The following is a 162,293-nucleotide window of genomic DNA, read 5'->3' as shown; positions in this document are numbered from 1 at the left end:
CGCCGATGTTGCACGCAAGATCGCCGAGGGCGACCCGGCGGCAGCGGGCGAGGCGTCGGACAAGCTGATCGACTATATCTCCGAGTTCACCCGCGCGACCCTTTGAGGCGCTGCGCGCCGAGCTGGCGGCGGTATTTCCCAACAAAGAGGTCGCGGCCCTTGGCAAGGCGTGTCAGCCTGTCGCCGGGGCCGCGCATGGTGCCGGCCAGCGCCAACGGGCCCGGCAGGGGCAGGTGGCTGGCGCCGAGGCGTGGGCCGACAGGCACGAGCATGGGGGCGTCGCGCCAGGGCCGGTAAGGGGTCAGCACATCGACACGTTTGCCCCCGGCCGCCGCGCGCAGGATCTTCGAAAGGTACGGGCCTTGCCGCAGGATGCCGACGATGGTCATCGCGTCGCCGGTTGCGGCCATGTCACCCCCCGTGAACAGCCCCGGCAGTGCGCCCGGCGCGGGCCGCAGGTATGGGTCGGTCATCACCCGGCCCGCGCTGTCGAGGCGCACCGAGGGCAGGGCGGAGAGAAGATCGGTGCAGGGCATCGCGCCGAGCGCGGGGAGCACGAGGTCTGCCGCGACGTCCTGCCCGTCCGAAAGACCCAGAGGGCCGTCCTGCGCATCCATGCCGGCAGCAATGCCGGGCGCGGAGCGATGCGTGATGACTTTGACTCCCAGCCTGTGCAGCCGGTTCATGAGTGCGCGACCCAGCCTGGCCGGCTGGTCGGGCATCGGAAGCGGGGCGGCGGCGATCAGGGTGACGTGCGCGTCGGGCCGGGCCGTCGCGATTTCGCCCGCGAGTTCGGTGCCGACCGGACCCGCACCGACAATGGCGATATGTCGGGCCTGTGCGATGCGCTCCGCGAGCGTTCTGTGCGCATCGAGGAAAACTTCGAGGTCTTCCGCTGAGGATTTGAAGGGCAGGTTGTAGGAGGAGCCAGTGGCGACAAGGGTGAAGTCGCTCGATATCTCCGTGCCATCTTCGAGGGTTGCGCCTTCGGAATGAAGGGCGGCGACGCGGCCCCGAACAACCCGCCCTTCGCGCAGCAGGCCGTCATATGGGATCGTCGCGGCCGCCAGAAGGTCGGGTTCGACCAATGCGCGGATCATGGCGGGAGCGTGGAGGAAGGCCGGTTTCGGCTCGACCAGGGTGACGTCCATCACCCGGTCGAGCCGGCGGGCCACGTCGCAGCCGACGTAACCGCCGCCGACGACAAGGAGCTTTTGTCTAGAAGCCAAGGACTTTCTCCGGCAGCCAGAGCACCATCTGCGGGAAGGCCATCACCAGCGCCAGCGTGAAGAGCTGAAGGATGATGAAGGGCACGACCCCCTTGAACATGTCGGGCATGGTGATCTCCGGCGGTGCGATGCCGCGCAGGTAGAAGATGGCCGGGGCCATCGGCGGCGACAGGTAGCTGGTTTGTATCACGATCAGGAAGAGGATGCAGAACCAGACCGGGTCGAAGCCGAGCTGCGTGACGATCGGAATGAAGACCGGAAGGAAAATCAAAAGGATCGAGATCCATTCCAGTGCGAAGCCGGCGATGAAGACGATGATCAGGAACACCGCCAGCGTGGCCCAGGGGCTGAGATCGGACGCGGCGATCAGTTCGGTCGTGACGCGTGTGCCGCCGGCCCCGACGAAGACGCCCGAGAACATCGAGCCCGCCAGCAGGATCATCAGGATCATCGACGTGACCTTGACCGTGTTCAGCAGGGCAAGGCGCAGTGTTTTCCAGTTGAGCGTGCGGTAGACCGCCGCCAGGATCACGGCCCCGAAAGCGCCCATCGCCGCCGCCTCGGTTGGGGAGGCGAGGCCGAGCATGATCGAGCCCAGCACCGCGAAGATCATCAGCGCCGCCGGCAGGAAGGCCGTCAGCGTGATCCAGAGGCGCTCGCCCAGCGTCGGCAGGTACTCGTCATCCGAAACCAGCGAGCCGTCCTGCGGACGCAGGTAGCAGCGGCCCATGATGTAGACGACGTAGAGCGTCGCCATGGTCAGGCCGGGGATGATCATGCCGATGAACAGGTCGCCGACCGAGACGTCCGCGATCGGCCCCATGATGATGACCACAACGGAGGGCGGGATGATGGTGCCCAGCGAGCCGCCGGCGCAGATCGTGCCCGAGATGAGCCCCTTGTTATAGCTGTGTTTCATCATGACCGGGATGGCCAGAAGTCCCACCACGGTTTCAGTCGCGCCAATCACGCCGGTTGAGGCGGCGAAGATCACGCACATGAAGATCGTGCCGACCCCCAGCCCGCCGGGCAGGCGGCGGGTCCAGATGTGGACCGCATCGAACAGGCGTTCGGCGATGCCGGATTTTTCCAGCATGGTGCCCATGAAGACGAAGAGCGGCACGGCGGCGAGCACGAAGTTTCCCGCGACCTCGTCGATCTTGTCGATGAACTGGTAAATGACGGTGTCGCCGAAGGTGATGTAGCCGAAAATGGTGGCCACGCCCATCAGCGAAAAGGCGATCGGAAACCCGGTCAGCAGGATCAGCAGCAGAACCGGAAACATCCAGAGTGCGAGATATTCCATGGCTCAGACCTCCTTCGCGTCGGGAGCAAACAGGACCTGGAGGCAGCCGAGCACCTCGGAGATGGCCTGTAGGACCATCGCCACAAAGGCCGTGAAGAACACCAGGTGATAGGGCCAGACGACAGGGTTCCAGGCGCTTTCGCCGGAGCGTTCACCCCATTCGTAGGCCTCGATCGTGTAGTGGTAGAGAGCGAAGCTCAGCCAGATGCCGATCGGCAGGAACAAAAGCAGGTATCCCGCGAGATCGAGAATGGCCTTGAGACGCGGCGAGAAGCGGCAGGCGAGGACGTCGATGCGCACATGCTGGCCGTCGCGCAGAGCGTAGGCAGAGCCCAGCAGGAAGGATGCGCCCATTGCCATGTAGCCGATCTCGTAGGCCCAGATGGTTGGCTGGTTGAAGACGTAGCGCGAGACGACCTCGTAGACCGAGGCGAGGATCAGGGGGACGAGGATGAGGGCCGAGAAATAGCCCAGGACACCACTGATCGCTCCGATGAAGCGGCGAATGGATGTAATCATGTCAGAGTTTCCTGTGGACGGCGTGGCAGCCCCAGACCTCGGCGGGTCGGGGCTGCGGCTGTCCGGTCGGGCGTTCAGTTGGATGAGCCGTCTTGCGGCGGCAGGGCCATCTTGCGATAGCTGTCGGCCTCCGACCAGGTGGACTCGAACTCGCGTTGGGAGGCAAGTACGCGCTCGAACCATTCATTGCCCTCGGCCTGGCGGTCGGCCCATTCCATGCCAAGACGCTTGGCGGCTTCCTTGACTTCATCTTCCAGGACGATGATCTCGTTGCCGTTGTCGCGGTAGAATTCCAACGCCTTGGCGTCCTCGTTTCCAAGGCGCATCCAGCTTTCGAACGTCACCAGTTCCGCGGCCAACCGGACCATTTCCTGGTCCTGTTCCGAGAGCGCTTCCCAAGCGGCGTCGTTGATCACCAGCTCATAAGGCGCGACGGGCTGGTGCACGCCGGGAACCACCACGTACTTGGCGATCTGGTAGAAGCCGGGCGATACGTTTTCATAGAGCGACCCCCACTCGGTGGCGTCGATGGTGCCGCGTTCAAGCGAAGTATAGACCTCGCCACCGGCCATGGTGACGGGCGAGGCACCGAGCTCGCTGGAAATCTCCAGCCACGCCCCGGCGGTGCGCATCTTGAGGCCTTGCAGGTCCTCGAGCGTCGAGACGGGTTTCTTGGAATGCAGGAAAACCTCGGCGGGACGCATGAAGAGCGGCATGGAGACGATGCCAAAGCGATCCTGGCGGAATTCGGTCCAGAGTTCCTGGCCGCCGCCCTGATAGAGCCAGTGCAGCATGCGCTCGCTGTCCATCGACCCGGCAAAACCGCCGAAGAGCACGGTGGTCTTGTCCTTGCCCCAGTCGTACCCCATCCATGTGTGGCCGACCTCGGCCACGCCCCGTTTCACGGTGGTGGACACATCGAGCGCCTTGCCCAGCGTGCCGGCGGGGAACACCTCGATCTCTACGCGGCCTTCGGTCATTTGAGACACGCGCTCGGCGAAGGCTTCGGCGCCCAGTTCCATCAGCGGACCGCCGGTGACAGTGGTGGCCATTTTCCATTCGTGTTCGGCGGCGAGCGCGGCGCTGCTCATCAGAGCGCCGGTCATGCTGGCGGCCAGCGCAACGGTCGCGATGCCTTTCTTTAACGGTGACATTTGATCTCCTCCCTAGCTGGTTTGTTGCAGGCTCTTCCCTTCCAAACCGTCATCCTCCTTAGGAATAGTTGACGGAGATGGACGCTTGTCTGCGCCGGGGAGCTGCATCGAAGACTCGTAAACGACTTTTGATCGACGGTCAATATTCATGTAATAGGCGACTAATATGTCAGTTTAGGAATGACGTTGAAAGCGTCGCAAACTTGGCGAGGATCAAGCTATTGTCAGTGTTGGCTCAAAACGCCAAGCGAAGCGACGGTTTTCGCTGCCAATGTGACTGGGCATTGCGATTCCAACGTGAGGCCTTGCTTCCGATCGGTAATCAAGCCGTGACTGGACTTGTCGCCGAGATCGTATGCTTTGTTTGTCAGCTGAAGAGAGGAGTTCGAAGCGCCTTCGAGACAATTGGAGAAAGAGTAGCTCAGTGCTTCTGAGTTACCTGTAACGGGTCGTTGTTTGCACAACGCAAATCGACGCGTTGACCGCCGTCAATGAAGCTGTGTCCGGCTGTGTTGAACTGGGTGTCCATAGGAGGATTGGACATGACAAAGACATCTAAAACACCCGGCGCGAACGAGGCGCTAGAACGTATGGCCGAAATGGAAATGACTTTCATCAGGCCACTGGGCGCATTTGGGGCGGCGATGGCCGACGCGTGGCTGGATCTTTGCGATGAATGGACAGGGTTCGTGACCGGCCGCCTGCGGCAGGATCTGCGCACGGCGAACGATATGCTTCAATGCCGGAACCCGGCGGATTTGCCCAAGATCCAGTCCGCCTTTTTCCAGAAGGCGCTGGACGAATACCAGGAAGAGGCGAACCGCATGAATACCGTGATTCAGAAAGCCAGCCGCGACATTGCCAGCGGGAACGCGCAAGACGCGGCATGAAACCCGAACAGTTGCCTCAGCTGCATCGCGGCGCGCATGACGTGACGCCCGTCGATGCGCTGGACCGTGCGATGAGTGTCTCTATCGGACGTTTGACCATGGGGGTGTCGCCCATTGCACTCTGGTTGGCGTGGTTCGATTGGGTGGCTCACCTGGCGGCCTCTCCCGGTCGGCAGGTCGAATTGTGGGGAAAGGGCTTACGCAAGGCGCTGCGCCTTCAGTCTTTTCTTATGAACTGCGCCCGGTCGGAGGAGACCGAAGGCTGTATCGACCCGCTGCCGCAGGACCGACGTTTTGTCGGTGAGGCGTGGAAGCAATGGCCGTTCAACCTGTGGTCCCAATCATTTCTGCTGAGCCAGCAATGGTGGCATGCCGCCACGACCGGACCGCTGGGCGTGACGCCTGAAAACGAACGGCAGGTGCAATTCTTCGGTCGGCAGATCCTCGATATGATGGCGCCGACGAATTTCGCGTGGACCAACCCCGAAGTGCTGGAGCGCACCTGGGCGGAGGGGGGCGCGAACCTGTTGCGCGGGGCGACATACCTGGCCGACGATCTGCTTCGGAGCGCAACCGATGCCCCGCCTGCGGGCACCGAAGCCTTTCGACCGGGCCACGAGGTCGCGATCACCGAGGGGGATGTGGTCTATCGCAATCACCTGATCGAATTGATCCGCTATCGCCCCAGTACCGGCGAGGTTCGGCCCGAACCCGTGCTGGTCGTGCCGGCCTGGATCATGAAATACTATATTCTGGACCTGTCGCCAAAAAACTCGTTGATCCGGTGGCTGGTGGCGCAGGGATTCTCGGTGTTCGTCATTTCCTGGCGCAACCCGACGGAGCGGGACCGAGACCTGGCGCTTGACGACTACCGGACGCAGGGCGTGATGGCGGCGATGGATGTGGTCGCGCGGTGGTCCGGGCAGAAGGTGCACGCGACCGGCTATTGCCTTGGCGGGACGCTGCTGGCCATCGCGGCGGCGGCGATGGCGCGGGACGGGGATGACCGGCTGGCGACGCTGTCCTTTTTTGCCGCGCAGACCGATTTCACCGAAGCCGGCGAGATCCAGTTGTACCTGTCGGAGGCGCAGGTGGCCTTTCTGGAGGAAATCATGGCGGAGCGTGGCGTTCTGGAGGCCCGCCAGATGGCGGGGGCGTTCCGGATGTTGCGGTCGAACGACCTGTTGTGGTCGCGAATGGTGACGCATTACTTGCTGGGTCAGCCCGACCCGGTGACCGACTTGATGGCGTGGAATGCCGATGCGACGCGACTTCCCGCGCGGATGCATTCGGAGTATCTTCGCAAGCTCTACCTGAACAACGATCTTTCGGAGGGGCGCCTTAAGGTGGAGGGGCATCCGGTCGTTCTGTCGGACATCCGGGTTCCGATCTGCCTGGTGGGCACAGAGAGGGATCACGTCGCGCCCTGGCGCTCGGTCTACAAGGCGACGCTGGCGGCAGACAGCGAGACGACGTTTATCCTGACGAATGGCGGGCATAATGCCGGGATCATTTCCGAGCCGAACCACCCGAACCGGCATTACCGCTGTGCCACGCGTCCTTCGATGGCCCGGTGGCGCGACCCCGAGAGGTGGTTCGAGGAAACACCGGTCGAGGACGGATCGTGGTGGCCGGCCTGGGCAAGATGGCTGGCAGCCCGTTCAGGCGCGCCCGTCGCCGTGTCGGCGGCGTCACGGGATCTGCCGGTGCTGGCGCCTGCGCCCGGTCGTTATGTTCTGGAAAGGTAAAGTCGCGGACGATTGATTGCCGTCATTGTGAGAAACTGGCTCCGGGCGAGACTGCACCAAGGCGCACGTTCATTCGGGAGGATCGACAAATGCCTGTGCTCTTGAGACCGATCTTTTCGATAGTTCTTGGCGGCGCGTTGTGCGCGGCGTCTCCGGTGATGCCGGAGGTTAGGTTGAGCGCCGACGAGATGGCTGTGACGCCATCGCTGGCGCCAATCGTCGAGAGCGTCGCGCCCGGGGTGGTTTCCATATCCGTGTCATCGCAGGAGAGTCTGGAGAGTCCTGTCTTTACCGATCCTTTCTTCCGGCAGTTCTTCGACTTTCTGCCGCACGACGTGCCGCTGGAACGCTTCGTCGAGGCCAGCGGCTCGGGTGTGATCGTGGACGCCGAGGCGGGACTGGTGCTGACAAATGCGCATGTGCTGGAATACGCCAAGAGTATCACGGTTCACCTGTCCGATGGGCGCGACCTGCGTGCCGAGATCCGCGGGATAGATGAAGAGACGGATATCGCCGCGCTGAGCATCGACGCAGAGAACTTGGAGGGCCTGGTGATAGGGCGGTCGAGGGGTCTGCGCGTGGGCGATTATGTCCTGGCGGTGGGAAACCCGTTTGGTCTGGAAGGGACCGTTACGCTGGGGATCGTGAGCGCATTGGGTCGCACGGGACTTGGAATAGAGGGATACGAGGATTTCATCCAGGTCGATGCAGCAATCAACCCGGGCAATTCGGGCGGTGCGCTGGTGAACCTGCGTGGCGAGCTGGTGGGGATCAACACTGCCATCGCGGGGCCGACCGGGGGGAATGTCGGAATCGGATTTGCCATTCCCATCGACATGGCGATGCAGGTTGCGCTGCAACTGGTGGAGAACGGCCGCGTCGAGCGAGGCCAGATCGGGATCATGATACAGGATCTGGACCCTGACCTGGCGGAGGCCTTCGGGGTTGCGGACACGGGCGGCGTTCTGATCGCCGATATCGTTCCCGGATCACCGGCAGAGGTTGCCGGGCTGAAACCCGGGGACATCGTCGTGGCTGTCGATAATGATCAAGTTGCCGATGCGGCGGAGTTGCGGCTGGCGGTGAGCTTCAAACAACCGGGCGCTACAGTGCGGCTTGGACTGATCCGCGAGGGTAGGCCGCAGAGCATGCGTGTTACGCTTGGGCGCGCGGGCGGTTCCCAAGTCGAAGCGAACAGGGGCGGGCCTTCCGTGCCGGCGACCGGGCGTCTTGATGGCGCGACCCTGAGGTCCGTGCCAGTGGACGAGGGGTCGGGCGGCAGGCGGAGTGGCGTGCTGGTCGAGGATCTCGATGCCGCCAGCCCACTGAGCGCGGCGGGGGTGCGGCCCGGGGATGTCATTGTTGAGGCCGGGGGCAAACCGGTTCACAGCCCGCAAGAGCTGGACAGGCGGGCGCGTCAATCGGACGGGCCGCTGATCTTGCGGATCTATCGCGCGGGGCGCGCGTATTTCACCACTATTGGTTAGGGTTGTCCCGTCGAGCCGTGATTGGTGAGCATTGGACCGGCTTTGCGGGAGACGCTCGTACCGGTGGCGAGGCCTTCGTCGCCGTTGCCGGGCGCAGGGGCGGATGCCGACGTTCGGGAGATCGCCGGAAAATCCTGTGGCGTGATCGTCTCTTTCTCGCAGAGCAGGTCAGCGCCGGACAAGAGGTCTGCGCGGGCTTTTTCAAGCGCGGCGGTCGCCTTTTGGAACGCCGCATCGAGGGCCGCGCGAACGTCGAGGTCCACCTCCCGTGCCGTGGCCTGGGAAAAGTCGCGCGGGCCGGTATCGGCGTCCGGTAACCATCGCAGGCGTTTCTCTTCGAGCGTCACGGGGCCGATCGTCTGTCCCATGCCGAACCGCATGACCATCGAGCGCGCGATGTCGGTGGCCTTGGCCAGGTCGTCTTCCGCGCCGCTGGAAACCTGCCCGAGCACCAGCGCCTCGGCCGCGCGCCCGGCCAGCAGCACTGCCATCCGGTCGCGCAGTTCCCTTTCGGTGATCAGGAACCTGTCTTCTGTCGGGCGCTGCATGGTGTAGCCCAAAGCGCCGATGCTGCGGGGAATGATCGAAACCTTGTGCACCGGGTCGGCCCCCGGCAGGGCCGCGGCGACCAGCGCGTGACCCATTTCGTGAATCGCGACGCGCCATCGCTCGTCGGGGGTGAGCAGCCGGGAATGGCGTTCCGCCCCGGCCACGACCCTTTCAACGGCCTCGGTCATGTCCTGAAGGGTCACGGCCTGCCCGCCGCGCCGGGTGGCGACAATGGCGGCCTCGTTGACGAGGTTTGCGAGATCGGCACCGGTGAAGCCGGGCGTGAGGGCCGCGACGTCATCGAGGCTCAGAGCTGGGTCGACTGTGATCTTGCGAATATGCACCGCGAGGATGTCGCGCCGTCCCTTGCGCTCGGGGCGGTCGACGATGATCTGCCGGTCGAAGCGCCCGGCCCGGGTGAGGGCCGGATCGAGAATTTCCGGTCGGTTGGTCGCCGCCAGCAGGACGATGCCCACGGTCGGATCGAAACCATCCAGTTCGGACAGTAGCTGGTTTAACGTCTGTTCCTTTTCGTCGGCGCCGCCGAAGCCCGAGATCGCGCCGCGCGCCCGGCCAAGCGCGTCGAGCTCGTCTATGAAGATGATGCAGGGAGCGGCCTTGCGGGCCTGTTCGAACAGGTCGCGCACCCGGGCGGCGCCGACGCCGACGAACATTTCCACGAACTCGGAGCCAGAGATCGAGAAGAAAGGCACGCCTGCCTCTCCGGCCACGGCGCGGGCCAGCAGGGTCTTGCCCGTACCAGGCGGCCCGGTCAGCAGGATGCCGCGGGGCACGCGGGCGCCGAGGCGCGCGAAGCGGTCGCGATCGGTCAGGAACGAAACGATCTCCTGTAGCTCGGTTCTGGCCTCGTCAACGCCCGCCACGTCGGCGAAGGTCACGCCGGTGTTGCGCTCGACCCAGACCTTGGCCTTGGACTTACCAACATTGACCAGTCCACCCATGCCCTGCCGTTCGGCAAAACGGCGGAATACGAAGGCCCAGAAGAATACGAGGATCACGGCCGGAGCGATCCAGGACGCAAGCGTCGTCAGCCAATTGGAATCGGATGCGCCGGCGATCTCTACCCCGTATGAGGCGAGCATTGAGGCGAAATCCGGATCGACGCGTGTTGTCACGAAGAGCGTCTTGCCACCCATGCTCTCGGTGAATGCGCCTTCGATCCGGGTTTCGGTCACGGTCACGCGGGCGATGCGGCCCTCTTCGAGGTAGGAAATGAATTGCGAGTAATCCAGTACAATTGTCTGGCTGACGGCGATCCAGGCCTGGAACGCGAAGACCGCGAAGAAGGCGAACAGGATGTAGCCAAGGTTCAGGGCGCGTTCAGACTTCACGGCTTCGTTCCTCCTGTCTTGTTCGCTCGAGGCCGTCGCGCAGGTCTGTCACGCGACTGTATGGGGATGCTGGATACTGTGCGGACGGTCATTTTCGAAGCCTAAGGTGCTTGCCACACAGACGGCGTGTCGTGGACGAAGCGCCGGGCCGCCGAGAGGCATTGCCTGGCTTGTCGGGGCCATTTCTCGGGGGTACGGATATGGCGGTCGAGCAGATGATCGATTGCGAGACGGGCGCGGGTGAGCAGACGGTTCAGGCTGTAGGCATTCATCAGCGCCGGGCTGGGACGGTCGAGCCCCGAGTCCGCGAGCCGGTGCAGCAGTGCGTTACGGATCCAGTGCGTTCCCAGCAGGGAGCAGCCGAGTCCAAGATAGTTGAGTTCCTCGTAGGGATCCGCAAGCCGAAGCCCTCGGTCGAATTCAAGTCGGTCGAAAACGATCGGCGGGTCGCCGAGGTTCACGTGTTCTGGCCGAAGGTCGCCGTGCCCTTCGACGATCAACCCGAGCGCCCCGCGTTTCATGATCTCGGCTCTGCAATTCTCGAGTGCCGAGATTGCCATCTCTGGTAGCGCGGGGTCGTAGGCCTCTCCAATCACGCTCTTTTGGTCAGCGAGGTGGCAGGCGTTGATGGAAGCCTCCCACAGCCATCGAGCCATATATTCTGTTCCGAATTCCGAGGATGGGCTGCTACGCAGGTAGAAGGCAGCCATGACATCGCAGACGCGATGAATCTCTTTCCTGGTTGGAGCCGGGCCGTGCAAAAGGCGATAGTCGAGCATCTGAGCCGCGGGAAGGCGGCGCATTTCCAACAGCCAGTCGACGATAGTGCCGCGTCCATCCAGGGCGAGCTTGCCGTCGACATGACGGGTGATTGGCCGCGTCCGGCGATACATGTCCCCGGCAAGTTCCTGGTTCAAGCGAAACTCCTCTTCGCACGAATGGTGGCGTGACGCGACAGACCGCAGATCGAGAGCGCCTATCCGGATCGATTTCTTCAGCTTCAGGACCGTGTCGCCGCCCATGAACACGAGCGAGGCGTGGGTTTCGATGCACTCTGGAACCGTGCCGGTCGGCCAGTTGGCAGGATCCTGAAGGAAGGCGCTCAAGTCGTTGATCCGCGAACGCACAGAACTGCGACGTGATGGGTGATGGGGCCGGGCAAAGGGCATGGCGTTCTGCATGAGAGCGTGATCAACCCCGAAAGACATGCGGGTCACCAGAGCGATGACCGGCCATTCGAGAATGTGAAACCAGGCAGGTGGTGGCATTGATGACGGTCAATGCTTTGCGATTGCGCATGGGAACCCTTGCGTCATGTTATTTTTCGCTCTCAACGGATCGCAAACCTTGGGCGCGCGGGTGGCCGCCGCCGGTGGCTATGCGGTTGCGGCGCACGAAGAACGCGACTTTCAGGGCGGCGAGCATAAGTCGAGGCCCCTTGTCAGTGTCCGGGGACGGGATGTGTTCGTGCTGCACTCGCTTCACGGCGATGGCGTCGCATCGGCGAACGACAAGCTGGTCCGCTTGTTGTTCTTCCTCGCAACCTGCCGGGAGCATGGGGCGGCGCGCATTACTGCAATCGTGCCGTACCTTGCCTATTCGCGGAAGGACCGGCAGACAAAGCCGCAGGACCCGGTAAGCAGCCGCTATGTTGCGCAGCTTCTGGAAGCGGTGGGTGTCGAACTGGTGATGAAGTTTGAGGTTCACAACCTCGCGGCGTTCCAGAACGCTTTTCGTTGCCGGACGGTTCACCTGGCCACGCAGGATTTCTTTGCGGCGCATATCGCAGCGCAGAATTCGGAGGCGCGCCTGGCGGTCGTGTCACCCGATGCCGGTGGGGTAAAGCGTGCCCAGCTTTTGCGTGAGGCGCTCGAGGCGCGCATCGGCGGGGAGGTATCGTTCGGACTCATGGAAAAGCGCCGCTCGGCCGGAATTGTGTCGGGATCGCTCTTTGCCGGAGAGGTCAAAGACCGCGTCGTACACATTGTCGACGACATGATTTGCGGCGGCGGAACCGTTTTGCGCGCCGCAAGGGCCGTGCGGGATCACGGCGGCCGCAGTATTCATGTCCTTGCCCCTCACGGGCTGCTGGAGGCGCAGACATTTCAGGATTTCTGCGCCTCGGGCGTGATCGACAGCGTGACGGTGACTGACAGCTTGGCGCCGCTTGCCCATCTTCCTGCAGAGCCGCCGGACTGGTTCAGGATTCTGGGCTGCGCGCCCCTGATCGCCGATGCCATTGATGCCGTGCACCGGGGGCAAGAGATCTCTCTGTCCGTCGCCTGCGCGCCGGAGCTTGTTGATAACCGTCAATGACCGGAAAACCGCAAGATGCGAAACAGGAAAGCGCACGAGAAACGTAGTCATTTGGAGGTTCAACGCATGGAGCGCAATTTGAAGACGCTTTTGTTCCTCGCGGGATTTGCGCTGCTGATCGGATGCGAAAACCTGACGGAGCAACAACGGACCGTTGTCGGCGTGACCGCCGGGGCTGCGGCAGGTCTGATCACGGCGGACGCGCTTGGAGCCGATGACGACTGGCGGCTCATCTCGGCGCTGGCCGGAGCTGCGGCGGGCACTCTGGTGGCGCAGAACACGGAAACCGGTAACTGCGCCTACGCACATGGAGATGGCACCTATTACAGGGCGCCCTGCCCATAGGGAGGTCGAAGAGCCAGAAGGTCAGAGGTCTATGCAGATTGACCCGATCATCAGTTATCGCAATCTCGATCCATCGCCGGCTGTGTCCGAGTTGGTGGGTCGCCGTATCACGGTGCTGGAGCGGATCAGCGACCGGGTCACCGGATGCGAGGTCACGCTGGATGCGCCGCAAAAGCGCAAGCCGCACGGGCGGGTGGTCAGGGTCCGTCTGAACCTGCACCTGCCCGGGCTCGATTTCGCGGTGTCGCGGCAAGTTGCGCAGGGCAGCGCGCGCGATGATCTTCTGCTGGCCGTGAACCGGGCTTTCTCGGCAGCCGAAAAGCACCTCAAGCGTCAGAAGAAAAAAATGGGTGGTGTCGACGTCAAGCATCATGCGCCGGTCTTGCACGGCGAGATCACGTCGATAGAGCCGAAGCTGGGCTATGGCTATCTGCGCGCCGATGACGGGCGCGAGGTCTATTTTCAACGTGATGGTTTCACGTCGGATGTTTGGGATGACCTTGGGACAGGCGACCGCCTGCGGTTTCGTGAAGAGCAGGGTGACAAGGGTCTCTTCGCGGTCTCCCTCACAAGGTTGGAAGGAGCGTACAATGACGCATCGGGACTATTATTCCGAACAGATACGCCACGGTGGTATACTGTTATGGGGCAGGGTCAATGACGTGGAACGGGAAACTCTTGCCCGCAAAATCCTGGAGGCACATTCGGGACGGGACGTGCATGTTCACGACTGGAGCACGTGATTCTGGGCCCTCGCGCGGAGTGCGGCTATCGGCATTGCAACGAGCGGGAGGAAACTGGTCCCCAATGCCAGCACCAAGCCCGCACCGCCTGGCGAGGGCAATTCAAGAACGTCCGAGAAGACTGGCACCCAAAGGGCCGTTGCCACGAGACCGAGACAGAGCGTGATCGCGCCCCAGACGAACGGGTTTCGCATCGCGCCACTGTCTACCGGTCCGCGCCTTGGGTCGCCCGCATTGATGACATTCCACAGCTGCGCCAAGGACAGGGTCAGAAATGCGACTGTGGTGGCCTGCGCCGGAGCGAGTGCCAACCAGAAAAGCGCAAGGCCGAACGCGCCTAGCGTCGCCACAGTGATGAGTGTCCCCAGCCATGCCACGCGGCGCCATTGGTGCCGGCCCATGATCGATTCTTTGGCGTGGCGGGGGGGACGTTTCAGAATGTCGGGATCGCCGGGGCCGAGCCCGAGTGCGAAGGCTGGGAATACGTCCGTTACGAGGTTCAGGAAGAGGATCTGCAAAGGCGTCAGTGGGGCGGGCAAGCCTGCAGCCACGGCGATGCCGACGACGAGCACTTCGGAAAGGTTGCACGACATCAGGTAGACGACGAATTTCCGGATGTTGTCGAAGATCGCGCGGCCTTCGCGGACCGCGGTCACGATTGTGGCGAAAGAATCGTCGCGCAGGACCATCTCGGCGGCTTCACGGGCGACCTGGGTACCGCGATGGCCCATGGCGATGCCGATATCGGCCTTGCGCAGGGCCGGTGCATCGTTGACGCCATCCCCGGTCATAGCGACGATCTGGCCCGATTTCTGGAGGAACGTGGCGAGCGCCAGCTTGCCGGACGGTGAAACGCGGGCGAAGACGTTGGTCTGTAACAGACGTTGGGCAGTGGTCGGATCGACACGCGCAGGGTCGAGCGTGGCGAGGTCGAGGTCATCCGGCATCGCGGCACGGCCCGGATCGATCCCGGCGTCGCGCGCAATGCGCAGGGCCGTGGCGGCGTGGTCGCCGGTGACCATGACGACGCGGATACCGGCCGTTTTGCAGGCCGCGATGGCGGCGGGCACCTCATGCCGCATCGGATCGGCAAACGCCACAATCGCGATCAGCATTAGATCGGCATAGGGGTGTTCGTTCGATGCGTCGCGGCTTTTCATGGCCAGGGCGAGGCAGCGCAGACCTTCGGCGGCGGCGGCGCTGCTCTTGTTCTGCCAGGCATGTCGCGCGGCGGCGTCCAGTGGAAGTGTCACAGAGTCTGACAGAACATGTGTGCATCTGGCGAGTACGGCTTCTGGGGCACCCTTGACCGAGAAAAGAAATCGCCCTTCGAATTCGTGAATCTGCGCCATCATGCGATGGTCAGGATCGAACGCGTGCTCCGCGACGACGCGATAACCTGCGAGGTCCAAATTGGCCCGGGCCGCAACGTCGAGAAGAGCTAGTTCCATCGGGTCTCCGGTGCCTTCGCTTTGCAGCGGGCCGCCGCGATCCGCGCTATTGCACAAGGCGCCAATCCGCAGGGCCCATAGAAGAGCTGGCGACTGGCCGGTGTCGAGCGGACCTTCGGCTGTGACTTCCTGCGTTTCGCCCGAGAGCAGGTAGCGGGTGACGCTCATGCGATTTTCGGTCAGTGTGCCGGTCTTGTCGGTCAGGATCACCGTTGTCGCGCCAAGGGTTTCCACGGACGACAGGCGCCGGATCAGGGCGTTGTGGGTCGCCATCCGCCACATGCCGCGCGCAAGGCAGAGGGTCGCGACAACAGGCAAGCCCTCGGGTATCGCGGCGACCGCGAGCGCGATGCCGGTCTGGATGAGTTCTGTTACCGGATATCCGCGTACGTAGCCGGCCCCGACGGTGACACCGCAGAGCGCGATCATCAGCCCGACAAGTTTCTGCCCGAGGCGGTTGAGCTGGCTTTCAAGCGGCGTAGATTCCGGTTCGGCCGCTTGAACCAAGGCGCTGATATGCCCTACCTCGGTCTGCATGCCGGTGCCGGTGACCACGGCCTCGGCCAGGCCGCGGGTGACGGCACTGCCCTTGAAGAGCATACCGATGCGCTCGCCGAGAATGCTGTCGATTTCGACAGCCTCGGTGGATTTGGCGACTGCGATCGATTCACCCGTCAGGACGGATTCATCGCATTCCAGCCCAGTGGCTTTGATCACGCGCAGATCGGCAGTGATGACGTCGCCCGCCTCGATGATGACGATGTCGCCGGGGACGAGATCGCGGGCATCGGCCATGAAGACGTGGCCGTCGCGGCGGATGCGGGTGTGGGTGTCGGCGATATGTCTAAGCGCTTCCATCGATCGGGCGGCGCGCCGCTCGGTGAAGACGCCGATGAGGACGTTCAGAACCAGTACGATGAGGATCGCGGTAGCCTCGGCGGTGTCGCCGATCGAAAATGCGAAGGCGCTTGCGGCCACCAAAAGCCAGAAGATGAATCCGCGGACCTGGTGAAACAGGATGGAGAGCGTGCTGCGCGGTTTAATCTGGCGCAGGTGGTTAGGGCCGTGGCGAGCAAGCCGCTTTTGCGCCTCGTGGCAGCTTAGTCCCAGTTCGGCGTCGGTATCGAGCATTTGCAGGACTTCGGCGACCGAATGCGCATGCGGCACGTCGATGAACTCAGGCTTCAATTCCGGTCTCCTTCAGCAGCGGTCGGGAGCAGGTTAGGGGATTGGACTGGGCTGGTCTTGTTGACCGTCAATAGTGTGCCACGATGCCTGCCGCCCGTTGTCGGCGGTCAATGTGGCGGCATGGCGTGGACGTCATTCTTCTTCCATTGACACGGAATCAGTGTCGCATTCAGGAGAAAAGAAAATGAAGGACAAGGATCTCAGACAGGATGTCGTCGACGAACTGGAATTCGAGCCAAGCATTGACGCGGCCGACATCGGTGTTGCGGTGGAGGATGGAACGGTCACGCTGACCGGTCACGTGCCAAGCTATGCTCAAAAACGCATGGCGGAGAACATCGTGAAACGGGTCAAGGGCGTACGGGCCATCGCGCAAGAAATCGAGGTACGGCCAGTTGGGTCGCATATCACGGCCGACGACGAGATCGCGCATCGCGCGGCAAATTCGCTTCGCTGGAACAGTTCTGTCCCCAAGGATGCTGTGCAGGTGAAGGTCGAGAAAGGCCTCGTGACCCTGAGCGGCAAGGTGAAGTGGTATTTTGAAAAGCTTGCTGCGGAAAAGGCCGTTCGGGACCTGACCGGCGTCAAGAGCGTATCGAACCTGATACAGATTGCCCCGAGCGTCAGCCCGACCGACGTTCGTCAACGCATCGAGAACGCGTTGCGGCGAGATGCCGAGCTGGAGGCCAAGGGAATCAACGTGAAAGTCGATGACCGCAAGGTCACGCTGGACGGCAAGGTGCGCACTTGGTCGGAACGCGATGCGGCAGAAAGGGCGGCCTGGGCCGCACCGGGCGTGACCAGCGTTGTCGATCACATTTCAATCGGCGCCTGACAAGACCACATGCCGGGCCGACGTTTCGGCCCGGTTCGCCAACCTTTTCTGAAAGGAGAACGAGATGCCGGAAGATATTCCGAAAACACAGAAAGCGACGGGCCTATCCTCCGAGGATCTGAGCGCTGATCTTCATGAATTTCGCGCCGCGGTACAGGATCTCGGGAAGTTGCTGAAGAAAGTCGGCAAGAAGCGGATGGGCGAGGTCGGTGAGGAGTTCGAACAGCAATCCGAGGAACTGATCCGCCAAGGACGGCAGGCGATACAGGTGCTGGAGCACCGTGTGGAGCAGCTGGAAAAAAGCGTCGAGCGCAGCGTGCGGGATCATCCGGGAGCGTGGGCCGGGGGTATCCTTGGCGTGATCGGTTTCGGTCTCATTCTCGGATTGCTGGCGCGTCGGCATAGTTGAGCGGCGCGTCGAATGCTGCCTCGCGACCGCATAGCAGCCGGCGCGCGTAGGGCCGCTCTGGCCGTTGTCATCGGTATTCTGGGCCTGACTTGCTGGGCCTGTCTGATCGCGGGCATCGTGATAATGGCAAGCCCCGCCCTTGGCTTGGGCGGGGCTTTCCTGGTGATGTCGGGGGCGCTGGCTGCGACGGCGCTGTTGATCGGCCTTGTTCTTCGTCTTGCGGTAGCCTCTGAAAAACAGCGGTCGAAGTCTTCCGATCCCTTGGCCGGGATCGCACTGGGCGTTCTCAAGGGCGGGGTGGCCGGGCTGTCGGAGCGGCAGACCTTGCGGCTCGCGCTACTGGCGGCGGCCGCAATATCGGCGGGCATCGCGTTGCTGTTGCCGCGCCGGAAATCCGAGGATCAGGAGTGAGGTCTATCGCGACAGGAGAACCGGAAGATTTGCCTTCTCAAGAAGGTGCCCCGTAACGGCGCCGATCATGAAATCGTAGAATTGCGAGTGCCCGAAGGCGCCCGCGACGAGAAGCGTGGCCTCGCAATCGTGCGCGGCGTTCAGCAGTTCCTGACCGCGATGATCGACCGTCGCCATCCTGTCGGTCGTCGTCGCCTTGAATCCACGGCGGTCGAGCGCAATTGCAAACTCATCCCGGCTGTCGAAGCCTGGTTTTTCATCGCTTGCGCGGGCGACCAGTGCGATTAGGTCTATCTGCGCGCCGGGCTTGGCAAGGTCGAGCGCATCATGCGCGGCGCGGGTGGCTTCGCGGGTTTCGCTCCAGCCGATGGCAATGGTGTCGAAGGGGGCTTTCACGTCTGCTTCGGGCGACAGAACCAGCACCGGACGACCGAGGTTCCGGATCAGCCGTTCTGCCGTGACCCGATCATCAGGCGCGCGTGTGCCTGAACCATTGCTTCCCATGACCACCAGATCGGCGGCGCGGGCGCCCGCCAGGAAAAATCTTTCGCTGCCGAAGAGCGCGTCCTGCCGGCGAAATTCAGTCCTCAGGTCGTTTTTGCGCGACGCCTCGTCGAACAGGTCGCGAATCTTGTCGGATTCCTTGATCTGCCAGTCCTGAAAGGTTGCATACACCATCGGTGCGGAACTCAGCCCATCGAAGAAGACGACCTGAGAGAAAGAATGCAGGCCAATCACGTGCGCATCGAGCGATAGGGCAAGTGTGAAGCATTTGTTGATAAGCCATTCTGCTTCGGCGGAGTCGAAAATGACCAATGCGATGGTTTTGACGGGCATTGGAATTATTCCTTTGAAATTCGTGAACTTAAAAATGGCCGTCCCGAAGGTTTCGGGGCGGCCTTTGCATTACTTGGACCCGGCCTGTTGTTGGGGCGCGGGTTTTGCCGGTTTCGCGGTCGACGGAGCAGGCTTGCTGCTCTGCTTTGCCGGTTTCGGCTTCGACTTCGGATCTGCCATTGGTACCTCCATGGTTGCGGGTTATTACCCGCGATCAGGAATCCATAGCTTTGGCTGATCATCATTGACGGCTGTCATCAGCCTGACTTTTCCGTGGCGTCTTTCCATTTCGGACCGGCTGGACTGCGCTGGTATCGGTTGTGTGCGAGCGGGTGTCTGCTGTCGGGCAATACAGAAGGGCTTTTGACTGTCCATTCTGGTGTCCGGAGCGTTCAGAACCTCGTGCACGCGGTCTTCACCACACCGCCCGAATAGCCGGAGCTTGGTCATGTCGACCACATCTATCTCTTCCGGGGTCAGCAAGCATATGGCGTTTCGATCGGCAAGCTGGTGCAGGCCTCGACATAGGGTTTCTACGGTCATGTCCAGCAGCGAAGCCAGGTCGCGTCGGGTCAGCGGTATCCGGACGGTTGCCTTGGCGCCGTCGCGCGCGTCAGGCAATTGTTGCACGATCCAGAACGCTATGCGCTGAAGGGTATTGCGGCCACGCATGGAAGCAGCCCACAGCCGATGCTCTTCCAGTTGTTGTGCGGTGATAGCAAGGTATGCCCGGTAAATTTGCGGCTCATCCCGGATCAAAGCGTTCAGCGTCGCGCGGTTGACCCAGCAGATACGGGCCGATGTCGCGGCTTCCCAGGAAAACGCGTTCTCAGCCTTGCATGGATCCCCGACGATATGGCCGGGCTTGAGGAGCTGAAGGATGTGATGTTCGCCGTCCGCGGTCATCAGGACGACCTTCACCAGACCCGATGAGATGATCCCGATCCGGTCTGTAAGTTCTCCTTGTAAAGCCAGTTCGTCGCCTCTTTTGTATCGGGTCTGATGGCATCGTGGTGACAGCAAGCTTGAGCATGCGTCGCCCAGCATGCCACAAAGGCCGAAGTCGTGTGCCGCGCAAGATGCACAGATTTGGGCCGGCGCAATTTGCGCCGTCGTCGTCGAAGTATGCATTGGTCCCCCCAGTGTCCGGGCCATGACAGACGGCCGCATTGGTCCTTGCAACTTTCACATGGGGTCTTTCTATCGAATTGCAGCGGCGACGTGTGGGCGAGAATTGTGTAGAATTGTACGCGCAGGTTCCGCCTTTATTGCTTTAAGTATATGAAAATAGACCATGACAGACACGCCAAAGAGTGTTGAACAGACGGGGCCGGATGGGCTCGACACCCGTCTTGCAATGTTCGTGGAAGATGCCCCGGCGGCCGTGGCGATGTTTGATCGCAACATGCGATACGTCGCGTGGTCGCGGTTTTGGGCTGAGCGTTACGGACTTGTGGACAAAGACCTCAGGCGCGTGTGCCACTACGACATTTTTCCCAATCTGCCCGATCACATAAAACAGGCCCATCAGCGCGGTTTGGCCGGAGAAGGCCTGACGTCGCATGAGGATCGCCTGGTGCTGAATGACGGATGCGTCCGTTGGGAGCGCTGGCGCACAAAGCCGGTCCGCGATGCCCAGGACGTTGTTGTCGGGATCGCGGTTTTTACCGAGGACATCACCAAGCAGAAAGAAGCGGAGTTTCAGCTGCAAGAAAGCGAAACAAGGTTGCGGCTGTTGGTCGATGCGCTGGGGATCGGGACGATCGATTTGGACATCAGTACAGGAAAAATCGAAGTCAGCGACGCCTTTCTCGAGATGACAGATCTTGAAGACAAGGATCTGCCGGCCGATTTCGACGGCTGGATCGTGGCATTGAACCCGTTGGACGAAGAGGCGTTTCGCGAGTCGCGGGGACGCGCGTTTGATCCGGAGGGTGATGGGCTGTTTCGGGCCGAAGTCAGGCCCGGCGCACCGAAGAAAGGTCGCGAGTTGCAGCTTGTCGGGCGTGTCTTGTTCGAAGGCACCGACAACAAAAAGAAGGCGGCGCGGTTCGTCGGGATACTGATTGATCAGACCGAGAGGAACGAGTTGCAGATGTCGGCGGCCAGATCGCAACGCCTGGAGGCGATCGGACGAATAGCCGGGATCATCGCGCATGATTCCAACAACCTGCTTTCCGTCATACTCGCGAATCTTGAGCTTGCTGCAATGCGTGTCTCCGACCCCGCGACTTACGAATACCTCCAGGTCGCAATGGACGCCGCTGAAATGGGGGGCGGATTCAACAAGAAGCTGCTGTCACTTTCCGGGGCGCGGAATTCGCAACCCACACTGATCCGTCTGGACGAACACATCCTGAGAACCTGGGCCATGTTGGAACGCCTGCTGAATGAGCACATTTCCTTGCGTTTCTCGGCTGGAGCGGATGACTATTGCGTCCGTATCGACCCAGCCGAACTGGACGGTGCAATCCTGAACCTTGTTGTGAATGCGCGAGATGCGCAGCCAAATAGTGGAGAGATCATTATCACCACGAAGGATGTCGAAATCGACGCGCAAGCCGCCAAGTCCTATGACAACGGCAAGCCCGGGCACTACCTGGAACTCAGCGTGTCGGACGATGGCGTCGGCATGACCCCAATAGAGGTCAAGCGCGCGAAAGAACCGTTTATCACCAGCAAATCGCCGGAGATGGGTACGGGTCTTGGACTGACCAGTGTGTTTGCTTCGGTCGAACGGGTGAACGGGTTCGTTTCGATCGTGTCCGAAAAAGGAGAAGGAACGACGGTGTCGATCTTTCTTCCGGTCGCGGATGGCATTGCTCATCGAGAGGAGCGGGAGGCTGAGATACCTATGGGCAATGGCGAGATGATCCTCGTCGTGGAGGACGATGCGCTGGTGCGGGAGGCGACCCTGAAGCGTCTTGAAGCATTAGGATATGCCGTGATCGAAGCGGCGGATGGAGAGACCGCCTTGCAGCTTTTGAGCGAGGGGGAAGTGGTCGACCTGGTTTTTTCCGATGTCATCTTGCCGGGTACGATCTCGGGATATGACATTGCGGAAACGGTTCGGGAGCAATACTCGCAAGTTGCCGTTCTTTTGACCTCGGGACACGTGTCCGGCCGGCGACTGCCACGCCATCCGCGCGGCCGTCTGCCGGAACTCCTCAAGAAACCATATCCGCTGACGGTGCTGGCGCAGGCGGTTGAAAGGGCGCTCAGTCCTCGCGGGAAGGCTTGACGTCCCCGCTAAATACGTAGCCAACACCGCGAACCGATCGGATCAAAAGAGGAGACTCTCCCGGCGTTTCGATCTTTCTTCGAAGGCGCGCGACGTGACCATCGATGCTGCGGTCATAGGGCGACCATCCCCGTCCGTGCAGGGCGTGCGAAATCTCGTCTCGGCTGAGCACGCGGCCGGGGTGCCGCACGAACAGCTCCAGCAGTTTCAGTTCCATTTCCGTAAGATCAAGCGGCGACCCGTCGAGGTGCCGGGCAATATGGTGTTTCAGATCGAGTTCGCTGTGATCGAACAGAAGCTTGCCCGAAGGTTGAACGGTGTCTTGATATCTCTCCAATGTCTTTTGGACCCGCATTACGACTTCCTTGATATGGAAGGGTTTGACGATGTAATCGTCCGCGCCGCACTCCAGCCCCCGGACGCGGTCGTAGGGGTCGGATCGGCCAGATATCATCACGACGGGGATATTGCGCTTTGACCTCAGTTCCCGCGCAAGGTCCAGGCCGTCGTCGCCGCCGAGATTGAGATCCAGGGTGATGAGGGATACGTGGTTTTCACGCAAGTTGCTGAGCATCGTTGCCCGGTCGCTGGCTTCGTGCACGTTGTAGCCTTCGGACGAAAGGCCGTGGTTCAAGGCTTTTCTGATCTCGGGGTCGTCATCGACGACAAGGACGGTTGCTTTCGTCATGGCTGTCACGGCGGAAATTTCTTCGATTATAGCGGGTGCTGCAGAAAGCGCCAAACCATGCTTCGTCCAAAGGCGGAAATTGTCATCGCTTTCAGGCCTGTTCGCGGCGGAGACAGGAAAGCATGTCTGTAACCTGCTGGTCGGTGACCTGAGGGAAATCCCGGTATGCGCAACTGATCGAGTAGAGCCTGTTGGATCGGTGAGGGCAAATGACCCGGACGCCACTCATGGACAGGCGGTCAAGCGCGCCTTGCAGAGCGACGGGAACGGCCACGGCGATGGCGCGTGCGCCCTGACGCCGGACCATTGTCAGCGCCGCTTCAAGCGTTGTACCCGTCGCGGCGCCATCGTCCACGATCAGCACGTCGCGATCAATGAAAGGCAGGGGGCTCCTGCCTTCCAGCCACATGCGTCGCCGTTTTTCCACCTCGCGGATCGGCTCTACGGCCAATGCCTGGATATCAAGCTCCGACAAGTCGAGCATGTCCTGAAGGGTTCGGTTGATCGCAAGCTGGTCAGGGCCGGGCCCGGTGACGGCGGCGACGGCCAGTTCCGGATTATTCGGCAGACCCACCTTGCGCACGATCAATATATCGAAAGCGCCACCCAAGTGGCGTGCGATGTCCGCGGCAATGGGGACGCCGCCGCGCGGCAGTCCCAGAACCAGCCAGCGGCGGTCGATATCGGGCGGAAGTGCTGCGATCAGCTGGCGCGCCGCGTCCGCCCGATCCTTGAAAAAAGGGCCAGACACCCGGCTATGCCGCCTTGACAGCGATCGTCTTCTCGGACGCCAGGGCCGCCTTGGATTTCGGCAGTTGGATGGTCAGCACGCCCTTGGAGAACTCTGCCTCGATCTTGTCGTGCTCGATGTTTTCGGGCATCCGGATCGTGCGCTGAAAACTGCCCCAGCGACGTTCACTGAGATGATGGCTTTCATCCCCTTCTTTCTTCTCGTCGGATTTCTCGCCGCTTATTGTCAGCGTTCCGTTACTGATCTTCACGTGGATTCCGTCGGGGTCCAGTCCCGGCAACTCGGCGGTGACGGCATACCCTTTTTCGGTCTCGGTCAGGTCGACTGCCGGACAGAGGGGAAACCCGCGTGACGTCTCTGGAAGCGCGCGGTCGAACCACAGGCGCGGTTCAAAACTGTCGAACAGGCGCTCCATCTCGTCGCGCAAACTGCCAAAGCCGGTCCATGGGTTGATCGGCCGGTTGGTTGCGCGTGCTTCGCGTGTGACAGGGATATCGGTAGACTTATCAGCCATGTATCGCTCCTTTTGAGTTAATGCCGTTGGCCGAACTCACGGGATGCATCGCCCAGCCAACGGCAATTTCCGCGATTTCCGGGGACAGGCGGAAGTTCCACGCCTGCTTGGACAAAGGCGTAGTCGCGAATTTCTCCAAGATGTCCGAGTCGTTCCCCACTCTCATTGATGGTCATCAATACCACGTGCGCGGTGCAAACCCGGGCGTTGACGGTCGTCAATGATATCGAGCCGAACAGGCGCGACGCTCGGGCAGCAACTGGAGGATCAAGATATGAAAAAGTTCTTTTTGATGATGCCTTTCATTCTCGGGAGCGCGGCAATGGCCCAAGAGCATGATTGGGGCGCTCGTTTCTATGCAGAGAATTGCGCGGGGTGCCACGGTGAAACCGCCAAGGGCGACGGGGTCCTGGCTGACTACCTGACGGTCGATGTGCCGGACCTGACCTCGCTCAGCGCGGCAAACGATGGTGTTTTTCCGATGCTGCGCGTCATCCAGATCATTGACGGACGTAGCGGGTTGCGCACACATGAAAAACCCATGCCGCTCTACGGCGCTATCTTTCGCGAAGATCTTCAACCACCCATGGGAATGCCAGGTGCGTCGGAGCCGTTGGTTCGCGGACGCGTCCTCAGCATCGCGGAATACCTGCAATCAATCCAGGAATAGCGCGACTTGTGAACGCTGCGGGCAGGTCTTTTGTCCTAAGTCGGAAGGGCCTGGCCAAAGCCTACGCGTGACTTTGTAGCCGCACTCAAGCATTCGCCTGACCGGGCCAAGCATTGCGGTGCCTATTCGTGTGAGACGAGGGCGCGAATGGCGGCGACGAGTTCGCGACCGGAAAACCGCACCAGGTTCTTGACGATCTCGCGACGCACGCAGTTCGCCAGACCTTCGGGTGCCTGAGCCCGCCATAGGCCGATGGTTTCGGCTGGAGCAATCAGAACCAGTTCCTCGAACGCCCCGATTTGCGCCTCTTTTTCGAGGAAAGCTTGAACATCGCGCATGAAGTTGCGTGCGTCTTCTTCTAGAGGGTCCGAACCGGGCGCGACCGCGGATCGCCGGCGCCCGCCCGCCGAAGCGAAGCTGCGGGTCGGGCGGTCACGTTTGACCTCGCCCACGGAGCGTCTGCGGCCCTGCATCGTGATTTCGGTTGGCAATGGATCACGTATGCCGGGCAATTCGCGCAGGATACGCGCCCGGTGCGCGTTCATGACGATGTACCATATCCGCGGGCGTTTCATCGCCACGGACCTATTTGTGATGATCGGCCACGGCGCGTGTCAGTTCGCCTGCCAACTGAAGTCCCGCTGCATGGGCGACATCACCGAGGCTGAGCATGCCTACCATTCTTTTGCCATCATCGAGCACGGGCAGCCGACGGATCTTCTTCTGATCCATGAGGTGGATGGCGTCTTCGACCGTTTCCTCGGTGCGGCAGTAAACGATGCCCTTGGTCATGACCTCTTCGGCGGTAGTTTTATGCGCATCGAGCCCTTTGGCTATGACTCGGATCGCCAGATCACGGTCCGTGATCATGCCGATCAGTTTGTCGTCCTTGCCGATGGGAACGGCACCGATGTCGTCCTTTGCCATGCGCGACGCGATTTCGCTGACAGGGGTGTCGGCTGTAACCCATTCGGCCGGTGCATGCATTGCCTCACTGACTTTCATGATGTCCTCCGTGGAATAACATTGATCGACAGTCGTGCTTTCCTGCAAGCCGGTCATTGACCACCGTCAAGCCCCCGCTGTGACGGTGATCAATGCGATTTGACCCGGACCCTTCAGAGTTCTGGACGGCAAGAACGGAGGATGGACATGAAACCCACCGGACATACCGCGATCGACCAGGCGCCACAGGTCGTCGCCGAATGGATCAACCTGCTATGCGACGATCTGGAGTGGCACGAGAAGGGGCGGGCATACCTGCTGTTGTCCGAGACGTTGCAGGCCATCCGCGATTACCTGGGCGTAGACGAGGCCGCTGACTTGGCGGCGCAACTGCCGCTGATCGTGCGGGGTATCTATTACACCGGATGGAACCCGTCCAAGACACCGGTGCAGCCGCGCGGCAAGTCGGAGTTCCTGGGCAGGGTGGCCGGGAAGTTCAGCAAGCAGCCGCTGGAGAACCCCGAACGCGCTGTTGCCGCGGTGTTCGATCTGTTGCGGCGCAAGATTTCGATGGGCGAGATCGACCAGGTCAGCAATGCCATGCCCGGTCCGCTGCGGGAGCTTTGGCAATGACGGAGGTTCGGCGAAGCGGTCGTTTTGATGACGCTGGGGCCCAGGCTGGAACGCCGGAGCGCAAGCGCAAGCCGGGTGCTGCCCCGGCTGCGCCCTACGACCCGGTTCTGGAAGCGGGGCTGGAGTCCTTTCCCTGTTCGGACCCGCCTGCGTGGGCCGGTTTCAATGAACCTGCATCGAAAAAGGCGACGCGATCCGGATCGCGCCGCAAGATACGCGGGCTCGATCCAGAGAGCCCGAACGGTGAAGACCTGCAGGTCCCGGTGCGCACCGTTTGCTATATTGCCGAGCGGGCCCATGACCTGATGGGAAAATCGGCGAGCACGGAGGCGGAGGACGCGCCGGACGAGGAGGACGCGGTGGCCGATATCCTGGAGGATCGTGGCCATGATGCCGTGGAAGAGGAACTGCGGTCGGTGATCGACGATCTGGATGAAATCGCCCAACGCGACCTGGTCGCACTTTTGTGGCTGGGCCGGGGCGACGATGAATGGAATGTATTGCGGGACCTTGCCTGGCAGGAGCGCACGTCTTCGCCTGCGAGCTACCTGCTGGGGACGCCGTTGTTGGCGGATTATCTTTTTGCGGGGCTTGAAAAGCTGGGGCTGGAGTGCCCGACTTCGTGAAAAGCCCCGCTTCATTGACGGGCATCAATGGCCGCCAGAGGGGAATCGCGTAGTTTGAATTTATCGACGGGAGGAGTGGAACCGGAGCAAAATCTTGGCACGACGTCGCGAGACGCGAACCGAAAGATGGTGCAATGGCGAAGCATTGAGACCTGTTGATCGGGGGGCTGCCGGATGATGGCGATAGCGCCAGAGGCGACTTTGGAACCTAAGTCAGATCCCGGCGGCCCTTTGAATACTTGAAGTGATTTCGATATGTCCAAGCCCGGGCGGAGATAATCCGTCCGGGACATTAAGTCTTAGAGGGCCTTTTTCCGCGTGCCGACTGGCCGGCACCGACGCCATTGATCGCGATCAATGGCGAAGTGACGAGAGCCGGGCATGCTGTTTTCATCGACGGGAGGAGCGGAACCGGAGAGGGCTCGTTGGAAAACGTTGCAAGGCGCGGACAGCGAGACATTATACCGGGAAAGCCATGAGACCTGTCGATCCTGGATCGTCGGGCAAGGGTTAGCGCACCTGGGGTGACCTTGGATGTGGAAGCCGGGCCTGACGGTCCCGCGGCGGACCGCCGGCCGCTTTGGAGCGGGATGCGAACCGGGGCGAAAGCGTTCGTCCCGGTTTCTTTTTTGCAGGTTACTTGTTCAGAAGATGTCTTTCATCCGCGGCTGGAGCAGTGCTGCAAGGGCCATCACGGCGATGACCGCACCGCACAGTATCGCCAGCCAGGTCAGAACGAGTATCTCTTTGAAGCCCAAGACCCAGGGTGAAACCACCATCCAGAGACCGAGCACCAGCGTGAGCCATTCTTCCCATGCCTGGTGGTCATAGAGGGCTGCCGTCGCTATCGCGACGACGGCGATGCCTACGACCACGAAATTCAGCGTTACGGGGCGAAAGTTCATGCCCTCGGGTGGCGTGATTTTCAGGACAAAGAGGGCCGCGACGAGCACGAGGCCCGTCAGGAGCGTCACTGTGTCCTGCCAGTGTATCCGTTTCATGTTTTCCTCCATTGGCAAAAGGCGCGGTTTCGCGCCACGGACAGCCACAGGATGCCAATGTCGGACCGTGATGCATTGATGGCTATCAAGCACGTTTTCTGGAGCGCTTGGCGGGGCGCTTCTCAAGCGCGTGTTCGAGAACATCATCGACCGTTTCCAGCCAGATGAATTCAAGCCTTGAGCGGGCGGCTTCGGGGATGTCTTCGAAATCGTGCCGGTTGCGTGCGGGCAACATAACGCGCTTGAGGCCCGCGGTGGCCGCCGCGACGACCTTTTCGCGAATTCCGCCGACCGGCAGCACGAGTCCGCGCAGGGATATTTCGCCGGTCATGGCGGTATCGCTGCGCAGCTTGCGATCCAGCAGAAGCGAGGCGAGGGCTGCGAAGATCGCAGTGCCGGCGCTGGGCCCGTCCTTGGGCGTGGCGCCTGCGGGCACGTGAATGTGGATGTCGGTGCTTTCAAATGTCTTGGGGTCGATGGACAGCGCCTTGGCGCGCGCCTTGACCAGGGTCAGGGCGGCCTGCGCGCTTTCGCGCATGACGTCACCCAGTTGGCCGGTCAGGGTGAGGCTCCCCTTGCCGGGGGTGCGACTGGCCTCGATGAAGAGGATATCACCTCCGACCGCCGTCCAGGCGAGGCCTGTGGCCACGCCGGGCAGGCTGGTGCGCATGGCGACCTCGTTCTCGTAGCGCGGCGGGCCGAGGATTTCGGACAAGTCGGTTGCCTTGACCTGGAAGGTTTTCGTCTTTCCCTCTACGATATCCACGGCTGCGTGCCGCAGGACCGCGCCGATCTTGCGTTCGAGGCTTCGGACGCCTGCCTCCCTGGTGTAGTTGCGGATGATGGCATGCAGGGCGTCGTCGTCGATACTGACCTGCTCCGGCTTGAGGCCCGTCGCTTGCATCTGGGATTTCACCAAGTGGCGCTTGGCGATCTCCAGCTTTTCGTCCTCGACGTAGCCGGGCAGGGTGATGATCTCCATCCGGTCGAGCAGCGGAAACGGAATGGTGTCGAGCACGTTCGCCGTGGTCAGGAACACCACGTGGCCGAGATCGAAATCAACGCCAAGGTAGTTATCGCGGAAGGCGGTGTTCTGCGCAGGATCGAGGACCTCGAGCAGGGCCGAGGACGGATCGCCGCCGATCCCGCGCCCCAACTTGTCGATCTCGTCGAGCATGAGCACGCAGTTGCGGGTGCCGGCGCGGCGAATGGACTGGATCACTGTGCCGGGCATGGCGCCGATATAGGTGCGGCGGTGGCCGCGGATCTCCGCTTCGTCATGCACGCCGCCCAAGCTGAGCCGTGCGAACTTGCGTTGCATGGCGCGGGCGATCGACTGGCCGAGGGAGGTCTTGCCAACACCGGGTGGCCCAACGAAACACAGGATCGGCGCCTTGCCGGTGGGGGCAAGCTGACGGACAGCCAGATGCTCGATGATCCGGGTCTTTATCTTGTCCAGGCCATAGTGATCGGCGTCGAGCACGCGGCGCGCTTCGGCGAGGTCGATCGGGGCCTCCTCGGGGAGTTGCCAGGGTAGGTCGACCATCCAGTCCAGCCAGGTACGCAACATTCCCGCCTCACCGGAGCTGTCGGACATGCGCGCGTAACGCCCCAGTTCCTTCAGGACGTATTTCCTGGTTTCTTCGGGCATTCCGGCCTCTGATATGGCCCTGGTCAGCTCGGCCACTTCCTCGGCGGTGCTGTCCGCGCCTTCGCCGAGTTCGCGTTGGATCGTTTCCAGCTGTTCGCGCAGCACGGCCTTTCGGTGCCTTTCATCGAAGGCCTCTCGGGTCTGTTCGCCGATTTCGCGGGTGATGCGCAGCACCTCGAGCCGGCGCGCCAGCAGGGTTGTCACCTTGGCGATGCGGGCGCCGATATCCAGCGTTTCCAGCAGTTCCTGGCGATCCTGCAATGGAAAATCGGAATAGGCGGTGGCGAGATCGGCAAGCAGGCCTGGCTCTGTCATCTGACCGACGGATTCGGCAAGGCCGACCGGCGCATCGGGTAGGGTTTCCAGGAGTTCGACCGCCAGTTCGCGTAGGTAAAGAAAGCGGGCCTCGGTTTCTGGCCGCTTGTCGGGGGCATCGGTCAACTGTGTGACACGTGCGATCGGGAAGGGCGTGTTTTTCAGCAACTCGGTCACGCGGAACCTCCCGGTGCCCCGGCATATGAGGTGGTTGCCGCTGTCGGGGGACGAGACGTAGCGCAGAATGGTGGCCGTGCACCCGATCTTGTGCAGGTCTTCGGCATCCGGTTCGTCCTGCGAGGGATCGCGTTGCAGGATGACGCCGATCGGGCGCTCGCCGCGGACCGCCTGTTCGACAGCCATGACGGAGCGGGGTCGACCGACGGCAAGGGGAAACACGGTGCCGGGGAAACCCACGAAGTTGCGAACCGGCAGGAGGATCAACCCGTCGTCGGGAATGGGTACGAGGTCTTGCGGCTGCTCGGGCGCCCGCATGGTGTTCTGCTTTGTCATCCCTGGGCCTCCGACGCGGGTTTCTTGAGGTGGATCACGAGATATCCGTGGAATGACTGCCGCTTGACCAGCTGGCACCCGGCGGGGATGCGCACCCGGCGCTGAAACGGACCCCAGGGCAGTTCGACGCGAAGCAGCCCAGCCTCGCGCCATTCCGGCGGCCGTTGCCGTTCGCCGCACAGGATCAGCATGTCGTCCTGGGCGGTGACGGTGACATCGGCCGCCTCGACCCCGGGCAGTGCGACATAGGCCACGATCTCTGTGCGCGTCTCGATCAGGTCGAGCGGCGGTTCCCATTGGGCAGCCGTGCCGATGTCGAAGCTCAGTCGTCTGAGATCATCGACCTGCGCCAGAAGGCGCAGTGCCTGGGACAACATGAGGTTTTCTGCGGTGTTGGATGGCATCGGGAACCTCCGGAAATGTTCTATCCATCGATGCGATGTGTAGGGCGGGGGCGCATTGACCGCGGGCAATGCGCGTTTGTTCCATGAGGTCATGCTGGTTCCAGCACACCGTTTCAGAGCCGCTGACATGGCAAATTCAGAGCGCACCCGTACCCCCGCCCGCGCGCACCTGCGCGAGAACGCGCAGATCGCCGCACGATTGCGGAGCTATGCGGACCTATTGCAAAAACAGGGCGACGACGGGTTTCGCGTGCGCGCCTATCATGCGGCGGCAGACCGGATCGAGGACATGAACCTGGCGTTGCGAGGAATCTACAATTCCGGCGGCATCAAGGCGCTCGTTGCCCTGCCGACGATTGGGGATGGCATTGCGGCCGCGATCGTGGAGATCCTGACGACGGGCCGGTGGGCCCAGCTTGAAAGGCTGCGGGGAGAGACCACGCCGGAGCGGGTGTTTCAGACTGTTCCCGGCATCGGGCCGGTCCTTGCCGAAAGGTTTGCAACGCATCTGGATGCGCAGACGCTGGAAGAACTGGAAGCCTTGTTGCACGATCCGAAAATGTCCGTGCCCGGGCTTGGCCGGCGGCGGCGCCGGGCCATCCTTGCGGCGCTGGCGGACCGTTTGGACCCGATCCGCCTGGCGCGGCGCGGAACGCAGGCGCAGGACAATGCGCCGTCGGTATCGCTGCTGCTGGACGCCGATGCGCTGTTTCGAAAACAGGCGGCTGCGGGCAGTTTGCGCAAGATCGCTCCGCGCCGTTTCAATCCAGAGGGCAAGGCCTGGCTGCCGATCCTGCACCTGAGGCGAGGCGACTGGCACCTGACGCTGCTATATTCCAACACCGCCCGGGCACATGATCTTGGTATGACGAAGGACTGGGTCGTAGCATTCTATCACCAAAAGGACGCGCCGGAAGCGCAGTGCACAATTGTCACCCAGAAACGAGGGCCGCTGGACGGCAAGCGCGTGGTGCGGGGACGCGAGAATGAGTGCATGAGCCACTACGCCAATGCGGGTGCAGCAGCGGATGCATCGGCGTAAAGTTTTTTTATCAAGGGCAGGTAGAGGGTCAGACGCCGGAGATTCGAATTCGGCGCTCCGTACGGCTTCGCGGCATTCTGGTTTCTACGGCGAAGACGGTCCGTGCGGCATGAAGTCCGAACGGGCCGTCGTTTGAGCGCAGGGCTCATTCAGGTTTTGCAAGCGTTCCGGCATCCATAGCCACGGTCATTTCATCCTCGTCCAGGCTGCCATCCGCATTGGTGTCCATGGCCGTGAACTGTTCCTCGGTCACGTCGGTGTAGACTGCGGTAAGTTCTTCGTAGCTTGCCATGCCGTCTTCGTCCGTATCGACTTCCATCATTTGTGCGAAGGCGGTTGAGGACAGAAAAACGCTTGCGACGAGCACGGGGGCAAAGTGTTTCATTTCAAAACTCCATCTAAAGGTCGGCGCGCCAACAGGGCGCGTCGATGGCGCCACGAAAACACGGGCCGGGCATACGGTCATTGTCGAAGATCAATGGCTGGTGCGTGACATGACAAGGCGGGGGAACATTGGCGGAGTCTTGCTTGGCCAGGACAGCCATTCCCCACTATTGACGTCCGTCAATGTAATACCGTCCGCGTCCGAGCATCTTGCCGCAATGCTGCAACGGAGGGAGAACAAATCATGCCGGCAGATCACCAAATCGAACACTCGCATCGTGATGAGTTTGTGCTGGCCCCCGAGAGTATCCCGTCGACCGTCTTCTGTGATCCAGGAAGCCTGCAGCAAAGCAATGCCGCGCATACCCCTGACCCGCTGGGACCTGACCCCAAGGCTTCGGTGGAAGTCTTTGCGGATCTCGGCTTGAGTTCGTCGGAGATCGCGCAGTATTTCGGTGTTCCGGAAGGTCGGATAACTCGATTGCGGAAAGTGTTGGGGCGCAAGGCAATGCCATGTTGACGAAGACTTTGCCTGGCCATTGCGCACAGACGACCGACCAGGAACAGTGAACAGAGCCGAATGTGCGAATTTGCAGTTTAAGGCACGTAGCGGGACGGCGGCGGTGACTGTATGCGTTCGAGATATTCGGCCACGGCGAGGAGCCGGGCGGGCGTGGGTTTGACGAGGCCGTTGCCGCTGTCGAAATCCACCATCGGTCCCTCGGTCAGTTCCGCGATGACCGGCATGTCCTCGCGCGGTTCTGTTCGCTTGGTATAGCCGTCGATGATCGACATCACCTCAAGCACTGGCCACACGCCGCCCCGGCGGCTGGCGATTTTCGTGAGGTCGGCCGGGCGCGTTGACAGACGCGCGGCCATCGGCCCGGTGCCGGTGCCGTCCACTCCGTGGCAGACAGCGCAGTTCCGGGCGAAAATCGCCTGTCCGTCCTCGCGGGACACTTCCGGTTCGGGTCCCGGCATGCAGCCCGCAAGGAGCAACCCCATGGGGATCATTACGTGTTTCATCATGACTCCTTTGATTGAAGCGGTCCGGGCTGGCCGGGCATTTCATACGCCATGGCCGTCGAGCGGCCCTGACAGCAGCAGGATCACCCGCCGGCGCTTTTCCATGCGTTCCTTGGCGCGCAGGAATTTCTGCCGGGCGGCCGCGAGCTGCACCAGTGCGCGTTGGCGCCGTTCGTAGATCTGGCGCAAGCGCGATTGCGGGCTGCCCATCGTCCAGCGATAGGGCTGGCTTTCCTCGGGGAACCATGCGCGTGCGGCGCGGCGTGCCCGGACCCAGCCGAGGTCGGCCTCGATGTAGCGCCGGTAGGTCATGGCGAGGAGCCGGCGGCTCTGGTCAAGATCCCTGTCCATGCGATCGTCCTTTCTTCCTGGCTCGTATCCTGTCCGTTCGGTCGTGGCGCTACTCCGGGTCTTCGTGAAGTGCGGCGTAGCGGGCAATGATCTGCTGCTGCACGGTGTCCGGCTGTCCTTCGAGGGCGCGCTGGAGGCATTGAAGCTCGCGGCGGGTCTGGTTCAGCCGGTCGATCAGCGACAAAACCAGCGGCAGGGCGTCGGCCGATATGGACATGTCGGTCTTGAGATCACGCAGAAGGCAGATGCGGGCGACATCGACCTCGTCGAAGAGTGGGCCTGCCATGCCTTCCATCGGTTTGACCCAGCCCTTGCGCACCCAGAGGCGCAGGTCCCGGAGCGTCAGCCGCTCGACACGCGTGACAACGGTGCGTTCGTCGTAGCTCATGTCGTCGTCCTACGTAGTTTCTGGCGCGGGTCGGTCTTGACGTGTTTGCGCCACTCCTTCGCGAGATCTTCCATCCGTGCGTCGATCTTGTCGGGCAGCACGATCCTGAGGCGCACGATCTGGTCGCCCTTGCCGCCCTTTGTGATCGGCAGGCCGCGTCCTTTAAGCCGTAGCCTGTCACCGGACGACGTGCCTTTGGGCACGGTCATCGCGACGGTGCCAGAGATCGTGGGCACATCGACCTTCGTGCCCAGCACGGCCTCGTCGAACGTGATCGGCAGTTCGATTTCCACGTTGTCGCCTGCGCGGGTGAACAGCGGATGGGGCAGGATGGTGACGGTCACCAGCGCGTCGCCGGGCGGGCCGTCTCCGAAGCCAGGCCCACCCTTGCCGCGCAGGCGCAACGTTTGGCCGTCGCGGATACCCGCAGGGATGGTCACCTCCATCCGGTTGCCGTCGGGCATGGTGACGCGGCGCCCCGCGCCCTTGGCGGCGTCAAGGAAATCCACGTCGAGGTGATAGTGCGCATCGGACCCCCGGGCGTGGAATTCCTGCCGAAAGCCGCCTTGGCCGCCACGCGCCCTTTGGCCGAAAAGATCCGAGAACAGGTCGGAAAAGTCCTCGGCGCCACCCGTCCCCGCCCCGGGATCGTAGCGGCGAGCGCGCTGTTGGCCGGCATATTGGTGGTAGAAGTCGCGCTCGGGGCGCTCGTGACCCTTGGCGTCGATCTCCCCGGTGTCGAAGCGGCTGCGTTTCTCGGCGTTGCCAAGTATCTCGTAGGCCGCCGACACGGCCTGGAATTCGGCCTTCTTGTCGGCATCGCCCGGGTGCAGGTCCGGGTGCAGCTTTTTCGCGAGCTTGCGATAGGCCTTCTTGATCTCGTCCTGCGATGCCTTTTTGGCGACGCCAAGAACCTTATAGGGGTCGTCACTCATTTTGCGGTTTCACACTCATGCTAATCCAGTTCATCCCACGTTGCTTTTCCCGGCGATGCGCTTGACCCATTCCGTTATCTTCCCGGCGGGCATTGCGCCGGCCTGGCGTCCAGCCTCGCCACCGGCGCGAAAGGCGATCAGCAGGGGGATGCCGCGTATGCCGTAGGTGCCGCTCGCTTGCGGGTTGGCCTCGGTGTCCAGCTTGGCGAAACGGGCCTGCCCGGAAAGCGTGGCGGCGGCGCTGGCAAATTCTGGCGCCATGGATCGGCACGGGCTGCACCACGCCGCCCAGAAATCGACGATCAACGGCAGTTCATCCACGCGGGCGGCTTTGCGCAGCACTTCGAAAGAAATGTCTTTCGGTGCCTTGTCGATCAGCCTTGCGCCGCAGGTGCCGCATTTCGGTCCGGCGGAAAGCCGGTCTTCGGGAACGCGGTTGGTTTGCCCGCAGGCGAGACAGGCCAGTTTCACAGCCACTGTGCCACTCCTTTCGTTTTGACCGATTCTATGCTGCCTGTCGGGCCTTGTGATTGACACGCATCAATTGGCGGTACGCCTTCGCGGCGAGCGGTTGGAGCGCTTTGTGTCATTCGGCCTGCCGCGGGATGATCGAGACGCCGTCGCGGATGCTGTCGTTGGGGTGCAGGATCACGGTGTCGCCCGCCTGGAGCCCGGAGAGGACTTGTGCCTGGTCCGGGTTCATCTTTCCGGTTTCGATCATCCGCAGGCTGGCCGCGTCATTCACGGCCACGAATACCGCCCAGTCCGCGCCGCGCCGGAAGAGTGCGCTGAGTGGGACTTGCAGGATATCCTGACCTTCCCATTCCACAACGCGCAGGTAGACGGAAAAGCCGTGGCCAAGCGCCTGGCGGTCCTCTGCAGGGGTTGCGAGATCGAACACCACGTCGACGCGCTGTTCCTCGATCCCGAGGGCGGAGACCTTGGTGTAGGCGGAGGGCTCGATCCGGGAGATGGTGGCCTCGAGCGTCTTGTCTCCGCCCCAGCGCAGAACCTCGGCCCGGTCGCCGACCTTCAGCCGGACGGCGTCGGTCGACAAGACGTCGGCCACGATTTCGAGATCTTGCGGCTGCCCGATAGTCAGCAGGCGGGTTCCGGCGGCGACGGGGCGGGCGCTGATCGTGTCGATTTCCAGCACCTGTCCGTCCACGGGTGCCGTCAGGCTCATGCAGCAAGTCTCGGCGCTGGTGGCGTCTGCGGTTGCGTCGATGAGGGCGGCGCGGGCGCGGTCGAGCGCGCTTTGTGCGCGTTCGAGGTTCGACTCGGCTGCGCGCCGGGCGGCCTGACGCGCGGCGAGGGTTTGCTCGGCCGATTCCAGCCGGGCCAGCGAGGCGACGCCACGATCCACCAGTTCGCGCGTGCGGTTGTGTTCACTGGTGGCGAGCTGCAGCTCTTCCTCGGCCTGGCGCAGCGTGCTTTGGGCCATGTGCAGACCGGCCTCTGCCTCGCGCGTGGCAGCTTCGGCCTGGACGCGACTGCGGGCATCGAGCGGATCGGATGCGGCCGGGTCGAGAATGGCAACCACGGTTTGGCCTGCAATGACCGGGTCGCCCACGCGCACCGGCGCGCGTCGCGCATTGCCGCGGATCGGCGCGGCAACTTCGTAAAGCTCGGCGATGCGGGTTTCTCCTTCGACATCCACGGTCACCTGCATCGGGCCGCGCCGCACCTCCGCCAAGTCGACCGGTACCGGGTCCGTCCGGAAGGCCAGCACGGCGAGGGCGCCAAGGGCCAGGGTGCCGACGGAAATTGCGATCGCGGTACTGGGTTTCATCGCTGTCCTCATTCACGTGTTTTCATGACCTGCACGAGGTCGAGAGTATCCAGGCGGCGGCGCACGACGAGTGCGGCCGCCAGCGCCGCGGCCAGCACCACGAGGCTGGCCTGCGCAAAACCTGCTGTCTCCAGCACCAGCGGGATTTCGTAGAGATCGCTCGAGGAGCCCCTTGCCAGCGCACCGGCAATCGCCGCCCCGAAGAGCCAGCCCAACGGCTGCGCCAGCGTGGCGATCAGCATGGTTTCCCCGATCAGGATGTAGGCGACCTCGCCCCGGCTGAAGCCGAGAATGCGCAGGCTGGCGAGTTCGCGGGCCCGTTCGGAAAGCTGGATGCGGGCCGAGTTGTAGCTGACGCCTGCGGTGATCAGCACGGCGACTGTCATGTAGATCGTGGTCATGATCATCAGGTTTTCGCGGATCGTCGCCTCGAAGCCGCGTTTCGCCTTGTCGAGCAGGACCAGCGCGGAGAGTTCCGGCGTTGCCTTGAGTACCTTGTGCAGGTCCGGCAGTGCGGCCGTGTCCAGTTGCAGGTTGGCGGCGGTGATACGGGGCGCTTGCCGCAAAAGCGTGTTGAGCGCGCCGAGATCCATGTAGGCGTTGAGGCCGATATACTGCGTGACGATCCCGGCGATGCGGATCTTGTGGGTCTCGTTGCGTCCACCGAGGAATTCCGCCTCGAGCACGTCTCCGGGCGCGGCCTCCAACTGCCGGGCCAGACGCTCCGACAGCAGGAGGCCCTGGCTCGGGGGTTCGATCACGCCGCCGTCCTGGGCGATGATGCGGGCAAGATCGGTTCCCGGGCGGCGGGATTCGATTGCGGTTTCCTTTTCGAGATGTCCGTGGCGCAGGACGACCGACTGGTAGTGCTGCCCCTCCGCGCGCAGCACTCCGGGAAGCCGGACCACGGCGGTCAGCGCGGTTTCGGGCACGTCCGGGTCGAACAGGAGCATGGCGTTCTGCCGGTTGGCGCGGTCGAACGTGGTGTCCATCAACGCGTCGAGCGCGGCGGAAAAGAAACCGGAGGCTACCAGCACGGCCACCGCGCAGGACATGCCCAAGAGCGTGATGCCTGAGCGCAGAGGCCAGCGCAGCAGGCTGCGGGCGATCATCATCGTGGGCTGCGACAGGCGCAGCGCGGCAATGGCGTGGTCCAGCAGGCCCTGTTTGAAGCGCGGCGGGGCGGGCGGCGCCATGGCGACCGCCGGTGGCAGGCGTGCCGCGCGCAGGGCGCTGCGGGCGGCGCCGAGCGCCGCGCTTGCAATCGCGAGCAGGCCCGACAACGCATAAGCGTCCAGACTGACGTGGTAGATCAGGAAGGGGAAGTCGAAGAACCCGGCATAGAGCCGCGCGAGGCCGCGCGCCAGCCAAGTGCCCGCGCCCCAGCCGATCAGCGTGCCGCCAAGGGCGATGAGCCCTGCCAGCATGAGGTAATGCAGGCAGATGCGCACGTTCGAGTAGCCAATGGCTTTGAGAAGACCGATCTCGCTGCGTTCCAGCGCGATGATCCGACTGATGACGGCACCAACGAGAAAGGCCGATATGGCGTAGAAAATCGGCGGCAGGATCATCGCGGCGACGCGCTGTTGCTGAAGCTCGCTGTCGATGAAGCTGTTGGAGAGGTGCCGGTCGCGCCCGTAAGCACCCAGACCGCCATAGGGCTCCAGCAGGTCGTCCAGCCGGTCGATCACAGGGGCCTCCGGCGTGCCAGGACCAAGCTTGAGAGTGACGTCGTTGAAGGCGCCGTCCATGTCGAACGCCGCCGCGACAGTGCGCTCGGGCATCCAGAGGATCGCGAAAGTCTCGTTGTCGGGCATCAGGGCGCCCGGGCCAATGGTGTAGATGAATTCGGGTGACAGCAATGTGCCGGTGACGGTGATTTCTCGTTTCTGGCCGTTCAGATTGGCATGAAACCTGTCGCCGGGTTCCAGCCCGTTGGCTGCCGCGAAAGGCGCGTTGACGGCGGCCTCGTCCGTCCTTTCGGGGCGGGGCAAACGGCCCGTGCGCAGGATCGGCATGTTGAGCTGCGCCTGAGTGCCGTCGGGGGGCAATGACAAAAGATAGGCGGATACGGTTTCCTGCCGTCCCGGCACGTCGAGTATGACATAATTGGACACGCGTGCCTCGGCGGAACGAACGCCGTCTATGGCCCGGATGTCCTGCATCAGAGCCCGCGGCGCACGCACCGCATGCGCAAAGACATCGGCAAAGCGGTTGCGCTCGTAATAGGCCCGGCGGGTCTCGTCCAGTGCGCCATAGGTGCCGAAGGTTGCCAGGAGGATGGCCACGCCGCAGGCCAGGACCAGCGCGATCGCCAGCGCCTGTTCCCAGAGCCGGACGAAATCGCGTAGGAGCTTGCGGTCGAGTGCGTTCATGCCGGCCTCACCACGAGATCTCTGCCGGCGCGACGCGGGTGGCGTTTTCTTCGACGCGGTCGATGCGGCCATCGAGGAACCAGATCACCCGGTGCGCCATTTTCCGTATCCCCACGTTGTGGGTGATGACCACCGTGGAGGTGCCGAGATCCTCGTTCACTTCGCGCAGGGCCTCCAGCACCTGCACCCCGGTCTGGCTGTCCAGTGCACCGGTGGGTTCGTCGCAAAGCAGCACCTCGGGGCGCTTCGCGATGGCGCGGGCGATGGCGACGCGCTGTTGCTCGCCGCCTGACATCTCGGCCGGGAAGTGATGCAGGCGGTGCGAGAGCCCGACGCGCTCCAGCGCCTCTTCGGCGCGCATGGGCGTGCGGGCGACGTCGGTGACAAGCTGGACATTCTCGCAGGCGGTCAGGCTGGCGACGAGGTTGTAGAACTGGAAAACGAATCCGACATGGGCGCGCCGGTAGAGCGTGAGCTGTTTGTCGTTCATGCCCGTAAGCTCGGTATCGCGGAACCAGACGCGGCCATCGGTGGCGTGGTCAAGCCCGCCCAGGATGTTCAGAAGCGTTGATTTGCCACTGCCCGACGGCCCCAGCAGAACGGCGAGCTGCCCGCGATAGAGTTCGAGGTCCACAACATCGAGGGCACGCACTTGCAGCGTGCCAGTGTCGTAGACCTTCGTCAGGCCTTCGGTCCGAAAAACGCTGTCCATCGCCATCCTTTCCGCGCCGCTTCCCAAACGGGCACTTGGGTTCTCAATGAAATGGACGAGGGCGAGTGATATGCATTGATCCTGATCAAGGCTCGTTCGAAGTAGCGCGGCAAATTTCCGGGTTGGCGAAGTCGAAGAGCGGCCGCGCTGTCGTCAAATACCAATCGAGTACTTCGTAGCCGCAATATTGGTCGTCTCACACGCTCAACATCATCGTTGAATACAGCCGAGAATGTCTGGCCATCCGCATAGATAGGAAGCTGAACTCAGGCAATGTCATCGATGCCCGGGTCCGCGATGAGTTCTTGAATGGTGAAGTCTTCTACAGCCTGCGAGAAGCCCAAATCCTGATCGAAGAATGGAGGAAACACTACAACACAAAACGCCCTCGCAGTGCTCTGGGCTAACGCCCACCGGCCCCGGAAACCATCGTCCAGATGGACCCAAGGCCAGTCATGCACTAACAATCAAATTGGATCACTCAAGTGAGGCTGATCAGTAAGGCATCACCATTGTTATCCGGAAACGACAGCTGATCCATGGTGCTGGCCAAAGCTCGCACCGGCTGTGTTTCTCCCCTTTCACAATTGATCCAGGCCGCGCGCCTCGAGACTGCGGGCCATATCGTCGGAAAGACGGATCGCTCTCACCCCGAGGGGCATCATGATGCGTCCGGGCGCATGAACGAAGTGGCGCGGTCGGACGTCGCGCAGGCGGGCGGGCCAAGTGCCGCTTAACCGGGCGACGAGGAGGATGTCCCTCATGTCACGCAATAGCAGTGGCCAAATCCGAAGGGCAAAAAGGAGGATGAGCCGAAGCCTGAACGGCAGTACGCGCTCAAACAGCGTCAAGAGGTGGGTCGGGGCCGTCAGCCGATGCAGCCAGAAGATCGGCATGGCCGTCAGCATGAACCGGACCGAGATTTCCAGCGCCAAGGCCCAGTCGACCCTGCCGTTCACGATCAGCATGCCGAGCAGCAGAACAGGCGCATGCCACGCCAACGGCCGCGCGTCGCGAAGCGTGGCCCTTGGCCCCGCGGTTGCGATGAATAGTCCGGTTGCGAGCAAACTCAGCAGGGGCAGCCAGGTCGCCGGTGCCAGAACGCCGAACAGTGCGATGGCAAGCGCGACCATCCAGAGAAACAGTGTGCGAGTCCAGACAGTGGCAGGCCCGCGCGTATCAGACATCGATGAGTTTCCCGTTCGACATGCGAAGGTGTCGATCGGCAAAGTCCGGAACAGGACCTTGCGGATCGTGAGTAACCGCAATGACCGTCAACCCTGTACGGTGCACGATCCGTCGAAGAGCAGAGAGTATTGATGCCATAGCGCTGGCATCCAGCCCGCAAAAGGCCTCGTCCAGCAAAAGAAGGCGGGGCATCGATGCAACCGCGCAGGCCAGAACCAGCGCCTGTTTCTGGCCGTGTGACAGGTTAAGGGCAGCCTGCTCGGCGAACTGCGAGAGACCGAAGATGCGAAGGCACGTCTCGGCGCCCGGTTTCGGAATGGCGCTGGCCACTTCGATCTCGCCGCGCACGGTGCGGCCGGTCAGGTGCAGTTCAGGATCTTGCAGAACAAGCGCGGTTTCCCGGGGCAGATTGCCCGCGCCTGCCATGTCGTGCCCCAGGATGCGCCGCGTGCCCGAGAGTGCCGGCATGTCGCCGGCGACCGCGCGCAGAAGTGTGGACTTGCCGCAGCCATTTGCACCGCTGACCACGGATATCGAGCCCGGCGGCAAGACAAGATCGATGTCGCGCAAAACCGCCGACGTATCTTCGTAGCCTGCCGTGAAGGACAGTAGCTCAACTGCAGACCCTGTTGGGGTGTCGGGGGCGTGATCGGGCCACTTTTCGCAAAAGCCGGCCACAAGATCCGGCTCGGGTCGAAGGCCTGTCTCGGCATGGAGCAGGCGGGTCCGGCCAGAAGGCAACCCGCCCACCGTTTCCAGGGCCTCTGCCGCGCTGACGACGACCGCACGGCCTTGGCCCAGCCATTCGGTGATCGCAGCGTCGAGCCGCCTCCGCCCGGTGTCGTCCAACTGTGCGTAAGGCTCGTCGAGAAAAAGCGCATCGGGTTCCAGCGCGTGCAGCGCGCCGAGAAGTGTCCGGCATTTCCAGCCCATAGAAAGAGCGTCGGTTCGGGCTTTGGCGCGGTCGTCCAGCCCGAAAGTCGCGAGAGCGCGGGCCGTGCGACGGGCGATTTCCGCATCCGGCATCTGGGCTGCGACCAATGCGAAGGCGACCTCTTCCTCTACGGTCTCGCCCACGAGCTGTGTCGCGGGATTCTGCCCAAGCAGAACAGCACCGGGCCAGCGTGCCGGGTGCGCCGCGCGCCAGTCGCGCAACGCTCTGGAAAGAAGCGTCGTCTTTCCGGTCCCGGTCGGTCCCGCGACCAAGGTCAACTCGCCCGGGACCGTCAGTTCGGCCGTCAATGGTTGCGCTTCGGCCAGGGCTTTGTCTCCCATCGTCCCGGCGCGGCCTCGTGGACCATCAGAACCGGGACGCCGCCGATCAGCACGGGGCGGAACTGATCCGGCACGATCACCCGGTCTTCATCCAGCGGCGGCGGCGCATCGCGCTCCATCACGGCCAGTCGCACGCCGCACTCGGCAAGGTCTGCGACCGAGTTGTCGAGCGGCCGCTCTTCCAGCGCCGTTACCTCGATGAAGCGTCCGCACCAGCCGTGCGCGGTAAGCCCGACCGCACCAAGCGCACCGATTATGCCACCATTGTCGCCGCCCAGGCCCTCGAGGATCAGGCCTTTGCCGGTGCGGATCGCGTCGGCCTGCGTCAGCACGCGGCGCCGGCAATCGACGCCATGTTCAATTACCCGGGGTGCAACGTCCCGCACGAGGCCAAGGCAGATGCCCGGATCGCTTCCGTTGGAGGCCAGGGCGCGGACATGGTCGCGGGTCGCCTTTGCGACCTCGGGCACGAGTGACGGATCGGACACGCGCACGATGGCGCAGGCCGGGCTGTTCCAGGAGGTGTAGGGAATCTCGGGAACCATCAGGAACTGATGCCGGACCACGCCGACCATCTCGGCGCCGGTCGGAAGGACGTCCTTCAGCCGCCGCGTGATCTTGCCGGTGCCAAGTTCGGCCCCTTCGACATCCGTATCCTCGACTCCGATCAGCAAAAGGCTCGGATCGAGAGGTGAGACGTGTTTCATGATACCCCCGGTGATAGTCCGCCACGTTCAAGCCGCCGTGCCACGAGAAAGGCCAGAACCCCGCCAAGCAAACCGAACATTGCCGCGGGGATCAGTTTCAGCCCCGCCGTGGTCAGTGCCAGATTCCAATCCATGCCAATCAGAAGGTTCTGTGCCAGTTGCGCAGGTCCGCGTCCCAGACCGGCGGCAAGCCCAAGCAGGGCCGCGCCCCAGAACTGCCTTGTCAACCCGAGGGCTGCCAGCGCGTCGACCATCAGTCCTGCCATGCCGGTCTGAAGCAGGACCAGCGGCCCGGTCTTGCCCAGCCCGAGTGCCATCATGGCCAGGCCACCCAAAACGCCCACGAACGTCGCCGAAAGCCCGCGCGGCACCAGCGTGCGTCCGAGGACAAGGCAGAACGCGAGAAAGATCGCGCTGTGTCCCGGAATGCCCAGTTTCAGACGGAAAAAGATCTTCGTGCTTACCAGCAAAACCGTACATAGCGTGAGGAACATCGCCTCGCGCAGTCGAAAGCCGCCGATGTATCCCTTGTCCGAATGCCCTGTCATGGCCGTCACTTTCTCAGAAGCGGATGCGCCCGCCGACCTGAAAGGTCCGCCCGGCCTGCACGAACCCGTAGCTGTCTTGGTAATCCTCGTCGAAGAGGTTGCGGACACGTCCATAGATTTCGGCGTTCTGTCCTTCGAACGCGTGCGTGACTCCGAGGTCGACCAGATGGAAGTCCCCCACGTTTCGAGATTGCGTTCCATTGCGGTTGAGCGTCAGGTTGTCCAGAACCGCGAGATATTGTGCATCAATGCGGGTCCCGCCGTTGAAGCGATAGCTGCCCGACAGCACGAACTTGTGCCGCGGCCGGTTCTGCAGATCTCTGGAAGGCGCGGCAACACTGCGGTTTTCGGCATCGAGAAATGTGTAGCCGAGACCCACCGTCAGGGGTTCAATCGGCGAGGCGCGATAGTCGATTTCCAGCCCGCGCATCCGTAGCTTCTCGACGTTCTCGGACAGACCGCTCGGGCCGCGCTCGATATAGTCCTTGGCGTCGGTCTGAAAGAGGCTTGCGGACAGTGTCGCGTTCCAAAAGGCGAAGCTTCGGTCGATGCCGACCTCGTAATGCAGTGTCCGCTCCGGATCGAGGTTCGGGTTTCCGCGATCCGCGGCGAAAAGGTCCCGCAAAGTCGGGAATCGGATTTCTCGGGCATGCTGGGCGCGAAGCGTGGTTTGGCTGTCGAGATCGTAGGTCGCAGCGATGCGGTAATACGTGTCCCCATCTGTTTGGCCGTTCCTAGTTTGCTGAGCATAGCCGAGCCCGACAACCAGGCCGAGCGGATCGACGGGGCGAAATTCGTATTCGATACCGGCGCTCAGTATTTCGGCAGAAGCGTTTGTGTTAATGGGCTGCTGCGTTACACCGCCTCCGCCGCCTCCACCGCCGCCGCCGGAGACTCGTTCAATCCCGCTGGCGGACCAATCCTGATGCTCATAGCCAAGCATGCCCGAAAGTTGACCTGCGCCGTTGAGGTCGGAGGTCACGAGCAACTGGCTTCCCCAGATCGTGCTGGTCGCGTCTTCGGTGAAAGACCCCGCGGCAGTTTGCGTGTCGAAGCCGGCGTCGTCGTAGCTCTTCGTGAATTCCTGCTCTTCTGAATAATAGAGGCGCGGCGTGAAGGTGAGAGTTCCGACCTGGTGCGTTCCGACGATCTGAAAGCCGCGTACCGAGTAATTCTCGACACGCTCGAACCGCGTACGACTTGCGAAATCGTCGACCGCACGGTCATAGATCGAAGGCGGCTTGCCGTATTCACCTTCGGAATAGGTCGCACTGAACCCGATTGATGTGTCACTGTTGAGCCGGTAGACGCCACTTGCCAAAAGCTTGGTCTCTTCTCGGTCACTGTTGATCCGGTCGCCATTCGGTTGAACCGGTGTCGCGGTGAAATCGTCCGAAAGCGGGTAGTCGTCGCGCCCGCTCCACGTTCCGCTGAAGCGAAGGTTGCCACGATCCGAGCCGTAAGCGATGGAGCCTTCAACCTGGTTTGTGCCCCCGGTGCCCGTCGCGACGCCGAAACTGCCGGAAAGGCCTTTGCCACCGTCCTTGGTGATCAGGTTCACGACGCCTGCGGATGCGCCTGGACCATACAGCACGGACGATGCCCCGCGGGTGATTTCGATCCTGTCCACGCCGCCGAGGGCGAAACGGTCAGGATCGAATTGCCCATCGATACTGGAACGTACCGGCACACCATCGACGAGAAGCAGGACCTGGCGGGTGCGAAGACCGCGAATATCGATGCGGCGCGTCCCGTCGCCGCCAAACCGCACGTTGATGCCGTTGGCAAGATCGAGCGCCTCGCCGAGCGTACGTGCGCCCTGCCGCTCGAACTCTTCGGAAGTTATGACCTGCTTCGTCGATGCAGCCTCGCTGATCGGGCCGGCCCCACCCGCAGGTGGCAAAACGATCTCGGGAAGCTCGAACGGCTCCTCTTGGGCCGATGCAAATGTCCCGACAGCGGCGCCCGCCAGTGAGATCACCCAAGCTGATGTTTTCCTGATCCCGTTCCCCATTTACGCATTCCCCCGTCCCGAGATTTTGCAATTTTTACATTTAACTGCAATATTTCCGAATCTCTTGTGATAGAAAACAGCATGAATGTCGAGCAAGTGAACAGCGCATCGATGTTCCGAACCGAGGTTGTCAGGCGCTGAATTGGAAACCGCTGCGTCTGAGACCCCCATTTCCGACGGTCTCAATGCTCAGATCCTATTCGCCACTACGGTTCCTGAAGCATCGGCTGACTCCTGCGAGTGCGGGAAAGGGAGAGCCGGCTGCGCGTTCACGCGAGATTTGCTTGAGCAAATTTGTAGAGCTAACTTGGGTCGTATGAGACATTACTGTCCCCTCTCTTGCTGAACATCGAGGATCTGGTGTCGTTCCGATCTGGTCGGAAACCGGCCGAGTAGGGTAAGTTGAGACGGTTCCGAAATCGGCCAGACAGTTCGTACCTGGTGGGGCTCTGGTTCGGACGTGACGCGGGCGGCGTATGTTGCTACGCGGTAGCAAGCGATCTTGGAATATCCAGGGAAACGGAGGAAAACCTCCGGGAATCACTTGAAAACCCTGCGAGTGGCTGCAAATTGAGGTATTAGCCAAGGATATGAAATCAAAGGTAAAATACGCATCCCGGCTTGCCGTGGCACCCATGATGGACTGGACCGATCGGCACTGCCGGTTCCTGCATCGGCAACTGTCGCGGAACGCCCTGCTTTATACCGAGATGGTGACCGCGCCGGCATTGGTGCGCGGTGGGGCGTTGCATCTTTTGGACCATGCGCCCGAGGAACATCCCGTGGCTTTGCAGTTGGGCGGATCGGCGCCCGGCGAATTGGCCGAGGCGGCGCGGCTGGGGGCCGTGGCGGGATATGACGAAATAAACCTCAACGTGGGCTGCCCCAGCGACCGGGTGCAGTCGGGGACCTTCGGTGCGGTGCTGATGAAGCAGCCTGACCTGGTAGCCGATTGCTGCGCCGCGATGATCGGCGCGGTGGACACCGAGGTAACGGTAAAATGCCGGATCGGCGTGGATGACCAGGTGGCCGAGACCGTTTTGCCTGACTTTCTGACGCGGGTCAGCGCAGCGGGGGTGCGGTGCTTTACAATCCATGCGCGCAAGGCTTGGTTGCAAGGGCTAAGCCCCAAGGAAAACAGGGATATTCCGCCCTTGGACTATCCGCTTGTGGCGCGGATGAAAGAACAATTTCCGGACCTGCACATCTCGCTCAACGGCGGGGTGGAGACGCTGGACGAAGCGGTGGGCCACCTAGAGGCCGGGTTCGACGGCGTGATGCTGGGGCGCGCGGCGTATCACCGGCCCGTGGAGGTTTTGGGGGCGGCGGATCGGCGGGTCTTTGGCGACCAAGGCCCGGATCGAACGGGGGAGGATGCGGTGCATGCCATGCTGCCCTACATCGAAGACCATTTAATTTCAGGGGGTAAGCTGCACCAGATCACGCGGCACATGCTCGGGCTCTTCGCCGGTCAGCCGGGGGCGCGGGCGTGGCGGCGGGTGCTGTCGGAAAACGCCACCAAACCGGGGGCCGGAACGGCGCTGGTGGAGGAGGCGCTGGCGCAGGTGACGGGGATCGCGGCGTGACGGATTTCCTTGAGAAAGGATGGGCGCGGTACGCGTTTGATCCTTCCGTGGCGGCCTGGGCCGAGGCGGCGTTTTCCGTTGCGAAAGAGAGGGTTAAAGCGCCCGAGGAACAGCGCTGGTTGTATTGCGACGGCACGTGGTTCGTAGGGGTCGATACGCTGCCGAACGCGCCCGACGGGACCGTGGGCGAGGCCGGCCCGCTGACGGGGGACGCATGGGAGGCTGTATCGGAGCTTTATGGCCGCCTGCCGCTGCATCGGGGGCAGGTGTCGGTCATGTATCCGGGCTATCCCAGGCCAAAGGACGGCGAGGGGGACGCGGCCTTTGGCTACAGGCTGCGGCGGGACGCGGCGCATGTGGACGGGTTGCTCTTGGAAGGGCCGGACAGGCGGCGGTTTCTGAAGGAGCGGCACGCCTATATCCTGGGGTTGCCGTTGACGGAATGCGGGGCCGGGGCCAGCCCTCTAAGTGTCTGGGAAGGCAGTCATAAAGTGATGCGCACGGCCTTTGCCGAGGCCTTGCAAGGCGTGCCGCCCGAGGCGTGGGACAGGGTCGACCTGACGGATATCTACAAGGCCGCGCGTCGCGAGGTTTTCGACACCTGCGAGAGGGTTCTGCTGCCGGCGAAACCGGGGGAGGCCTATGTCGTTCACCGGCTGGCCTTGCATGGCGTGGCACCGTGGGAGGATGGCGCCGAGGCACCGGACGAGGGGCGGATGATCGTCTATTTCAGGCCCGAATGGCCGATCCTGGGGGATCAGTGGCTGACCGCGCCCTGAGAACTGGGCGACTCGAAGGTTAACACAGGGAAAACTGCAAAAAGCGTGTCGGTATCGCGTCGGTATCTCAGTGGTATCGCGACGGTGGCATGGGCCGAAAGGTGAAATGAACAGAGCGTTCGGTGCGTTTGCCGGGGCGCAATCGTTGCGGCGGTATCCTGACGGGTTGCTTTGGGTGTGACGCCGGAGCGGGGCGCGGAATTTTGCAAAATTCCGGACCGAAAAATTGCAATTTTTCGGTGCGCTGAGGGGGACCATCCGTGTGGCCCTTTCAGCCGCGCTTCAGCCGGGCGGCGCGGCCGCCACGGCGCTTGGTCAGGGTGGCGGCGCGGTCGGGCAGGTCGGCCATGACTTCGCGGCGTTCGTCGGGCGTCATCTTGGACCAGCGGCCGATCTCGTCGATGGTGCGATAACACCCCGTGCAGATCCGCGCCTCGGGATGAACGACGCAGATGCGCACGCAGGGGCTCTCGATCTCGTTGCGGTTCCAGACGGGGTTGTCGTTCATGTCTCGGCTTTCAGGTGGCGGATTCGGTCCAGCGCTCCTTGCAGGATATACGCGGCGGCGACGGCGTCGATCACCTCTGCGCGACGCTTTCGGGTCAAATCGGCCTCGATCAGTGCTCTTTCTGCCGCAACGGTGGACAGGCGCTCGTCCCAGAAGCCGATGGGCAGATCGGTGCGCGCCGCGAGGTTTCGGGCGAAAGCGCGGGTGGATTGGCAGCGCGGACCCTCGGAGCCGTCCATGTTGCGGGGCAGGCCGAGGATTACCCCGGCGGCGTTGCGGTCGGTGGCGATGGCCAGCAAACGGTCGGCATCGGCGGTGAACTTGGTGCGCTTGATGGTCTCGACCGGGTTGGCGGATGAGAGGAGCGCGTCGGAGGCGGCGACGCCGATTGTCTTTGTGCCGAGGTCGAGGCCGAGAAGGGCGCGAAAGCCGGGCAGGGCGGCGGCGAAGGCGGCGAAATCCTCGACGATCATTCGGAGAAGCCGGCCTGCTTGGCGGCGTTGGTGATGGTGTCGATCACAGTGGGGTCGTCGAAGCGGTCCTGGGCGCGGGCGATGAGGTCGCGCACCGCATCGAAATCGCCCAAGACGGCGTAGGCGTTCGAGAGGCGCACCCATTCGTCGGCGGTGCCGCCGGTCTCGTCAATGCGGGTGGCGAGGCGGTCGACCATGCCGCGGATCATGGCGGCGCGGTCCTGCGCGCTCATGTCGCCGGCAGCGTCGATGTCGCCCTGCGAGGGGCCGGGGGCGGCACCTTCGGCGGGCGGCTCGTAGCGGTTGATCCCGGCGCGCCAAGCCAGTTCCTCGATCCGGGGGCGGATCAGGGCGGTCCAGGGCGCGTCCGGCGTGCTTTCGCGCAAGAGCTTGTCCCAGGTGCGGAAGGCGATGTCGGGGCGATCGACCTGGATCATGTAGAGGCCCATGTAGTAACGCGCGCGCGGCTCCTTGGGATCGCGGGCAAGGGCCGCGCGAATGGCCTCGGCGGCCTGGGCCGAGACGTAGCCGCCGGCGGCGGACACCATCATGTCGGCCAGTTCGGCATAGTCGTCGGCGGTGGCGGCTTCGCCCTTGAGCTCGATCACGCGCGTCTTGGCCTCGGCGGCGGCGGAGAGATTGCCGAGCGCGGCCTCGTTCCGGGCCAGAAGAATGTAGCCCTGGATCTCGTCCGGGCGGCTTTCGACGGCCTCGCGCAGGCGGTTCATGAGTTCGAGATATTGCGGATCGACCTCGCCCATGTCGGGGGTGACGGGCTGGGACGCCTCGAAACGGGCCTCGGCCTCGTCCTGGGGCAGGCGATTGGCGCGGGCCGCTTCCGAGGCGGCGAGGCGGGCCGTGCGGGGCAGGTCGGTCTGACCGGGTGCGCCCATTTGCGCGTAGAGCCAGCCGGCGCCGCCGACGAGGCCGAGAAGGGCCAGCGAGGCGAACAGTTTACCCGGAAGCGCAGGTTGCGCGCCGGCCTGGCCGGTGGCCTGAAGCTGGGCATCGGCGGCGAGGATGCGGCGGGAGACCTCGGCGCGGGTGCGCTCGGCGTCCTCGGGGGTGATGACGCCGCGGGCGAGGTCGCGGTCGACCTCTTTCAACTGGTCGCGGTAGACTTGGAGGTCATAGGCGGCGGGCGGCGCGTCGCCCACGCGGCCACGCATCAGCACCTGCCCCAGGATGGCGGCGCAGATCAGGCCCAAGGCGATGGCGAGCACCCAGAATGTCATGTGATCTCCCTGTCTTCGGAGGTGATTTAACGATTGGGCGGGCAAACCGAAAGGGGCAAGTGGTCGCCCTTGGTGTCGCAGGGGCGGATCGGCGGCGGCATGTCGCAAATCAGGCCATTCGTGCCGCATGAGGTGTCGGCGTCAACGCCACATTGTTTCATACCGGGGCAATGACGCGGCGCGGGGGCGAATCCCCCGGGCCGGACCCTATCCATGCCATGAGCGAGACCCGCCTGATGAAACGTTATTCCGCCTTTGCCGTCGCGAAAGAAGCGCTGAAATATCACATGGGATGGGAGCGGGCCTGGGCCTCGCCGGAGCCCAAGAAGAAATACGACGCGATCATCATCGGCGCGGGCGGGCACGGCCTGGCGACGGCCTATTACCTGGGCAAGAACCATGGGATCCGGAACGTGGCGATCCTTGAGAAAGGCTGGCTGGGCGGGGGCAACACGGGCCGGAACACGACGATCATCCGCTCGAACTATCTGCAGGATGCGTCGGCCGCGATGTACGAGAAATCGCGCAGCCTCTATGAGACGCTGAGCCAGGATTTGAACTACAACATCATGTTCAGCCCGCGCGGCGTGATCATGCTGGCGCAGACCCAGCACGAGGTGCGGGGCTACGAGCGGACGGCGCACGCCAACGCATTGCAGGGGGTGAAGACCGAGTTCATCAGCCCCAGCCGCGTGAAAGAGCTGTGCCCGATCATCAACCTGGAGGGCCCGCGGTACCCTGTGCTGGGCGGGCTGTGGCAGGCGCGCGGCGGCACGGCGCGGCACGACGCGGTGGCCTGGGGCTATGCGCGGGCGTGTTCGGCCATGGGCATGGATGTGATCCAGAAATGCGAAGTCAACGGCATCCGCACCGAGGGCGGCAAGGTCACGGGGGTGAGCACCAACAAGGGTGACATCGCCTGCGACAAGCTGGGCATCGTGGTGGCGGGGCATTCGGGGCACCTGGCCGACATGGCCGGGTTCCGCCTGCCGATCGAATCCGTGGCGCTGCAGGCGCTGGTCAGCGAGCCGATCAAGCCCTGCATGGACGTGGTGGTGATGGCCAACACGGTGCACGGCTACATGAGCCAGTCGGACAAGGGCGAGATGGTGATCGGCGGCGGCGCGGACAATTACAACAACTACACGCAGCGGGGCAGTTTCCACCATATCGAGGAAACAGTGCGCGCGCTGATCGAGACTTTCCCGATGATTTCGCGGCTGAAGATGCTGCGGCAGTGGGGCGGGATCGTGGACATGACCGGGGATCGGTCGCCCATCCTGTCGAAGACGCCGGTGGACAACGTGTTCATCAACTGCGGCTGGGGCACCGGCGGGTTCAAGGCAATCCCGGGCTCGGGCTGGGGTTTTGCCGAGCTTATGGCGAAGGGATATTCGCCGCTGACCGACGAGTTCGGGCTGGACCGGTTCTACGAGGGTCGCTTCATCGACGAGAGCGTCGCCGCCGGGGTTGCGCACTGATGGGGAACCGCCTTGGCATATCGGGCGTTGGGGTGTCGGAATCCAAAAGGAACGGAGAACCGACATGTCCGATCATAACAACAACCATACCCCGCCGCCGCAGCAATCGGGCGGTGGAGGCGGCGGCGCAACCATGGCTTTCATCGTGGGCGGTCTTGTCGTGGCCGTGGGTCTCATCGCTTGGGTCATGTTCGGTGACAGCGGTGGCGGGGACACGGTCGGGGGCGGAGAATCGTCCGACGTCAACGTGTCGGTCGAGACCTCGGACGGGGCGGCCGATGATGTCGCTGACGCCGCGGAAGACACAGCTGACGCTGTCGAAGGCGCTGCGGACGACGTCGAAGGCGCTGCCCAAGACGTGGAAGACGCTGCCGAAAACGTCGAAGGCGAAACCCAGCAATAACGGTCGCGGGGCCGTAACCGGCGGCCTGTCTACGACCTGTTTGGATGCAGGGGCGTGTGACGCCCCTGTGTCGCTGCGTCCGCAGGTGGCGGAAAGCGGCCCATGCAATCGCGCAGAAGTTGCGGGAACCGGCCCAAACCCTGCGCGGGGTTTTGCCGGTCCTTCCGCGCAAGCTCGGACGGGCGCATGCTTGAACTCCTACCATGAGGAGTTCGAGAGATGTCTGACTACGAACGATGGCAGCAACGGCGCGGCTACGGCATGCCCGTCCATGACGCGGGCAGCGCGGGTCTCTTCTGGGTTCTCGTCGTCGTCGTCGCGCTGGGCGCGCTGGTCTTTGCCGGCTCGCTGGGCAACGGCACAGTGCCGGACCTGTCCGATGTGCCGCAAGGCTTCATCGTGCCGGACGAGCCGGCCGACGACGTGGCAAGCACGGCAGCTGTCGCAGAATAACGCGGTCCGCGCAGGCGGACGTGATCGCAACCTTATGGGCGGGTGCCACGCGGCGCCCGCCCTTGTCGTGCGTGATGCACGCGGAGTCAAAGTCGTGCGTGATGCACGCGGAATCGACGTCGTGCGGGATGCACGCAACATGGAAAGGTGGATGGCATGCTGATCCTGGAATGTCCCTATTGCGGGGTGAAGGGCGAGGAAACCGAGTTCGCGGGGGGCGGTGAAGCGCATTTGAAGCGGTTTGGGCCGGAATCCAGCGATGACGATTTTCACGCGTACCTCTTCAAGCGCGAAAACCCCAAGGGCGTGCACCTTGAGCGCTGGCGCCACACCAACGGCTGCGGCAAGTGGTTTCACGCCGCGCGCAACACGGTGACGCTGGAGGTGTACGGGACCTATTCCGCGCAGACCACCGAGCCGCCGAAGGACATCAAGGACAAGATCTCGGCCAAGGTGCCGGGCTGGAGCTGGAGAGAGTTTTCATGAGCACGCGTCTGGCGAATGGCGGGCGTCTTGTTAACAAGGCGAACGCGATGGAATTCACCTTCAACGGCAAGCGGTTGAAGGGGTACGAGGGCGACACGCTGGCGTCGGCGCTGCTGGCCAATGACCAGATGCTGGTGGGCCGGTCGTTCAAGTATCACCGGCCACGCGGGATCGTGGCGTCGGGCGGCGAAGAGCCCAATGGCCTGGTCAACATGGGCCGGGGCGAGACGTTCGAGCCGAACCAGCGGGTCACGACGACCGAGCTGTTCGACGGGCTGGAGGCGACGAGCCAGAACCACTGGCCGAGCCTTGAGTTCGACGTGGGCGCGATCAACACCAAGTTCTCGCGGTTTTTGCCGGCGGGCTTTTACTACAAGATGTTCATCCATCCGCGCCCCTTGTGGAAGCACGTCTATGAGCCGTTCATCCGCCAGTCGGCAGGTCTGGGCAAGGCGCCCAAGGACAAGGACGGCGACAAGTACGAGCATCTTTACGCGTTCTATGACGTGGTGGTGATCGGCGGCGGTGTTGCCGGGCTGATGGCGGCCCGCGCGGCGGGCGCTGCGGGCGCCAAGGTGCTGCTGATGGAGCAGACCGCCGCCTGGGGCGGACGGACGCCTGTGGATGGTCCGCTTTACAATGCGACTGTCAATGACGGGCCTGTGGATAAGTTCGTGGATGAATTGGTCGCCGAGCTGGGCGATATGCCCAATGTCGAGATGCGCCTGCGTATGATGGGCGCGGGCGTTTACGATCACGGCTACATCCTGGGGTACGAGCGGGTGAACGATCACAACCCTGGGGCACAAGGCCCGCGGCACCGTTTGTGGCGTATTCGCGCAGGCCAGATCGTGACCGCGACAGGCGCGATCGAACGCCCGCTGAGCTTTGCCGGGAACGATGTGCCCGGCGTGATGCTGGCCTCGGCGGTGCGCGATTACGTCGTAAATTATGGGGTTTCCGTCGGGGACCGTACGGTTGTCGTGACCAATAACGACGACGCCTACCTGACCGCGCTGGCGATGAAGGCGGCCGGTCTGGACGTGCCGGCGATCATCGATGCGCGGGCAGCGGGCGCGGGTGTGCTGGCCGAAAAGGCCAAGGCGGCGGGCATTCGCGTGGAAACCGGCAAGGGCATCGCAAAGGTCAAGGGCGGCAAGCGCGTGACCGGTGTGGGTATCTGTGCACAAGCCGGCGAAGGCTCGGTCCTGGAAGAGATCGCGTGCGACGCGGTTGCCATGTCCGGTGGCTGGTCGCCGGTGGTGCATTTGTGGTCGCATTGCGGTGGCAAGCTGATCTGGGACGAGCAGCAGGCGATGTTCCGGCCTGACCCGGACAAAGCCCCTACAGGGGCGGCGGGCGAGGCCTATGTCTCGACCGCCGGGACGGCCAGCGGCGAGCTGGAGTTGGGCGCGGTTCTGGCCGATGCCGAGGAGGCCGGTCGCGCGGCGGCCAAGGCCGTGGGTAAGACACCGAAGAAGGCGGAGAAACCGAAGGCGGAGGGCGTGCAGAGAAACCTCATTCAGCCGATCTGGATGATGCCGCAGGGCGCGAACGTAAAGCTGCGGATGAAGTCGTGGCTGGATTACCAGAACGACGTGAAGGTCAGCGACGTGCAACTGGCGGCGCGCGAAGGCTATGAAAGCGTCGAGCATGCCAAGCGTTATACCACGCTGGGCATGGCGACGGATCAGGGCAAGCTGAGCAATATCAACGGTCTGGCGATTCTGTCGGATGCTTTGAACCAGCCGATTCCGCAGACCGGGACGACCACGTTCCGCCCGCCCTATACGCCGATTTCCATGGCCTCGATCGCGGGCGAGGCGCGGGGCGAGATATTCCAGCCGCTGCGCAAGACGCCGATGCATGACTGGCACGAGGCGAACGGTGCCTATTGGGAGCCGGTGGGCCATTGGCGGCGTCCCTACACGTTCCGCCAGAGCCCGGGCGAGGAGATCGGTGCCGCGGTGAAGCGCGAGATCAACCAGACGCGCGGGAGCCTTGGGCTGCTGGATGCGTCCACGCTGGGCAAGCTGATCGTGAAGGGGCCGGATGCGGGGAAATTCCTCGATATGCTGTATACCAACATGATGAGCACGCTGAAGCCGGGGCGCTGCCGCTATGGCCTGATGTGCAACGAGAACGGATTCCTGATGGATGACGGCGTGGTCGCGCGGCTGGATGAGGACACGTTCCTGTGCCACACCACCACGGGCGGCGCGGACAGCATCCATGCGCATATGGAAGAGTGGTTGCAGACCGAGTGGTGGGACTGGAAAGTCTATGTCGCCAACGTGACCGAGCAATATGCGCAGATCGGCGTCGTCGGCCCGAAAGCCCGCAAGACGCTGGAGAAGCTGACCGATGTGGACCTGAGCGCCGAGGCGCTGCCGTTCATGGCGTGGCAGGACGTCGACTTTGGTGATGCGAAGGCGCGGGTGTTCCGCATCTCGTTCTCGGGCGAGCTGTCCTACGAGATCGCCGTGCCCGCCAGCCAGGGCCGGGCGTTCTGGGATCAGCTGCTGGAGGCCGGCAAGGAGTTCGGCGTGATGCCTTATGGCACCGAAGGGCTGCACGTGATGCGGGCCGAGAAGGGGTTCATCATGATCGGGGACGAGACGGATGGCACGGTGATTCCGCAGGACCTTGGCATGCAGTGGGCCATCTCGAAGAAGAAGGACGACTATATCGGCAAGCGGGCGCAACAGCGCAGTCATATGGCCGACCCCGAGCGATGGCAGTTGGTGGGCTTGCAGACGGTGGACGGATCGGTCCTGCCCGATGGCGCCTATTGCGTGGCCGAGGGCGACAACGCCAACGGGCAGCGCAACGTGCAGGGGCGGGTGACCTCGACCTATTATTCGCCGACGCTGGATCGTGGCATTGCCATGGGCCTGGTGAAACACGGGACCGAGCGGATGGACGAGGTGATCGAGTTCGCCAAGGTCGACGGCACCACGGTGCCCACCCGGATCGTCAGCGCGGTCTTTTACGACCCTGAAGGGGAGAAGCAGAATGTCTAATGCTATCAGTGCTTTGCAAGGCGCAGTTTATCAAGGCTACGTCGAGGTCCGCGAGATGGGCCTGGTGGGCATGATCACGCTGCGCGGGGATCTGTCCTCGGCCAAGATGAAGAAGGCCGTCAAGGAGGCCTGCGGCGTGGACCTGCCGGGGCAGCGCGAGATCGCGGTGTCGGGCGACAAGGGCGCGGCGTGGATGTCGCCGGACGAGTTGCTGCTGATGGTGCCCTATGAGGGCGTCGCGGACGCGCTGGCGGTAGTCGAGAAGGCGCTGAGCGGCGAGCACTTCCTGGCCGTGAACGTGTCGGACGCGCGGGCCGTGTTCCAGCTGAAGGGCAAAGCGGCGCGCGAGATCATCGCCAAGCTGTGCCCGGTGGACATGACACCCGGCGCGTTCGAGCCGGGTATGATCCGGCGGACGCGCATGGCGCAGATCGCGGCGGCGTTCTGGATGCAGGATGCCGATACGATCCGGGTGGTCTGCTTCCGGTCGGTGGCGGAGTATGCGTTCAACCTGCTCAAGGATGCGGCGGAGCCGGGCGGCGAGACGGGGCTTTTCGCGTAAGCGGTCACGCGTCCCGGGTGACGGGGCGCGTGGGGTTTCCGAGGTTCGGTTTCGTGGGTTTAAAACCCACCCTACGCAGACTGCGCGTTCGCCATTCTGCGGTCTGGCACGTGCGCGGCGTGTGCATTTCTGCGCCGACGCACAGCCCATCCGCAGGGCAGGAACAAAACAACAGCCTTGACGTTGATCCCCTAACGCTACCATGTAGTCGCGAAATATCACCTCAAAGAAAAGGGGGCCCGAAATGGCTTTTGAACTTCCCGACCTTCCTTACGCACATGACGCGCTTGCCGGCAAAGGCATGTCGAAGGAGACGCTGGAATACCACCACGACATTCACCACAACGCCTATGTCAACAACGGCAACAAGGCGATCGAGGGAACCGAGTGGGACGGCAAGTCCATGGAAGAGATCATCAAGGGCACCTATGATCCCAAGGCCGTGGCGCAGTCGGGCATCTTCAACAACATCAGCCAGCTGTGGAATCACAACCAGTTCTGGGAAATGATGACCCCGAACGACAGCAAGATGCCGGGTGAGCTTGAGAAGGCGATCAACGACAGCTTTGGCTCGGTCGACAAGTTCAAGGACGAGTTCAAGGCCGCCGGTGGCGGTCAGTTCGGCTCGGGCTGGGCGTGGCTGGTCAAGGACACCGACGGCAGCCTGAAGGTCACCAAGACCGAGAACGGCGTGAACCCCGTGTGCTTCAATCAGACCGCGCTGCTGGGCTGTGATGTGTGGGAGCATTCCTACTACATCGACTTCCGCAACAAGCGCCCCGATTACCTGGCGAACTTCCTCGACAACCTCGTCAATTGGGAAAACGTCGCAAGCCGCATGTAAAGCGCGGGCGACAAATGAAGTATCCTGATTTTAGCCCCCGGCCAGACGGCCGGGGGTTTTCTCGTCGGAGCCATCCCGCATGACCGAAACCGCCAAGGGCGTCGCCGCCATCATCCTGGCCTGCATGATCTGGGGGCTGTCGGGCTTGTTCTACAAGTTGCTGGCCGGGTTGCCGGTGCTGGACGTGCTGGCGCATCGCACGATCTGGGGCGCGGTTTTCTTCTTGTTGATCCTGAGCGCGCAGGGCCGGGTGGCGGTGCCGTTTCGGGCGTTGCGTTCGGGGCGCACTCTGCGTGTGCTGGCGGCGGCGTCGCTGCTGATCGGGTTCAACTGGATGCTGTTCGTCTGGGCCATCAAATCGGACCAGGCGCTGGAGGCCTCGCTGGGTTATTACATCTTCCCGCTGGTCGTGGTGCTGTTCGGGCTGATGTTCTTTGGCGAACGGCTGGGCCGGGGCGAGACGCTGGCGGTGCTTCTGGCGGCGCTGGCGGTGATCGTGCTGACGGCCGGGCTTGGCGTGGCGCCGTGGATCTCGTTGGGCATCGCGCTGAGCTTCGGGGCCTATGGCGCGGTGAAGAAGCGGCTGGACATGGGGCCGGTGGTGTCAGTCACGGCGGAGTCGCTGTTGCTGGTGGCCCCGGCGCTGGCATGGCTGGCGTGGTCGGCAGCACAGAGCGGGGCGGTGATGGGCGGGTCATTGCCGCTGGCGCTGACACTGATGCTGGCGGGGCCGATGACGGCGACGCCGCTGATCCTGTTCAGCTATGGCGCGCGGCGCATCGACCTGGCGAGCGTGGGCGTGCTGTCCTACCTCAATCCCAGCCTGCAATTCGCCGTGGCGGTCGTGATATTCGCCGAGCCTTTCACAGGCTGGCACATGATTGCCTTTGCCATGATCTGGGCCGCACTGGCGCTTTACAGCCTGGCGCGCTGGCGTTACCGGCCCGTCGCGCCGAGGCCGTTCATCAGGTCCTGAACCGTGTCGACGACGTTCGTGTAGTCGCGCAGGGAGGCGTCGGCGAAACCCTCGTCGATGACATGGTCGATAAGTTGGATGAGCTTTGTCCAGTAGCTTTCTGTATTCAGTAGAAAAACCGGCTTTTCATGCAGGCCGATCTGGCGCCAGGTGAGAACCTCGAAATACTCGTCCAATGACCCTGCGCCGCCCGGCAGGACCACCACCGCGTCGCAGTTCATGAACATGACTTTCTTGCGCTCGTGCATGGTCTCGGTGACGATATAGCGGGTGAGGTCGGTCTTGCCGACTTCCCATTTCACCAAGTGATCGGGGATGACGCCGAAGGTTTCGCCCCCCGCCGCCTGGGCCGCGCGCGCCACGGCGCCCATCAGGCCCACGTCGCCCGCGCCGTAGACCAGCCGCATATCATGGTTCGCAAGTGCGGTGCCGAGGTCCGTGGCGGCGGCCTCGTAGGCCGAGCTGCGTCCCTTGCGTGAGCCACAAAAGACACAGACGGAACGCTTGGACATGAAATCACCAAAGGCTGAAGGGGCTTGTTTTGACCGTTCTAGCCCGTGTTGCTAAACTCTCGCAACCGCAGAGCTGTCGCGCGGTTGGGGGAAATGTACATGAGCAAGCTGTCTGGCATGACAGGGGGGCAAGGGATCTGGATCGCCGGGGCGGTCGGAGCGGCGGTCGTCGTGGGTGGGTTGATCGCGGCCGGGATGTTCGGCCCGGACGAGGATGCGCCGCAGCCGGCGGGCCTGAGCGCGCCCGAGGCGCAGCCCGACGGCCAGAGCGGCGAGACCGCAGAGGCCGCGCCGGAGACTGAGGCGGAACAGGTGACGACCGACGCTGGCGACGCAGAAAGCGAAGCGGTCACGGAAAAGGCCGAGACCCAACCCACTGAACCCGCACCCGAGATGCCGGGGCCGCCGAAGGTCAACACCTTTCGGCTGGACCCGGATGGCCAGATGCTGGTGGCCGGGCGGGCCGAGCCGGGCTGGGAGACCTCGATCCGGCTGGACCGCGATGTGCTGCGCAGTTTCGTGCCCGAGGGCAACGGCGAGTTCGTGGAGTTCGTGACGGTTGATCCGAGCGAGGAGCCGCGTGTTCTGTCGCTGAGCATGCGTTCGCCCGAGACCGGCGAAGACGTTGAAAGCGAAGGGCAAATCATCATCGCACCGCTGCGCGCGGCAAAGCAGCCGGACGCGGCGGCGCCCGAGCCGACGTCGGGGGACACGGTCGCGGCGCTGGAGGCGCCGGCGTCGGGTGGTGCGGAAGACGTGAGCCTCGACGAAGAGGGGCAGCCCGCCGGTCCGACCGATACCGCGACGACGCAGGCAACGGAGTCGGACGAGACCGTTCAGCCGGCAGCGACAGTGGCGGAGGCCGCGTCGGAGGAGACGGCGCCCGGACTCGAGACGGCGATGTTGTCGGATCCGGCAGCACCCGAAGGTGACGGTGGGACGCCGGAGGCGGCACCGGAGAGCGAGGCCGGGGACGGCACCGATGCGGTGCAGTCCGGGACGGTGCCCGAGACGGCGGCGGACAGTGCAGCTGGGGCAGGAACCAGGTCTGCCACCGCGACCGAAGGCGATGAGACGGCGACGACGGGCGAGACTGGAGCTGAGCGAGCGGGGGCCACCGGGAGCGAAGGCGATGACACGGCGACGACCGCGACGGCGGGCGAGGCCGGGACCGGGCAGGACGGAACCGGGCAGGGCGACGACACCGCCAACGGCGCGCAGTCCGTCAACAGCCCTGTCCGCGCCGGCACTGACGCGGACGAAAGCCGCGATCCCGCCCCGGGGGCGGCGGTGCTGATGTCCGACGCGGACGGCGTGCGGGTGATCCAGCCCGCGCCGGGAGACGCCAGCCCGGAGGTGATGTCTATCGTGGCGCTGGACGCGATCAGCTATTCGGACAGCGGCAAAGTGGAATTGTCGGGCCGGGGCACCAGCGACGGGTTCGTGCGCGTCTACCTGGACAACAAGCCGGTCACGACCTCGCGGATCGAGGCGGATGGAAGCTGGGGCACGGACCTGCCGGAGGTGGATACCGGCGTCTATACCCTGCGGATCGACGAGGTGGATGCGGAGGGCAATGTCACCAGCCGGGTCGAGACGCCCTTCAAGCGCGAGGACGAGACGCTGCTGGCCGAGGCCACCCAGGCGGGCAAGCTGGTGCAGGCGGTGACGGTGCAGCCGGGCTATACGCTGTGGGGGATTTCGCGGCGCAATTACGGCGAGGGGATCGAGTATGTGCGCATTTTCGAGGCCAATCGCGACCGGATCCGCGACCCCGACCTGATTTACCCGGGGCAGGTGTTTTCCATCCCCGACCAGGTGGTGGCGGAATAGCCCGGGCAAAGGAAAACCCCGACGCGGGATGCGCCGGGGCCTTGTAACTTTCCTTGGCAAGCGCCGTGATCAATGTTGGATCGGGGGATCACGCCGCCGCTCGAAAGAGGGCTCAATCGTTTTCTTCGGCCTCTTCCTCGATATCGTTACCGAGGTTGGACAGGTCGCGCCCGAACCCTTCGGTCGTCTCGCATGCGGCGAGGGCGAAAAGGGCGGTAAGTGCTGCGATGAAACGCATGTCTTTCTCCTGTTAGTCAGGCCCGTTGCCTGCTCTTACGCGGGTAACTCTGGCAGGGCGGGATTGGTTCCAAAGCAAACCCGGAAAACTGCGACACAACTGTGCGGTGGTGCGTCTGGCCTTGGCGGCGGGCTTGGCCTATGTCACCGGAGGGATGAAGGAGATCAGATGCGGCGCAGACCCACGACAGCGACGGAAATGCCGGAAAACGGCCTGCAAGTGATCCGGCGGGTGGCGCCATACCTGTGGCCGGAGGGACAGACCTGGGCCAAGCGCAAGGTGGTGCTGGCGATGATCGCGCTGGTGCTGGCCAAGGTCGTGGCCGTGGGGACGCCGTTTTTCTACAAGGCGGCGGTGGATCAGCTGGCCGGGGAAGGCCAGGAGGCGGCGTGGATGCTGGGCGCGGGCGCGATCGGGCTGACAGTGGCCTATGGCATGGCGCGGCTGATGAACGTCGGCTTCCAGCAGTTGCGCGACGCGATCTTTGCGCCCGTGGCGCAGCGGGGTCTGCGACGGCTGGCGCTGGAGACGTTTCAGCACATTCACCACATGTCGATGCGCTTTCACATGACGCGCAAGACCGGGGGGCTGAGTCGGATCATCGAGCGGGGCGTGAAAAGCGTGGAGTTCCTGCTGCGCTTTCTGCTCTTTTCCGTCGGGCCGCTGATCCTGGAACTTCTGATGATCGGCGTGGTGCTGTGGACGCTGTTCGATTTCTCGTACCTTGCCGTGGTGGTGGGGGTGATCGCGGCCTACACGGTGTTCACGTTCAAGGTGACGGAATGGCGGGTGAAGCTGCGCCGCCGGATGAACGAGCAGGACACCGACGCCAACCAGAAGGCGATCGACAGCCTGCTGAATTTCGAGACGGTGAAATATTTCGGCGCCGAAGGGCGCGAGGCGGCGCGGTATGACCGGGCGATGGAAGGCTACGAGACGGCGGCGCTGCAGACATCGTATTCGCTGGCCTTTCTGAATGTCGGGCAAAGCTTTTTGATCACCGGCGGGCTGGTGGCGGTGATGGTGATGGCAGCAATGGGCGTGCAGAGCGGCGCGTTGACGGTGGGCGATTTCGTGATGGTCAACGCCTACATGATACAGATCACCATGCCGCTGAACTTTCTGGGCACCGTGTACCGCGAGATTCGCCAGAGCCTGGTCGATATGGCGGAAATGTTCGATTTGCTAGAGAAAAACCCGGATGTGACCGACGATAAGGATGCAAAAGGTCTGGAAATTGAAGGTGGGTCGGTGCGGTTTCGGGACGTTTCCTTTGGGTATGACCCCGAGCGACCGATCCTGCACGGTATTTCGCTGACCGTGGCGGCGGGCGAGACCGTGGCGCTGGTGGGCCCGTCGGGGTCGGGCAAGTCCACCATCGGGCGGCTGCTGTTCCGGTTCTACGACGTGAGCGGCGGGGCGCTGGAAATCGACGGGCAGGACGTGCGCGGTGTGACGCAGGAGAGCCTGCACGCGGCCATCGGCGTGGTGCCGCAGGACACGGTGCTTTTCAACGACACGATCGGGTACAACATCGGCTATGGCCGCGACGGAGCCACTCAAGGCGAGATCGAGGCGGCGGCGAAGGCGGCGCAGATCCACGAGTTTATCGAGGGCTTGCACAAGGGGTATGACACGCAGGTGGGGGAGCGCGGGCTGAAACTGTCGGGTGGCGAGAAGCAGCGCGTGGGTATCGCGCGTACGCTGTTGAAGGACCCGCCGATCCTGCTGCTGGACGAGGCCACGTCTGCGCTGGACACCGAGACCGAGCGCGAGATCCAGGATGCGCTGCGCCGGGCGGGCGAGGGCCGCACGGTGATCACCATCGCGCACCGTTTGTCGACGGTGGCCGATGCGGACCGGATCGTGGTTCTTGAAGACGGGCGGATCGTCGAGGAAGGCACCCATGCCGATCTGCTGGCGCGGGAGGGGCGCTATGCTGGCCTGTGGGCGCGGCAGGCCAGCGAGCGGGAGCGGGCGGCCTGAGGCCGGTTATGACCCCTTGGAGTTGATAAACCATGGTTCGGGGGGATTGGCCCGGCGTTGCTACCGGGCCGGTGAGACACGGCGCTAACGCTGAAACGGCCGGTCCAAGGTTTCAAAACCTTGGGGCGCACCTGCGCTATCTTGGAAATTTTTCCATTTTTCTCAAAGCGTTGACTTTGTCTTATTGATACGTCGCTTCACGCGGCTAATTTGCTCTTCACGTGGTTGGGGGACTGCGTTAGAGCGAGGCTTCTTGGCTCCTGTTTACAAGTTTCTTCTGGTTTTGGTGCGAAAGACCGACGCCAACGACGCGCAAAGCAAGAGGCGACATGTACCACGGGACAATTCTGTATTTTTCAGACGATGGAAGTGTCGCGCATATCTGGTGCGCGAAGGCCGGCAATCCCCTGGTCCGGGCGCGTGAGGCCGATTTTCCCGAGCTTTGGCCGGGGCTGCAGGTTGGCACGAATGTGGTCTTTCACGGCAAGACCGGGGACAGACAATGGGTCGTGACACTCGACCTGGCGCCGGACGGCGACGCGTGAGCGCCGGGCACGAGGGACGCGGGGCGCGTGGGGTATCACCGACCCTACGCGGGCCTACTCGGCGGCGCGGAGGGATTTTTCTGTGGGCGGGGTGTCGTCATCCTCGTGGGCGCTGTCGGGGATGGTTTCGGTCCAGATGATCTCGGGCGCGCGGACGCGGCCGGCCTGACGCGACAGTGCCCAGTCGTGGGCGGCGCGGCTGGTGCGGCCGAAGGACAGCTTGGCCAGAAGCTGCGCCCCCCAGAGGACATAGGTCGTGGCCCAGATGCGCAGCGCCAGCATGGAGGGCGTAAAGACGAGCGTCAGAACGGTGGCGATGCCGAGGCCGAAGACGACCGCGGTGGCGAGTTGCTTCCACCACAGCGCGGTGGGACTGTTGAAGGTGTAGCCGCCGCCGAAGAAATCGAGGCTGAGGCCGAACATCATCGGTGCAAGGCCCGCCATCGTGGTGATGGTGGTCAGCAGGACGGGGCGGATGCGCGCCTCGGCCGTGCGCGTGATTGCCTCGATCCGCGGCATGTAGCGGGAATATTCCTGGTAGGTGTCGATCAGCACGATGTTGTTGTTCACCACGATGCCCGCGAGCGCCACGATGCCGGTGCCGGTCATGATGATCGAAAACGGCTGGTTCATTACCAGCATCCCGATGAGGACGCCGGTGGTGGACAGGATCACCGCCAGCAGCACGAGGACGGCGTTGTAGACCGAGTTGAACTGCGCCAGCAGGATGATGAACATCAGCCCGAGCGCCCCGAGAAAGGCCTGTTGCAGGAAGGCGCCGGATTCTTCCTGGTCCTCGGCGTCGCCAGTCCATTCATACGATATGCTGCGCGGAATGTCCGATGAGTCCAGCCATTCGGTCAGGGTTGCAATCCGCTCGTTGGCGGTGAGGGGGACTTGCGTTTCCTCGCCGTTCTCGCCGGTCGTCGTCACGGTCAGGCCGTCCACCACGGCGGCCTTGACGTCGAAATAGCGGGTCTGGTCGACGCGGTCGATCTGGGCCAGTTTCGGCACAGGCCGGCGGGTGATGAAGTTCGACAGCGGCACGAGACCGTCATTGGTGCGGACCTTGAGCGTGTCGAGGGTGGACAGCACGCGGTCCTCGGCGGGCAGGCGGACGCGGATGTCGATTTCCTCGTCCGAGGAGGGCACGCGCATGGTGTCGAGCAGGATGCCGCGCGTCACCAGCTGGACCATCGCGCCCACGGTGGCGACGTCCGCGCCGAAGCGGCCGGCCTTTTCCACGTCGACGTCGATCTGCCAGTCGATGCCGGGCAGGGGGAGCGTATCCTCGATCAGTTCGAGCCCGCGGGTCTCTTCGAATTTTTCGCGGGCACGGGCGGTGAAAGCCTGAAGCTCTTCCCAGTTGTCGCCCTTGAGGCGCAGGTGCACGGGCTTGGCCGAGGCGGGGCCCTGTTCCAGCGACAGGATCTCGACCTTCATGCCGGGGATCTGTTCCAGCTGCGCGGTCAGCTGGTCGATGGTGCGTTCGCCGCCGGCCGTGGGGTCGTTGACGCGGCGCTGCACATCGTAGTCGAGGAAAGGGATGGTGAACCACGTCTCGTAAGTGGTCGGGCGGTCCTCCCACTTGACCAGCTCGAACTGGACCTGGCCGATCGTGTCGAGTGGGGGCTGCGCGCCACCGGTGTTGTTGTTGAGCCCGCCATCGCCGGCAAAGGAGAAGGCGCTGAGCACGTTGGGATGTTGCAACACGACCTCTTCGGCCTCGCGGACCAGGGCGTCTTTCTGCCCGATCGAGAGGTTGCCGCGGGCGCGGACATAGACGATGGCGTTCTCGGGCTCTGATTCCACGAAGAACTCGGTGCCGTTGTTGTTGTTGACGTAATACATCAGCACCGAGCCGACGAAGACGAAGATGGCGCAGAAGGCCACAAGCGGCATGATCGGGTTGGCGGCGATGGAATGGATGATCCACCCGAAGGGCGAGCGGCGATAGCCTGCGTCGATCCGCTGGGCGCGGTGCAGGCGGGTGTATTGCCGGATCGCGATGGCGGCGAAGACGATGAGCGCGAGGACGATGGCGGCGGCCCAGTCCAGCCCCAAGCCCCATGCGACGCCGATGGCCGCAGCCGCGAAGATCAGGCCACGGGCCACCGGGAAGGGCAGCTTGCGCGCCTGCCAGGTGTCGAGGCTGTCCCACAGGAGCGACAGGCGGCGGAAGAGCGCCAGCACGCACAGAAGCGCGGTCAGCGCGCCGGCGAGGGCCACGCCGCCCGCGATGACCATGCCGAGCCCGAGGCCGAAGGCGGTGAGCAGCGACGGGATGACCGAGCCGAGGATATCGCCGCCGTCCATGCCCGCAAACCGCGCGCCGGCCTGGACGGCCAGCGGCGGTATGGCCTGCCCGGCCAGCAGCAGACCGCCGACCGCCAGCACGGCCAGTGCGATATGCAGGTACCAGCGGGTGGTGGCGATGGATTCGATCCGCTGGGTGAACCAGCGCTCGATGCGGCCCGTGACGCCGCCCATGACGGGCAGGTAGACGAGCGCCACCAGCAGCGAGGCCGACAGCACGAAGATGAGCGTGACGGGCAGCATCATCATGAACTGTCCCGGCACGCCGGGCCAGAAGAGCATCGGCAGGAAGGCGCAGAGCGTGGTGGCGGTGGAACTGACCACCGGCCAGAACATGCGCTTGGCGGCGGCCACGTAGGCGTGCATCGGGCCTTCGCCCTCGGCGATCTGCTTGTCGGCGTATTCGACCACCACGATGGCGCCGTCCACCAGCATCCCCACGGCGAGGATCAGGCCGAACATGACGATGTTCGAGACCGGCACGCCCATCACGGCCAAGAGCGCGAAGCACAGCAGGAACGAGGTGGGGATGGCGAAGCCCACCAGCAGGGCGGGGCGGATGCCCAAGGCCGCCAGCGTGACGATCATCACCAGCGCGATGGCGGTCAGCACCGAGCCTTCGAGTTGCGAGACCATCGAGGCGATGATGCGGGATTGGTCGTTGGAGCTGTCGACCTGTACCGCGACCTGAAGTTCGGACGGCCAGTTGTTCTCGGCCTCGGCCACGACCTCGCGCACCAGCGCGGCCGTGTCGATGATGTTGAAGCCCTTGCGCTTGACCACCTGCAGGGCGATCGCCGTCTCGCCGTTGAAGCGCGCGGTGCCGACGCGGTCCTCGAAGGTGAGGTTGATGCGGGCCAGATCCCCCAGCGTGACCACGCGGTCCCCATTGGTCTTGATCGGCAGGTCGTAGATGTCGCCGGTGTCGTCGAAGGACGAGGGGATCTTGACCGAGAAGGCGCCCTGCGCGCTGTCGACCTCGCCCGCCGCGATCAGCTGGTTGTTGTTCTGGACGACGGTCAGCAGCTCGTTGGCGGTGACGTTGTAGGCCTCGAGCCGCAGAGGGTCGATGACCACCTCGACCATCTCGTCGCGGTTGCCGGCGATGCCGGCCTCGAGCACGGGTTCCAGCCCTTCGAGCCGGTCCTGCAGGTCCTTGGCGATGCGGGCCAGAGTGCGTTCGGGCACGGGGCCGGAAAGCGACACGATGATGATGGGAAACTCGGAGAAGTTGATCTCGTTGATCGTGTACTGCTCGGCGCCTTCGGGAAAGTCGGCCTCGGCGGCGTTCATGGCGTCGCGCACGTCGGCCATGATCTGGGACTTGTCCCAGCCGAACTCGAACTCCAGCGCCACGCCGGCATAGTTTTCGCCCGCCGTGCCGGTCATTTCCTTCAAGCCATCAAGATCGGAAAGCTCTGTTTCCATGGGCTTGACGAGCAGTTTCTCGGAATCCTCGGCCGAGATGCCGGGGAAGTTCACCGACACGAAGAGCGCCGGGATCTCGATATCCGGCTCGCCTTCCTTGGGCAGGGAGATATAGGCGGTGGTGCCTGCGACGATCGACAGGATGATGAAGGCGATCACCATCCGGGCGCGTTGCGAGGCCCAGTCGACGATGCCCGTCATTGGATCGTCTCCCTGTAGGTGGGTTCGACGGGCACGCCGTCGGCCACGAATTCCTGACCGATGATGATGACGTTCTCGGTGTCGGCGAGGCCGGTGACGAAAACGCCCGTGGGGCTGTCGCGCAGCAGGGTCACGGGCTTGAACTGTGCCGTCTTGTCGGGGGTCACGATGCGGACCCCGAGCGCGCCGTCATCGTCGAGCGTGAGGGCGGATTGCGGCAGAAGATGCGCTTGCAGCCCTTCGGAGTCGATGTTGATCTCGGCGGTCTGGCCGTCGCGCAGGGCGAGATCCTCGTTCGGGACGCGGATGTCGACGCGGAAGGTGCGGGTGGTGGGATCGGCGGCGCGGGAGATGAAGGTGACCTCGCCTTCGACGGTGCCGCCAGAGGCGAGCCGCGCGGTGGCGGGCGCGCCGAGGGAGACCTTGGCGATCTCGGTTTCGGGGATGAAGCCCACCAGCATGATCGGATCGAGCTGGATTACCGTGGCGCAGAGCGTGCCGGCCTGAAGGAAGCTGCCAAGCTCGGCTGTATCCGATTCCAGCAGGCCCGAGAAGGGCGCCTTGATGGTCAGCCGGTCGATATCCTTGCGGGCCGAGGCCACGGCGGCCTCGGCGCTTTGTACGCCCGAGCGTGCCGCCTCGATGCCCGCGGCGGCGGTTTCCTCGCCCGATTGGGCGGCCTTGAGCGCGGCCTCGGCGCTGGTGATCTGGGCCTTGGCGCCTTCGACGGCGGCGCGGGTTTGCGCGACGCGGGTCTGCGAGGCGAAGCCGTCGGTCGAGAGTGTTTCAGCGGCGTTGGCATTGATCTCGGCCTCGTTGAGCACGGCGCGGGCCTCGACCAGGCGGGCGCGGCTCTCCTGGATGCGGGCCTCGGCCTCGGGCACGGCGGCCTCGGCCTCGGGGATCCGTGACTTGGCCTCGGCCAGGCGGGCCAGCGCCTCGGCCAGGTTGGCCTCGCGCGTGCCGGGGTCCAATTGGCAGAGGGTTTGGCCCTGTTCGACGAAGGCGCCCTTGCGGATCGGGTCCGAGACGATCTGTCCGGCGGTTTCGGCGCGCAGCTCGACCTGGCGGTCGGCCTCGGTCTGGCCCCTTACTGTGACGGCGCTGTCGATGGTGCGGGCGGTGGATTTCAGGGCCACGACGCCGACGGTGCCGTCGCGTTCTTGCCCGGTTTCGGTCAGACGGTCGCCCGCTTCGGTCTCTTGCGCGACCGCCGGAGCCGGCTGGGAGTCCTCGACCGGGGCGAGCAGGGCGGACATGCGGTCACGCTCCATCACGAGGGCATAGATTGCCGCGCTGACGAGGATGGCGGCGAGGATGGGGAAAAGTCGCATGAAAAGGCTTTCCGGACGTTGTCTAATTTAGTTTACAGGGACGTGACCTGGGAGGCCATGCATCTTTGTGGTGTAATACGCTGAACTATCCGGTTCAGATTAGTCCTTTTGCGCGAACTGTTCAACCCGCCGTGATGCGCCGGGTGGCGCACGGCCGAGGGATGTGGCGGGGATGTATCCGCGCGCCCCTTGGCAGCGCCGGGACGACGCGGTAAGAGGGGCGAACTTTTGGAGAAGGGCAGTGCGCAGTGAGCCAGTCTGACAGTTTCATCGACGAGGTGACCGAGGAAGTCCGCCGCGACCGTCTGTACCGCAATTTCAGGCGCTATGGCTGGATCGGCATCCTGGCGGTGCTGCTGTTGGTGGGGGGCGCGGCCTATAACGAGTGGCGCAAGGCGCAGGAGCGCGCCGAGGCGCAGGCGCTGGGCGATGCGATCATCGCCGCGCTGGGCGAGGAAGAGCGTGCGGCCCGCAATGCGGCGCTTGACGCGATCCAGACAGAGACCGGCGGCGCGCGGGCGATTGTCGGCCTGCTGGCGGCGGGCGAGGGCGGTGCGGAGATGGCGCCCGAGACGGCCGAACAGCTGTTGAGCCTGGCCGATTCCGCCGAGGTCCCGCTGGTTTACCGCCAGATTGCGACCCTGAAGGCGGTGGCGCTGCCGGGCTCCGGCCTGAGCGCCGAGGATAAGCGCAGCCGGCTGGAGGGCATGGCCGCGAGCAGCGGAATCGTGCGCTTGCTGGCCGAGGAGCAGCTGGCGCTGGTCGACCTGGAAACGGGCGACCGGGACGCCGCGCTGGAGCGTTTGCGGGGTATTTACGAAAGCGCGGAAGCCACAGCGGGCTTGCGTCGGCGCGCCGAGCAGTTGATTGTTGCGCTGGACGGTGACATTGAAGAAGAGCCGGGCGGCACGACCGACGGCAACTAAGGTTTGCGGCACCCCTGAGGGGGCGACGCCTGAGGACAGTACGGGGGCGACAGCGGTGAAGACGTTAGCGGGAGTGATTGGCCTGAGTGCGCTGTGCCTTGTTGCGGCCTGTGCCAAGAAGGAAAACATCCTGACCGGCGAACGGCTGGAGGTCAGCGAGATCCTGCAGACCGAGCAGGGCGAACCGGACCTGGCCCCGCAGACAGTGTCGGGCAGCGTGCCGCGGCTTGCCCTTCCGGCGGCGCGCAGCAACGCCAGCTGGACCCAGAGCATTTCCAACGCCCGCACCCGCGTGGCGCACCCGGCCCTGCGCGGCACGCCCCAGCTGGCCTGGACGGCGAATATCGGCCAGGGTGACGGGCGCAAGTCGCGCATTACCGCCGATCCGGTCGTGGGCGGCGGCATGGTTTACACGCTGGATGCACGAGCGCAGGTGTCGGCCTTTACCACGGCGGGTCAGCAGGTCTGGACCCGTGACCTGGTGCCCGAGAACGACAACAGCATCGACGGCAGCGGCGGCGGTCTGGCCTATGATAACGGGCAGCTTTTCGTCTCGTCGGGCTTTGGCCTTCTGACCGCGCTGGACGCCTCGACCGGCGCCGAGCAGTGGCAACAGAACCTGCGCGCCACCGGATCAGGCAGCCCCACCGTGGCGGGGGACCTGGTCTATGTGGTGGCGGGCGACGAACTGGCCTGGGCGCTGGACCGCACCGACGGGCGCATCGCTTGGCAGTTGGAGGCGCGACCCGACATCCAGAACGTGCTGGGCGCGCCGTCGCCGGCGATCTCGGACAAGTACGTGGTCTTCGGCTTTGGTTCGGGCGAGGTTCAGGGCGCGTTCCTGAAAGGCGGGCTGCGGCGCTGGACCACCCAGATCGCGGGTAGGCGGCAGGGCTATTCCAGTGGCCAGATCGCGGACACGACCGGCGAGCCGGTGATCGACGGCAACACGATATTCGCGGGCAATCACACCGGGCGCACCGTGGCGCTGAACCTTGGCAATGGCGAGCGTCTGTGGACCGCCGCCGACGGGCCGCTGAACCGGGTGTGGCCCGCGGGTGATTCCATCTTCATGGTGTCTGATCGGAACGAACTGCTGCGGCTGGCCAAGTCCGACGGGCGCCGCCTGTGGGACGTGAAGTTGCCGTTCTTCACCAAGTCGAAGCCTAGGAAACAGGCGCGGATCTTTGCCCATTACGGGCCGATCATTGCCGGGGGCCGCCTGATCATCGCGTCAAGCGACGGTTTGATGCGGTTCTATGACCCCACGAATGGCGCATCGCTGGGACAGGTGCAGATGCCGGGCGGGGCGACGACCAACCCGGTGGTGGCCGGAGGCACGCTTTATGTCGTGTCGTCCAAGGGCCAGTTGATGGCTTTCCGTTAAGCCGGACATGGTGTAACAGGGCGCTTTCGTGGCGGCCCTGATACGCAGGGTCCGCGCGGTTCATCCGATCCGGAGCCTGACAAGATGAGTTTCACACTGGCAATCGTGGGCCGCCCCAACGTGGGCAAATCCACGCTGTTCAACCGGCTTGTGGGCAAGCGGCTGGCGCTGGTCGACGACCAGCCGGGCGTGACGCGCGACCTGCGGGAAGGCGATGCGCGGCTGGCCGACCTGCGCTTCACGGTGATCGACACCGCGGGGCTGGAGGATGCAACCGACGACAGCCTCGAGGGCCGGATGCGCAAGCTGACCGAGCGGGCAGTGGACATGGCCGATGTGTGCCTGTTCCTGATCGATGCGCGGGCCGGGGTGACGGCGCTTGACGAGATGTTCGCCGAGATCCTGCGCAAGCGGGCGGATCACGTCTTTGTCGCCGCCAACAAGTCCGAGGGCAGTGCTGCTGATGCCGGGGTGCTGGAGGCCTATTCGCTGGGGCTCGGCGAGCCGATCCGCATGTCGGCCGAACATGGCGAGGGGATGCACGACCTTTACACGGCGCTGTTGCCGCTGGCCGACGGCTATGCCGAGCGGGCCGAGGCGGAGGCGCCGGAGGTGGACGTGACCGTTGACGAGGACGGCGAGGCGGACCCCGAGGGCGTGCGCAAGCCCACCAAGGCGCGGCCCCTGCAGGTGGCCGTGGTGGGGCGGCCCAATGCGGGCAAGTCCACGCTGATCAACAAGATCCTGGGCGAGGACCGGCTGTTGACCGGACCCGAGGCGGGGATCACGCGCGATGCCATTTCGGTCCAGATGGACTGGGACGGGCTGCCCGTGCGGATCTTCGACACGGCGGGGATGCGCAAGAAGGCCAAGGTGCAGGCGAAGCTGGAAAAACTGTCGGTGAGCGACGGCCTGCGGGCGGTGAAGTTTGCCGAGGTCGTGGTGGTGCTGCTGGACGCGGCGATTCCGTTCGAGCAGCAGGACCTGCGCATCGCGGACCTGGCCGAGCGCGAGGGGCGCGCGGTTGTGGTCGCGGTGAACAAGTGGGACATCGAGGGCGACAAGCAGGGCAAGCTGCGCGACCTGCGCGAGGCGTTCGAGCGGCTGTTGCCGCAGCTGCGCGGCGCGCCGCTGGTCACGGTTTCGGCCAAGACGGGCAAGGGGCTGGACCGGCTGCACGGCGCCGTCGAGAAAGCCTATGACGTGTGGAACCGGCGGGTCAGCACCGCGCGGCTCAACCGCTGGCTGACAGGGGTGCTGGAGGCGCATCCGCCCCCCGCGCCGGGCGGGCGGCGGATCAAGCTGCGCTACATGACGCAGGCAAAGACGCGGCCGCCGGGTTTCGTGGTGATGTGCAGCCATCCCGACAAGATGCCGGCGAGCTATTCGCGTTATCTTGTCAACGGGTTGCGGGACGATTTCGACATGCCGGGCACGCCCATTCGCCTGACCCTGCGTTCGCAATCGGACAAGAACCCGTACAAGGCGAAGAAGAAAGCCGGTCCGTCGAAGCTGCGCAAGCACATCAAGGGGCGCGGGTCTAGCTGAGGCGGTCGGGCCGCTTGCGCAGGGCGAGGATCGCGAGGGCCACGACCCCCGCGCCGCAGAGGACCAGCACCGGCGAGTTGACGGGATCGGCATTGGCGAAAGCGATGCCGACCAGTGCCCAGATGACAGCGGCGGCGTATTCCGGTGTGTCGGGGCGCAGCGTCAGCAGGGCGGCCGCGAGGATGAGAGCCAGCACGATCATGGCGATGGCCGCGGTCTGTTCCGAGACATAGCCGTAGCCTGCCAGCAGCAGGCCGAGCGCCACGCAGGACGCCGCCGTCAGCCAGCCGGTATAGAGTGCGATCGGCGTGCGCAGCCAGATCCGGTCGCGTCGCCCCATGCGCAGGAAAGCCAGAGCGGCGCTGGCCCACATGATCCAGATGAGAACGGTTGCCCAGGCGGGATTGATATTGGCCACCGGAATCCACGCGGCCCCTATGACGAGGCTGGTGATATAGGGCCAGCGCATCGCGTCCCAGGCTGGGTCGTCGTAGCGGTTGAGAAGCCCGAACAGCGCTCCGGCCAGAAGCCAGATATAGATCAGTCCCCAGATCGAGAACGCAAAGCCCGCCGGCTGTACCGGGGGATTGTCCTGCGGGATCGGGAATTGCCCGGCGCTGAACCCGTTGAAGCCGGAACTGTAGACCGGGGACAGCGCGAAGAGGATGGCGGCAACGAGTGCGAAGACGGCCTTGACCTTGTGCATGAGGGGCCCTTTCGGCGATTTCGGGAACACGATGTGTCGGCTGTCATGTTGTTCTTGCAAACGACTGAAATAGTTCCAAATTAGAGACGTCAATGGTAGCATTGCGTGCGTTCGTTCAAGATGTTTTCGGCCTGTGGGGGCGCTGGACCATGACCATCCGCAATTATCTGAAAGACTATACCGGCAAGTCCGACGCCATGGGCGCGCTGAGCCTTGGCGCCACATTCGCGGTTTACTTCGCGGCACTTGGGCTGGGGGCCTGGGCCTGGCCCGCGTGGTGGGCGGTGCTGCCTTGCGTGGTCGTGCTCGCCTTCGCATCTGTGCGGCTCTACGTGCTGCAGCATGATTGCGGGCATTATTCGCTGTTTGCCACCCGGCGGTGGAATGACGTGGCGGGGCATGTCCTGTCGGTGTTTTCGCTGACGCCTTACCGGGTGATGCAGTTCAATCACAACCAGCATCATGCCTATCTCGGCAACCTGGAGCATCGCGAGACCACCGAGGTTTACACCATGACCTTGCAGGAGTGGAACGCGGCAGGACGGGCGACGCGGACCTGGTACCGGATCTATCGCAACCCGGTCGTGATGCTGAGCCTGGGCGGGATCTATGCTTATTTCATTGCCTATCGCTGGCCGGCGAACACGCGGCGGGTCGGTCCGTGGGGCGTGGTGGCGCATAACTTCGCCGTCGCGGCCTATGTCGCCATTGTCTGGGCGCTTTTGGGCGTGCCGGGATTGGTGGTGCTGGGCGCAAGTGCGGTGCTGGCGGGTGTGATCGGCGTGTTCCTGGTCTATTTGCAGCACAATTTCGAGGACACCTACTGGGACCGCAAGCCGGACCTGGATTTCCGCAAGGCGACGCTGGAAGGCTCGTCGAGCCTGGATTTGGGGCATTGGTGGGATATCGGGACGGGCAACATCGCCTACCACGATCTGCATCACTACAACCCGCAGATCCCGTCCTATAACCTGCGCCGGGCGCAGAAGAACCTGCCCGACGGGTTGCGGGTGCATGACGAGATCCGCTGGCCCGAGGCGCTGGCCAGTTTCCGGCTGAAGCTGTGGGATGAAGAGAGCGGCAAGCTTGTGCCGTTTCCGCGCCGGCGCAGCCTGCGTCGTACAGCGGCGGGGGCCTGAAATTCTTCCTACGAAGAATTTCAGGTGAGATTATTCGTACGAATAATCTGGCGCGTCAGACCTTTTCGACGGTGACGTCGTCGGAGGAATAGAAGGCGAGGTGGTCCTTGATGCGGGCCACGTCGGACTTGGGGTCTTCATAGCTCCAGGCCGCGTTTTCCAGGGTCTTGCTCTTGGTGACGATCGAGAAGTAGCTGGCCTCGCCCTTGTGCGGGCAGGTGGTGCGGTGATCGCTTTCGTCGAGGAACGCCATGGCGATGTCTTCGCGCGGGAAATAGATCACGTCGTTCAGGCCTTCCTCGGCCAGAACCAGCGCGTTCCTGCTTTCGACCAGTACCGCGCCGCCTGCGCGGACCGTCCATGTGCCGTCTGCCTTGTGGATCGTGATCTTTGCCATTTTTCTTGTCCTTCCCTCGTGCAATGTCATAGGCACCGGGACGCCGCCCGGTGTCAACCCGTTGACATGCCCTTCTGTGACCCGTCCGTGTGACAGGATCGTGTCAGAGCGGTGCGGTCGTCGTGTCCAGCCAGTCGCGCGTCGCATCGTCGAGCCGCGGGCCGATCCGGTCGCGGCAGGTGGCGTGGTAGTCGTTCAGCCAGTCGCGTTCGTCGCCGGTGAGCGCGGTCGCGTCGATCAGGCGGCGGTCGATGGGCACGTAATTGAGTGTCGTGAAATGCAGCATTTTGCGGTCGTCGCCGTCGGGCAGGGCGGGGGCGGGGGTGACCACCACGAGGTTCTCGATGCGGATACCGAAGGCGCCCTCGCGGTAGTATCCCGGCTCGTTCGAGAGGATCATGCCGGGTTGCAAAGGCTCGGTCGAGGCGCGCGACAGGCGCTGCGGGCCCTCGTGGACGCACAGATGCACGCCGACGCCGTGGCCGGTGCCGTGATCGTAATCCTGCCCGGCGCGCCAGAGGGGCATGCGCGCGATGGCGTCGAGGTCGCGCCCCGCAAGACCCTTGGGCCAGCGGGCGCGGCTCATGGCGATCATGCCTTGCAGGACCCGGGTGAAGGCGGCGCGTTCCGTGTCGCCCGGTTGGCCCACGGGCAGGGTACGGGTGATGTCGGTGGTGCCGTCCTGGTACTGTCCGCCGCTGTCGAGGACGAGCAAGTCGCCGTCCTGAAGCGTGCGGTTGGTCGAGTCCGAGACGCGGTAATGCGGCAGGGCGCCGTGCGGGCCGGACCCGGCGATGGTGTCGAAGGAGATATCGAGCAGCGCGCCGGTGTCGCGGCGGCAGGCCTCTAGCTTTTTCACCACGTCGATCTCGGTGATCGTGCCGGGGGCTTGGGCGTCGAACCACGCAAGGAAGGCGCACATGGCGGCGGCATCGCGCAGATGCGCCTCGGTGCTGGCGGCGATCTCGGCATCGGTCTTGCAGGCCTTGGGCAGGATGCAGGGGTCGCCGGCATAGGCGATGTCGGTGCCGGCCTCTTCGAGCAGGGACACGATGCGCAGGGGCACCGAGCCTCGGTCGAGCCGGACCGGCCCGGCAAGGGCGCTGATGGCCGGGGTGAAATCCTGCGGCATTGCGAGGGTGACATCGTCGCCCAGATGGGTGCGCACGGCGTCATCGAGCTTGGCGGGGTCGATGTAGAGGTCGACTTTCGCGTCGTCGTGCAGGATGGCGAACGCGTGCGGGATCGGGTTGCGGGGGATGTCGCCGCCGCGGATGTTCAGAAGCCACGCGATGGAATCGGGCAGGGTGAGGATGGCGGCGCGATGGCCGTCCTCGCGCAGGGTTGCGGCAAGCTCGCGGCGCTTGTCGGCGTGGGATTTGCCCGCCAGATCGTCGGGATAGACGCGCACGGCGCCCGTGGGCGGGGCGGGACGGTCGGGCCAGGTGCGGTCGACGAGGTTGTCGGTGGCCTTCAGCGTGATCCGCGTGTCCTTGAGGCCGTCCTCGATCGCCGCGATCTGCTCGGGCGTGTAGAGCCACGGGTCATAGGCCACGGTGCCGCCCGTAGGCAGGTGGGTTTTCAGCCAGCCTGCGGGGCGCGTGGCTGGCCAGTCGACGGGGGTGAAGTGGTCAGTGTCGACCTGGGCGCGGACCTGGCCGCGGTAGCGGCCGTCGACGAAGACGCCGGCGATCTCCCGCAGCACGATGCAGAAGCCCGCAGAGCCGGTGAAGCCGGTGAGCCAGGCCAGCCGCTCGTCGCCGGGGGCGACGTATTCGCCCTGGTGCGCGTCGGCGCGGGGGATCATGAAGCCATCGACGCCGTCACGCTCCAGCTCCGCGCGCAGGAGTTTCAGGCGCGGCGGGCCTTGTTCGGGAGAGGCGGATTCGGAAAAGGACTGGAAGACGGTGTCGGGCAAATCTGTCATGGGCAAAGTGCTAGGGCCGCGCGAGGCGAAGTGCAAGTGTGGGCGCGGGCAGGGGCCGATTTCTTGCAAGAAATCGGGTTGGAAAATTGGAATTTTCCAGCGCGGAATTTTGCAAAATTCCGCCTGCGCGGCGTAGGGAAGCCGTAGCTGTTTCAGGTGCTTAGCTGGCGCGCTTCATGCCCATGACGCGGGCGCGGGCGCGCGGGTCGCTGTCGAAAAGGGCGGCCAGCTGTTCGGTCATCACCCCGGCCAGCTGGTCGGCGTCGGTGATGGTGACGGCGCGGTTGTAGTAGCGTGTCACATCATGGCCGATGCCGATGGCCAGGAGTTCCACCTGTTTGCGGCGCTCGACCATGGCGATCACGTCGCGCAGGTGCTTTTCGAGGTAGTTGGCCGGGTTCACCGACAAGGTGGAATCGTCGACCGGGGCTCCGTCGGAGATGACCATCAGGATCTTGCGCGCCTCTCGGCGGCCCGCGAGGCGGCGATGCGCCCATTCCAGCGCCTCGCCGTCGATGTTTTCCTTCAGGAGACCTTCTTTCATCATCAGGCCCAGGTTGGCGCGGGTGCGGCGCATGGGGGCGTCGGCGGACTTGTAGACGATGTGGCGCAGGTCGTTGAGCCGCCCGGGCAGTTGCGGGCGGCCTTCGTTCAGCCAGGTCTCGCGGCTTTGGCCGCCTTTCCAGGCGCGGGTGGTGAAGCCGAGGATCTCGACCTTGACGTTGCAGCGTTCCAGCGTGCGGGCCAGCACGTCTGCGCAGATGGCGGCGATGGAAATAGGCCGCCCTCGCATGGAACCGGAGTTGTCCAGCAGCAGCGTCACCACGGTGTCGCGGAACTCGGTGTCCTTTTCAACCTTGAAGCTGAGCGGAGTGGTGGGGTTGGCCACGACGCGGGCGAGGCGGCCGGCATCGAGAATGCCTTCTTCGCGGTCGAATTCCCACGAGCGGTTCTGTTGGGCCTGCAGGCGGCGCTGCAGCTTGTTGGCAAGACGGCTGACCGCGCCCTTGAGCGGTTCGAGCTGTTGGTCGAGGAAGGCGCGGAGGCGTTCGAGCTCGATGGGCTCGGCGAGATCTTCGGCGTGGATTTCCTCGTCGAAGGCGGAATTGTAGACGGCATAGTTCGGGTCGGCGTCCGAGATGGGTTGCGGCGCGGGGGGATCGAGCGGCGCCTCGCCTTCGGGCATTTCGGTCTCGTCGCCCTGCTCCTGGTCGGCCATGTCGTCCATGCTGACCTGAGCCTGCGCCTCGTCCTGCTGTTGTTCCTGGGATTGCTCGGGATCGGCGTCGGCCTCGGCCTCGTCGCTGTCATCCTCGCCGGTGCTGTCGGGCTGTTCCTCTTCCTCCTGGTCTGTTTCGGCCTCCTGCTCCTGCTCGTCGTCGTCGAGGGCGTCGGGGTCGTCGCCAAGCTGGTCGCCATAGCCCAGATCGTCGATGATCTGGCGCGCGAAACGGGCGAATTCGGACTGGTCGGAGAGCTTGGCCTGAAGGTCCTCGAGCGTGCCGCCGGCCTGTTCCTCGATGAAGCCTTTCCACAGGTCCATGACATTGCGCGCGCCGTCCGGCAACTCGCGCCCGGTGGCGAGGTGGCGGATGAGGTAGCCCGCGGCATTGGCCAGCGGCGCCTCGGCGGGGTCGGTGATCTGGTCATAGCCGCGGCGGCGGGCCTCGGCGCCGATCTTGGCGTCGATATTGCCGGCGGTGCCGGGCATGTGGCGCGCGCCCATCGCTTCGCAGCGGGCAGTTTCCATCGCCTCGTACAGGTCGCGGGCCATGTCTCCGGGCGGGCAGTAGCGGCTGTGTGTGCCCGCGTCGTGATATTTGTGACGCAGGGCCAGCGCGTCGGCGGTGCCGCGGGCCTGCAGCACCTCGTCCTTGGTCATGCGGCGGCTGATCTGGGGCAGGCGCATGGAATCGCCCGAGACCCCGGCGGGGTCGACCGAGTAGGAGACGTTCAGCTCCGGGTCGTCGGCCAGCACCTTGGTGGCCTCGGCCAGCGCCTTTTTGAAGGGATCGGCGGGGTTGTCGGATTGCGCCATTCTGCGGGGCCCTGTCACGCTGCGGTTTCAGGGATGCAACCTAGGCTGACCAGCGCAGAATGACCAGTGGGCGCGGCGCGGAAAATGCCGCGTCAGAGGATGAGTTGGCGGCAGGTGGAGAGGCGGCGATGCATGTCGCGGGTGGCGCGGTCGGCATGGGTGGCGTCGGCGCTGCGCTGTTGCAGGCGCATGAGCTGGGCCATTTCGGACCAGCCCGAGGCCTGCCAGCTGCGGGCGCGGCGCGGGTCGATGCCAGCCTCGGCGGCATGGGGCAAGGTGGCTTCCAAAAGGGATTCGAAGCTGGTCTGCATCGCGCGGGTGGCGTCGCTTTCGGGGTTGTGGGTCGCGCTTTGACGCGTGGCCATGGCGGAGTAGCGCCCGGCGCAGGTGGCGAAGGCCTCTGCCTGCTCTGCAAGGCTGAGGGCGCTCAAAGGGGCGGCCAGCGTGCTCGTTATCAGAAAAGCCGCCGCCGCCAGGGTGTGCTTTTCATTTTTCATGTAACGAATTTATGACGCGCGTATATTCCGCGTCAATACAGCGTATATACAAAAAATGTTTCATGGCGGTAAGGATGCCGCGCAATGATTAAGGATTGGTCAATGCCGGGGGCGCGGGTAGCCAAAGAGGTCACGGGTCAAGCCCGGGACGGCGGTATTGTATCGCATCGCGCGGAATCAAGGCGCGGCAGGGCCGCGCCGCCGCGTGATCGCCAGACCGCCCCCCCGGGCTGGCGATCGGGGGAGGTTAGCACTTCGATTCGAGGTCTTGCGGATGTTGCTGAAATAAAGTACACAGTAGGCCCGTGGGTCGCCATCCCGCGGTCTGGCAATCGCGCGACAGAGCCGCACCTTGGTTCCGCGCGAAGTGTCCTATCCCAGCGAGCCGTCCGCCAGAAGCCGGGTTTTGCCGCGCAGATAGGGGTGCAGCGCCTCGGGCAGGTCGACCGAGCCGTCGGCCTGCTGGCCGTTTTCCAGCACCGCGATGAGGCAGCGACCGACGGCGAGGCCCGAACCGTTGAGCGTGTGCACGAATTGCGGCTTGCCGCCATCGGCGGGCTTGAAGCGGCCATTCATGCGTCTTGCCTGGAAATCGCCGCAGACGGAGACCGAGCTGATCTCGCGATAGGTGTTCTGACCGGGCAGCCAGACCTCGATGTCATGGGTCTTGCGCGCGCCGAAGCCCATGTCGCCGGTGCAAAGGACGATGGTGCGGTAGGGCAGGCCGAGACGTTCGAGGATGCCTTCGGCGCAGCCGGTCATGCGGTCGTGCTCTTCGAGGGATTTCTCGGGATGCGTGACAGAGACCATCTCGACCTTCTCGAACTGGTGCTGGCGCAGCATGCCGGCGGTGTCCTTGCCCGCGCTGCCCGCCTCGGAGCGGAAGCACTGGGTGTGCGCGACATAGCGGCGGGGCAGGTAATCCTGGTCCACCACGAGACCATTGACGATATTGGTCAGCGTCACCTCGGCGGTGGGCACCAGCCACCAGCCATTGGTGGTCTCATAGCTGTCGTCGCCGAACTTGGGCAGTTGTCCCGTGCCGTACATCATCTCGGGGCGGACCAGCACGGGGGTCCAGGTCTCGGACAGGCCGTTTTCCTCGACGTGGGTGTCGATCATGAGCTGCGCCAGTGCCCGGTGGATGCGGGCGACTGCGCCCGACAGCACGACGAAGCGGGAGCCAGAGAGTTTCGCGGCCAGTTCGAAATCCATGCCGGGTTTGACGCCGGCGAGGTCGTAATGCTCGACCGGGGTGAAATCGAATTCGCGGGGGGTGCCCCAGCGTTTCAACTCGACATTGTCGTCTTCGTCCTCGCCCTCGGGCACGTCATCGAGCGCGAGGTTGGGCAGGGTCATCAGCAGGTCGGTCAGCTTCTGGTCGAGTGCCTTTGCCTCGGATTGCATGGCGGCGACCTCGGCCTTCTTCTCGGATACGAGTGCGCGCAGGCGTCCGAACTCGGCCTCGTCGCCCTTGGCCTTGGCAGCACCAACCTCCTTGGAGGCCTTGTTCTGATCGGCCTGCGCGGTCTCGGCGGCCTGGATCTTGGCGCGGCGGTCCTCGTCCAGCGCGAGGATCTCGGACGACGCGTTCGACACCCCGCGACGGGCCATGGCAGCGTCGAACTGGGCAGGGTTTTCGCGGATGGCGCGGATGTCGTGCATCGTCTTGGTCCTCGGGTCAGGTTGAGTCGTGGGGTGGGTTGTAGCAAGTAACCTGCGACGGATGACAGCCGATTTATGCCTTATCGGGGCGTTTGACGCGCCCCTGCGACATTGCCGCAGGCGGTCCGGTTCGCGCCTTGCAAAACGCCAAAGCCGGACTTAGGTTCGCGCAAACGCGGCCCCGGGGGCTGCAAAGCCCGAAAAGGAAACAGATTCGCATGGAAGCCATTGGCCAGTTCATCCCGCTCATCCTGATCTTCGTGATCATGTGGTTCCTGCTCATTCGTCCGCAGCAAAAGAAGCTGAAAGAGCACCAGGCGATGGTCGCGGCGCTGCGCAAGGGTGACCAGATCGTCACGCAGGGCGGCATCGTGGGCAAGGTGACCCGCGTCAAGGAAGGCGAGGAGATCGAGGTGGAAATCGCCGAGGGTGTTAAAGTGCGCGTCGTGCGCAACACCGTGGCGCAGGTTCTGTCGAAGACCGAGCCCGCCGCCTGATATCCGGGGCGCGATGCCCTTCCGATAAAATCAATAGAGACATAAAAGGCACTTCGAATGCTTCAGATCGACCTTTGGAAACGCGTGGTGATTTGGGGCTGTGTGGCCTTGGGCCTGCTGTTGGCGATGCCCAACGGGTTCTACACCCGCGTCGAGACCCATAACGACGCCACCATGGCGCTGGAAATGGGTGGAGAGGCCGAAGGGTTGCAGGAACAGGCCGAGATGTGGCCCGATTGGCTGCCGTCCGGTTTGGTGAACCTTGGGCTCGACCTGCGGGGCGGGGCGCACCTGCTGGCAGAGGTGCAGGTCGAGGATGTCTATGACGCGCGGATCGAGGCGATGTGGCCGGAGATCCGCGACCTCTTGCGGGAAGAGCGTGAACGGGTCGGGCCGATCCGGTTGCAGGACACCGACGCGCCGGAATTGCGCGTGCGGCTGGTCGAGAATGCCAGCGAGGCTGAATATGCGGCGAGCCTTGTGCGCGGGCTGGCGCGGCCGGTGGCCAGTGTCGCGGGAGCGGGACAGAACGATATCGCGGTGACTGTGGATGGCGACGAGGTCGTGGTCACGCTGAGCGAGGCGGAGCGGCAGGCCAGCGACGAGCAGACCGTGCGTACCGCGCGAGAGATCATCGAGCGCCGGATCAACGAAATGGGCACGCGCGAGCCGACGATCCAGCGGCAGGGGGCCGACCGCATCCTGATCCAGGTGCCGGGCGTGGGCAGTGCCGCGGAGCTGAAGGACATCATCGGCACCACGGCGCAGCTGACCTTTCAGCCCGTGGTGAGTCGCACGACGAACGGCAACGAGACTCCGGGTGGCGGCAACGAGATCCTGCCATCGGTGGATGAAGAGGGTGTGTTCTACATCCTGGAGCGCGCGCCGGTGGTGACGGGCGAGCAACTGGTGGATGCGCAGCCCGATTTCGACCAGAACGGGCAGCCGGCGGTGTCGTTCCGGTTCAACCCGACGGGGGCGAGGCAGTTCGGGGATTACACGGCCGAGAACGTGGGGAATCCCTTTGCCATCGTGCTGGACAACGAGGTGATCAGCGCGCCGGTGATCCAGGCGCATATCCCCGGTGGCACGGGAATCATCACAGGGCAGTTCACTGTCGAGGACAGCACGAATCTTGCCGTATTGCTGCGGGCGGGCGCGCTGCCGGCCGAGCTTGAATTCCTCGAAGAGCGTACCATCGGGCCGGAACTGGGCGCGGACAGCATCGCGGCGGGGCAGATCGCCTGTATCGTGGCCTTCGTGCTGGTGCTGGCCTTCATGTGGGCGAGTTACGGCGTGTTCGGTCTGTTTGCCAATATCGCCCTCATCATTAACGTCGGTCTGATATTCGGACTGCTGAGCATGATCGGGGCGACGCTGACATTGCCGGGGATCGCGGGGATCGTGCTGACGATCGGTATGGCGGTGGACGCCAATGTGCTGGTCTTCGAGCGCATCCGCGAAGAGATGAAGACGGCCAAGGGCGCGTCGCGAGCGATCCAGTTGGGCTACGAGAAGGCGCTGAGCGCCATTACGGACGCCAACATCACCACCTTCATCACGGCGCTGATCCTTTATGCCATGGGTTCGGGCCCGGTGCGGGGCTTTGCCATCACACTGGGGCTGGGGATCATCACGTCGGTCTTCACGGCGATATTCGTCACCCGCCTGATCGTGGTGATGTGGTTCGAGCGCAAGCGGCCGAAGGCGGTCTTGCAAGGGCGGTCGCTGAAGCTGGTGCCGTCGGTTACGAACCTTGATTTCTTCAAGCGCTGGAAGCTGTCGCTGGGCTTGTCGGGCTTCCTGATCGTGATCGCGCTGGGGTCGTTCCTGTTGCAGGGGCTGAATTACGGCATCGACTTCCGCGGCGGCACGACGATCCGGACGGAAAGCGCGCAGACGGTGGACGTGGGGCAGTACCGTGACGCCATCACGCCGCTGGAGTTGGGCGACGTGAGCATCACCGAAGTCTTTGACCCGACCTTCGGCCCGGACGAGAACGTGACCATGATCCGCATCCAGGCGCAGGATGGGCAGGAAAGCGTGTCGCAGGATACCATCGCGGAGGTCGAGGCGGCGTTGCAGGAAGTGGTGCCAGAGCTGACCTTTACCTCGGTCGAGAGCGTGGGGCCGAAAGTGTCGGGCGAGTTGATCCAGACCGCCGTGATCGCGGTGCTTTTGGCGATCGGAGCGGTGCTTGTATACATCTGGCTGAGGTTCGAGTGGCAGTTCGCACTGGGCGCGGTCATAGCATTGGTGCATGACGTGGTGCTGACCATCGGCATATTCTCGGAAGTGCAGATCCAGTTCGACCTTGCGATCATCGCGGCGCTTCTGACCATCGTGGGCTATTCGCTGAACGATACCGTGGTCGTCTTTGACCGGGTGCGCGAGAACCTGCGGAAATACAAGAAGAAGCCGCTGAAGGAAGTTCTGAACATTTCGATCAATGAGACGCTGAGCCGGACGATGATGACCTCTGTCACCACGCTCTTGGCGCTGCTTGCGCTGTTCGTGCTGGGCGGCGACGTCATTCGCGGGTTCGTCTTTGCCATGATCTGGGGCGTGATCGTGGGCACCTACAGCTCGGTCTTCGTGGCCAGCACGGTTCTGCTGTGGCTGGGGGTCAAGCGCGACTGGACCAAGCCTGACGCCAATGCCGGGACGCAATTCGCGAACATAGATGCCTGATATCCTGAGCGGGGTGCTGGCCACCCCGGGTCTGGTCTGGCTGTGTTTCGCCATCGGGGTCGCGGGCCTGGTGCGCGGGTTCACCGGGTTCGGCACGGCGCTGATCGTGGTGCCGGTGGCCAATATTTTCCTGTCGCCCAAGGAAGTGATCGTGGTGATCATGCTGACGGGCATCGCCAGCAACGCGGCGATCCTGCGCGGGGCCTGGCGGCAGGGGGAGCCGAAAGAGGTCGGTGTCCTGGTGCTGGCGGCCCTGGTGACGGTGCCGGTCGGCCTGATGCTGCTGGACCTTCTAGACAACGACACGGTGCGCTGGATCATCACCGGCGTTGCGGCGGCCATGCTGGCGGCGCTGATCGCCGGGTGGCGTTATACACAGACCATCACCCGGCCGGGGCTCTTGGCCATCGGGGCGGCGGCGGGGGTTGTCGGCGGGCTGACCGGCCTGACAGGCCCGGTGGTGATCCTGTTCTACCTGTCCGGGCAGGCGGCGGTGCAGTCGGTGCGGGGCAATACCATCCTGTTCCTGGCTGCTCTCGACGTGGTGCTGATCGCCAACCTGCTGTGGCAGGGGGCGGTGACGGCGGAGCTTGCCATGCTGGCCGTCGTGATGTCGGTGCCCTACCTGATCACCACGCTGATCGGGCAGGCCCTGTTTGACCCCACGCTCGAGCGGCTGTATCGCTGGGCCGCCTACGGGGTGATCGCGCTGGCGGTCGTTTCGGGCTTGCCGCTGTGGGACTGAGGAGGACGCGATGCGCCTGAACGAGGTAACATTTTCCGATGTGAAACCGATCGACGGTTATGGGCCGGGATTTTTCCGCGTCGGCGGAGAGGCGATCGAGGGCGCGGTCTGCGTGGGGCCGGACGGGGTAAAGGCCTGGGGCGGGTACGAGGACAGCGCGTCGCTGATGGACCTGATGGACAAGGTTGACGTGCTGTTTATCGGCACGGGCGCCGAGACCGCGCATGTGCCGGGCGATTTCCGCACCGCGCTGGAGGAGGCGGGCATCGGGGTGGAGGCGATGAATTCGCCGGCGGCGGCGCGGACCTATAATGTGCTGATCTCGGAAGGGCGGCGCGTGGCCGCGGCCCTGTTGCCGGTCTGAGAGCGGTGGGCCGGCGATGCGCCTGACGGTCCGGGACCTTTGCGTGGCACGCGGCGGCGTGCGGGTGCTGGACGGTCTGAGTTTCGCCGTCGCGGCGGGCGAGGCGCTGGTGCTGCGCGGGCCGAACGGGGCGGGCAAGACGACCCTTTTGCGCACGTTGGCGGGGTTGCAGCCGCCGGTCTCGGGCACGGTGGACTATCCCGCCGACAGCGTGGTTTACGCGGGACACGCGGACGGGATCAAGCCCGCGCTGAGCGTGGTCGAGAACCTGAGCTTCTGGGCGCAGGTCTTTGGCCGCAAAGAGATTTCTCACGCCTTGGCAGCTTATGAACTGGAAAGTTTGGCGGATCGGCCGGCAGGGTTTCTGTCTGCCGGGCAGAAGCGGCGGCTGGGGCTGGCGCGGCTGTTGGTGACGGGCCGCGCGATCTGGATCCTGGACGAGCCGACCGTGTCGCTGGACGCCCGTGCGGTTGCGATGTTCGCCGCCGTTGTGCGGGCGCATCTGGCCGAAGGTGGGATCGCGGTGCTGGCCACGCATATCGACCTTGGCCTTGACGAAGCGACCGTGCTGGACGTGGCGCCCTTTCGCGCGGTGCGGCAGGAACTGGATGATTTCGACGAGGCCTTCCTGTGAAGGCGCTTCTGCTGCGGGACATACGGCTGGCCGTGCGGGCCGGGGGTGGGTTCGGCCTTGGGCTGGCGTTCTTCCTGATCGTCGTGGTGCTGGTTCCGTTCGGCGTGGGGCCGCAATCAGAACTGTTGTCGCGGATCGCGGCGGGGATCCTGTGGATCGGCGCGCTGCTGGCCTGTCTTGTGTCGCTCGACCGGATCTTCGCGCTGGACTGGGAAGACGGCAGCCTTGATTTGCTGGCCACGGCCCCGCTGCCGATGGAGGCGGTGGCCGCCATCAAGGGGCTGGCGCACTGGGTCACGACGGGATTGCCGCTGGTGCTGGCCGCCCCTGTGCTGGGCGTGCTGTTGAGCCTGCCGGCGCAGGGCTATGGGCCATTGGTGCTGTCGCTGCTCCTGGGCACGCCTGGCTTAAGCATGATCGGGGCGTTCGGGGCGGCGCTGACAGTGGGGCTGCGCCGGGGCGGGCTGCTGCTGAGCCTGCTTGTGCTGCCACTTTACGTGCCAACATTGATCTTTGGCGCCGAGATGGCGCGGCGGGGCGTGGACGGGCAGGACTACACGACGCCGATGCTGATGCTGGCGGGGATCACCTGCGGCACCATCGCGCTTTTGCCTTTCGCGTCGGCTGCGGTATTGAGGGTCAACCTGCGTTAACGGAGGAGTCACACGCGTGGCATCATTGTGGGAATACGCCAACCCGAAGAAGTTCATCGACACGACGGACAAGGTTCTGCCGTGGGTGTCGGTGCTGGCCGTGCTTTGCCTGGCGACCGGGCTCATCTGGGGCTTTTTCTTCACGCCGGACGATTTCCGGCAAGGCTCGACCGTCAAGATCATATATCTGCACGTGCCGAGCGCGCTGATGGCGATCAACGCGTGGATCATGATGCTGCTGGCGTCCTTGATATGGGTGGTGCGGCGACACCACGTCAGCGCGCTGGCGGCCCGCGCGGCCGCACCCGTGGGCGTGGTGATGACGGTGATAGCGCTGGCGACCGGGGCGATCTGGGGCCAGCCGATGTGGGGGACATGGTGGGCGTGGGATCCGCGGCTGACGTCGTTCCTGATCCTGTTCCTGTTCTACCTCGGCTACATCGCGCTATGGGAAGCCATCGAGAATGATGACACGGCGGCCGATCTCACTTCGATCCTGTGCATCGTGGGATCGGTCTTTGCCCTGCTGAGCCGATATGCGGTGCTGTTCTGGAACCAGGGGCTGCACCAGGGGGCGTCGCTGAGCCTCGACAAGGAGGAGAACGTGGCGGACGTGTTCTATTTCCCGCTGTTGGTGTGTATCGCGGGATTCGTGTTCCTGTTCATCGCGCTGGTCTTCCTGCGCACGCAAACCGAGATCCGGGCGCGGCGCATGCGGGCGCTCCTGGCACGTGACAGGATGGAGGCGTGATGCCGGAGCTTGGAAAATACGCCGAGGCGGTGCTGTCGTCCTATGCGGTGTCGCTGGTGCTGTTGATCGCGCTGGCCCTGTTCAGCTGGCGGCGGTCGGTGCGCGTGAAGAACGCGCTGAAAGATATTGAAGGAAAGCGGAAATCGGATGCCTAAGACCTCGTTCCTCATGGTGCTGCCGCCGTTGATCTTCGCCGCACTGGCCGCGGTGTTCTATATCGGGATGCAGCGCGAGGACCCCGATGCGTTGCCGTCGGCCATCGAGGGCAAACCGGCGCCCGCCGTGGCGCTGACTCCGCTGGAGGGCAAGACGCCGTTCACCGACGCGGAGTTGCGCAGTGGCGGCGTGAAGCTGGTGAACTACTGGGCCAGCTGGTGCGCACCGTGCCGGGTGGAGCATCCGCACCTGGAGGCGCTGGCCGAGGAAGGCGTCACCATCTACGGCGTGAATTACAAGGATCAGCCGGGCAATGCGCTGGGTTTCCTGGAGGAACTGGGTGATCCCTATACGGCCATCGGGGCCGATCCGAACGGGCGCATGGCGCTGGACTGGGGGCTTTACGGCGTACCGGAGACCTATGTCATCGACGGCGAAGGGCGGGTCGTGCTGCGATTTCCGGGGCCGATCACCGAGCGCGTATTGGAAGGCCAGATCCGCCCCGCGATCGAGAAAGCGCGGGGCGGCTGAGACCTGTTATTTCTTGCAGGTTTCGACCTGGGCGGCCTCGCCCAGCGGGCATGCGGGGGGTGTGTCGGGGCTTGCCAGGGCGCCGGTGATGGCCAGAAGGGCGATCAGGGCGACCTGTATGGAGATCAGGTATTTTCGCATCGGTAGGTTCCGTCGTTTTTTTGGTTTTGCTGCTCGTTCGTACGATTCAGATAGGCACAACCGTCGCATCGCGATAGTCGGAAAATTCTGACCTCGGCGCACATTTGCGTGTTTCCCATGCGAGCGGCGGCATCTTGCGCGGGGCGGGCGGGATTGCTATCTGCGACGGCAAGCCCGACATATTCGATCGGAAAAGCGAAGAGGCTGACGTGCAGGACACCACCCCGCGCCTTGAGACACGCAATCTCGTGCGCCGTTACGACGGGCGCATCGTGGTGGATGACGTGTCGCTGTCGGTGCTGCCCGGGCAGGTGACGTGCCTTCTGGGGCCGTCGGGCTGTGGCAAGTCGACGACGCTGCGGATGATCGCGGGCGTCGAGATGCAGGACGCGGGCGAGATCTGGGTCGATGGCAAGCTGGTCTGCGATACGGTGTTTCGCGTGCCGCCCGAACGGCGGCATATCGGCCTTATGTTCCAGGATTTCGCCCTGTTCCCGCATCTGCGCGTGGGCGAAAACGTGGCCTTCGGGCTGGGTGGAACGGCCGATGAGAAGGCCGCACGCGTTGGCGAATTGCTGGAACGCGTGGGGCTGGAGGGCTATGACCGCAACTTTCCGCACGAGTTGTCGGGGGGCGAGCAGCAGCGGGTGGCGCTGGCCCGCGCCTTGGCTCCCCGGCCTTCGATCATGCTGATGGACGAGCCGTTTTCGGGGCTCGACAACCGGCTGCGCGACGGTATCCGGGACGAGACGCTGGAGATCCTGCGCGAGCAGGACACCGCGGTGCTGCTGGTCACGCACGAGCCCGAGGAGGCGATGCGCATGGCCGACACGATCGCGCTGATGCGCGACGGGCGGATCGTGCAGCAGGGCGCGCCGTATAACATCTACAACGCGCCCGCCGACCGCGCGGCGGTGTCCTTCTTCAGCGACGTGAACGTGGTGAAGGGAGAGGTGCATGGCGCGCTGGCGCAGACGCCTTTCGGCCAGTTCCTGGCGCCGGGGGTGCCGGACGGGCAGGCGGTGGAGATCGTGGTGCGCCCGCAGCACGTGAAGCTGGATTTCGACCGCGCGGGCAAGGGCCCGGCGCCGACGATCAGCGACGGCACGGCGGTGCGCGGCGAAGTGCGTCGGGCGCGATTCATGGGGGGCGAAAGCCTGGTCGAGTTCGAAATGGCGTTTGGCGGGCCACGCTTCAAGGTGACGGTGCCGGCGGTGTTCCTGCCCAGGAACGGCACGCCGATGTGGCTGACCATCCGGCGCGACAAGTGCTTCATCTTTCCGGTAAGCTGAGCCTCAGGCGTTTTCCTCTTCATCGTCGTCCGGCACGATAAGCTGCAATTCGCCGCTGGCCTCCAGCGTGCGGATGACATTGATCACGTCGGTCATGGCAGCCTCGCCGTCCTTGGGTTTGAACTTGCCCAATGCCTCGACTTCCTCTCGCAGGGCGTCGGACATGCGTTTCGACATGTTTTCCAATATGAAATCGGCGGATTCCTTGGTGTCTTCGCTGGTTTGGGCATGGGCCAGCGCCTGCACCAGAGCGGCCTGTTCGACATCGCGGGTGATCTTGGGCACATCGATGGGATTGAGGCGTTCGGAAATGTTGACGAAGGTGAAGATGGCCTTGCGGACTTTGGCCGCAAAGCCTTGGTCGCTTTCGTCGAGGCCCATGAGAACGTCGTCGCGGGTGGCGGCGGGGGAATAGTTGAGGATGGCGCCGACACGTTCGACCGGGCCATCGGCAAAGGCCGTTTCGGGCACGCTGTGCAGTTGTGCGGCAAGCGACAGGCCAATCCGGTCGACGGCATCGGGGGTGACCGCGCCGGTCTGGGACATGGCGACGGCGATGCGTCGCGCGGCGTCGCCCGGCATTTTTCCCAAGAGTTCGGCGGCGCGGGTCACGTCGAGCTTGGACAGCAGGACAGCCGCGACCTCGGTGCTTTCGGATTGCAGGATATCGAGCAGGTCGTCGGTTTGGGCGGTATGCACCTGTTCCCACGGTTCGCCGAACTGGCGCACGCCGGCCTCCTTGCGCAGGCGCGAGGCGGTTTGCGGGCTGATGCGCCCGTCGAGCGCGGTGAGCGCGCCGGCGACGCCGCGCGGGAAGGTCAGGCCCATCGCCTCGACCTCGGAGGCGAATTCGGCCACGACATCGGCCAGGGTCGCGCGGTCGACATAGCGCATCGTACCCATTTGCTGGGTCAGGCGGCGCTGCAATTCGTCGGGCAGGTCCTGCAAGGGAACATCCGCGCCTTCGTTGATGAGAAAACGGACGATGATCGCGGCCTTTTGCCGGCGAGTCAGCTGGGCCGCCGCGTTTGCGGACGGCCCTGAAAGCGCCAGTTGCCCAAAATTGCTGCTGCTCATTCCAGTCCCCGGATGACGTTCCGGCAAACTAGGGCGGGAGTGGTGAAGAAACCGCTAAAGGTAAGATTAAAGCGTTTCGCGATAAACCTGACTCACCGCTTACCCGCGAAACGCAGCAAAACATACAATCGTTGCACGCGTTTCGCCTTTCGCTGATGGCTCAGGTAAAAGACGAAACGCTTTGAAAACGGCGCTGCCCGGACCCGGGAGCGCCGCTTCTTTTCGGGATATGGCCCGCCGGTCAGCTCATGGTCTGTTCGACGCAGGTGCCGGTATTCTTGTCCCACACCATGCCTTCGGCGCAGGAAGCGGCCTGTTGCGATTTGCCGGGGCACATCGCGGCGGCCGAAACGGTGGTGCCCAGAACGAGGGCGAACGACGTCAGAATGGTCTTGGTCTTGGACTTCATGGATTGAACTCCTTTGCACTAAGACCCCGATGGTAACACGAAATTGGTCTCTGACCAGTGTTTCAGCCCGAACTTGCGCGGCTCGTGGCCCGATCTGCCCGGAAATTCAGCTTTCCCCGAAGACGCGGGTGAAGATCGTGTCGACATGCTTGGTGTGGTAATCCATGTCGAATTTCTCTTCGATCTGATCCGTGCCGAGGGCGGCGACGACATCGGCATCGGCCAGCAATTCCTCTTTGAAATCCGTGCGCTGTTCCCAGACTTTGAGCGCGTTGCGCTGGACCATGGCGTAGGCGTCCTCGCGGCTGACGCCCGCTTGCGTCAGGGCCAGAAGGACGCGTTGGGACATCACGAGGCCCGGGAACTTGTTCATGTTTTCCAGCATGTTCTCGGGGAAGATTATCATCTTGTCGACCACGCCGGTCAGGCGGGCGAGGGCGAAATCGAGCGTCACGGTGGCGTCGGGGCCGATCATCCGCTCGACCGAGCTGTGCGAGATGTCGCGTTCGTGCCAGAGGGCCACGTTTTCCATCGCCGGGATCACCGACATGCGCACGAGGCGCGCGAGGCCGGTGAGGTTCTCGGTCAGGACCGGGTTTTTCTTGTGCGGCATGGCACTGGAGCCCTTCTGGCCCATCGAGAAGAACTCGGCGCCTTCCAGAACCTCGGTGCGCTGCATGTGGCGGATTTCGATCGCGACGTTCTCGATGGACGAGGCAATAACGCCAAGCGTTGCGAAGAAGGCGGCGTGGCGGTCGCGGGGGATGACTTGCGTGCTGATGGGCTCGGGTTCGAGGCCCAGTTGCTTGCAGACATGTTCTTCGACGCGGGGGTCGATATTGGCGAAGGTGCCGACGGCGCCGGAAATGGCGCCGGTGGCGACCTCGGCGCGGGCGGTGCGCAGGCGGGTAAGGTTGCGGTCCATCTCGGCATAGAAGCGCGCGAAGGTGAGGCCCATGGTGGTGGGTTCGGCGTGGATGCCGTGGGAGCGACCAACGCGCAGGGTCATCTTGTGCTCGAACGCGCGGCGCTTGAGGGCGGCGAGAAGGTCTTCCATGTCTGCGATCAGCAGGTCGGCGGCGCGGACGAGCTGCACGTTGAGGCAGGTATCCAGCACGTCCGAGGAGGTCATGCCCTGGTGGACGAAACGCGCTTCCTCGGAGCCCACATGCTCGGCCAGGTGGGTGAGGAAGGCGATGACATCATGCTTGGTCACGGCCTCGATCTCGTCGATCCGGGCGACGTCGAATTCGACATCCTTGGCTTTCCAGACGGCCTCGGCATTTTCGCGCGGGATCACGCCAAGGTCGGCCATCGCGTCGCAGGCATGGGCCTCGATCTCGTACCAGATGCGGAATTTGGTGGCGGGTTCCCAGATGGCGACCATGTCGGGGCGGGAATAGCGAGGGATCATGCGAACGGACCTTTGGATTGAATGGCTGTCGGGCGCGGTTTAGACGGAGGAACGGGTGGCGGCAAGACGGGCGTGGCGATTGGTACCGGAACTGGCAGAATTCGAGGGAACGTGGCGGCTGGAGCGCGACGTGGTGCACGAGGGCGCGCCGCCCGCGCGGTTCGAGGGTGAGGCGCGGCTTAATCCCGGGCAGGGCGGGTTGGTCTATCGCGAGGCGGGCGTGCTGACCGTGGCCGGGCAGGCGCCGATGCGGGCCGAACGGGCGTATCTGTGGCGGGCCGGAAAGAGCGGCGGGATCGATGTGATGTTCGAGGATGGCCGGTTCTTTCACAGCATTACCGAGGACGGTGAGGCGCAGCACTGGTGCGATCCGGATATGTATGATGTGCAGTACGATTTTGCGGGCTGGCCTCAGTGGCGCGCGATCTGGGCCGTGTCGGGGCCGCGCAAGGCCTACCGAATGGTCAGCCGTTATGCCCCCTCGGTGGGAGAGGTGAACAGCCTGCCTTAATTCGGTCAAATTGTTTCGTTATAAGAGACAATAGCAAAAGGAAAGCCGCGCGGGTGCGATCCCTGAGCCAGGCGCAGAAACAGAAAAGCCGAACAAAAACAGGCTTCATACAGGCAGGGCGGCACCCAGAGGTGTCGCCCGTTTCACCTTTGCAAGGATCAGGTGGGGTTGATCAATTATCGCCCGTGATGTCGCGCAGCATCGAATACGTGAAGAGAAACGCACCGAGCGGGGCAGTGTACAACATGATCGACAGCGCCATCGTGTGCACTGTCAGGCGCAGCGGCTTCGTAGGCACGGCGCGTTTTTCAAGCCAGCTTGGCACGGCCGTGACGGTATCGGGCACCTCTTCGGACAGGATTACGTCGAAATACTCTTCGGTAGTTAAGACAGTGGTGGTCCGGCGTTGGCGTGCGGCGGGCTGTGCGTCGAGATTGGCCGGAGCGGAGGGGCCGGACGCGGGGGGCGACTTGCGCAAAAGATCGTAGAGCGACAGGATCAGGTCGTGGTCAACCATTTCGGGCGTTTCGCCGCGCATGATCGTGTCATAGGGCATGTCGTCCTTGATGCGATAGATCAATCGGTCGGCAAGATGCGCGAAGGAGACATCCAGAAGGTCGTCGCCGTTCGGTTCGTCGGGACTGCGCCCGATGGCAAGCACGAGATGCGTGTAACGATCCTCATGGCTGGGAGGCAAAAGAGCGACGGCGATTCGCACGCCGATCCGGTCTATCATCGCGATGGAGTCGCTGACCCAGTGAATCCGGCGCGGCTGGGCGTCGGAGTTTTGCAGCATCTCGTCGATCGCGTGAACGATATCGCCGGCCTGCGCCACTGGCGCGCGGCGATAGCCGAAAGTCGCGATGGAGGTCTGTAGGGAGTCGTACATACTCTGCCTTCGAAGGGTCTAGGAAATTCCAGACCTATGCTGCAACTGGGACGGGCGTTGGAAAAGATTGTGGCAAGTTCAAGAAGGCGCTCCCGGATAGCGGACCGAGCGCCTTGATTTGAGGGGGCGTGCCGCGCTTTTTGAAGGTGCGGCACGCCAGAGGTGTCAGGTCAGGTCAAGGGCAACGTGCGGCTGTCCGTCAGAGGTTTTCTCGACCGTGCGCCCGGTGGCGCCGACCGTGCAGGTCACCCGTTTCCGCATTGCGCTGAAGCGGGTTGAGGCAACCACGTCGACGGGCGTGTCGAAGTCGATGCCCAGTTCCACGTGGTTCGGTCCGCGACGGCGAGCCGAGCGGATGGTGCCGGTGAACGCATGGCCGAGATAGTGCCCAGACACCCGTTGACCCAGCGCCCAGACGCGGGGAGCCGGAGCCGCGATGGCGTCGGACAGGGTGTTCCAGTCACGGTAGCCCCATTGATGAGCAACATGTTCGAGTGCCGTGGAGTGGCTGATGGGCGTTCCGGCGTGGCTGAGGGTCTGGCGAAGATTGCGCGCGTGACCTTTCAGCACGTCGCGCGGGGGAAGCGTGGTCTGTGTCATTGCAGTGATCCCATAAGGGGCAGATAGATCGGCAGGGCCCGCGTTGCTGCCCGGCCTGTGCCCCGGGGCGATGCAATGTCACTGTCAGGGCTTCACCATGGCCGAGCGGCTTGCGGGCGGCGGGGGCCTGACGCCCCGTAAGCCCGGCAGATAGGCAGCCGGCGGTTCTGCGTCAAGCCCCGCGCCGTCAGCCGTCGATCTTGGCGCCCATGATGGCGATGGCCTGTTGATAGACTGTGGCTGCGTTCCATTGCTTGATGACGCGGAAATTGGGCTGGCCCTGCTGGTAACCTGCGCCCGGCTGCCACCCCTTGCGGCGCAGGAAATTCGCCGTCGACACAAGAGCATCGGCCTGGTTGTAGAAATCCACGCGGCCGTCGCCGTTGCCGTCAACGCCGTAGGTCAGCGCGTTGCCCGGCAGGAACTGGGTATGGCCGAGTTCGCCATGCTTGGCGCCGCGCGTGTTGATGGTGATCGAGCCGCGATCCACCAGTTTCAGCGCGCCGATGGCGTGCGGACGGAAGAAGTCCGAGCGACGGCAGTCATAGGTCAGGGTCACGATGGCCGAGACGACCGAGCTGTCGCCCATGAAGCCGCCAAAGCCGGTTTCCATGCCGTGAATGGCGATGATGACCCCGGCGGGCACGCCGTAGTTCTGTTCGATCCAGTTGTAGAAGCCAGGGTTCTGCGCCTTGCGCTTGCGGCCCTGGGCGATGATCGTGTTGGCGCCGCGCACCTGCATGAACTTGTCGAGCGAGTAACGAAAGCTCTTCTGGTTGCGGTCGGCGGCGATGGTGCTGGAGGCGTAGCGGGTCTGGGCCAGTGCCTGAAGACCACGTTGACCGACACCGGAAGCCTGGGCCTGCTGGGCGAAGCCGGCCTTCCATTGTTCGAATCCGTTGGCGTTATTGCCACATTGCGCGAGCGCGGCCGTTCCGGTTGTGGCGGAGGCGGCAAGGGCAAGGGCGAGCGTGAAAATGCGGGATTTCGGTTTCGGGTACATTGGCAACTCCAGGTCAGACCGTCCAAGCTTAGCCGAGGGGGAACGGGGAACAAAGTCAATTCTCGGGGCCGGAGAAGACGCCGACCCGATGACTGCCGGAGTGCCGGGCGGAGCTCAAAGCAACACGCTCTGGACGACCTCCACAGCGGTGGCGGTGGCGCCGTTGGCCTGCAACGAGACGAAGAGCCCCGACAGGGCCGCCGCCTGTGAGACGAGGCGCAGGTTTTCACCTTTGATCAGGTTGATGATCACCAGCGCCAGCCCGACCGGCAGCGCGATGCAGGCCACCGCCAAGGACAAAAGCCAGGCCGCCAGGCGCAGGCGGTCGGTCTCCTCGGCAATGTTCTCGATGGCTGGAGCGAGCGTGTCCGGCGTGTCTTCGATGATGCCTTCGGACACGCCGAAGAACGCCTTCGAGGGCAGGATCGGCAAGACCGGCGGAGGCGTGTTTTCCAACCGCTCGTCCAGCTTGGTGTGCAGTTCGTCGATCTCGGTCAGGGCGGCGCGGGCGCGCACGGTCTGGTCCGGCAACCTGTCGGTTTCGGGCGTTTCATGCTCGGCAGGCTTGCGCGCCATCATGACGTCTTCAGCTGACAGGATCGCCTTTGGCTCGACCCATTGCAGGTGCTCTGGACGTAGCTGATCGCTGAGGGCAATTGCCACGCGGGCCAGCACGGCATCCATCGCGGTGGCGGGTTCGCCCGCCGCTTGGTCCCGTCGGGAGACGTCGATCTGCAGCAGGGTGCCGACCTTCAGCTCCAGACCCGGCAGCACGACATTGTCGCTGAGTGTCAGGCCGATCCGGTAATGTTCGGTCTCTACCCCGGCGTCCAGGTCGGACAGGAAGCCGAGCGACCGGCCGTCCTCGCAGAGACCGGTCAAGGCCTCGGCGGTGTGCGTGACCGCATCCAGAAGGTCGATTGTTTTTTCTTCCATGAAGATCAGACCTGCCGTGACGCGTTTATCGGTATGAGCCATTTTTCAAGTCCTGGTTGTTCGCGATCGAATTTAGATCATCCAAAAAGTTAGTGAACACAGTGCGTTTCAAATATGAAAACAATTGGGCACTGTTCGCGGACGAGCGGGAATCCGCCATTTTCCAGCAACTGCCTCGCGTGTTTTTTGAAGGACAGGATGAAAAAAACGGGCGCCTTCCGGAAAAGGCGCCCGCGTCGTTTCAGATTGGCTGAGAGATCAGCAGCTGTAGTACAGGCCGAACTCCACCGGGTGCGGCGTGTGTTCGTAAGTCTCGATCTCTTCCATCTTGAGTTCGATATAGCCTTCGATCTGGTCCTTTGTGAACACGTCACCGGCCAGAAGGTACTCGTGATCGGCCTGAAGCTCCTGCATGGCTTCGCGCAGGCTGCCGCAGACGGTCGGGATGCCTTCGAGCTCTTCGGCCGGCAGGTCGTAGAGGTTCTTGTCCATCGCCTCGCCCGGGTCGATCTTGTTCTTGATGCCGTCGAGACCGGCCATCAGAAGCGCAGCAAAGCACAGGTAAGGGTTTGCCGACGGATCGGGGAAGCGGGCCTCGACGCGCTTGGCTTTCGGCGACTCGGTCCACGGGATCCGGACGCAGCCCGAGCGGTTGCGGGCCGAGTAGGCGCGCAGCACGGGAGCTTCAAAGCCCGGGATCAGGCGCTTGTAGCTGTTGGTCGACGGGTTGGTGAAGGCATTGAGCGACTTGGCGTGCTTCAGGATGCCGCCGATGTACCACAGGGCCTCGTCCGAAAGGTCGGCATACTTGTCACCGGCGAAAAGCGGCTTGCCGTCTTTCCAGATCGACATGTTGACGTGCATGCCCGTGCCGTTGTCGCCCGCGATGGGCTTGGGCATGAACGTGGCCGACTTGCCGTAGGCGGCGGCGACGTTGTGGATGACGTACTTGTACTTCTGCAGCTCGTCCGCCTGCTTGGTCACGGTGCCGAAGATCAGGCCAAGCTCGTGCTGGCACGAGGCCACCTCGTGGTGGTGCTTGTCGACCTTCATGCCCAGGCGCTTCATGGTCGAGAGCATCTCGGAGCGGATGTCCTGGGATTCGTCCGTGGGGTTGACCGGGAAATACCCGCCCTTGACGCCCGGACGGTGGCCCATGTTGCCCATCTCGTACTCGGTGTCGGTATTCCAGGACGCGTCGATCGCGTCGACCTCGTAGGAGACCTTGTTGATCGAGTTGGAGAAGCGTACGTCGTCGAAGAGGAAGAATTCCGCTTCGGGGCCCATGAAGGCGCTGTCACCGATGCCGCTGGACTTCAGGTAGGCCTCGGCCTTTTCCGCGGTGCCGCGCGGGTCACGCTCGTAGGCTTCGCCGGTGTCCGGCTCGACGATCGAGCAGTGCACGCAGATGGTTTTCTCGGCATAGAAGGGGTCGATGTAGCCGCTGGCGGTGTCGGGCATCAGTTTCATGTCCGAGGCTTCGATCGATTTCCAGCCGGCGATCGACGAGCCGTCGAACATGAAGCCTTCCTCCAGGAAGTCCTCGTCGACCTCGTCGGCGATGACCGTCACGTGCTGCAGCTTGCCGCGGGGGTCGGTGAAACGGATGTCGACATACTCGACTTCCTCGTCCTTGATCGTCTTGAGCAGATCTTTTGCGCTCATGTCCATTGATCCCTTCGTTGTGGTTCCAGGTGTAGTTTACAGCGCGTCCGAACCGGACTCGCCGGTGCGGATGCGGATGGCTTGTTCGACGGGGCTGACGAAGATCTTGCCGTCACCGATCTTGTCGGTCTTGGCGGCATCGACGATGGCCTCGATGGCGGCGTCGACCTGATCGTCGTCCAGCACGACGTCGATTTTCACTTTGGGCAGGAAATCGACGACATATTCCGCACCGCGATAGAGCTCGGTGTGGCCCTTCTGGCGGCCGAAGCCCTTGACTTCGATCACCGAGAGGCCTTGTACACCCACCTCTTGAAGCGCTTCTTTCACTTCATCGAGCTTGAAAGGCTTGATGATCGCCTCGATTTTTTTCATGGGTCGACTCCTCCGACTGACTTGCGGACTTTGCAGATCATTTCTGTTAACGCGGCACAATCGGATAGGAGGCTCGGGCGGAGTTGTGGCAGGGCGAACCTTTTGGGTGATTAAAATTTAGGCGTGTTGGCTTATTTTTGCGCGGAAATGAATCGAAAAGGAGCGGGAATGACCGAATTGCTTACCGCGGCCCAGATGCGCGCCATCGAAGAAGCCGCGATTGCGTCGGGCGAGGCGACCGGGCTGGACCTGATGGAACGCGCCGGGCGCGGCGTGGTCGCCGCAGTATTCGAAGAGTGGCCAGATTTGGCCGCGGCACCGCACCGGGCGGTGGTACTGTGCGGACCGGGGAACAATGGCGGCGACGGGTTCGTCGTGGCGCGGTTGTTGAAGGAGTGGGGCTGGGACGTGGAGGTGTTTCTCTATGGTGACCCCGCCAAGCTGCCTCCGGACGCACGTGTGAATTACCAGCGGTGGTCGGCGATGGGGAAGGTTGGCGACATGAGTCGCGACATTGAGCATCGGGAAAAATCCGACCTTTTCGTGGATGCCGTGTTCGGAACAGGACTCTCCCGGCCCGTGGAAGGGGGACTTGCGCAGGTTTTGGTGGCGTTCGATGGATTTCGAGAGTCGAGACATGTTCGCACCGTGGCTGTGGACATACCCTCAGGGCTTTGCGCCGACAGCGGTCGCGCAATGGGTACCTTTGCGAACGCAGATCTGACGGTAAGTTTCCATGAGGCCAAGCTGGGGCATTATCTGTCACGCGGGGCACAACAGGCGGGCAAGCTGGTGGTCAAGAGCATCGGGCTCTCCCAAGATGCCGCGCCGGACGGGGTTGTGCGGTTGGTGGACCGGGTGCCCGGTGGGCGACTGCGCAAGGCGGCGACGTCGCACAAATATGGCCACGGACATGCGCTGGTTCTGTCAGGAGGCGCGGGGCGCACCGGGGCCGCACGGCTGGCGGCGCGCGGGGCGCTGAGGATCGGGGCGGGGCTGGTAACACTGGGCGTACCGCCGAATGCGCAACAGGAGGTGGCGTGTCACGTGACGTCGATCATGCTGCGTCGGGCCGAGGGTGGCGACGGGCTGGCAGCGGTGCTGGAGGACGGGCGGTTGAATGCGGTCTGCCTGGGGCCGGGGCTGGGCGTCGAGCGGGCGCGCGAGTTGGTGCCGGCGGCGCTTGCGGGGGGTGGGTTGGAAACCCACCCTACACGGTCGGTGGTGCTGGATGCGGATGCGCTGACGGCGTTTGCAGAGCAGCCGGAAACGCTGTTCGGCATGTTGCATGAGCAAAGTGTTCTGACCCCGCATGCCGGAGAGTTCGCGCGGCTGTTCCCGGATGTTGCCGAGAAGCTGAACGCGGCGCCCACCAGTGGCCCGGCCTATTCCAAGGTGGATGCGACGCGCGCGGCGGCGAACAGGGCAGGATGTGTCGTGTTGTTCAAAGGGCCGGATACGGTGATCGCCGATCCCGATGGTCGCTGTTCGATCACCTCTGCCCAGTATGAACGGTCTGCACCCTGGCTGGCGACGGCGGGGGCAGGGGACGTGCTGGCCGGGTTCATTGCCGGGCTGTTGGCGCGAGGCTTTGCGCCGATGCAGGCCGCGGAGACAGGGGCATGGTTACATGTGGAATGCGCCCGCTCTTTCGGTCCGGGCCTGATCGCCGAGGATCTGCCGGAAGAGTTGCCGAAGGTGTTGCGCGCATTGGGCGTGTGAGGTCCCGGTTCAGGCCCGGGACAGGGTCACGCGGCTTTGGACAGCGCTTCGATATCGGTGGTGCTGGCCACTTCGAGCCCGTCGACATAGACGATGTGGGGCGTGTCGAAATCGAGAGTATAGAGTGTCAGGTCCGCCTCGCCCTCGTCGGTGATGAATTCGCCGTCGACAAGCTGCGAGATCTGTACCACGGCGCGCTTGGAGCCGAACATCGCCTCTGCCCGCCAATCGCGGATCAGCAGGGATTGGCCTGCGGGAAGCAGGACGTCGCGCACGGGGCGGGTGTGACCGAGCGATCCAGCCTGAACGCGGATCGCCCGGGTGCGCAGGGTTTGAACCGGGATGTCCTTCAGGATGGCCATGCCGGTGTCGCGCGTGATCACGCGGTCCCCGGGGCGGAGATCTTCCACCGTTTTCTCGCCGTCCAATGTCATGATAACTGCACCGGCGGCAAAGCCGCTGGCCTGCGCTTTGGCCCCGGACGGATTTATCCCGCCTGTGCCCCCGACCGTTTTCGGTTCCATGGGCTATCTCGCTCTGTTTTCTGCCTCAGATTTTTTATCACCATACGTCAAGATTTCGTTAATGTCGCGCGTTTTGTTCAAGGGCTGGGCATATTTGGTGGATGTGTTGCGGGGGAAATTGTCCTCGCATCCATCCGAAGGCTTTGCTAAGACGCGGCTCGATGCGGGTGTGGCGGAATTGGTAGACGCACCAGATTTAGGTTCTGGCGCCGCAAGGCGTGGGGGTTCAAGTCCCTTCACCCGCACCATGTTCCCTTATGCGGAAGCGCGGAGCGCTGAAACCGGGGTAGTTCAGCGCCAGGCATTTTCCTTTACCGACTGGCCTCAGAGTGGCGGGGTTCGAATGGTGGGGGGTAACCCCACCCTACGATTGCGGCTCTCCCATCACCCAGACCTGCGCGATTGCACGGTCGTCGCCCATCATGATCGTGGGGAAGACAGCTTGCCAGATGTCGTTCGCCGTGTTCGCGCGTTGGGTGATTGCCGGCGTCGAGGCGAGGTCGATGGCGATGAGGTCAGCCTCCATCCCCGGGGCGATGGTGCCGATGCAGTCGGACACGTGCAGGGCGTCGGCGCTGCCTGCCGTCGCCAGCCACCAGAGCTGGGCAGGATGCAGGGCGGTGCCGGTGAGTTGGCCGATCTCGTAGGCCGCCGCCATGGTGCGCAGCATCGAGAAGGACGAGCCGCCGCCGGTGTCGGTGGCAAGGCCGATGCGGTGGCCGTCATTGAAGCGCGCGGCGATATCGAAAAGGCCGGAGCCGATGAAAGTGTTGGAGGTGGGGCAGTGGATGAGCGCCGCGCCGACCTCGGACAGGCGGGCGCGTTCCAAGGGGGTGAGGTGGATGGCGTGGCCGTAGAGTCCGCGCGCGCCGAGGAGGCCGTGGGTCTCGTAGGTGTCGAGATAATCGCGCGCCGTGGGAAAGAGGGATTTGACCCAGTCGATTTCCTCGATCTGCTCGGAAAGATGCGTTTGCATCAGGCAGGTGGGGTGTTCGGCCCAGAGCGCACCGAGGGCGGAGAGCTGATCTGGCGTCGAGGTGGGCGAGAAGCGCGGGCTGATGGCGTAGGTCAGCCGGTCGGTGCCGTGCCACCGGGCAATGAGTGCGGCGCTGTCGTCATAGGCGGATCGGGCTGTGTCCAGCAACGCGGCGGGGGCGTTGCGATCCATGCAGGTTTTGCCGGCGACAGCGCGGAGGTTGCGGATATGCGCGGCCTGAAAGAAGGCGTCGGCGCTGTGGGCGTGGGAGGTGCAGAACGTGGCGACGGTGGTGGTGCCATTGGCCAGCGTCAGGTCGAGGTAGCGGTTTGCTGTCTCGCGTGCATAGGCTGGATCGGAAAGGCGCATTTCCTCGGGGAAGGTGTAGGTTTCCAGCCAATCGCGCAGGCGTTTGCCCCAGCTGGCGATGATGGCGGTCTGGGGATAATGCGCGTGGGCGTCGATGAAGCCGGGCGAGATGAGGTGGTCGTCGTAGCGCTCGATACGGGCGTCCGGAGCGGCGGCGCGCAGGTCTGCCAAAGGCCCTGTACGGGAGATGAGGCCGTTTTCGATCAGGACAGCCTCGTCGAGGCAGGCGGCGCCGGCGGGATCGCCTTCGAACGGTGAGCGGGTGAAGCAGAGGACTTGCCCGGTCAGGATGCGCTGGGTGGTCATGCGGGATGGTTTCCTCGGGGCTGGTCGTGAGAAGGATAGAAGTCGTGAACGGCGGCGTAAATGCTGCATATCGCGTTGTGATTTCCCCGCGCTTCGTCCTACATGTGCCGCAGAACCTGGGAGCGCGCGATGACCGAAAACCAGCAGGACGACGTGACCGAAGAACGCGAGCCCGCGCAGGTGCCCGAACCCGAGCGGGAGCCTGAGCGCGAGGACAGCGCCTATGTGCTGGATCAGAAGGCCGTGGGCCGGATCATGTATGCCGTGGATATCGGGGACCAGGCGATGCTGTGGCAGGAGCTGGAGCCGTTCCACCCCGCCGACATCGCCGACCTTCTGGAGCAGATCAATTCCTTCGACCGCCGCCGGCTGATCGAGCTTTACGGACACGAGTTCGACGGCGACGTGCTGACGGAACTGGACGAGACGATCCGCGAGGAGGTGATCTCGATCCTGTCGCCGGAGGTTCTGACCAACGCGGTGCGTGACCTTGAGTCGGACGATGTGGTCGACCTGGTCGAGGACATGGAGGAAAGCCGCGCTGCGGAGATCCTGGGGGTTCTGGAGGACAGTGACCGGACGCTGGTGCAGCAGTCACTGAGTTACCCTGAATATTCCGCCGGGCGCCTGATGCAGCGCGAGGTGGTGATGGCGCCGGAGCACTGGAATGTGGGCGAGGCGATCGATTACCTGCGCGACCAGGATGATCTGCCGGACCAGTTCTATCATATCGTGCTGGTGGACCCGCGGCTGAAGCCGGTGGGCAACGTGACGCTGGGCAAGCTGATGGCGTCGCGGCGGGAGGTGATGCTGAGTTCGCTGGTGGAAGAGACGTTTCATGTCATTCCCGCCGAGCAATACGAGGGCGACGTGGCCTATGCGTTCAACCAGTATCACCTGATTTCCGCCCCGGTGGTGGACGAGGACGAGCGGCTGGTGGGGGTGATCACCATCGACGACGCCATGGCCGTTCTGGACGAGGAACACGAGGAGGACATCCTGAGGCTGGCCGGTGTGAGCGAGGAAGGATCGTTGAGCGACCGGGTCATCAGCACCACCAAGCGGCGGTTTCCCTGGTTGGCGGTGAACCTTGTGACGGCGATCATGGCGTCCCTTGTGATCGCGCAGTTCGAGGCGGCGATTGCGCAGATCGTGGCGCTGGCGGTCTTGATGCCGATCGTGGCGTCGATGGGCGGCAACGCGGGCACGCAGAGCCTGACCGTGGCGGTGCGGGCGATTGCGACGAAGGACCTTACAGGATCGAACGTGTGGCGGTTCATCCGGCGCGAGGTGCTGGTGGGGCTGGTCAATGGCCTGATCTTTGCCGTGGTGATGGGGATCGTGGGCGTGCTGTGGTTCGGCGGGCCGGAGCTGGGCTACGTCATAGGCGCTGCGATGGTGATCAACCTGGTGATGGCCGGGCTGGCGGGCACGGTCATTCCGGTGGTGCTGGACCGGGTGGGCGTTGATCCGGCGCTGGCCTCGGGCGCGTTCGTGACGACGGTGACGGACGTGGTGGGCTTTTTCGCCTTCCTGGGCCTTGCGGCGGTGGTGCTGCTGTGAGCGACCTGGCGGAGGTGAAGGCGGCGGCGCGAAAGGCGGCGTTCGCGCGGCGCAAGGCTGCGTTTGACGCGGCAGAAGGCGCCGGGGCGGGCCTGTTGTCTGGCGTTCTTGCCGGGTATCGCGGCGTGCCGCTGGCCGGATACATGCCCATTCGCACCGAGATCGACCCGTTGCCGGCGATGAGCGAGGCGACGGCGCATGGCGCCGTTGGCGTGCCGGTGATCGAAGGCGAGGGGTTGCCGTTGAAGTTCTCGCGCTGGGAGCCGGGCGGGGCGCTACGCGATGGGCCGTTCGGGGCAAAGGTGCCTGAGGTCGACGATTTCTTCGAGCCGGAGATCCTGATCGTGCCTTTGGTGGCGTTCGACCGGAAAGGCGGTCGGCTGGGTTATGGCGGGGGGTTCTACGACCGGACGCTGGAGCTGTTGAGGGGCAAGCGGGCGACGCTGGCCATCGGCTTTGCCTTTGCGGCGCAGGAGGCCGAGGGGCTGCCGCTGGAGCCCACGGACCAGCCGCTGGACATGGTGGTGACGGAGAAAGAAGTTATTTCGTTCTGATGGGGGCGGCTTTTTGCACCACGGCGGTCGATGTTGTTAAACGCGCGGAAGCAAGGCGCAGCTTGCTGCGTCGCCGCGCGATCGTCCGCTGACCGAAAGGCGATTGCACGCAATCGCCGAAAGGGGGACCGCCCGTCACGCCGAAGGCGTGCCGACTATATACGGCGCACCTTTGGTGCGACGGGCTGGCGATTGGGGGACGCTGGCGATTTGATTTGAGGTTTTGCGGAAGTTGTTGAGATAAAGTGCCCTGACCAACTGTTGGGTCGCCATCCCGCGGTCTGGCGCTCGCGCGGCAAACCTCTCGCGCCTGCCGGAAGGAGATGAACATGGACACCCATGACTACACCGCCAAGGTGGTCTGGACCGGCAACCGGGGCGAGGGCACCCGGACTTACAAGGGCTATGACAGAACGTGGAACATCGAGACACCGGGCAAGCCGGTGGTGGCGTGTTCGAATGATCCGATGCTGGGCGGAGACCCAAACCTGCACAATCCCGAAGACCTGTTGCTGGCGACGGTGAGTGCGTGCCACATGCTGTGGTACCTGCACTTCGCCAGCGACGCGGGGATCGCGGTGCAGGGATATGTTGAAGATCCGCTGGGAGAGGCGGAAGTCGAGCGCTCGGGCAAGGGGCGGTTCACGCGGGCCGTGCTGCGCCCGGTGATCACGGTGCCGGAGGGCACCGACCTTGAGGCGGCGGATGCGATCCATGGGCGCATTCACGAGGTCTGTTTCGTGGCGCGGTCGGTGGCGTTTCCTATTGTCTTTGAGACGCGCTACGAGGTTGTGTCGGGCTGAGGTCGGGCGGCGCGAGGAGGTGCGAGGTCCCGGGTCAAGCCCGGGACGGCGGTCGGGCATCGCTGGCCCTTGCCCTTTGGAAGCGGTGTCTCTACCAGTTTTGCCATGAAGATTTTGTATCTTGGAGACGTGATGGGCCGGGCCGGGCGGCAGGCCGTCGCGGAGCGTTTGCCGGGCCTGCGCGAGGCGTGGAAGGTGGATTTCGTCGTGGTCAACGGCGAGAACGCCACCGGCGGGATGGGGCTGAGCGGGGCACATGCCAAGGCCTTGCTGGAGGCGGGCGCGGATTGCCTGACGCTGGGCGATCACGCGTTCGACCAGAAGGACATGCTGCAATATATTGAGGGCGAGCCGCGGATCGTGCGGCCCCTGAACTTTGCCAAGGGCGCGCCGGGGCGCGGTTCGGCCGTCTTTTCCGATGCGCGGGGGCGCAAGGTGCTGGTGGCGCAGGTGCTGGGGCAAGTATTCATGAAACGGGCCTTTGACGACCCGTTCAGCGCCGTGGACACGGTGATGCGGACGCATGTGCCGGGCGGCGCGGTGCAGGCCAGCCTGATCGACATCCATTGCGAGGCCACCAGCGAGAAGATGGGCATGGGGCATTACTGCGATGGGCGCGCAAGCATCGTCGTGGGCAGCCACACCCATGTGCCCACCGCCGATGCGCAGATCCTGCCGGGCGGCACGGCCTTTCAGTCGGATGCGGGCATGTGCGGCGATTACCTGAGCGTGATCGGCATGGACAAGACCGAGCCGATGCGGCGCTTCGTGACCGGGATGGGCAAGGAGCGATTCACGCCGGCCATGGGCGAGGTGACCTTGTGCGGGCTGTACGTGGAGACGGACGACGCCACCGGAAAAGCGGTCCGGGTTGAGATGGTCCGCGAGGGCGGGCGGCTGGCGGCCAGCGGTCCATGAGGCGGACCCTCGGGCTTTATGCCGCTCTGGTTGCCATGGGGCTGGGGTGGGGCCTGTCGATTCCGCTGAGCAAGATTGCGGTGAGCACCGGGCACCAGCCCTTCGGCCTGATCTTCTGGCAGCTGATCATCGTGGTGGTTTGCCTGGGCGCGGTGACGCTTTTGCGGGGGCGCAGGCCTGTCTTCGCACGGGCCTACCTGCGGCTGTTCCTGATGGTGGCGCTGTGCGGGGCGGTCTTGCCGGATATCTTCTTTTACACAGCGGCGGCCCAGCTGTCGGGCGGGGTGATGTCGATCGTGATCGCCTCGGTCGCCATGTTCTCGTTGCCGATCGCTGTGCTGATGGGCAACGAGACCTTCGAGTGGCAGCGGCTTTGGGGCGTGATGCTGGGGCTGGGGGGCATCGTCCTGTTGGTGGGGCCGGAGGCGAGCCTGCCCACGGGCACATCGGCGCTGTTCGTTCTGGTGGCGCTGTGTGCGCCGGCACTTTACGCGACCGAAGGCAACCTGGTGGCGAAATGGGGCACGCAGGGCCTGGACCCGATGCAGGTGATCATCGGTGCATCAATGATCGGGGCGGTCGTGGCGCTGCCCGTCGCGGTGGGTACGGGGCAGTGGATCAACCCGCTGGAGGGTGTGGGTATGCCGGAGCTGGCGCTGCTGGGGGCGGCGGGGCTGCACGCGCTGGTCTATGCCTCTTACGTGTGGATGGTGGGCCATGCCGGGTCGGTCTTCTCGGCGCAGACATCGTACATGGTGACGGCGGCGGGCGTGCTGTGGTCGATGACGCTCTTGGGCGAGAGCTATTCGATCTGGGTCTGGCTGGCGCTGGGTGTGATGATGCTTGGGATGTTCCTGGTGCAGCCCCGGGCCGCACGGGTTCTTGTGCCGGGGCGCGTGATAGATGAGAATGCCGAAGCTGGGATGACATCGGACCGGGACGGGCAGAGCTGATGCAATTCATTGAACTTTCGCAGGGCGCCCAGCCGCTGGTCGCGCTGGGTGTGGTCGCGGTGATGTTCGTGCTGTTCATACGCGAGGTCTATCCTACAGAGGTGGTCGCGCTGAGCGGGGCGGCGGTGCTGCTGGCGCTGGGGGTGCTGCCTTATGATGCGGGCCTCGACGTGCTGTCCAATCCCGCGCCCTGGACCATCGCCGGGATGTTCGTGGTGATGGGGGCGCTGGTGCGCACGGGCGCGCTGGACGCGTTCACGACGGTGGCGGACCGGCAGGCCAAGGTGAACCCCAAGCTGGCGATCGGGTTGCTGATGGTCTTCGTGGTCTTCGGCTCGGCCTTCATGAACAATACGCCGGTGGTCGTGGTTATGATCCCGATCTTCGTGCAACTGGCGCGGACGTTGGGGGTGACGGCCTCGAAGATGCTGATCCCGTTGAGTTACGCGGCCATTCTGGGCGGGACGCTGACGCTGATCGGGACCTCGACAAATCTGCTGGTCGACGGCGTGGCGCGGTCGCAGGGGATGGAGCCTTTCGGGATTTTCGAGGTGACGCCGCTGGCGCTGTGCCTGGTGGCCTGGGGCGCGGTGTACCTGTATTTGATCGCGCCGCGCCTGTTGCCGGAGCGCGAGAGCATGGCGGACATGCTGTCGGACCGCTCGAAGATGAAGTTCTTCACCGAGGCGGTGATCCCGCCGGAGAGCAACCTGATTGGCCGGGAAGTGACCGGCGTGCAGCTGTTCAAGCGCGAGGGCGTGCGGCTGGTGGATGTGGTGCGGGGCGATATCTCGCTGAGGCGGAACTTGCAGGGAGTGGAGTTGCAGGTGGGCGACCGGGTGGTGCTGCGCACGCAGATGACCGAGCTGCTGAGCCTGCAGCGCAACAAGGAGCTGAAGCGCGTCGACCAGGTGTCGCAGGTGGAGACGACAACGGTAGAGGTCCTGATCACGCCGGGGTGCAAGATGGTGGCGCGCAGCCTGGGATCGCTACGCTTGAGGCGGCGGTTCGGGGTCTATCCGCTTGCGGTGCACCGGCGGAACCAGAATATCGGGCGGCAACTGGACGACCTGATCGTGCGGGTGGGCGACACGCTGCTGCTGGAAGGCGCGCCGGAGGACATCAAGCGGCTGGCGGGCGAAATGGACTTGGTTGACGTCAGCCATCCGTCGGCCAAGGCGTTCCGGCGGGGGCACGCGCCGGTGGCGCTGGCGGCCCTGGCGGGGATCGTGATCCTGGCCGCCCTGGGCGTGGCGCCGATCCTGGCGCTGACGGTGATCGCGCTGGCTGTGGTGCTGTTGTCGCGCTGCATCGATGCGGAGGAGGCGTTTTCCTTTGTCGAGGGGCGGCTGCTGGCGCTGATCTTTTCGATGCTGGCCATCGGGGCGGCGCTGGATGCGTCGGGGGCGGTGCAGCTGATCGTGAATGCGGTGGCGCCGGCGCTGTCGTCATTACCGCCCTTCCTGATCGTCTGGGCGATCTACCTTCTGACCTCGATCCTGACGGAACTGGTGAGCAACAACGCGGTAGCGGTGGTGGTGACGCCCATTGCCATCGGGCTGGCGGATGCGATGGGGATCGACGCGCGGGCGCTTGTGGTGGCGGTGATGGTCGCGGCCTCGGCCAGTTTCGCCACGCCCATCGGGTACCAGACCAACACGCTGGTCTATGGGCCAGGAGGCTACAAGTTTACCGATTTCCTGAAGGTGGGCGTGCCGTTGAACCTGAGCGTGGGGGTGTTGGCCAGTGCGCTGATCCCGTTCATCTGGCCGCTGTGAGGCGGTTGCCGGACCTTCGGGTGTTCCTGGAACAGTGAAAGGTCAGGGGCGCCGTCGCTGACGGGCGCTGTCCCTAAATAGTGATCACCTGCACGCCTTGGTTGTGGTAGGATGACCAGACAGGCGGGTGTTCCGCCAAGTGACGAGACCCGCCGAACCTAATCCGACCGGGATGCCCGGCCGAATGGAGGAAGGGAGTGTCTCATGGTCAAGACTATCGGAAATCCACTTTCATGGTTCTTTCAGGGCGTGTCCGGCGTGAGCCGGTCGGTGGGCGATGCCACCGTCGCGCTGAGCGGCGAGGCAGGCGCCACGCCGAAGGCCAGGTCGCTGTCACACGGAGATCTGAGCGAGGCGCTGCGCAAGGGCTATGCCGATTTCAGCCGCTTTCGAAGTGACGTGATGTTCCTGGTGATGATCTATCCGGCGATCGGGCTGTGCCTGTCGTTCTTCGCCTTTCACCGGGCGATGTTACCGATGCTGTTTCCGCTGGCGGCGGGGTTCCTGCTGTTGGGGCCGATCGTGGCGATCGGCCTATACGAGATGAGCCGACAGGCGGAGCAGCGCGACGACGTGGGATGGAGCGCCGCGCTGTCGGTGATCCGGGCGGAGAATATCGGGCCGGTGCTGGTGATGGCGGTGTACCTGCTGGGGGTGTTCATCATCTGGATGCTGGCGGCGATGAAGATCTATGACTGGACGCTGGGGCCACAGCCCCCGCAGAGCCTGTCGGGTTTCGTGACGGATGTGCTGACGACCGGGACGGGCTGGACGATGATCGCGGTCGGCATGGCGGTTGGCGCGGTCTTTGCGGTGATGGTGCTGGCGGTCAGCCTGACGACATTTCCGATGCTGATCGACCGCCGGGTCGGGCTGGCTGTGGCGGTCGCCACCTCGTTGCGGGTGATGCAGAAGAACCCGGCAACAGTGGCCAGGTGGGGTGCCATCGTGGCTGTCCTGATGCTGATCGGGACGGTGCCGCTATTCCTGGGGCTGATCGTCGTGCTGCCGGTCCTGGGTCATGCGACCTGGCATCTCTATCGCGCCGCCGTGGGGTGGGCGTGAGGCCACCGCGGTCTGCGCAAACCGGGGCCGGGTGAGGCCGGCCCCGGGATGCCAGGCTTAGCTGCCGCCGTCGGTGCCTTCGGGCAGCGCGGTGGCCAGGCGCGTGACGGCGTTAAGCTTTGTCATGCCGTCTTCGCCGGCGGTGTCGTACTCGAAGAGAACGCGATCGCCGCGACCGAGGTCCTCGGGCAGGGTGATCTCGGTGGGCACTTCCCAGACGGTCTTGTCGGTGAGAACGATGATGCCGTCGATGCGGTCGAAGGCGAGGACGTGGCCCTCGGTTTCATCTGCGAAGGCGGGGAGGGTTGCGACGGCGATCGCGACTGCAGCGGTTATGATGCGCATGGGGTTGGTCCAAGGGGAGGAAAGCACTCTCGGCGCGACTCCGCGCTTTCGTAGCCGCCGGGCGGAGCCTCGCACCCGGATGGCGGTGAAATGGGATGGGCCGCGTGGTTTGCAAGAGGACGGCCCAAATATAAATGGCGGATTCTCGCCCGTCGGAATTCTGCAAGCTTGCCAGAGACCGGGGCTTGGGGAAAAAGACCGAAAAACCGGGGGATTCTCTGATGCGGCGTTTGATGGCCTTGATGCTGGTGTGCGTGGTTGCGGGATGCAGCGCTAAAGAGGCGTCGGAGCCGCCAGCGCGGCACAACCCGCCGCTTTATCCCAACGAGACGCCGCAGATCCGGGCGCTGATCAACCAGTATGCCGACAATTACGAGGTGCCGCGGTCTCTGGTGCACCGGGTGGTGCAGCGCGAGAGTGATTACCGCCCCAAGGCGCGCAATGGTCCGTATTGGGGGATGATGCAGATCCTGCCCGCCACGGCACGGGGCATGGGGTTCCAGGGTCAGGCGAGCGACCTGCTGAATCCTGAGACCAACCTGAAATACGCGGTGAAATACCTGCGCGGCGCGTGGCTGGTATCAGATGGCAGCGAGCCCGATGCGGTAATGTGGTACGCGCGGGGCTATTACTATGCTGCGCGGGACAAGTGCCTGCTGGTCGAGACGGGCCTGCGCGAGCGCGAGATCGCGCGGCACTGCCGCTGAAGCCGGGCGTCTAAAGCGGCCAGAACACCAGGATCGCCGGCAAGGACACGGCAACCACGATGATTTCGAGCGGCAGGCCCATGCGCCAGTAATCCCCGAAGGCGTAGCCGCCGGGGCCGAGGATCAGCGTGTTGTTCTTGTGCCCGATCGGCGTGAGATAGGCCGAGGACGCGGCCACCGCGACGGCCATCAGGAACGGGTCGGGCGAGACGTCGAGCGTGCTGGCCATCTGGATGCCGACGGGGGCGGCGACGATGGTGGTCGCGGTGTTGTTGAGCACGTCGGAGAGCGTCATCGTGACCACCATCAGCACGGTCAGGATCGCCCAGGCGGGGAAGCCTGCCGTCAGGTCGACGAGGCCGCCCGCGAGCAGGGCGGTGCCGCCCGCCTCTTCGAATGCGGCACCCAGGGGGATCATCGAGCCGAGCAGCACCACCACGGGCCACTCGATATGGGTGTAGAGCTCCGACGGTGGGACGATGCGCGTCAGCACATAGGCCATGACCACCAGCCCGAGCGCGATAGGCAGGTAGAGCAGGCCAAAGCTGGCCGCGGCGACGGCGGCACCGAAGATGCCGATGGCAGCCCAAGTCTTGCGGTCCTGCGTCACTTTCAGCCCGCGTTCGGCCAGCGGCAGGCAGCCCAGCCACTCGGTCACGTCCGAGCCGGTTTCGTGCGGGACCAGCAGAAGGAGGATATCGCCCGGTTGAATCGTTGTCTTGCGCACTTGCTCGCGGATCTGGCGGCCGCGGCGGGAGATGCCCATCAATACCGAGCGCTGACGCCAATTCAGGCCCACGGACTGCGCCGTACGGCCGGCGATGCGCGCGTCGCGGGGGACCACGACCTCGATCATGTCGAGCCCGTCGCCGGCGGCGCGGACCTTGTCCTCGCGCTTGGAGTCCGAAAAGGCGAGAGACAGCGCGGAGCGGAACTCATCCAGCGCGTCGGGCGTGGCCTCGATCACCAGCGCGTCGCCGGCTTGCAGAATGGTGTTGCGGGCACGGCCATAGCGGCGTTTGCCGTCGCGCACCACGCCGAGAAGCGCGACGTCGTTGCTGTCGGCATCCTCCTGCAACTCTGCGAGGCGCTTGCCGATCTGGGCGCTGTCCTCGGGGATGGTGAGTTCGGCCAGGTAATCGGCCAGTTCGGCGGCGTGCAGACCGCTGTCGTCGCGGGCCGGAATGAGCCGCCAGCCGATGAGGGCGACGAAGACAAGACCGGCAAGCGCGGTGACGGCGCCGACGGGGGCAAAGTCGAACATGGAGTAGGATTGCCCCAAGGCGTCCTCGCGGATGCCGGCGATGATGATGTTGGGGGGCGTGCCGATAAGTGTGACCATGCCGCCAAGGATCGTGGCAAAGGAAAGCGGCATGAGGCTGAGCCCCGGAGATCGCTTGGCCTTGCGCGCGGTCTGGACATCGACGGGCATCAGCAGGGCCAGTGCCGCGACGTTGTTCATGAAGGCCGAGAGCACGCCGCCGATGCCGCCCATGATGGTGATATGCGCGCCGAGGCTGCGCGAGCTGTCGACCAGCGTCCGGGTAATGAGAAAGACCGCGCCCGAGCGTACCAGACCGGCGGAGACAACGAGGACGAGGGCCACGATGATCGTTGCCGGGTGACCGAAGCCGGTAAAGGCCTGCTCGGTGGGCACGACACCCAGCACCACGCCGAGCATCAGCGCGCCGAACGCGACGATATCGTAGCGGTAGCGGCCCCAGAGCAGTAGCGCGAACACGCCGCCGAAAAGCGCGAAGAGTATGATCTGGTCCTGGGTCATCTGGGCGAGGTCTTTCCGGAGCGGTCTGACGGGCGCGGCCCGTCCGGCCAGCCTAGAGGCAACGGGCGGCGGCGCAACAGTCGATTGCCGGGATTGCACAGCGGCCCGCGCCTGATTTATAGAGGCGTGAACTTTACACATGTCATCGGAGGCGCGTCATGGCCGGCCACTCAAAATGGGCGAATATTCAGCACCGCAAGGGGCGTCAGGATGCCCAGCGGGCAAAGCTTTTCTCCAAATTTTCCAAGGAGATAACGATTGCCGCCAAAATGGGCGATCCGGACCCCGACAAGAACCCGCGCCTGCGCCTTGCGATCAAGCAGGCCAAGTCGCAGTCGATGCCGAACGACAATATCGACCGGGCGATCAAGAAATCGGTCGCGGGCGACGGCGAGGATTACGAGGAAATTCGCTATGAGGGCTATGGTCCCAACGGCGTGGCGGTGATTGTCGAGGCGATGACCGACAACCGCAACCGTACCGCCAGCACGGTCCGCTCGACCTTCACCAAGCATGGCGGGAACCTGGGCGAGACTGGTTCTGTCGGGTTCATGTTCGAACGCAAGGGGCAGGTCACCTACCCGGCGGGCGCGGGCGACGCCGATACGGTGATGATGGCCGCGATAGAGGCCGGGGCCGAGGACGTGGAATCGGGCGAGGACGGGCATACCGTGTGGTGTGCGGATACCGATCTGAACGACGTCAGCACCGCGCTGGAGGCGGAGCTGGGCGAGAGTGACGAAACCAAGCTGGTCTGGCGGCCCACGACCACGACTGAGCTGGACCTGGAAGCGATGCAGAAGCTGATGAAGCTGATCGACGCGCTGGAGGATGACGATGACGTGCAGAACGTCACGACGAATTTCGAGGCCAGCGATGAGGTGATGGAGCAGTTGGCGGCGGAGTGATCCTGCCGGCCCGGACCATGGAGCGGCGTCCCCTCGGGGCGCCGTTTTGCGTTTGGTCCGGCGTCGTGCATACGGCACGCGATGTACAGTGTGATGGACCTTTCGTCGGCGGTGCGGCATCCTGCGCTCGGTCACGGGAGACAGACATGCAGATCGAACACGAGGACGGCGAGAGCAAGGGGCGCTATGTCACCCGCATCGGTGACGGACCGGAGGCCGAGCTGACCTATTCCAAGTTGGGAAGCTCGGGAATGATTATCGACCATACCGGCGTGCCGGACGAATATCGTGGCGATGGTGTGGGCTTGGCGCTAGTCACGCGCGCGGTGGAGGATGCCCGGGCGGCGGGCCGCAAGATCACGCCGCTTTGCCCCTTTGCCGCGGCGCAGTTTCGACGGCATCCCGAATGGGCCGACGTTCTGGCCTGAGGGCTGGTTTGACGCATGTGTCGTCGGGAGGCCCTTCAAGGTCGCAATCGCGTGTTGCGCCAGAGGTCGGTTGGCGGCAAGATGAGGGTCCCGAAGGTGCCACGAAAGCCGTGGAGAATTGGGAAGCCGGTGAAAGTCCGGCGCTGCCCCCGCAACGGTAAGGATGGGGGATACCGCAGAGGGCCACTGGGGCAAGATGCCCCGGGAAGGCGCGCGTATCCGCACCCCCGCCAAGCCCGGAAACCAGCCCTTGGGGTGAACGTCGAACCGCGGGGGGCGGTACGGGCGGTGGACCGAAAAGCGGTTCTCGCGCGGCTTTCCTTCGCCCCAGTCCGGCCCGGGGTGTGGCCGGAGGAAGAGCAGAAGACATGAACCTGACACCGATCATGGATGGACTGGAGCGCAGCGGCGCCACCGGCGCGGAGGCCGAGGCCGTGGCGCGACTGGGATTCCTGGAATGGGTTTTCGCCTATCCGGGGACCGTCACGGCGCGCGTGTTGCGCGAGGCGCTGGCCGAGCCAATTGTGCAGAACCCGGGCAGTGCTGCGGCGTGTGCCTTCGTCGATTTCCTGGAAGAGGCGCGGCATGCGGCAGCGATGGCCCGCGGACGGCGCGGGCGCGCGGCTCGGGTCATGCACTGAGCTTACGGAATTTGACCCCGTTGTCACGTGCGGCGGGGCGCATCCGGTTCAGGTGTCCGGAAGATGAAAGGATGGTGTCGCGCAAAAAAAAACGGCGACGCCAGGGAGGAGGAGAGGCGCCGCCGTTCTTTACGTCGGGTCCCAGGGAGGAGGAAGGGACCGTTCGTTACAGTTGGGCTCGTTCTGAGCCCAGGTCTTGCCGGGACCGCACAAGGGAGGAGAGGCGGTATCCCGAACAGGTGCCAAACGGGAGGAGAAGCACCTGATTGTTTTAGCGAGCGTTTGGCGCGGTGGCCGTTTCGTTCGCTGTTGAGTTAAAGATAGCGATATGCTGCGCGTGCACAATAGATTTTGCTGCAACGCGGCTATGCAGGAAGCGCATAGAAGAATAGTTCATTTTTTGCGTGCAATATCATCTATTTGCCGGTTTTTTGTGCGGGATTGAAACGGGGGTTGTGCCTGCTTTCAGAAATGCGACTTTTGGCGGCGCAGATGCATGGAGGCAGGGCATGACGGAAATACTCGACAAAGTGCGCCAGGAGCTGGAACGGCTTGAATTGCCGGACGGTGGTACCGTGATTTCACGCGACATGGTGCGTGCGATGCGACTCGAAGGCAGCGAAGTGCGATTCGTGCTGGAGGCGCCCACTGCCGAGATGGCCCGCCACATGGAGCCCCTGAGAGCAGCCGCCGAGCGCGCGGCGCTGTCGGTCGAGGGAGTGTCTTCGGCGCAGGTGGCGTTGACCGCACAGGCGCCCGAGGCCCCGACCCCGTCACTGAAGGTGGGCCGGCACCCCGAGGGCGGAAGCGCGTCGATCCGCCCAGGCGGGGTGAAGTCGATTCTGGCGGTGGCGTCCGGGAAGGGCGGCGTGGGCAAGTCGACCGTGGCGTCGAACCTTGCAGTGGCACTGGCCCGGGCGGGACGGCGCGTGGGCTTGCTGGACGCCGATATACACGGGCCGAGCCTGCCGCGCATGATGGGCGTGACCGATCGGGCGAGCAGCCCGGACGGCAAGATCCTGACTCCGCTGGAGGCACATGGCGTCAAGATGATGTCCATCGGACTGATGATCGAAGAGGACCGCGCCGTTGTCTGGCGAGGGCCGATGCTGATGGGGGCTTTGCAGCAGATGATAAGCCAAGTGGACTGGGGCGAGCTGGACGTGCTGCTGGTGGACCTGCCGCCGGGAACGGGGGATGTGCAGTTGACCCTGTGCCAAAGGGCGGCGCCCACCGGTGCACTGGTGGTCTCGACGCCGCAGGATGTGGCGCTTCTGGATGCGCGCAAGGCGATCGACATGTTCAACACGCTGAAGACGCCGGTACTGGGGCTGATCGAGAACATGTCGATGTTCCATTGCCCGCAATGCGGATACGAGGCGGCGATTTTCGGCCATGGCGGCGTGGCGCAAGAGGCCGAGAGGCTGGAGTTGCCGCTGTTGGGGGCCTTGCCGATCGACCTCGACACACGGCTGGGTGGCGATGCCGGGCGGCCCGTTGCGCTGGAGGACGGTCCGGTGTCGGAGGCTTATGCGCGGTTGGCGAACCGGCTGGTGCAGGGCGGCATGGCTTAGGCCCAATTCGGCCTATGAGAATGCCTGATATAGTGGGTTTTTACCCACTTTAGGTACAATTCACACCGCCATTGGCATAGGCCGCCAAAGGTCGGGCACCGTCACGGTGTCCTGAGGTCTCGTTAACTCCCCGTTGATATTTCCCGAAGCCCGGGTGCGCTCCGGTTCGCGCCTATGGCTGGCAAACATGTGACGCCTTGGGGACGGCCCCCTGGCGCGGAAAGGGAAATTCATGAACAAGGCAATTACCGATGGCATCACCTTCATGCCGCCGGCCTATGCGAACGGGCTGGACGTCTGGTCGAGCGGGAACGGCACGCCGGGGTCCGACACGTATGACGGGGCGGCCAACGCCGCCTTCGTGCCTGCCGATCAGGATTTCGGCGGGGCGCTGGAGATCCAGAAAACCCAAGCCGTTCAGAAACTGCGGTACATGGGCGAGACGCCGATCCTGCCGGGCTGTTACCTGCAGATCACCGCTCGGGTTAAGGCAATTGCCGGGAACCTGCCGAACGTGCGCATCGCGGCCTGGGCCGGCGGTGCGGGCGGCGCCCATGTCAACGGCCTGGTCGAGACCGGCCCGAGCGTGGCGCTGACCAACTATGGCGAGGTGGTCGAGGTCACGGCTATTGTCGGCAGCGGCGACCGCGGCGGTGTCGACATGGTCTGGGGCACAGAGCCCCTGTATGGCCATTTCGGCATCGACCTGACGGGGCCGAATGGCGGCGTGGTGCGGATCGACGACATTAGGATTGAGGATGTAACCAGCATCTTCCTGCGCGATCTGGTCGGACTGGTGGACGTGCGCGATTACGGCGCGAAAGGGGATGGCAGCACCAATGACCTGCCTGCGTTCGAGGCGGCGGATGCCGCGGCGCATGGCCGGACCGTGCTGGTGCCCGCCGGTACGTATTTTCTGGGCGACAGCCTGACCATGCAAAGCAAGGTCGAGTTCGAGGGCGAGGTCACCATGCCGGTCGACAAGATTTTCGAGCTGGTCAACGATTTCGACTTTTCCAAATACGTGGACGCTTTCGGCGGTGAAACCGAGATGGCGTTCAAGAAGGCCTACCAGGCGCTGCTGAACAACCCCGGCCACGTGGAGCTGGACATGAAAGGCCGCAAGGTGGCGCTGCGCGAACCTGTGGACATGCAGGCCGCCGTGCCGAACCGGACCACCTACAAGACGCGACACGTGATCAAGAACGCGCAATTCTCGGTTTTTCCGGGGGCGAACTGGGACACCGATACCGTCACCTCGCAGGCAACGTACAACGCCAACGACAACAAGCGACTGACCAACGTGGCGAACGTGGCCAATATCCAGGTCGGTTCGCTGGTCACGGGCAACGGGGTTGGCCGAGAGGTCTATGTGCGTTCCAAAAACGTCGGTGCCCAGACCGTTACCCTCAGTCAGCCGCTCTTTGATGCGGAAGGCACGCAGAACTACACGTTCAAACGGTTCAAATATATGTGGGATTTCAGCGGCTTCTCGCAGATCTCGAAATTCGCGGTATCGAATGTCGAGTTCCAGTGCGGCGGCGATTGCAGTGCCGTGCTGCTGCCCCCCGCGGGATCGGCCATACATTTCCGGGATTGTTTCTTCACACAGCCGCGCGACCGGGGGATCACCAGCCACGGCGAGGGCGACCAGGGCATGATGATCGACCGCTGCCAGTTTTTGTCGCGGGAAAGTCCTTTGCTGGTGCCCGACCGGACAACGATCGGGATGAACTGCAACGGCAACGACATCAAGATCCGCAATTGCCGGTGCAATTTCTTCAAGCATTTCGCGATTTTGGCGGGATCGTCCAGCATCATCATGGGCAACCACTGTTTCCAGGGCGACAGTGCTGATCCGGGGCCGCGCAGCGCAATTTTCGTTATGGCGCGGACCAACAACCGGGGCACCTTCACCTGCAATTATATCTGCGACGGTTCGATCGAGTGGACCAACGAGTATGACGAGGCGCCCGATTTCTCGAGCGAATTTTCGTTCAGCGCTTTGTCCATCACCAGTAACGTTTTCCTCAGCCAGAGCACTGCGCCCTCTTTCAATTTCCTGTCCGTGAAACCGTATGGGCCGGGGCACTTCATCAACGGGCTGACGGTCACGGGCAACACGGTGCGCCTGATCGACGGGCCGATTGACCGCTTCGAGGGCATCGACACCAGCTTTGCGACCATGAACTTCGAGCGGTTCCGCAACATCCGCTTCGAGGACAACGCCTATTTCAACGTCAATATCCAGGTGGAAAACCCGTTGGTCATGCAACATACCGAGGCCAGCGCGCAGAAGACATGGGTCGTGTCGCCTCATCCCAAGCTGCCCTTCGAGGCCTGGGCGCAGACGGTCGAGTCGATCGTGGCAGAGGGGGCGATCCGCGAAGCCGATGGAACGGCCTATTTCGGGGTGCCTTACTACGACGGAAAGGAAGGACCGAACAAGGACAGCGTCAACCTGCGCTGGGAAAAGGCGGTCAGCGGGACGGTCACGATGCGCATCAGGATCGACGATCTGATCTGATGCAAGGAAGGTGTCGCACAACGCATCAGAACTGTTGCCAGAGGCCGAATTTCAGCTTGAAATCATCGGCCTCTGCCACGCCGGCGACAAGCCCGAGTTCGACGTGGCGGCCCGGTGCGATGCGGCGTATGTAGGATGGAGCCAGCTTGGCGTAAGGATCACTTTGCGTCGGGATGCCGGTCTGTAATTGCAGGATGAACTTGGCATCGGGGCGGGGGCTGAGGCCGAAGGTGATATCGGTTTCCAGAATGCCATCGAAACTGCCGATGATCACCGCCCGGCTGTGGATACTCAGCCAGCCGGGTGTATCCCCAAGCTCAAACCCGCGTCCGACGCTGAGACCCGGCCGAAGCGCGAAAGTTTCCCGAGCCATCCCAAGGCCGAATTCGGGGACGATGCGCGTGCTGCGGTCGGTGGCGCCGATGGGCCAGCGCAGGAACGCGATGGCCTTAGACATGTCGTCCTCGTGGCCGCCCGCATCGAGGCCGAGGGTCAAGCCGCGCGTCAGCCCATGCTCGGCATAAAGCGAGCCGTAGAAACCGCTGCCATCGGAAATGCCGTTCTCGAAGTCGGTCTCGATTGAATAGCTCAAGAAGGTTTCACCCTCGGCCCGCATCCAGGGACCGGCCAGCGCCGGCGCGACGCTGGCGATCAGCAAAACGGGAATGATAACGCGCTTGAGCAGCATTGCACCTCACGCGTTCAGATTGGTTAAATTTGGTAAACCGTTGGTTAACGAAAGCCGATTATTCCGGGTTGTCCGGCGTGTCGCGGGCGACCGCGATCAATCCAAGCTGGCGCGCGCCGGCAATGGACAGGATATCGGAATCAAATCCCTGCGGCTTTTGAAAGCTGCGGATGGCGGCGCGGGTGCCGCGATCCAACTGGCCGTTGATCGGCCCACGATAGAGCCCGCGGGCCTTGAGGGCGCGCTGTACCGAGGCGTTGAATTCCGGCGTCAGTTCAGCGCGGCAGGGGACCTGGAACCGGGTCACGCGCCGTTCCTGCACGATCTTCTGCGCGGTTTCGGTCCGGTAGCTGGCAGGACGCGTGACAGTGCCGTCATCGGCCACCTCGGCGGGGCTGACGAGGATCTGCTCGGTCACGGTTTCCACCACGGCGGGCGAGGTGTCTTGTGCCCAGCAGGTGCCGGGGGCCGCGCCGGGTGGGGGGGTGTCCAGCCGCTGCACGGCGTCGGTACCCGCGCCGGACACGTCTCCACAGGCGGCCAGCGCCAGAAGGGCGCAGGGGGCTATCAGGGTCGGTCGGATCATCCGCTCGTGCCTTTTTAGGCGTGTTTTGCAGTATCTTACCCGGTTTGATCCGCTTGGGGAAGTGTGCTGTCGCCCGCGTCCTCCAGCAGGCGATCCAGCAAGTGCGAGATATCTTCGACGTCTTCGGCGATGACGTGCACGACGCCTGATTGCCGCTGGATACGGCCGGTGACGCGCAGCAGCCGCCCGGCAATGACCGCGCGGCGGTATTTCTCGTAAAGTGCGCGCCAGACCACGATGTTGACCACGCCGGTTTCGTCCTCGAGCGTGATGAAGATCACGCCCTTGGCCGTGCCGGGGCGCTGGCGCAGGATGACGAGGCCCGCGACGGTGATGCGCGCCCCGTCCGGCGGGTCGTCCATGCGCGCGGCCACCAGCGCGGAAGGCGGGCGTGGCCAGTCATGGGCCGTGCTCTCGGAGAAAACTCTCATAAGAACATAGGTAGAACATCGCGGATTTTGCGCAACTCTTTTCCGCGTGATGTCGCAAATGGGACTGGCATCGGCTAAATGGCGCGTCTAGGAACCCTTGTAAGACGAAGCGACGGGAGCCCGAATACATGGCGAAGATCACCTACATCGAACATAACGGCACCAAGCACGAGGTCGAGGTCGCCAACGGCCTGACCGTGATGGAAGGCGCGCGCGACAACAACATCCCCGGCATCGAGGCCGATTGCGGCGGCGCCTGCGCCTGTTCGACCTGCCATGTCTATGTGGATCCGGCCTGGGTCGAGAAGCTGCCGGCGAAAGACGACATGGAAGAGGACATGCTGGACTTCGCGTTCGAGCCCGATCCCGAGCGCTCGCGCCTGACGTGTCAGTTGAAGGTCAGCGACGCGCTGGACGGCCTTGTCGTACAAATGCCAGAGAAACAGATCTGATCCGCCTCTTCTTCTGGCCATAAATTTCCCGGGGGTGCGGGAGCTGGTCCCCGCTTGAACCTGCGTGCGGGGGCTGGTCCCCGCATCTATCGGATCGCGCGCAGCGCGGTCCGGAACTCAGTCCAGAGCCCGCCACCCGATATCGCGCCGACAAAACCCGTCGGGCCAGTCGATTCGATCAATCATGTCATAGGCGCGGTCGGCGGCCTCGCGCAGGGTATCGGCCCGAGCCGTGACGTTGAGCACCCGGCCGCCCGTGGCGGTGATCTTTCCGTCCTTTTCGCCGGTGCCGGCATGGAACACCATTTGAAAGCTGTCTTCAGGACAGTCGTCCAACCCGCTGATGATGCTGCCTTTCTGATAGGCGCCGGGATAACCCGAGGCTGCCATCACCACCGTCAGGGCATGATCGTCGGCCCAGCTGGCCTCGACCTGGTGCAGGCGTTCCTCGGCGGCGGCCTGCATCAGGTCCAACGCCTGTGCACCCAGCCGCAGCATCAGGACCTGGCATTCGGGGTCGCCGAAACGCACGTTGTATTCCACCAGGCGCGGCTGGCCATCCTTGATCATCAGCCCGGCGTAAAGCACGCCCTGGTAGGGCATCTCGCGCTCGGCCATGACGCGCAGGGTGGGTCGGATGATCTGATCCAGCGCCTTTTCGGCGACCGCATCGGTCAGGATGGGGGCGGGGGAATAGGCGCCCATGCCGCCGGTATTGGGGCCGGTGTCGCCTTCGCCCACGCGCTTGTGATCCTGAGCGGTGCCCATGGGAAGGGCCGTCTGGCCATCGCACAGCACGAAGAACGACGCTTCTTCGCCGTCCATGAACTCCTCGATCACCACCTCGGCGCCGGCGCTGCCGAAGCTGCCGCCGAACATGTCGTCGATGGCGGCGTGCGCCTCTTCGACGGTCTGGGCGATGATCACGCCCTTTCCCGCGGCCAGGCCATCGGCCTTGACCACGATGGGCGCGCCTTGGCTGGTCACGTAATCCTTGGCGGCCGCGGCGTCGGTGAAGTGGCCGTAGGCGGCCGTGGGGGCGTTCGCGGCGTCGCAGATTTCCTTGGTAAAGCTTTTGGAGGCCTCGAGCTGGGCCGCGGCCTGCGAGGGGCCGAAGACGAGAAAGCCCGCGTCGCGCAGCCTGTCGCCGACGCCTGCGGCCAGTGGCGCTTCGGGACCGATGATGATGAAGTCAATGGCGTTGGCCTCGCAGAAATTCACCACCGCCGCGCCGTTCTCGATGTCGAGCGACGCGCATTCGGCGATCTGCGCGATCCCGGCATTGCCCGGCGCCACGATCAGCTTGTCGCATTTGGGGTTCTGCATCACCGCCCAGGCCAGTGCGTGTTCGCGCCCGCCGCCGCCGAGAATGAGAATGTTCATGGCACCGCTCCGTTGGATTTCGCCGTTTGCTTAAGCGTTGCGTGGCCGGGTGGCAAGCGACCGCCTGTCGCGGGAACGGATCGGGGGTCGTGGCGTTGGGAAAGCGTAAGGTAATCGAGTAATGCAGGAGTAATGAAATGACCAAACTGTCGAATCGAAAAGTCGCGATACTGGCCACCGACGGCTACGAACAATCAGAGTTGGAGAAGCCGCGCGATGCGTTGCTGAGCGAAGGTGCCGAGGTCCACATCGTCTCGCTGAAGGCGGGCCAGATCCGCGGCTGGAATGAGAACGACTGGGGCCGGTCCGTCGACGTTGACAAGACCGTCGACGCTGTCAGCCCTAGCGACTACGATGCGCTGGTTCTTCCCGGCGGCCAGATCAACCCGGACATCCTGCGTACCGACAAGGATGCCATTAGGTTCATCAAGACGATCTTTGAGGCCAAGAAACCCATCGCCGCCATCTGTCATGCGCCGTGGCTGTTGGCCGAGGCGGGCATCGCCAAAGGTTTGCACCTGACGTCGTACCATTCGATTCGCACCGACATGGAAAATGCCGGTGCAAGATGGGAAGACAGCCCGGTGGTGGTCGACCAAGGCGTGGTCACCAGCCGCAATCCCGATGATCTGCCGAACTTCTGTGGCAAGGTGATCGAGGAAATTTGCGAAGGCCGTCACGAAAGCCGTGCCGCCTGACCTTTCCAACCGGGGCGGGATGCGTCAAAGATGGGGTCATGTCCGACCTCATTGATGATCCCGCCCCGGGCGAAAATGCCCCCGAATTTTCGGTCTCCGATCTGTCGGGGGTAATCAAGCGCATGATCGAGGGGGAGTTTTCCCACGTGCGCGTCAAGGGTGAGGTGGGCCGTGTAAGCCGGCCTCGCTCTGGTCATCTCTACATGGACCTGAAAGACGATCGCTCGGTGCTGGCCGGGGTGATCTGGAAAGGTGTGGGCGGGCGTCTGGCTGTGCAGCCCGAAGAGGGCATGGAGGTTGTCGCAACTGGCCGGCTGACAACGTTCCCGGGGCAATCGCGGTACCAGATCGTCATCGAGGATCTCAAGCCTGCCGGAATGGGCGCGCTCATGGCGATGCTGGAGGCGCGGCGCAAGGCGCTGGCGGGCGAGGGGCTGTTCGCGCCCGAGCGCAAGAAGCAATTGCCTTACCTGCCGGAGGTGATCGGGGTCGTGACCTCTCCGTCCGGTGCCGTCATCCGCGATATTCTGCATCGTCTGCGCGACAGGTTCCCTCGCAAGGTGTTGATCTGGCCCGTGGCAGTTCAGGGCGAAAAATGTGCGCCGGAAGTGACGAACGCCATCCAGGGTTTCAACGCGCTGACGCCCGGAGGGGCCTTGCCTCGCCCGGATCTCCTGATCGTCGCGCGCGGCGGCGGCAGTATCGAGGACCTGTGGGGGTTCAACGAGGAATCGGTCGTGCGGGCCGCCGCGGCATCGGAGATTCCGCTGATTTCGGCCGTTGGGCACGAGACAGATACGACGCTGATCGATTTTGCCTCGGACAAGCGGGCGCCGACGCCCACGGCGGCGGCGGAACTGGCGGTTCCGGTGCGGCTGGACCTCCTGGCCTGGCTTGATGGTCAGGAGGGGAGGTTGTTGCAAGCCCTGCAGGGACAAGTGACGGCGCGGCGGCAAAGACTGCGCGACCTGAGCCGCGCCTTGCCCCGGGGCGAGGCCTTGCTGGACGGGCCGCGCCAGAGGCTGGACGGGATGGGGGACAAGCTGCCCGGCGCGCTGCGGGCGTCTATCCAGGTGCGGCAGGTCGCGCTTTCGCAGAAGGCAGGTGCGTTGCGGCCCGGGATGCTGCGGGAAAGGGTGCGAAACCGCCGTGAGGGGTTCGTCTCGCTTGCCGCGCGGATGAATACGCGCACATTGCAGCGCGATATCAGCCAGAAACGGGCGGACTTCGAACGCGTCACCAAGCGGCTGTCCGATGTCAGCCGGCAGCAGGTGCGGGACTGGCGCGACCGGCTGGCCGCGCAGGAGCGGCTGCGCGAGACGCTGGGCTACAAGGCGACGCTGAGCCGCGGCTATGCCGTGGTTCGAGGCGATGCAGAGGTGGTGACGACGAAAGCCGCGGCGCAGGCGGCGACACTGTTGGAGATCGAGTTCAGCGACGGCACGCTTGCCGTCGGGGGAAGCTCAGGTGCCGAAGCACCGCAAACGGTGGAGCAGACATCGAAGGCGAGGACGAGTCCGAAGCCGAAGAAACCGCCGCCCGAACAGGGCAGCCTGTTCTGACGCCGGCTCAGACGCCGATTTCGGGGCCGAGGCAGTGCAGCGGCTCGCCGGTCTGTTCCATTTCGTAAAGCTGGGTCTGGGCGGGGTCGTTCTGGAATTGCGCCACAAGGCCGCTGCCCGAGCGCTGGAAACTCCAGCATTGCGGCTCGGGCTTGTTCTCGTAGACGAAGCAGATCAGGCCATCGTCCTCGTACCATTCACCTTCCTGGCAGCGGCCGTCGAGGAAAGACCAGCGCACGCGACGGTTTTCAAGATATTCCTCGCCGCCATAGGGGGCACCCTGCGCACCGTAATAGAAGGTCTTGCCGCGAGTGTAAGAGTCGAACTCTGCCGCGGTCATTTGGTCTTGAGTGACGGCGGCGCAGGGGGTGACAAGCAAGGAAAGGACAAGCAACAGGCGCATGGTTCGATCCTGACAGATGTGCGCCGGGCGCGCCACCGCGTTATTCGCAGGCCATCGGCCGAGATGCGTGCCGCTCGGCACGATCGCGCCACTTTGCACAACGGCGGTCCATCATCCGGCGCCAGAGCGTCGGGAAGAGTGCGACCGTAGCCATGAATGGCAACGGCATCGGCAACATCGGCATGGTTTCGGGATCAAGTTGCAGCGCCGGGTAACCGCGCGCCGGGGTGACATGGTGGTCGGAATGACGCGGCGCGTTGAGCATGAGCGCCGAGGAGAACCAGTGCGGCGTATTCCAGGAGTGCTGCGGTCCCACCGGTTCCATGCGGCCGTCGGGCAGGGCGGCGCGGCGCAGGCCGTAGTGCTGCACATAGTCGGAGAGCAGGATTTGCATCTGCGCGTAAAGCGACAGGGCCAGCACCGCCAAAAGCGCATCGGGGCCGCCGAAAACGAGCGCGCCGATGCTCAGCGCCGCCGCCCCGCCGAGATAGAGCGCATAAGGGTGGGTCCAAAACGGTTTGCGGCCCGCGCGCAAGCGGTTCTCGGCCGCGAGACCGGCGCGAAATGATCCGGCGCTGGCCCGCATTGCGTAGCGATAGAAGCCTTCACCGGGTCTTGCGCTGTTGGGGTCCGCATCGCTGCCCACGTGGACATGGTGCACGCGGAGATGGGCGCTGGCGTGATGGCCGACCAGCAGGGACGTGTAGATCAGGCGGCCGAGAAAGCGTCTTGCGCGGCTCGGGCGGTGGATCAGCTCATGTGCGACGGGGTGCGACACATGGCCGAAGAATAGCCCGGTTGCGAATCCGGTGAGAAACCGCTCCAGGCAGCCAAGGCCGGAGGGGCCGGCGATGGCCCATAGCGCCACGCCGTAAAGGGCGAAATGCGACACGCCAAGTACGGTCAGAAGTTTGTCTGCTGCGGGGAACTCCGCATCAGGGTCGGTATTGGCCGCCTCTGCCGCGATAAGGCGATCCAGCAGGAAGGTGAGCACGGTAAGATAGCCCAAGGCGATCCACGCCCAGGCACCGCCGAGGGCGGCGGCGAGCAGGATAAAGGCGACCGGAAGGCAGGTCGCGATTGTGAAGAGGCGCAGCCCCTGCATGAAGTTCCTTTTTCTAGTGCTTGCACGGCACTTTACCATGGGCAGGATTTCGATTCGCTCAAGCTTCGCGGCTGGATTTATCGTCGAAACATCTTGTTTCCGCGCAAAGGTCGCAAGCGGAAGGGCGCATAGGATGTATTGAGTGCGGGGTGCGCAGCTTAAAGCTTCAATTTGAACCACTCGATGTTTGTGTTCGAGTTTGCTGGCCTCGCGCGCCTATTGTATTCAGTTGTTGCTGTAGACCGCGCAGATACAGCCGGCTTTCTTGAATTTCGCGCAGTCGCGCCAAGCGGCGTCGCGACTGTCGCGCCCGAGACGGGCCATGAAATAGCCGCCCTTCGGGCTTGCACGGCTTTTCTGAAAGACCACATCCGGCTCTTGCTTGCCGATCAGCCCGGTGCAGGCACGGGTCTGCGCCGCGAATTTGGCGAGCGATGCCTTCTTCGTGATCCCGAACGCCATCTGAATGCCCCATGGCTTGAGTTTCGGAAGATAGGATTTCAGGGCGGTCATGCGGCGGTTGCGGGCAAGGTCGAAGCAGGCCTTGTCGAACGGCAGTTCATGCGACAGGCGCAGATCTGGTGTCGGCGTCGGCTCTTCGGTCCAGTTGGAGTAGGGGACGCCGGTGATGATGCGGACGTAGTCGATGGTTTCCCGTGCCAGCCCGCCGGTGCCCGCGATCAGGCCTTCCGCGCGACGCTCGCCGCCGTTGTAACCAATGGCGGCCAGCCCGAGATTGCCATAGCGGCGGGCCATTTCGGCCAGGTACTGGGCGGAATGCTCCAGAGCTTCGGCGGGGTTGTAGGGGTCCTTGAGGCCGCGCAGCTTGGCGGTTGAGGGGATGAACTGGGCGATTCCGCGGGCATTGGCGTGGCTGAGCGCGTTGGGGTCAAAGCGGCTTTCCTGCCAGATGAGACGGGTGAAGAAATGAGCGTCGATCCCGTGACGGGTGGCGAAGGTCTGGAGCGCGTTGCAGGTGTCGTAGACGAAATGCGCCTTGCGGATGCAGACCGGCGGCCCCCATTTGTCGGTGGAGCAGATCGTGTCCGGCGGCGTCGCGAATGCGCGACCGGGGACAAGTATCAACAGGATCAGGGCGAGGCGCAGAAGCATGTTGGCATGGTTGCCTGTCGCCCACGCTTGTCAATGGTGGGTTTTCATCTCGGGCGGGGCGGTTTAACTGGATAGACAAGAAAGCAAGGGTGTCTCAATGGCGTTTTTCCGCAAGCTGAAGGATCGGTTGTTCAAGTCTTCCTCGAAACTGGAGGAGGGGCTGGACGCGATTGTCGAGGACGGTGGCGAAGCCGAGGAGGTGACCGAGGCAGCGGAGCCCGATCCGGCGCAAGACGCGTCTCCGGAGCCCACGGTAGAGCCCGAACTCACACCGGCACCCGACCCACGGCCAGAACGGGAACCAGAGCCCGAGCCGGAACCGGTAGAGGAGCCGGAGCCGCGCCCCACGCCGGAGCCAGAACCCGAGCCGACACCGGAGCCCGAACCCGAGCCGGAGCCTGAACCAGAGCCGGAGCCTGAACCCGAACCAGAGCCCGAGCCGAAACCCCAGCCGCGTCCGACCCCGCCGCCGGAGCCGCGACCGGAGCCGTCGCCGCAGGAAATTCCCGCGCCGCCGTCCGAGCAACCGCCCGCCGCGCCACAGGAGGTGCCGCAGACGCCGCCCCTGGAAGATCCGGTGCGATCCCCTGATCCGCAACCCATGCCGACGCCGATCGAGATCCCGCCCGATACACCGAAGAGCGAGGCCGCCCCGCAAGCGCGGTCGGGCCTTCTGGGCCGTCTGTTGGGGCGTGGCGAGGCGAAAACGGTCGTGCGCCGCGTACTCGATGACGACATGTTGGAACAGCTGGAGGAGCTGCTGATCACCGCCGACATGGGCGTGGATACGGCCCTGCGTGTCACCGCCAACATGGCCGAAGGGCGCATGGGGCGGAAGCTGTCAAGTCAGGAGATCAAGGAGCTTCTGGCACGCGAGATCACCCGGATCATGGAGCCTGTGGCCAAGCCCATGCCGCTCTACCCCAAACGCCCGCAGGTCGTGCTGGTGGTTGGTGTCAACGGGTCGGGCAAGACCACGACGATCGGCAAGCTGGCGAGCCAGTTCAAGGCAGCCGGCAAGTCGGTGGTGATCGCGGCGGGCGACACGTTCCGCGCCGCGGCGGTGGAGCAGTTGCAGGTCTGGGGCGATCGCGCGGGCGTGCCGGTTCTGACGGCGCCCGAGGGCAGCGACCCGGCGAGCCTTGCCTTCGATGCCATGGATAAAGCCGAGAAGGACGGTGCGGACCTGTTGATGATCGATACGGCGGGCCGTTTGCAGAACCGCGCCGACCTGATGGAAGAACTGGCCAAGATCGTGCGCGTCATTCGCAAGAAGGATCCGGATGCGCCGCACAACACGCTTTTGGTGCTGGACGCCACGACGGGGCAGAACGCGCTGAGCCAGGTCAAGACGTTCCAGCAGTTGGCCGATGTCTCGGGTCTGGTGATGACCAAGCTGGACGGTACCGCGAAGGGCGGCGTGCTGGTGGCGTTGGCGGACAAGTTCGGGCTGCCCATTCACGCCATCGGCGTCGGCGAGCAGATAGACGATCTTGCACCGTTCGATCCTGAGGATTTCGCCGCGGCGCTGACCGGTCTGGAGCAGGGCGCGCCGGCATGATCGAAGAGATCCTTGCGCGGTTCAGCACGCTCGAGCTGGCCTTCGACACGACACTTTTCATTGCGGTGGCGAGCGCGGTCTGGACCGTGGTCAATCGCTTGGTCCAGGCGGCCTATTTTCAGTTGTCGCTTCGCACGCGGGAATTCGAGTTCATTCTGGAGCCGCACAGCGGCGTGCCGCAGAATATCACCAGCCTGAACCTTTTGCTGATCCGCTATGGGAACGACACCTATCTGAGTTCGCTTGCGAGCGATCAGGAAAGGCATCACGGACGTCTGCGTAACAAAGTGATTCAACTTGCCGAGGCGCTGCCGTCAAAGTCGGCACCGATCAGCGTAAAGCTGCGGTTGCACAAACGGCTGGGAACGCAGTTCAAGCTGTTTGTCGAAGTCACCGGCGACCCCAAGCCTGTCATAGACTATCTGAACGGGCATGAGACGATCACCGGCGTGACATCGAAAGAGCGGCCCAAGCTGGCGCCGCAGGACCCGCAGCGGCATCGCATCTTCTTCCTGCTGGATCGACTGGACAAGGAAAAGACTGTCGACGGGCACGTGAACAATTTCATCTATCCCGTCTGAGGCAGCCGTATGCCGCGCGGCTTCAATGCGTGCCAATCAGTTTTTCGATCTGGCGCAGTACGAATAGCACGATAACGACAATTGCGGCGGCCATTGCCGCGAGCGGGATCTGCCCGGCACCGCAGCCGAGGCCCACGGCGCCCGCCAGCCAGAGCGAAGCACCCGTGGTGACGTTGCGCACCTTGTCGCCTGCGGTGAAGATCAGCCCGGCGGCGAGGAAGGCGACCCCGGCGGTGACCGCCTCGATCATGCGTATGGGATCATTGCGCTGTTCGCTGTTGCCGCCGCCGAAATCGAGAGCGGCAAGTTCGCGGCCGATGATGACGAAAAGGCATGCGGCCACGGCCACGAGGATATGCGTGCGCAGTCCGGCCGGCTTGTCTCGCATTTCACGTTCGAAGCCGATGAACGCGCCTAGAACCACGGCAACACTGAGACGCGCGAATGCGACCGAGGCAGGCACTACTGAAAAGGTGCCCTGCACCTCGTTCACGATCTGATCCATGAAAGCGGCGAGCATGGGTTGCATGAGGGATCAACGGCGTGTTGCTGCGTGGGTTCCGTTGCGTTGCGGATTGTTTGTCGAGTTTGCCTGTCGGTCGCTGGGCCCGAGGGGGTTGGGTTTGCGGTCTTCGTGACTAGGTACTCCGGATCCCGGTGCCGCTGACGACGGCATCCGCCCCCTAGAAAGGAGCTTTCCCATGCCCAACGCCCTGCAATCCGCTACCGCATTTCCCGTGACCGAGATCGAGTGCCTCGACGGCGGGTCGATCCGCCTTGGCAAGCCCGAAGAAAAGCCGTGGCAGTTGATCTTCGTGTATCGCGGCATCCACTGCCCGATCTGCCGCCAGTACCTGCAGGACCTTGAGCCGAAGCTCGAAGAATTCTCGGATATGGGGATCGAAGTGGTGGCCGTGTCCGCCGATACAGAGGCCAAGGCGCGGAAATTGCGGGCGGACCTTTCCCTTTCGGTACCGCTGGGGTACGGGATGGACGTGGCGCAGATGCAGGCGCTGGGGCTTTATGTCTCGGACCCGCGCTCGCCCGAGGAAACCGACCGGCCCTTCGCGGAACCCGGCCTGTTCCTGGTCAACCCGGAGGGCAACTTGCACATGGTGGATATCTCTAACGCGCCGTTCCTGCGCCCGGAGCTGGAGAAGCTGCCGTCGCGGATCAAGTACGTGCTTGAGAACGATTATCCGATACGCGGCACGCATGAAAGCTGACGAGTGGACCGGGCCGTGCCGGGGGTGTGACACCGGCGCATGAGCGAATGGATCGTTTCCTTGGAGGGGACCGAGGCCGGTCACCAGCTTGCCCTGGGGCTGGCCTTGCTGGCCGCTGTTCTGCACGCGTTGTTCGGAGCGTTGCAGAAAGGGCGGCACGATCCGTGGCTGACGCGGGGCGCGATCGACGGGGCTTATGCGCTGATGGCGGCGCCCTTTGCGCTGTTCGTCGTGCCGTGGCCCGAGCCGCATATGTGGGTGATCTTCGCGACCGCGTGGCTGATCCACACGCTTTACAAGATCTTGCAGGCGATGGCCTATATGCGCGGCGCCTACACTGTGGTTTACCCGGTGGTGCGCGGCACGGGGCCGCTTTTCACAGTGATTGGGGCCTATCTGCTGTTCGGCGAGACGTTCAACCTCGTGCAATGGACGGGCGTAGGCGTTCTGTTGGCCGGCATTTACGGGTTGGCTATCTATAATCTGCGCACGATCAAGCTGGATCGTGAGACCATGCCCGCGGCCTTGGGGCTGGCTGTTCTTACGGGACTGTTCGTAGCGCTTTACACCACGTATGACGCCTATGGCATTCGCGCCACCGCCGACCCGTTCACGTTTCTTGCGTGGTTCTTCATGATCGACGGGCTGATCTTTCCGGTGATCGCCTACCGCCGGTGGCGCGGGATGGAGGATGCGCCCGAACCCGGTCCGCTGCTGGTGCGCGGGGTCGCGGGCGGGTTCATCGCATTTTTCTCGTTCGGCTCGATCATGATGGCCACACGGCTGGACAAGGTGGGCGAGGCGGCGGTACTGCGCGAAACCTCGACGGTGTTTGCCGCCCTCATAGGTTGGTTGATCCTGAAAGAAACGGTGGGGCCTCGGCGGATCGCGCTGATGGCATTGATTGCAGCCGGTGCGGTCATAGTTGAGAGTGGCGGTTGAAGCGAAGAGGCGAGACGATGGACGACAAGAACACGAATGGCAAACTGAAGGCGGTGTTGGAATTTGGCCCGGTGCTTGGATTCTTCGTGGCGTATCTGCTGCTGAAGGACCGCTTGTTCACCATCGGCGGCACGGAATACGAAGGGTTCATCGTCATCACGGCGGTCTTCATCCCCGTGCTGCTGATCTGTACCGCGCTGATGTGGAGGCTGACGGGGCACCTGTCGAAGATGCAAATCCTGACGGCGGTGCTGGTCGTCGTGTTCGGCGGGCTGACCGTGTGGCTGAACGATCCGAAGTTCTTCCAGATGAAACCGACGATCATCTACCTGTTTTTCGGCACGGTTCTGGGCATCGGGCTTCTGCGCGGGCGGTCCTATCTACAATACGTGATGGACGGGCTGATGCCGCTGACGGGCACGGGCTGGATGATCCTGACCAAGCGGATCACGATCTTCTTTTTCGCGATGGCGGCACTGAACGAACTGGTCTGGCGCACGCAGAGCGAGGAAACCTGGGTTTATTTCAAGACCTTCGGCCTGATGGCGGCGATGTTCGTGTTTTTCATGATGCAGGGCAAGCTGATCGCCGAGCATGGAACGGACGACAGCGGTAAGCCCTGACCGATTATGTTGCCTATGGGACTGTGCCGCGTGCGATCCGCGGCACGGGTCAAACTTTCGCCCCAATGGTGCGTCACGCAAGGCGCATGACATATGCCGTGATTTCCCGCGTCCGGGACGCTTTCGCCTCTATTCCGCCGATGCGGGCAGAAACGCTTCTTCCACTCGTGATCATGCTGATACTCTGGATCGGGCTCAACGCGACGGGGATGCCGGAGGACCGGGTTTTCGTTCTGGTTCTCGTGTTGGCGCAAGCCCATGCGGTCTGGCGCAGCCTGCCAAACGCCGCCTGTCACCTGAACGATGGGAACCGCGCCAAGATGGTCTGGCCTGTGCTGATTGTCACCGCGTTGTCGGCGCTGCAACTGGGTATCAACGATCCGCTGTTCAGCCAGCGCCTGTTGTCCGGTGCTTGCGTTTTCGTGCTTCTGGTGATGCTGATGGGCGTCCGGCGCGAGCGGGAGGTCATGGCGCGGATGATGCACAGCGTGACCGAGGGGCGGCCTGTTTCGCTCTTGCGGGTCAATGCCTGTTTCGCACTGGTTTTCCTGTGTGTGAACGAAGCCTTGATCGCGACCGGGTCACTGGTGGTGTGGATGTCGGCGATGATGATCGCGGCGTTTCTCGTCCACGCGGCTTACTGGTTCATCGTGCTGCTTGTGATTCCGCCCGAAGACAGCCTCGCCTGAGGCTGGCGGGACAAAAACGGGATAATTGCCATCCCCGGTCTGGGCCAGGGCAGGACGCGCGACCAGCGCGGATCTTGAATATCGGGAAGCAACGTGCGCAAGCGGGCCAAGCTATGATGTTCGGGCTGGCGCAGCAGGGCGCGGTAGAAGTCGAACAGCCCGTCGCGCAGATAGGTTGACCAGTGACAGTAAAAGCGCGCCCGTCCCGGCGCGACATGGAACCCGGCCTGCTCCAGCGACGGCAGCGTGTCGGGATGATCGAGTTGTACGGTGAGCGTGTTGGGCCGCTGCGGCAGGGACTGCGCCAGCATGCGGTCGCCGTTTTCGGGGGCCGAGATCAGTCTTTCCAGCAGGAAATCGAACAGGTCGTTCTCGCGGGTCGTGACATTGATGATCTCGGCGGCACAGCCTGCGGCGCTTTCGATTGCGGCCCGTGCGGCGGCGCCGTATTCGGCACCGTTCAGCAAAAGAACGCGGGCGACCGCGCGCGCTGGGACGTGGGGCAGGGCACCAAGGACCACGCGCGCGCCCAGAGAATGCGCGACAAGGTGAACCTGACGGTCGGGAGCGACCTGCCGTATCATCGACACAAGGTCTGCAAGGCAAAGGCCAGCCTCTTCGGCCTGCTTGTAGGCGTTCCAGATGGTGCCGCGCCCGGACCAGCCGAATCCTATCGCGAGTCCTTCGTCACGCTCGCCTGCGCCGTATCCCAGACCGCGCGGCCAACTTTTGGCTTTCCATGTGCGGTGTTTCGGATCGAGCGACAGGATATGGTTGTGCGGACAGGCGTTGGGATGGCCTGGTTCAAATTTGAACCCGTGTGTCATGATGATGACCGGGCCGGGACGGACGAGCGCGCGGCGCAGGGTGGGCAGAAGCGGCTGCGAGGCACCATGAAGGCAAGGACCAAATGGCGTGGCGTCGATCTGCAAGAGCGGCATCTTCGACCCTTTTAACTACATCTTGTAGGCAGGCAGTACTCCAGCCATATGACGCTTGCTTGAAGTTTGAGTTACAGCACCGTGACGGTACCCAGAGGGCACACCGCAGCGTTAGAGCTAGCTGTTGACGCGAGTCGCCGGTGGGCGTACATCATTGTTTGTGGCGATTTGTTACCGGATTGCGGGCCACGTTAAACATCTCCGCTAAAGAGGTCAGGATGAAAGTCCCCTTTCGCTTGACCGGCTTGGGGACTTTATTTTTTGGGGCGGATCGCCCGGAGGTCGATGATGAAAAACGATTGGAACAGACGCACCAAGCTGGTGCATGGCGGTACGCGGCGCAGCCAGTACGGCGAGGTGAGCGAGGCGATATTCCTGACGCAGGGCTTCGTCTATGACAGCGCGGAGGCCGCGGAGGCGCGGTTCGTGCAGGCCGGTGATGACGAGTTCATCTATGCCCGCTACGGGAACCCGACCGTGGCGATGTTCGAGGACCGAATCGCGGCGCTAGAAGGCGCAGAGGCCGCCTTTGCCACAGCGAGTGGCATGGCTGCGGTGAGCGGCGCGCTGATTTCGATGCTGAAAGCCGGGGATCATGTTGTTTCGGCGCAGGCGCTTTTTGGCTCGTGCCTCTATGTGCTGGAAGAGATCCTGACGCGCTATGGTGTCGAAGTGACTTTCGTCGATGGCACGGACCTTGACGCGTGGCGGGCCGCAGTGCGTGAGGACACCAAGGTGGTGTTCTTCGAGACCATCGCAAACCCGACGCTGGAGGTGGTGGACGTGTCGGCAGTGGCCGAGATCGCCCATGCCGTCGGCGCCAAGGTGGTAGCCGACAACGTCTTTGCCACGCCGGTTTTTTCGAGGGCACTGGAACAGGGTGCCGACGTGTTGGTCTATTCCGCGACCAAGCATATCGACGGGCAGGGCCGTGCGCTGGGCGGTGTGATCCTCGGGACCGAGGAGTATATCCGCAAGACGATCGAGCCTTACATGAAGCATACCGGCGGGTCGATGTCGCCGTTTACCGCGTGGCTGATGCTGAAAGGGTTGGAGACGATCGACCTGCGAGTGCGAGCACAGGCCGACAACGCATTGGCCATCGCCGATGCGCTGCAGGGACATGCGAGGCTTGAGCGCGTGCTCTATCCCGGGCACGCCAGCCACGCGCAGCATGAGCTGGTCGAGCGCCAGATGGGCAAGGGCGGCACGGTTCTCGCGCTGGAGATCAAGGGCGGACAGGCGGCGGCGTTCCAATTTCTGAACGCGCTGGAGATCGTCGTGATCTCGAACAACCTCGGCGACGCGAAATCCATTGCCACCCATCCGGCAACGACGACGCACCAGCGCCTGTCGGACGCGCAGAAGGACGCACTGGGCATTGCGCCGGGCCTGATCCGGCTGAGCGTCGGGTTGGAGGACGCTGAGGACCTGATTGCCGACGTGATGCAGGCACTGGAGGCAGTGACGCAACAGTGATCCAAGGCAGCGCTTCTGACGTATCTTATGTGCTAGTGGTAATTTACCGTGTTTACGCATAAGTATGATGCCGCCCGATGCGAGCGAGGACCCGACGATGAATGTGCACCCTTCTGACATGAAGAAGGTCAAGGACCGCACCGAGGCGAAGGCCGCGCTGGATACATTGCGTGCGTGGGCGGAAACGGCCACGCCGGAGGAGGTTGCCGACCTCGACCCGACGATTGCCCGGCTTCTGCCGCAGGGCGAGGTGTCGAACTATCCGACGTTGCGCCGTGACTATCCGGAAGAATTCAAACCCGACGCCGCCTACAAGGCCAGCATGCCGGATTTGCAGAACGGCCCGTCCTCGCTGATCAAGGGGGCGCGGCAGCAATTGCAGCATGTCGGAATTTCGAATTTCCGTTTGCCGATCCGCTTCCACACCCGTGACGACGGCGACCTTACGCTCGAAACCTCGGTGACCGGCTCGGTCAGCCTGGAGGCCGAGAAGAAGGGCATCAACATGTCCCGCATCATGCGCAGCTTTTACAAGCATGCCGAGCGGACTTTCAGTTTCGAGGTGATCGAGACGGCGCTCGACGATTACATTTCGGACTTGGACAGCATCGATGCGCGCATCCAGATGCGGTTTTCCTTCCCGATGAAGATCACGTCGCTGCGGTCGGGGCTGGAAGGTTACCAGTATTACGACATCGCGATGGAGCTGGTGGAGCATGACGGTGTGCGTCGCAAGTTCATGCATCTGGATTATGTCTATTCATCCACCTGCCCCTGCTCACTGGAACTGAGCGAGCACGCGCGACAGGCGCGGGGGCAACTGGCCACGCCGCATTCCCAGCGGTCGGTGGCGCGAATTTCGGTCGAGGTGGTCGGCGAGGATTGCCTGTGGTTCGAAGACCTGATCGAGCTGGCCCGCAAGGCGGTGGCGACGGAGACGCAGGTGATGGTCAAGCGTGAGGACGAGCAGGCCTTTGCCGAGTTGAACGCGGCCAACCCGATTTTCGTGGAGGATGCGGCGCGGCTGTTTTCCGAGCAGTTTCTGAATGACGCGCGGATTGGCGATTTTCGCGTGATCGCCAGCCACCAGGAAAGCCTGCACAGCCACGACGCGGTCAGCATCACGACGCAAGGCGACACGTTCGCGTCCGAAAGCCTTGATCCTAAGCTGTTCACCACGCTGTTTCACGTCGGATAACCCGCGCGGCGCCGATCCGGCGCAATTTGTGCTGAAACCTTTGGCAATAGCCCGCCGGAATCGGCCGCGACGCTGGCTGCGGTGCGGCATATCTTTTTCTGCACGTGCAAAGCTGGTATGGTTCTTATGCAATCTTGCCCGCAGGGGGCGATCCAAAACGGGATAGAGCAATGGATATGTATTCGGCACCGCTGAAGGCGTCGTTGATGGGCCTGCAGCTGAGCGGCATTTTCGTGGAAAAGCAGCTGAGAGTGATGCAGGTGCTGGGACGCGCCGCCTATGAAAAGCAGCTTCAGTTCCTGGGTCTGGCCTTTGATCTGCCGGCTCTGGGCCCGGTGCGAGAGCAACCGGCCGCCAAGTCGCGGCCCGCGGCGAAACCCAAGGCGAAGCCGGCACCCAGGAAGACCGCATCGAAACCGGCGGCCAAGACGACGGCCAAGTCCGCGCCCAAGGCGGAGGCCAAACCGGCTGCGAGGACCGCGGCAAAACCGACTGCCAAAGCCGCCGCCAAGCCGGCAGGGAAACCGGCCGCGAAGACGGCTGCCAAACCCGCTGCCAAGGCGGCAAAACCGGCAGTGGCCGGGTCGTCCTCGAAGCCGGCGACCAAACCGGCCCCAGCAAAGCCGGTCGACACGCTAGCAAAATCTGAGCCGACGCCGGCCGCGACACCAGACTCGCAAACAGCAAGCCAAGCCCCGGCAAAGCCCGAAGCGAGCAACGTGACAACCTTTCCGAAGCCCGAGACTGGCACAGAAAATAACAGCGGCGCCAAGCGCCCGCGCAAGCCCTCGGCCCCGCCGGCGATGCCCGAACGCTCCGCTAATCCCGACAAGGCGGCGGATTCATAGGACGCGGCTTCAGCCGGATCGAATGACGCGAAGACAGAAGAGGCGCGGCTACTGCTGAAGCGGTGGCCGCGCTTTCTTGTTTCGGTGTTCCCTTGGTCGCCGAAAATGCGCCCGGATCGCGGAGCATTGCACAGGATGCAAATCGGGGCTTCCACTTTTAAAGTGGTTGCCTCTGGTCTGCAGGTATACCTGTTGACCAGGGAGGAAACTGAAAGATTAACACACGAGGTTTCCAAAATGGCTACCAGCACAACCAACCTTAACTATCAACATGGTCTCAATCGCCTGTTCCGCAAAGTTCGCGAGACACTGAGAAAACTGACCCAGGCCATGACGCGCAAGACCCAGATCGAATGGGCGGCCTGAGCGCCAAAAGCTCCCGAACCGGGATGTCTGACCAGCACCTGTCAGCGCCTTTCAAAGCGAACTGACCCATCGCGAACGTAAGGGCCTTAACCCAGGCCGACGACGAAGCCGCCCTCCGGGACGCCTGCAAGGGCATCTGTTCCCGAGGGCGGTTTGAGTCGGAACCAAGCTCTTGCGGCAACGGACCATCGATGCAAGGGGCGTCAACGTTGCCCAAACGTGTCGACTGCCGTCCGTCGAGACACTATTCCAGTGAAATTCCTACATAGCAGTAAGGACTTGGCTTGAGCCAGCGGGATTCAACGATGGCCGATATTGTCCTGCCGGTTGGGTCGAAACCTGCGGGGTTGCATCAGTTGCAAGCCAGGGTTTCGGGTATGGCAGTGGTGCTGACCGATAGTTTGGCCTACCTTGGTGTCAGGGAGGAAACCGAAGCAACATTCTTGAGGTTTCCAAATGGCGACTAGCACAACCAATCTTGATCACGGCGGCGTTTTCACCCGCTTGTTCCACGGCATCGTGGAGCGGTTTGAGCAGCACGCGCGCATCATGTCGCGCCGCGGCCTGATCGAGGAACTGACTGCAAAAAGCGACGAAGAACTGGCCGAGATGGGCATCAAGCGCGAAGATATCGTGCGCCACGTCTTCCAGGATCTGTTCTACGCTTGACGACCTTTCCAGCCCCGCGAGGGCCCTTCCTTACAGGGTCCTCGCGGAGCGGCTTGACATAGGCCAGAACCGCAGCCAAGGCTTCGATCCATGGTGGATTTTCGCCCGGTTGGATATGTGATTGGCCTGACGGTCATGGCGCTGGGCCTGGCGATGGTCCTGCCCATGATGGTGGATATCGCTGAAGGGCGCGGCCACTGGCAGGTTTTCGCGGAAAGCGCAATCCTGACTGTCCTGACCGGTGGCCTTGTGGCGCTGTCGTGCAAGAACGGCGTGCGCGAAGGCCTGACCATCCAGCAAACGTTCCTTCTGACGACCGGGGTCTGGGTGATCCTGCCAATCTTCGGCGCGATACCGTTCATGTTCGGGGCCACCAATTCGAGCCTGGTGGATGCATTTTTTGAGGCGATGTCGGGCCTTACGACGACTGGCTCGACGGTTTTGTCTGGACTGGATACGCTGCCCAAGGGACTGAACCTGTGGCGCGGTATCCTGCAATGGTTGGGCGGGATCGGTATCGTCATCGTCGCGATGGTTTTCCTGCCCGAATTGCGGGTCGGTGGGATGCAGATCTTCCGCTCGGAAGCGTTCGACACGATGGGAAAAATCCTGCCGCGCGCGACCGAGATCGCCTCGCGCATCTCCGTGATCTACCTCGGGCTGACGCTGGCCTGTACGGCCTGCTACATGATGACGGGCATGAACGCGTTCGACGCCACCATGCACGCGCTGACGACGGTGTCGACAGGCGGCTTCTCGTCCTACGACGCGTCCTTCGGCACCTTTCAGGGGCCGGCGGAGTGGGTGGCGACGGCGTTCATGATCCTCGCGGCGCTGCCCTTCGTACGTTACGTGCAATTGCTGAGCGGCAGCAACGCGCTGTTGAAGGACAGCCAGATTAGGGCTTTCCTGATGACCATCGGTGTCCTGATCGTGGGCACCGCCGTCATCCTGATGTCGATCTTTCCGCATAATCCCGAACAGGCACTGCGCGAGGCGGCGTTCAACATCACCTCGATCATCAGCGGCACGGGCTATTCCAGCGTGGATTACATGGAGTGGGGGACCTTCCTGATCGCGTTGTTCTTTTTCATTGGCCTGATTGGAGGCTGCGCCGGGTCGACGAGCTGTTCGATCAAGATCTTCCGCTATCAGCTGCTGTTCGCCTCGGTAAGGGCGCAGTTGCAGCGGATCTATTCGCCGCATGGCGTGTTCACGCCGCGCTATGACGGTCGGCCGATTTCCGATGACGTTCTGACGTCGGTCATGTCCTTCTTCGTGTTCTTCGTGGTCACGCTGGGGCTGGTGGCCGTGGCGCTTGGGATGACGGGGCTGGATTTCACCACGTCGGTGTCGGGGGCCGCGACGGCGGTGGCCAATATCGGCCCTGGGCTGGGGGACGTGATCGGGCCTTCGGGGAACTTCCAGCCGCTCAACGACACCGCGAAGTGGATCCTTATCGCGGCGATGCTCGTCGGACGGCTGGAGCTTCTGGCCGTCTTTGCAATTTTTACACTGTCTTTCTGGAGGGCCTGATGACTCAGCGACCGCTTGGCGCACAAATCTCGCACATGCTGAAGGCCCGTGGGGTCGACGTGATCTTCGGCATTCCGGGGGTGCATAACGTCGAGATGTATCGTGGCATCGAGGAAGCAGGCATCCGTCATGTGCTGGCCCGGCATGAACAGGGCGCAGGGTTCATGGCCGATGGTTATGCTCGTGCGTCGGGCAAGCCGGGTGTGGCCTACGTCATTACCGGCCCGGGCCTGACCAATGCGATGACGCCGATGGGGCAGGCCTATTCGGACAGCGTGCCGATGCTGGTGATCTCAAGCTGCCTGGACGAGACGGCGGCGCGGCGCGGGCAGTTGCACCAGATGATCGACCAGGAAGGCGCGGCGCGCTGCATCTGCGACTGGAGTCATGAGACGAAGTCGGCCGGTGCTACATACGCCCTGGTCGAGCGGGCGTTCAACGAGTTCGCCACCGCGCGGCCCCGCACCAAGCACCTGCAAGTGCCGATCGCCTTGGGCGGCAGCCTGGCCGACCCGGCGCCGGCCCCTGTTGAGACGCGCGCCAAGCGACCCGTGGCCCGGAAAGAGGACGTGGCGGCGGCGGCCGAGGCTTTGCAAGAGGCGAAACGCCCGATGGTCTTGTTTGGTGGTGGCAGCGTCGGGGCTGGCGCGGCGGCTCGGGCGGTAGTCGAGCGCAGTGGCGCAGCGGCGATGACAACCTATGCGGGACGCGGTGTCGTCGGGGCCGACCTGCCGCTCGATTTCGGGGCTTACCTGGCGCGGCCGGACAGCGCGGAGGTATTGGCACGGGCAGATCTGGTGCTTGTCGTGGGGTCCGAGCTGTCCGAGATCGACCTGTGGCGTGACGAGTTGGGCCATACCGGACGGATGATCCGAGTGGATATCGATCCGGTGGAGCTGGAGCATCCACGGGCCGAGCTGTGCATCCTGTCCGACGCAGATGCGTTCCTGGTGGCGTTGGCAGAGAGCTTGCCTGACCGTGCCGAGCCGAAATGGGATGCGGCGGTCGTGGCGGCCACAAAGTCGCGCTGGAGGGTCGAGGTGGAAGCCGAACGCCCCGGCATCGTGCCGGTGGTCGACGCGCTGCACGCTGCCTGCCCGGCAGAGACGATGATCTATTCCGACATGACGCAATTCGCCTATGCCGCCAAGGAAGTCTGGCCGATGGACCGGCCGGGCCATTGGCATCACCCGTTCGGATACGGCACGCTGGGATACGGGATGCCCGCCGCGATCGGTGGAGCCATCGCGCGGGACGGAAAGCCGACGCTCGCGATCTGCGGAGACAGCGGCTTTCAGTATACCGTGCAGGAGCTGGGAACGGCCGTCGAGCATGGCTTGCCGTTGCCGATAATCCTGTGGGACAATGGCAAGCTGAAAGAGATCGAGGATGCGATGATCCGGTCGCAGATCGCGCCCAACGCGGTGGTCGCGCGAAACCCGGACTTCTGTGCGCTGGCGAAAGCCTATGGCGCCCATGCTGTCCAGCCCGGTAGCCTTGACGACATGGGTGCGGCGGTGCGCGCGGCATTTGATGCGGACCGACCGACGCTCATTCACGTTCAAGCCGGGATTGGTGGCTGAGGGCAGGACACGAGTCTTTCGCGAACGATGAAAGCGACGCGCGGCTGCTGGCTTGCATCATTCTGCAAATGCTCGAAGCACCCTGGCTGCCTTACTCAATTGACATCGTTGCAGGGGCTGTAGCTGACGATGTATTTGGGGCAGCCGGGCCGGGCGGTATTACCTCGGTTATTCCCAGCAGCTGACCAGAACGGTCATTCCTGAAGCACGCTCGGAGAGGCTTTCGGGCGGCATCTGGCCGTTACCGTTGGTGGCCGAAGGGGTGATGCCAGCCTGTTCCAGCACCCGACGGATCGTCTCGGCATTGGCGGCAAAGCTGACGCCTTCGGGCAATTGCCGACTGTTGTCGCGGGCAGGCAGCAACATCCCGACAACGGCACCGCCCGCGTCCACGACTGGCCCGCCGGCATCTCCATCCAGCGCGTTCAGCGCAAGGCGCTTCATCTCTTGTTCGCCGTTCAGGCCCCGCACATCGGCCAGCTGTCCGAAGGTGACAGACGGCGCGCCGAGAACGCCTCCATAGGAATAGCCAGCGACGGCCACGTCCGATTGCAGGCGGGGAATGTTCTGCTGGAAGGCCGCAACGCCCAAGGGAGCCAGCGGCGTGCTCGGGCGCAGGACTGCGATGCCGGTTTCGTCGTTCGCTGTCTGAACTTCGGCTTCGATGGTTTCGTCAAGGGTGATGCGCCCGCAGGATGCGACCACTTCGGTCGTGGTGACGACCGTTCCGGAACGATCGACGTAGAACCCCGAACGAGAGATCTTGGGCTTGCGGATTTCCAGTCCCGCGACAAGGTCGATGCTTTGCACGTCGTTGGTGCCGGCGGTTGGATCGAGCACGGTGTCGAGGCGCGAGAAGCTTTCCTGCATTTCGCCAAGCATCCGGGTGCGGCGCTCTTCGTCGCCCGCGGGCCAGACCACGGTGAAGCCCTTGATATGCCCGTCACGCAACCAGGCTTGAGTGTGTGAAATGGTATAGGCGTTCTCGCCGATCAGGGTGAAGGAGTCGCCGTCCAGATTGCGCGGGCCGTCCTGCGGCACGATTTCCAGCGTCTGCATGATATCGTAAAGCCCGGCAAGCGTGGCGCGGTCGCCGGCCTGGCTGATAAGCAGGACCTTTGCGTCGATGTCGCCGGTGGCTTCGTAATGAGCGAAGGGCGGCTCGTATTTCGAGAATTCCACGACGCCGGTTGGCAGTTTCATCGATATGCCAGCCCCGGTGTCGCGCACGACCCGCAGGTCCAGCCCTTCGAGGACCGCGTTATACTGCCGGAAGAGCTCCGCGCGCTGGCGGGTGGTCAGAACGCCGGTGGCTTCGAAATTGTTTGCTTCCTGCCAGCGGGCCATCGAGCCGCGTGTGCCGCGACCGAATGCGGCGTCGATCGCGCCGCCGTAAAACCCGGCCCATTTCAGGGCTTCTTGCAAGGCAGCGCGTTCTTCGCGGGTCAAGAGCGCCTCACTGGCGCGCGCCTCGCGCACGGTTTCGTCGGACGGCTCCGGCTCCGGCTCTGGCTGGGGCAGGGGGTCGACGGTTGTGGTTTGCTGCTCGGCCCCCTCTGTGGCGCTGTTTGTGCCGGTGCCTTCGGTGATATCCTGTGTCGGGCGGTTCAGGACGCTAGCCCCCACTGGCCAGAACTGGCGACCGAACTCGGCCCCTTCGGCAATGTAGCTGTCGCGCGGGATCAGGCGGGACGATCGAAGGTTGCGCAGGATCGTGTTGGCATCTTCTTCGGTGTAGGGTCCGAGCGCGATACCATACCATCCGCCGCCCAGGGCAAAGCCGTTAACATCCTGCATCTGACCCGCGTACCGGCGCGCACTGTCCTCGGCGCGCGAGAGGCTGGGTTGCGCCTCGATCTGGATGAAAACCTGCGCCTTGGCGGCGATCGGCGCCACAAGGGTGACGGCCAGAAATGCGAGGGTAAGAAAGATGCGCGACATGTACGTCCCTTGCCGAATTCGGTGTTGTTTCTGCTCTTCCCCGCTTTTAAGCAAATCTTTGGGCGCATGCATCCAAAATATGGCCTTTCAGGGCAATTGACCCTTGGGTGAGAGCGCCGTAGGGAAGAGCCGAAGATCACGAGGGGCGACCCGGAGGACATTCCATGAGCGACAGCACCGGCAAACCGCGGTCATTCCAGGAAATCATCCTGCGTTTGCAGGCCTACTGGGCTGCGCAAGGCTGTGCCGTGATGCAGCCCTATGACATGGAAGTGGGGGCAGGGACCTTCCACCCGGCCACGACGCTGCGGTCTCTGGGCTCGCGTGCCTGGGCAGCCGCCTATGTGCAGCCGTCACGTCGGCCCACCGACGGGCGCTACGGCGAAAGCCCCAACAGGTTGCAGCACTATTATCAGTATCAAGTGCTGATCAAACCCAGCCCGCCGGACCTGCAGGCGCTGTACCTTGGCAGTCTTGAAGCCATTGGCATCGACATGGAGATGCACGATATCCGCTTCGTCGAAGATGACTGGGAAAGCCCGACACTGGGCGCGTGGGGCCTTGGCTGGGAAGTCTGGTGCGACGGGATGGAAGTGAGCCAGTTCACCTATTTCCAGCAGGTGGGCGGGCATGATTGTCACCCGGTCTCGGGCGAGCTGACCTACGGGCTGGAACGTCTGGCAATGTACGTTCTGGGCGTCGACCATGTGATGGACATGCCCTTCAACGACCCCGACGCCTCCATCGCGCTAAGCTATGGTGACGTGTTCCTGGAGGCCGAAGCGCAGTTCGCGCGGTGGAATTTCGACGTGGCGGACACGGATGTGCTGTTGCGCCACTTCGTCGAGGCAGAGGCCGAGTGCGACCGCATCCTGGGTGAGCCGGAGCAAGACCCCAAGACCGGCCGTCGGATCGTCATGGCGCTGCCTGCCTATGATCAATGCATCAAGGCGAGCCACATCTTCAACCTGCTGGACGCGCGCGGGGTGATCAGCGTCACCGAGCGTCAAGCATATATCGGGCGTGTCCGGGCGCTGGCCAAGAAATGTGCCGATGCCTACGTGCTGACCGCCGATGGCGGTTTTGCTGCGTGAGAACGGGCGCGGAGGGAGGCTGATGGGCAAGGTTATCGGGATCGGGATCGTCATGATTGCACTCTTGGCCGGGGCGGCCATGTATTACCTGCAGGTCTACCATTTCTACGAGCCGGTCGAGGCGACCGGTATCGATGACGTGCGCATGGTGAACCTGGCAACTGGGGAGCCCGAGCCGGTTCTGTACGACAATTTCGAGGCGATCGACGCCAGCAGCAGCCCGATCCGCTATCGCGCCTGTTTTACCACCGAGATGAGCCAGGCAATGCTGACCGAGACCTACCAGATGTACCAAGGCGCCGAGCCCCTGACAGCGCCGGGTTGGTTCGACTGTTTCGATGCGGAAGTCATTGCCGATGAACTTGAAGCAGGCACCGCGCTGGCTTTTCTCGGAGAGAAGAATATCGGTTACGGGATAGACCGCATCGTGGTCGTCACCGAGGACGGGCGCGGCTATGTCTGGCACGAGCTGAACGAATGCGGTGACAAGGCCTATGACGGCACTGTCGTAGGCGAGGAATGCCCGCCGCGTGGAGATAATCCAGATAATTAAGGAACTATAGACCGGCCTCGCACGCTGTCCTAGCAACGCCCAAAAGCAGCGGAGGACGCGTCATGGCCGATCAAAGAGCACCCGACTGGGTCATTCCGATGATGCGGGCGGGCTATTCCGCACGGGGGCTGGTCTATCTCATTCTCGGCGGATTGACGATGTCGGCTGCCTTCTGGGGCGGCAACACCGAGGGCACCAAGGGTGCACTTCAAACCTTGCGCGATGCGCCGTTCGGCCAGATCCTGCTTTGGCTCGTAGCCTTCGGGTTCGTCTGTTACGGTATCTGGCGCTTTATTGCGGCCTATTTCGATCTGGAAAATCGTGGCGACGAGGAAAAAGGCATGTTTCAGCGGCTTGCGCTGGTCGTGACGGGGTTGATCCACGTTGGTCTCGGTGTGGCGATGGCATCGCTGGCGCTGGGGGTCGGTGGCAGCTCGGACGGCGGTGGCGCGTCGGACTGGACCGCACAGGTTTTGCAGATGCCCGGTGGCAAGTGGATCGTGGGAATCGCCGCGCTCGGCATTCTGGGCGCGGGTGTCCATTACGTGATCAAGGGTTGGAAGAAGAAGTACAAGCGGTACATCCAGAACAACGAAATGACGCAAAAGCTTGAACCGCTGTTGCGCTGGGGCTTCGTCAGTTACGGGATCGTTCTGGCCATCGTGGGCGTTTTCCTGGGTTTTGCGGCGATGAATTCCGATCCGTCCTCGGCCATGGGTGTCGGCGGCGCGCTGGAATACATCCGTGGGCTGACCGGTGGTCAGGTCCTGCTGGGTGTGACCGCGCTGGGGATCATCGGCTTCGGCATCGAGAATTTCGTGGAGGCGCGGTACCGGATCGTGCCAGGCGTCGGCCACAGCAGCGACATACGGAGCATGGCGCAAGCCGCCAAGGCAAAAGCCAAGACGGAGGCGCGAAGCGTCAGCGCCGGCTAATTGCTCTCTATCGGCTTGCCGCGCCGCGGCAGGCCCGTTAAGCACCGGGACGTTGACCCAAGACGTTCCGGTGACATCATGCCCGACCTTCTGATCGAACTTTTCTCCGAGGAAATCCCGGCCCGGATGCAGGCCCGGGCTTGTGAGGACTTGAAAAAGCGGATGACCGACGGGCTGGTCGAGGCGGGCCTGACCTACGCGGGGGCCGCGGCCTTCGCCACCCCGCGGCGGCTGACATTGGCGCTGGAAGGATCGCTGTCGGAGAGCCCGACCTTACGCGAAGAGCGCAAGGGGCCGCGCGTGGATGCGCCCGAGAAAGCCATTGAAGGTTTCCTGCGCGGCGCGGGCGTGGCGCGCGACGATCTTGAGGTGCGCGACGAGAAGAAGGGTCAGGTCTACTTCGCGACCATCACCAAGCCGGGCCGCCCGGCAGCAGAGATCGTCGCCGAAGTGCTGGAGGACACGATCCGCAACTTCCCGTGGCCCAAGTCGATGCGCTGGGGCGCGGGCAGCTTGCGCTGGGTTCGGCCCTTGCATTCGATCCTGTGCATCCTGACCGACGACGCGGGCGAGGCGCAGGTCGTGCCGCTGGACGTGGACGGCATCAAGGCGGGTGCCAGCACCGAAGGGCACAGGTTCATGGCGCCGGGGCGATTTTCCGTCACGTCTTACGAGGATTACGCGGCGAAGCTGAAGCGTGCCAAGGTCGTTCTGAACTCCGAGGAACGGGCGGGCCACATCTGGCAGGAGGCCACGAACCTGGCCTTTGCCCGCGGCCTTGAGGTGGTCGAGGACAAGGGGCTTTTGGCGGAGGTCGCGGGGTTGGTGGAATGGCCCGTGCCGCTGATGGGCGAGATCGGGGCCGAGTTCCTGGACCTGCCGCCCGAGGTGCTGCAATCGTCGATGAAGGAGCATCAGAAGTTCTTTTCGGTGCGCAACCCCAAGACGGGCCGCATCGAGCAGTTCGTGACCGTGGCCAACCGCGAGACTGCGGATCATGGCGCAACGATCCTTGCCGGCAACCAAAAGGTTCTGGCCGCGCGGTTGGCGGATGCCAAGTTCTTTTGGGAGAACGATCTGCGTATCGCGAAAGAGGGCATGGGACCATGGTTGGAAAGCCTGGCGAACGTGACCTTCCACAACAAGCTGGGCAGCCAGGCCGAGCGGATCGCGCGGATCGCGGCCTTGGCGCGGGAAATCGCGCCGGCGGTGGGAGCCGATCCTGATCTGGCGGAACAGGCGGCGAAGGTGGCGAAGGCGGATTTGTCATCCGAGATGGTTTACGAGTTCCCGGAATTGCAGGGGATCATGGGGCGGTATTACGCGGCCGAGGCCGGGTTGCCCGAGGATGTCGCGGCGGCCTGCGAAGAGCATTACGCACCGCTCGGCCCCTCTGACGCGGTGCCGTCGCGCGCCGTTTCGGTCACGGTCGCGCTTGCGGACAAGCTGGATACGCTGACCGGGTTCTGGGCGATCGATGAAAAGCCGACAGGCTCGAAGGATCCTTTCGCGCTGCGGCGGGCGGCTTTGGGGGTGATCCGGTTGGTGCTGGACAACAACCTGCGCATCCGGCTGGACCGGTTCATTGATGCGCAGCTTCTGCGTCACAAGATCAAGCTGAATGCCGGAAACGCCAGCGCCGACGAGATCGACACGCTGGAGGAGGTGCTGGACGAGATCGCCGATCACGGCGTCTTAGTCGCGGCCTTTCACGCGGTGATCGACCGGGTCAAGGCGAAAGACCACAAGGACCTGCCGGAGGACGGTGTTCTGCGCACCGTGGGGGCGCTGGTGCCGGACCTGAGCACCGACCTTCTTGCGTTTTTCCATGATCGGCTGAAGGTCTACCTGCGCGATCAGGGGCTGCGGCATGATGTGATCGATGCCTGCCTGACGCTGGCCGGCGGGGACGACTTCACGCTGATCGTGGCCCGTGCGCGCGCGCTGCAAGATGTGCTCCGAACCGAGGACGGCGAGAACCTTGTGCAGGGCTTCAAACGGGCGAACAACATCCTGACTCAGGCCGAGGAGAAGGACGGGGTCGAGTATTCATTCGGCGCCGATCCCAAGTTTGCCGAGGACAACACCGAAAAAGCCCTGTTCGCGGCCTTGCAGGATGCGGAAAAAACGATCGCCGAGGCGGAGAAGGACGAGGATTTCGCCCGCGCCATGGGCGCCATGGCCGGGCTGCGCGCCCCGATCGACGCATTCTTCGAGGCGGTGCAGATCAATTCCGACAACGAGATCCTGCGCCGAAACCGTCTGAACATGCTGCACTCTATCCGCCAGATTTGTCTCCAGGCGGCGGATTTACGACGGCTGGAAGGATAATAGGGCAAACCGTAGCGGGGCACCCGACAGGTCTTGCCTAATAAATCGGCTTGCGTATTCTGCGGGCCAGAAAAGGATTGCCGCAGTGCAGCAGGGCCCTGAACATATCACGCCGATCACACCCGATGCGCCGATTGCCATAGCAACGCATGGCGGGCGGGCGAAATGCCTTCAGCGGCTGGTGCGGCTGGACCTGCCCGTGCCCCGTACCGTTGCCTTGTCTTTTGACGCGGTCAGGTGTGTCGCGGATGGCGAAGTGCCGGACATGGCGTCCTTGCTGGACCCGTTCGGCGAGTTGCCTGTGCTGTGCGTGCGGCCCTCGTCCGAAGACCCCGACTGGGGCGGGCCAGGGGCAGTACTGAATATCGGAATGAACGACGCGCGGTTCGTCGACTTGTCCGAGAGGATCGGTAAACCGGCTGCGGCGCGGCTGTACCTGCGCTTCGTGCAGGCCTACGCGGTTCACGTGGCGCGCGCCGATCCGGACATGTTCGACTCGCTGGACGACGATCCGGTCAAGGCGGTGGGCCAAGCATTGGTTGCCTACGAGGAAGAAGTCGAGGAAGAATTCCCACAGGATGCCAAGGTGCAACTGTTGGGCGTGCTGCGTTCGATGGCGCGGGCGTGGCAGGGTACCACGGCGCGGCTCTTGCGGCAGGCCAAGGGGGCGCCTGCAGATGCCGGGCTGGGCCTCGTGGTGCAGGAAATGGCGCTGGGACTGGGCGAGGGTGAATGCGGCTCTGGCGTCATGCAGCTGGTGGACAGCGTCACCGGTGATCGGCGCTGCACCGGGCGCTACCTGAGCCAGAGTCAGGGGCGCGAGGCGCTGAAGGCCAGCAAGGAGGCGCTGTACCTGCAGAAGGACCCACGCGGTCCGTCGTTGGAAGAGTTGGCACCTGAGGCCTTTGAGCGGCTCAAGCAGTGCACCAAGCTGATGCGCGAGAAGCTGTGCGAGGAAATGCAGGCCGAGTTCACCATTGAGAATGGCGAAGTCTACCTGCTGGACGGGGTGCGCGTGGCGCGCAATGCCCGCGCTGCGGTTGCCATCGCGGTGTCACTGGCCGAGGACGGCATCATCAGCCGCGAGGAGGCGTTGATGCGGATCGAGCCGCGGGCATTGAATGAACTCCTGCACCGGCAGATCGATCCAGAGGTTCAACGGGATGTCTATGCGCGCGGAATCGCCGCCAGCCCAGGCGCAGCCACCGGCAAGATCGTGTTCAGTGCCGAGGACGCGCAGGCGGCGGATTCTCGGGGCGAGGCCGCGATCCTTGTGCGGCGCGAGACCAGCCCCGAGGACATTCGCGGGATGCACGCCGCCGCAGGCGTTCTGACCGAGCGGGGCGGGATCACCAGCCATGCCGCCGTGATCGGGCGTGGCATCGGCAAGCCCTGCGTTGTGGGCGCCTCTGCCATCACCTTTCAAATCAAGCGTAAGCGGCTGGTCTTTCCGGACGGGCGCAGCCTGCAGGCCGGGGACCAGATTACCATCGACGGCACCAGCGGCGAGGTGTTGGCCGGCGAACCGCGCCTGCTGGAAGCTGCGCGAGACGAGTCGTTCAAGACGCTGATGAGTTGGGCCGACAACGTGCGCGATATAGAGGTCCGTGCCAATGCCGACACGCAGGCCGATGCCGAACTGGCGCTGACCTTCAAGGCGCAGGGGATCGGGCTGTGCCGGACCGAGCACATGTTCGTCGAACCCAGCCGCCTTGTGGCGATGCGCGAGATGATCTTTGCCGATACCAGCGAGGACCGCGCCTCGGCCCTGGAAGTCTTGCTGCCGATGCAACGAGCGGATTTCATAGATCTTTTCCGTATCATGTCCGGCATGCCGGTTTGCATTCGCCTGTTCGACCCGCCGCTTCACGAATACCTGCCGGCGGACCGCGAGGGCATACGCGAGCTTGCGGACGCGCTGGACTTGCCGGTCGCGGATGTGACCGAGCGGGTCGAGTCGATGGGGGAATACAACCCGATGCTGGGCATGCGGGGCGTGCGGCTCGGCATCGCGGTGCCCGAGATCTACGAGATGCAGGCCCGTGCGATCTTCGAGGCGACTGTGGCCGCCAGCCACGAGAGCGACCCGGTTGTACCCGAAATCATGATTCCGCTGGTTTCGGCGATGCGCGAGGTCGAACTTGTGCGCGAGAATGTCGACAATGTCGCCGATGCCGTGCGCCGCGAGACCGGACGCGACTTCACTTACAGGTTGGGTGTAATGGTCGAGACCCCGCGCGCCGCGCTGCGGGCGGCCGAGATTGCGCCACATGTGTCGTTCCTCAGCTTCGGGACAAACGACCTGACGCAGATGACCTATGGTCTCAGCCGTGACGACGCGGGGCGGTTCATGTCGCATTACGTGCAGCAGGGCGTTTATCCCGAGGACCCGTTCCACGTGCTGGATGTGGATGGGGTGGGCGAGTTGCTGGAGATCGGCGCACGGCGTGGCCGTGAGGTTGCCCCAGATCTGACCTTGTCGATCTGCGGCGAACACGGGGGCAATCCCGAATCGATAGCCTTCTGCCGGACGGCGGGATTCGACTATGTGTCCTGTTCGCCGTTCCGGGTTCCGGTGGCGCGACTAGCTGCCGCACAATTGGCCGTTAAGGACAAAATCGGGTAGCGGCCCGGCAAATTTTCGCCACATTTGCCGCGGAACCGCTCACCCATGACCCGCAGGTGGCGCCTGCATAGCCGTGTTGCATGGGGCTGGGCTGGACTCGCGTTGGCCTTTTATGTACCTCCCGCGACTTGACGGGCCCGTAGGGTCTTTTTTTGAAGGAGGCGATCCTTGAGAAACCTCGCAATAGCTTTGACGATAATGCTTGGAACCGCTGCTGCGGCGGAGCAGGACATCAACCGTTTGTACGCGCACGAGAACCGCGTGTTGAGCTCGATCCCCGAAGATATGGTGGCGCGATACATGGAGCGCCCGGGCGTCGACGTCACCTATTCACGCGACTGGCTGGCGGCGCAATCCGCCCAGACCGGCGGCAAGCAGTGGCGTTGCCTTGCCGAGGCGCTTTACCACGAGGCGCGCGGCGAAAGCGTGAAGGGCCAGTTCGCAGTGGCCGAGGTCATTCTGAACCGCGTCGACAGCGCCCGTTTCCCCGACTCGATCTGCGGCGTTGTGCACCAGGGGACGGGACGGAAGTACCAATGCCAGTTCACTTACACCTGCGACGGCTACAGCGACCGGATCAATGAGAAGCGCGCCTTCGAACGGGCGGGCAAGGTGGCCTACCTGATGGTCAAAGGCGCCAAGCGCCAACTGACCGATGGAGCGACGCATTACCACACCAAGGCGGTGCGTCCGAAATGGTCGCGCACCTTCGCCCGGACCACGACGATCGGGGTGCATCATTTCTACCGCATGCCGACGCGCATCAGCTCGAACTGAGGCGCGGAGAATCCGGTTGACATGCAGGCCTGCCCGTATAAAAGGCGGGCTTCATGACGAATTTCGCGGGGTGGCTGACACCTCGCCGCAGGAGAGATACCCATGGCGAAGCCGACCACTATCAAGATCCGCCTGAACTCGACCGCCGGCACGGGCCACTTCTATGTGACGAAGAAGAACGCCCGCACCATGACCGAGAAGATGTCGGTGCGCAAATACGACCCCGTCGCGCGCAAGCATGTCGAATACAAAGAAGGTAAGATCAAGTAAGATCCGCCCGACCGTAATGCTGAAAGGGCCGTGCCGTCTGGCGCGGCCTTTTGCTTTAGTAGAACGTGGCTGCGGCGCGTTATCAGCTTGCGGGAACTGATCCCGACCGTGAGGTCCCGGGGCAAGCCCGGGACGGGAAATCTCCAGCGACATTCCCACCAGGGCAAAAGAAAAGGGCCGGTCAATACAACCGGCCCCGTGGCAATCGAATGTGGCGAAGATTACTCGCGCTGGCCCAGGAGGTTGAGCAGCATCATGAACATGTTGATGAAGTCCAGATAGAGCCGCAGAGCGCCCATGATGGCGGCCTTGCCCAACCACTCACTGTCGCCGTGATGCGCATGCGCCAGGTACTCATTCTTGATCGACTGCGTGTCATACGCCGTCAGGCCCGCAAAGATCAGCACACCTATGGCCGAAATCGCGAACATGATCGCGGGCGACCCGATGAAGATGTTGATGATCGACGCCACGATAAGGCCGATCACACCCATGATCAGGAAGCTGCCCCAGCCGGAGATGTCCTTCTTGGTGGTGTAGCCCCAGAGCGACAGGCCAGCGAAAGCGATCGACGTCACAAGAAAGATCTGCGCGATGGAGAAGTCCGTGAACACCACGAAGATGTACGAGATCGACACGCCCATCACGACCGAGAAGGCGTAGAAGAAAAACTGTGCCGCGGCGGCAGAGAGCTTGTTGATCACTGCGCCGAAGGCAAAGACCATGATCAGCGGAGCGAACATGACGATGTATCGGGTAAAGCCGGTGAACAGCGTCTCCATCATCGCCGCATTGTTGCCCACGGCCCAAGCGGCCGCAAAGGTCAGCAACATGCCGATCGACATGGTCGCATAGACCTTGTTCATGTGGGCGCGCAAGCCTTCGTCGATCGCAGCGGTACGCGCACCAGTTCCCGTCCGGATCGTTTCGAATTCAGCCATTCAAGCCTCCGATAAGTGTCCCTATTAAACCCCGACGAGGGGTTTGGCAGTAATATCGGTGGCGCGCCGCCTCTTTTCAAGCAAATCCGCACGGAAATCGTACGAAAACAGTCAGTTCACATTTCAACGACTGGAAACATCCCAGATCGGGCGGCGCGCCTCGGCCCGGGCCTCCTCTCGGGTCAGGCCGATATCCTGCAACGCGTGGTCATCAAGACGGTCGAGTGCGCGGCGTTGACGATAGATATCTATGACGTCGAGGAGCGACACGCGGCGGGAGCGGCGGAAAGGTGCGTAGCGGCTGTGCGAGAGAATAGGCATGAGGCGTTCCTTTCATTTTCGTGATCAAACAAGTCGAGGCATTCTTTCTGTTGATGTAAGTGCCACGTCATGTATGATAATTAAAAAGAATGTTTGAGCCCGTAGCCATCAAGGAGTGTGATGAATGCGAAATCTGGACATGACCACGCTGCGGTCGTTCCTTGAAGTAGCCGAGCAGGGCGGCGTCACGCGGGCAGCGCAGGTGCTGAACCTGACGCAATCCGCCGTATCGATGCAACTCAAGCGACTGGAGGAAATGTTGGGCATCGACCTTCTGGATCGCAGCAACCGGCGGATCGCACTGACGGCATCGGGCGAGCAGCTTCTGACCTATGCGCGGCGTATCGTGGACCTGAACGACGAAGCGGTGGGGCGCCTGTCGGACGAGGTTTACGAAGGGCAAATAGTATTGGGGGTTCCGCATGACATCGTCTATCCCGTGGTGCCGCGTGTACTGAAGACTTTCAACAGTTTCTTTCCACGCGTGAACATCGCCTTGAAATCCTCCAGCACGATACGTCTGCACGAGGCGCTCAAGAAGGGTGAGGTGGACTTGATCCTGACCACCGAAAGGGCACTGACGCCGGGGGGCGAGACACTGACGAAGATGCCGCTCAAATGGGTCGGCGCGTTGGGTGGGCAGGCGTGGCGCAAACGACCATTGCGCCTTGGATTCTGCAACTTCTGCATTTTCCGGACCACGGTGCTGCGCAGCTTGGATACGGCGGGCATAGACTGGGAACTGGCGATCGAGTCGGACGAGGATCGCTCGGTCGAGGCGCTGATCAGCGCGGACTTGGCCGTGGGCGCATTGCTGGAAACGAGCATCCCGCCGCACCAGGAGGCCATCAATGCGCAAGGCGCGCTGCCGGACCTGGGGTTTCAGCAGATCAATATGTATGGCGTCGCCAATCGCGACGACATCACGCGGCAATTGGCGGACCTGTTGCGGCAGGGATTTCGAACGGCGACGCCGACGCTGCTGCGGCAAGCATGATCCGAAGCACTCAGTCGATCTTGATGACGACCTTGCCGGTGGATTTCCTCGCGCGCATCAGGTCTAGCCCGTCCTGCGCCTGCTCGAGGTTCAGGACATGGCTGACATGCGGTTTCAGTTTGCCGTCCGTGTACCAGCCGATCAGACGTTCAAGACTGTCCGTGACGACCTTTGGTTTGAAGCCGAGATAGCCGCCCCAGTAGAGCCCGAGCACCGAGATGTTCTTGACCAACAGGTGATTGGCGGGAATTTTCGGCACGTCGCCGCTGGCGAACCCGATCGTAAGGATGCGCGCTTCGGGGCGGCAGGCCCGCATCGCGGCCTTGAACTGATCCCCGCCGACCGGGTCGTAAACCACGTCGACGCCGCCAAGGGCCCGGCAAGCCTCGCGGATATCGTCATTTTCGGCATCTATCAGATGATCGGCCCCGGCCTTGCGCGCCACATCAAGCTTGTCCGCTCCCCGGGCGCAGGCGATGACAGTCGCTCCCATGAGCTTGCCGATTTCCACCGCCGTCAGGCCGACACCTCCGGCTGCGCCGAGCACAAGTAGCGTCTCGCCTGGCTGGAGGCGCGCCTTGTGATCCAGAGCGACGTGGCTGGTGCCATAGGCAATCTGGAATGCGGCGGCATCGGTAAAGCTCATCTCGTCGGGCAGGACAACCGAGCGGTCTGCCGGAAAACAGCCGAACTCGGCCAGCCCGCCATGACCGCCGAAGACGGCGACGCGGCTTCCGACCGCCGGCCGCGCGACACCCTCGCCAAGCGTCTCGACAGTGCCTGCTACCTCCATCCCCAAGGTAAAGGGCGGCTCGGGCGTGTCCTGATAGTCGCCCTTCAGCATCAGAAGGTCGGCGAAGTTCAGGCCGCAGGCTTTGATGCGAACGCCGATTTCACCCGGAGCCGGGGCCGGAGCTGCAATCTCCTGCAGGCTTGCGGTTGTATCGTGCGAATCGATCCGGAACGCGCGCATCTCCAGTCTCCTCCATCCAAAAATCCGGCATGTCCGGCGTTTCGACCGAATAAACGATTACATGAAAAGAAGTCAAACTGCCCCCTTGGGTTGTGGCATACTATGCTAAAGAAGTATTTGCTCGTTTAGATTGTAGGTATAAGGGACCGATCCCTTATTCGGGGTGCAATACTTCTTGATATACCGATTCCTGACGCTTATTTTTTCGTCAGTGTCGCTGGGATGCGCGGCCGAATTTTATTGAACGCCTGCTCGGGATGTCTGTTTAAAGCCCGGCACAGTACATACAGAAAGGATCACCCATGCCGCACCCCGTAGACGTGCATGTCGGGAAACGTATTCGCCACCGTCGCTGGCTCGTCGGAATGACACAGCAACAGCTGGCCGAAAGCGTGGGCATCAAATTTCAACAGATTCAGAAATATGAAACCGGCGCCAATCGCGTCAGCGCATCGCGGCTTTGGGACATTGCGGATGCGCTGGATGTGGAAGTCAGCTTTTTCTTCGAAGGACTCGATCAGGAGAGCGGTGACAAGAACTGCGCCGACATGATCCCGTCGGATCTTCTGGGGGACAAGGAAGCGCTTGATCTCATTCGGTCCTACTATGCCATACCCGAAAATCAACGCCGCCGCCTTTTCGACCTTGCCAGGGTTCTGAGCGACGTCGCTTGAGCCTGTCTGACATGCCGTCTATCCATGCCATGTAAGACGTGGCGAGGGCAGGATGGTTTGTAAAAGTTCCGAAATCGTTGACACCGCGCACGCGCTGGCAGATGCCGCGCGGCGTGCGGTCCTGCCGTTGTTCCGGACCGAAGGAATCGGGGTCGAAAACAAGGCGCAGACCCTTGCGGGTTTTGACCCTGTTACCGCCGCCGACAAGGCGGCGGAGCAGGCGATGCGCGCGATCCTTGCCGAACGCCGGCCAGACGACGCGATACTGGGAGAGGAGTTCGGAACCCGTCCCGGCAGCAGTGGTCTGACTTGGGTGATGGACCCGATTGACGGAACGCGCGCCTTCGTGGCGGGAGCGCCGACCTGGGGCGTTTTGATCGCGGTGTCCGACGAGAGCGGCCCGATTTACGGCCTGATCGACCAGCCATACATCGGCGAACGGTTCGAGGGTGGGTTTGGTCGCGCGATGATGCGCGGGCCGCAGGGTGAACGCGTTCTGAAGACGCGAAGCGACCGTGCATTGTCGGCCTGCACGCTGTTCACGACCTTTCCCGAAGTCGGCACAGAGGCCGAGGGAGCCGCGTTTCGTGCGGTGTCCAGTCAGGTCCGGCTGACCCGGTACGGGCTGGATTGCTATGCCTATGCGCTCGTCGCCAGCGGGCAGGTGGACCTCGTCATCGAAGCGGGCCTGAACGCCTACGACATACAAGCCCCCATCGCCGTGATCGAGGCTGCGGGTGGGATCGTCACTGATTGGTCCGGTGGCGTGGCGCATGCGGGCGGCCGCGTGGTGGCCGCTGCCGGGCGGGAACAGCACAGGGCGGCGCTGGACATTCTCGAAGGGTTTGTCTGACCGCTCTGGCCCTGTCAGGCGCGGTCCGCTAGGATCCAGCCATGGATACGCGCGCGTTCATAATTGCATGCCTTGTCGCCCTGAGTGCACCTGCGGCGGTGGCGCAGGACGTGGTCGACCGGGGTCATGCCGCACTGGGGTGGATCAACGCGTTCCGCGCCAACGAGGGGCGTGCACCGCTTGAGGTGTCGGGTACGTTGACGCGTGCCGCCGCATCGCATGCGGCGGACATGGCGCGAAAAGGGTATTTCAGCCACGCTGGAGCGGATGGCAGCAGCATCGCAGATCGCGCCCGCCGCGCCGGCTACGGCTTTTGTTTCATTGCGGAAAACATCGCCAAGGGTCAATCAGGTCTCGATAGCGTTCTGACCGGTTGGGCAAGGTCGCCGGGGCATCGAAAGAATATGCTGGCCTCTGAGGCGGAAAGCGTCGCGCTGGTCGAGGCGCCGGGGCGTATCTGGGTGATGATGTTGGGTCGCGATGGGTGTTAGCGTGGGCGTCACCGGGAACCTCATGACCGGCCGGACACGCAACAAGGTAAAATCAGGGGGTCACTCGGTCGCCCTGATCCACCAGATATGTGCCGGATGTGTGCGCATTTGACGGACGAGGCTGGACCATGACGGGGCGGCGTGGCATCACGGCGATGCAGCCGCGACCGGGGAGGGACCGCCATGAATTTCGAGATCCGACCGCATATTGCCGACTTGCTTGACCGGGTGCGCACCATGGTCCGCGATGTCATCATGCCGATGGAGGCCCCATATCACGACGAGATCGGGAAGGGCGATCGCTGGACGTATACCGAGCGTCAGGCCGAGATCCTCGAAGGGTTGAAGCAGCAGGCCAAGGCGGCGAGGCTGTGGAATTTCTGGCTGACCGATGGCGAGGACGGCGCGGGACTGAGCACGGTGGAATACGCTTATTTTGCAGAGGAAATTGGCAAAACTCCGATGGCGGCGGAGGTGTTCAATTGCAACGCGCCCGACACCGGCAACATGGAGGTGTTCCAGAAATACGGCACCGACGAGATGAAGACCCGCTGGCTTCAACCGCTCCTGGAGGGGGACATTCGGTCGGCCTACCTGATGACGGAACCCGACGTGGCGAGTTCGGATGCGACGAACATCTCGCTGAGCTGTTTGCGGGACGGGGACGACTATGTCCTGAACGGCGAGAAATGGTGGGCGACGGGGGCGGGTGACCCGCGCTGCGCGGTCTATATCGTGATGGCCAAGACCGGCGATGACGACATGCCAAAGCACCAGCGGCATTCGATGATCGTGGTGCCTGCCGACACGCAAGGCATTGAAAAACTTAGACCAATGACGGTTTACGGTGCGGATGATGCGCCGCATGGGCACATGCATTTCCGCTTTTCCGATGTGCGGGTTCCGGCCGAGAACATGCTGCTTGGCGAAGGGCGCGGCTTCGAGATCGCGCAGGGACGGCTTGGGCCGGGTCGCATCCACCATTGCATGCGCGCCATCGGGCAGGCCGAGGCGGCGCTGGAGCTGATGTGCCGCCGCGCCTTGCAGCGTGAGGCCTTTGGCAAGCCGCTGGCGCAGCTGGGGGCGAATTTCGATTATATTGCCGAGGCCCGGATGGAGATCGAGCAGGCGCGGCTCTTGTGCCTGAAGGCGGCATGGATGATGGACCAGGGCGACGCGCGGGCGGCGGCGCCGTGGATCAGCCAGATCAAGGTCGTGGCGCCCAAGGTGGCGCTGAAGGTCGTGGACGAGGCCGTCCAGATGTTCGGCGCGCAGGGCATCAGCCAGGACACGCCGCTGGCGGCGATGTGGACGCACCTGCGCACCCTGCGTCTGGCGGACGGGCCGGACGCGGTGCATCGGCGGCAGGTTGCGCGGGCGGAACTGCGCAAGTACACGCAAGAGAAGATCTGAGCGCCTGCCGCGCCGACGGGCGCAAAATTTTTTCGAAAAATTTTGCCACCGCGACAAGGCTTGCCTTGGCGCAATCATGGCAGGACGAGGTTAACGGCCTCTGAAAAACCCGTGCTTTTGCGCTCGACATCCCGGAGCGGCGGAGGCTTTATGCGGCCATGAGTTCAGAGTTGAATGCACGGCCCGGCTGGGGTGTTTTCTGGATGGTCGTGACCGGTGTGCTGTTCGTCGGCGTGACCGCCATGGTCAAGCTTTTGGGCACCCGCATCCCCGCGCCCGAGGCGGCGTTCCTGCGCTATGTGCTGGGGCTGATCTTCCTGTTGCCAATGCTGGGCACGCTGAGCCGGTTGCGACTGGATCGCGGCACCTGGGGCCTGATCGCGGCGCGGGGCATCGCGCATTCGGCCGGGGTGGGTTTGTGGTTCTTTGCCATGGCGCGCATTCCCATCGCGGATGTGACCGCGATGAACTACCTTTCGCCGATCTACGTGACGCTGGGGGCGGCCTTGTTCCTGGGCGAAAAGCTGGCCTTGCGGCGGGTGGTGGCGATCCTTGTCGCGCTGTGCGGGGCGCTGATCATCCTGCGCCCGGGCTTTCGCGAGTTGCAATCAGGGCATTTCGCCATGCTGTTCACGGCGGTTGCCTTTGGCGGGTCGTACCTGCTGGCCAAGATGCTGTCCGATCGCTGCAGTCCGGGGCTGGTCGTGGCGATGCTGTCGACCACCGTGACGATCGGGCTGGCGCCTGTCGCGTTGAGCAACTGGGTGACGCCAACCCTTTGGGAACTGGTGATTTTGATGGGGGTCGCGGCCTTTGCCACGGGCGGGCATTACACCATGACACTGGCGTTTCGTGCGGCCCCGCTGGCGGTGACGCAGCCGGTGACATTCCTGCAGCTTGTCTGGGCGGTTCTGTTGGGCGTGACGTTCTTTGCCGAACCCTTTGATCCGTGGGTGATTTTGGGCGGTCTGGTGATCGTGGGCTCGGTCAGCTTCATCAGTTGGCGCGAGGCGGTGCTGAAGCGGCGCGCGGTGACGCCCGCTGCGCATCAGACCAAGTATTGAATCACTTGGTTAATTTCGACAGGAACCTCAAAAATAGCACGTCGGTATCGCGTCGGTATCTGGGTGGTAACGCGACGGTGCGATTTTTCGCACGCGGCGGCCTTACCGCACCGGGCGGTGCGGTAAGGGGCGGTCGACCCGGATGTGTCAGGCGCTGAGAATCGCGTAGAGCTCGTCCTTCAGCCGGGCGCGCTCCTTGCGCATGTCCGTCTCGGCGGCGGGCGCGACCGGGGTCACGTTGGTTTCCGCCGCGTGAACCTGCCGGTTGACCGCGTGGTAGTCGTCCATCAGCCGGGCGAAATGCGCGTCCGAGGTTTTCAGCGCCGTGATGCGGTCGGCCATGTCGGGGAATTCTTCGTGCAGCTCGTGCGGGGTGTGTGACATCCGGGGTCCTCCTTGGTGTTCGCGTGTCGAAGGAGAGGTTAGGCGCGCGCCGGGGCGCGCACCTTGATGCGGATCAAACCGGCGCGGGGATCAGCGTTGCGCGGTCTGCCAGTCGGGGTGAATCCAGGCCTGGGCGTTGTCTGCGGGAAGCGCGCGGTCGAGGACGAGATCGGCCATCTTCTCGCCTACCATGATCGAGGGCGCGTTGAGGTTGCCGTTGGGAATGCGCGGAAAGACCGAGCTGTCGGCGACGCGCAGGCCCGAAACGCCGATCACGCGGCCCTCGGGGTCCACGACGCTGCGCGGATCGTCCGCCCGGCCCATGCGGCAGGTGCCGCAGGGGTGATAGGCGCTTTCGGCGTGTTCGCGGATGAAATCGTCGATCTGGTCGTCGGACTGCACGTCCGCGCCGGGCTGAATCTCGTGTTTTGAGAACGGAGCAAAGGCGTCCTGGGCGAAGACCTCGCGCGTGAGACGGATGGCGCGGCGGAAATCCTGCCAGTCGCTGTCGCAGCTCATGTAGTTGAAGAAGATCTTCGGCGGCGCGGCGGGGTCGGCGGAATTGAGGGTGACGTGCCCGCGGCTCTCGGAACGCATGGGGCCGACATGGGCCTGGTATCCGTGGCCTTCGGCCGCCGCCTGTCCGTCATAGCGCACGGCGATGGGCAGGAAGTGGAATTGCAGGTCGGGGTAATCCACGCCCGCCGCCGAGCGGATGAATCCGCAGGATTCGAACTGGTTCGTGGCACCGGGGCCGGTCTTGCCCAGCAGCCAGGTGAGGCCGACGAGCGCCTTGCCGGGCAGGTTCCAGTACTTGTAGAGGCTGACCGGTTGGGAGGCGGCCATCTGGACGTAGACCTCCAGATGGTCCTGAAGATTCGCTCCGACGCCGGGGCGGTCGGCGATCACGTCGATACCGTGTTCGGCGAGATGTGCGCCCGGGCCGATGCCGGAGAGCATCAGAAGCTTGGGCGAGTTGAAGGCGGAGGCCGAGAGGATCACCTCGGCGTTTGCGCGGATGATCTCCTGGCGTCCCTTGCGGGTGACCTCAACGCCAACCGCGCGGCCGTCCTCGAACACGACGCGGGCGGCGAGGCCGCGGACGACGTCACATTTGCCGGTCTTCAGGGCAGGCTTGAGGTAGGCGTTGGCGGCAGACCAGCGCTGGCCCTTGTGGACGGTCATCTCGAAGGGCGCAAAGCCTTCCTGCTGTTCGCCGTTATAGTCGGGGGTGACGGGATAGCCGGCCTGTTCGCCGGCCTCGATGAAGGCGCGGGTGAGGGGGTTGGCCATCTGGCCGCGGGTGACGTGCAGCGGGCCGTCGGAACCGCGCCAGTCGGGGTCGCCGCCATGGCCGGCATCGGTCCAGTTTTCCAGGCGCTTGTAGTAGGGCAGGACGTCGGCATAGCCCCAGCCGGTGGCGCCTTCGTCGCGCCAGTGGTCGAAGTCGCGGGCGTGGCCGCGCACGTAGACCATGCCGTTGATCGAGGAGGACCCGCCGATGACCTTGCCGCGCGGGGCGGCGAGGCGGCGACCCCCAAGATGCGGTTCGGGTTCGGTACGGTAGCCCCAATCGTACATCTTCATGTTCATCGGGTAGCTGAGCGCGCCGGGCATCTGGATGAAGGGGCCGGCATCGGTGCCGCCATGTTCGATCACGAGCACGGAATGGCCCGCCTCGGACAGGCGGTAGGCCATGGCGCACCCGGCGCTGCCGGCCCCGACGATGACGTAATCGGCTTGCATCAGGAACCTCGCTTGGATGGTGGGCTCGGATTGGGGGCCAGCCCCCAACCCCCGCGGATATTTATGGCCAGAGGAAGACGCATCAGGCGCCCTCCACCCGCAGCGCGTCGTAGGGGACCATGACGTGGGTCTGGTAGGCGGGGCGCTGGGTGAGGCGGTTGTAATAGGCCTCGACCGTCGGGTTGGCGGCGCGGGGGACGTCGATAGTGAACCAGCGGAAAAGCAGGTGACCCGCGACGATGTCGGCGGCGGTGAAGTGGTCGCCGCAGATGTAGGGCTGTGCGTCGAGCTGGTCGGCGAGGCGCGCGAGGTGGCCGTCGAAAGCGGTGATGGCGGCGGCGAGGCGGGCCTCGTCGCGGTCGGCGGCGGGTGTGCGGACGCGGGGCCAGAATATGGGGTGGGTGAAGCCTGCGACCAGCGTGCTCTTGGCCCATTCGGCCCACATGTCGACGGGCGCGCGCAAGGCAGGATCGGCGGGCCAGAAGGCGCCGCCGTCGCCGTAGCGCGACGCGAGGTAGCGCAGGATGGCGGTGCTTTCCCAGACCACGAGGTCGCCGTCGCGCAAGACGGGGACCTTG

General features: G+C 63.6%; 162 protein-coding genes, 1 tRNA gene, 1 pseudogene and 2 riboswitches (1 of these 166 only partly in view). Of the genes and pseudogenes, 90 read left to right on the top strand and 74 right to left on the bottom strand.

The window, feature by feature from the left end:
- Nucleotides 1–86 precede the first annotated feature (86 nt).
- The 4 genes from C2I35_RS16190 to dctP all read right to left on the bottom strand — a co-directional run bounded on the left by C2I35_RS16190 (nucleotide 87) and on the right by dctP (nucleotide 4,208).
- Nucleotides 87–1,229, bottom strand: a complete 1,143-nt coding sequence (locus tag C2I35_RS16190; protein WP_146050056.1) for an NAD(P)/FAD-dependent oxidoreductase — start codon at nucleotides 1,227–1,229, stop codon at nucleotides 87–89.
- Complete coding sequence (locus C2I35_RS16185) at nucleotides 1,219–2,535, bottom strand: TRAP transporter large permease (protein WP_211286164.1); 1,317 nt, start codon at nucleotides 2,533–2,535, stop codon at nucleotides 1,219–1,221. Before C2I35_RS16185 ends, C2I35_RS16190 begins: the two co-directional genes overlap by 11 nt.
- Before the next feature lie 3 nt (nucleotides 2,536–2,538).
- A complete protein-coding gene (locus tag C2I35_RS16180) occupies nucleotides 2,539–3,054 on the bottom strand; it encodes a TRAP transporter small permease subunit (protein WP_103764082.1) in 516 nt (171 codons plus the stop codon).
- 74 nt (nucleotides 3,055–3,128) lie between these two features.
- Nucleotides 3,129–4,208, bottom strand: coding sequence for a TRAP transporter substrate-binding protein DctP (gene dctP / locus C2I35_RS16175; RefSeq protein ID WP_103764081.1), 1,080 nt, complete (start codon nucleotides 4,206–4,208; stop codon nucleotides 3,129–3,131).
- 542 nt (nucleotides 4,209–4,750) lie between these two features.
- On the opposite strand from dctP, the gene C2I35_RS16170 reads away from it, so the two are divergent.
- The 3 genes from C2I35_RS16170 (at nucleotide 4,751) to C2I35_RS16160 (ending at nucleotide 8,333) form a co-directional block, all read left to right on the top strand.
- Nucleotides 4,751–5,098 carry a phasin family protein gene (locus tag C2I35_RS16170; protein ID WP_170067242.1) on the top strand — a complete coding sequence of 116 codons (348 nt, stop codon included), beginning with the start codon at nucleotides 4,751–4,753 and terminating at the stop codon, nucleotides 5,096–5,098.
- Nucleotides 5,095–6,846, top strand: a complete 1,752-nt coding sequence (locus C2I35_RS16165; RefSeq protein WP_103764079.1) for a PHA/PHB synthase family protein — start codon at nucleotides 5,095–5,097, stop codon at nucleotides 6,844–6,846. Before C2I35_RS16170 ends, C2I35_RS16165 begins: the two co-directional genes overlap by 4 nt.
- 89 nt (nucleotides 6,847–6,935) lie before the next feature.
- A complete protein-coding gene (locus C2I35_RS16160; RefSeq protein WP_170067241.1) occupies nucleotides 6,936–8,333 on the top strand; it encodes a Do family serine endopeptidase in 1,398 nt (465 codons plus the stop codon).
- Here the strand turns inward: C2I35_RS16160 and ftsH are convergent.
- Together ftsH and C2I35_RS16150 are read right to left on the bottom strand one after the other, a co-directional pair.
- Nucleotides 8,330–10,234 carry an ATP-dependent zinc metalloprotease FtsH gene (ftsH, locus tag C2I35_RS16155; protein ID WP_103764077.1) on the bottom strand — a complete coding sequence of 635 codons (1,905 nt, stop codon included), beginning with the start codon at nucleotides 10,232–10,234 and terminating at the stop codon, nucleotides 8,330–8,332. The two genes, C2I35_RS16160 and ftsH, sit on opposite strands and share 4 nt — an antisense overlap.
- Before the next feature lie 101 nt (nucleotides 10,235–10,335).
- On the bottom strand, nucleotides 10,336–11,502 hold the full coding sequence (locus C2I35_RS16150; protein ID WP_146050054.1) for a hypothetical protein: 1,167 nt from the start codon (nucleotides 11,500–11,502) through the stop codon (nucleotides 10,336–10,338).
- 46 nt (nucleotides 11,503–11,548) lie between these two features.
- Here C2I35_RS16150 and C2I35_RS16145 point away from each other — a divergent pair, with 46 nt between their 5' ends.
- From C2I35_RS16145 to C2I35_RS16135, 3 genes are all read left to right on the top strand, one after another.
- Entirely contained in the window at nucleotides 11,549–12,550 is a 1,002-nt protein-coding gene (locus C2I35_RS16145) for a ribose-phosphate diphosphokinase (RefSeq protein ID WP_103764075.1), read from the top strand.
- A gap of 66 nt (nucleotides 12,551–12,616) precedes the next feature.
- Entirely contained in the window at nucleotides 12,617–12,895 is a 279-nt protein-coding gene (locus tag C2I35_RS16140) for a YMGG-like glycine zipper-containing protein (protein ID WP_103764074.1), read from the top strand.
- A 31-nt stretch (nucleotides 12,896–12,926) separates the two neighbouring features.
- Nucleotides 12,927–13,556, top strand: coding sequence for an HPF/RaiA family ribosome-associated protein (locus C2I35_RS16135; RefSeq protein ID WP_103764073.1), 630 nt, complete (start codon nucleotides 12,927–12,929; stop codon nucleotides 13,554–13,556).
- Nucleotides 13,557–13,619: 63 nt separating this feature from the next.
- On the opposite strand, the gene C2I35_RS16130 is transcribed toward C2I35_RS16135, so the two are convergent.
- A complete protein-coding gene (locus C2I35_RS16130; RefSeq protein WP_211286163.1) occupies nucleotides 13,620–16,277 on the bottom strand; it encodes a cation-translocating P-type ATPase in 2,658 nt (885 codons plus the stop codon).
- Nucleotides 16,278–16,461: 184 nt separating this feature from the next.
- Here C2I35_RS16130 and C2I35_RS16125 point away from each other — a divergent pair, with 184 nt between their 5' ends.
- The 3 genes from C2I35_RS16125 (at nucleotide 16,462) to C2I35_RS16115 (ending at nucleotide 17,932) form a co-directional block, all read left to right on the top strand.
- Nucleotides 16,462–17,112, top strand: a complete 651-nt coding sequence (locus C2I35_RS16125) for a BON domain-containing protein (protein ID WP_103764072.1) — start codon at nucleotides 16,462–16,464, stop codon at nucleotides 17,110–17,112.
- A gap of 64 nt (nucleotides 17,113–17,176) precedes the next feature.
- Nucleotides 17,177–17,521, top strand: coding sequence for a coiled-coil domain-containing protein (locus C2I35_RS21940; protein ID WP_146050053.1), 345 nt, complete (start codon nucleotides 17,177–17,179; stop codon nucleotides 17,519–17,521).
- A 12-nt stretch (nucleotides 17,522–17,533) separates the two neighbouring features.
- Complete coding sequence (locus C2I35_RS16115; RefSeq protein WP_103764070.1) at nucleotides 17,534–17,932, top strand: hypothetical protein; 399 nt, start codon at nucleotides 17,534–17,536, stop codon at nucleotides 17,930–17,932.
- A 3-nt stretch (nucleotides 17,933–17,935) separates the two neighbouring features.
- Here C2I35_RS16115 and C2I35_RS16110 read toward each other — a convergent pair whose 3' ends face one another.
- Nucleotides 17,936–18,769: a universal stress protein gene (locus C2I35_RS16110; RefSeq protein WP_103764069.1), complete on the bottom strand. Its 834-nt coding sequence runs from the start codon at nucleotides 18,767–18,769 to the stop codon at nucleotides 17,936–17,938.
- Between C2I35_RS16110 and C2I35_RS21935 the strand changes: the two genes are divergently transcribed.
- Entirely contained in the window at nucleotides 18,741–19,007 is a 267-nt protein-coding gene (locus tag C2I35_RS21935; protein WP_146050052.1) for a hypothetical protein, read from the top strand. The genes C2I35_RS16110 and C2I35_RS21935 overlap by 29 nt on opposite strands.
- Here the strand turns inward: C2I35_RS21935 and C2I35_RS16105 are convergent.
- Nucleotides 18,974–19,900, bottom strand: coding sequence for a Crp/Fnr family transcriptional regulator (locus C2I35_RS16105; RefSeq protein ID WP_170067240.1), 927 nt, complete (start codon nucleotides 19,898–19,900; stop codon nucleotides 18,974–18,976). The two genes, C2I35_RS21935 and C2I35_RS16105, sit on opposite strands and share 34 nt — an antisense overlap.
- Nucleotides 19,901–20,063: 163 nt before the next feature.
- On the opposite strand from C2I35_RS16105, the gene C2I35_RS16100 reads away from it, so the two are divergent.
- The gene (locus tag C2I35_RS16100; protein ID WP_103764067.1) at nucleotides 20,064–22,010 is read left to right on the top strand and encodes a hybrid sensor histidine kinase/response regulator; all 1,947 of its coding nucleotides are present in this window, start codon (nucleotides 20,064–20,066) and stop codon (nucleotides 22,008–22,010) included.
- On the opposite strand, the gene C2I35_RS16095 is transcribed toward C2I35_RS16100, so the two are convergent.
- From C2I35_RS16095 to C2I35_RS16085, 3 genes are read right to left on the bottom strand one after another with little or no spacing between them, the layout of a single operon-like run.
- The gene (locus C2I35_RS16095) at nucleotides 21,988–22,752 is read right to left on the bottom strand and encodes a response regulator transcription factor (RefSeq protein WP_211286162.1); all 765 of its coding nucleotides are present in this window, start codon (nucleotides 22,750–22,752) and stop codon (nucleotides 21,988–21,990) included. The genes C2I35_RS16100 and C2I35_RS16095 overlap by 23 nt on opposite strands.
- Nucleotides 22,753–22,789: 37 nt before the next feature.
- Complete coding sequence (locus C2I35_RS16090) at nucleotides 22,790–23,449, bottom strand: phosphoribosyltransferase (RefSeq protein ID WP_170067239.1); 660 nt, start codon at nucleotides 23,447–23,449, stop codon at nucleotides 22,790–22,792.
- Between the two features lie 4 nt (nucleotides 23,450–23,453).
- Nucleotides 23,454–23,963 carry an Hsp20/alpha crystallin family protein gene (locus C2I35_RS16085; RefSeq protein ID WP_103764064.1) on the bottom strand — a complete coding sequence of 170 codons (510 nt, stop codon included), beginning with the start codon at nucleotides 23,961–23,963 and terminating at the stop codon, nucleotides 23,454–23,456.
- Nucleotides 23,964–24,237: 274 nt separating this feature from the next.
- Here C2I35_RS16085 and C2I35_RS16080 point away from each other — a divergent pair, with 274 nt between their 5' ends.
- A complete protein-coding gene (locus tag C2I35_RS16080) occupies nucleotides 24,238–24,633 on the top strand; it encodes a c-type cytochrome (RefSeq protein WP_146050051.1) in 396 nt (131 codons plus the stop codon).
- A 122-nt stretch (nucleotides 24,634–24,755) separates the two neighbouring features.
- On the opposite strand, the gene C2I35_RS16075 is transcribed toward C2I35_RS16080, so the two are convergent.
- Together C2I35_RS16075 and C2I35_RS16070 are read right to left on the bottom strand one after the other, a co-directional pair.
- The gene (locus C2I35_RS16075; RefSeq protein ID WP_103764062.1) at nucleotides 24,756–25,208 is read right to left on the bottom strand and encodes a host attachment protein; all 453 of its coding nucleotides are present in this window, start codon (nucleotides 25,206–25,208) and stop codon (nucleotides 24,756–24,758) included.
- 10 nt (nucleotides 25,209–25,218) lie between these two features.
- Nucleotides 25,219–25,638, bottom strand: coding sequence for a CBS domain-containing protein (locus C2I35_RS16070; protein WP_103764107.1), 420 nt, complete (start codon nucleotides 25,636–25,638; stop codon nucleotides 25,219–25,221).
- A gap of 147 nt (nucleotides 25,639–25,785) precedes the next feature.
- On the opposite strand from C2I35_RS16070, the gene C2I35_RS16065 reads away from it, so the two are divergent.
- Both C2I35_RS16065 and C2I35_RS22330 read left to right on the top strand, forming a co-directional pair.
- The gene (locus C2I35_RS16065) at nucleotides 25,786–26,211 is read left to right on the top strand and encodes a DUF2267 domain-containing protein (protein WP_103764106.1); all 426 of its coding nucleotides are present in this window, start codon (nucleotides 25,786–25,788) and stop codon (nucleotides 26,209–26,211) included.
- Nucleotides 26,208–26,837 (top strand): DUF3775 domain-containing protein, encoded by a 630-nt coding sequence (locus tag C2I35_RS22330; RefSeq protein ID WP_211286161.1) that lies wholly within the window; start codon nucleotides 26,208–26,210, stop codon nucleotides 26,835–26,837. Before C2I35_RS16065 ends, C2I35_RS22330 begins: the two co-directional genes overlap by 4 nt.
- Nucleotides 26,838–27,481: 644 nt before the next feature.
- On the opposite strand, the gene C2I35_RS16055 is transcribed toward C2I35_RS22330, so the two are convergent.
- The 3 genes from C2I35_RS16055 to C2I35_RS16045 form a co-directional block, all read right to left on the bottom strand.
- Nucleotides 27,482–27,838: an SPW repeat protein gene (locus C2I35_RS16055; RefSeq protein ID WP_170067237.1), complete on the bottom strand. Its 357-nt coding sequence runs from the start codon at nucleotides 27,836–27,838 to the stop codon at nucleotides 27,482–27,484.
- An 85-nt stretch (nucleotides 27,839–27,923) separates the two neighbouring features.
- Nucleotides 27,924–30,317, bottom strand: coding sequence for an endopeptidase La (gene lon, locus C2I35_RS16050; RefSeq protein ID WP_103764060.1), 2,394 nt, complete (start codon nucleotides 30,315–30,317; stop codon nucleotides 27,924–27,926).
- On the bottom strand, nucleotides 30,314–30,721 hold the full coding sequence (locus C2I35_RS16045; RefSeq protein ID WP_170067236.1) for an Hsp20/alpha crystallin family protein: 408 nt from the start codon (nucleotides 30,719–30,721) through the stop codon (nucleotides 30,314–30,316). The genes lon and C2I35_RS16045 overlap by 4 nt, the downstream gene beginning before the upstream one ends.
- Nucleotides 30,722–30,848: 127 nt before the next feature.
- Between C2I35_RS16045 and C2I35_RS16040 the strand changes: the two genes are divergently transcribed.
- Nucleotides 30,849–31,763 (top strand): nucleotidyltransferase family protein, encoded by a 915-nt coding sequence (locus C2I35_RS16040; protein ID WP_170067235.1) that lies wholly within the window; start codon nucleotides 30,849–30,851, stop codon nucleotides 31,761–31,763.
- Nucleotides 31,764–31,908: 145 nt separating this feature from the next.
- Here C2I35_RS16040 and C2I35_RS16035 read toward each other — a convergent pair whose 3' ends face one another.
- The gene (locus tag C2I35_RS16035) at nucleotides 31,909–32,148 is read right to left on the bottom strand and encodes a CREC-EF hand family protein (protein WP_103764058.1); all 240 of its coding nucleotides are present in this window, start codon (nucleotides 32,146–32,148) and stop codon (nucleotides 31,909–31,911) included.
- 243 nt (nucleotides 32,149–32,391) lie between these two features.
- Between C2I35_RS16035 and C2I35_RS21930 the strand changes: the two genes are divergently transcribed.
- Nucleotides 32,392–32,667 (top strand): hypothetical protein, encoded by a 276-nt coding sequence (locus C2I35_RS21930; protein WP_146050048.1) that lies wholly within the window; start codon nucleotides 32,392–32,394, stop codon nucleotides 32,665–32,667.
- A 77-nt stretch (nucleotides 32,668–32,744) separates the two neighbouring features.
- Here the strand turns inward: C2I35_RS21930 and C2I35_RS16030 are convergent, their stop codons facing one another.
- The 8 genes from C2I35_RS16030 to C2I35_RS15995 all read right to left on the bottom strand — a co-directional run bounded on the left by C2I35_RS16030 (nucleotide 32,745) and on the right by C2I35_RS15995 (nucleotide 39,726).
- Complete coding sequence (locus tag C2I35_RS16030; protein ID WP_103764103.1) at nucleotides 32,745–33,173, bottom strand: c-type cytochrome; 429 nt, start codon at nucleotides 33,171–33,173, stop codon at nucleotides 32,745–32,747.
- 42 nt (nucleotides 33,174–33,215) lie between these two features.
- Nucleotides 33,216–33,524, bottom strand: a complete 309-nt coding sequence (locus tag C2I35_RS16025) for a hypothetical protein (RefSeq protein ID WP_103764057.1) — start codon at nucleotides 33,522–33,524, stop codon at nucleotides 33,216–33,218.
- Between the two features lie 49 nt (nucleotides 33,525–33,573).
- A complete protein-coding gene (locus C2I35_RS16020; protein WP_103764056.1) occupies nucleotides 33,574–33,912 on the bottom strand; it encodes a chaperone modulator CbpM in 339 nt (112 codons plus the stop codon).
- On the bottom strand, nucleotides 33,909–34,847 hold the full coding sequence (locus C2I35_RS16015; protein ID WP_103764055.1) for a DnaJ C-terminal domain-containing protein: 939 nt from the start codon (nucleotides 34,845–34,847) through the stop codon (nucleotides 33,909–33,911). Before C2I35_RS16015 ends, C2I35_RS16020 begins: the two co-directional genes overlap by 4 nt.
- Nucleotides 34,848–34,877: 30 nt before the next feature.
- On the bottom strand, nucleotides 34,878–35,318 hold the full coding sequence (gene trxC / locus C2I35_RS16010) for a thioredoxin TrxC (RefSeq protein ID WP_103764054.1): 441 nt from the start codon (nucleotides 35,316–35,318) through the stop codon (nucleotides 34,878–34,880).
- Nucleotides 35,319–35,433: 115 nt separating this feature from the next.
- Entirely contained in the window at nucleotides 35,434–36,639 is a 1,206-nt protein-coding gene (locus C2I35_RS16005) for an efflux RND transporter periplasmic adaptor subunit (RefSeq protein ID WP_245890515.1), read from the bottom strand.
- A gap of 8 nt (nucleotides 36,640–36,647) precedes the next feature.
- Nucleotides 36,648–39,014, bottom strand: coding sequence for an ABC transporter permease (locus tag C2I35_RS16000; RefSeq protein WP_103764052.1), 2,367 nt, complete (start codon nucleotides 39,012–39,014; stop codon nucleotides 36,648–36,650).
- A gap of 7 nt (nucleotides 39,015–39,021) precedes the next feature.
- Nucleotides 39,022–39,726, bottom strand: coding sequence for an ABC transporter ATP-binding protein (locus tag C2I35_RS15995; protein ID WP_371931658.1), 705 nt, complete (start codon nucleotides 39,724–39,726; stop codon nucleotides 39,022–39,024).
- Nucleotides 39,727–39,929: 203 nt separating this feature from the next.
- Here C2I35_RS15995 and C2I35_RS15990 point away from each other — a divergent pair.
- Nucleotides 39,930–40,133: pseudogene (locus C2I35_RS15990) on the top strand (integrase core domain-containing protein); the annotation flags it as partial.
- Between the two features lie 174 nt (nucleotides 40,134–40,307).
- Here the strand turns inward: C2I35_RS15990 and C2I35_RS15985 are convergent.
- The 5 genes from C2I35_RS15985 to C2I35_RS15965 are packed head-to-tail and all read right to left on the bottom strand — an operon-like array spanning nucleotide 40,308 to nucleotide 45,458.
- Nucleotides 40,308–40,913: an energy-coupling factor transporter transmembrane component T family protein gene (locus tag C2I35_RS15985; RefSeq protein WP_103764050.1), complete on the bottom strand. Its 606-nt coding sequence runs from the start codon at nucleotides 40,911–40,913 to the stop codon at nucleotides 40,308–40,310.
- The gene (locus C2I35_RS15980; RefSeq protein ID WP_103764049.1) at nucleotides 40,906–42,189 is read right to left on the bottom strand and encodes an ATP-binding cassette domain-containing protein; all 1,284 of its coding nucleotides are present in this window, start codon (nucleotides 42,187–42,189) and stop codon (nucleotides 40,906–40,908) included. The genes C2I35_RS15985 and C2I35_RS15980 overlap by 8 nt, the downstream gene beginning before the upstream one ends.
- A complete protein-coding gene (locus C2I35_RS15975) occupies nucleotides 42,153–42,896 on the bottom strand; it encodes a hypothetical protein (protein WP_103764048.1) in 744 nt (247 codons plus the stop codon). The genes C2I35_RS15980 and C2I35_RS15975 overlap by 37 nt, the downstream gene beginning before the upstream one ends.
- Nucleotides 42,893–43,444, bottom strand: coding sequence for a hypothetical protein (locus tag C2I35_RS15970; RefSeq protein WP_103764047.1), 552 nt, complete (start codon nucleotides 43,442–43,444; stop codon nucleotides 42,893–42,895). The genes C2I35_RS15975 and C2I35_RS15970 overlap by 4 nt, the downstream gene beginning before the upstream one ends.
- 13 nt (nucleotides 43,445–43,457) lie before the next feature.
- The gene (locus C2I35_RS15965; protein ID WP_103764046.1) at nucleotides 43,458–45,458 is read right to left on the bottom strand and encodes a TonB-dependent receptor plug domain-containing protein; all 2,001 of its coding nucleotides are present in this window, start codon (nucleotides 45,456–45,458) and stop codon (nucleotides 43,458–43,460) included.
- A 590-nt stretch (nucleotides 45,459–46,048) separates the two neighbouring features.
- On the opposite strand from C2I35_RS15965, the gene dusA reads away from it, so the two are divergent.
- Nucleotides 46,049–47,044 (top strand): tRNA dihydrouridine(20/20a) synthase DusA, encoded by a 996-nt coding sequence (gene dusA, locus C2I35_RS15960; RefSeq protein WP_103764045.1) that lies wholly within the window; start codon nucleotides 46,049–46,051, stop codon nucleotides 47,042–47,044.
- Nucleotides 47,041–47,823 carry a hypothetical protein gene (locus C2I35_RS15955; RefSeq protein WP_103764044.1) on the top strand — a complete coding sequence of 261 codons (783 nt, stop codon included), beginning with the start codon at nucleotides 47,041–47,043 and terminating at the stop codon, nucleotides 47,821–47,823. Before dusA ends, C2I35_RS15955 begins: the two co-directional genes overlap by 4 nt.
- Nucleotides 47,824–48,094: 271 nt before the next feature.
- On the opposite strand, the gene C2I35_RS15950 is transcribed toward C2I35_RS15955, so the two are convergent.
- Genes C2I35_RS15950 through ccmI form a run of 3 tightly spaced genes read right to left on the bottom strand, consistent with a single transcriptional unit; the run spans nucleotide 48,095 to nucleotide 50,039 of the window.
- Complete coding sequence (locus tag C2I35_RS15950; RefSeq protein WP_103764043.1) at nucleotides 48,095–48,331, bottom strand: DUF1289 domain-containing protein; 237 nt, start codon at nucleotides 48,329–48,331, stop codon at nucleotides 48,095–48,097.
- Nucleotides 48,328–48,804: a Holliday junction resolvase RuvX gene (ruvX, locus tag C2I35_RS15945; RefSeq protein WP_103764042.1), complete on the bottom strand. Its 477-nt coding sequence runs from the start codon at nucleotides 48,802–48,804 to the stop codon at nucleotides 48,328–48,330. Before ruvX ends, C2I35_RS15950 begins: the two co-directional genes overlap by 4 nt.
- Nucleotides 48,801–50,039: a c-type cytochrome biogenesis protein CcmI gene (ccmI, locus tag C2I35_RS15940; protein WP_103764041.1), complete on the bottom strand. Its 1,239-nt coding sequence runs from the start codon at nucleotides 50,037–50,039 to the stop codon at nucleotides 48,801–48,803. The genes ruvX and ccmI overlap by 4 nt, the downstream gene beginning before the upstream one ends.
- A gap of 236 nt (nucleotides 50,040–50,275) precedes the next feature.
- Between ccmI and C2I35_RS15935 the strand changes: the two genes are divergently transcribed.
- The 8 genes from C2I35_RS15935 to rarD all read left to right on the top strand — a co-directional run bounded on the left by C2I35_RS15935 (nucleotide 50,276) and on the right by rarD (nucleotide 58,267).
- Entirely contained in the window at nucleotides 50,276–51,520 is a 1,245-nt protein-coding gene (locus C2I35_RS15935) for a sarcosine oxidase subunit beta family protein (RefSeq protein WP_103764102.1), read from the top strand.
- 64 nt (nucleotides 51,521–51,584) lie between these two features.
- Entirely contained in the window at nucleotides 51,585–51,923 is a 339-nt protein-coding gene (locus C2I35_RS22325; protein WP_211286160.1) for a hypothetical protein, read from the top strand.
- Nucleotides 51,924–52,142: 219 nt separating this feature from the next.
- A complete protein-coding gene (locus C2I35_RS15925; protein ID WP_103764040.1) occupies nucleotides 52,143–52,376 on the top strand; it encodes a hypothetical protein in 234 nt (77 codons plus the stop codon).
- 156 nt (nucleotides 52,377–52,532) lie between these two features.
- Nucleotides 52,533–52,862, top strand: coding sequence for a sarcosine oxidase subunit delta (locus C2I35_RS15920; RefSeq protein WP_103764101.1), 330 nt, complete (start codon nucleotides 52,533–52,535; stop codon nucleotides 52,860–52,862).
- Nucleotides 52,859–55,885, top strand: coding sequence for a sarcosine oxidase subunit alpha family protein (locus C2I35_RS15915; RefSeq protein ID WP_103764039.1), 3,027 nt, complete (start codon nucleotides 52,859–52,861; stop codon nucleotides 55,883–55,885). Before C2I35_RS15920 ends, C2I35_RS15915 begins: the two co-directional genes overlap by 4 nt.
- Nucleotides 55,878–56,447 (top strand): sarcosine oxidase subunit gamma, encoded by a 570-nt coding sequence (locus C2I35_RS15910; RefSeq protein ID WP_103764038.1) that lies wholly within the window; start codon nucleotides 55,878–55,880, stop codon nucleotides 56,445–56,447. The genes C2I35_RS15915 and C2I35_RS15910 overlap by 8 nt, the downstream gene beginning before the upstream one ends.
- 244 nt (nucleotides 56,448–56,691) lie before the next feature.
- Nucleotides 56,692–57,291 carry a superoxide dismutase gene (locus C2I35_RS15905; RefSeq protein WP_103764037.1) on the top strand — a complete coding sequence of 200 codons (600 nt, stop codon included), beginning with the start codon at nucleotides 56,692–56,694 and terminating at the stop codon, nucleotides 57,289–57,291.
- A 79-nt stretch (nucleotides 57,292–57,370) separates the two neighbouring features.
- Nucleotides 57,371–58,267, top strand: a complete 897-nt coding sequence (gene rarD, locus C2I35_RS15900; protein WP_103764036.1) for an EamA family transporter RarD — start codon at nucleotides 57,371–57,373, stop codon at nucleotides 58,265–58,267.
- Here rarD and C2I35_RS15895 read toward each other — a convergent pair.
- Complete coding sequence (locus tag C2I35_RS15895; protein WP_103764035.1) at nucleotides 58,228–58,779, bottom strand: LOG family protein; 552 nt, start codon at nucleotides 58,777–58,779, stop codon at nucleotides 58,228–58,230. The two genes, rarD and C2I35_RS15895, sit on opposite strands and share 40 nt — an antisense overlap.
- A gap of 99 nt (nucleotides 58,780–58,878) precedes the next feature.
- Between C2I35_RS15895 and C2I35_RS22490 the strand changes: the two genes are divergently transcribed.
- On the top strand, nucleotides 58,879–60,612 hold the full coding sequence (locus tag C2I35_RS22490) for a LysM peptidoglycan-binding domain-containing protein (RefSeq protein ID WP_245890514.1): 1,734 nt from the start codon (nucleotides 58,879–58,881) through the stop codon (nucleotides 60,610–60,612).
- A gap of 112 nt (nucleotides 60,613–60,724) precedes the next feature.
- On the opposite strand, the gene C2I35_RS15885 is transcribed toward C2I35_RS22490, so the two are convergent.
- Entirely contained in the window at nucleotides 60,725–60,850 is a 126-nt protein-coding gene (locus C2I35_RS15885; RefSeq protein ID WP_103764034.1) for an entericidin A/B family lipoprotein, read from the bottom strand.
- A gap of 168 nt (nucleotides 60,851–61,018) precedes the next feature.
- On the opposite strand from C2I35_RS15885, the gene C2I35_RS15880 reads away from it, so the two are divergent.
- Nucleotides 61,019–62,836, top strand: coding sequence for an ABCB family ABC transporter ATP-binding protein/permease (locus C2I35_RS15880; protein WP_103764033.1), 1,818 nt, complete (start codon nucleotides 61,019–61,021; stop codon nucleotides 62,834–62,836).
- A gap of 329 nt (nucleotides 62,837–63,165) precedes the next feature.
- Nucleotides 63,166–63,381 carry a hypothetical protein gene (locus C2I35_RS15875; protein ID WP_103764032.1) on the top strand — a complete coding sequence of 72 codons (216 nt, stop codon included), beginning with the start codon at nucleotides 63,166–63,168 and terminating at the stop codon, nucleotides 63,379–63,381.
- 54 nt (nucleotides 63,382–63,435) lie between these two features.
- Here the strand turns inward: C2I35_RS15875 and C2I35_RS15870 are convergent, their stop codons facing one another.
- Together C2I35_RS15870 and C2I35_RS15865 are read right to left on the bottom strand one after the other, a co-directional pair.
- Nucleotides 63,436–67,326, bottom strand: a complete 3,891-nt coding sequence (locus tag C2I35_RS15870) for an efflux RND transporter permease subunit (RefSeq protein WP_103764031.1) — start codon at nucleotides 67,324–67,326, stop codon at nucleotides 63,436–63,438.
- On the bottom strand, nucleotides 67,323–68,660 hold the full coding sequence (locus tag C2I35_RS15865; RefSeq protein WP_103764030.1) for an efflux RND transporter periplasmic adaptor subunit: 1,338 nt from the start codon (nucleotides 68,658–68,660) through the stop codon (nucleotides 67,323–67,325). The genes C2I35_RS15870 and C2I35_RS15865 overlap by 4 nt, the downstream gene beginning before the upstream one ends.
- 248 nt (nucleotides 68,661–68,908) lie before the next feature.
- Here C2I35_RS15865 and C2I35_RS15860 point away from each other — a divergent pair, with 248 nt between their 5' ends.
- The 3 genes from C2I35_RS15860 (at nucleotide 68,909) to der (ending at nucleotide 72,521) form a co-directional block, all read left to right on the top strand.
- Nucleotides 68,909–69,586, top strand: a complete 678-nt coding sequence (locus C2I35_RS15860; RefSeq protein ID WP_103764029.1) for a hypothetical protein — start codon at nucleotides 68,909–68,911, stop codon at nucleotides 69,584–69,586.
- A gap of 55 nt (nucleotides 69,587–69,641) precedes the next feature.
- Nucleotides 69,642–70,973 (top strand): PQQ-like beta-propeller repeat protein, encoded by a 1,332-nt coding sequence (locus C2I35_RS15855; RefSeq protein WP_245890513.1) that lies wholly within the window; start codon nucleotides 69,642–69,644, stop codon nucleotides 70,971–70,973.
- Nucleotides 70,974–71,057: 84 nt separating this feature from the next.
- Nucleotides 71,058–72,521: a ribosome biogenesis GTPase Der gene (gene der / locus C2I35_RS15850; protein WP_103764028.1), complete on the top strand. Its 1,464-nt coding sequence runs from the start codon at nucleotides 71,058–71,060 to the stop codon at nucleotides 72,519–72,521.
- Here the strand turns inward: der and C2I35_RS15845 are convergent.
- Nucleotides 72,514–73,227 carry a TspO-related membrane protein gene (locus C2I35_RS15845; RefSeq protein ID WP_103764027.1) on the bottom strand — a complete coding sequence of 238 codons (714 nt, stop codon included), beginning with the start codon at nucleotides 73,225–73,227 and terminating at the stop codon, nucleotides 72,514–72,516. The two genes, der and C2I35_RS15845, sit on opposite strands and share 8 nt — an antisense overlap.
- A 149-nt stretch (nucleotides 73,228–73,376) precedes the next feature.
- Here C2I35_RS15845 and C2I35_RS15840 point away from each other — a divergent pair, with 149 nt between their 5' ends.
- Nucleotides 73,377–74,366, top strand: coding sequence for a fatty acid desaturase (locus C2I35_RS15840; protein ID WP_103764026.1), 990 nt, complete (start codon nucleotides 73,377–73,379; stop codon nucleotides 74,364–74,366).
- Between the two features lie 55 nt (nucleotides 74,367–74,421).
- Here the strand turns inward: C2I35_RS15840 and C2I35_RS15835 are convergent, their stop codons facing one another.
- The 5 genes from C2I35_RS15835 to serS form a co-directional block, all read right to left on the bottom strand.
- The gene (locus C2I35_RS15835; RefSeq protein ID WP_103764025.1) at nucleotides 74,422–74,763 is read right to left on the bottom strand and encodes a DUF427 domain-containing protein; all 342 of its coding nucleotides are present in this window, start codon (nucleotides 74,761–74,763) and stop codon (nucleotides 74,422–74,424) included.
- A 103-nt stretch (nucleotides 74,764–74,866) separates the two neighbouring features.
- Nucleotides 74,867–76,690, bottom strand: coding sequence for an aminopeptidase P family protein (locus tag C2I35_RS15830; protein ID WP_103764024.1), 1,824 nt, complete (start codon nucleotides 76,688–76,690; stop codon nucleotides 74,867–74,869).
- 160 nt (nucleotides 76,691–76,850) lie between these two features.
- A complete protein-coding gene (gene cobT / locus C2I35_RS15825) occupies nucleotides 76,851–78,728 on the bottom strand; it encodes a cobaltochelatase subunit CobT (RefSeq protein WP_103764023.1) in 1,878 nt (625 codons plus the stop codon).
- A 92-nt stretch (nucleotides 78,729–78,820) separates the two neighbouring features.
- Nucleotides 78,821–79,225, bottom strand: a complete 405-nt coding sequence (locus tag C2I35_RS15820; protein WP_103764022.1) for a hypothetical protein — start codon at nucleotides 79,223–79,225, stop codon at nucleotides 78,821–78,823.
- Nucleotides 79,226–79,597: 372 nt separating this feature from the next.
- On the bottom strand, nucleotides 79,598–80,890 hold the full coding sequence (gene serS / locus C2I35_RS15815; protein ID WP_103764021.1) for a serine--tRNA ligase: 1,293 nt from the start codon (nucleotides 80,888–80,890) through the stop codon (nucleotides 79,598–79,600).
- Between the two features lie 218 nt (nucleotides 80,891–81,108).
- Here serS and yajC point away from each other — a divergent pair, with 218 nt between their 5' ends.
- From yajC to C2I35_RS15770, 9 genes are read left to right on the top strand one after another with little or no spacing between them, the layout of a single operon-like run.
- A complete protein-coding gene (yajC, locus tag C2I35_RS15810; protein ID WP_103764020.1) occupies nucleotides 81,109–81,387 on the top strand; it encodes a preprotein translocase subunit YajC in 279 nt (92 codons plus the stop codon).
- 57 nt (nucleotides 81,388–81,444) lie between these two features.
- Nucleotides 81,445–84,078 (top strand): protein translocase subunit SecD, encoded by a 2,634-nt coding sequence (gene secD, locus C2I35_RS15805; RefSeq protein WP_103764019.1) that lies wholly within the window; start codon nucleotides 81,445–81,447, stop codon nucleotides 84,076–84,078.
- Entirely contained in the window at nucleotides 84,071–84,823 is a 753-nt protein-coding gene (locus C2I35_RS15800) for a sulfite exporter TauE/SafE family protein (RefSeq protein ID WP_103764018.1), read from the top strand. Before secD ends, C2I35_RS15800 begins: the two co-directional genes overlap by 8 nt.
- A 10-nt stretch (nucleotides 84,824–84,833) precedes the next feature.
- Nucleotides 84,834–85,187, top strand: coding sequence for an Mth938-like domain-containing protein (locus C2I35_RS15795; protein ID WP_103764017.1), 354 nt, complete (start codon nucleotides 84,834–84,836; stop codon nucleotides 85,185–85,187).
- A gap of 16 nt (nucleotides 85,188–85,203) precedes the next feature.
- Complete coding sequence (gene ccmA, locus C2I35_RS15790; protein WP_103764016.1) at nucleotides 85,204–85,821, top strand: heme ABC exporter ATP-binding protein CcmA; 618 nt, start codon at nucleotides 85,204–85,206, stop codon at nucleotides 85,819–85,821.
- Nucleotides 85,818–86,474 (top strand): heme exporter protein CcmB, encoded by a 657-nt coding sequence (ccmB, locus tag C2I35_RS15785; RefSeq protein ID WP_103764015.1) that lies wholly within the window; start codon nucleotides 85,818–85,820, stop codon nucleotides 86,472–86,474. Before ccmA ends, ccmB begins: the two co-directional genes overlap by 4 nt.
- Nucleotides 86,475–86,490: 16 nt before the next feature.
- A complete protein-coding gene (locus C2I35_RS15780) occupies nucleotides 86,491–87,225 on the top strand; it encodes a heme ABC transporter permease (RefSeq protein ID WP_103764014.1) in 735 nt (244 codons plus the stop codon).
- A complete protein-coding gene (locus C2I35_RS15775) occupies nucleotides 87,225–87,380 on the top strand; it encodes a heme exporter protein CcmD (RefSeq protein WP_371931625.1) in 156 nt (51 codons plus the stop codon). The genes C2I35_RS15780 and C2I35_RS15775 overlap by 1 nt, the downstream gene beginning before the upstream one ends.
- Nucleotides 87,373–87,912, top strand: coding sequence for a DsbE family thiol:disulfide interchange protein (locus tag C2I35_RS15770; RefSeq protein WP_245890512.1), 540 nt, complete (start codon nucleotides 87,373–87,375; stop codon nucleotides 87,910–87,912). The genes C2I35_RS15775 and C2I35_RS15770 overlap by 8 nt, the downstream gene beginning before the upstream one ends.
- Before the next feature lie 6 nt (nucleotides 87,913–87,918).
- On the opposite strand, the gene C2I35_RS22650 is transcribed toward C2I35_RS15770, so the two are convergent.
- Complete coding sequence (locus tag C2I35_RS22650; protein ID WP_281255073.1) at nucleotides 87,919–88,053, bottom strand: hypothetical protein; 135 nt, start codon at nucleotides 88,051–88,053, stop codon at nucleotides 87,919–87,921.
- Between the two features lie 209 nt (nucleotides 88,054–88,262).
- On the opposite strand from C2I35_RS22650, the gene C2I35_RS15765 reads away from it, so the two are divergent.
- A complete protein-coding gene (locus C2I35_RS15765) occupies nucleotides 88,263–89,345 on the top strand; it encodes an ABC transporter ATP-binding protein (RefSeq protein WP_103764098.1) in 1,083 nt (360 codons plus the stop codon).
- 3 nt (nucleotides 89,346–89,348) lie between these two features.
- Here the strand turns inward: C2I35_RS15765 and C2I35_RS15760 are convergent, their stop codons facing one another.
- The 3 genes from C2I35_RS15760 to purB form a co-directional block, all read right to left on the bottom strand.
- Nucleotides 89,349–90,422, bottom strand: a complete 1,074-nt coding sequence (locus tag C2I35_RS15760) for a flagellar motor switch protein FliG (RefSeq protein WP_103764011.1) — start codon at nucleotides 90,420–90,422, stop codon at nucleotides 89,349–89,351.
- A 241-nt stretch (nucleotides 90,423–90,663) separates the two neighbouring features.
- On the bottom strand, nucleotides 90,664–90,831 hold the full coding sequence (locus tag C2I35_RS22200; protein ID WP_170067234.1) for a hypothetical protein: 168 nt from the start codon (nucleotides 90,829–90,831) through the stop codon (nucleotides 90,664–90,666).
- A 106-nt stretch (nucleotides 90,832–90,937) separates the two neighbouring features.
- Entirely contained in the window at nucleotides 90,938–92,245 is a 1,308-nt protein-coding gene (purB, locus tag C2I35_RS15755) for an adenylosuccinate lyase (RefSeq protein WP_103764010.1), read from the bottom strand.
- 55 nt (nucleotides 92,246–92,300) lie between these two features.
- Between purB and C2I35_RS15750 the strand changes: the two genes are divergently transcribed.
- The gene (locus C2I35_RS15750) at nucleotides 92,301–92,756 is read left to right on the top strand and encodes a DUF6314 family protein (RefSeq protein ID WP_245890511.1); all 456 of its coding nucleotides are present in this window, start codon (nucleotides 92,301–92,303) and stop codon (nucleotides 92,754–92,756) included.
- 172 nt (nucleotides 92,757–92,928) lie between these two features.
- Here the strand turns inward: C2I35_RS15750 and C2I35_RS15745 are convergent, their stop codons facing one another.
- The 6 genes from C2I35_RS15745 to C2I35_RS15720 form a co-directional block, all read right to left on the bottom strand.
- Nucleotides 92,929–93,645 (bottom strand): hypothetical protein, encoded by a 717-nt coding sequence (locus C2I35_RS15745; RefSeq protein WP_103764009.1) that lies wholly within the window; start codon nucleotides 93,643–93,645, stop codon nucleotides 92,929–92,931.
- A 165-nt stretch (nucleotides 93,646–93,810) separates the two neighbouring features.
- Nucleotides 93,811–94,245, bottom strand: coding sequence for a glyoxalase superfamily protein (locus tag C2I35_RS15740; protein ID WP_103764008.1), 435 nt, complete (start codon nucleotides 94,243–94,245; stop codon nucleotides 93,811–93,813).
- A gap of 187 nt (nucleotides 94,246–94,432) precedes the next feature.
- Nucleotides 94,433–95,248 (bottom strand): lytic murein transglycosylase, encoded by an 816-nt coding sequence (locus C2I35_RS15735; RefSeq protein WP_103764007.1) that lies wholly within the window; start codon nucleotides 95,246–95,248, stop codon nucleotides 94,433–94,435.
- 114 nt (nucleotides 95,249–95,362) lie between these two features.
- Nucleotides 95,363–96,226 (bottom strand): hypothetical protein, encoded by an 864-nt coding sequence (locus C2I35_RS15730; protein WP_103764006.1) that lies wholly within the window; start codon nucleotides 96,224–96,226, stop codon nucleotides 95,363–95,365.
- 216 nt (nucleotides 96,227–96,442) lie between these two features.
- Entirely contained in the window at nucleotides 96,443–97,849 is a 1,407-nt protein-coding gene (gene glnA, locus C2I35_RS15725) for a type I glutamate--ammonia ligase (RefSeq protein ID WP_103764096.1), read from the bottom strand.
- Between the two features lie 36 nt (nucleotides 97,850–97,885).
- Nucleotides 97,886–98,224: a P-II family nitrogen regulator gene (locus C2I35_RS15720; RefSeq protein WP_103764005.1), complete on the bottom strand. Its 339-nt coding sequence runs from the start codon at nucleotides 98,222–98,224 to the stop codon at nucleotides 97,886–97,888.
- A gap of 168 nt (nucleotides 98,225–98,392) precedes the next feature.
- On the opposite strand from C2I35_RS15720, the gene C2I35_RS15715 reads away from it, so the two are divergent.
- Nucleotides 98,393–99,946: an NAD(P)H-hydrate dehydratase gene (locus tag C2I35_RS15715; protein ID WP_103764004.1), complete on the top strand. Its 1,554-nt coding sequence runs from the start codon at nucleotides 98,393–98,395 to the stop codon at nucleotides 99,944–99,946.
- Between the two features lie 26 nt (nucleotides 99,947–99,972).
- On the opposite strand, the gene C2I35_RS15710 is transcribed toward C2I35_RS15715, so the two are convergent.
- A complete protein-coding gene (locus C2I35_RS15710; protein WP_103764003.1) occupies nucleotides 99,973–100,470 on the bottom strand; it encodes a Hint domain-containing protein in 498 nt (165 codons plus the stop codon).
- A 163-nt stretch (nucleotides 100,471–100,633) separates the two neighbouring features.
- Between C2I35_RS15710 and C2I35_RS15705 the strand changes: the two genes are divergently transcribed.
- Nucleotides 100,634–100,718: transfer RNA gene (locus tag C2I35_RS15705), tRNA-Leu, on the top strand.
- Nucleotides 100,719–100,834: 116 nt separating this feature from the next.
- Here C2I35_RS15705 and guaD read toward each other — a convergent pair.
- Entirely contained in the window at nucleotides 100,835–102,121 is a 1,287-nt protein-coding gene (gene guaD, locus C2I35_RS15700; protein WP_103764002.1) for a guanine deaminase, read from the bottom strand.
- Between the two features lie 129 nt (nucleotides 102,122–102,250).
- Between guaD and mgtE the strand changes: the two genes are divergently transcribed.
- From mgtE to C2I35_RS15665, 7 genes are all read left to right on the top strand, one after another.
- On the top strand, nucleotides 102,251–103,684 hold the full coding sequence (gene mgtE, locus C2I35_RS15695) for a magnesium transporter (protein WP_103764095.1): 1,434 nt from the start codon (nucleotides 102,251–102,253) through the stop codon (nucleotides 103,682–103,684).
- Nucleotides 103,681–104,238, top strand: coding sequence for a 5-formyltetrahydrofolate cyclo-ligase (locus C2I35_RS15690; RefSeq protein WP_103764001.1), 558 nt, complete (start codon nucleotides 103,681–103,683; stop codon nucleotides 104,236–104,238). The genes mgtE and C2I35_RS15690 overlap by 4 nt, the downstream gene beginning before the upstream one ends.
- Nucleotides 104,239–104,567: 329 nt before the next feature.
- Nucleotides 104,568–105,041 carry an OsmC family protein gene (locus C2I35_RS15685; RefSeq protein WP_103764000.1) on the top strand — a complete coding sequence of 158 codons (474 nt, stop codon included), beginning with the start codon at nucleotides 104,568–104,570 and terminating at the stop codon, nucleotides 105,039–105,041.
- 105 nt (nucleotides 105,042–105,146) lie between these two features.
- Complete coding sequence (locus C2I35_RS15680) at nucleotides 105,147–105,959, top strand: TIGR00282 family metallophosphoesterase (protein WP_103763999.1); 813 nt, start codon at nucleotides 105,147–105,149, stop codon at nucleotides 105,957–105,959.
- Nucleotides 105,956–106,912 (top strand): DMT family transporter, encoded by a 957-nt coding sequence (locus C2I35_RS15675; protein ID WP_103763998.1) that lies wholly within the window; start codon nucleotides 105,956–105,958, stop codon nucleotides 106,910–106,912. Before C2I35_RS15680 ends, C2I35_RS15675 begins: the two co-directional genes overlap by 4 nt.
- Nucleotides 106,912–108,690, top strand: a complete 1,779-nt coding sequence (locus tag C2I35_RS15670; protein WP_103763997.1) for an SLC13 family permease — start codon at nucleotides 106,912–106,914, stop codon at nucleotides 108,688–108,690. Before C2I35_RS15675 ends, C2I35_RS15670 begins: the two co-directional genes overlap by 1 nt.
- A 204-nt stretch (nucleotides 108,691–108,894) precedes the next feature.
- The gene (locus C2I35_RS15665) at nucleotides 108,895–109,755 is read left to right on the top strand and encodes a DUF2189 domain-containing protein (protein ID WP_103763996.1); all 861 of its coding nucleotides are present in this window, start codon (nucleotides 108,895–108,897) and stop codon (nucleotides 109,753–109,755) included.
- A gap of 57 nt (nucleotides 109,756–109,812) precedes the next feature.
- Here the strand turns inward: C2I35_RS15665 and C2I35_RS15660 are convergent, their stop codons facing one another.
- Nucleotides 109,813–110,100 (bottom strand): hypothetical protein, encoded by a 288-nt coding sequence (locus tag C2I35_RS15660; protein WP_103763995.1) that lies wholly within the window; start codon nucleotides 110,098–110,100, stop codon nucleotides 109,813–109,815.
- A 221-nt stretch (nucleotides 110,101–110,321) separates the two neighbouring features.
- Between C2I35_RS15660 and C2I35_RS15655 the strand changes: the two genes are divergently transcribed.
- Complete coding sequence (locus tag C2I35_RS15655; protein ID WP_245890510.1) at nucleotides 110,322–110,807, top strand: lytic transglycosylase domain-containing protein; 486 nt, start codon at nucleotides 110,322–110,324, stop codon at nucleotides 110,805–110,807.
- 10 nt (nucleotides 110,808–110,817) lie between these two features.
- Here C2I35_RS15655 and C2I35_RS15650 read toward each other — a convergent pair whose 3' ends face one another.
- On the bottom strand, nucleotides 110,818–112,590 hold the full coding sequence (locus C2I35_RS15650) for an SLC13 family permease (protein ID WP_103763994.1): 1,773 nt from the start codon (nucleotides 112,588–112,590) through the stop codon (nucleotides 110,818–110,820).
- A 158-nt stretch (nucleotides 112,591–112,748) separates the two neighbouring features.
- Here C2I35_RS15650 and C2I35_RS15645 point away from each other — a divergent pair, with 158 nt between their 5' ends.
- From C2I35_RS15645 to C2I35_RS15625, 5 genes are all read left to right on the top strand, one after another.
- On the top strand, nucleotides 112,749–113,498 hold the full coding sequence (locus C2I35_RS15645; protein ID WP_103763993.1) for a YebC/PmpR family DNA-binding transcriptional regulator: 750 nt from the start codon (nucleotides 112,749–112,751) through the stop codon (nucleotides 113,496–113,498).
- Between the two features lie 146 nt (nucleotides 113,499–113,644).
- The gene (locus C2I35_RS15640; protein WP_103763992.1) at nucleotides 113,645–113,926 is read left to right on the top strand and encodes a GNAT family N-acetyltransferase; all 282 of its coding nucleotides are present in this window, start codon (nucleotides 113,645–113,647) and stop codon (nucleotides 113,924–113,926) included.
- A 77-nt stretch (nucleotides 113,927–114,003) separates the two neighbouring features.
- Nucleotides 114,004–114,192: riboswitch (cobalamin riboswitch) on the top strand.
- A gap of 102 nt (nucleotides 114,193–114,294) precedes the next feature.
- A complete protein-coding gene (locus C2I35_RS15635; RefSeq protein WP_245890509.1) occupies nucleotides 114,295–114,567 on the top strand; it encodes a hypothetical protein in 273 nt (90 codons plus the stop codon).
- Between the two features lie 509 nt (nucleotides 114,568–115,076).
- The gene (locus C2I35_RS15630) at nucleotides 115,077–116,141 is read left to right on the top strand and encodes an Mrp/NBP35 family ATP-binding protein (RefSeq protein ID WP_103763990.1); all 1,065 of its coding nucleotides are present in this window, start codon (nucleotides 115,077–115,079) and stop codon (nucleotides 116,139–116,141) included.
- A gap of 232 nt (nucleotides 116,142–116,373) precedes the next feature.
- Nucleotides 116,374–118,668 carry a glycosyl hydrolase family 28-related protein gene (locus C2I35_RS15625; RefSeq protein ID WP_103763989.1) on the top strand — a complete coding sequence of 765 codons (2,295 nt, stop codon included), beginning with the start codon at nucleotides 116,374–116,376 and terminating at the stop codon, nucleotides 118,666–118,668.
- 25 nt (nucleotides 118,669–118,693) lie between these two features.
- Here C2I35_RS15625 and C2I35_RS15620 read toward each other — a convergent pair whose 3' ends face one another.
- The 3 genes from C2I35_RS15620 to C2I35_RS15610 are packed head-to-tail and all read right to left on the bottom strand — an operon-like array spanning nucleotide 118,694 to nucleotide 120,373.
- A complete protein-coding gene (locus tag C2I35_RS15620; protein ID WP_103763988.1) occupies nucleotides 118,694–119,356 on the bottom strand; it encodes a hypothetical protein in 663 nt (220 codons plus the stop codon).
- A 58-nt stretch (nucleotides 119,357–119,414) separates the two neighbouring features.
- Nucleotides 119,415–119,942 (bottom strand): peptidoglycan-binding domain-containing protein, encoded by a 528-nt coding sequence (locus tag C2I35_RS15615; protein WP_103763987.1) that lies wholly within the window; start codon nucleotides 119,940–119,942, stop codon nucleotides 119,415–119,417.
- 35 nt (nucleotides 119,943–119,977) lie between these two features.
- Complete coding sequence (locus C2I35_RS15610) at nucleotides 119,978–120,373, bottom strand: OB-fold nucleic acid binding domain-containing protein (RefSeq protein WP_103763986.1); 396 nt, start codon at nucleotides 120,371–120,373, stop codon at nucleotides 119,978–119,980.
- A gap of 128 nt (nucleotides 120,374–120,501) precedes the next feature.
- Here C2I35_RS15610 and C2I35_RS15605 point away from each other — a divergent pair, with 128 nt between their 5' ends.
- A complete protein-coding gene (locus C2I35_RS15605; RefSeq protein WP_057793755.1) occupies nucleotides 120,502–120,825 on the top strand; it encodes a 2Fe-2S iron-sulfur cluster-binding protein in 324 nt (107 codons plus the stop codon).
- Nucleotides 120,826–120,942: 117 nt separating this feature from the next.
- On the opposite strand, the gene purD is transcribed toward C2I35_RS15605, so the two are convergent.
- Nucleotides 120,943–122,208: a phosphoribosylamine--glycine ligase gene (gene purD / locus C2I35_RS15600; protein ID WP_103763985.1), complete on the bottom strand. Its 1,266-nt coding sequence runs from the start codon at nucleotides 122,206–122,208 to the stop codon at nucleotides 120,943–120,945.
- A gap of 137 nt (nucleotides 122,209–122,345) precedes the next feature.
- Here purD and C2I35_RS15595 point away from each other — a divergent pair, with 137 nt between their 5' ends.
- Nucleotides 122,346–122,906 carry a type 1 glutamine amidotransferase domain-containing protein gene (locus tag C2I35_RS15595; RefSeq protein WP_103763984.1) on the top strand — a complete coding sequence of 187 codons (561 nt, stop codon included), beginning with the start codon at nucleotides 122,346–122,348 and terminating at the stop codon, nucleotides 122,904–122,906.
- Between the two features lie 38 nt (nucleotides 122,907–122,944).
- Nucleotides 122,945–124,468, top strand: a complete 1,524-nt coding sequence (xseA, locus tag C2I35_RS15590) for an exodeoxyribonuclease VII large subunit (RefSeq protein ID WP_103763983.1) — start codon at nucleotides 122,945–122,947, stop codon at nucleotides 124,466–124,468.
- Nucleotides 124,469–124,475: 7 nt separating this feature from the next.
- On the opposite strand, the gene C2I35_RS15585 is transcribed toward xseA, so the two are convergent.
- From C2I35_RS15585 to C2I35_RS15575, 3 genes are all read right to left on the bottom strand, one after another.
- A complete protein-coding gene (locus C2I35_RS15585; protein WP_103763982.1) occupies nucleotides 124,476–124,871 on the bottom strand; it encodes a hypothetical protein in 396 nt (131 codons plus the stop codon).
- A 40-nt stretch (nucleotides 124,872–124,911) separates the two neighbouring features.
- Nucleotides 124,912–125,976, bottom strand: coding sequence for an alkane 1-monooxygenase (locus C2I35_RS15580; protein ID WP_342749722.1), 1,065 nt, complete (start codon nucleotides 125,974–125,976; stop codon nucleotides 124,912–124,914).
- Between the two features lie 225 nt (nucleotides 125,977–126,201).
- Nucleotides 126,202–127,089 (bottom strand): lytic transglycosylase domain-containing protein, encoded by an 888-nt coding sequence (locus C2I35_RS15575; protein WP_103763981.1) that lies wholly within the window; start codon nucleotides 127,087–127,089, stop codon nucleotides 126,202–126,204.
- A 97-nt stretch (nucleotides 127,090–127,186) separates the two neighbouring features.
- On the opposite strand from C2I35_RS15575, the gene ftsY reads away from it, so the two are divergent.
- Both ftsY and C2I35_RS15565 read left to right on the top strand, forming a co-directional pair.
- The gene (gene ftsY / locus C2I35_RS15570; protein WP_103763980.1) at nucleotides 127,187–128,650 is read left to right on the top strand and encodes a signal recognition particle-docking protein FtsY; all 1,464 of its coding nucleotides are present in this window, start codon (nucleotides 127,187–127,189) and stop codon (nucleotides 128,648–128,650) included.
- Nucleotides 128,647–129,231 (top strand): hypothetical protein, encoded by a 585-nt coding sequence (locus C2I35_RS15565; RefSeq protein ID WP_103763979.1) that lies wholly within the window; start codon nucleotides 128,647–128,649, stop codon nucleotides 129,229–129,231. The genes ftsY and C2I35_RS15565 overlap by 4 nt, the downstream gene beginning before the upstream one ends.
- A 22-nt stretch (nucleotides 129,232–129,253) precedes the next feature.
- Here C2I35_RS15565 and C2I35_RS15560 read toward each other — a convergent pair whose 3' ends face one another.
- Complete coding sequence (locus C2I35_RS15560; protein ID WP_245890508.1) at nucleotides 129,254–129,760, bottom strand: MgtC/SapB family protein; 507 nt, start codon at nucleotides 129,758–129,760, stop codon at nucleotides 129,254–129,256.
- Between the two features lie 172 nt (nucleotides 129,761–129,932).
- Between C2I35_RS15560 and C2I35_RS15555 the strand changes: the two genes are divergently transcribed.
- From C2I35_RS15555 to C2I35_RS15540, 4 genes are all read left to right on the top strand, one after another.
- A complete protein-coding gene (locus C2I35_RS15555) occupies nucleotides 129,933–130,457 on the top strand; it encodes a peroxiredoxin-like family protein (RefSeq protein ID WP_103763978.1) in 525 nt (174 codons plus the stop codon).
- 39 nt (nucleotides 130,458–130,496) lie between these two features.
- A complete protein-coding gene (locus C2I35_RS15550; RefSeq protein ID WP_103763977.1) occupies nucleotides 130,497–131,399 on the top strand; it encodes a DMT family transporter in 903 nt (300 codons plus the stop codon).
- Nucleotides 131,400–131,416: 17 nt separating this feature from the next.
- A complete protein-coding gene (locus C2I35_RS15545; RefSeq protein ID WP_103763976.1) occupies nucleotides 131,417–132,022 on the top strand; it encodes an inner membrane-spanning protein YciB in 606 nt (201 codons plus the stop codon).
- 86 nt (nucleotides 132,023–132,108) lie between these two features.
- Nucleotides 132,109–132,711 carry a hypothetical protein gene (locus C2I35_RS15540; protein ID WP_103763975.1) on the top strand — a complete coding sequence of 201 codons (603 nt, stop codon included), beginning with the start codon at nucleotides 132,109–132,111 and terminating at the stop codon, nucleotides 132,709–132,711.
- On the opposite strand, the gene C2I35_RS15535 is transcribed toward C2I35_RS15540, so the two are convergent.
- Nucleotides 132,660–133,652, bottom strand: a complete 993-nt coding sequence (locus tag C2I35_RS15535; protein WP_146050047.1) for an alpha/beta hydrolase — start codon at nucleotides 133,650–133,652, stop codon at nucleotides 132,660–132,662. The two genes, C2I35_RS15540 and C2I35_RS15535, sit on opposite strands and share 52 nt — an antisense overlap.
- A 150-nt stretch (nucleotides 133,653–133,802) precedes the next feature.
- Nucleotides 133,803–133,881: riboswitch (SAM riboswitch) on the top strand.
- A gap of 59 nt (nucleotides 133,882–133,940) precedes the next feature.
- Here C2I35_RS15535 and metZ point away from each other — a divergent pair.
- The 8 genes from metZ (at nucleotide 133,941) to C2I35_RS15500 (ending at nucleotide 141,331) form a co-directional block, all read left to right on the top strand.
- Nucleotides 133,941–135,131, top strand: a complete 1,191-nt coding sequence (gene metZ / locus C2I35_RS15530; protein WP_103764091.1) for an O-succinylhomoserine sulfhydrylase — start codon at nucleotides 133,941–133,943, stop codon at nucleotides 135,129–135,131.
- A 97-nt stretch (nucleotides 135,132–135,228) separates the two neighbouring features.
- Nucleotides 135,229–136,329, top strand: a complete 1,101-nt coding sequence (folE2, locus tag C2I35_RS15525) for a GTP cyclohydrolase FolE2 (protein ID WP_103764090.1) — start codon at nucleotides 135,229–135,231, stop codon at nucleotides 136,327–136,329.
- 170 nt (nucleotides 136,330–136,499) lie between these two features.
- Nucleotides 136,500–137,177 (top strand): hypothetical protein, encoded by a 678-nt coding sequence (locus tag C2I35_RS22320; protein WP_103763974.1) that lies wholly within the window; start codon nucleotides 136,500–136,502, stop codon nucleotides 137,175–137,177.
- Between the two features lie 237 nt (nucleotides 137,178–137,414).
- Nucleotides 137,415–137,543, top strand: coding sequence for a hypothetical protein (locus tag C2I35_RS22645; RefSeq protein WP_274593384.1), 129 nt, complete (start codon nucleotides 137,415–137,417; stop codon nucleotides 137,541–137,543).
- A gap of 305 nt (nucleotides 137,544–137,848) precedes the next feature.
- Nucleotides 137,849–138,010 carry a hypothetical protein gene (locus tag C2I35_RS22190; RefSeq protein ID WP_170067233.1) on the top strand — a complete coding sequence of 54 codons (162 nt, stop codon included), beginning with the start codon at nucleotides 137,849–137,851 and terminating at the stop codon, nucleotides 138,008–138,010.
- Nucleotides 138,000–138,212, top strand: a complete 213-nt coding sequence (locus C2I35_RS15510) for a hypothetical protein (protein WP_103763972.1) — start codon at nucleotides 138,000–138,002, stop codon at nucleotides 138,210–138,212. Before C2I35_RS22190 ends, C2I35_RS15510 begins: the two co-directional genes overlap by 11 nt.
- A 90-nt stretch (nucleotides 138,213–138,302) precedes the next feature.
- Nucleotides 138,303–139,748 carry a TrkH family potassium uptake protein gene (locus C2I35_RS15505; RefSeq protein ID WP_103763971.1) on the top strand — a complete coding sequence of 482 codons (1,446 nt, stop codon included), beginning with the start codon at nucleotides 138,303–138,305 and terminating at the stop codon, nucleotides 139,746–139,748.
- Nucleotides 139,748–141,331, top strand: a complete 1,584-nt coding sequence (locus tag C2I35_RS15500) for a 5-guanidino-2-oxopentanoate decarboxylase (protein WP_103763970.1) — start codon at nucleotides 139,748–139,750, stop codon at nucleotides 141,329–141,331. The genes C2I35_RS15505 and C2I35_RS15500 overlap by 1 nt, the downstream gene beginning before the upstream one ends.
- A 168-nt stretch (nucleotides 141,332–141,499) precedes the next feature.
- On the opposite strand, the gene C2I35_RS15495 is transcribed toward C2I35_RS15500, so the two are convergent.
- Nucleotides 141,500–143,272, bottom strand: coding sequence for a serine protease (locus C2I35_RS15495; protein WP_103763969.1), 1,773 nt, complete (start codon nucleotides 143,270–143,272; stop codon nucleotides 141,500–141,502).
- A 164-nt stretch (nucleotides 143,273–143,436) separates the two neighbouring features.
- On the opposite strand from C2I35_RS15495, the gene C2I35_RS15490 reads away from it, so the two are divergent.
- The 7 genes from C2I35_RS15490 to rpmG all read left to right on the top strand — a co-directional run bounded on the left by C2I35_RS15490 (nucleotide 143,437) and on the right by rpmG (nucleotide 151,858).
- Entirely contained in the window at nucleotides 143,437–144,366 is a 930-nt protein-coding gene (locus C2I35_RS15490; RefSeq protein WP_103763968.1) for a glycine--tRNA ligase subunit alpha, read from the top strand.
- A gap of 22 nt (nucleotides 144,367–144,388) precedes the next feature.
- Entirely contained in the window at nucleotides 144,389–144,919 is a 531-nt protein-coding gene (locus C2I35_RS15485; RefSeq protein ID WP_103764089.1) for a DUF6446 family protein, read from the top strand.
- Between the two features lie 62 nt (nucleotides 144,920–144,981).
- Nucleotides 144,982–145,854: a DUF1206 domain-containing protein gene (locus C2I35_RS15480; protein ID WP_103763967.1), complete on the top strand. Its 873-nt coding sequence runs from the start codon at nucleotides 144,982–144,984 to the stop codon at nucleotides 145,852–145,854.
- A gap of 78 nt (nucleotides 145,855–145,932) precedes the next feature.
- Nucleotides 145,933–148,185: a glycine--tRNA ligase subunit beta gene (gene glyS / locus C2I35_RS15475; RefSeq protein ID WP_103763966.1), complete on the top strand. Its 2,253-nt coding sequence runs from the start codon at nucleotides 145,933–145,935 to the stop codon at nucleotides 148,183–148,185.
- An 85-nt stretch (nucleotides 148,186–148,270) separates the two neighbouring features.
- Nucleotides 148,271–150,811 carry a putative PEP-binding protein gene (locus C2I35_RS15470; protein WP_103763965.1) on the top strand — a complete coding sequence of 847 codons (2,541 nt, stop codon included), beginning with the start codon at nucleotides 148,271–148,273 and terminating at the stop codon, nucleotides 150,809–150,811.
- 168 nt (nucleotides 150,812–150,979) lie between these two features.
- Entirely contained in the window at nucleotides 150,980–151,588 is a 609-nt protein-coding gene (locus tag C2I35_RS15465) for a cell wall hydrolase (protein ID WP_245890507.1), read from the top strand.
- Nucleotides 151,589–151,690: 102 nt separating this feature from the next.
- A complete protein-coding gene (rpmG, locus tag C2I35_RS15460) occupies nucleotides 151,691–151,858 on the top strand; it encodes a 50S ribosomal protein L33 (RefSeq protein WP_050927593.1) in 168 nt (55 codons plus the stop codon).
- Nucleotides 151,859–152,079: 221 nt separating this feature from the next.
- Here rpmG and C2I35_RS15455 read toward each other — a convergent pair whose 3' ends face one another.
- Together C2I35_RS15455 and C2I35_RS15450 are read right to left on the bottom strand one after the other, a co-directional pair.
- On the bottom strand, nucleotides 152,080–152,799 hold the full coding sequence (locus tag C2I35_RS15455; RefSeq protein ID WP_103763963.1) for a Bax inhibitor-1/YccA family protein: 720 nt from the start codon (nucleotides 152,797–152,799) through the stop codon (nucleotides 152,080–152,082).
- A 123-nt stretch (nucleotides 152,800–152,922) separates the two neighbouring features.
- Nucleotides 152,923–153,120 carry a YjiS-like domain-containing protein gene (locus C2I35_RS15450; protein WP_103763962.1) on the bottom strand — a complete coding sequence of 66 codons (198 nt, stop codon included), beginning with the start codon at nucleotides 153,118–153,120 and terminating at the stop codon, nucleotides 152,923–152,925.
- A 124-nt stretch (nucleotides 153,121–153,244) separates the two neighbouring features.
- Between C2I35_RS15450 and C2I35_RS15445 the strand changes: the two genes are divergently transcribed.
- Nucleotides 153,245–154,117 (top strand): LysR family transcriptional regulator, encoded by an 873-nt coding sequence (locus tag C2I35_RS15445; RefSeq protein ID WP_103763961.1) that lies wholly within the window; start codon nucleotides 153,245–153,247, stop codon nucleotides 154,115–154,117.
- Between the two features lie 10 nt (nucleotides 154,118–154,127).
- On the opposite strand, the gene C2I35_RS15440 is transcribed toward C2I35_RS15445, so the two are convergent.
- Nucleotides 154,128–155,090, bottom strand: a complete 963-nt coding sequence (locus C2I35_RS15440; RefSeq protein WP_103763960.1) for an NADPH:quinone oxidoreductase family protein — start codon at nucleotides 155,088–155,090, stop codon at nucleotides 154,128–154,130.
- A 302-nt stretch (nucleotides 155,091–155,392) separates the two neighbouring features.
- Here C2I35_RS15440 and C2I35_RS15435 point away from each other — a divergent pair, with 302 nt between their 5' ends.
- From C2I35_RS15435 to C2I35_RS15415, 5 genes are all read left to right on the top strand, one after another.
- Nucleotides 155,393–155,764: a helix-turn-helix domain-containing protein gene (locus C2I35_RS15435; RefSeq protein WP_103763959.1), complete on the top strand. Its 372-nt coding sequence runs from the start codon at nucleotides 155,393–155,395 to the stop codon at nucleotides 155,762–155,764.
- Nucleotides 155,765–155,816: 52 nt separating this feature from the next.
- The gene (gene hisN / locus C2I35_RS15430; RefSeq protein ID WP_103763958.1) at nucleotides 155,817–156,617 is read left to right on the top strand and encodes a histidinol-phosphatase; all 801 of its coding nucleotides are present in this window, start codon (nucleotides 155,817–155,819) and stop codon (nucleotides 156,615–156,617) included.
- Between the two features lie 41 nt (nucleotides 156,618–156,658).
- Nucleotides 156,659–157,108 (top strand): CAP domain-containing protein, encoded by a 450-nt coding sequence (locus C2I35_RS15425; protein ID WP_103763957.1) that lies wholly within the window; start codon nucleotides 156,659–156,661, stop codon nucleotides 157,106–157,108.
- A 183-nt stretch (nucleotides 157,109–157,291) separates the two neighbouring features.
- Complete coding sequence (locus C2I35_RS15420; protein ID WP_103763956.1) at nucleotides 157,292–158,521, top strand: acyl-CoA dehydrogenase family protein; 1,230 nt, start codon at nucleotides 157,292–157,294, stop codon at nucleotides 158,519–158,521.
- Between the two features lie 158 nt (nucleotides 158,522–158,679).
- Nucleotides 158,680–159,585 carry a DMT family transporter gene (locus C2I35_RS15415; RefSeq protein ID WP_245890506.1) on the top strand — a complete coding sequence of 302 codons (906 nt, stop codon included), beginning with the start codon at nucleotides 158,680–158,682 and terminating at the stop codon, nucleotides 159,583–159,585.
- 147 nt (nucleotides 159,586–159,732) lie between these two features.
- Here the strand turns inward: C2I35_RS15415 and C2I35_RS15410 are convergent, their stop codons facing one another.
- From C2I35_RS15410 to C2I35_RS15400, 3 genes are all read right to left on the bottom strand, one after another.
- Nucleotides 159,733–159,969 (bottom strand): HP1242/YdcH family protein, encoded by a 237-nt coding sequence (locus C2I35_RS15410; protein ID WP_103763954.1) that lies wholly within the window; start codon nucleotides 159,967–159,969, stop codon nucleotides 159,733–159,735.
- A gap of 90 nt (nucleotides 159,970–160,059) precedes the next feature.
- Complete coding sequence (gene betA, locus C2I35_RS15405; RefSeq protein WP_103763953.1) at nucleotides 160,060–161,715, bottom strand: choline dehydrogenase; 1,656 nt, start codon at nucleotides 161,713–161,715, stop codon at nucleotides 160,060–160,062.
- Nucleotides 161,716–161,797: 82 nt separating this feature from the next.
- On the bottom strand, nucleotides 161,798–162,293 hold the 3' portion of the coding sequence (locus C2I35_RS15400; RefSeq protein WP_245890505.1) for a glutathione S-transferase family protein. Its footprint extends 155 nt past the window's final position; the window shows 496 of its 651 coding nt (coding positions 156–651); the start codon falls outside the window, past its right edge; it ends in the stop codon at nucleotides 161,798–161,800.

Source organism: Roseovarius confluentis (assembly GCF_002917925.1).
Classification (GTDB): Bacteria; Pseudomonadota; Alphaproteobacteria; order Rhodobacterales; family Rhodobacteraceae; genus Roseovarius; species Roseovarius confluentis.
The sequence above is the reverse complement of the archived record's forward strand: the minus strand, read 5'-3'. Positions and strand labels throughout refer to the sequence as shown.

Excerpts from the sequence above, each read along its gene's own strand:
- C2I35_RS16185 (WP_211286164.1), bottom strand. The coding sequence starts at position 2,535 with ATGGAATATCTCGCACTCTGGATGTTTCCGGTTCTGCTGCTGATCCTG.
- C2I35_RS16180 (WP_103764082.1), bottom strand. The coding sequence starts at position 3,054 with ATGATTACATCCATTCGCCGCTTCATCGGAGCGATCAGTGGTGTCCTG.
- dctP (WP_103764081.1), bottom strand. The coding sequence starts at position 4,208 with ATGTCACCGTTAAAGAAAGGCATCGCGACCGTTGCGCTGGCCGCCAGC.
- C2I35_RS16170 (WP_170067242.1), top strand. The coding sequence starts at position 4,751 with ATGACAAAGACATCTAAAACACCCGGCGCGAACGAGGCGCTAGAACGT.
- C2I35_RS16165 (WP_103764079.1), top strand. The coding sequence starts at position 5,095 with ATGAAACCCGAACAGTTGCCTCAGCTGCATCGCGGCGCGCATGACGTG.
- C2I35_RS16160 (WP_170067241.1), top strand. The coding sequence starts at position 6,936 with ATGCCTGTGCTCTTGAGACCGATCTTTTCGATAGTTCTTGGCGGCGCG.
- C2I35_RS16150 (WP_146050054.1), bottom strand. The coding sequence starts at position 11,502 with ATGCCACCACCTGCCTGGTTTCACATTCTCGAATGGCCGGTCATCGCT.
- C2I35_RS16145 (WP_103764075.1), top strand. The coding sequence starts at position 11,549 with ATGTTATTTTTCGCTCTCAACGGATCGCAAACCTTGGGCGCGCGGGTG.
- C2I35_RS16140 (WP_103764074.1), top strand. The coding sequence starts at position 12,617 with ATGGAGCGCAATTTGAAGACGCTTTTGTTCCTCGCGGGATTTGCGCTG.
- C2I35_RS16135 (WP_103764073.1), top strand. The coding sequence starts at position 12,927 with ATGCAGATTGACCCGATCATCAGTTATCGCAATCTCGATCCATCGCCG.
- C2I35_RS16125 (WP_103764072.1), top strand. The coding sequence starts at position 16,462 with ATGAAGGACAAGGATCTCAGACAGGATGTCGTCGACGAACTGGAATTC.
- C2I35_RS21940 (WP_146050053.1), top strand. The coding sequence starts at position 17,177 with ATGCCGGAAGATATTCCGAAAACACAGAAAGCGACGGGCCTATCCTCC.
- C2I35_RS16115 (WP_103764070.1), top strand. The coding sequence starts at position 17,534 with ATGCTGCCTCGCGACCGCATAGCAGCCGGCGCGCGTAGGGCCGCTCTG.
- C2I35_RS21935 (WP_146050052.1), top strand. The coding sequence starts at position 18,741 with ATGACCAATGCGATGGTTTTGACGGGCATTGGAATTATTCCTTTGAAA.
- C2I35_RS16110 (WP_103764069.1), bottom strand. The coding sequence starts at position 18,769 with ATGCCCGTCAAAACCATCGCATTGGTCATTTTCGACTCCGCCGAAGCA.
- C2I35_RS16105 (WP_170067240.1), bottom strand. The coding sequence starts at position 19,900 with ATGCATACTTCGACGACGACGGCGCAAATTGCGCCGGCCCAAATCTGT.
- C2I35_RS16100 (WP_103764067.1), top strand. The coding sequence starts at position 20,064 with ATGACAGACACGCCAAAGAGTGTTGAACAGACGGGGCCGGATGGGCTC.
- C2I35_RS16085 (WP_103764064.1), bottom strand. The coding sequence starts at position 23,963 with ATGGCTGATAAGTCTACCGATATCCCTGTCACACGCGAAGCACGCGCA.
- C2I35_RS16080 (WP_146050051.1), top strand. The coding sequence starts at position 24,238 with ATGAAAAAGTTCTTTTTGATGATGCCTTTCATTCTCGGGAGCGCGGCA.
- C2I35_RS16075 (WP_103764062.1), bottom strand. The coding sequence starts at position 25,208 with ATGAAACGCCCGCGGATATGGTACATCGTCATGAACGCGCACCGGGCG.
- C2I35_RS16070 (WP_103764107.1), bottom strand. The coding sequence starts at position 25,638 with ATGAAAGTCAGTGAGGCAATGCATGCACCGGCCGAATGGGTTACAGCC.
- C2I35_RS16065 (WP_103764106.1), top strand. The coding sequence starts at position 25,786 with ATGAAACCCACCGGACATACCGCGATCGACCAGGCGCCACAGGTCGTC.
- C2I35_RS22330 (WP_211286161.1), top strand. The coding sequence starts at position 26,208 with ATGACGGAGGTTCGGCGAAGCGGTCGTTTTGATGACGCTGGGGCCCAG.
- C2I35_RS16055 (WP_170067237.1), bottom strand. The coding sequence starts at position 27,838 with ATGAAACGGATACACTGGCAGGACACAGTGACGCTCCTGACGGGCCTC.
- lon (WP_103764060.1), bottom strand. The coding sequence starts at position 30,317 with ATGACAAAGCAGAACACCATGCGGGCGCCCGAGCAGCCGCAAGACCTC.
- C2I35_RS16045 (WP_170067236.1), bottom strand. The coding sequence starts at position 30,721 with ATGCCATCCAACACCGCAGAAAACCTCATGTTGTCCCAGGCACTGCGC.
- C2I35_RS16040 (WP_170067235.1), top strand. The coding sequence starts at position 30,849 with ATGGCAAATTCAGAGCGCACCCGTACCCCCGCCCGCGCGCACCTGCGC.
- C2I35_RS16035 (WP_103764058.1), bottom strand. The coding sequence starts at position 32,148 with ATGAAACACTTTGCCCCCGTGCTCGTCGCAAGCGTTTTTCTGTCCTCA.
- C2I35_RS21930 (WP_146050048.1), top strand. The coding sequence starts at position 32,392 with ATGCCGGCAGATCACCAAATCGAACACTCGCATCGTGATGAGTTTGTG.
- C2I35_RS16030 (WP_103764103.1), bottom strand. The coding sequence starts at position 33,173 with ATGAAACACGTAATGATCCCCATGGGGTTGCTCCTTGCGGGCTGCATG.
- C2I35_RS16025 (WP_103764057.1), bottom strand. The coding sequence starts at position 33,524 with ATGGACAGGGATCTTGACCAGAGCCGCCGGCTCCTCGCCATGACCTAC.
- C2I35_RS16020 (WP_103764056.1), bottom strand. The coding sequence starts at position 33,912 with ATGAGCTACGACGAACGCACCGTTGTCACGCGTGTCGAGCGGCTGACG.
- C2I35_RS16015 (WP_103764055.1), bottom strand. The coding sequence starts at position 34,847 with ATGAGTGACGACCCCTATAAGGTTCTTGGCGTCGCCAAAAAGGCATCG.
- C2I35_RS16005 (WP_245890515.1), bottom strand. The coding sequence starts at position 36,639 with ATGAAACCCAGTACCGCGATCGCAATTTCCGTCGGCACCCTGGCCCTT.
- C2I35_RS16000 (WP_103764052.1), bottom strand. The coding sequence starts at position 39,014 with ATGAACGCACTCGACCGCAAGCTCCTACGCGATTTCGTCCGGCTCTGG.
- C2I35_RS15995 (WP_371931658.1), bottom strand. The coding sequence starts at position 39,726 with ATGGACAGCGTTTTTCGGACCGAAGGCCTGACGAAGGTCTACGACACT.
- C2I35_RS15985 (WP_103764050.1), bottom strand. The coding sequence starts at position 40,913 with ATGTCTGATACGCGCGGGCCTGCCACTGTCTGGACTCGCACACTGTTT.
- C2I35_RS15980 (WP_103764049.1), bottom strand. The coding sequence starts at position 42,189 with ATGGGAGACAAAGCCCTGGCCGAAGCGCAACCATTGACGGCCGAACTG.
- C2I35_RS15975 (WP_103764048.1), bottom strand. The coding sequence starts at position 42,896 with ATGAAACACGTCTCACCTCTCGATCCGAGCCTTTTGCTGATCGGAGTC.
- C2I35_RS15970 (WP_103764047.1), bottom strand. The coding sequence starts at position 43,444 with ATGACAGGGCATTCGGACAAGGGATACATCGGCGGCTTTCGACTGCGC.
- C2I35_RS15965 (WP_103764046.1), bottom strand. The coding sequence starts at position 45,458 with ATGGGGAACGGGATCAGGAAAACATCAGCTTGGGTGATCTCACTGGCG.
- dusA (WP_103764045.1), top strand. The coding sequence starts at position 46,049 with ATGAAATCAAAGGTAAAATACGCATCCCGGCTTGCCGTGGCACCCATG.
- C2I35_RS15950 (WP_103764043.1), bottom strand. The coding sequence starts at position 48,331 with ATGAACGACAACCCCGTCTGGAACCGCAACGAGATCGAGAGCCCCTGC.
- ruvX (WP_103764042.1), bottom strand. The coding sequence starts at position 48,804 with ATGATCGTCGAGGATTTCGCCGCCTTCGCCGCCGCCCTGCCCGGCTTT.
- ccmI (WP_103764041.1), bottom strand. The coding sequence starts at position 50,039 with ATGACATTCTGGGTGCTCGCCATCGCCTTGGGCCTGATCTGCGCCGCC.
- C2I35_RS15935 (WP_103764102.1), top strand. The coding sequence starts at position 50,276 with ATGAAACGTTATTCCGCCTTTGCCGTCGCGAAAGAAGCGCTGAAATAT.
- C2I35_RS22325 (WP_211286160.1), top strand. The coding sequence starts at position 51,585 with ATGTCCGATCATAACAACAACCATACCCCGCCGCCGCAGCAATCGGGC.
- C2I35_RS15925 (WP_103764040.1), top strand. The coding sequence starts at position 52,143 with ATGTCTGACTACGAACGATGGCAGCAACGGCGCGGCTACGGCATGCCC.
- C2I35_RS15920 (WP_103764101.1), top strand. The coding sequence starts at position 52,533 with ATGCTGATCCTGGAATGTCCCTATTGCGGGGTGAAGGGCGAGGAAACC.
- C2I35_RS15915 (WP_103764039.1), top strand. The coding sequence starts at position 52,859 with ATGAGCACGCGTCTGGCGAATGGCGGGCGTCTTGTTAACAAGGCGAAC.
- C2I35_RS15910 (WP_103764038.1), top strand. The coding sequence starts at position 55,878 with ATGTCTAATGCTATCAGTGCTTTGCAAGGCGCAGTTTATCAAGGCTAC.
- C2I35_RS15905 (WP_103764037.1), top strand. The coding sequence starts at position 56,692 with ATGGCTTTTGAACTTCCCGACCTTCCTTACGCACATGACGCGCTTGCC.
- rarD (WP_103764036.1), top strand. The coding sequence starts at position 57,371 with ATGACCGAAACCGCCAAGGGCGTCGCCGCCATCATCCTGGCCTGCATG.
- C2I35_RS15895 (WP_103764035.1), bottom strand. The coding sequence starts at position 58,779 with ATGTCCAAGCGTTCCGTCTGTGTCTTTTGTGGCTCACGCAAGGGACGC.
- C2I35_RS22490 (WP_245890514.1), top strand. The coding sequence starts at position 58,879 with ATGAGCAAGCTGTCTGGCATGACAGGGGGGCAAGGGATCTGGATCGCC.
- C2I35_RS15885 (WP_103764034.1), bottom strand. The coding sequence starts at position 60,850 with ATGCGTTTCATCGCAGCACTTACCGCCCTTTTCGCCCTCGCCGCATGC.
- C2I35_RS15880 (WP_103764033.1), top strand. The coding sequence starts at position 61,019 with ATGCGGCGCAGACCCACGACAGCGACGGAAATGCCGGAAAACGGCCTG.
- C2I35_RS15875 (WP_103764032.1), top strand. The coding sequence starts at position 63,166 with ATGTACCACGGGACAATTCTGTATTTTTCAGACGATGGAAGTGTCGCG.
- C2I35_RS15870 (WP_103764031.1), bottom strand. The coding sequence starts at position 67,326 with ATGACGGGCATCGTCGACTGGGCCTCGCAACGCGCCCGGATGGTGATC.
- C2I35_RS15865 (WP_103764030.1), bottom strand. The coding sequence starts at position 68,660 with ATGCGACTTTTCCCCATCCTCGCCGCCATCCTCGTCAGCGCGGCAATC.
- der (WP_103764028.1), top strand. The coding sequence starts at position 71,058 with ATGAGTTTCACACTGGCAATCGTGGGCCGCCCCAACGTGGGCAAATCC.
- C2I35_RS15845 (WP_103764027.1), bottom strand. The coding sequence starts at position 73,227 with ATGCACAAGGTCAAGGCCGTCTTCGCACTCGTTGCCGCCATCCTCTTC.
- C2I35_RS15840 (WP_103764026.1), top strand. The coding sequence starts at position 73,377 with ATGACCATCCGCAATTATCTGAAAGACTATACCGGCAAGTCCGACGCC.
- C2I35_RS15835 (WP_103764025.1), bottom strand. The coding sequence starts at position 74,763 with ATGGCAAAGATCACGATCCACAAGGCAGACGGCACATGGACGGTCCGC.
- C2I35_RS15830 (WP_103764024.1), bottom strand. The coding sequence starts at position 76,690 with ATGACAGATTTGCCCGACACCGTCTTCCAGTCCTTTTCCGAATCCGCC.
- cobT (WP_103764023.1), bottom strand. The coding sequence starts at position 78,728 with ATGGCGCAATCCGACAACCCCGCCGATCCCTTCAAAAAGGCGCTGGCC.
- C2I35_RS15820 (WP_103764022.1), bottom strand. The coding sequence starts at position 79,225 with ATGAAAAATGAAAAGCACACCCTGGCGGCGGCGGCTTTTCTGATAACG.
- serS (WP_103764021.1), bottom strand. The coding sequence starts at position 80,890 with ATGCACGACATCCGCGCCATCCGCGAAAACCCTGCCCAGTTCGACGCT.
- yajC (WP_103764020.1), top strand. The coding sequence starts at position 81,109 with ATGGAAGCCATTGGCCAGTTCATCCCGCTCATCCTGATCTTCGTGATC.
- secD (WP_103764019.1), top strand. The coding sequence starts at position 81,445 with ATGCTTCAGATCGACCTTTGGAAACGCGTGGTGATTTGGGGCTGTGTG.
- C2I35_RS15800 (WP_103764018.1), top strand. The coding sequence starts at position 84,071 with ATGCCTGATATCCTGAGCGGGGTGCTGGCCACCCCGGGTCTGGTCTGG.
- C2I35_RS15795 (WP_103764017.1), top strand. The coding sequence starts at position 84,834 with ATGCGCCTGAACGAGGTAACATTTTCCGATGTGAAACCGATCGACGGT.
- ccmA (WP_103764016.1), top strand. The coding sequence starts at position 85,204 with ATGCGCCTGACGGTCCGGGACCTTTGCGTGGCACGCGGCGGCGTGCGG.
- C2I35_RS15775 (WP_371931625.1), top strand. The coding sequence starts at position 87,225 with ATGCCGGAGCTTGGAAAATACGCCGAGGCGGTGCTGTCGTCCTATGCG.
- C2I35_RS15770 (WP_245890512.1), top strand. The coding sequence starts at position 87,373 with ATGCCTAAGACCTCGTTCCTCATGGTGCTGCCGCCGTTGATCTTCGCC.
- C2I35_RS22650 (WP_281255073.1), bottom strand. The coding sequence starts at position 88,053 with ATGCGAAAATACCTGATCTCCATACAGGTCGCCCTGATCGCCCTTCTG.
- C2I35_RS15760 (WP_103764011.1), bottom strand. The coding sequence starts at position 90,422 with ATGAGCAGCAGCAATTTTGGGCAACTGGCGCTTTCAGGGCCGTCCGCA.
- C2I35_RS22200 (WP_170067234.1), bottom strand. The coding sequence starts at position 90,831 with ATGAAGTCCAAGACCAAGACCATTCTGACGTCGTTCGCCCTCGTTCTG.
- purB (WP_103764010.1), bottom strand. The coding sequence starts at position 92,245 with ATGATCCCTCGCTATTCCCGCCCCGACATGGTCGCCATCTGGGAACCC.
- C2I35_RS15745 (WP_103764009.1), bottom strand. The coding sequence starts at position 93,645 with ATGTACGACTCCCTACAGACCTCCATCGCGACTTTCGGCTATCGCCGC.
- C2I35_RS15740 (WP_103764008.1), bottom strand. The coding sequence starts at position 94,245 with ATGACACAGACCACGCTTCCCCCGCGCGACGTGCTGAAAGGTCACGCG.
- C2I35_RS15735 (WP_103764007.1), bottom strand. The coding sequence starts at position 95,248 with ATGTACCCGAAACCGAAATCCCGCATTTTCACGCTCGCCCTTGCCCTT.
- C2I35_RS15730 (WP_103764006.1), bottom strand. The coding sequence starts at position 96,226 with ATGGCTCATACCGATAAACGCGTCACGGCAGGTCTGATCTTCATGGAA.
- glnA (WP_103764096.1), bottom strand. The coding sequence starts at position 97,849 with ATGAGCGCAAAAGATCTGCTCAAGACGATCAAGGACGAGGAAGTCGAG.
- C2I35_RS15720 (WP_103764005.1), bottom strand. The coding sequence starts at position 98,224 with ATGAAAAAAATCGAGGCGATCATCAAGCCTTTCAAGCTCGATGAAGTG.
- C2I35_RS15715 (WP_103764004.1), top strand. The coding sequence starts at position 98,393 with ATGACCGAATTGCTTACCGCGGCCCAGATGCGCGCCATCGAAGAAGCC.
- C2I35_RS15710 (WP_103764003.1), bottom strand. The coding sequence starts at position 100,470 with ATGGAACCGAAAACGGTCGGGGGCACAGGCGGGATAAATCCGTCCGGG.
- guaD (WP_103764002.1), bottom strand. The coding sequence starts at position 102,121 with ATGACCACCCAGCGCATCCTGACCGGGCAAGTCCTCTGCTTCACCCGC.
- mgtE (WP_103764095.1), top strand. The coding sequence starts at position 102,251 with ATGACCGAAAACCAGCAGGACGACGTGACCGAAGAACGCGAGCCCGCG.
- C2I35_RS15685 (WP_103764000.1), top strand. The coding sequence starts at position 104,568 with ATGGACACCCATGACTACACCGCCAAGGTGGTCTGGACCGGCAACCGG.
- C2I35_RS15680 (WP_103763999.1), top strand. The coding sequence starts at position 105,147 with ATGAAGATTTTGTATCTTGGAGACGTGATGGGCCGGGCCGGGCGGCAG.
- C2I35_RS15675 (WP_103763998.1), top strand. The coding sequence starts at position 105,956 with ATGAGGCGGACCCTCGGGCTTTATGCCGCTCTGGTTGCCATGGGGCTG.
- C2I35_RS15670 (WP_103763997.1), top strand. The coding sequence starts at position 106,912 with ATGCAATTCATTGAACTTTCGCAGGGCGCCCAGCCGCTGGTCGCGCTG.
- C2I35_RS15665 (WP_103763996.1), top strand. The coding sequence starts at position 108,895 with ATGGTCAAGACTATCGGAAATCCACTTTCATGGTTCTTTCAGGGCGTG.
- C2I35_RS15660 (WP_103763995.1), bottom strand. The coding sequence starts at position 110,100 with ATGCGCATCATAACCGCTGCAGTCGCGATCGCCGTCGCAACCCTCCCC.
- C2I35_RS15655 (WP_245890510.1), top strand. The coding sequence starts at position 110,322 with ATGCGGCGTTTGATGGCCTTGATGCTGGTGTGCGTGGTTGCGGGATGC.
- C2I35_RS15650 (WP_103763994.1), bottom strand. The coding sequence starts at position 112,590 with ATGACCCAGGACCAGATCATACTCTTCGCGCTTTTCGGCGGCGTGTTC.
- C2I35_RS15645 (WP_103763993.1), top strand. The coding sequence starts at position 112,749 with ATGGCCGGCCACTCAAAATGGGCGAATATTCAGCACCGCAAGGGGCGT.
- C2I35_RS15640 (WP_103763992.1), top strand. The coding sequence starts at position 113,645 with ATGCAGATCGAACACGAGGACGGCGAGAGCAAGGGGCGCTATGTCACC.
- C2I35_RS15635 (WP_245890509.1), top strand. The coding sequence starts at position 114,295 with ATGAACCTGACACCGATCATGGATGGACTGGAGCGCAGCGGCGCCACC.
- C2I35_RS15630 (WP_103763990.1), top strand. The coding sequence starts at position 115,077 with ATGACGGAAATACTCGACAAAGTGCGCCAGGAGCTGGAACGGCTTGAA.
- C2I35_RS15625 (WP_103763989.1), top strand. The coding sequence starts at position 116,374 with ATGAACAAGGCAATTACCGATGGCATCACCTTCATGCCGCCGGCCTAT.
- C2I35_RS15620 (WP_103763988.1), bottom strand. The coding sequence starts at position 119,356 with ATGCTGCTCAAGCGCGTTATCATTCCCGTTTTGCTGATCGCCAGCGTC.
- C2I35_RS15615 (WP_103763987.1), bottom strand. The coding sequence starts at position 119,942 with ATGATCCGACCGACCCTGATAGCCCCCTGCGCCCTTCTGGCGCTGGCC.
- C2I35_RS15610 (WP_103763986.1), bottom strand. The coding sequence starts at position 120,373 with ATGAGAGTTTTCTCCGAGAGCACGGCCCATGACTGGCCACGCCCGCCT.
- C2I35_RS15605 (WP_057793755.1), top strand. The coding sequence starts at position 120,502 with ATGGCGAAGATCACCTACATCGAACATAACGGCACCAAGCACGAGGTC.
- purD (WP_103763985.1), bottom strand. The coding sequence starts at position 122,208 with ATGAACATTCTCATTCTCGGCGGCGGCGGGCGCGAACACGCACTGGCC.
- C2I35_RS15595 (WP_103763984.1), top strand. The coding sequence starts at position 122,346 with ATGACCAAACTGTCGAATCGAAAAGTCGCGATACTGGCCACCGACGGC.
- xseA (WP_103763983.1), top strand. The coding sequence starts at position 122,945 with ATGTCCGACCTCATTGATGATCCCGCCCCGGGCGAAAATGCCCCCGAA.
- C2I35_RS15585 (WP_103763982.1), bottom strand. The coding sequence starts at position 124,871 with ATGCGCCTGTTGCTTGTCCTTTCCTTGCTTGTCACCCCCTGCGCCGCC.
- C2I35_RS15580 (WP_342749722.1), bottom strand. The coding sequence starts at position 125,976 with ATGCAGGGGCTGCGCCTCTTCACAATCGCGACCTGCCTTCCGGTCGCC.
- C2I35_RS15575 (WP_103763981.1), bottom strand. The coding sequence starts at position 127,089 with ATGCTTCTGCGCCTCGCCCTGATCCTGTTGATACTTGTCCCCGGTCGC.
- ftsY (WP_103763980.1), top strand. The coding sequence starts at position 127,187 with ATGGCGTTTTTCCGCAAGCTGAAGGATCGGTTGTTCAAGTCTTCCTCG.
- C2I35_RS15565 (WP_103763979.1), top strand. The coding sequence starts at position 128,647 with ATGATCGAAGAGATCCTTGCGCGGTTCAGCACGCTCGAGCTGGCCTTC.
- C2I35_RS15560 (WP_245890508.1), bottom strand. The coding sequence starts at position 129,760 with ATGCAACCCATGCTCGCCGCTTTCATGGATCAGATCGTGAACGAGGTG.
- C2I35_RS15555 (WP_103763978.1), top strand. The coding sequence starts at position 129,933 with ATGCCCAACGCCCTGCAATCCGCTACCGCATTTCCCGTGACCGAGATC.
- C2I35_RS15550 (WP_103763977.1), top strand. The coding sequence starts at position 130,497 with ATGAGCGAATGGATCGTTTCCTTGGAGGGGACCGAGGCCGGTCACCAG.
- C2I35_RS15545 (WP_103763976.1), top strand. The coding sequence starts at position 131,417 with ATGGACGACAAGAACACGAATGGCAAACTGAAGGCGGTGTTGGAATTT.
- C2I35_RS15540 (WP_103763975.1), top strand. The coding sequence starts at position 132,109 with ATGACATATGCCGTGATTTCCCGCGTCCGGGACGCTTTCGCCTCTATT.
- C2I35_RS15535 (WP_146050047.1), bottom strand. The coding sequence starts at position 133,652 with ATGCCGCTCTTGCAGATCGACGCCACGCCATTTGGTCCTTGCCTTCAT.
- metZ (WP_103764091.1), top strand. The coding sequence starts at position 133,941 with ATGAAAAACGATTGGAACAGACGCACCAAGCTGGTGCATGGCGGTACG.
- folE2 (WP_103764090.1), top strand. The coding sequence starts at position 135,229 with ATGAATGTGCACCCTTCTGACATGAAGAAGGTCAAGGACCGCACCGAG.
- C2I35_RS22320 (WP_103763974.1), top strand. The coding sequence starts at position 136,500 with ATGGATATGTATTCGGCACCGCTGAAGGCGTCGTTGATGGGCCTGCAG.
- C2I35_RS22645 (WP_274593384.1), top strand. The coding sequence starts at position 137,415 with ATGGCTACCAGCACAACCAACCTTAACTATCAACATGGTCTCAATCGC.
- C2I35_RS22190 (WP_170067233.1), top strand. The coding sequence starts at position 137,849 with ATGGCCGATATTGTCCTGCCGGTTGGGTCGAAACCTGCGGGGTTGCAT.
- C2I35_RS15510 (WP_103763972.1), top strand. The coding sequence starts at position 138,000 with ATGGCGACTAGCACAACCAATCTTGATCACGGCGGCGTTTTCACCCGC.
- C2I35_RS15505 (WP_103763971.1), top strand. The coding sequence starts at position 138,303 with ATGGTGGATTTTCGCCCGGTTGGATATGTGATTGGCCTGACGGTCATG.
- C2I35_RS15500 (WP_103763970.1), top strand. The coding sequence starts at position 139,748 with ATGACTCAGCGACCGCTTGGCGCACAAATCTCGCACATGCTGAAGGCC.
- C2I35_RS15495 (WP_103763969.1), bottom strand. The coding sequence starts at position 143,272 with ATGTCGCGCATCTTTCTTACCCTCGCATTTCTGGCCGTCACCCTTGTG.
- C2I35_RS15490 (WP_103763968.1), top strand. The coding sequence starts at position 143,437 with ATGAGCGACAGCACCGGCAAACCGCGGTCATTCCAGGAAATCATCCTG.
- C2I35_RS15485 (WP_103764089.1), top strand. The coding sequence starts at position 144,389 with ATGGGCAAGGTTATCGGGATCGGGATCGTCATGATTGCACTCTTGGCC.
- C2I35_RS15480 (WP_103763967.1), top strand. The coding sequence starts at position 144,982 with ATGGCCGATCAAAGAGCACCCGACTGGGTCATTCCGATGATGCGGGCG.
- glyS (WP_103763966.1), top strand. The coding sequence starts at position 145,933 with ATGCCCGACCTTCTGATCGAACTTTTCTCCGAGGAAATCCCGGCCCGG.
- rpmG (WP_050927593.1), top strand. The coding sequence starts at position 151,691 with ATGGCGAAGCCGACCACTATCAAGATCCGCCTGAACTCGACCGCCGGC.
- C2I35_RS15455 (WP_103763963.1), bottom strand. The coding sequence starts at position 152,799 with ATGGCTGAATTCGAAACGATCCGGACGGGAACTGGTGCGCGTACCGCT.
- C2I35_RS15450 (WP_103763962.1), bottom strand. The coding sequence starts at position 153,120 with ATGCCTATTCTCTCGCACAGCCGCTACGCACCTTTCCGCCGCTCCCGC.
- C2I35_RS15445 (WP_103763961.1), top strand. The coding sequence starts at position 153,245 with ATGCGAAATCTGGACATGACCACGCTGCGGTCGTTCCTTGAAGTAGCC.
- C2I35_RS15440 (WP_103763960.1), bottom strand. The coding sequence starts at position 155,090 with ATGCGCGCGTTCCGGATCGATTCGCACGATACAACCGCAAGCCTGCAG.
- C2I35_RS15435 (WP_103763959.1), top strand. The coding sequence starts at position 155,393 with ATGCCGCACCCCGTAGACGTGCATGTCGGGAAACGTATTCGCCACCGT.
- hisN (WP_103763958.1), top strand. The coding sequence starts at position 155,817 with ATGGTTTGTAAAAGTTCCGAAATCGTTGACACCGCGCACGCGCTGGCA.
- C2I35_RS15425 (WP_103763957.1), top strand. The coding sequence starts at position 156,659 with ATGGATACGCGCGCGTTCATAATTGCATGCCTTGTCGCCCTGAGTGCA.
- C2I35_RS15420 (WP_103763956.1), top strand. The coding sequence starts at position 157,292 with ATGAATTTCGAGATCCGACCGCATATTGCCGACTTGCTTGACCGGGTG.
- C2I35_RS15415 (WP_245890506.1), top strand. The coding sequence starts at position 158,680 with ATGAGTTCAGAGTTGAATGCACGGCCCGGCTGGGGTGTTTTCTGGATG.
- C2I35_RS15410 (WP_103763954.1), bottom strand. The coding sequence starts at position 159,969 with ATGTCACACACCCCGCACGAGCTGCACGAAGAATTCCCCGACATGGCC.
- betA (WP_103763953.1), bottom strand. The coding sequence starts at position 161,715 with ATGCAAGCCGATTACGTCATCGTCGGGGCCGGCAGCGCCGGGTGCGCC.